210 protein-coding genes, 3 tRNA genes and 14 pseudogenes (2 of these 227 running past the window's edge) are annotated in these 228,009 nt (G+C 57.3%); 129 read left to right on the top strand and 98 right to left on the bottom strand.

Going from position 1 to position 228,009, the window contains the following annotated elements; translation table 11 throughout:
* Positions 1-611 carry the 3' portion of a patatin-like phospholipase family protein gene (locus tag EOK75_RS03200; protein WP_137192544.1) on the top strand. 427 nt of this gene lie to the left of the window's left edge, so the window shows 611 of its 1,038 coding nt (coding positions 428-1,038); the start codon falls outside the window, past its left edge; the stop codon is at positions 609-611.
* Here the strand turns inward: EOK75_RS03200 and EOK75_RS03195 are convergent.
* The 3 genes from EOK75_RS03195 to EOK75_RS03185 all read right to left on the bottom strand — a co-directional run bounded on the left by EOK75_RS03195 (position 608) and on the right by EOK75_RS03185 (position 3,299).
* A complete protein-coding gene (locus tag EOK75_RS03195; protein WP_137192543.1) occupies positions 608-1,414 on the bottom strand; it encodes a DUF502 domain-containing protein in 807 nt (268 codons plus the stop codon). The two genes, EOK75_RS03200 and EOK75_RS03195, sit on opposite strands and share 4 nt — an antisense overlap.
* 68 nt (positions 1,415-1,482) lie before the next feature.
* Positions 1,483-2,409, bottom strand: coding sequence for a pseudouridine-5'-phosphate glycosidase (locus tag EOK75_RS03190; protein WP_137192542.1), 927 nt, complete (start codon positions 2,407-2,409; stop codon positions 1,483-1,485).
* Complete coding sequence (locus EOK75_RS03185) at positions 2,406-3,299, bottom strand: PfkB family carbohydrate kinase (protein WP_137192541.1); 894 nt, start codon at positions 3,297-3,299, stop codon at positions 2,406-2,408. The genes EOK75_RS03190 and EOK75_RS03185 overlap by 4 nt, the downstream gene beginning before the upstream one ends.
* A 248-nt stretch (positions 3,300-3,547) precedes the next feature.
* Here EOK75_RS03185 and rpsB point away from each other — a divergent pair, with 248 nt between their 5' ends.
* Positions 3,548-4,318: a 30S ribosomal protein S2 gene (rpsB, locus tag EOK75_RS03180; RefSeq protein WP_137192540.1), complete on the top strand. Its 771-nt coding sequence runs from the start codon at positions 3,548-3,550 to the stop codon at positions 4,316-4,318.
* A 73-nt stretch (positions 4,319-4,391) separates the two neighbouring features.
* Positions 4,392-5,288, top strand: coding sequence for a translation elongation factor Ts (gene tsf, locus EOK75_RS03175; RefSeq protein WP_137192539.1), 897 nt, complete (start codon positions 4,392-4,394; stop codon positions 5,286-5,288).
* A 57-nt stretch (positions 5,289-5,345) separates the two neighbouring features.
* Here the strand turns inward: tsf and EOK75_RS03170 are convergent, their stop codons facing one another.
* A complete protein-coding gene (locus EOK75_RS03170) occupies positions 5,346-7,103 on the bottom strand; it encodes a SulP family inorganic anion transporter (protein ID WP_137192538.1) in 1,758 nt (585 codons plus the stop codon).
* Positions 7,104-7,292: 189 nt separating this feature from the next.
* Here EOK75_RS03170 and EOK75_RS03165 point away from each other — a divergent pair, with 189 nt between their 5' ends.
* Complete coding sequence (locus EOK75_RS03165) at positions 7,293-8,270, top strand: IS30 family transposase (RefSeq protein ID WP_240794008.1); 978 nt, start codon at positions 7,293-7,295, stop codon at positions 8,268-8,270.
* Positions 8,271-8,312: 42 nt separating this feature from the next.
* On the opposite strand, the gene EOK75_RS03160 is transcribed toward EOK75_RS03165, so the two are convergent.
* The gene (locus EOK75_RS03160; RefSeq protein WP_137192537.1) at positions 8,313-9,488 is read right to left on the bottom strand and encodes a BaiN/RdsA family NAD(P)/FAD-dependent oxidoreductase; all 1,176 of its coding nucleotides are present in this window, start codon (positions 9,486-9,488) and stop codon (positions 8,313-8,315) included.
* 136 nt (positions 9,489-9,624) lie between these two features.
* Between EOK75_RS03160 and EOK75_RS03155 the strand changes: the two genes are divergently transcribed.
* The 3 genes and pseudogenes from EOK75_RS03155 to EOK75_RS03150 all read left to right on the top strand — a co-directional run bounded on the left by EOK75_RS03155 (position 9,625) and on the right by EOK75_RS03150 (position 11,604).
* A tRNA-Gln gene (locus tag EOK75_RS03155) sits at positions 9,625-9,699 on the top strand.
* Between the two features lie 6 nt (positions 9,700-9,705).
* Positions 9,706-9,987 (top strand): annotated as a pseudogene (locus EOK75_RS21775) (DUF6538 domain-containing protein); the annotation flags it as partial.
* 27 nt (positions 9,988-10,014) lie between these two features.
* Positions 10,015-11,604: a tyrosine-type recombinase/integrase gene (locus tag EOK75_RS03150; protein WP_168199133.1), complete on the top strand. Its 1,590-nt coding sequence runs from the start codon at positions 10,015-10,017 to the stop codon at positions 11,602-11,604.
* A gap of 3 nt (positions 11,605-11,607) precedes the next feature.
* On the opposite strand, the gene EOK75_RS03145 is transcribed toward EOK75_RS03150, so the two are convergent.
* Positions 11,608-12,695, bottom strand: a protein-coding gene (locus tag EOK75_RS03145) for an IS3 family transposase (protein WP_137192138.1) whose coding sequence is annotated in 2 segments (ribosomal slippage) — positions 11,608-12,434 and positions 12,434-12,695 — 1,089 coding nt in all. Because the reading frame shifts where the segments join, the coding sequence is not laid out codon by codon here.
* Positions 12,696-12,700: 5 nt separating this feature from the next.
* Here EOK75_RS03145 and EOK75_RS03140 point away from each other — a divergent pair.
* Positions 12,701-13,135 (top strand): Lrp/AsnC family transcriptional regulator, encoded by a 435-nt coding sequence (locus tag EOK75_RS03140; protein ID WP_420821934.1) that lies wholly within the window; start codon positions 12,701-12,703, stop codon positions 13,133-13,135.
* A 165-nt stretch (positions 13,136-13,300) separates the two neighbouring features.
* Here EOK75_RS03140 and EOK75_RS03135 read toward each other — a convergent pair whose 3' ends face one another.
* The gene (locus EOK75_RS03135; protein ID WP_168199132.1) at positions 13,301-13,555 is read right to left on the bottom strand and encodes a hypothetical protein; all 255 of its coding nucleotides are present in this window, start codon (positions 13,553-13,555) and stop codon (positions 13,301-13,303) included.
* Positions 13,556-13,572: 17 nt separating this feature from the next.
* Entirely contained in the window at positions 13,573-14,469 is an 897-nt protein-coding gene (locus EOK75_RS03130; RefSeq protein ID WP_137192534.1) for a LysR family transcriptional regulator, read from the bottom strand.
* 103 nt (positions 14,470-14,572) lie between these two features.
* Here EOK75_RS03130 and EOK75_RS03125 point away from each other — a divergent pair, with 103 nt between their 5' ends.
* The 6 genes from EOK75_RS03125 to EOK75_RS03100 all read left to right on the top strand — a co-directional run bounded on the left by EOK75_RS03125 (position 14,573) and on the right by EOK75_RS03100 (position 18,655).
* On the top strand, positions 14,573-14,863 hold the full coding sequence (locus EOK75_RS03125) for a putative quinol monooxygenase (RefSeq protein WP_137192533.1): 291 nt from the start codon (positions 14,573-14,575) through the stop codon (positions 14,861-14,863).
* A gap of 37 nt (positions 14,864-14,900) precedes the next feature.
* Positions 14,901-15,071 carry a hypothetical protein gene (locus EOK75_RS20725; protein ID WP_168199131.1) on the top strand — a complete coding sequence of 57 codons (171 nt, stop codon included), beginning with the start codon at positions 14,901-14,903 and terminating at the stop codon, positions 15,069-15,071.
* A 78-nt stretch (positions 15,072-15,149) separates the two neighbouring features.
* Positions 15,150-16,163, top strand: a complete 1,014-nt coding sequence (locus EOK75_RS03120; RefSeq protein ID WP_137192532.1) for a zinc-binding alcohol dehydrogenase family protein — start codon at positions 15,150-15,152, stop codon at positions 16,161-16,163.
* A 1-nt stretch (position 16,164) separates the two neighbouring features.
* Complete coding sequence (locus tag EOK75_RS03115) at positions 16,165-16,539, top strand: VOC family protein (protein WP_137192531.1); 375 nt, start codon at positions 16,165-16,167, stop codon at positions 16,537-16,539.
* 908 nt (positions 16,540-17,447) lie between these two features.
* Positions 17,448-18,071: an HD domain-containing protein gene (locus EOK75_RS03105; RefSeq protein WP_137192530.1), complete on the top strand. Its 624-nt coding sequence runs from the start codon at positions 17,448-17,450 to the stop codon at positions 18,069-18,071.
* Positions 18,072-18,187: 116 nt separating this feature from the next.
* A complete protein-coding gene (locus EOK75_RS03100) occupies positions 18,188-18,655 on the top strand; it encodes a glutathione S-transferase family protein (RefSeq protein WP_137192529.1) in 468 nt (155 codons plus the stop codon).
* A gap of 25 nt (positions 18,656-18,680) precedes the next feature.
* Here the strand turns inward: EOK75_RS03100 and tnpC are convergent.
* The 3 genes and pseudogenes from tnpC to EOK75_RS03085 form a co-directional block, all read right to left on the bottom strand.
* Positions 18,681-19,542 (bottom strand): annotated as a pseudogene (tnpC, locus tag EOK75_RS03095) (IS66 family transposase); the annotation flags it as partial.
* 249 nt (positions 19,543-19,791) lie between these two features.
* The gene (locus tag EOK75_RS03090) at positions 19,792-20,751 is read right to left on the bottom strand and encodes a YHYH protein (RefSeq protein ID WP_240794007.1); all 960 of its coding nucleotides are present in this window, start codon (positions 20,749-20,751) and stop codon (positions 19,792-19,794) included.
* A 23-nt stretch (positions 20,752-20,774) separates the two neighbouring features.
* On the bottom strand, positions 20,775-21,416 hold the full coding sequence (locus EOK75_RS03085) for a PEBP family protein (RefSeq protein WP_137192527.1): 642 nt from the start codon (positions 21,414-21,416) through the stop codon (positions 20,775-20,777).
* A gap of 211 nt (positions 21,417-21,627) precedes the next feature.
* On the opposite strand from EOK75_RS03085, the gene EOK75_RS03080 reads away from it, so the two are divergent.
* From EOK75_RS03080 to EOK75_RS03065, 4 genes are all read left to right on the top strand, one after another.
* Positions 21,628-22,062 carry a MarR family winged helix-turn-helix transcriptional regulator gene (locus EOK75_RS03080; RefSeq protein ID WP_168199130.1) on the top strand — a complete coding sequence of 145 codons (435 nt, stop codon included), beginning with the start codon at positions 21,628-21,630 and terminating at the stop codon, positions 22,060-22,062.
* An 81-nt stretch (positions 22,063-22,143) separates the two neighbouring features.
* Positions 22,144-23,148 carry a YHYH protein gene (locus EOK75_RS03075; protein WP_137192525.1) on the top strand — a complete coding sequence of 335 codons (1,005 nt, stop codon included), beginning with the start codon at positions 22,144-22,146 and terminating at the stop codon, positions 23,146-23,148.
* A 12-nt stretch (positions 23,149-23,160) separates the two neighbouring features.
* Positions 23,161-23,679: a hypothetical protein gene (locus EOK75_RS03070; protein WP_137192524.1), complete on the top strand. Its 519-nt coding sequence runs from the start codon at positions 23,161-23,163 to the stop codon at positions 23,677-23,679.
* Positions 23,680-23,725: 46 nt separating this feature from the next.
* Complete coding sequence (locus EOK75_RS03065) at positions 23,726-24,550, top strand: YHYH protein (RefSeq protein ID WP_137192523.1); 825 nt, start codon at positions 23,726-23,728, stop codon at positions 24,548-24,550.
* 112 nt (positions 24,551-24,662) lie between these two features.
* Here the strand turns inward: EOK75_RS03065 and EOK75_RS03060 are convergent.
* Positions 24,663-25,920 (bottom strand): annotated as a pseudogene (locus EOK75_RS03060) (IS256 family transposase).
* Between the two features lie 69 nt (positions 25,921-25,989).
* Between EOK75_RS03060 and EOK75_RS03055 the strand changes: the two are divergent.
* Positions 25,990-26,402, top strand: a pseudogene (locus EOK75_RS03055) (transposase); the annotation flags it as partial.
* Positions 26,403-26,904: 502 nt separating this feature from the next.
* Here the strand turns inward: EOK75_RS03055 and EOK75_RS03050 are convergent.
* From EOK75_RS03050 to EOK75_RS03040, 3 genes are all read right to left on the bottom strand, one after another.
* Entirely contained in the window at positions 26,905-27,966 is a 1,062-nt protein-coding gene (locus EOK75_RS03050) for a dipeptidase (protein ID WP_137192522.1), read from the bottom strand.
* 78 nt (positions 27,967-28,044) lie between these two features.
* Complete coding sequence (gene aroB / locus EOK75_RS03045; protein WP_137192521.1) at positions 28,045-29,160, bottom strand: 3-dehydroquinate synthase; 1,116 nt, start codon at positions 29,158-29,160, stop codon at positions 28,045-28,047.
* 3 nt (positions 29,161-29,163) lie between these two features.
* Positions 29,164-29,706 carry a shikimate kinase gene (locus EOK75_RS03040; RefSeq protein WP_205965473.1) on the bottom strand — a complete coding sequence of 181 codons (543 nt, stop codon included), beginning with the start codon at positions 29,704-29,706 and terminating at the stop codon, positions 29,164-29,166.
* A gap of 269 nt (positions 29,707-29,975) precedes the next feature.
* Here EOK75_RS03040 and EOK75_RS20720 point away from each other — a divergent pair, with 269 nt between their 5' ends.
* From EOK75_RS20720 to EOK75_RS03000, 9 genes are all read left to right on the top strand, one after another.
* Positions 29,976-30,113, top strand: a complete 138-nt coding sequence (locus EOK75_RS20720; RefSeq protein ID WP_168199129.1) for a hypothetical protein — start codon at positions 29,976-29,978, stop codon at positions 30,111-30,113.
* Complete coding sequence (locus EOK75_RS03035) at positions 30,103-31,650, top strand: hypothetical protein (protein ID WP_137192519.1); 1,548 nt, start codon at positions 30,103-30,105, stop codon at positions 31,648-31,650. Before EOK75_RS20720 ends, EOK75_RS03035 begins: the two co-directional genes overlap by 11 nt.
* Positions 31,647-32,600: a site-specific tyrosine recombinase XerD gene (locus tag EOK75_RS03030; RefSeq protein WP_137192518.1), complete on the top strand. Its 954-nt coding sequence runs from the start codon at positions 31,647-31,649 to the stop codon at positions 32,598-32,600. The genes EOK75_RS03035 and EOK75_RS03030 overlap by 4 nt, the downstream gene beginning before the upstream one ends.
* 9 nt (positions 32,601-32,609) lie before the next feature.
* The gene (locus tag EOK75_RS03025) at positions 32,610-33,914 is read left to right on the top strand and encodes an HlyC/CorC family transporter (protein ID WP_137192517.1); all 1,305 of its coding nucleotides are present in this window, start codon (positions 32,610-32,612) and stop codon (positions 33,912-33,914) included.
* A gap of 97 nt (positions 33,915-34,011) precedes the next feature.
* The gene (locus EOK75_RS03020; protein ID WP_137192516.1) at positions 34,012-36,060 is read left to right on the top strand and encodes an ASKHA domain-containing protein; all 2,049 of its coding nucleotides are present in this window, start codon (positions 34,012-34,014) and stop codon (positions 36,058-36,060) included.
* Positions 36,061-36,157: 97 nt separating this feature from the next.
* A tRNA-Gly gene (locus EOK75_RS03015) sits at positions 36,158-36,231 on the top strand.
* Between the two features lie 153 nt (positions 36,232-36,384).
* Entirely contained in the window at positions 36,385-36,738 is a 354-nt protein-coding gene (locus tag EOK75_RS03010; protein WP_137192515.1) for a hypothetical protein, read from the top strand.
* A gap of 88 nt (positions 36,739-36,826) precedes the next feature.
* The gene (locus tag EOK75_RS03005) at positions 36,827-37,780 is read left to right on the top strand and encodes a DUF2971 domain-containing protein (RefSeq protein ID WP_137192514.1); all 954 of its coding nucleotides are present in this window, start codon (positions 36,827-36,829) and stop codon (positions 37,778-37,780) included.
* 51 nt (positions 37,781-37,831) lie between these two features.
* Positions 37,832-38,929: a DUF5677 domain-containing protein gene (locus EOK75_RS03000; protein WP_137192513.1), complete on the top strand. Its 1,098-nt coding sequence runs from the start codon at positions 37,832-37,834 to the stop codon at positions 38,927-38,929.
* 168 nt (positions 38,930-39,097) lie between these two features.
* On the opposite strand, the gene EOK75_RS20715 is transcribed toward EOK75_RS03000, so the two are convergent.
* Both EOK75_RS20715 and EOK75_RS02995 read right to left on the bottom strand, forming a co-directional pair.
* Entirely contained in the window at positions 39,098-39,256 is a 159-nt protein-coding gene (locus tag EOK75_RS20715) for a hypothetical protein (protein WP_168199128.1), read from the bottom strand.
* Between the two features lie 76 nt (positions 39,257-39,332).
* Positions 39,333-39,887 (bottom strand): recombinase family protein, encoded by a 555-nt coding sequence (locus EOK75_RS02995; protein WP_137192512.1) that lies wholly within the window; start codon positions 39,885-39,887, stop codon positions 39,333-39,335.
* A 625-nt stretch (positions 39,888-40,512) separates the two neighbouring features.
* Here EOK75_RS02995 and EOK75_RS02990 point away from each other — a divergent pair.
* From EOK75_RS02990 to EOK75_RS02975, 3 genes and pseudogenes are all read left to right on the top strand, one after another.
* Positions 40,513-41,175, top strand: coding sequence for a hypothetical protein (locus EOK75_RS02990; protein WP_137192511.1), 663 nt, complete (start codon positions 40,513-40,515; stop codon positions 41,173-41,175).
* Positions 41,176-41,337: 162 nt separating this feature from the next.
* Positions 41,338-42,126 (top strand): FRG domain-containing protein, encoded by a 789-nt coding sequence (locus EOK75_RS02985; protein ID WP_137192510.1) that lies wholly within the window; start codon positions 41,338-41,340, stop codon positions 42,124-42,126.
* A 565-nt stretch (positions 42,127-42,691) separates the two neighbouring features.
* Positions 42,692-43,050, top strand: a pseudogene (locus EOK75_RS02975) (transposase); the annotation flags it as partial.
* Positions 43,051-43,447: 397 nt separating this feature from the next.
* Here EOK75_RS02975 and EOK75_RS02970 read toward each other — a convergent pair.
* Positions 43,448-43,523 (bottom strand) — tRNA-Val (locus EOK75_RS02970).
* Positions 43,524-43,688: 165 nt separating this feature from the next.
* Between EOK75_RS02970 and EOK75_RS02965 the strand changes: the two genes are divergently transcribed.
* A complete protein-coding gene (locus EOK75_RS02965; RefSeq protein ID WP_137192508.1) occupies positions 43,689-44,402 on the top strand; it encodes an acylneuraminate cytidylyltransferase family protein in 714 nt (237 codons plus the stop codon).
* On the opposite strand, the gene EOK75_RS02960 is transcribed toward EOK75_RS02965, so the two are convergent.
* From EOK75_RS02960 to EOK75_RS02930, 7 genes are read right to left on the bottom strand one after another with little or no spacing between them, the layout of a single operon-like run.
* Positions 44,392-45,669, bottom strand: a complete 1,278-nt coding sequence (locus EOK75_RS02960) for a 3-deoxy-D-manno-octulosonic acid transferase (protein WP_137192507.1) — start codon at positions 45,667-45,669, stop codon at positions 44,392-44,394. The genes EOK75_RS02965 and EOK75_RS02960 overlap by 11 nt on opposite strands.
* Positions 45,666-46,904, bottom strand: coding sequence for a 3-deoxy-D-manno-octulosonic acid transferase (locus tag EOK75_RS02955; RefSeq protein WP_168199127.1), 1,239 nt, complete (start codon positions 46,902-46,904; stop codon positions 45,666-45,668). The genes EOK75_RS02960 and EOK75_RS02955 overlap by 4 nt, the downstream gene beginning before the upstream one ends.
* Positions 46,897-48,018 carry a UDP-N-acetylglucosamine 2-epimerase gene (gene neuC, locus EOK75_RS02950; protein ID WP_137192505.1) on the bottom strand — a complete coding sequence of 374 codons (1,122 nt, stop codon included), beginning with the start codon at positions 48,016-48,018 and terminating at the stop codon, positions 46,897-46,899. Before neuC ends, EOK75_RS02955 begins: the two co-directional genes overlap by 8 nt.
* Positions 48,019-48,061: 43 nt before the next feature.
* On the bottom strand, positions 48,062-49,090 hold the full coding sequence (locus EOK75_RS02945) for an N-acetylneuraminate synthase family protein (RefSeq protein ID WP_137192504.1): 1,029 nt from the start codon (positions 49,088-49,090) through the stop codon (positions 48,062-48,064).
* 24 nt (positions 49,091-49,114) lie between these two features.
* Positions 49,115-49,633, bottom strand: a complete 519-nt coding sequence (locus tag EOK75_RS02940) for a gamma carbonic anhydrase family protein (protein WP_137192503.1) — start codon at positions 49,631-49,633, stop codon at positions 49,115-49,117.
* The gene (gene gmk / locus EOK75_RS02935; RefSeq protein ID WP_137194260.1) at positions 49,630-50,292 is read right to left on the bottom strand and encodes a guanylate kinase; all 663 of its coding nucleotides are present in this window, start codon (positions 50,290-50,292) and stop codon (positions 49,630-49,632) included. Before gmk ends, EOK75_RS02940 begins: the two co-directional genes overlap by 4 nt.
* A gap of 2 nt (positions 50,293-50,294) precedes the next feature.
* Positions 50,295-51,188, bottom strand: coding sequence for a YicC/YloC family endoribonuclease (locus EOK75_RS02930; RefSeq protein WP_137192502.1), 894 nt, complete (start codon positions 51,186-51,188; stop codon positions 50,295-50,297).
* A gap of 242 nt (positions 51,189-51,430) precedes the next feature.
* On the opposite strand from EOK75_RS02930, the gene EOK75_RS02925 reads away from it, so the two are divergent.
* Positions 51,431-52,114 (top strand): PAS domain-containing protein, encoded by a 684-nt coding sequence (locus EOK75_RS02925; RefSeq protein ID WP_137192501.1) that lies wholly within the window; start codon positions 51,431-51,433, stop codon positions 52,112-52,114.
* Between the two features lie 87 nt (positions 52,115-52,201).
* Here the strand turns inward: EOK75_RS02925 and EOK75_RS02920 are convergent, their stop codons facing one another.
* The gene (locus tag EOK75_RS02920; protein WP_137192500.1) at positions 52,202-53,572 is read right to left on the bottom strand and encodes a class II 3-deoxy-7-phosphoheptulonate synthase; all 1,371 of its coding nucleotides are present in this window, start codon (positions 53,570-53,572) and stop codon (positions 52,202-52,204) included.
* Between the two features lie 143 nt (positions 53,573-53,715).
* Here EOK75_RS02920 and EOK75_RS02915 point away from each other — a divergent pair, with 143 nt between their 5' ends.
* The 6 genes from EOK75_RS02915 (at position 53,716) to EOK75_RS02890 (ending at position 60,113) form a co-directional block, all read left to right on the top strand.
* Positions 53,716-54,729, top strand: coding sequence for a GlxA family transcriptional regulator (locus EOK75_RS02915; RefSeq protein ID WP_137192499.1), 1,014 nt, complete (start codon positions 53,716-53,718; stop codon positions 54,727-54,729).
* A gap of 169 nt (positions 54,730-54,898) precedes the next feature.
* Positions 54,899-56,083 carry an ABC transporter substrate-binding protein gene (locus EOK75_RS02910; protein WP_137192498.1) on the top strand — a complete coding sequence of 395 codons (1,185 nt, stop codon included), beginning with the start codon at positions 54,899-54,901 and terminating at the stop codon, positions 56,081-56,083.
* A 101-nt stretch (positions 56,084-56,184) separates the two neighbouring features.
* Positions 56,185-56,967 carry an ABC transporter ATP-binding protein gene (locus EOK75_RS02905; protein ID WP_137192497.1) on the top strand — a complete coding sequence of 261 codons (783 nt, stop codon included), beginning with the start codon at positions 56,185-56,187 and terminating at the stop codon, positions 56,965-56,967.
* A gap of 81 nt (positions 56,968-57,048) precedes the next feature.
* Entirely contained in the window at positions 57,049-57,759 is a 711-nt protein-coding gene (locus EOK75_RS02900; protein WP_137192496.1) for an ABC transporter ATP-binding protein, read from the top strand.
* A gap of 45 nt (positions 57,760-57,804) precedes the next feature.
* Positions 57,805-58,815, top strand: a complete 1,011-nt coding sequence (locus tag EOK75_RS02895; RefSeq protein ID WP_137192495.1) for a branched-chain amino acid ABC transporter permease — start codon at positions 57,805-57,807, stop codon at positions 58,813-58,815.
* A complete protein-coding gene (locus EOK75_RS02890; RefSeq protein WP_137192494.1) occupies positions 58,812-60,113 on the top strand; it encodes a branched-chain amino acid ABC transporter permease in 1,302 nt (433 codons plus the stop codon). The genes EOK75_RS02895 and EOK75_RS02890 overlap by 4 nt, the downstream gene beginning before the upstream one ends.
* Positions 60,114-60,170: 57 nt before the next feature.
* On the opposite strand, the gene EOK75_RS02885 is transcribed toward EOK75_RS02890, so the two are convergent.
* The 3 genes from EOK75_RS02885 to purQ all read right to left on the bottom strand — a co-directional run bounded on the left by EOK75_RS02885 (position 60,171) and on the right by purQ (position 63,988).
* Entirely contained in the window at positions 60,171-61,499 is a 1,329-nt protein-coding gene (locus tag EOK75_RS02885; protein WP_137192493.1) for a sigma-54-dependent transcriptional regulator, read from the bottom strand.
* Positions 61,500-61,502: 3 nt separating this feature from the next.
* Entirely contained in the window at positions 61,503-63,206 is a 1,704-nt protein-coding gene (locus EOK75_RS02880; protein WP_137194259.1) for an ATP-binding protein, read from the bottom strand.
* 113 nt (positions 63,207-63,319) lie between these two features.
* The gene (gene purQ, locus EOK75_RS02875) at positions 63,320-63,988 is read right to left on the bottom strand and encodes a phosphoribosylformylglycinamidine synthase subunit PurQ (protein ID WP_137192492.1); all 669 of its coding nucleotides are present in this window, start codon (positions 63,986-63,988) and stop codon (positions 63,320-63,322) included.
* Positions 63,989-64,195: 207 nt separating this feature from the next.
* On the opposite strand from purQ, the gene EOK75_RS02870 reads away from it, so the two are divergent.
* The 4 genes from EOK75_RS02870 to EOK75_RS02855 all read left to right on the top strand — a co-directional run bounded on the left by EOK75_RS02870 (position 64,196) and on the right by EOK75_RS02855 (position 67,578).
* Complete coding sequence (locus EOK75_RS02870; protein WP_137192491.1) at positions 64,196-64,555, top strand: ArsR/SmtB family transcription factor; 360 nt, start codon at positions 64,196-64,198, stop codon at positions 64,553-64,555.
* A gap of 114 nt (positions 64,556-64,669) precedes the next feature.
* The gene (locus EOK75_RS02865; RefSeq protein ID WP_137192490.1) at positions 64,670-65,176 is read left to right on the top strand and encodes a TRAP transporter small permease subunit; all 507 of its coding nucleotides are present in this window, start codon (positions 64,670-64,672) and stop codon (positions 65,174-65,176) included.
* Positions 65,176-66,501 carry a TRAP transporter large permease gene (locus tag EOK75_RS02860; protein WP_137192489.1) on the top strand — a complete coding sequence of 442 codons (1,326 nt, stop codon included), beginning with the start codon at positions 65,176-65,178 and terminating at the stop codon, positions 66,499-66,501. The genes EOK75_RS02865 and EOK75_RS02860 overlap by 1 nt, the downstream gene beginning before the upstream one ends.
* A gap of 42 nt (positions 66,502-66,543) precedes the next feature.
* Complete coding sequence (locus EOK75_RS02855; RefSeq protein ID WP_137192488.1) at positions 66,544-67,578, top strand: TRAP transporter substrate-binding protein; 1,035 nt, start codon at positions 66,544-66,546, stop codon at positions 67,576-67,578.
* 55 nt (positions 67,579-67,633) lie between these two features.
* On the opposite strand, the gene hflX is transcribed toward EOK75_RS02855, so the two are convergent.
* The 9 genes from hflX to dusB all read right to left on the bottom strand — a co-directional run bounded on the left by hflX (position 67,634) and on the right by dusB (position 79,473).
* The gene (hflX, locus tag EOK75_RS02850) at positions 67,634-68,920 is read right to left on the bottom strand and encodes a GTPase HflX (protein ID WP_240794064.1); all 1,287 of its coding nucleotides are present in this window, start codon (positions 68,918-68,920) and stop codon (positions 67,634-67,636) included.
* A gap of 47 nt (positions 68,921-68,967) precedes the next feature.
* A complete protein-coding gene (gene hfq / locus EOK75_RS02845) occupies positions 68,968-69,201 on the bottom strand; it encodes an RNA chaperone Hfq (RefSeq protein WP_022704857.1) in 234 nt (77 codons plus the stop codon).
* A gap of 142 nt (positions 69,202-69,343) precedes the next feature.
* A complete protein-coding gene (locus tag EOK75_RS02840) occupies positions 69,344-70,855 on the bottom strand; it encodes a TrkH family potassium uptake protein (protein WP_137194257.1) in 1,512 nt (503 codons plus the stop codon).
* Between the two features lie 9 nt (positions 70,856-70,864).
* Positions 70,865-72,241 carry a Trk system potassium transporter TrkA gene (gene trkA / locus EOK75_RS02835; protein WP_137192487.1) on the bottom strand — a complete coding sequence of 459 codons (1,377 nt, stop codon included), beginning with the start codon at positions 72,239-72,241 and terminating at the stop codon, positions 70,865-70,867.
* Positions 72,242-72,314: 73 nt separating this feature from the next.
* A complete protein-coding gene (ntrX, locus tag EOK75_RS02830; RefSeq protein ID WP_137192486.1) occupies positions 72,315-73,727 on the bottom strand; it encodes a nitrogen assimilation response regulator NtrX in 1,413 nt (470 codons plus the stop codon).
* Positions 73,724-75,967, bottom strand: coding sequence for a sensor histidine kinase NtrY-like (locus EOK75_RS02825; RefSeq protein ID WP_137192485.1), 2,244 nt, complete (start codon positions 75,965-75,967; stop codon positions 73,724-73,726). The genes ntrX and EOK75_RS02825 overlap by 4 nt, the downstream gene beginning before the upstream one ends.
* A 111-nt stretch (positions 75,968-76,078) precedes the next feature.
* Positions 76,079-77,440, bottom strand: a complete 1,362-nt coding sequence (locus EOK75_RS02820; RefSeq protein WP_137192484.1) for a response regulator — start codon at positions 77,438-77,440, stop codon at positions 76,079-76,081.
* A 3-nt stretch (positions 77,441-77,443) separates the two neighbouring features.
* Positions 77,444-78,502 (bottom strand): two-component system sensor histidine kinase NtrB, encoded by a 1,059-nt coding sequence (locus tag EOK75_RS02815; protein WP_137192483.1) that lies wholly within the window; start codon positions 78,500-78,502, stop codon positions 77,444-77,446.
* Complete coding sequence (gene dusB, locus EOK75_RS02810) at positions 78,499-79,473, bottom strand: tRNA dihydrouridine synthase DusB (RefSeq protein WP_240794006.1); 975 nt, start codon at positions 79,471-79,473, stop codon at positions 78,499-78,501. The genes EOK75_RS02815 and dusB overlap by 4 nt, the downstream gene beginning before the upstream one ends.
* 189 nt (positions 79,474-79,662) lie before the next feature.
* Between dusB and ispD the strand changes: the two genes are divergently transcribed.
* From ispD to EOK75_RS02795, 4 genes are read left to right on the top strand one after another with little or no spacing between them, the layout of a single operon-like run.
* Positions 79,663-80,328 carry a 2-C-methyl-D-erythritol 4-phosphate cytidylyltransferase gene (gene ispD / locus EOK75_RS20710; protein ID WP_168199126.1) on the top strand — a complete coding sequence of 222 codons (666 nt, stop codon included), beginning with the start codon at positions 79,663-79,665 and terminating at the stop codon, positions 80,326-80,328.
* Complete coding sequence (gene ispF, locus EOK75_RS20705) at positions 80,329-80,808, top strand: 2-C-methyl-D-erythritol 2,4-cyclodiphosphate synthase (protein WP_168199125.1); 480 nt, start codon at positions 80,329-80,331, stop codon at positions 80,806-80,808. It begins immediately after the preceding gene.
* On the top strand, positions 80,805-81,302 hold the full coding sequence (locus EOK75_RS02800) for a phosphatidylglycerophosphatase A family protein (RefSeq protein WP_137192482.1): 498 nt from the start codon (positions 80,805-80,807) through the stop codon (positions 81,300-81,302). The genes ispF and EOK75_RS02800 overlap by 4 nt, the downstream gene beginning before the upstream one ends.
* Positions 81,299-81,766: a CinA family protein gene (locus EOK75_RS02795; protein WP_137192481.1), complete on the top strand. Its 468-nt coding sequence runs from the start codon at positions 81,299-81,301 to the stop codon at positions 81,764-81,766. The genes EOK75_RS02800 and EOK75_RS02795 overlap by 4 nt, the downstream gene beginning before the upstream one ends.
* Here the strand turns inward: EOK75_RS02795 and EOK75_RS02790 are convergent.
* On the bottom strand, positions 81,738-82,214 hold the full coding sequence (locus tag EOK75_RS02790; RefSeq protein WP_137192480.1) for a type II toxin-antitoxin system RatA family toxin: 477 nt from the start codon (positions 82,212-82,214) through the stop codon (positions 81,738-81,740). The two genes, EOK75_RS02795 and EOK75_RS02790, sit on opposite strands and share 29 nt — an antisense overlap.
* Positions 82,215-82,292: 78 nt before the next feature.
* Between EOK75_RS02790 and hpt the strand changes: the two genes are divergently transcribed.
* The 4 genes from hpt to EOK75_RS02770 all read left to right on the top strand — a co-directional run bounded on the left by hpt (position 82,293) and on the right by EOK75_RS02770 (position 84,485).
* Entirely contained in the window at positions 82,293-82,838 is a 546-nt protein-coding gene (gene hpt, locus EOK75_RS02785; RefSeq protein ID WP_137192479.1) for a hypoxanthine phosphoribosyltransferase, read from the top strand.
* The gene (locus EOK75_RS02780; RefSeq protein ID WP_137192478.1) at positions 82,835-83,329 is read left to right on the top strand and encodes a mismatch-specific DNA-glycosylase; all 495 of its coding nucleotides are present in this window, start codon (positions 82,835-82,837) and stop codon (positions 83,327-83,329) included. Before hpt ends, EOK75_RS02780 begins: the two co-directional genes overlap by 4 nt.
* A complete protein-coding gene (locus EOK75_RS02775; RefSeq protein WP_137192477.1) occupies positions 83,326-83,514 on the top strand; it encodes a hypothetical protein in 189 nt (62 codons plus the stop codon). Before EOK75_RS02780 ends, EOK75_RS02775 begins: the two co-directional genes overlap by 4 nt.
* A gap of 77 nt (positions 83,515-83,591) precedes the next feature.
* Positions 83,592-84,485, top strand: coding sequence for a c-type cytochrome (locus EOK75_RS02770; protein WP_137192476.1), 894 nt, complete (start codon positions 83,592-83,594; stop codon positions 84,483-84,485).
* Between the two features lie 31 nt (positions 84,486-84,516).
* Here the strand turns inward: EOK75_RS02770 and lipA are convergent, their stop codons facing one another.
* Entirely contained in the window at positions 84,517-85,464 is a 948-nt protein-coding gene (gene lipA, locus EOK75_RS02765) for a lipoyl synthase (protein WP_240794005.1), read from the bottom strand.
* Positions 85,465-85,583: 119 nt separating this feature from the next.
* Positions 85,584-86,693 (bottom strand): DUF6456 domain-containing protein, encoded by a 1,110-nt coding sequence (locus tag EOK75_RS02760; RefSeq protein WP_137192474.1) that lies wholly within the window; start codon positions 86,691-86,693, stop codon positions 85,584-85,586.
* Between the two features lie 221 nt (positions 86,694-86,914).
* Here EOK75_RS02760 and EOK75_RS21230 point away from each other — a divergent pair, with 221 nt between their 5' ends.
* Both EOK75_RS21230 and EOK75_RS21225 read left to right on the top strand, forming a co-directional pair.
* Positions 86,915-87,097: a DUF6477 family protein gene (locus EOK75_RS21230; protein ID WP_240794004.1), complete on the top strand. Its 183-nt coding sequence runs from the start codon at positions 86,915-86,917 to the stop codon at positions 87,095-87,097.
* The gene (locus EOK75_RS21225; RefSeq protein WP_338053353.1) at positions 87,063-87,206 is read left to right on the top strand and encodes a DUF6477 family protein; all 144 of its coding nucleotides are present in this window, start codon (positions 87,063-87,065) and stop codon (positions 87,204-87,206) included. Before EOK75_RS21230 ends, EOK75_RS21225 begins: the two co-directional genes overlap by 35 nt.
* 77 nt (positions 87,207-87,283) lie before the next feature.
* Here EOK75_RS21225 and EOK75_RS02750 read toward each other — a convergent pair whose 3' ends face one another.
* Entirely contained in the window at positions 87,284-88,825 is a 1,542-nt protein-coding gene (locus tag EOK75_RS02750) for a trimethylamine methyltransferase family protein (protein WP_137192473.1), read from the bottom strand.
* 227 nt (positions 88,826-89,052) lie between these two features.
* Between EOK75_RS02750 and guaA the strand changes: the two genes are divergently transcribed.
* Complete coding sequence (gene guaA / locus EOK75_RS02745) at positions 89,053-90,609, top strand: glutamine-hydrolyzing GMP synthase (protein WP_137192472.1); 1,557 nt, start codon at positions 89,053-89,055, stop codon at positions 90,607-90,609.
* Between the two features lie 35 nt (positions 90,610-90,644).
* Here the strand turns inward: guaA and EOK75_RS02740 are convergent, their stop codons facing one another.
* On the bottom strand, positions 90,645-92,252 hold the full coding sequence (locus EOK75_RS02740; protein ID WP_420821916.1) for a helicase HerA-like domain-containing protein: 1,608 nt from the start codon (positions 92,250-92,252) through the stop codon (positions 90,645-90,647).
* Positions 92,253-92,638: 386 nt separating this feature from the next.
* On the opposite strand from EOK75_RS02740, the gene EOK75_RS02735 reads away from it, so the two are divergent.
* The 4 genes and pseudogenes from EOK75_RS02735 to EOK75_RS20695 all read left to right on the top strand — a co-directional run bounded on the left by EOK75_RS02735 (position 92,639) and on the right by EOK75_RS20695 (position 96,009).
* The gene (locus tag EOK75_RS02735; protein ID WP_137192471.1) at positions 92,639-93,256 is read left to right on the top strand and encodes an invasion associated locus B family protein; all 618 of its coding nucleotides are present in this window, start codon (positions 92,639-92,641) and stop codon (positions 93,254-93,256) included.
* Positions 93,257-93,439: 183 nt separating this feature from the next.
* Positions 93,440-94,327 carry a MurR/RpiR family transcriptional regulator gene (locus tag EOK75_RS02730; RefSeq protein WP_137192470.1) on the top strand — a complete coding sequence of 296 codons (888 nt, stop codon included), beginning with the start codon at positions 93,440-93,442 and terminating at the stop codon, positions 94,325-94,327.
* A gap of 124 nt (positions 94,328-94,451) precedes the next feature.
* Positions 94,452-94,731 (top strand): annotated as a pseudogene (locus EOK75_RS20700) (transposase); the annotation flags it as partial.
* Positions 94,728-96,009 (top strand): annotated as a pseudogene (locus EOK75_RS20695) (DUF3387 domain-containing protein). The pseudogenes EOK75_RS20700 and EOK75_RS20695, both read left to right, overlap by 4 nt.
* Before the next feature lie 3 nt (positions 96,010-96,012).
* Here the strand turns inward: EOK75_RS20695 and EOK75_RS02720 are convergent.
* Positions 96,013-97,100, bottom strand: a protein-coding gene (locus tag EOK75_RS02720) for an IS3 family transposase (protein WP_137192138.1) whose coding sequence is annotated in 2 segments (ribosomal slippage) — positions 96,013-96,839 and positions 96,839-97,100 — 1,089 coding nt in all. Because the reading frame shifts where the segments join, the coding sequence is not laid out codon by codon here.
* On the opposite strand from EOK75_RS02720, the gene EOK75_RS21770 reads away from it, so the two are divergent.
* Complete coding sequence (locus tag EOK75_RS21770) at positions 97,008-97,316, top strand: type I restriction enzyme endonuclease domain-containing protein (protein WP_137192469.1); 309 nt, start codon at positions 97,008-97,010, stop codon at positions 97,314-97,316. The genes EOK75_RS02720 and EOK75_RS21770 overlap by 93 nt on opposite strands.
* Positions 97,317-97,453: 137 nt before the next feature.
* Here the strand turns inward: EOK75_RS21770 and EOK75_RS21220 are convergent, their stop codons facing one another.
* Entirely contained in the window at positions 97,454-97,672 is a 219-nt protein-coding gene (locus tag EOK75_RS21220) for a DUF6500 family protein (protein ID WP_137192468.1), read from the bottom strand.
* A gap of 311 nt (positions 97,673-97,983) precedes the next feature.
* Here EOK75_RS21220 and EOK75_RS02705 point away from each other — a divergent pair, with 311 nt between their 5' ends.
* Positions 97,984-98,616, top strand: coding sequence for a super-infection exclusion protein B (locus tag EOK75_RS02705; protein WP_137192467.1), 633 nt, complete (start codon positions 97,984-97,986; stop codon positions 98,614-98,616).
* 367 nt (positions 98,617-98,983) lie between these two features.
* Here EOK75_RS02705 and EOK75_RS02700 read toward each other — a convergent pair whose 3' ends face one another.
* The 3 genes from EOK75_RS02700 to EOK75_RS02690 all read right to left on the bottom strand — a co-directional run bounded on the left by EOK75_RS02700 (position 98,984) and on the right by EOK75_RS02690 (position 101,433).
* Positions 98,984-99,550, bottom strand: coding sequence for an HNH endonuclease (locus EOK75_RS02700; protein ID WP_137192466.1), 567 nt, complete (start codon positions 99,548-99,550; stop codon positions 98,984-98,986).
* Between the two features lie 597 nt (positions 99,551-100,147).
* Positions 100,148-100,807, bottom strand: a complete 660-nt coding sequence (locus EOK75_RS02695) for an alpha/beta hydrolase (RefSeq protein WP_137192465.1) — start codon at positions 100,805-100,807, stop codon at positions 100,148-100,150.
* Entirely contained in the window at positions 100,804-101,433 is a 630-nt protein-coding gene (locus EOK75_RS02690; RefSeq protein ID WP_137192464.1) for a DNA-3-methyladenine glycosylase family protein, read from the bottom strand. Before EOK75_RS02690 ends, EOK75_RS02695 begins: the two co-directional genes overlap by 4 nt.
* Before the next feature lie 129 nt (positions 101,434-101,562).
* Between EOK75_RS02690 and EOK75_RS02685 the strand changes: the two genes are divergently transcribed.
* Positions 101,563-102,789 (top strand): MFS transporter, encoded by a 1,227-nt coding sequence (locus EOK75_RS02685; RefSeq protein WP_137192463.1) that lies wholly within the window; start codon positions 101,563-101,565, stop codon positions 102,787-102,789.
* 34 nt (positions 102,790-102,823) lie between these two features.
* On the opposite strand, the gene EOK75_RS02680 is transcribed toward EOK75_RS02685, so the two are convergent.
* From EOK75_RS02680 to cysS, 4 genes are all read right to left on the bottom strand, one after another.
* Entirely contained in the window at positions 102,824-104,056 is a 1,233-nt protein-coding gene (locus EOK75_RS02680) for a lytic murein transglycosylase (protein ID WP_137192462.1), read from the bottom strand.
* An 80-nt stretch (positions 104,057-104,136) separates the two neighbouring features.
* Entirely contained in the window at positions 104,137-104,883 is a 747-nt protein-coding gene (locus EOK75_RS02675; RefSeq protein WP_137192461.1) for a squalene/phytoene synthase family protein, read from the bottom strand.
* Positions 104,880-106,496, bottom strand: coding sequence for a citramalate synthase (cimA, locus tag EOK75_RS02670; protein ID WP_137192460.1), 1,617 nt, complete (start codon positions 106,494-106,496; stop codon positions 104,880-104,882). Before cimA ends, EOK75_RS02675 begins: the two co-directional genes overlap by 4 nt.
* Positions 106,493-107,950, bottom strand: a complete 1,458-nt coding sequence (gene cysS / locus EOK75_RS02665; protein ID WP_137192459.1) for a cysteine--tRNA ligase — start codon at positions 107,948-107,950, stop codon at positions 106,493-106,495. Before cysS ends, cimA begins: the two co-directional genes overlap by 4 nt.
* A 145-nt stretch (positions 107,951-108,095) precedes the next feature.
* On the opposite strand from cysS, the gene EOK75_RS02660 reads away from it, so the two are divergent.
* Entirely contained in the window at positions 108,096-108,965 is an 870-nt protein-coding gene (locus EOK75_RS02660; RefSeq protein WP_137192458.1) for a TPM domain-containing protein, read from the top strand.
* Positions 108,966-109,030: 65 nt separating this feature from the next.
* The gene (locus tag EOK75_RS02655) at positions 109,031-109,783 is read left to right on the top strand and encodes an SDR family NAD(P)-dependent oxidoreductase (protein ID WP_137192457.1); all 753 of its coding nucleotides are present in this window, start codon (positions 109,031-109,033) and stop codon (positions 109,781-109,783) included.
* 55 nt (positions 109,784-109,838) lie between these two features.
* On the opposite strand, the gene EOK75_RS02650 is transcribed toward EOK75_RS02655, so the two are convergent.
* The 3 genes from EOK75_RS02650 to ndk form a co-directional block, all read right to left on the bottom strand.
* Entirely contained in the window at positions 109,839-110,426 is a 588-nt protein-coding gene (locus tag EOK75_RS02650) for an outer membrane protein (RefSeq protein WP_137192456.1), read from the bottom strand.
* Between the two features lie 170 nt (positions 110,427-110,596).
* Positions 110,597-112,408 carry an ABC-F family ATP-binding cassette domain-containing protein gene (locus EOK75_RS02645; RefSeq protein WP_137192455.1) on the bottom strand — a complete coding sequence of 604 codons (1,812 nt, stop codon included), beginning with the start codon at positions 112,406-112,408 and terminating at the stop codon, positions 110,597-110,599.
* Positions 112,409-112,489: 81 nt separating this feature from the next.
* The gene (gene ndk, locus EOK75_RS02640; protein WP_137192454.1) at positions 112,490-112,912 is read right to left on the bottom strand and encodes a nucleoside-diphosphate kinase; all 423 of its coding nucleotides are present in this window, start codon (positions 112,910-112,912) and stop codon (positions 112,490-112,492) included.
* A 136-nt stretch (positions 112,913-113,048) separates the two neighbouring features.
* Here ndk and EOK75_RS02635 point away from each other — a divergent pair, with 136 nt between their 5' ends.
* From EOK75_RS02635 to EOK75_RS02625, 3 genes are all read left to right on the top strand, one after another.
* Positions 113,049-114,893: an ABC-F family ATP-binding cassette domain-containing protein gene (locus EOK75_RS02635; protein ID WP_137192453.1), complete on the top strand. Its 1,845-nt coding sequence runs from the start codon at positions 113,049-113,051 to the stop codon at positions 114,891-114,893.
* A 111-nt stretch (positions 114,894-115,004) separates the two neighbouring features.
* Positions 115,005-115,790, top strand: a complete 786-nt coding sequence (locus tag EOK75_RS02630) for an HAD-IIB family hydrolase (RefSeq protein ID WP_137192452.1) — start codon at positions 115,005-115,007, stop codon at positions 115,788-115,790.
* 11 nt (positions 115,791-115,801) lie between these two features.
* Complete coding sequence (locus EOK75_RS02625) at positions 115,802-117,022, top strand: glycosyltransferase family protein (protein WP_137192451.1); 1,221 nt, start codon at positions 115,802-115,804, stop codon at positions 117,020-117,022.
* 3 nt (positions 117,023-117,025) lie between these two features.
* Here EOK75_RS02625 and EOK75_RS02620 read toward each other — a convergent pair whose 3' ends face one another.
* Positions 117,026-118,777: a sugar phosphorylase gene (locus EOK75_RS02620; protein ID WP_137192450.1), complete on the bottom strand. Its 1,752-nt coding sequence runs from the start codon at positions 118,775-118,777 to the stop codon at positions 117,026-117,028.
* 478 nt (positions 118,778-119,255) lie between these two features.
* Here EOK75_RS02620 and urtA point away from each other — a divergent pair, with 478 nt between their 5' ends.
* The 5 genes from urtA (at position 119,256) to urtE (ending at position 125,128) form a co-directional block, all read left to right on the top strand.
* A complete protein-coding gene (gene urtA / locus EOK75_RS02615; protein ID WP_137194254.1) occupies positions 119,256-120,536 on the top strand; it encodes an urea ABC transporter substrate-binding protein in 1,281 nt (426 codons plus the stop codon).
* A gap of 61 nt (positions 120,537-120,597) precedes the next feature.
* Entirely contained in the window at positions 120,598-122,523 is a 1,926-nt protein-coding gene (urtB, locus tag EOK75_RS02610; RefSeq protein ID WP_137192449.1) for an urea ABC transporter permease subunit UrtB, read from the top strand.
* A 4-nt stretch (positions 122,524-122,527) separates the two neighbouring features.
* Positions 122,528-123,694, top strand: coding sequence for an urea ABC transporter permease subunit UrtC (gene urtC, locus EOK75_RS02605; protein ID WP_137192448.1), 1,167 nt, complete (start codon positions 122,528-122,530; stop codon positions 123,692-123,694).
* A complete protein-coding gene (gene urtD, locus EOK75_RS02600) occupies positions 123,691-124,440 on the top strand; it encodes an urea ABC transporter ATP-binding protein UrtD (RefSeq protein WP_137192447.1) in 750 nt (249 codons plus the stop codon). Before urtC ends, urtD begins: the two co-directional genes overlap by 4 nt.
* On the top strand, positions 124,433-125,128 hold the full coding sequence (urtE, locus tag EOK75_RS02595) for an urea ABC transporter ATP-binding subunit UrtE (RefSeq protein WP_137192446.1): 696 nt from the start codon (positions 124,433-124,435) through the stop codon (positions 125,126-125,128). Before urtD ends, urtE begins: the two co-directional genes overlap by 8 nt.
* Here the strand turns inward: urtE and EOK75_RS02590 are convergent.
* The 7 genes from EOK75_RS02590 to EOK75_RS02560 form a co-directional block, all read right to left on the bottom strand.
* Positions 125,125-126,951: an ABCB family ABC transporter ATP-binding protein/permease gene (locus EOK75_RS02590; RefSeq protein ID WP_137192445.1), complete on the bottom strand. Its 1,827-nt coding sequence runs from the start codon at positions 126,949-126,951 to the stop codon at positions 125,125-125,127. The two genes, urtE and EOK75_RS02590, sit on opposite strands and share 4 nt — an antisense overlap.
* Positions 126,952-127,080: 129 nt before the next feature.
* Complete coding sequence (locus EOK75_RS02585) at positions 127,081-127,683, bottom strand: superoxide dismutase (protein ID WP_137192444.1); 603 nt, start codon at positions 127,681-127,683, stop codon at positions 127,081-127,083.
* Between the two features lie 91 nt (positions 127,684-127,774).
* The gene (locus EOK75_RS02580; protein WP_137192443.1) at positions 127,775-128,320 is read right to left on the bottom strand and encodes a sarcosine oxidase subunit gamma; all 546 of its coding nucleotides are present in this window, start codon (positions 128,318-128,320) and stop codon (positions 127,775-127,777) included.
* Positions 128,313-131,258 (bottom strand): sarcosine oxidase subunit alpha family protein, encoded by a 2,946-nt coding sequence (locus EOK75_RS02575; protein WP_137192442.1) that lies wholly within the window; start codon positions 131,256-131,258, stop codon positions 128,313-128,315. The genes EOK75_RS02580 and EOK75_RS02575 overlap by 8 nt, the downstream gene beginning before the upstream one ends.
* Complete coding sequence (locus EOK75_RS02570; protein ID WP_137192441.1) at positions 131,255-131,578, bottom strand: sarcosine oxidase subunit delta; 324 nt, start codon at positions 131,576-131,578, stop codon at positions 131,255-131,257. Before EOK75_RS02570 ends, EOK75_RS02575 begins: the two co-directional genes overlap by 4 nt.
* Before the next feature lie 3 nt (positions 131,579-131,581).
* Positions 131,582-131,938, bottom strand: coding sequence for a hypothetical protein (locus EOK75_RS02565; protein ID WP_137192440.1), 357 nt, complete (start codon positions 131,936-131,938; stop codon positions 131,582-131,584).
* Positions 131,938-133,185 carry a sarcosine oxidase subunit beta family protein gene (locus EOK75_RS02560; protein WP_137192439.1) on the bottom strand — a complete coding sequence of 416 codons (1,248 nt, stop codon included), beginning with the start codon at positions 133,183-133,185 and terminating at the stop codon, positions 131,938-131,940. The genes EOK75_RS02565 and EOK75_RS02560 overlap by 1 nt, the downstream gene beginning before the upstream one ends.
* A gap of 210 nt (positions 133,186-133,395) precedes the next feature.
* On the opposite strand from EOK75_RS02560, the gene ccmI reads away from it, so the two are divergent.
* From ccmI to EOK75_RS02545, 3 genes are read left to right on the top strand one after another with little or no spacing between them, the layout of a single operon-like run.
* Positions 133,396-134,616, top strand: a complete 1,221-nt coding sequence (ccmI, locus tag EOK75_RS02555; RefSeq protein WP_137192438.1) for a c-type cytochrome biogenesis protein CcmI — start codon at positions 133,396-133,398, stop codon at positions 134,614-134,616.
* On the top strand, positions 134,613-135,095 hold the full coding sequence (ruvX, locus tag EOK75_RS02550) for a Holliday junction resolvase RuvX (RefSeq protein WP_137192437.1): 483 nt from the start codon (positions 134,613-134,615) through the stop codon (positions 135,093-135,095). Before ccmI ends, ruvX begins: the two co-directional genes overlap by 4 nt.
* Entirely contained in the window at positions 135,092-135,325 is a 234-nt protein-coding gene (locus tag EOK75_RS02545) for a DUF1289 domain-containing protein (protein ID WP_137192436.1), read from the top strand. The genes ruvX and EOK75_RS02545 overlap by 4 nt, the downstream gene beginning before the upstream one ends.
* Here EOK75_RS02545 and EOK75_RS02540 read toward each other — a convergent pair.
* Both EOK75_RS02540 and dusA read right to left on the bottom strand, forming a co-directional pair.
* Entirely contained in the window at positions 135,322-136,140 is an 819-nt protein-coding gene (locus tag EOK75_RS02540) for a sulfite exporter TauE/SafE family protein (protein ID WP_137192435.1), read from the bottom strand. The genes EOK75_RS02545 and EOK75_RS02540 overlap by 4 nt on opposite strands.
* 73 nt (positions 136,141-136,213) lie before the next feature.
* Entirely contained in the window at positions 136,214-137,236 is a 1,023-nt protein-coding gene (dusA, locus tag EOK75_RS02535; RefSeq protein ID WP_420821915.1) for a tRNA dihydrouridine(20/20a) synthase DusA, read from the bottom strand.
* Between the two features lie 282 nt (positions 137,237-137,518).
* Here dusA and EOK75_RS02530 point away from each other — a divergent pair, with 282 nt between their 5' ends.
* The 3 genes from EOK75_RS02530 to hsdR all read left to right on the top strand — a co-directional run bounded on the left by EOK75_RS02530 (position 137,519) and on the right by hsdR (position 143,757).
* On the top strand, positions 137,519-138,661 hold the full coding sequence (locus EOK75_RS02530; protein ID WP_137192433.1) for a site-specific integrase: 1,143 nt from the start codon (positions 137,519-137,521) through the stop codon (positions 138,659-138,661).
* A gap of 186 nt (positions 138,662-138,847) precedes the next feature.
* Positions 138,848-140,140 carry a DNA-primase RepB domain-containing protein gene (locus tag EOK75_RS02525; RefSeq protein ID WP_137192432.1) on the top strand — a complete coding sequence of 431 codons (1,293 nt, stop codon included), beginning with the start codon at positions 138,848-138,850 and terminating at the stop codon, positions 140,138-140,140.
* A gap of 269 nt (positions 140,141-140,409) precedes the next feature.
* The gene (hsdR, locus tag EOK75_RS02520) at positions 140,410-143,757 is read left to right on the top strand and encodes a type I restriction-modification system endonuclease (RefSeq protein WP_205965471.1); all 3,348 of its coding nucleotides are present in this window, start codon (positions 140,410-140,412) and stop codon (positions 143,755-143,757) included.
* A gap of 246 nt (positions 143,758-144,003) precedes the next feature.
* Here the strand turns inward: hsdR and EOK75_RS02515 are convergent, their stop codons facing one another.
* The 4 genes from EOK75_RS02515 to EOK75_RS02500 form a co-directional block, all read right to left on the bottom strand.
* A complete protein-coding gene (locus tag EOK75_RS02515) occupies positions 144,004-144,780 on the bottom strand; it encodes a MetQ/NlpA family ABC transporter substrate-binding protein (RefSeq protein WP_137192431.1) in 777 nt (258 codons plus the stop codon).
* Between the two features lie 44 nt (positions 144,781-144,824).
* Positions 144,825-145,499 carry a methionine ABC transporter permease gene (locus tag EOK75_RS02510; protein ID WP_137192430.1) on the bottom strand — a complete coding sequence of 225 codons (675 nt, stop codon included), beginning with the start codon at positions 145,497-145,499 and terminating at the stop codon, positions 144,825-144,827.
* Entirely contained in the window at positions 145,489-146,550 is a 1,062-nt protein-coding gene (locus EOK75_RS02505) for a methionine ABC transporter ATP-binding protein (RefSeq protein ID WP_137192429.1), read from the bottom strand. The genes EOK75_RS02510 and EOK75_RS02505 overlap by 11 nt, the downstream gene beginning before the upstream one ends.
* Positions 146,551-146,881: 331 nt before the next feature.
* Positions 146,882-147,454 carry a TetR/AcrR family transcriptional regulator gene (locus EOK75_RS02500; RefSeq protein ID WP_137192428.1) on the bottom strand — a complete coding sequence of 191 codons (573 nt, stop codon included), beginning with the start codon at positions 147,452-147,454 and terminating at the stop codon, positions 146,882-146,884.
* Between the two features lie 101 nt (positions 147,455-147,555).
* Here EOK75_RS02500 and EOK75_RS02495 point away from each other — a divergent pair, with 101 nt between their 5' ends.
* Both EOK75_RS02495 and EOK75_RS02490 read left to right on the top strand, forming a co-directional pair.
* Positions 147,556-148,122, top strand: a complete 567-nt coding sequence (locus tag EOK75_RS02495) for a carboxymuconolactone decarboxylase family protein (RefSeq protein ID WP_137192427.1) — start codon at positions 147,556-147,558, stop codon at positions 148,120-148,122.
* An 85-nt stretch (positions 148,123-148,207) separates the two neighbouring features.
* Positions 148,208-148,666 carry a hypothetical protein gene (locus EOK75_RS02490; RefSeq protein WP_137192426.1) on the top strand — a complete coding sequence of 153 codons (459 nt, stop codon included), beginning with the start codon at positions 148,208-148,210 and terminating at the stop codon, positions 148,664-148,666.
* 70 nt (positions 148,667-148,736) lie between these two features.
* Here EOK75_RS02490 and EOK75_RS02485 read toward each other — a convergent pair whose 3' ends face one another.
* The 4 genes from EOK75_RS02485 to EOK75_RS02470 form a co-directional block, all read right to left on the bottom strand.
* Positions 148,737-149,414 carry a glutathione S-transferase family protein gene (locus EOK75_RS02485; protein WP_137192425.1) on the bottom strand — a complete coding sequence of 226 codons (678 nt, stop codon included), beginning with the start codon at positions 149,412-149,414 and terminating at the stop codon, positions 148,737-148,739.
* Between the two features lie 32 nt (positions 149,415-149,446).
* Positions 149,447-150,310, bottom strand: coding sequence for a glutathione-dependent disulfide-bond oxidoreductase (gene yghU / locus EOK75_RS02480; RefSeq protein ID WP_137192424.1), 864 nt, complete (start codon positions 150,308-150,310; stop codon positions 149,447-149,449).
* Positions 150,311-150,315: 5 nt separating this feature from the next.
* Complete coding sequence (locus EOK75_RS02475; protein WP_137192423.1) at positions 150,316-150,972, bottom strand: TetR/AcrR family transcriptional regulator; 657 nt, start codon at positions 150,970-150,972, stop codon at positions 150,316-150,318.
* A gap of 137 nt (positions 150,973-151,109) precedes the next feature.
* Entirely contained in the window at positions 151,110-151,400 is a 291-nt protein-coding gene (locus EOK75_RS02470) for a DUF2218 domain-containing protein (RefSeq protein WP_137192422.1), read from the bottom strand.
* 118 nt (positions 151,401-151,518) lie between these two features.
* On the opposite strand from EOK75_RS02470, the gene EOK75_RS02465 reads away from it, so the two are divergent.
* The 9 genes from EOK75_RS02465 (at position 151,519) to EOK75_RS02425 (ending at position 159,666) form a co-directional block, all read left to right on the top strand.
* A complete protein-coding gene (locus EOK75_RS02465) occupies positions 151,519-152,409 on the top strand; it encodes a siderophore ABC transporter substrate-binding protein (RefSeq protein ID WP_137192421.1) in 891 nt (296 codons plus the stop codon).
* 37 nt (positions 152,410-152,446) lie between these two features.
* Positions 152,447-153,400: an ABC transporter permease gene (locus EOK75_RS02460; protein ID WP_137192420.1), complete on the top strand. Its 954-nt coding sequence runs from the start codon at positions 152,447-152,449 to the stop codon at positions 153,398-153,400.
* Positions 153,393-154,334: an iron chelate uptake ABC transporter family permease subunit gene (locus tag EOK75_RS02455; RefSeq protein ID WP_240794003.1), complete on the top strand. Its 942-nt coding sequence runs from the start codon at positions 153,393-153,395 to the stop codon at positions 154,332-154,334. The genes EOK75_RS02460 and EOK75_RS02455 overlap by 8 nt, the downstream gene beginning before the upstream one ends.
* The gene (locus tag EOK75_RS02450; protein ID WP_137192418.1) at positions 154,331-155,086 is read left to right on the top strand and encodes an iron ABC transporter ATP-binding protein; all 756 of its coding nucleotides are present in this window, start codon (positions 154,331-154,333) and stop codon (positions 155,084-155,086) included. Before EOK75_RS02455 ends, EOK75_RS02450 begins: the two co-directional genes overlap by 4 nt.
* Before the next feature lie 46 nt (positions 155,087-155,132).
* On the top strand, positions 155,133-155,792 hold the full coding sequence (locus EOK75_RS02445; protein WP_240794002.1) for a MotA/TolQ/ExbB proton channel family protein: 660 nt from the start codon (positions 155,133-155,135) through the stop codon (positions 155,790-155,792).
* Positions 155,789-156,166 (top strand): ExbD/TolR family protein, encoded by a 378-nt coding sequence (locus EOK75_RS02440; protein WP_137192416.1) that lies wholly within the window; start codon positions 155,789-155,791, stop codon positions 156,164-156,166. Before EOK75_RS02445 ends, EOK75_RS02440 begins: the two co-directional genes overlap by 4 nt.
* Before the next feature lie 2 nt (positions 156,167-156,168).
* On the top strand, positions 156,169-156,591 hold the full coding sequence (locus EOK75_RS02435) for an ExbD/TolR family protein (protein WP_137192415.1): 423 nt from the start codon (positions 156,169-156,171) through the stop codon (positions 156,589-156,591).
* Positions 156,588-157,454, top strand: a complete 867-nt coding sequence (locus EOK75_RS02430) for an energy transducer TonB family protein (RefSeq protein ID WP_137192414.1) — start codon at positions 156,588-156,590, stop codon at positions 157,452-157,454. Before EOK75_RS02435 ends, EOK75_RS02430 begins: the two co-directional genes overlap by 4 nt.
* A gap of 229 nt (positions 157,455-157,683) precedes the next feature.
* Complete coding sequence (locus EOK75_RS02425) at positions 157,684-159,666, top strand: TonB-dependent receptor domain-containing protein (RefSeq protein ID WP_137192413.1); 1,983 nt, start codon at positions 157,684-157,686, stop codon at positions 159,664-159,666.
* Between the two features lie 88 nt (positions 159,667-159,754).
* Here EOK75_RS02425 and EOK75_RS02420 read toward each other — a convergent pair whose 3' ends face one another.
* Complete coding sequence (locus tag EOK75_RS02420; RefSeq protein ID WP_137192412.1) at positions 159,755-161,062, bottom strand: short-chain fatty acid transporter; 1,308 nt, start codon at positions 161,060-161,062, stop codon at positions 159,755-159,757.
* A 161-nt stretch (positions 161,063-161,223) separates the two neighbouring features.
* The gene (locus EOK75_RS02415; protein ID WP_137192411.1) at positions 161,224-162,003 is read right to left on the bottom strand and encodes a DeoR/GlpR family DNA-binding transcription regulator; all 780 of its coding nucleotides are present in this window, start codon (positions 162,001-162,003) and stop codon (positions 161,224-161,226) included.
* A gap of 200 nt (positions 162,004-162,203) precedes the next feature.
* On the opposite strand from EOK75_RS02415, the gene EOK75_RS02410 reads away from it, so the two are divergent.
* The 7 genes and pseudogenes from EOK75_RS02410 to tnpB form a co-directional block, all read left to right on the top strand.
* Positions 162,204-163,085, top strand: a complete 882-nt coding sequence (locus tag EOK75_RS02410; protein WP_137192410.1) for a phosphotransferase — start codon at positions 162,204-162,206, stop codon at positions 163,083-163,085.
* 12 nt (positions 163,086-163,097) lie between these two features.
* On the top strand, positions 163,098-165,545 hold the full coding sequence (locus EOK75_RS02405; protein ID WP_137192409.1) for a GcvT family protein: 2,448 nt from the start codon (positions 163,098-163,100) through the stop codon (positions 165,543-165,545).
* Positions 165,546-165,712: 167 nt separating this feature from the next.
* Positions 165,713-166,933, top strand: coding sequence for an ethanolamine utilization protein EutH (gene eutH, locus EOK75_RS02400; protein ID WP_137192408.1), 1,221 nt, complete (start codon positions 165,713-165,715; stop codon positions 166,931-166,933).
* Positions 166,934-167,320: 387 nt separating this feature from the next.
* Positions 167,321-167,581: a transposase gene (locus EOK75_RS21640; protein ID WP_338053345.1), complete on the top strand. Its 261-nt coding sequence runs from the start codon at positions 167,321-167,323 to the stop codon at positions 167,579-167,581.
* Positions 167,545-167,751 carry a hypothetical protein gene (locus EOK75_RS21215; RefSeq protein ID WP_240793980.1) on the top strand — a complete coding sequence of 69 codons (207 nt, stop codon included), beginning with the start codon at positions 167,545-167,547 and terminating at the stop codon, positions 167,749-167,751. The genes EOK75_RS21640 and EOK75_RS21215 overlap by 37 nt, the downstream gene beginning before the upstream one ends.
* 7 nt (positions 167,752-167,758) lie before the next feature.
* Positions 167,759-167,857: pseudogene (locus tag EOK75_RS21765) on the top strand (hypothetical protein); the annotation flags it as partial.
* A pseudogene (gene tnpB / locus EOK75_RS21760) lies at positions 167,814-167,969 on the top strand (IS66 family insertion sequence element accessory protein TnpB); the annotation flags it as partial. The pseudogenes EOK75_RS21765 and tnpB, both read left to right, overlap by 44 nt.
* Here tnpB and EOK75_RS02385 read toward each other — a convergent pair.
* From EOK75_RS02385 to EOK75_RS02360, 6 genes are all read right to left on the bottom strand, one after another.
* A complete protein-coding gene (locus EOK75_RS02385; RefSeq protein ID WP_137192406.1) occupies positions 167,955-168,809 on the bottom strand; it encodes an FAD-binding oxidoreductase in 855 nt (284 codons plus the stop codon). The pseudogene tnpB and the gene EOK75_RS02385 overlap by 15 nt on opposite strands.
* A 114-nt stretch (positions 168,810-168,923) precedes the next feature.
* A complete protein-coding gene (locus EOK75_RS02380; protein WP_137192405.1) occupies positions 168,924-169,853 on the bottom strand; it encodes a 2-hydroxyacid dehydrogenase in 930 nt (309 codons plus the stop codon).
* A gap of 17 nt (positions 169,854-169,870) precedes the next feature.
* Positions 169,871-170,749, bottom strand: coding sequence for an ABC transporter permease (locus EOK75_RS02375; RefSeq protein WP_137192404.1), 879 nt, complete (start codon positions 170,747-170,749; stop codon positions 169,871-169,873).
* A 30-nt stretch (positions 170,750-170,779) separates the two neighbouring features.
* Positions 170,780-171,730 carry an ABC transporter permease gene (locus EOK75_RS02370; protein WP_137192403.1) on the bottom strand — a complete coding sequence of 317 codons (951 nt, stop codon included), beginning with the start codon at positions 171,728-171,730 and terminating at the stop codon, positions 170,780-170,782.
* A 65-nt stretch (positions 171,731-171,795) separates the two neighbouring features.
* Positions 171,796-173,448: a peptide ABC transporter substrate-binding protein gene (locus EOK75_RS02365; protein ID WP_137192402.1), complete on the bottom strand. Its 1,653-nt coding sequence runs from the start codon at positions 173,446-173,448 to the stop codon at positions 171,796-171,798.
* A 28-nt stretch (positions 173,449-173,476) separates the two neighbouring features.
* Positions 173,477-175,054 carry an ABC transporter ATP-binding protein gene (locus tag EOK75_RS02360; RefSeq protein ID WP_137194252.1) on the bottom strand — a complete coding sequence of 526 codons (1,578 nt, stop codon included), beginning with the start codon at positions 175,052-175,054 and terminating at the stop codon, positions 173,477-173,479.
* Between the two features lie 191 nt (positions 175,055-175,245).
* Between EOK75_RS02360 and EOK75_RS02355 the strand changes: the two genes are divergently transcribed.
* The gene (locus tag EOK75_RS02355; protein ID WP_240794001.1) at positions 175,246-175,917 is read left to right on the top strand and encodes a cupin domain-containing protein; all 672 of its coding nucleotides are present in this window, start codon (positions 175,246-175,248) and stop codon (positions 175,915-175,917) included.
* Entirely contained in the window at positions 175,850-177,247 is a 1,398-nt protein-coding gene (locus EOK75_RS02350; RefSeq protein WP_240794000.1) for an NAD(P)/FAD-dependent oxidoreductase, read from the top strand. The genes EOK75_RS02355 and EOK75_RS02350 overlap by 68 nt, the downstream gene beginning before the upstream one ends.
* 19 nt (positions 177,248-177,266) lie before the next feature.
* Here EOK75_RS02350 and EOK75_RS02345 read toward each other — a convergent pair whose 3' ends face one another.
* Positions 177,267-177,845 carry an IS110 family RNA-guided transposase gene (locus EOK75_RS02345; protein ID WP_168199122.1) on the bottom strand — a complete coding sequence of 193 codons (579 nt, stop codon included), beginning with the start codon at positions 177,843-177,845 and terminating at the stop codon, positions 177,267-177,269.
* A gap of 1,407 nt (positions 177,846-179,252) precedes the next feature.
* Entirely contained in the window at positions 179,253-179,510 is a 258-nt protein-coding gene (locus EOK75_RS20685) for a hypothetical protein (protein ID WP_168199121.1), read from the bottom strand.
* 235 nt (positions 179,511-179,745) lie between these two features.
* On the opposite strand from EOK75_RS20685, the gene EOK75_RS02335 reads away from it, so the two are divergent.
* From EOK75_RS02335 to EOK75_RS02305, 7 genes and pseudogenes are all read left to right on the top strand, one after another.
* Positions 179,746-179,997, top strand: coding sequence for a hypothetical protein (locus EOK75_RS02335; RefSeq protein WP_137192399.1), 252 nt, complete (start codon positions 179,746-179,748; stop codon positions 179,995-179,997).
* The gene (locus EOK75_RS02330; protein WP_137192398.1) at positions 179,969-180,709 is read left to right on the top strand and encodes a YciE/YciF ferroxidase family protein; all 741 of its coding nucleotides are present in this window, start codon (positions 179,969-179,971) and stop codon (positions 180,707-180,709) included. Before EOK75_RS02335 ends, EOK75_RS02330 begins: the two co-directional genes overlap by 29 nt.
* A 106-nt stretch (positions 180,710-180,815) precedes the next feature.
* Entirely contained in the window at positions 180,816-181,541 is a 726-nt protein-coding gene (locus EOK75_RS02325; RefSeq protein WP_137192397.1) for a DUF421 domain-containing protein, read from the top strand.
* A gap of 330 nt (positions 181,542-181,871) precedes the next feature.
* Entirely contained in the window at positions 181,872-182,168 is a 297-nt protein-coding gene (locus EOK75_RS02320) for a PRC-barrel domain-containing protein (RefSeq protein ID WP_137192396.1), read from the top strand.
* A 1,323-nt stretch (positions 182,169-183,491) separates the two neighbouring features.
* Positions 183,492-183,962 (top strand): sorbitol dehydrogenase family protein, encoded by a 471-nt coding sequence (locus EOK75_RS02315; RefSeq protein ID WP_240793999.1) that lies wholly within the window; start codon positions 183,492-183,494, stop codon positions 183,960-183,962.
* A 49-nt stretch (positions 183,963-184,011) separates the two neighbouring features.
* Positions 184,012-185,628: a GMC family oxidoreductase gene (locus EOK75_RS02310; RefSeq protein ID WP_137192395.1), complete on the top strand. Its 1,617-nt coding sequence runs from the start codon at positions 184,012-184,014 to the stop codon at positions 185,626-185,628.
* A 4-nt stretch (positions 185,629-185,632) separates the two neighbouring features.
* A pseudogene (locus tag EOK75_RS02305) lies at positions 185,633-186,073 on the top strand (ZinT family metal-binding protein); the annotation flags it as partial.
* Between the two features lie 261 nt (positions 186,074-186,334).
* Here EOK75_RS02305 and EOK75_RS02300 read toward each other — a convergent pair.
* A complete protein-coding gene (locus tag EOK75_RS02300) occupies positions 186,335-186,670 on the bottom strand; it encodes a hypothetical protein (RefSeq protein WP_137192394.1) in 336 nt (111 codons plus the stop codon).
* Between the two features lie 556 nt (positions 186,671-187,226).
* On the opposite strand from EOK75_RS02300, the gene EOK75_RS02295 reads away from it, so the two are divergent.
* A complete protein-coding gene (locus EOK75_RS02295; RefSeq protein WP_137192393.1) occupies positions 187,227-188,411 on the top strand; it encodes a cytochrome b/b6 domain-containing protein in 1,185 nt (394 codons plus the stop codon).
* A 68-nt stretch (positions 188,412-188,479) separates the two neighbouring features.
* On the opposite strand, the gene EOK75_RS02290 is transcribed toward EOK75_RS02295, so the two are convergent.
* From EOK75_RS02290 to EOK75_RS02280, 3 genes and pseudogenes are all read right to left on the bottom strand, one after another.
* A complete protein-coding gene (locus EOK75_RS02290) occupies positions 188,480-189,058 on the bottom strand; it encodes a YceI family protein (RefSeq protein ID WP_137192392.1) in 579 nt (192 codons plus the stop codon).
* A gap of 524 nt (positions 189,059-189,582) precedes the next feature.
* The gene (locus EOK75_RS02285) at positions 189,583-190,614 is read right to left on the bottom strand and encodes an IS110 family RNA-guided transposase (RefSeq protein ID WP_137192047.1); all 1,032 of its coding nucleotides are present in this window, start codon (positions 190,612-190,614) and stop codon (positions 189,583-189,585) included.
* Between the two features lie 113 nt (positions 190,615-190,727).
* Positions 190,728-191,606, bottom strand: a pseudogene (locus EOK75_RS02280) (transposase); the annotation flags it as partial.
* A 26-nt stretch (positions 191,607-191,632) separates the two neighbouring features.
* Here EOK75_RS02280 and EOK75_RS02275 point away from each other — a divergent pair.
* Complete coding sequence (locus tag EOK75_RS02275) at positions 191,633-192,661, top strand: IS110 family RNA-guided transposase (RefSeq protein ID WP_137192391.1); 1,029 nt, start codon at positions 191,633-191,635, stop codon at positions 192,659-192,661.
* A 270-nt stretch (positions 192,662-192,931) separates the two neighbouring features.
* On the opposite strand, the pseudogene EOK75_RS02270 reads toward EOK75_RS02275, so the two are convergent.
* Both EOK75_RS02270 and EOK75_RS02265 read right to left on the bottom strand, forming a co-directional pair.
* Positions 192,932-193,150 (bottom strand): annotated as a pseudogene (locus EOK75_RS02270) (hypothetical protein); the annotation flags it as partial.
* Between the two features lie 97 nt (positions 193,151-193,247).
* Positions 193,248-193,502, bottom strand: a complete 255-nt coding sequence (locus tag EOK75_RS02265) for a hypothetical protein (RefSeq protein WP_137192390.1) — start codon at positions 193,500-193,502, stop codon at positions 193,248-193,250.
* A 77-nt stretch (positions 193,503-193,579) separates the two neighbouring features.
* Between EOK75_RS02265 and EOK75_RS20680 the strand changes: the two genes are divergently transcribed.
* Positions 193,580-193,849, top strand: coding sequence for a hypothetical protein (locus EOK75_RS20680; protein ID WP_168199120.1), 270 nt, complete (start codon positions 193,580-193,582; stop codon positions 193,847-193,849).
* Positions 193,850-193,977: 128 nt separating this feature from the next.
* On the opposite strand, the gene EOK75_RS02255 is transcribed toward EOK75_RS20680, so the two are convergent.
* Together EOK75_RS02255 and EOK75_RS02250 are read right to left on the bottom strand one after the other, a co-directional pair.
* A complete protein-coding gene (locus EOK75_RS02255) occupies positions 193,978-196,047 on the bottom strand; it encodes a catalase (protein WP_205965470.1) in 2,070 nt (689 codons plus the stop codon).
* Positions 196,048-196,087: 40 nt separating this feature from the next.
* Entirely contained in the window at positions 196,088-197,680 is a 1,593-nt protein-coding gene (locus EOK75_RS02250) for an FAD/NAD(P)-binding protein (protein WP_137192387.1), read from the bottom strand.
* Positions 197,681-198,041: 361 nt separating this feature from the next.
* Between EOK75_RS02250 and EOK75_RS02245 the strand changes: the two genes are divergently transcribed.
* The 5 genes from EOK75_RS02245 (at position 198,042) to EOK75_RS02230 (ending at position 200,940) form a co-directional block, all read left to right on the top strand.
* Complete coding sequence (locus EOK75_RS02245; protein ID WP_240793998.1) at positions 198,042-198,458, top strand: MgtC/SapB family protein; 417 nt, start codon at positions 198,042-198,044, stop codon at positions 198,456-198,458.
* 182 nt (positions 198,459-198,640) lie between these two features.
* On the top strand, positions 198,641-199,321 hold the full coding sequence (locus EOK75_RS02240) for an SOS response-associated peptidase (RefSeq protein ID WP_137192385.1): 681 nt from the start codon (positions 198,641-198,643) through the stop codon (positions 199,319-199,321).
* Complete coding sequence (locus tag EOK75_RS20675; protein ID WP_168199092.1) at positions 199,311-199,916, top strand: ImuA family protein; 606 nt, start codon at positions 199,311-199,313, stop codon at positions 199,914-199,916. The genes EOK75_RS02240 and EOK75_RS20675 overlap by 11 nt, the downstream gene beginning before the upstream one ends.
* Before the next feature lie 35 nt (positions 199,917-199,951).
* Entirely contained in the window at positions 199,952-200,137 is a 186-nt protein-coding gene (locus EOK75_RS21205) for a Y-family DNA polymerase (protein WP_240793997.1), read from the top strand.
* The gene (locus EOK75_RS02230; protein ID WP_137192383.1) at positions 200,137-200,940 is read left to right on the top strand and encodes a Y-family DNA polymerase; all 804 of its coding nucleotides are present in this window, start codon (positions 200,137-200,139) and stop codon (positions 200,938-200,940) included. The genes EOK75_RS21205 and EOK75_RS02230 overlap by 1 nt, the downstream gene beginning before the upstream one ends.
* 130 nt (positions 200,941-201,070) lie before the next feature.
* On the opposite strand, the gene EOK75_RS02225 is transcribed toward EOK75_RS02230, so the two are convergent.
* Positions 201,071-201,487, bottom strand: a complete 417-nt coding sequence (locus EOK75_RS02225; RefSeq protein ID WP_137192382.1) for a CopG family transcriptional regulator — start codon at positions 201,485-201,487, stop codon at positions 201,071-201,073.
* A 137-nt stretch (positions 201,488-201,624) separates the two neighbouring features.
* Here EOK75_RS02225 and EOK75_RS02220 point away from each other — a divergent pair, with 137 nt between their 5' ends.
* From EOK75_RS02220 to EOK75_RS02205, 4 genes are all read left to right on the top strand, one after another.
* Positions 201,625-202,860: a putative DNA modification/repair radical SAM protein gene (locus EOK75_RS02220; protein ID WP_137192381.1), complete on the top strand. Its 1,236-nt coding sequence runs from the start codon at positions 201,625-201,627 to the stop codon at positions 202,858-202,860.
* Positions 202,860-204,281 (top strand): UdgX family uracil-DNA binding protein, encoded by a 1,422-nt coding sequence (locus EOK75_RS02215; protein ID WP_137192380.1) that lies wholly within the window; start codon positions 202,860-202,862, stop codon positions 204,279-204,281. Before EOK75_RS02220 ends, EOK75_RS02215 begins: the two co-directional genes overlap by 1 nt.
* Positions 204,282-204,510: 229 nt before the next feature.
* Positions 204,511-205,377, top strand: coding sequence for a hypothetical protein (locus tag EOK75_RS02210; RefSeq protein ID WP_137192379.1), 867 nt, complete (start codon positions 204,511-204,513; stop codon positions 205,375-205,377).
* Positions 205,378-205,616: 239 nt separating this feature from the next.
* Positions 205,617-206,969: a hypothetical protein gene (locus EOK75_RS02205; RefSeq protein WP_137192378.1), complete on the top strand. Its 1,353-nt coding sequence runs from the start codon at positions 205,617-205,619 to the stop codon at positions 206,967-206,969.
* A 357-nt stretch (positions 206,970-207,326) separates the two neighbouring features.
* Here EOK75_RS02205 and EOK75_RS21200 read toward each other — a convergent pair.
* From EOK75_RS21200 to EOK75_RS02185, 3 genes and pseudogenes are all read right to left on the bottom strand, one after another.
* A pseudogene (locus EOK75_RS21200) lies at positions 207,327-207,923 on the bottom strand (transposase); the annotation flags it as partial.
* Positions 207,924-208,039: 116 nt separating this feature from the next.
* The gene (locus tag EOK75_RS02190; RefSeq protein WP_137192375.1) at positions 208,040-208,780 is read right to left on the bottom strand and encodes an alpha/beta hydrolase; all 741 of its coding nucleotides are present in this window, start codon (positions 208,778-208,780) and stop codon (positions 208,040-208,042) included.
* 112 nt (positions 208,781-208,892) lie between these two features.
* The gene (locus tag EOK75_RS02185) at positions 208,893-209,777 is read right to left on the bottom strand and encodes a LysR family transcriptional regulator (protein ID WP_168199117.1); all 885 of its coding nucleotides are present in this window, start codon (positions 209,775-209,777) and stop codon (positions 208,893-208,895) included.
* A gap of 145 nt (positions 209,778-209,922) precedes the next feature.
* On the opposite strand from EOK75_RS02185, the gene EOK75_RS02180 reads away from it, so the two are divergent.
* The 5 genes from EOK75_RS02180 (at position 209,923) to EOK75_RS02160 (ending at position 214,325) form a co-directional block, all read left to right on the top strand.
* Positions 209,923-210,435 carry a TRAP transporter small permease gene (locus tag EOK75_RS02180; RefSeq protein WP_137192374.1) on the top strand — a complete coding sequence of 171 codons (513 nt, stop codon included), beginning with the start codon at positions 209,923-209,925 and terminating at the stop codon, positions 210,433-210,435.
* Positions 210,432-211,742, top strand: coding sequence for a TRAP transporter large permease (locus tag EOK75_RS02175; protein ID WP_137192373.1), 1,311 nt, complete (start codon positions 210,432-210,434; stop codon positions 211,740-211,742). The genes EOK75_RS02180 and EOK75_RS02175 overlap by 4 nt, the downstream gene beginning before the upstream one ends.
* Before the next feature lie 41 nt (positions 211,743-211,783).
* The gene (locus EOK75_RS02170; RefSeq protein ID WP_240794062.1) at positions 211,784-212,902 is read left to right on the top strand and encodes a C4-dicarboxylate TRAP transporter substrate-binding protein; all 1,119 of its coding nucleotides are present in this window, start codon (positions 211,784-211,786) and stop codon (positions 212,900-212,902) included.
* Between the two features lie 624 nt (positions 212,903-213,526).
* Positions 213,527-213,943 carry a phage integrase N-terminal SAM-like domain-containing protein gene (locus EOK75_RS02165; protein WP_240793996.1) on the top strand — a complete coding sequence of 139 codons (417 nt, stop codon included), beginning with the start codon at positions 213,527-213,529 and terminating at the stop codon, positions 213,941-213,943.
* Positions 213,944-213,992: 49 nt separating this feature from the next.
* On the top strand, positions 213,993-214,325 hold the full coding sequence (locus tag EOK75_RS02160; protein ID WP_137192371.1) for an AzlD domain-containing protein: 333 nt from the start codon (positions 213,993-213,995) through the stop codon (positions 214,323-214,325).
* A 69-nt stretch (positions 214,326-214,394) separates the two neighbouring features.
* On the opposite strand, the pseudogene EOK75_RS02155 reads toward EOK75_RS02160, so the two are convergent.
* A pseudogene (locus EOK75_RS02155) lies at positions 214,395-215,009 on the bottom strand (IS5 family transposase); the annotation flags it as partial.
* A gap of 661 nt (positions 215,010-215,670) precedes the next feature.
* On the opposite strand from EOK75_RS02155, the gene EOK75_RS02150 reads away from it, so the two are divergent.
* The 5 genes from EOK75_RS02150 (at position 215,671) to pdeM (ending at position 224,054) form a co-directional block, all read left to right on the top strand.
* Positions 215,671-216,687, top strand: coding sequence for a purine-nucleoside phosphorylase (locus EOK75_RS02150; RefSeq protein WP_137192370.1), 1,017 nt, complete (start codon positions 215,671-215,673; stop codon positions 216,685-216,687).
* A gap of 1,802 nt (positions 216,688-218,489) precedes the next feature.
* Entirely contained in the window at positions 218,490-219,500 is a 1,011-nt protein-coding gene (locus EOK75_RS02145; protein WP_240793995.1) for a ligase-associated DNA damage response exonuclease, read from the top strand.
* The gene (locus EOK75_RS02140; protein WP_137192369.1) at positions 219,500-221,059 is read left to right on the top strand and encodes a cisplatin damage response ATP-dependent DNA ligase; all 1,560 of its coding nucleotides are present in this window, start codon (positions 219,500-219,502) and stop codon (positions 221,057-221,059) included. The genes EOK75_RS02145 and EOK75_RS02140 overlap by 1 nt, the downstream gene beginning before the upstream one ends.
* Entirely contained in the window at positions 221,056-223,431 is a 2,376-nt protein-coding gene (locus EOK75_RS02135; protein ID WP_168199228.1) for a ligase-associated DNA damage response DEXH box helicase, read from the top strand. The genes EOK75_RS02140 and EOK75_RS02135 overlap by 4 nt, the downstream gene beginning before the upstream one ends.
* Positions 223,428-224,054, top strand: coding sequence for a ligase-associated DNA damage response endonuclease PdeM (gene pdeM / locus EOK75_RS02130; protein ID WP_137192367.1), 627 nt, complete (start codon positions 223,428-223,430; stop codon positions 224,052-224,054). Before EOK75_RS02135 ends, pdeM begins: the two co-directional genes overlap by 4 nt.
* A gap of 37 nt (positions 224,055-224,091) precedes the next feature.
* Here the strand turns inward: pdeM and EOK75_RS21635 are convergent, their stop codons facing one another.
* Positions 224,092-224,880, bottom strand: a complete 789-nt coding sequence (locus EOK75_RS21635; protein WP_338053344.1) for an SLC13 family permease — start codon at positions 224,878-224,880, stop codon at positions 224,092-224,094.
* Entirely contained in the window at positions 224,822-225,880 is a 1,059-nt protein-coding gene (locus EOK75_RS21630; protein WP_338053343.1) for an SLC13 family permease, read from the bottom strand. Before EOK75_RS21630 ends, EOK75_RS21635 begins: the two co-directional genes overlap by 59 nt.
* Before the next feature lie 302 nt (positions 225,881-226,182).
* On the opposite strand from EOK75_RS21630, the gene EOK75_RS21020 reads away from it, so the two are divergent.
* The 3 genes from EOK75_RS21020 to EOK75_RS02110 all read left to right on the top strand — a co-directional run.
* Positions 226,183-226,692, top strand: a complete 510-nt coding sequence (locus EOK75_RS21020; RefSeq protein WP_205965469.1) for a hypothetical protein — start codon at positions 226,183-226,185, stop codon at positions 226,690-226,692.
* A 58-nt stretch (positions 226,693-226,750) separates the two neighbouring features.
* Complete coding sequence (locus EOK75_RS02115) at positions 226,751-227,356, top strand: hypothetical protein (protein WP_137192366.1); 606 nt, start codon at positions 226,751-226,753, stop codon at positions 227,354-227,356.
* Positions 227,357-227,566: 210 nt separating this feature from the next.
* A protein-coding gene (locus tag EOK75_RS02110) for a DNA topoisomerase IB (RefSeq protein ID WP_240793994.1) crosses the window boundary here: on the top strand, positions 227,567-228,009 show its 5' end (the start). 448 nt of this gene lie beyond the right edge of the window; 443 of the gene's 891 nt are visible here — the first part of the coding sequence; it begins with the start codon at positions 227,567-227,569; the stop codon falls past the right edge of the window.

Raw genomic sequence — 228,009 nt, 5'->3', positions numbered from 1 at the left:
GTGAAGAAGGCCCGCGTTTGTTCGTGAATGCGACCAATGTGCGGGACGGGAAACTCGGGCTCTTCTCCGGGCCAAAGATCACCCCCGAGGCGCTTATGGCCTCGGCTTGCTTGCCGACAGCATTTCAGGCGGTAGAGGCCCCCGATCCGTTGACCGGCAAAATGGAGGCGTGGTGGGATGGCGGGTATTCTGGAAATCCGGCACTGTTTCCGTTGTATGACAAGGGCTTGCCGGACGATCTTATCATCGTGGCGATCAACCCGCTTTACCGTGTGGCCATTCCTGAAACACCGCTAGAGATCCAAAACCGGATCAATGAGATCAGCTTTAACGCGCCCTTGATGCGGGACTTGCGTGCGATTGCCTTTGTGAAACGCTTGCTGACAACGGGCGCGATCAAACCCGGTGACATGAAGGATGTGGCCTTGCACCTGATTGCTGATGACGCGCTGATGAACACCCTCAGCGCGAGCAGCAAGCTGTTGCCCACGCCGTCGGTTCTGGCACGGTTGAAAGAAGCCGGGCGCGTGGCGGCGGATGCGTTTTTGGCCAAAGACGGCCCGTATATCGGTAAGTGCGGAACGGTAGATCCGGCGGCCTTGCTGGATTAACGGGGCGGCGCGTCCAAGGCGGCGGGTTGTGTCACTGGCACCCCGTCCTTGTCTTTGCCGCCGGGGTAAACCAGACCGGCAGAGATGATCAGCTTTGCCGCGTCCTCGATCTTCATGTCCAGCATCCGCACATCAGTGCTTGGCACAAACAGCAAAAAGCCGGATGTCGGGTTGGGCGTGGTCGGCAAAAACACCGAGAGCATTTCATCATGTTCGGGAAACCGCGCGGCAATCTCTCCCTTGGCTTTGGTTGAGATGAAGCCGATCGCCCAGATCCCCTCTTTGGGGTATTCGACCAGACAGGCCTTCTCGAAATTCTGGTCGGTCTGGGCAAAAACGGTTTCGGCGATCTGTTTGATCCCGCTATAGATGCTGCGCACAACCGGAGTGCGATCAACCAGACGTTCAGCCCAATGCAGGAAAGAGCGTCCGATCAACCCCCGCGCGATCCAACCCATCAGGATGGTGAAAATCAAAAAGATGATAACGCCGGTACCGCGCAGGTTGATCCCGTTATCCTTGCAAAAGAATGGCGGTTTCGCGGGGTCGGAGGCCCAAAACCAGCTTATGCCACTTGCCGGAGCGTTCGGGGACGGGCAAAACCAATAGCCGAACCATTCGGAGGGTTGGAATTTTTCCGGAATGAAGGGCAGCACAAAGCCGTCAATCCAGCCCGTCACCGTCCAGATCAAATAAAGCGTCAAGCCGATTGGCAACACCACAACCAGCCCCGTCAGAAAGCTGGCGCGCAAGCCCCCGATCAAGCCGCGCTTCTTTATTGGTGTGCTGTTTTGCTCGTTCATTCTTTACCCTCTGGACGGGCGCAACTTAGGGGCGGGGGCGGCTGGTTACAATGGCCAAGCGTGCGAAGCTATGTCTTTGCCTGCGCTTTGGAAATCTCTACCGCGATTTCTGCCCCGAGGCGCGCATTATTACGCACCAATGCAATATTGGCGGTCAGGGAGCGCCCCCCCGTCAGCGCAAATATCCGGTCAAGCAAGAATGGCGTTACGGATTTCGCGGCGATGCCTTGGGCGGTGGCTTCGGCCAGCGCTTGTTCGATGACGGGCATGATCTGGGGCAGGGGGATCTCATCCGCTGCGGGGATCGGGTTGGCGACAAGCTGCCCACCCATCAGGCCAAGCTGCGCGCGCATCAGATGGGCGGCGGCGATGTCAGCGGCGCTGTCAAAACGCAAGGGGGCGGCAAGGCCGGACATCTGGGCCCAAAAGGCCGGAAATTCGGATTGACCATACGCAATGACCGGCACGCCGTAGGTTTCCAGCACCTCAAGCGTTTTGGGAATGTCGAGGATGGCCTTGGCACCGGCCGCAACCACGGTCACGGCGGTTTGCGACAGTTCCGCCAGATCGGCCGAAATATCGAAAGAGGTTTCTGCCCCGCGGTGCACGCCACCGATGCCGCCGGTGGCAAAAACCGCAATCCCCGCCAGCTCTGCCGCGATCATGGTTGCGGCCACTGTGGTTGCCCCTGTCTCACCTGACACAATACAGGCCGCAATATCGGCGCGCGAGAGTTTGCGCGCATTTGGTGTTTGCGCCAGCTCGGTCAGGGTTTCGGTGGAAAGGCCGATATGGATGCGTCCGCCCATCACCGCGATGGTGGCCGGAACAGCGCCGCCGTCGCGGATATCCTGTTCAACCGTTTGGGCCATTTCCATGTTTTGCGGCCAAGGCATGCCATGGGTGATGATGGTGCTTTCAAGCGCTACGACAGGTCTGCCTGCGGCAAGGGCATCGGCCACTTCGGGCAAAAAGGTAAGGGGGGCGTTTTTCATGATCCGATTTCTCCTGAAACATAGTCGGCGGCGGCGTTGATGGCGCGGTCAAGCGCGTCTTGCCGTGGTATGGATTTGCGGCTGGCGACGATATGGGCGGCCATAAAGGTATCGCCAGCACCGGTGATGCGGGTGACCATGACCTGCGGTGGTTGGGCCGTAATCACGCCCGCACCGCTGGTCCCTTCGGCACAAGGGTTGCCGCCATCGGTGACAAGCACCCGTGCGGCACCGCGGGCAAGCAGCCCCGCGGCGGCATCGGCGGCTGTGGCAAAGCTGTCTTTGGCCAAGATCCCGGCTTCCTCCAGATTCACATAAAGCGTGGCGCGGGGATGGGTCAGCAAGGGCAGCAAACGTTCGGCCTTGCCGGGGCTGGCAGGGGCCACACGCAGATCGGCGACGGCGAACAAAGGCGAGTCGGCGATTTGCGACAGTAGGGATTCGGTCAGATTGCCATCCAGCGCGATCATACCGGCATAGGGGATTTCTGCATCCCCCAGCCGCCCGTCACTCAGCGGGCGCAAGACCTTGTCACCGGCGGCCTCAAGGGAATGGGCGTCGGCAATGGCGGCGATCAGGCCATTGGCCCCCTCAACCGCCATATAGACGTCGGTGGGCAAATCGGCCGAGCGGTAGATATGGTCGGTAACAAGCCCCAGTTGGGCACAGCGCGCGATCAGTTCTTCGCCTTCGGTATCGCGCCCGACCGAGGATAAAAGCGCCGGCACCACCCCGAAGCGGCGCAAAGTCATCGCAATATTAAGGGCGACGCCACCGGGCAGCCGCGTAATCCGCCCCGGCACGTCAGAGCCAAGCCGCATCGCGGCGGCGGAGCGGCCGATCACATCCCATAAGACGGAGCCGATGCAAAGGATGTCTGGTTTTGCCATGAAGCACTCTTCGCCCAAGCGCGGCACCGGTGCAAGCCCGAATGGCGGCGGTGCCTTGAGGGTAATTCCCTAAAAAATGCCGGATGCAGGGGGGCGGCCCTTGCAATCATCTTTGGGGCGGGGTATGGGCTGCACACTTCACAAGTGGGGCTTGGGCCGATCGGGGAGAAATCCCGAGACGTCCGCCGGTTGGAACATACGTTCTAAAGACGGCCCTGCTGAGGATTAAACCGGAAAAGGATAACGGCATGGCTCTTCCTGAGTTCACCATGCGTCAGCTTTTGGAAGCTGGCGTTCACTACGGTCACCAGACCGCACGTTGGAACCCGAAGATGGGTGAATACATCTACGGCGACCGTAACGGCATTCACATTCTCGACCTGACGCAAACTGTTCCGATGCTGGATCAGGCGTTGAAAGCTGTGCGTGACACAGTTGCAAAAGGCGGCCGTGTCTTGTTCGTTGGCACCAAGCGTCAGGCCCAAAAAGCCGTGGCCGAAGCAGCTGAGAAATCCGCACAGTTCTACATGAACCACCGGTGGCTTGGTGGCACGCTGACCAACTGGAAAACTGTTTCCCAGTCGATCCAGCGCCTCAAGCAATATGACGAGCTTATGGCCAATGGCGCCGAAGGCTTGACCAAAAAAGAGCGCCTCAACATGGAGCGCGAGCAGACCAAATTGCAGGCATCGCTTGGCGGTATCCGCGAAATGGGCGGCATTCCCGACCTGATCTTCATCATCGATGTTGGCAAAGAAGACCTGGCCATCCTGGAAGCCAACAAATTGGGCATTCCTGTTGTGGCCGTGGTTGATACCAACTGCTCGCCCAAGGGTGTTGACTATGTGATCCCGGGCAATGACGACGCAGCCCGTGCAATCTCGCTGTATTGCGATCTGGTGTCGCGCGCAGCCCTTGAAGGCATGTCCGCACAGATGGGCGCGGCCGGCATCGACCTTGGCGCTTTGGAAGAAGCTCCTGAGGAAGAAGCCCTCGCAGAAACACCTGCCGAGGCCTAAGACCTGTCGTCTTATTGTTACCCGGTGGGGGTAATCCCCGCCGGGATATTCGCATGATATGAGGAGAGCCACGATGGCCATCACCGCACAAATGGTGAAAGAACTGCGCGAAATGTCCGGCGCAGGCATGATGGACGCGAAAAAAGCGTTGACCGAAAACGACGGCAACATGGAAGCGGCTATTGACTGGTTGCGCACCAAAGGTTTGGCCAAAGCCGCCAAAAAAGCCGACCGTATCGCAGCTGAAGGCCTTGTGGGCGTCGCTGTTGTCGGGGGCAAGGGTGTTGCTGTTGAAGTAAACTCCGAAACAGATTTCGTTGCCAAGAATGCCGACTTCCAAAAACTGGTGTCGAGCATCACGGCAGCGGCGCTTAACACCGCAACCGTAGAAGAGCTGGCTGCGGCTGACATGGGCGGCAAGTCGGTTGATGACGCAATCACATCCGCTGTGGCCGTGATCGGCGAAAAGCTGTCGCTGCGCCGGATGGAATTGGTTGAGGGTGACACTGTTGCCTCTTACGTCCACAACGCTGCTGCTGACGGCATGGGCAAAATCGGCGTTCTGGTCGCTGTTAAAGGCGCCGACAACGGTATCGCCAAGCAAATCGCTATGCATATTGCTGCCACCGCACCACTGGCACTGTCCGAGGCTGATCTCGACCCGGTTCTGGTCGAGCGTGAGCGCGCCGTTCAGACGCAAAAAGCGCTGGAAGAGAATGAAACTGCGGCCAAGCCAAAGCCTGCTGCAGTGATCGAGAACAACATCATCCCAGGCCGGATGAAGAAATTCTTGGAAGAAAACACGCTGTTGGGTCAGAAGTTCGTAATGAACCCTGACATCACGGTTGGCCAAGCTGCCAAAGATGCTGGCGTTGAAGTCACTGCATTCAAGCGTGTCGCCGTAGGCGAAGGCATTGAAAAGAAAGAAGAAGATTTCGCAGCTGAAGTTGCCAAAACCTTGGCTGGCTAAGATCTTTTGACTGATTGGAAAGGCGGTCTGGTTTGTTCCAGGCCGCCTTTTTTTATGTCACGCGCCGTTGCGGCTGGTCTCGCGCCGACTGGCGGCAAGGGTCTTGGCGGTTAGGGCAGGGGCCAGATGCAGCATCGCATCATATTGAGTCAGGAACACTTGCCCCGTCAGCGCATCCAGAAAATGGCTCCGGCGGAGGCGGTCCATCACGGGGCCTTTCACCTCTGACAAATGAAGCGTGACGCCCGAGGCCTCCAACATGTGCAAAATGGCCTCAAGGCTTTCCAACGCAGAGCTATCAACGTCATTGACCGCCGGAAACATCAGAACCAAATGGCGCACAGCCTTGTTCTCGGCGATCTGATCTTGGATGTAATCTTCCAGAAAGCGGGCATTGGGGAAATAGAGGCTTTCATCGACCCGCACGGTCAAGACATCTGGTGCGGTAATTACATTGTGACGCTCAACATTGCGGAAATGTTCGGTTCCGGGCACTTGACCGACGACGGCGACATGTGGCCGCGATGTGCGGTACAGGTGCAAGAACAACGAGAGCGCCACCCCCGCGAGAATGCCGGTTTCAACCCCCATTGCCAAGGTTACAAGAATGGTCGCCGCCATTGCGGCCCCATCGGCGCGGCTATAGGCGAAAGTGCGGCGAATGGCACCCAGATCCACCAAGGTCAGCACCGCCAAAATGATCGTCGCTGCCAGCGTCGCCTTTGGCAGGAAGAACAGCAAGGGCGTTAGGAATACCGTAGCCAGTGCCATCCCCACGGCCGTATAGGCGCCCGCCGCAGGCGTTTGCGCGCCCGCGTCAAAGTTCACAACCGACCGTGAAAACCCGCCCGTCACCGGGAAGCCGCCAGCAAAGGCCGACCCGATGTTGCAGGCCCCCAAGGCCACAAGCTCTTGGTCGGGATCAATGCGTTGGCGCCGTTTTGCGGCAAGAGTTTGCGCAACAGAGATCGTCTCTACATAGCCGACAATCGCGATCAGCAGCGCCGGCACGGCAATCTGGGACCAAAGCTGAAGGTCCAGCGGGGGCAGGCTGGGCGTGGGCAAGCCCTGAGGCACGGTTCCGACAATCGCGACACCGCGCGCCTTCAAGCCGAAAATCGCAGTTGCAAGCGTGGTTATGACCACCGCAGCCACGGGGGCCGCTCGGGTCAGCACGGTGGCAAGCCCGGGCCGCACTTTGCGTGACAACAAAAAATCTTTCAGATTCGTGCGTGACCAAAATAAAAAGCAGACAGTTGATGCACCAAGAACAAGCGTGAATATATTGATATCGTTTAGGTTAATCCAAATCTCATGGAGAAGATCGGGTAAGGTTTCGCCCTTGGCGCGAATGCCCAGAAGATGTGGGATTTGTCCGGCGGCAATAATAATGCCGGATGCTGTGACAAAGCCCGAGATAACCGGATGGCTCAGGAAGTTCGCGACAAACCCAAGCCGAAGCAAACCCATCGCCAGCAACATCAGTCCCGACAAAAATGCCAGTGCGATCGCCGCGCCATAATATTCCGGTGTACCTTGAGCCGCCAATTTCCCCACAGCGGCAGCCGTCATCAGCGAGGCAACAGCCACTGGCCCAACCGCCAAAGTCCGGGATGTGCCAAAGACTGCGTAAACCACGAGTGGTAAGATCGAAGCATAGAGCCCGACCTCGGGCGGCAAGCCTGCGAGCAAGGCATAGGCCAGCGACTGTGGAATCAGCATAATCGTGACAATTAATGCGGCGACAAGGTCACTGGTCAGCGTTTCGCGCGAATAGGCTTTGGACCAGTCAAGGATTGGAAAGTAGTGTCGCACTGTTCGGCCCTTTGCTACGAGATGGTGGTTTCTCTTTATAGCAATGCAGACGTATTTCAAGTTTTGAATGTGATAGCCATGGTAACGATTACATAATATAGATTATTGGAGTCAGCTCTTTAGGGCGGGCACATTCTATACTGGGTTGCGACAATTCCCCTATCTTGCTGTAAAGCAATGAGAATGAAGATGGCCCATACCGAGCTAGATTTGCGTGAGAGACGTGCGATTGAAGACATGTTGAACGCGAAAGTACCGGTGAGCAAGATCGCTGTTGAGATTGGCAGGCACCGCTCGACTGTCTTTCGTGAGGTTCAACGGAACAAATTTATTGATGAAGAACTGCCGAATCTAAATGGTTATTACGGGGTGACTGCGCAGAGGTCCGCCGTAAATCGTCGCGCGCGGGGTCGTAAACTCGTGCGGTTTTTTGATCTGCGGCAGCACGTGATCGCGCAGCTGAAGGTGGCTGGTCACCTGAAAAGATCGCAGGTCGCTTACAGCTCGATGGTCAATCTCTGCGCGTCAGTCACGAGACGATCTACGCCTGTGTTTACAGTCCAGATGGCCAGTTTGTCAGACTGGCGCCACTTGCCGCACCGGCGCAAAAAAAAACGGCACCCACGGTGTAGACGCGCACCGTGTGGCCGTGTTTTTCCGCCTGATCGGTCAATCCATAAACGCCCAGACTACGTTAAGCCACGTGAGACATTCGGCGAATGGGAAGGCGATTTTATAATCTTTGAGCGTGCGCAAGGCAAGACGAACGTTGCCTCACTGGTCGAGCGCAAGACGCGGTTTTCCGTCCTGTTCCGCAACAACGATCGCAGCACGACGCATCTGATAAACAAGCTGATGAGCGTAATGGAGCCCCTTCCCCAATCGGCCCGCAAATCCATCACCTTTGATCGTGGAATTGAGTTCCGGAACTGGCGCAAACTCAAACCTGGGATAGGAACTGAGGATTGGTTTCGCGATCCACAAGCACCGTGGCTGAAAGGTTCAGTGGAGAACTTAAACAAACGTGCCCGGCGCTATTTGCTCAGAGATGCGCCTGTGGCCGCGCTCTCAAATCGAGAAATGAACTTGAACGGCACGCCCAGAAAGTGTCTGGGATGGCGCACCCCAACTGAAGCATTCAGGGAAGAACTGATGAAACTGAGATAGCGGAAAACCGTCGCAATCACCCTTGAGAAACCATCGCAGTAGTTAAAGCGCCTGTCCTGCTGCCCAGCCGGAAGACCAAGCCCATTGAAAATTATACCCGCCCAGCCAGCCGGTTACATCAACAACCTCGCCGATGAAATAAAGACCCGAAACCGACTTGGCCTCCATTGTTTTTGAGTTCAGCGCATCGGTATCCACACCGCCAAGGGTCACTTCTGCCGTGCGGTAGCCTTCCGTGCCCACCGGTCGCATCTGCCAGTCCTGCACAAGTTGGGCGACCCTTTCCAACGTGACGTTGGATTGATCCGCCAGATTGCCCGTGACGCCGCTCAACTCTTCGATATGGCGGGCAAGACGTTCCGGGAGAAACTGTTTTAGGGCCGTCCGAAGTGCGATCCGACCGGCCTCTCCGCGCATCTTTTGCAACTGGGCTGCAAGGTCGGATTGGCCGGTCAGGTTGATGGAAATCGGTTGCCCTTCGCGCCAATAGCTCGAGATTTGCAATATCGCAGGCCCGGAAAGCCCGCGATGGGTGAACAAAAGCGCTTCTTTAAACCGGGTTTTGCCAGTGGCTGCTGCTCCGTCAACCGCAACCCCGGCCAACGGTTTAAGGGACGCCAGATCTTGCTCGGCAAAGGTGAGCGGCACCAGCCCCGGCCGCGTCTCCACGATCGGAAGCCCGAATTGCTCTGCGATTTTATAGCCGAAACTGCTCGCGCCCATCTTTGGAATCGATTTTCCGCCACATGCTATGACGAGGCTTTCAGCCACTACTGCTCCGCCTGAGGTAGCCAATGAGAAACCGTCGTTTACTTGGCTTACGTCATGAACTTGTGTTTTTAACCAAAGCTCTACGCCGTGGTCTTTAAGGTCTTTTGTAAGCATTGAAATGATCTGCGTCGCCGAGCCGTCACAAAACAACTGCCCCAGAGTTTTCTCATGCCAGGCAATCCCCGCCGCATCGACCCGCGCGATAAAATCCCACTGGGTAAACCGTTTTAGCGCCGAAAGTGCAAAACGCGGATTCTGCGATAAGTAACAATCCCGAGCGATCCCGAGGTTCGTGAAATTGCACCGTCCGCCACCGGATATCCTGATCTTCTCGCCGGGGGCAGCGCTGCCTTCGATCAACACGACACGCTTGCCACGCCGCGCTGCCTCGGCCGCGCAAAACATGCCAGCGGCCCCTGCCCCAATGATTGCAACATCAAACTTCATAGCGTCTGTTAGGCTCTGCAATGGTCCGCTGCAACCTTTCAATTCCGGCCCAAATAACTGCATTGAAAAAGAAGAGCATTTTTTGTCAAATGCCTCTTGCGGCCCGCGAAATGCTTCGCTAAATACGCTGCACAGTTGGGGCGTGGCCAAGTGGTAAGGCATCGGTTTTTGGTACCGTGTACCGTAGGTTCGAATCCTACCGCCCCAGCCAAATTACATGAAAAAACACATACTTCCCAATGGGATAGCCGTTAATCAAGCGGCCATCCTCCCGTCTCCACCTACAGGTGGTTCACAAACTGGTTCACATAGACCGGTACGTGGGTCACGTGTCTCAGGTAGAAAGTGGGGTTTGCACCTTGTTCGCAGAAATTCTATTTTTTACTTCCGGCGGCGGTGGCCCGAAAAAATTAGATGTTTCGGTGCACCTGAATTTCTTTCTGTTTCCCTTCGTACCCAAATTCTCTCCGAAGCAGTAAAGCGGTCGGCCGCCCTGCTTTCCGACGTGGAAGCAGGAGAGAAAAGCATGCTGATGGAACTTCAGGACACGCCAGTAAACTCGGCACGCATCCAGGAGATGCTGAAGGAGCTCGTGCGTCAGGCCTTTGTTCGAATGATTGCCAGGCAGGAAAGCGATCTCACAATCGGCAATCCAGCCCCCTACCTAAGCCAAATCAGTGCCGAGAGCGATCGTGTCCGTGCTGCTCAGAAAGCAAGGGACTGGTCTGTAGCATTGCCATTTGCCGGAGAGATTGCACGTAAGAACGGTATGGATCCTGATGACGTTGCCGCGCCGGCGGTGGCCCGGCAAGTTTTGGCACTCATCCGCCAGCTCAACGATTTAAGCCTGAGTGTAGAACAAAGCTTTGACGACCCGCTTAATGCCGGTCGGGAGATTCTGCTTGGCCATGGTATCGCAACGACACGCGAAGCCCTCAAGCCACCGATGTTGCTTTCGGAAGCAATCGAGAAGGCCTGTACGGAAGCGCCCGGCGACGTCGAGACCAAAATTCGCGTCATCGGAAAGCTTGCGCTCGCTTTCTTCGGTGACATCCCCGCCTCAGCAATCGTGCTCGAACAATCTTTCGAGTTTTTGCACATGGCCTGGATGTTGCCCAAAGGGTGGGGCAAAGCCCACGGATGCAACCGCCACGGACAGTTAGGCATTGAACTCTGCGCCTTGGATGAGATCCAAGAAGCTGACGTAATTGACGCCAAACTCGTCGCCGAAATCATGGGACTCGACACGATGTCGATACCGGACAAGCGCCGTCGATTGGTTCAGGAGCTGAAACCGCGGCTGACAGATGGCTATCTGTTCGTACAGCGTGACATGTTTAATCGAATTCTCCGCGCAGCTCTCGGCAAGAAACGCGTCGGTCGAGATATTGACGATGAGGATCGCGTCGTTCCCTCACACGCGCAACTCAATAATCGGATGCGGGCTTGGCACAAGGCGCAAAAATCCCCCTGCGGTCTTCCAATGCGCGTGTCGCGCCCGAAACGGCGCATGTCATGGTCACTCGAGCACGTATCGCGACTACTTCGCTCGCCGATTTATTTTGGAACGTCTTCACAAACTCAACGCAGCCGCAAAGCGACTGCCCAAAAAAGGTACATTATTCGGGACGCCATCTATTGGGTGCCGCTTATTATGATCACTATGGGCGTAAGACCCGAAGAAATCCTGCAGGCTGCCGTAAAGGATATCAGTCGCCGAGACAGCATCCTGTGCATCTATGTTGGTAATGAGGAGGATGCACATCTGAAGAGCGAACAATCGCGCCGCATTCTACCTATCCCTCAGATACTACTCGACTTGGGTTTTCGCGAATGGGTTGTCGCGAAACTGAAGGCCGGAGAAACTTGGTTGTTCCCTGAAATCCAACCCGACCAGGTCCGCGGCCGTCGGTTACGAAATCTTCTGAAGACTTTGAAACTCAATTCCGATCGGGAAGACATATATGCGATGCGGCGAACCCTGTCCTCTAAGCTCATGCAGCTTGGCATCGACACGGGTACGCGACAAAAGATACTCGGTCACCTCGAAGGTACAACCGTAGACCGCCACTACTCGGATGGTAATCGCCCCCTTTTTAACGGGGTGCATCTGTAGAACTTACGCGGCCATTTTCAGTTTCATAGCGGGTGTGATGCCGCCGATGCCCATGTTCGGGCGGTCGTTGTTATATGTCCAGAGCCATTGTGTGGCCTGATCCTGAGCCTCCTCGATGCTTTCGATGATGTATTGATCCAGCCATTCATGCCGAACCGTCCGGTTGTAGCGCTCGACATAGGCGTTCTGCTGGGGCTGTCCGGGTTGGATGTGCTGGATCGTAACACTATGTTTCTCAGCCCATTTTCTCAGTGTTTCGCTGATATATTCCGGCCCATTGTCGACCCTGATCGTGCCCGGTTTTCCGCGCCATTCGATAATGCGATCAAGGCTGCGGATGACCCGTTCGGCAGGGAGCGAGAAATCAACCTCGATCCCCAGCCCTTCGCGGTTGAAGTCGTCCAACACATTCAAAAGCCGAAAAGCCCTGCCGTCGCCGAGGCGATCCGCCATGAAGTCCATGGACCAGGTCACATTCGGTCTGTTCGGGACCGCCAGAACGTCAGGCTTCTCCCGTTTCAGCCGCTTGCGCGGCTTGATGCGCAGGTTCAGTTCCAGCTCACAGTAGATCCGGTAGACCCGCTTGTGGTTCCACGGATGCCCCTTCACGTTGCGCAAATGCAGGAAACACAGGCCAAATCCCCAAGTCTTGCGCGCATCCGTCAGCCCTGTCAGCAGATCGGCGATCACCTCGTTCTCGTCTTTCAGCTTCGGGCTGTAACGATAGCAGGTCTCGCTGACCTCGAAGGCCCGGCACGCCAGCGCGATGCTGACGCCCCGTCGCTCTACCGCCGTTTCGGCCATCTCGCGGCGCTGAGATGGCCCCGTTACTTTTTTCCGAGGGCTTCCTTCAATAAGTCCGCCTGCATGCTCAGATCTGCATACATCCGCTTCAGCCTGCGGTTCTCTTCCTCCATGGCTTTCATCTGGCTGACCATGGATGCATCCATGCCACCATACTTCGCACGCCATTTGTAAAACGACGCATTGCTCATGCCATGTTCACGGCAAAGCTCGGCCACCGGCACACCACCTTCGGCTTGGCGCAGGATCGCAAGGATCTGGGGTTCGCTATATCTGGTCATTTTCATTCAAAATCTCCTCGTTCATCTTGCCGAGAAAATTCTACTTCCGCAGCCCCTTACTTTCGGGGGGGATTACCCCATCACCCTGTCTGCGTCGCGTGAAGCTGCTTGAACAAAGCGGCGCACTCAGAGGTTACACCGCTGAAATTGATGCCGAAGCTTACGGCCTGCCCGTAACCGTTTTCGTGCGGGTCAGTCTGACTGGTCACACCGAGAAAATTGTCCAAGAATTTGAGATGCAAGTCAGTCGCTTGGATCAGGTTCTCGAATGCTTCGTAATGACCGGCACATCTGATTACCTTTTGCGTGTGGTCGTAGCCGACCTTGCTGATTACGAAAGCTTCGTTCGTAGACGCCTGCACCCGATTGGAAGTATCAGCTCAATCGACAGCAGCTTTGTTTACGGAGTGGTCAAAAAAACGGGCGTATTCCCACGACTCGAATGATGCAAAGAACGGTCTTTTGCGAAACGAGGGAATTAGAAAGCGGACATCGGCAAACAGAAGGCATCCGCCTGTTTATTACACAGCAAACTTACGCGCAAAGAGTTATTATAAGGAACTTTCACCCATGCTATTTCTCGAAAGCAGCGGTTTGAAACACTGCCCCCCTCATAGCATTGTCTCATTGAGAAATGGCAACTCCTGTACTTCAATGTTGCTGGTAAATCTGGGTGAGTAGATGAATTCGCTCAGTAAACCGAGAACCTGACCATTACGAGTTTTGACGTCCATCGAATGCGCGAAACCTTGGACTGGCGCGCCGGAAATAACAAATCCCATACGCGCTCGTTTTGGTCCCTGATCCCTGATTTTCAACAGGGCCGCCTTACCGACAAAGTCCGCCTCCACGTGAAAATCGACCAACTTAGGCCCTGCCCTCTTCATCCTGCTCCTTTCACTGCCATTGTTGAGTTCAAGGCCTCAGCAAATGCACGCACACGCCGTGGCTGCGCCCGACCCGGCGGGAACATCATCTGGAGAGGATTGGGTGGTGGTGCAAAATCTTCTAACAAAGCGACAAGTCTTCCAGACTGCAGGTCCGATGCAACATCGAGTTCTGATTTCAAAATAATTCCGTGTCCCTCCAATGCCCATTGCCGTACCAGAGAACCGTCGTTGACAATTTTGTTGCCGCGAACGGTCACGGATTGCGGTTTTTTGCCTGCTTCGAACCGCCAGACATTGTCCAAAGTGGTGCCGAACCGCATGATCAGGCAATTATGCTGTGTCAAATCTGCTGGGGCCAGCGGTGCGCCGCTGGACGCGATATAGGACGGTGCCGCGCAAACGATCCGGCGAAAAAGCCCAAGGCTGCGTGTGCGCAGGGTGCTGTCTGTGACGGCACCAAAGCGCAAGGCCAGATCGAACCCCTGGCCGACGAGATCGACATAGCCGTCCGACAACAGCAACTCGATCGAAATCTCTGGGTGGTCTGCTGTGAACGAAGATATCACCCGCGACACAATGCTGCGGCCAATATCAATTGGCGCGCTAATCCTGATCGGGCCGGATAGCGTCTCAGCCCCATGCCGAATACGCGCATCGAGATCTTCAATCTCGCCCAACACAATTTTGGCCCCGCCAAGCAGCGTACGCCCCTCATCGGTTAAACTTAAAGACCGTGTCGTGCGGTTAAACAGGACCACGCCGTAATGCGCCTCGAGAGCGGCCAGACGTTCCGAAACTGTGGTTGCAGAAAGCCCGACCTCTCGCCCCGCAGCGACAAGGCTGCCTTTCTCGGTGATGGTTAGGAACAAGCGAATATTGTCGATCAGCATTAAACGTACTTTCCGGATTATCATTTCGAATAATGTCCGTTTATCCGCTTACTGCTGCGCTGTATATGTTCGTTAGAAAACAGACATCCAAAGGAAAACACCAATGTCCAAGCTTACAATCATCGCGAACATTCATGCCAACGTTGACAAAATCGAACAGGTTAAAGCCGAGTTGTTGAAGCTGGTGCCGATCACACGCGCTGAAGAAGGTTGCATCAATTACGACCTGCATCAGGATAACGAAGACCCTGCACATTTCACATTCTTTGAGAACTGGGAGAGCCGTGACCTGTGGCAGACCCACATGGGCGCTCCTCACCTCGCAGCTTACATGGCTGCTACCGACGGCGCAGTTGACCAATTCATCCTGAACGAGATGTCCCATATAGAGTAAGCCCTGCTCAACCCACGCGAAATTCGGAGACTGACCTATGCAAACGGTCCAAACGATCCAAACGGTGCAAAGCAACAGTGGCGCTGCCCACGCCAAAGACACCGAACGCCCCGTGCAACAGCTTTTACCTTATGATCTGGCCGGTATCCGCAATCATGGATCGGCGGCATCCTCGGTCGACTGGTTACGACGCGTGTTTCGGAGGTAAACATTCAGCGAGCCCTAAACATTATCGCGCGGTACCCTTGAGGGGGCCGCGCAAAATCCATCAATTCGGAGAACGAACATGAAAGCCATCGGATACACCACAAACGGCGCAATCGATCGCGCCGACGCCTTGATCGACCTTGAGGTCGATAAACCCACTGCCACCGGCCACGATATTTTGGTCAAGGTTGCTGCGGTGTCGGTCAACCCTGTCGATACGAAAGTTCGCCAGAACCGCCCTGCAGAAGGCGACACGCCTGTGATCCTGGGGTGGGACGCAGTTGGTGAGGTTGTCGAGATCGGCAACGAGGTCAACCAATTCAAGACCGGCGACAAGGTCTGGTATGCGGGCGCAATCAACCGCCCCGGCACCAATTCAGAATATCACCTCGTTGATGCCCGCATCGTCGGCCACGCGCCCAAGACGATCGAAGCCTCCGCCGCTGCGGCGCTGCCGCTAACGACCTTGACCGCGCAAGAAATGATTTTTGACCGCCTGAAAGTAACAGATCCGGTGCCGGGTGCCGCAAATGCCATCGTGATCATTGGCGGTGCGGGCGGCGTGGGCTCTATCGCGATCCAGCTTTTGCGCGAACAGACGGATCTGACGATCATCGCAACCGCCTCGCGCCCTGAAACCCAAGAATGGGTCAAGGAACTGGGGGCACATCACGTTGTGGACCATTCCAAACCTTTGCCGGAACAGATTGCAGCCTTGAACATTGGCGCGCCTGCCTTCGTATTCGCGACCAACTATTCCGATACCTACGTGCAGCAAATTGCCGAATTTATCGCTCCGCAGGGGCGGTTTGGTCTGATCGACGACCCCAAAGCGTTCGACATCATGCCGTTCAAAGGCAAGGCCGTTTCGATCCACTGGGAATTGATGTTCACTCGGTCGCTGTTCACCACCGACGACATCGCGCGTCAGGGCGAAATCCTTGATACTGTGGCAGGCCTGATTGATGCCGGCAAAATTCGATCAACCGCTACCGAAAGCTTCGGGACGATCAACGCCGAAAACCTCAAGCGCGCCCATGCTTTGATCGAAAGCGGTAAAGCCAAAGGCAAAATCGTTCTGGAAGGTTTCTGAAATGCAGGTGCGCAGGCTTGATCACGTCAACATTCAAACCACCCAAGTCAAATCAATGGTGGCGTGGTACAGCGACACATTAGGCCTGCGCAGCGGCCCGCGTCCGGATTTTCCATTTCCGGGCGCGTGGCTTTATGCGGGCGATGACCCTGTCATCCATTTGGTCGGGCATGACGGTGATCCGGCGGTTGGATCTGAGGCAAAACTGAAGCTGGAACACTTCGCCTTGACTGCGACAGGCAGGGCAGATTTCGAGGCGAAACTAAGCGACGCGTCCGTTCCCCACCAGCGCTTTACACTTGACGAGATCGGGGTCGTTCAATTCCACCTTTGTGATCCTGATGGCAATCGGGTGCACATCGACTTTGAAGCATAAGATTAAAGGAAAATAGGTTGCGCGGAAGAAAATCACGCCACGTACAGCACTACCACACATCTGAAAGAGTTCGCGCAACGGGTTATGTGGTTGTCGCACTGGATGATTGCTGCCCAAAAAGAATGACTGTCCGAACGTCCCCGCTACTCATGTGAGGCGATTTAATAATGGTTTCTGAACTTTATCCCGATATCAAAGTGACAGGGCGACAGACCAGCTGAAAAAATGGCCTACCCACCTCTGTGGTTTTCGCGCGAGCGGATGTTAAGTGGCAAGTTGGATTTTACACGACACCATGATCTTTGGCCCGAATTCCTCAAATTGCACAATTTCGAAGATAGTCGAGGTCATGGACTGCGCCTTAGTCAAACGTCGTTGGCTGTGGACGCTGCGCTGTTTGGTCAGGGAGCGGCTCTTGTAAAGCCGCTTTCTCGTGGCAACTGACATTGCAGCCAAACGGCTGATACAAATCACGCCAGAGACCCTGTCCGGAAAACAGGATTGCTACCTGCTCGCTATGCGAAAATCCAAGCAGAACGCCGCAATTGATACCGTTGTAACATGGTTCTTGGTGCAAGTTGGAACACCGCTTTAACTCAAAAAGTACAAGGAGAATTATCAGATAGCCGCCATCGGTGGGTGTGCGGCGAATACACCCTATGTCCGGCAGTGCCGCCGCTCGCCCTCCTGATTGTCGCTGATTTTGTTTGAAAGTGCCGCGAAGGTGGGCAGTAGAGTCCACTCTACCGATATTCTGCGATACAACCCATGTCAGCTTGGAGCTTCAACTAGGGCTTGCGTGACCCCATTTGAGAACGCGACAATAAATCCCTTGTCGCCGCTCTTTTGGACCGTCAGAAATACTGATAACTCATTCGCATACTTAATATGCACCTTGGAGGCGGAACATGGAACGTGTGAATTTCACCCAAATGAAAGATGGCACGAAGGAAGAATATGAATTCCTGACGGCTCACGAGATTGACTATACCAAAGGAACGGCGGACCGATTGTTGCATGCTCTTGAGCATCTTGATGAGGGTCTGTCAGGTTATCAAATCACCCGCTTAGGGCATTCGGCGCAATCCGCGACCCGTGCATGGCGCGATGGGGCGGACATCGATTGGGTCGTGTCGACTCTTTTGCATGACATTGGCGATATATTTGCGCCGTACAATCATGATGAATATGCCGCGACTATTCTGAAACCGTTTGTGCGCGAGCAATGCCGTTGGTGCGTCGAAACCCATGGTGATTTTCAAATGCTATATTATGGGCAACATCTGGAAGGATTCGATCAAAACAAGCGTGAACGTCATCGTGGTGCAAAGTATTTTGACGACTGTGCGGAATTCTGTGAACGGTGGGATCAGACGAGTTTTGACCCAAATTATGACACGTTACCGCTCTCATTTTTTGCGCCGATGGTGCGGGACGTGTTCGCGCGTAAACCTTACGATCCAGAGGTCATGGGTGCCCCGGATCAACCTCTGACAGTGCCTCAAACCGCAGCTGAACGCGCGGTTACATAGTCCGGCTTCAAGCTTCGGATATAACCCTGCATGCTGGACCTCATGCAGTTCCTGGAGGCAAGCCAGCAACGCGGGACCAGACCTATCAGGGGCGGCTTTCCCCAAATTAGCTTCCGTTGAAACCGCAATCTCGTAGGGATGCTTGGTCCGCACAGCAAACATCCGGTACAAAGCGCCAATGTGATGAGGAGGAAACCCCCAAGAGCTACAAACTGTACTACGCGCCAGCAAGCGCCTCATTGGGTGTCAGGGTCATTCTGGAAGAGATTGGAGCACATTACGAACTCCTTCCGACCAACATAGAAATGGACAAATCCCGGTCACAAAGCCATCTTGCGTTAAATCCCAACGGCTGGGTACCCGTTCTCATTTGGGGTGAGAACGCAATGTACGAATGCGCTGCTATCACGATTTTTCTTTGCGACCGACACCCCGAAGCGAAACTCGCACCGGCAGTCCATGAACCTGAACGCGGGTTATTTCTTCAGACGCTGGTCTATTTTTCAAGTGCTGTGCAAAATGCATTCCAGCTGGACTACTATCCAGATCGCTTTGCTGACACGCCTGCGACAGAACCAAGGTAAGCGGTCGCTGAACGGCACGGTCAGCTTAGCTTGACGGCTTGAAGTTCCACGGCAGCAGATCATCGAGGCGGCTTTGCGGGTGACCGTTGGCGATCGCTGTCAGCGTTGCCTTGAGGTAGGCGAAGAGTTCGATGCCGCCTTCGTCGTGCCCGGCAAAGAGGGCGTTCTTGCGATTGATTGTTATCGGGCGGATCAGGTTTTCGACCCTGTTGTTGTCAATCTCGACACGACCATCGGTCAGGAAGGTTTGCAGCCCGTTCCAGTGGTTATGGATTTATGTGAGCTTTTCGCCCAGCCGGGACTTGCTGGAGATTTTGCGGCGTTGCGCCTGCAGCCAGTCGCCGGCCGAGGTCGATACTACGGATATCGGCTTCAATGGCATAGATCTGGGCGATGCGGCGTAGGCCTTCGGCGGCGATCTCTGAGCCGTCGCGGTCAAAGACTTCCTTCGGTTTGCGGCGCGCGTGTGCCCCGCGATGCGCCACGCGAATGGGGGCGCCGCCCTTGCGCGCGGGTTTGGTCAGCCTGTTGTAGCCCTGATAGCCGTCGATCTGCAGGATGCCGTCAAAACCGACGAGAAAGGTTTCGGCATTCTCGCCCGCCCGACCGGGGGCATAGAAGTAGACCACGCCGAGCGGGTCCTCGCCGCCCCATGGTCGGTCATCGCGGGCCAGTGCCCAGAGATACCCGGCTTTGGTTTTCCCGCGACCCGGATCCAGCACCGGAGCCGTGGTTTCATCCATGAACAGCTTGCCGGATCGTTTCAGGTCTTCAGCCAACCGGTCCACCACCGGCTTCAGATGGAACGCGGCCTTGCCGACCCAATCGGCCAGCACCGCACGGTGTAGATCAAGACCCACCCGCGCCAGTATCTGGCTCTGTCGGTACGATTTTACCGCGCGGATAATGCTCCATGATGACCGCGAGGCTTTGCGTCCCTTCGGGAACGGCAGACCACGCGAGCAGCGGGGACAGGCCATCCCCTCCCTCGCGGTTGCATTTGAGTTCGCTTGGGAGGTCACCGCCGTTCACAATAGCAGGACTTGTCAGCGTGAACGTGTCTTGGGCGGTAGCAGCACTCGCCCAAACGCAGCATAGCTGCACCGGGGCGAGGGCGGATAATCGATGCGCGCGGGTCATCGGCAGAACTCCCCTTCTGTGACGTCCCCACCGTTGGTCACGGTTTTGGTGGTGTAGTCGTAGCAGTTTTCCGTCTCAGCGGGCGTGTAGCGGATGTAATAATCCGCGCCCTGATAGCTGTAGTCCATGCTGCGACTACCATCGGTGCTTTGCGTAAAGACGAGGTCTTGGACGCCACCTTGCGGCGGACGACCTGGTTGCGCGCCTTCGCCGCTTGCGGCTGACAGGGGGCGCACACGAGGCAAATCATTGAAGTTCGGCAGCTCGCCCATCAAGCATTGCACGATATATGGCGCCTCTTGTGAAGTGTGGTAGCGGTAGCCAAATGTGTCGTCGGTCTGCCCGTTGCAAACATCCAACACACCACCTTCAATGGCGCTGCCGTCGGGGTTTGTGTCGCCGTAGATCGGAAAGCCGTCAAACGCCCAGCCGATGATTGCGTCTGGTCCTGCATTGGCCATTTGCGCGATCATGCAGGTTGGCGAGACGTGATAGTGGTAGTCATCGCCACGACCTGCGTGCCCGCCGCACACGTCCAACTGGCCCGTTTGTAGCGTGTCGTGTTGAGCCTGATGGTGCGCCAAATCAGCCTCAGACATTTCACCCCCGCCGGTGTAATCATAAATAGGCACCCCATTGACCGCCACGCCAAGCGCCGCATCGCGGGTTAGAGGCGTTCCCGAATAGACGGGATTCAGGATCACAGGTGCGGGATAGTCGGCGGGAACGGGCACTTGTTCGTTGGTGCCGACAATACCCGTCATCATGTCATGATCGGGATAGGTGTCAGATGTCAGAATAGCTTGGGTGTCAGAGCAGGTTACGGTGACGCTATCAGCGAAGCCCGCATCCGCGACAGAAGCGGCCACAGCATTGCAATGATTTTCGTGGGCCAGTACGGGATTGCCAACAGCAACGAAAATCGAACAGGTCAGAAGACTTAATGTGCGGTTCATAGTTCGCATTCCTATTCTACGGATTAATTGACAGTAATGCGGCATAAGACGGTGTTGCTTTGCTCAAGGTCGGGTCCCCAGATCAGCTCGGCTTTTGGATCCCAGTTGATGTCGTCGTAGCCATCTTTGGGGCTGACCTCGCGGACGGTAAACACGCTGGCTTGCGGCCACTCTGATGCATCAAAGGATGCGGTGTCCCAGCCATCTGGTTCATCCATCGCGTCAAATGTGCAAACACCTTCGCCAGCCACAGGATTTGTGGACGCCTCGCAGGATTTGTCCAAGGGGGCCGTGTGGATGACCTCACAGGCCCAATCTGTGGAACTGACAGCCACGGCTTGCCCCGCTTCATCGTGGATTTGCAAGATCAGCCCGCCATCGCCCATCTGTTGGCGTCCCGTTCCGATATATTCCAAACCAGTGTCATTTTCTTTGAAGTCTTTTGCCACAACTCCGACCACGAAGGGGCGCTCGGCCTCGAACTTGAAACTTTCCGCATTAAAAGACCGCTCTGTCGTGATTGGTACCCTGTCCTGCGCAACCTGCGTGCCATTGATACGCATCTCGAACCAGTTGTCGGCCCAAACGTCGGATGAAAAAGTCTCAGCACCTGCGCCGGTAGCACAGAGCGAACACAAAGCTAAAATGGCGAAGGTCGGTTTCATGATGGGTCCAATGCGATTGTTACCAAAGTTATACGCGCATCACGCATCATTCCGTCGGGCTTTGTTGAAAATGTTTCAGCCATGACGACATATTCCGCCACCGTGAGTCAGAAGAGCAGCTAACCGAACTTTGAAGCAGGTGCAGCGAAACGGCGCTTTGTTGGCATAACGACCTTGCGTGAGTAAAATTGTTAATGTACGAACTGTTCGTATGTTAACTGAGAAATTTCAACTCCACCTTCTGCTCCATTCCGCCGATCTTGTGGAGAATGAACTACGCCGCCAACTGGCCTTGATAGGCGTGCGCCCACGCCAAGCGCGCATCCTCGACGCGCTTTCGCGTATGGAGCCCGCATCACAGATCGGCGTTGCACGCGCGTTCAACCTGACTCCAGCCAGTATGAGCACGATGACAGCACGGCTAATTGAGGCCGGGTTCATCAACCGTGAAATTGATCCATCCGAGGCCCGCAGTAATTTGCTGCGCCTCACGGATCGCGGGCGTAGCAAATTGCACGACATTCACAAGGCATGGCGCGAAGTCGATGCCATAATTACCGACACGATCGGCGCCGAGAACGCTGCAATCCTCGCCAAGCTGACTCGAGAACTGCGCGATGGTTTGGGTGGGAATGTACCTGGTTAAATCCCGACTGGCTCCCCTTCACCGAAACAACTGGATGGCGAACCTCATGAATTCAACAATTCACCTGAAAGGTCAAAAGCAATGAACAACAAAGTATTATATGGAACGGCAGCAACCTGCGCGTTAGTCGCAGTTCTTGCCCTGAATAGCGCGTCGTTTCTGACCCCAACAAGCGCAAACGCGCAAGAGGCTGGGACGGCTCTCACAAGTACAGCATCAGCAGTCGCGGCGGCGAATTGGTCAGATAACGTCACCATAACCATCGACGAGGACGCGAACACATTCCGGTTTGAGTCCGATGGCGTCCCCAGCCACGGTTTTGCAGGGCAGTATCTGATCCCATCAGACCCGACAGACCAACCGTTTGCAGATAAGCCAGCCGAATTCTTTAATGTCGAGAATTCAGCAAACTATTTTACAGCATCGGCTATCGACACGACGATCACCACGCTGCCGATCTATTCGGATGAGGTGACGGACACGTCACTGGGTCGTATTGGCGTTGCCCTAAGCGGAGCGCAAATATTTAACGATTACGAAGATATGGCCCGCACCGTCACCGCGATCGATGATCAGGTTGTTCATGATCACGTTGCTTTTCTGGATAACTGCAATGGGCACACACTCGTCGATGGAACATCGTACCACTACCACGGTATTCCCGTTTGCATCGCCGAAGCAGCGGCGCAGCCAGGTGAACATTCGATTATGATCGGTGTGCTGGCAGATGGATTTCCTGTGTATAGCAATTTTGACGTCGGCGGGATTGTCGTGACGAACGACGATCTGGATGAATGCGGCGGCCAGTTTGGTCCGACACCGGAATTTCCGAATGGCATCTATCACTACCACCTGACCGCAGATGAAGCACCTTATATGATCGATTGCTATCACGGCGAAATCGAACTTACGTCTGGTATGGGTGGCCCTGACTTTGCTGCAGCGGCAGAGACCCTTGGCGTGTCTGTGTCTGACTTGATGGATGCGCTTGGCACATCAAATCCGCCAGACTTTGACGCGGCTGCCGAGGCACTTGGTATCAGTGTCGATGATATCCGCACCGCATTGCCTGCGCCTGGACAGTAAGGGGCGTCGCGCATGGAAAAGCTTGCATATGTCGTGATCGGCGGGGCCATTGGTGTGGTCCTGACCGTAGCTTTGCAAACGACGAACGCAATGGACCATTCCGCTATGACGGGGATTGACATGGGCAGTGCAGCCAAGGCCGACACGTCTGATATGGACATGTCGGCTGCAGGTGCTGCGCATCAGCATCCACCACGAAACGTCACCCTCGATGCACCGATGCCCAGCGTGACCCACCTTGTGTTTCCCGACACAATGGATGGCTACAATGTGCAGATCATGCCACGCAACTTTACGTTCACACCCGCCGCAATTAACCGCGAGGTCCAGGACAACGAAGGTCATGCGCATATCTATGTCAACGACGCGAAAATCTCGCGTGTTTACGGGAGCTGGTTTCATCTGCCATCCACAATATTCCAGCCCGGTGAAAATGAGGTGCGTGTCACCTTGAATGCCAACGATCACAGCGAATGGGCGATCAACGGCGAACCCATTTCATCGGCTGTGAAGGTCGCAAGACCAGAATAATCCTCTCAACAGAACACTGAAGAAGTCATCCCTGAAAGGACATCACATGCACTTGAATCAACACTTGTTGCCCGCGTTAGGGTTGGCCGCGTCGCTGGCCATGCCGACCGTACTCAGCGCACATGCCGATGAGCATTCAGTTCAGGACACGGCACTCGCTTCCCCCTCGACGATCGTAGAATGTACGCTCGAGAATGGTGATGCAGCGAAATGCGCAAACTACGTTGTGAAATACCTACCTGACAATCTTGAGATTGGCCCATTTTGCCCCGCGACATTGGATGACGCTGGCGGCATTTGGCATTGGGATGGTGACGAGGCCGGATTGTATCGGATCGACAGCGATTTTCTTCGGATGTTGGACGAGCAAGGATATACTTTTTTCAATGAAGCAGGTGAGGTCTATTCCTTTGACATTCGTATCGAGGGACCAACTGAGGCAAACGAATGTATCGCAGGATCGGTTGACCCCGAAGTAGAAATGACGGTTCTCATTCCGGCGAACCCTGTAATGGCAGATGAACCAACCAGCCTTGGTACAGTGTCTCAAGTTGGGATCGGGTTGGATGGCGTTCCGATCTTTGGCGATGCTCCGTCAGGTTTGGACACAGGGCATATGCCAGCACTTGATGTTTGTGGCGGCCATGTCGACCCAGGCGGATGGTACCACTGGCACGCGACAGCCACGGATGTGAATGGGGTTTTCGAGACCGAAGGTGTTGACGCTGAATGTGTGAACGTCGAGCAGGATCAAACGGCGCAGTTTGGTTACGCCTTTGATGGGCTCGCGATGTTCGGAACGTTGAACTACGATGGGTCTGTGCCTGACCCGGCAGGGTATTGCGCAGCAATGGCCCGAGAGGGGGGCTGACCAAGGGCGGTATGAATTGTTGCCCGGCAGACGATTGGAATAATCGGCGAGAGGGACGGGAGTGTCATGAACTCTGTGTATCTGGTCCGGCCCATGCGGGTTTCAGATACGGTCACGCATTGAAGCGTTCATCGAACATGATAGCGAATTGATTGCGGGCGGCAAACCATTCTCGGACATTTCTGCCGTCCTTTTCAAAATTGCGGATGGCTAAGTATATCAGCTTTGTGGCTGTATCGTCCGTCGGGAACGAGCCCCGTGTCTTGATGGATTTGCGGATGACGCGGTTCAGGCTTTCGATGGCGTTCGTGGTGTAGATGATCTTTCGGATTGCGGGATCAAAGGCGAAGAATGGGATCACCTCTTGCCAAGCTCGACGCCAGGCCGGGGCGATGGACGCATATTTCCCTGCCCATTTTTGCTCAAACGCATCGAGTTGTGCAGCGGCCTGATCGGCGGTTGCGGCCCCGTAAATCGCGCGCAGATCGACTGCGACGGCCTTGCGGTCTTTCCAGGCGCAGAAGTTCAGGGAATGACGCACCAGATGCACGATGCAGGTCTGGACAGCGGCTTCCGGGAAGGCTGCTGTGATGGCCTCGGGAAAGCCTTTGAGCCCGTCCACGACGGCGATCAGGACGTCCTGGAGGCCCCGGTTCTTCAGTTCGTTCATCACCGACAACCAGAATTTGGCACCTTCGTTATCAGCGATCCACAACCCCAAAACCTCTCGCAGGCCGTCCCTGTTGACGCCGAGGGCCACATAGACGGCCTTGTTCTTGACCATGCGGCTGTCAGCATCGCGGATCTTGACCCTGAGCGCGTCAAAAATGACGATGGGATACATCCGGTCCAGCGCGCGAGACTGCCATTCGCGCACCTCGTCCAGCACTGCGTCAGTGACGCGACTGATCAGGTCCGGTGACACCTGAAGACCGTAGACGTCCTCGAGATGGGCGCGGATGTCGCGCACCGTCAGACCGGCGGCGTAGAGGCCGATGATCTTGTTCGTCGGGAAAACAGCGCCCCACGCTGTTTTCTGATCCTCCTCACTCCATGCCGTCAATCCGAGTCTGGCCCTTCTTCACCAACTCCGGCTCAAAACTGCCGTCTCTGTCGCGCGGCACCGAAATCGGCACCTCGCCGTCCTGGCCCTTCAGGCGCTTGCTGGTAGTGCCATTGCGTCGGTTCGGTTGGTTCGGTGGGGCGTCTTTGCCGTCCTCATAACCCAGATGCGCGGTCAACTCGGCCCCAAGCATCCGCTCCATCAGCCTGATCTTGAGCTCTTTCATCAGCCCGGCATCGCCAAGCAGATCTTCAGGCCGCTCGCAGCCCTTCAGCAGTTCGTCCAGTAATTCCTTGGAAATTGTCATCGTCCTTGCTCCTCTTAGGAAGCATGGACCAAAGCGCAGTTACACAGAAGATCGGACACTCTCAGAGGGACAAAGCTATATGCTGTCACTGACACCAGCAGACGACCAATACGCCTCTTCATCACAGCAGGACAAGTCAGATACTGGTGCAGCCGCCTTAATGAATGGTCTGCCGACCGCCGAATGGCTTCTCGCTGATCGAGGGTATGATGCTGATTGGTTCCGTGAATCCCTTGTGGACAAAGGCACAACGCCCTGCATCCCCGGTCGCAAGTCGCGCAAGAAGACCGTCAAGTACGACAAGCGCCGCTACAAACGACGTAACCGCCTTCTCGCGCATGTAAACATGCGCTGCCAGGTAACACATTGAGAGGATGTTCGGCAGGCTCAAGGATTGGCGACGCATCTCAACACGCTACGACAGATCCCCAACCGTCTTCCTCTCAGCAATCGCTCTCGCCGCAGCCGTTATCTTTTGGTTATGTGGCCTGACCCCTAAGTACATGGGCCCCTTTAAATTAGCTGTCCATCTGGTTGGTAGAAACTTGCCGGGACGGGCAACGCTTGCGATCAAAATGCTTCTCCTCTCTGTGAACGCTATTATAGCCGCAAGAAAGGTCCAGCCTCTCACCCTTATCGTTGGTTGCACAAAATCGGGTGTTTTGGGCAAAATGCGAGCCATCACATTTCAGGCTGCCAAAACCCCGTTCAAATCCAAGTTACTTCTGAACTTTTATACCATTCCGGCATTTGCGGACATTCATGCATCCCCCATAGGCCGGTTAAAAAACGGGCGGCAGCAAAGCGAGGCGCAGGTCATATTAACCGCCTTGAGGGATGCAGGCCGTCAAGCCCTGCATCCCCGGCAGGAAATCTTAATGTCTGGTCGTTTGTTCAAAAGCAGCCCATGATGAAAAGGGCCACTACAGCGGATATATAATCGGTCCCTGCAGTTGCGGTGCCGCTGAAGGTGTCGGGGTGGCGTTACGCCCCCCAAGTTTTCTCCAGAACCCGTAGCCAGTTCTCATGGCACAGCTTTGCAATCAGGGCGTCTCCGTAGCCGTGCTGCTCCATTGCCGCGCGCAACATCGGAAGGGCGGAAATACGCGTCAGCTCTTGCGGCACCATCGCCCCGTCATAATCCGAGCCGAGCCCGACACGATCCTCGCCAAGCTTTTCAAGCAGATAGTCAAGGTGGCGCAGCATTTGGGCAATGGGTACATCGGCCTGCATCTGGCCGTCATCGCGCAAGAAGGCCACCGCAAAGTTCAATCCGACCATACCGTCGCTGCCCCGAATAGCATCGAGTTGCGCGTCGGTCAGGTTGCGGCTGTGCGGGGCAATGGCATGGGCGTTGGAATGGGTTGCGACCAAAGGCGCATCCGAATGGCGCGCAACATCCCAAAAGCCCGCCTCGTTCATATGCGACAGATCGAGCATGATGCCCAGTTCATTGCAACGTTTGACCAGCTGCACCCCTGCCCCGGTCAGCCCGCCCCCGATATCGGGGGTGCTGGGGAAACAAAAAGGCACGCCCTCTGCAAAGATCGTGTTCCGGCTCCAGACCGGCCCAAGGGAGCGCAGACCGGCTTGATAAAGCACATCCAGCGTGTGCAGATCGGGGTCAATCGCCTCTGCCCCTTCCATATGGAAAATCGCGGCCATGATGCCTGCGTCCAGAGCTGCGCGGATATCAACCACCGTGCGGCAAATTTTCAGCCCGCCAAGACGCTCCAGCTCAAACAGGATCGCGGCTTGTGTCATCACCACCGGCATTGCAGCTTCCCACGAGATCGGCTCGGGCAGCGGCAGCCGGTATTGCGGCTTGGACATCTCGGCCAGCTTTTCATCCAGATTGGTGTGGGACGGAACATAGACAGCAAAGAAACCGCCGCCAAAGCCGCCAGCCTTGGCGCTAGGCACATCAATTGCCCCCGGCAGGCCGGTCAAAAAGCCCGGAGCCGCCGAAAGGCCACCCGCCGTATAAAGCTGGAACAGCAGGTCGTTATGCCCGTCGAAAATGATAGGAGCCGTTGGTTGCGTCAAAGTAAGTCCCTCCGCAGTATTCGGCGCATTGATTGACCCAGTTTGCGCTATGCGCCAGACGAAAACCAAGTTTGGGGGTTAACGGCCGCGCAAGGCGTGTTGCAGCAGGCCAAGCACGACATCACGCGGGACATCCCCCGACACAAAGCTGTCCCCGATCCCGCGCGCCAAGACAAAGCGCAGCTTGCCATCGACCACTTTCTTGTCCTGCCCCATCAGGTCCAGCAGGGTTTCGGCATCGGGCAGATCGCCCGCGATATCGGCGATATCCACCTTCATGCCCATGGCCCGCAAATGCGCACGTACTCGGCTGGGGGCCTCTTGGCTGCACAGGCCCAAACGCATGCTCAGCTCAAAGGCCAATGCACAGCCGACGGCCACGCCCTCACCGTGCAGCAGGCGGTCGCCAAAGCCCGTCGCCTTTTCCAGCGCGTGGCAAAAGGTATGGCCAAGGTTCAACAGCGCGCGGTCGCCTTCCTCAGTTTCGTCGCGGGCCACAATCTCGGCCTTCATCTCGACCGAGCGGCGCACAGCATATTGGCGCAAGGCCACATCGCCGCGTGCCAAGGCCGGGCCGTTTTGTTCCAACCAGTTAAAAAACACGTCATCGCCCAGCAGCCCGTATTTGGCCACCTCGCCGTAGCCGGACAGAAAGTCGCGCGCCGTCAGCGTGCCAAGCAGGCCAATATCGGCCAGCACAAGACGGGGTTGATGGAACGCCCCGATCAGGTTTTTGCCCTGCGGTGCGTTAATGCCGGTTTTCCCCCCGACCGAACTGTCGACCTGCGCAAGCAAACTGGTCGGGATCTGCACAAAACCCACCCCGCGCCGCAGCACAGAGGCGGCAAAGCCCACCAAGTCCCCAATCACCCCGCCACCAAAAGCGATTACAAGATCTTTGCGTTCAACCTTTTGATCCAGCAGCCATTCAACACAGCGCGAGAAATGCGGCCAGCTTTTGGTCCCCTCGCCCGCAGGCAGAGTTAATGCCGTGCTTTCAATGCCCGCCTCCGAAAGGGCGGCTTGCAAGCGCGCCAAATGCAAGGCGCCTACGTTTTCATCGGTAACGATGGCCACACGACGGCGTGGCAAAAACGGTGCAATTTCAGCGCCTGCCTTGTCAATCAACCCATCCGCGATCCGCACGTCATAGCTGCGTGATCCAAGGGCCACACGGACGATATCGGTTTGCATGGCTTATCCTTCCAAAACATCGGCGCGGGTCAAAAGCGCCTCTCGGACCCGGTGGGCCATATCATCGATTGACAGATTGGGGGCGGAATCCACCGTCAAATCTGCCTTGGCATAAATCGGCACGCGGGCCCGGAAAATCTCGGCCAAGGTGGCACGGGGGTTCGGGGTGTGCAAAAGTGGCCGGGTGCTTTTGTGCCGCACACGTTGCCACAACAGATCAAGATCGGCGCGCAACCAGACAGAAACCCCCTTGGCCGCAATCGCGTTTCGGTTGGCCTGCGCGATGAAGGCCCCACCGCCGGTTGACAGAACACAAGGCGGGCCTTCAAGCAGCCGCTCCAGCACTTGGGTTTCCTTTTGGCGAAAGAAAGCCTCGCCCTCACGTTCAAATATCTCGGCGATTGAGCGGTTGGCGGCCTCGACGATGGCATCATCGGAATCGATGAAAGGCACCTCCAGAAGCCGGGCAAGCTGGGTGCCGATCGCGGTCTTGCCCGATCCCATCATCCCGACCATGACCACTGACTTCTTCAACCGCATCTCCAAGCCGTTCCCCACCTATTCTGTGCCCGTCCTCCTCCAATAACGGCCTCGCTTGGCCCCTGTCCAGCCCCAAGCACCCTGCCCCCATGGCGAACATCGGCAATCCCTTGCTAAAATCGTTGCATAATCTTGCTTGAGGGCGTGAACTCATCCCGGAATGCGTATATAAGGCAAGCCAGAGAGACCGAATGCAGCGGTGGTTCACGGGGGGATTTGCCCTTTGGCTACGGGATGCACAGTCGGCGAATGAGGTTTGGCAAGAAAGCAGCAGCATGAAACTGATTATTTTTAAGGCCGTGTTGATATTGTTGGTTTTCGGATTTTTGGGCCTCGCGGGCTTTGCCTATCTGGGGGATCTGTCGCCCAGTCAGGAAACGGTGACCAAACCGGTGGTCCTTGATGTCGATTAGGCCAAGGCCTTGGGCGGTACTTTTTTGCGCGACATTGGGCCTTGCCCCGCTTGCCGCCCATGCCGAAGCACCGCTTTCCGCGATTGACTGGCTATCCAGTTCGGTCGCAACCCCCGCCGCCAAACCCGCCCTGAAAGAGCCGGGCGTGACAGGGGTGGGCAGTGCCATGCCGCAAAGGGTTATCGTCTCACGGCTGGATGGGCCGTCACCGGATGCGGCGGGGGTTCTGGCCTCTCGCGTTACGGGGCTGCCGCGCAATCTTTGGGGCTTGGGCGAAACCGAACAGATCGCAGCCCTTATTTCTACGCGGCGCGATGATGCCCTGCCCTCGCTCCAACGGGTGATGATGACCCTGATGCTGGCACAGGCAAATGCGCCTGCCGATGCAGACGGGCGCGGTATTTTGCTGATGGCGCGCATCGACAAACTGCTGGATATGGGCGCATTGGATGAGGCGAACGCCCTGATCGCCGCCACCGGCAAAATGACGCCGCAGGTTTTTCGCCGCTATTTCGATATTTCGATGTTGACCGGCCATGAAGATGACGCCTGCGCACATTTGCACAAATCGCCCGATCTGGCGCCCACCTACCCTGCGCGGATCTTTTGCCTTGCGCGATCCGGCGATTGGACTGGGGCGGCGTTGACGCTGCGCATGGCGCAGGCGTTGGGCTATGTCGAAGCCTCGGATGATGCGCTTTTGTCGCGGTTTCTTGATCCCGACCTTTATGAGGGGGAGCCGCCCCTGACCCCTCCCGCCCCCGTGACCCCGCTTGCCTGGCGCATGCTTGAGGCGATTGGCGAAAGCCTGCCCACGATCCATCTGCCGATTGCCTTTGCCCATGCCGAGCTGCGTGAAGCCGCCGGCTGGAAGGCCAAGCTGGACGCCGCCGAACGTCTGGGCCGCGCCTCGGTCCTATCGCCCAACCGCTTGATCGGGATTTATTCTGAACGTTTGCCTGCCGCCTCGGGCGGGGTCTGGGACCGGGTAGAGGCAGTGCAGCGCTTTGACACCGCCCTCAAGGCTGCTGATCCGGGTGCGGTCGCCCTCGCCCTGCCCAACGCATGGGAAATGATGGTCGAGGCGGGGCTTGAGGCTCCCTTTGCAGAGCTGTTTGCCGAACGGCTCATGCGCCTGCCCCTGATGGATGATGCCAAGACTTTGGCCTTTGAGATCGCGCTTCTGTCATCCCAATATGAGGCGGCAGCACTGGAGTATACGCCAGCCAACACCCAAGAGGCCTTCTTGATCGGCATCGCGCGTGGCAGCTTGCAAGGCGTCACCCCGCCCGACAACCTTTCGCGGGCCATCGCGCCTGCATTTTTGCGCGCAGCGCCCCCCGCCGATCTGCTGGCGCTGCTAGAGGAACAGCGTCTGGGAGAGGCAATCTTGCACGCCGTCGACCGGATAGAGCGTGGCCTGCACGGCGATCTACGCGGCGTCACCGAGGGGCTGGCCCTGTTTCGCCATGTCGGGCTAGAGGATCTGGCCCGCCGCACCGCATTGGAGCTGATCTTGCTGGAGCGCCGGGGATGAGCGCGGAACATGACCGCTGGATTTCCACCTTTCTAGAGGCACAGGCAGCCGAGCTTGACGCCGCGCGCAACACGCAGCTGGCTTACGGGCGCGATCTGGTGGATTTTGGCCGCTGGCTTGACGGGAAAGGTAAGGCATTTGTCACCGCCCAACGCGAAGATATCGAGGCCTACCTGATTTTTTGTGAGGCGCAGGGCCTGTCCAAATCCACCCGCGCGCGCAGGCTTTCTGCCATCCGCCAGCTTTACCGGTTCGCCTTTGACGAGGGTTGGCGCGGTGACAATCCGGGCATCAGGATCAAAGGACCGGGGCGCAGCCTCAAGCTGCCGCAAACGCTGGAATGGCCGCAAGTCGAGGCGCTGCTGGAGGTGGCCAAAGACAGTGGCCGCACCCCCATGGATTGCCTGCGCAACAGCTGCATGCTGGAATTGATCTATGCCACCGGCATGCGGGTGTCGGAAATGGTGGAGCTGCCGGTGGCCGCCGCGCGGGGCAATCCGGCGATGCTTCTGGTGCGCGGCAAAGGCGGCAAAGAACGCATGGTGCCGCTGTCCACCCCCGCCAAAGCTGTGCTGGCCGAGTGGCTGCTTTTGCGCGACGAGGCTGAAGAAGCCGCAATGGCCAAGGGCAAAAAGCCCTCGCGGTATTTGTTTCCCGGGCGCGGTGTTGCGGGGCATGTCACGCGGCAACAGTTTTTTGTGCTGCTCAAATCCCTGGCCGTCAAGGCGGGGCTGGATGCGCAAAACGTCACCCCCCATACCCTGCGTCACGCTTTTGCCACCCATCTTTTGGCCGGCGGTGCCGATTTGCGGGTAATCCAGACACTTTTGGGCCATGCGGACCTTTCCTCGACCGAGATTTACACCCATGTTCTGGATGAGCATTTGAAATCTCTGGTGTTGGAACATCACCCGCTGGCCTGCAAAACCCAAGACCCCGACAAGACATAAGGATTTATTGTGAACGAGACTGTTTTCGACACGGGACTGTGGCTGACGGCCGGCGCAATCTTGGGCCTGCTGGTGCTATCGGCGTTTTTCTCCGGCTCTGAAACCGCGCTGACGGCGGCGTCGCGCGGCAAGCTGCGCGCGCAGGCGGATCGCGGTTCCAAGGGGGCGGAACGCGCGCTGGAAGTGACCGATGACAGCGAAAAGTTGATCGGGGCGTTGCTGCTGGGCAATAACGTGGTCAACATCTTGTCGGCGGCGCTGGCGACCGCCTTGATGACGCGGGTCTTTGGCGAAAGCGGTGTGGCGCTGGCCACGCTTGTGATGACGGCGCTTGTGCTGATCTTTGCCGAGGTGCTCCCCAAAACCTATGCCATCACCAACGCAGAGCTTGCCGCATCGCGTGTCGCCCCGGTGATCCGGCTGATCATTCCGGTGTTCTCGCCCGTGGTGAACCTTGTGCGTCGGCTTGTGCGCGGTATCTTGTATTTGTTTGGCGTGCGCACCGATCCCGACAGTAAATTCCTTGCCCTGCGGGAGGAAATCGCCGGCGCCATCGCCCTTGGCCATTCCGAAGGGGCTGTGCAAAAAGAAGACCGCGACCGTCTGCTTGGCGCGCTGGACCTGCATGACCGCACGGTTGATGAAATCATGCGCCACCGCCGCGAGATCGAGATGATCGATGCCGCCAAAGCCCCCAATGATATCCTGAGCCAGGTCCTCGCCTCGCCCCACACCCGTTTGCCTGTTTATCTGGGCGATGATGAAAACATCCTTGGGGTGGTCCATTCCAAAGACCTGCTGCGTGAGGTTGAAAAGCTGTTGCGGTCGGGGTCTGGCCGGATCGCCAAGCTGGATGAGCTGGATATACTCAAGGTTGCGATGAAGCCCTATTTCGTGCCGGAAACAACACCTCTGGATGATCAGATGCGTCAGTTCCTGAAACGGCGCACACATTTTGCCTTGGTGGTGGATGAATATGGTGCCCTGCGCGGTTTGATCACGTTGGAGGATATTCTGGAAGAAATCGTCGGTGAGATCCGCGATGAATTCGACATTGTTGAAAAAGACCAATCCCTCGCGCGGACCGAGGCCGGTGATTATGTGATTGAGGGCGCGATGACCATCCGCGATTTGAACCGTATCACCGATTGGGGCCTGCCGGATGATGAGGCCAATACCGTTGCGGGACTGGTGATCCACGAGGCCCAGCTGATCCCGAGTGAGGGGCAGGTTTTCAGCTTTCACGGGTTCCGCTTTGAGGTGGTGCAGCGCAAGGAAAACCGCATCACCACCCTGAAAATCCGCCCACTTTGATCCTTGCAAGCGGCGCAACCGGCCGCGAAACGCCGCTTTGGGGCGATGCAAGTTGCGAACTGCGGCCTAGAACAGATCAAAGCACTTGGGGGGCGACATGGCACTAGAATCCGGCAAAGACGCTTTGGTGATCTTTACGCCCTCGGGCAAACGCGGGCGCTTTGCGCTTGGCACCCCGGTTTTGTCGGCGGCGCGTGCGCTTGGGGTCGACCTTGACAGTGTGTGCGGCGGACGCGGGATTTGTTCCAAATGCCAGATCAGCCCCGGCTATGGTTCCTTTGCCAAACACGGCGTGACGGTTGATGCCGATGCGCTGTCGGATTGGAACGCGGTGGAGGAACGCTATAAATCCAAGCGCGGGCTGATCGAGGGGCGGCGCTTGGGCTGTCAGGCAAAGGTGCAGGGCGATGTGGTCATCGATGTTCCGCCCGAAAGCCAGTTGCACAAACAGGTGATCCGCAAGCGTGCCGAAGCGCGGCAAATCACGCTCGACCCGTCGGTGACCTTGCATTACGTCGAGGTGGCCGAGCCTGACATGCACGACCCCTCGGGCGATTTTGAAAGGCTGACCGCCGCCCTGCGCGATCAATGGCAAATAGGCCAGCTGCGGGCCGATCTGTCGGTGCTGACAACCTTGCAGCCAGTCCTGCGCAAGGGGGGCTGGAAGGTCACCGTGGCGCTGCACCGTGCCGAAGAAAGCGACATCCCGCGCATCATGCATATCTGGCCGGGGCTCTATGAGGGCACGGTTTACGGTATGGCGGTTGATCTTGGTTCCACCACCATCGCGGGGCATTTGTGCGACCTGCGCACCGGTGAGGTGCTGGCCTCCTCTGGCCTGATGAACCCGCAAATCCGTTTTGGCGAGGATTTGATGAGCCGCGTTAGCTATTCGATGATGAACCCCACAGGGGCGGCGGATATGACAACGGCGGTGCGCGCAGGCATGAACGCGCTTTTCACCCAAGTGGCCGCCGAGGCCGAGATTGATATCGGGCTGATCATGGATGCCGTCTTTGTCTGCAACCCCGTGATGCACCACCTCCTTCTCGGGATTGATCCGTTCGAGCTGGGCCAAGCGCCTTTCGCGCTGGCAACCTCGGGCAGTTTGCACCTGACAGCGCATGATCTTGAATTGCAGATGCATCCTTCGGCGCGGGTCTATCTGCTGCCCTGCATTGCGGGGCATGTCGGTGCAGATGCCGCCGCTGTGGCGCTTTCTGAGGCGCCGGAAAAATCCGAGGACCTCGTGTTGATCGTCGATGTCGGCACCAACGCCGAAATTTTGCTGGGCAATCGCGAAAAAGTGCTTGCCTGTTCCTCGCCCACCGGCCCGGCCTTTGAGGGCGCGCAGATCAGTTCTGGCCAGCGTGCCGCCCCCGGCGCGATCGAGCGGGTGGAAATTGACCCCGCCACCAAAGAGCCGCGCTTCAAGGTGATCGGATCGGATCTGTGGTCTGATGAGCCGGGCTTTGACGAAGCCGTTGCCAGCACGGGCATCACCGGCATTTGCGGGTCAGGCATTATCGAGATGGTGGCCGAGATGCGGATCGCCGGCATCGTTGACGGGCCGGGGTTGATCGGCTCTCCGGCGCAAACCGGCACGACGCGCTGTTTTCTGGACGGACGCACCCATTCCTATATGGTCTGGGATGGTAGTGCGACGGGCGGGCCGGTGATCACCGTAACCAACCGCGATATCCGCGAGATCCAGATGGCCAAGGCCGCGCTCTATTCCGGTGCGCGGCTGTTGATGGATAAATTCGGCGTTGATCATGTCGACCGGATCGTGCTGGCCGGCGCCTTTGGCGCGCATATCAGCCCCAAACATGCGATGGTCTTGGGCATGATCCCCGATGTGCCCTTGGACAAGGTGACATCGGCAGGCAATGCCGCAGGCACCGGCGCGCGGATCGCCCTGCTGAACCGTGGCGCTCGCGCCGAGGTGGAAAAGACCGTGGCGCAGATCCACAAGATCGAGACCGCAATCGAGCCGCGCTTTCAGGAGCATTTCGTCAATGCCTCCAACATCCCCAATGCGGTTGAGGGTTTTCCACATTTGTTCAAAATCCTGACCCTGCCAGAGCTGAATTTCAACTCAGGCGGCGGGGACGCGTCGGGGGGGCGCAGGCGCAGACGCGGGTGATCCTTTGCGATTGCCGACTAGCTCCGGCCAAAAACCACCAACCGGCACGGTAACGCGCTTGACGCCGCCGCCGCGCTGCCCTATTCCAACGACCAACGCGGGTGTAGCTCAATGGTAGAGCAGCAGCTTCCCAAGCTGAATACGAGGGTTCGATTCCCTTCACCCGCTCCACGACTCCCCTTCAAGCCTTTGATTTGTTAGATGAAATCGTCATTAGGTGTTTTTCAGTGTGCATATCTATGGTCCACTTGTAGCCCGACTAATTTCTCTCAAAATCAAATTTCGGCGTGGCCTATCAACCTACCCCACTCTAACATATTCGTCATGATCTACCGCGAATCCTTCAAAGCAACATCAATATCCCTGCCCTCCAACCTCACGGAGCGGTTGCAGGAGCTGTCTGCCTCTGTTGGGGAGCCTGTCGCCACGGTACAGCGTCAAGTGATTAGGGCTGCTTACAGGGGCCGCTGGACGTGGGAGGTGCTAGGTGCTGAGGCATCGTCAGGAGAGGCCTCAGAACGCTGCGTGGTGCGCTTGTCGCTGTCTCCGCGCCTCACAGACCAAACCTTGGAGCTACGCGGCGCTGTGCCCCTGTCTACTTGGTACAGGGCGGCGCTGATCAAATTCTTGGCCTTACATGATTCCGGCAACCTGACCATCTGGAACTTGGGTGGGTGAGCCTCTAGGCTCGGGCTTTGGTCTTCCCTTCCGCCACTAAGTGCACGAGAATACTTGAAATGGAACACAAGCTAAAGGGGAGCATTCAGTGGAACTCGATGAAAGCCTCATAAAGTACAACCAGATTTTCTGTCCCGGACTGCTTGAAGAAACCCTCGCTGTTGTCTCCGAACAGAAAAGGTTCGTTTACTACACATCCGCCGATACGGCGATGAAGGTGCTGCGCAACCAAGAGCTGTGGTTCCGGAATGCGACAGTGATGAATGACTATTCCGAAATCTCGTATGGGCTGGACTTGATACGAACTGTCTTCTCTGGGGAGGAAGGAGCAAGGTTCCGAGAAGCAATCGAAGACATTTTCCCAGATACGATCAAGAAAGTGGAAGAGCTGCTTGACGGCTGGGAACGTGATTGGCAACTTGAGACATACATTGCTTGCGTTTCTGTGCACAGCTCCGACGAGGACAGACGAGGTCGATTGTCGATGTGGCGCGCTTACGGCAACACTGCGCTTGTCGTCAACAACAAGCCAATGACTGCGATCACTGACCTCCTCGCGGTGTATTCGATGCCCGTGCTATATCTCTCGGCGGACGAGTTGACAAACCACCTTGCCAAGATCACGGACGCGGTCTTGATTGACCGAAAATACCTACAAGGGCTGGGTCAAGAAACCCTCGTTGCATATGTTCACCACATGCTCTTTCGCTTCGCGATTGCGACGAAACACCCCGGCTTCAAGGAAGAGAAAGAGTGGCGGTTGTATTATCGCCCCACGCAGGCGCTAAGCCCCGCCATGACAAAGGAGGTCGTGGTTTTAGGTGGTATCCCTCAGACGGTTTATAAGCTCCGCTTGGCGGACGAGCCAGAAAATGGCCTGCATGGCGCTGACATTCCCTCACTTGTGGACCGGATCATAATTGGTCCTACTGCCTTTCCTTGGGTTAGCTACAATGCATTCAAGGAAGTGCTAAAAGATTTGGGCGTCGAAGATGCAGACAATAAGGTCATCGTGTCAGATATTCCCCTGCGCACAGGTTAGAAATTGTCTCAGCGCCAAACGCGCAGCACCATATTGGACGAGGATTGCCCTGTGGAATATGAAGACAAGCTGAGCATTCTAGATAAAAGCCTTCGCCAAGCCGTCGAGGATGAGCTGGGGACTGACCTCCTCGATTCCGATGAGGCTGGAAATCTGTATTCTGAGTTGTTCGAAAAAGTGCGCGCCGATTGCGAGGCGAGTAGTCTGGAAGGTTACAAGAACAGCGCCCCTGAACTTCTCGCCGAAATGCGCGTCGATGCCCGTGGCTTTGAAGAACGCAACTTTGAGCGATGGAAACCATCATTCGATCATATCGAAATGATGTGGTCCATTGCCCAAGAGTTGGGGGAAATGCACGGAAAGGCAATTAAGGCAGAAGGCGGCGAAGACGACAATCCCGTCATGGCTGCACTTGCTCACATATTCCCCCGTGCCCTCTTGGTCACTCAGGAAATCATCTGTCTGTTAAAGGGCGGCTTTCCTGATGGTGCGTTTGCTCGCTGGCGTTCGCTGCATGAGCTGACCGTCACAGCAATGTTCATTGAGAAGCACGGTGAGGCTGCTGCGATACCTTACTTTTTGAGCTTTCGTTTCGCTGAGCGGAACGCAGCAAAAAGAAGAAATCTGAGTTCAGACTTGACTGGCATCAGGTGCTTTACAGTTGATGAAATGGCAGTGTTCGAGGCGCGGTGTGACGAGGCTGAAAGAATCCTAGGTCGCTCGGTTGGTAAAGGTGAGACGGCTGGTGAGTGGCCTAAGATAATGCAGAAACATCCGCAGTTTGACAAGATTGAAAAAGATGTGGGAATGGACATCGGGAGGCCGGTATACAAAATGGCCTCGACACACACACACGCTAACCACCGTCCCATGGGTGACCTGTTGGGTATGTTCGAGGCGGACGCGGAAGCTCACCTCGTTGGTCCTAGTAATTCGGGTTTCGTCACCCCTCTTAGAATGACAGCCGTGACACTCGCACAGATCACAATGACCTACCTTTTTCACGGGGCAAACGCGGACCGCATAGTGCATGCGGACACCATGGCAGCGCTCGCTGAACAGATGGCAACAATTGCCAAAGAAAACGAGCGCGTCACACGGGAAGCGTTTGATGAAAAGGCAAAAGCGGAATCTGGGCCGAAAAATTGAATCCAAAAACGGGGCTGGATTCTGAAAATTTTCGGAGAGCCTGCATTCCGGATTTGGGGGAAAACCTACGCCCCTGCAGCTACTGGGGGTGTTTCCAATATGGAGACAATCCCCCCTCTTGGGACCCTACTGTTGCGTTTTTAGCAACAGTAGGGTTTACGCGCCTTGTCAGGTCATTGCGCGGCTTGCGCCTTGCTTGGCCTTCACCACCCGCACGGCATCCCGTAGGGCGTCGAATGCTTGGGCGATTGCATCGGAGTCGTTCGTCGGTTCCCATTGGCAGATTGAAAGCAAGGCCAGTTGGCGGCGCGCTGACAAGCCGTGCATTGCACCTTCACTGCCGCGCGCTATCAAGTGTGCAGGTCACAAAACATGGAAGAGACGCCGCTGACGCGGCCCACCACTAACCCTTCAAGACCCGATACACTGAATCCCTACTGATCCCCAGCTTCTTCGCAGCACCTGCCTTGCTACCTGTCTCAGCGATAGCGGCATTGACCGCGTCAGCGGTGATGGTAGCAGGACGTCCCTTGAATGGGCTGTCAGCACCCTTGGCGAGGGCGGCGTCGATGCCTTCCCTCTGTCTTGCCTTGCGGATGTTTGTTTCGAACTCTGCCACAGCACCAAGGATTTGGTAGGTCATACGCCCTTCTGGTGTGGTCGTGTCGATGGCCTGATCAAGGCAACGTAACTGGACGCCCTTCTCTTCAAGGCGTGCAGTGATCTTGAGCAGGTCAGGCAGCGAACGTGCCAATCTGTCCAGCTTCGTGATGACAAGCACATCATATTCGCGGACGTAGTCGAGCATCCGTTCCAGCTCCTTGCGGCCTTCGGTACGGGTTCCACTCATCTTTTCCGAAAACAGCTTCTTACACCCTGCGCGCGTCAGCGCGTCTGTCTGGATGTCCAGTGACTGGGTGCGACTGCTGACACGTCCATAACCTACCAGTTCTCCCATGATAATTTCCTTCTGTGCGATTAGACTCTGCTTGATTTACCGTACTGTAAGATAAAGTGATTCGGTACTCTAATCATACATATTTACAGCATTTCTGGCAGTACGCTGTGCGTACACTCAAATCTGACTCAGACGAGCCACTTCCGTTTCCCAGCAGCCTCAACCCCATCGCGCGATCATCGTATGCTTATGCGTCGTCTGCGTTTGAGAAAACTCGCTGTCGCGGGGTTTGCAAGGCTGCCGTACTGTTCAGGCTTCTCATTGGGAGGCAGTTTTCGGGAGCGCTGGTAGGGCCATGTCAGCAGCTTGCATCTTGGGCTTTCAACGGAGCATCCATACGAAGCAGCCCTCAACGTTTCGTGATATTTGTTACGGTATTGAAGTGTTACGTGATAACGGGAGGGCTGCATGCTTGAAGCGGGCGGGCGCTACAATTGGATATTAGGCAATAATGTTGCGCGGCTAATTTGGGGGTTGCAGCGTTTGAGGCGTGAGGCGAATATTTGGAGCGTTCTGCGGACGTAGTCATGCGCGCGCATGGTATAACCAGCTTTCAGGAACTTGCGCACACACTGTTTGTTCGTTCTCTGAACAAGGCGCGCAGGTAGGACAGTAGGGGGTGATGGTGACTGACGAAAAGGGAATACAACGGCTTAATGTCGTGAAAGCGGAGTTTCGCAAGCTTCTGGACTTTCACGAAAAGAGCTTTGCGGAGATCGATACGAAGGCAAGGTATTGGCTTACCCTCACCTTACCATCGTTTGTTGCACTGATGGGATACATGTTCAAACAAGGCACGACAATGTCATTGCCCCTGTTAGTCGCCAACTCTGCGCTCGCAGCGTGCCTGTTTGTGTCCACAATACTGTTTTCATCGGTGCTAGTATCGCGCCGTGTTGAAAGTGGTGTCCTAATACCTGCTAGTCGGCAGATAGGCGACTTGGCTTGGTATCTGGAAACAGATGAAAACTGGGCTGAATTGCACCACGATCAGGCAGCGGAAATGCTTCGATCAATAGCCAACAACGAAACCCAAAACAATTTCAAGGCCGCACAGATGCGGCGTGGGGAGGTATCACTTCTTCGCGGTGCCCCCACCGCGATTTGTCTGGCTGGTGGCTCCGCCCTTTTGTACACCACTACCTGTCCAAGCTGGCTTGCCACTGTTGCCACTGGAATTGGCACCAGTGGACCGACCACCGGAAGCGTTGCCGCCACTGGGATTGCTATTGGAGTTGGAACCGCTGCCGCCTTTATTCTCGCCGACCATTTTTCTACCAAATGTTGATCCTGATGCTATCGAGAGTAAGCTAACTCATGTAGCTCTGCAATATAAAGTATAGTCTCACGCTTGGCCGTGAAACGAGCCTACAATTCATGTCGTCGCGATTGCTTGCAGGGCCGTGCTACAGCATTGTGCTGATGTATAATACGAACGGAAATAAGCGCCATGAAGTCAGACGACGAAGAAGAAATCAATACACCCGCCGATGCCCTAGTGGTTGCGAGCCGTTTTGCGGGGACGGGGAAATATGTGGCGAGTGTCGCATTTCGCGGTCAAGCGGACTTTGAATGGGGCGCGGTTCCCGGCATCTACCGAACGTCACCCTTTTTTGACAAGAGTATTGACAGGCCACACTCTATCAACAGCTTTGTTGCGAGCGCACATGCCTTGGAAAGTATCTTCGTTGAGAAGTTCTTTCTGCGGGCGCGCATACACCTGAATAATCCCGAACGGGGATTCGCCAGTGATCGGATTCTGGCGCAGCATTTTGGGGTTCCCACACGGTTGCTTGATTGGTCGGCAAATCCCCTTGTTGCGCTCTATTTCGCTGTCTCGGACCCAGATCACGAAGATAAAGACGGATCGTTCTACTTTCTGCACCCGGCAAATCGGTCAGTAAGCCGACTACCCACTGAAGAGCAACTCACGGCGCATAAAAAGGCTAACGACATGTTCATGCTTGATCCGCCTTACATTGATCAGCGCATCCCGGCACAAAGTGCCAAGCTGACGTTCCACACGATTGACAAGGACGCTAAGACCTTTACGCCATTGGAACAACAGGAGTTCGAGCCGGGCAAGCACTGGCTGCGGAAGTTCCGCATTCCCAGCCGCGCGAAAGGAACGATCTACAGGGAGTTGTTGCAGATCGGAGTCGATCACCATAGCATTTTCCCGGACCTGCAAGGGCTGGGTGAACAGATGCGCCGAAACTTCCTGTTGCGGGTCTACTAGTCCTCTATCAGTGGCACCCACCACCCCGGCGGGTGGAATTGCAGTTTTAGCGAGAGTCAGCCCACATATTCTGTGCGATTGCATCGTGAGACGGGTGGGCAATTTGCCTATAATACCAATTGCTGATGTTCCGCTGTAACATTGCGGCCGCATGCAACTGAGGCCTTCACTTAGTAAGCCCGTAGAAGAGGTTCCAGAGTCGCGAGGTCCTTGGTTGAACTTCCTTGAGGCAATCCAGAGATCGAGGGGCCTCCGGAATGGATTGGCAAAGACCCCACAAGAGTGCGTAACGCTGCCGCTCGACGTCAGCCAATCGCCACCCAGTAAAGGCCAACGTTACTAGGAGAACCGCGATGAGTGACAAGCGCATTAGAGGATGTCACAGTTGGCTTGATAAAGCTTTGTCTTCGCGATGCTAACCTGAAGCTCGTTATTCATAACCCATTCTTCATTGGGCAGAGGAAGCCCTCGTGCATCCTTCTTTACGACGGCATGGTAATCCCCCCCGAAAGTAAGGGGCTGCGGAAGTAGAATTTTCTCGGCAAGATGAACGAGGAGATTTTGAATGAAAATGACCAGATATAGCGAACCCCAGATCCTTGCGATCCTGCGCCAAGCCGAAGGTGGTGTGCCGGTGGCCGAGCTTTGCCGTGAACATGGCATGAGCAATGCGTCGTTTTACAAATGGCGTGCGAAGTATGGTGGCATGGATGCATCCATGGTCAGCCAGATGAAAGCCATGGAGGAAGAGAACCGCAGGCTGAAGCGGATGTATGCAGATCTGAGCATGCAGGCGGACTTATTGAAGGAAGCCCTCGGAAAAAAGTAACGGGGCCATCTCAGCGCCGCGAGATGGCCGAAACGGCGGTAGAGCGACGGGGCGTCAGCATCGCGCTGGCGTGCCGGGCCTTCGAGGTCAGCGAGCCCAAGCTTGGTGCGCTTACCGTTCAATTGGTATCGATAATGCCAACTCGCGGAAGTGTCGGAACGGATTACCAGACACAGCCCGCCGCCATCGTGATAATTGCCGGGAACCATGGCGGCTATGGCGGAGGCTTTTAGCTTCTCTTTCATTCGGAATCCCTACCTTGTATGGCGGGTTTTATGGTCCACTTGGGTTTCGATGGCAAGGATGCCGAAAATATAAATACGTTATTTCAAAGGACTAGATGCCATAAAAAGTACGGTGTGATGCCCTTCACCCGCTCCACTCCCCACAAAATTATTCAGCATGTTCTTGTAATGGCCCAACGTCTGTCGACTTATTTATCGACACACAAGGCTACTGCCTGTGATTTTAATCTGTATCTAAAAAGGAAAATGGTGGGTAATGACGGGCTCGAACCGCCGACATCTTCGGTGTAAACGAAGCGCTCTACCAACTGAGCTAATCACCCGACTGACGCTTAACTAGCCCAAGCCTTTCATCGCTGCAAGAGGTCATAAGCAGATTTTTTGCCAAGCCGCCATTTTTTTACACCAAGGTCTGCCGCCACAGACGGCCCATTGCAAACCCCGCTGAAGCTTGGCATTTTCAGGCTTCTAATTCAAAGGGGAAAGCCATGATCATCGGCCATATCGGCGTGCGCAAAGGGTCCAAAGGGGTGCCGGGAAAGAACTTCCGCCCAATTTGCGGCAAGCCTTTGATGGATTGGTCGCTGGATCAATTGTTTGACGAGCCGCGCGTGGATGCGGTTGTCGTCTCTACCGATGATGAGGCGATGTATGAACATGCGGTTAAACGTGGCGCGCTGGATATCGGGTTGCGCCCGGCCCATCTGGCGACCGACACCGCCGGCAAGTTCCACGTCTGGCAGCACGCGCTAGAGGTCACTGAGGCGATTACAGGCCCTACCACCGCCTTTCTGGATCTTGATTGCACCTCGCCACTGCGCCTGCCCTCAGATATCACCAATGCGCTGGACCTCTTTGCCAAAGAGCAGCCCGATATGGTCATGTCTTGCTGTGAGGCCCGTAAAAACCCCTATTTCAATCTTGTCGAGCCGGACGAGAGCGGCGCGCTGCATGTCTCCAAGCCCCTGCCCGGCCGCGTTCTGGCCCGCCAGCAAGCGCCTGTGGTCTATGAGCATGTCGGTGTTGTCTACGTTGTTTCCCCCGATTATTTGCGCCGCGCCGAGGGGCTTTATGATGGTCGGGTGATCCCTTATGTTTTATCTGCGGAACGCTGCCATGATATCGACAGCCCCTTTGATTTGCGGATTGTAGAGTTTTTGTTGCAACAACAAATAGATGCAGGCGAGAAACCTAAACCCTAAGGGCCGCGATACCCGCCAAGGTGCGGGGGGTTGCACCAGCATGGGCTGCGAAAAACGCATCGATTTGCGCGGCGGAGGGATCATCGCGCGCGATCAAAGCCTTCGCCAAAGCCTCGAAGTCAGGAACTGAGCGGGCCACGCCTGCGGCCTCTGCCTCCACGAGCGGGTATTCGATGGTCCAGGTTTCAGGCCCGACCAGAACCGGCTTTTTGAGGGCAAGCGGTTCGATGATATTATGCGCGCCTTTGGGGTTGAAGCCGCCGCCAACGACCACGCGGTCCGCCATAGCAAGGTAGAAATACATCTCTCCGAGGCTATCGCCATAAAGGACATCGATCCCCTCGGGCAAACTGCCGGAAAGATCTTTGGTCAGAACCTCGGAGCGCCGCGCCATGCGTAGGCCCGCATCCTTTATCTGCTGAGCGACCTCATTAAAACGTTCGGGACGGCGGGGGACATAGACGAAAAGTGTATCACGAACTTCTCGTACTGCTTTGATAGCACTTATATATCCGTCATCCTCACCCTCAATGGCACTGGCGATCACCACGACGTCTCGGGCAGGTTTCAGCGCACGACCGGCGGCAACTTGTGCGGGCGGTATTGGTTGGTCAAAGCGCAGCTCTCCGGTCACTTCGATCCGTTTCACCCCGACTTGGGCAAAGCGGCGCGCCTGTAGATCCGATTTCACCAAGGCCCCGGCAAAGCCCTGCATAAGCTGCGCCCTCAGGCCGGTTTGTCCATCGCGATCAAAGGCTTTGCTGGGGTATTGCGCATTGCACATGAAAAGGGGCACGCGGTGGCGGCGCGCGGCCATGATCATCCGTGGCCAAACCTCCACCTCCATCACCAAGCCGTATTTGGGGGTGAAACGGTGGAAAAAATTGGCAAAGCAAAGGCCAAGCTCAAACGGCACCCAGACCACCTGCACCTGCCCTGCCGCGATTTCATCGGTATAAACCTGGGTCGAAGAGCGCCTGCCTGCGGGCGTGAAATGGGTGATCACAACCCGTTCCCCCTGCCCCAAAAGCGCATTTATCAGCGGCACGGCCGAACGAAATTCCCCCAATGACACGGCATGCACCCAGATCGCATTCGGCATAGGCGTGCTGCCAAGGCCAAACCGTTCCGCTAGATGGCTGTGGTAATCGGGGTCCTTGCGGCCCCTGCGCCATAAGTAGAAAAGCGCCAAAGGCAGGCCGAGCGTCCATAACGCTGCATAGGCCCAAAGGGCAATCCGAAGCTTCATCTTCGGGAAATCGGTCATTTCATCAGCCCCAAAAGATCGGCGGCCAGACTTTCTAGCGGGGCCGCACGCCGCACCAAAGATTGCCCGCGCAGGCCCATTTGCCGCAACTCCCCGTTCAGCGCCGCCACCAACTGGGTGGCATCTGTGATCTCTTTGGCGGCCTGTGCCATCTGTAGTGATTTGAAATCATTTGTAAAGTTATCTATGCGCGGACCATGTAGAACGGCGGTCCCCAATGCAGAGGCCTCCCACGGGTTGTGCCCTTCGACCGCGCTAAAGCTGCCCCCGATAAGGGCGGCCTCGGCCAGCCGGTACCATAGGCCCAATTCCCCAAAGGTATCAGCCAGATAGACTGCTTGGCCTGCCAAGGTATCGCCCGAGCTGCGCTTGGCGAAGGGCAGATCGGGGGCTATGGCGCGCTTGGGGTCGCGTGGGACAAGCACCAGCAACCAGCGCGGATCCTCAGCAATCAGCCGGGCTTGGGCAGCCAATGCGACCGCCTCATCCTCAGGGTGGGTGGAGGCGGCGACCCAGACGCGGCGCCCCTCAAACATTGCGCCCATCCGGACCTGCTCTGCCCCATCTGCGGCAAGCATCGGTGCGGCGGACTTCACCGAAGGCGCCACCTCCACCCGAGGCGCGCCAAGTGCCATCAGGTTATCTGCGCTGCGGCTGTCTTGGGCCAGAACGAGTTGAAACCGTTTCAGAGAATCGGTGTATAATGCCTTGATAAAACGACGTTTGTTTAAAGACGCATCCGTGATCCGTGCATTCAAAAACACCAAGGGAATGCCGCGCTTATCTGCCATATAGGCGCAAAGCGGCCAGATATCCTGGTCGCTCCAGATTGACAGGTCCGGTTGCCAATGGTCCAGAAACCGCGCCACAAAAGCGGGCGCATCAAGCGGCAGATATTGGTGGATACTGCGCGGCGGCAGGTTGCCCGCCACCACTTCTGCCGAGGAACGCGCCGAGGAGGTCACCAGAAAATGCGCTTGCGGCTCCGCGCGGCCCATTGCAGCAATCACACCGCGCAGGGCCATCACCTCGCCCACGCCAACGCCGTGCAACCATATCAGCCGACCATCAGGCCGCGGCGCGCCCGCCTGCCCCAGCTTTTCTTGCCAACGCGCCGGATCTTCGCGCCCGCGGGCCAGGCGTTTGCGCAGGTGCGTCGGGGCCAAAGGCACCAGCATCCGCGTCAAGACGGTATAGGCCCGCAAGGCCTTGCCGGGGGGGCGTGCTTTATCCAAGGTCTTGAAACTCTTTTTGCAAACCGCGCGCCCAAAATTCCGGATCATTCAGCACCGCAGCAAAACGTTCAGCGGCAGAGCCGGACCCGAACCCCTCATGGCGCGGATGGCTTTTGCCCCATTCATCGTCCAGAAAAGTGGCAATCGTGTTGGCATCACCGGCATCGGCAAACCGAATGGACGGCGCATCAGAGCGGTTATGTTGACGCGTGCCAATATCCAATGAAGGAATGCCCAGAAACGGTGCCTCGCGCACGCCTGCGCTTGAGTTGCCAACCATACAGGCCGCGTTCTTCATCAGCTCCGAGAAATGCGCGAAACGCATCGAGGGCAACAGACGGAAACGCTCTTTCGGCAAGGCATTGATGACATCGAAGATCTCTTCGGAGCCGGGGTCGTTGTTCGGTGCGATCAGCACGAAATTCCGGCCAGAGGCCTCAAGCGCCGCGTAAAGATCACGCGCTTGTGTGCCCATCGTCGCCTGTTCCGAGGTGACGGGGTGGAACACACAAATCCCGAAATCCGAGAACGCGATGCCATAGCGGGCGCGCACCTCATCAATCGTCACGCCGGAGGCGCGCGAGTGGAAATCAAGCTCGGGCGAGCCGATGACATGCACCGCGGATTGCGGTTCACCCAATGCCATGACGCGGCGTGCGGCGGCGTCGGATGACACGAAATGCGCCGAGGCAAGCTTGGTGTTACAATGGCGAAAAATCTCGTCGATGGTGCCGGAAACCTCGCCGCCCTCGACATGGCCGGAACGGATGTAATTCGTGGCCGCGACCAAGGTGCAGGCCAGCGCCTCGACGCGGTCACCGTGCGTGATGATCAGATCGGGGCGCATTTCGGTGACGAAATCGGAAAACCCCATCACGGTTTTGGCCAGCACCATATCCTGCGGATCATTGGGGCGCTGGTTGAGAAACTCATAGGCCATGATGCCGTCGAGGCGCTGCACCTCAAGCTTGGTCAGCCCGTAGCGTGCCATCATATGCATGCCGGTCACGAAAAATGACACCTCAAACCCCGCCGTTTTCGCGGCAGAGGCGAGCGGTTCCAGCTTGCCAAAATCGGCGCGGGTTCCGGTGACGAAAAGCAATTTTCGCGTCATGCGCGGCCCTCTTTACTGTTGTGTGCATATACCATTTACAGGGTTACGCCAGATCATCCCATTTCAACTGGGTGTTGCGCGTAACCGCCCGTGTCAGCCGACGGCCCACCACCTTGTCGAAATCATAGCCTGCGATCTCACCGCTACCGGGGCGGCGTGCCCAGATATCAGATTCTGTGATCACATGACCTGCGGCCAGATCGCGATCGGCCACCACGCTTGCGCGGGCAAAGCGATAGACCGGCTCTTCGGCCTCGGTGCGCCGTTTGGGGTTGTTCGCGGCAATCCAGATTTCACGCGAACGGTCGATCAGGTGGCGCAGCTCTGCCGGGTCCATGGAGTTGATGATATCCGGCCCGATGCGGTAGCGGCTGTCGGTATAATGCCGCTCCAGGATGCTTGCCCCCAAGGCGACACTTGCCAATGCCATCTCCGGCCCGATGGAGTGGTCGGAAAAGCCGACAATAGCCTTGGGAAAGGCTGCCTTAAGGTCAGTAACCCCTTTCAGAGAAACAATTTCTGGTGGGCTGGGATAAAGATTGGTGCATTCCAAAAGCGCATAATCCACCCCCGCTGCATCTAGAATTGCAACACTGGCGCGGATGGAATCGATGCTTTGCATCCCCGTCGACATGATCACCGGCTTGCCCTTGCGCGCGATATGGCGGATCAATGGCAGGTTGTCCGCCTCGCCTGATCCAATCTTATAGGCGGGCACATCGAGGGTTTCCAGAAAATCGGCCGCCGCACGGCTGAACGGGGTGGAGAGGTAAATCATCCCGAGGCTTTCGGTATACTCCTTCAGGCTGCGCTCATCCTCTAGCGACAGCGCGCAACCCGCCATCACATCCCAGATAGAGACATCGGCATTGGGCGGAAAGATCGATTTCGCCTCCTCCGTCATCTCGTCTTCGAGGATATGGGTCTGATGCTTGACGCATTCACAGCCCGAAAGCGCCGCGAGCCGCACCATTTCGCGCGCCACCTCAAGGCTACCGCCATGGTTGATGCCGATTTCGGCGATCACCAAAGGCGGATGGGCGGGGCCGATCTCACGGTTTCCGATTTTCATGTGTCACATTCCCTTTAAACGCGGTTATACCCGCCGCAATCCATCGCGAAAACGCCGCATGTTGGCGCGGTAATTGGCCGCCGATTCCAACAGCTTTGCCTGCGCCTCTGCGTCCAGCACCCGGATCACCTTGCCGGGTGCGCCCATCACAAGGCTGCCGTCGGGGATCTCTTTGCCTTCGGTAATCAAGGCCCCCGCGCCGATCAAACAGCCCTTGCCGATACGCGCGCCATTCAACACCGTCGCGCCCATCCCGATCAAGGAGCCCTCACCGATGGTGCAGCCGTGCAGCATCGCCTTATGGCCGATGGTGCAATTGGCACCGATGGTCAGCGGATAGCCCATATCGGTGTGGAGCACAGAATTTTCCTGCACATTGCTGCCAGCACCGACCAGAATTTCTTCATTGTCACCGCGCAGGGTGGCGCCGAACCAGATGCTCGCGCCTTCCTCCAGCACGATCTTGCCAATCAGATTGGCATCCGCCGCGACCCAAGTGTCGGCGTGGATTTTCGGGGCGTATCCGTCGAGGGCATAGATCATCTGGCGTCAAACTCCTGATTGAGACTGCGGACAAAGCTGGAAAGTTGCGGCTGGCGGTCGCGGCGCAGGCGCTCGCCCTCTAGAATGGTGCGAAGCTGGGTAAAGGTCTGGTCCAATTCGCGGTTTACCAGAACATAATCATATTCCGCCCAATGGCTGATCTCGCTTTGGCTTTTGGCCATGCGACCTGAAATCACCTCATCGCTGTCTTGGGCGCGGCCGCGCAGGCGGCTTTCCAGCTCTGCGATCGAAGGCGGCAGCACGAAAACCGACACCACGTCCCGCCCAAGCGAGGAGTTACGGATTTGCTGACCGCCCTGCCAGTCGATATCAAACAGCGTATCGCGCCCCTCTTGCATTGCCGCCTCGACCGGCGCTTTGGGTGATCCGTAAAAGTTGTCGAACACTTTGGCATGTTCCAGCATCTCGCCTGCCTCGATCATCGCCTCAAAATCGGCACGGTCGCGGAAGTAATACTCGCGCCCGTCCTCTTCGCCCGGGCGTGGGGCGCGGGTCGTGGCCGAAACGGAAAAGCGGATCGTCGGATCCCATTGCATCAACATCCGCGCAAGGGTGGATTTCCCCGCACCCGAGGGTGAGGAAAGGATAAGCAATAGCCCGCGGCGGGTGGCACTGTCTGGCCCCGAATTATTTGACATCGTCATTCCACGTTTTGAACCTGTTCACGCATCTGGTCTATCACGGTTTTCAGGTCAAGCCCAACCCGCGTTAGCGCCAGGGATTGCGCCTTGGAACACAGGGTATTTGCCTCGCGCATGAATTCCTGCATCAAGAAGTCGAGCTTGCGGCCAACGGACACATCCGCCGCAATCAGGGCATGGGCGGCATCGGTATGGGCGTGTAACCGGTCCAGTTCCTCGCGGATATCGGTTTTGACGGCCAGCAGCGCCAATTCCTGGGCAAGCCGCACCTGATCGATGCTATCGGTGGCTTGGAGCAGTTTCTGGACATTGTCCCGCAAGGTCTCGGCGGCAGTCTGACTGCGGTTTTCGGCCTCGGCCTCGGCGGTGGTGGTATGGGCTTCGATCTGTGCAAGCTGGTTCTGGATGATAATATGCAGGGCCGCGCCCTCTTGCGCGCGCATGAATTTAAGATCCTCCACCGCGGCTTGGAAATCTTGTAAAATGGCGGCGGCAAGCGGTGTGGTATCTTCCTCGGTCTGGTTCTGTTCCATCACCCCGCGCATAAGCAGCACATCCGCTTGGCTGGCCTGCGCAAGCGTCATGCCGCTGGCCATGGCGGCGGCCTCCACCTCACTGAGCATTGAAAGGGCGCTGCGCAACGCAGGCGTGTTCAACCGCAGGGCGCTTTCCCCCGCAGCCTCGCGCGCAACCTTGAGGGTGACGGATATACTGCCGCGCGTCAGGTTTTTGGACAGAATCGCCCTCATCTCCCCCTCTAGCCCGTTAACCCATTCCGGCACCCGTAAGCGCAAATCCAAGCCCTTGGCATTTACGGAACGGACATCAAGCTGCCATGAATAGGCCGCGAACTGGCCCCGCCTTGTGGCGTAGCCGGTCATGGATTTGGTCATGATTACAGGTCCTTCCATCTAGATATTGCGTTGCGCGCGCCTGATAAGCCCGATGTTTACCATTTATATTGTTTATTTGCCAAATGCAGCAGGCTTCGTGTAATTTAAGACTTTAGTAAGGCTTCTTGCCGCATTCTTAACAAAGTCAAACCCCGACAATTGGGGGCCGACACAGTTTGCAATGCAAGAAGGGTACAGCAATTTGAAGGGCCACCCCAAAGCGGTGTGGGCAGGGTTACGATATGACTTCCATCTTTACCGAAACGGACCAAGCCGAATCCCTGCCCAACAAATCCCGGCCTGATCCGTTGCCGCAACTGACCGCGTATTGGGAAGCCTTGCGCGAGGGGGACAATATTCCCCACCGAGCCCAGATCAGTCCGCGCGGGATCGAAGCGGCCCTGTCCTCTACCTTTCTGATTGAACGGGTCGCCCCCAATGTTTCACGCTTTCGAATCGCCGGGATGGAGCTGGCCGATTTCATGGGAATGGAAGTGCGCGGCCTACCGTTTTCCGCGATATTTGGCCCCGAGGCCCGCCATGATGTCGCTGACAAGCTTTCACGGGTGTTTGATGATCCCGCACGGCTGACCATGGAACTTGTGGCAGAGCGAGGTCTCGGCCGCCCTGCCCTGACCGCACGTATGCTGGTGCTGCCGCTGCTTGATACACAGGGCCGCATTGCAATGGCGCTTGGCTGTATGGCGATCGAGGGCAAGGTGGGCCGGAGCCCGCGCCGGTTTGACGTTGCAAAAGCCACCGTCAGCAGGATTTACCAGCCAGCCCCCGCGCCTCTGCCCGAAAAACCGACAGGTTTCCAGCCACTGGTGCTTGAATCCAGTAAACCACGTGCTTTCGCTGAGGATGCCACCCCGTTTGAGGCGCCGCGTGCGAAATCCGCGCCCTACCTGCGGGTTGTGAAGTAAGCTATTGTTTCCGAACATAGATGCCTGACATAAAAACACCGCCCGAATAGGGGCGGTGTTTTTAGTATCGAGGTATTTTTCAATAGCTTACATAGCAACGCGGCGGTCAGCGTTGCGAATGTTTGACAGCTCCTCTGCGACCAGGAAGGCCAGTTCCAGTGACTGGCTGGCGTTCAGGCGCGGGTCGCAAGCAGTGTGATAGCGGTCCGACAGGTTCTCATCCGTTACAGCGCGCAAACCGCCGGTGCATTCGGTAACATCCTTGCCGGTCATCTCAAAATGCACACCGCCGGGGATCGTACCTTCGGCATGGTGAATCGCAAAGAATTCACGAACTTCACGCAGAACAGATTCGAACGGACGCGTTTTATAGCCCGAAGCCGCCTTGATCGTGTTGCCATGCATCGGATCACAAGACCACAAGACCTTTGCGCCCTCTTCCTGCACGGCCTTGATCAGACGTGGCAGGTTGTCCCCTACATTGCCTGCCCCGAAACGAGCGATCAACGTCAGTCGTCCCGCCTCGTTTTCAGGGTTCAGCTTGGCCATCAGGACCTTCAGGTCATCGGCAGTAGTCGTCGGCCCGCATTTCAACCCGATCGGGTTTGAAACGCCGCGCGCAAATTCCACATGTGCGCCGTCGGGCTGACGGGTGCGATCCCCGATCCAGATCATATGCCCCGACCCCGCGATCGGCTGGCCCGAGATACTGTCAACGCGCGAGAGTGCCTCTTCATACTCCAGCAACAAGGCTTCGTGGCTGGTGTAGAAGTCAACTTTGGAAAGCTGGTGCGCGGTGGTGCTGTCGACGCCTGCGGCCACCATGAAATCAAGCGCATCCGAGATGCGGTTCGACAATTCGCGGTAACGCTCGGCCTTGTCATGTTCGGCAAAGCCAAGGGTCCAGGAATGGACGCGGTGAATATCGGCAAAGCCGCCGGTCGAGAACGCGCGCAGCAAATTCAGGCTGGCGGCGGCCTGGGTGTAGGCTTGCAGCATGCGCTTGGGATCGGGGATGCGGCTTTCTTGCGTGGCCTCGAACCCGTTGATGATATCGCCGCGGTAGCTGGCGAATTCCTCACCGTTGATGACCTCGGTCGGGGCCGAGCGGGGCTTGGCAAACTGTCCGGCCATACGGCCCACCTTCACCACCGGCACTTTGGCACCATAGGTCAGCACCACCGCCATCTGCAGCATCACCCGAAAGGTGTCGCGGATATTGTCGGCGGAAAATTCCGCAAAGCTTTCAGCGCAATCGCCGCCTTGCAGCAAAAAGGCCTTGCCTTCAGAGGCCGCGCCAAGCTGTGCTTTCAAGCGGCGCACCTCACCTGCAAATACCAACGGCGGATATTTCGCAAGCTGTGCCTCAACGGCGTTCAAGGCATCTGCATCCAGATAATCGGGCATTTGCACCCGTGGTTTGCTGCGCCAATCTGATTTTGTCCAAGCCTGCGTCATCGGTCTTCTCCGAAAGTTAGCGGTATCTGGTTTTGTATAGGGAATGCGCGGCTGATTGCAAAGCCTGAAAGGCCGCCTTCCCCCTTGCCGAGCTTGCGTTTTCCTGTTTCGGTGGTCCGGGCTCCTCTCGTTATAGGTGAAGAATGTTTGTCGCGCCGAAAAAAGCTACGTCTGTCACCAAGGATAGCGCGCCCAAACGCTTTGTCTTTTTGCTGTTGGACCAGTTTACAATGCTGTCCTTTGCCAGCGCGATAGAGCCGTTGCGCATTGCCAACCGCGTGATGGGGGTTCCTGCTTATAGCTGGGTGCTGGCGGGCGAAGGCGATGGTTTTGTCAAATGCTCCAACGGTGCTGCCTTTACGCTTGATATCGGGCTGGAAGAGATTGACCGCGAAGACACTGTTTTGGTGTGTGGCGGCATCGATGTGCAAAAGGCCACGACCAAGGGTGTGTTGAACTGGCTGCGCCGCGAGGCGCGGCGCGGGGTGGCGATTGGCGGGCTATGCACCGGTGCCTTTGCCTTGGCCAAAGCGGGACTGCTGGACGGGCGCAAGGCCACGATCCACTGGGAAAACCAGGACGGCTTTATGGAGGAGTTTGAGCAGGTCAGCCTTACCCGGTCGATCTTTGTGATCGATGGCAACCGGATGAGCACGGCCGGCGGCACCGCGTCGCTGGATATGATGCTCAAGATCATTTCGGCCGATCATGGCGATGATATTGCCAACACGGTCGCGGATCAGTTGATCTATTCCACAATCCGAACCGATCAAGACACACAACGTCTGTCTATCCCCACGCGGATCGGCGTGCGCCATCCCAAACTGTCGCAGGTCATCCAGATCATGGAACAGGCCATCGAAGAGCCGATCAGCCCCGCCGATCTGGCCGAAGATGTGGGCATGTCCACACGCCAGCTTGAGCGTCTGTTCCGCCGCTATCTGAACCGCAGCCCGAAACGCTATTATATGGAGTTGCGCCTGTCCAAGGCGCGCAATCTGTTGATGCAAACCGATATGTCGGTGATCAATGTGGCGCTGGCTTGCGGGTTTGCCTCGCCTTCGCATTTCTCCAAATGCTACCGCGCGCATTATTCCACCACCCCCTACCGTGAGCGCGGTACCCAGGGTGGGGCCAACATGCAGGCACCATCTTGAAACTGCCGTTACGTAACTGCATCGTAACTGGGCACCCGCATCAACGGCGCGGCATAAAATAACGTTTTAAGCGCCTCAAACCCCTGCTTTGACATGTTTTGCAGCCTTTTCTTTTGATATGACTGCGTCTAGGCTTCCGATAGGAACAAGTTCCACTAGGGAGTTAAAAATGAAAAAACTAATGCTGGCCTCCGCTGCGACTGCTTTGATGGCAGGCGGCGCATTTGCCGAAGATGCGAAAATCGGAATTATTCTTGGCTTTACCGGCCCGCTGGAATCGATCACGCCAAGCATGGCCGCCTCGGCCGAGCTGGCGATCAAAGAGGTTAGCGATTCGGGGAAATTCATGGGCGGCGGCACGGTAACATCCGTCCGCGCTGACAGCACATGTATCGATGCATCAGCCGCCACCGCCGCGGCAGAGCGCTTGATCACCGTTGAAGGCGTCAACGCAATCATGGGCGCGGATTGCTCGGGTGTGACCGGTTCGGTTTTGCAAAACGTGGCGCGCCCGAACGGCATTGGCATGATCTCGCCTTCGGCGACCTCTCCGGGGCTTTCGGATGCCGAAGATGACGGGTTGTTCTTCCGCACCTCGCCTTCCGATGCGCGTCAGGGTGAAGTGGTCGCTGAAATCTTGACTGACCGTGGCGTGAAATCCATCGCGGTTTCCTATACCAATAACGACTATGGCAAGGGCTTGTCCGACAGCATCGCCGCTGCGTTTGAGGCAAAGGGTGGCAAGGTCACCGCCAATACCGCGCATGAGGACGGCAAGGCCGACTATTCCGCCGAGGTGGCCACGCTGGCATCGGCCGGTGGTGATGTTCTGGTGGTTGCGGGCTATGTCGACCAAGGCGGTAAGGGCATCATTCAGGCCTCTTTGGACACCGGCGCGTTTGACACCTTCTATCTGCCCGACGGCATGTATGGCGAAAGCCTGATCGAGGCCATCGGCAGCGGGCTGGACGGCACTTATGGTACCATCCCCGGCACCGATTCCGAAGGTGCCGCCAAGTTCGCAGAGCTGGCAACGGCGGCCGGTTTCGACCCGACATCCTCCTTTACCGGCGAAAGCTATGATGCGGCGGCTTTGATGTTGCTGGCGATGGCTGCGGCCAAATCCACCGATTCCAAAGACTGGATCACAAAGGTCATGGATGTTGCCAACGCACCGGGCGAAAAGATCGAACCCGGCCAGCTTGGTCACGCGCTGGAGTTGATCGCAGCGGGCACCGATATCGATTATGTCGGCGCGACTGCGGTTGAACTGATCGGCAACGGCGAATCTGCCGGCAGCTTCCGGGAGTTCACTGTCACCGACGGGGCGTTCGTGACAGATGGCTTTCGCTGATCCTCGAAACGGCTGAGTTAAAGCGTCCCGAAAGGTTTGCCTTTTCGGGACGCTTTTTGATTTGCGACAGCGTGTAGTGCTGGTTGGGGGATAGGTTCAACATGATTAGTGTTCAGAATCTGCATAAGAAATTTGGGGCATTTAGTGCCGTCGACGGGGCTTCGCTCGAAATCGCGACCGGCTCCATTACCGGTTTGATCGGGCCGAACGGGGCGGGTAAGACCACCTTGTTCAACGTTATTGCAGGGCGTTTACCGGCAAGTTCCGGCAAGGTATTTATGGCGGGTGAAGATATCACCGGCCTGCCCCCGCACGAGCTTTTTCACAAAGGCCTGCTGCGGACATTCCAGATCGCGCATGAATTCGGCTCGATGACCGTGCGTGAAAATCTGATGATGGTGCCGGAAAATCAGGCGGGTGAGACCCTTTGGAATACATGGTTTTCCCGTGGCCGTGTTGCCGAGGAAGAACGCCGCATTCGCGACCAGGCCGATGAGGTGCTCGACTTTTTGACCATCAGCCATCTGGCCGATGAAAAAGCGGCCAATATATCCGGCGGGCAGAAAAAGCTGTTGGAGTTGGGCCGCACGATGATGGTCGATGCCAAGATCGTGTTTTTGGATGAGGTGGGTGCCGGTGTGAACCGTACCCTGCTGAACACCATAGGCGATGCGATTGTGCGCCTGAACAAAGAGCGCGGCTATACTTTTTGTGTGATTGAACACGACATGGATTTCATCGCGCGGCTTTGCGACCCGGTGATCTGCATGGCCGAGGGCAAGGTTCTGGCGCAAGGCACGGTGGATGAGGTCAAGAACGACGAGCGCGTGATTGAGGCCTATCTTGGCACCGGATTGAAAAACAAAGTGAAATCCAATGCGTGATATGATGCTGCCTTGCGCGCCGCGATTAAAATTTTTTGAACAGATAAAACTGCGGTGCATTGCGTCACCCAAGGGGGCGTGATGGCCGAACCGTTTTTGATTGGTGAGCGGATGACCGGCGGCTATGGCGCTGCCGATATTTTGCATGGCTGCACGATTGCCGTCGAAAAGGGCGAGATTGCCGTGATCGTCGGCCCCAATGGCGCTGGCAAATCCACAGCGATGAAGGCAGTGTTTGGCATGCTGAACCTGCGCTCGGGTCATGTGAAGCTGGAGGGGGAGGATATCACCGCGCTCAGCCCGCAAGACCGTGTGGCAAAGGGCATGGGGTTTGTGCCGCAGACCTCCAATATCTTTACCTCCATGACCGTTGAGGAAAATCTGGAAATGGGGGCGTTTTTGCGCCGCGATGATATTTCCGGCACGATGGAGCAAATCTATGATCTTTTTCCCATCCTCAAGGAAAAGCGATTTCAGGCCGCAGGGGAACTTTCGGGCGGGCAACGTCAACAGGTTGCCGTGGGCCGCGCGTTGATGACCAAGCCCAAGGTTTTGATGCTGGATGAGCCGACGGCCGGTGTCTCGCCTATCGTGATGGATGAGCTGTTTGACCGCATCATCGAGATCGCCCGCGCAGGTATTTCCATTCTGATGGTGGAACAAAATGCGCGGCAGGCCTTGGAGATCGCGGATAAAGGCTACGTGCTGGTGCAAGGTGCCAACCGTTTCACCGATACCGGACAGGCGCTAATGCAGGACCCTGAGGTTCGCCGCAGTTTCTTGGGGGGCTGATATGAATTTGAGACCCCAACGCATAACAAGCCAGGAGCAAACCTGATGGATATTCTCAACGCAATCGTCGCTTTTACGAACTTCGTGTTCATTCCGGCGACCGCTTATGGGGCGCAGCTTGCGCTTGGCGCGCTGGGGGCCACGCTGGTTTACGGCATCCTGCGCTTTTCCAACTTTGCCCAAGGCGATACCATGGCCTTTGGCACCATGGCCACGATCTATGGCACTTGGGGGCTGCAAGCGATGGGGGTCAGTTTCGGCCCCTTGCCCACCGCCCTTCTTGCCCTGCCCTTTGGCATTTTGGTCACTGTGGGGCTGTTGCTGGCCACCGATTTTTCCGTCTATCGGTTTTACCGGAAACAAAAGGTGGCGCCGACGATTTTGGTGATCGTCTCGCTTGGGGTGATGTTCGTGATGAACGGCATCACCCGCATCATGATCGGGGTTGAGGAGCAAAACTTCACCGATGGCGAACGTTTTGTCTTTACCGCGCGGGAGTTCAAGGAATGGAGCGGTTTGAATGAGGGCATGGCCCTGAAAACCACCCAAGCCGTCACCATCGTCACCGCTGTTCTGGTGGTCGCCTGGCTGTTCTGGTTCTTGCAAAAGACCCGCACCGGTAAATCCATGCGGGCGTTTTCGGATAATGAGGATCTGGCGCTTTTGTCGGGCATCAACCCCAACCACGTGGTCAGGGTCACTTGGATTTTGGTCGCTATTCTGGCGACGATTGCGGGGGTGCTTTACGGATTGGATAAATCCTTCAAGCCGTTCACTTATTTCCAGCTTTTGCTGCCGATCTTTGCCGCCGCGGTTGTGGGTGGGCTTGGCAACCCGCTGGGGGCGATTGCGGGCGGCTTTGTCGTCGCCTATTCCGAGGTCTTTGTGACCTATGCGTGGAAAAAGGTGATCGGCTATCTGGTGCCTGCCGATATGGCGCCGGACGGATTGGCGCAGCTTATGTCCACCGACTACAAGCTTGCGGTGAGCTTTATCATTCTGATCATCGTTTTGCTGTTCATGCCCACCGGGCTGTTTAAGGGGAAATCAGGATGAACATGCGCAACCTGTTTCTATTTGCGTTGGTCGCAGCGCTTTATGTCGGCACCGGTTTTTTCCAAAGCTGGAACCTTGCTTTGAACATTCTCAACCTTGGTCTGCTTTCGGCGATCATGGCTTTGGGGGTGAATATGCAATGGGGCTATGCCGGCCTGTTCAACACCGGCATCATGGGCTTTGCCGCCTTGGGGGGCTTGGCCGTGGTATTGGTCGCCGCCCCGCCAGAGCCGGAGGGCTGGGCCGCGGGTGGTTGGGGCATCATGACAGGGCTTGCCTTTGGCATCGCCGTGATCGTGGCCGCGACCCAAGTGTACCAACGGATGCGCAAGGGGGCCGCGCGTAATCTGGCCCTGCTTGCGGTGATCACCATCGGCTTTTTTGCCTATCGCGCGCTTTTTGACCCTTCGGTGGCGGCGGTTGAATCGGTTAATCCGGCAACCGCGGGCAATATCGGCGGGCTTGGTTTGCCGTCTATCCTGTCGTGGCCTTTGGGCGGCGTTCTGGCGGCACTGGCGGCTTGGGCGATCGGGAAGGTTTCGCTGGGGCTGCGGTCGGATTATCTGGCGATTGCCACGTTGGGCATCGCGGAAATCGTCATCATCGTATTGAAAAATGAGGATTGGCTGGCGCGCGGCGTGAAGAACATGATCGGCCTGCCCCGTCCTTGGCCGGTGCCCTATGAGGTGGACCTACAGCAAAGTGCTGGCTTTCTGGAATGGGCGGCGAGCTACGGCTTTGATCCGGTCAGCGCTTCGACCATCGTTGTGAAAATCCTTTATGCGATGCTGTTTGCCGTGGTCCTGCTGGCGGTGATCTGGCTGTCGGAGCGCGCATTGAACAGCCCTTGGGGGCGGATGATGCGCTCTATCCGGGATAATGAGGTGGCAGCAGCTGCGATGGGCAAGGATGTGACACGCAGGCATTTGCAGGTCTTTGTCATCGGGTCGGCCGTGGTCGGGTTTGCGGGGGCGATGATGACCTCGATGGACGGGCAGTTGACGCCGGGCACCTATAACCCGCTGCGCTTTACCTTTCTGATCTGGGTAATGGTGATCGTCGGCGGATCGGGCAACAACTGGGGCGCAGTTCTGGGCGGTTTGCTGATTGGCTGGCTCTGGCTGATCGTGGAAAGCGTCGGGCCCGGGGTGATGTCGGTGGTCACATCGGCGATGTCAGAGGGGGCGCTGAAATCCCATCTGATCGATTCCGCGGCACATATGCGCCTGCTGACCCTTGGGGTTATCTTGCTTGTGGTACTGCGGTTCAGCCCGCGCGGCCTGATCCCCGAGAAATGAAAAACGAACGGGGCGGAGGGTTCCCCCCGCCCCGTTCAAATTCTTCATGCCGCGCCGTTAGGTATAGTCGGAACGGGTCAGCGAATATTTCGCCATTTTCTCATTCAAGGTCCGGCGTGGCAGGCAAAGCTCCTCCATCACAGCCACGATTGACCCCTTGTGGCGGCGCATGGTGTTATCGATCAGCATCCGCTCAAACGCCTCAACGTAATCTTTCAGCGGCTTGCCCTCGGTGGTCAGCGCGGGGCCGGTTGCCTCGTTATCCGCCATAAGCAGCGACGCGATAGAGCCGGAGCCGCGACGGTTCTGCAAAACAGCCCGCTCGGCGATATTCACCAATTGGCGCACGTTGCCGGGCCAAGGGGCTTGCAGCAATTGCGCTGCCTCTTGTGCGGCGACTTGTGGGGCATCGCAGCCGTATTCCTCGGCGAATTGTTCCGACAGGCGGGTGAACAATGTCAGGATATCCTCGCCGCGCGCGCGCAGGGGCGGGCAAAGGATCGTCAGCGCGCCCAAACGATAGAAAAGATCGGGGCGCAGGCTGTCCTCAATGGTTTTATCCGGCGCGTGTTCGTTCACGATCGCGATGATGCGGGTTTCGGGCGGGCTGCCCTGTTCGTTGATCATCGTCAAAAGCCGCGACTGCAAGCCATGTGACAGGCTTTCGATATCCTCTAGGCATAGGGTGCCGCCACGGGCCTCCTCAACCAAGGGGATGCCGCCATCTTCCATCGGGCCGAACAGCTTGGACGCCAGTTGATCCTCTGACCATGCCGCACAAGAGATGGTCACGAATTTCTTTGACGCACGCGGCCCTACCGCATGCAGCGCATGGGCCACAAGGGTTTTGCCGGTGCCGGTTTCGCCGTCGATCAGCACATGCCCATCGGCCTGCCCCAGATCAAGGATGTCCTCGCGCAGGCGTTCCATATCGGCCGAGGTCCCGATCAGCTTTTTCATCAGCACGGTACCATCGGACAATTCGCGACGCAGCGCACGGCTGTCCAGCGTCATGCGACGGCTTTGCGTGGCGCGCTTGGTCAGCTCTGTCATGCGGTCGGGGTTGAAGGGCTTTTCAAGGAAATCGAATGCACCGACGCGCATCGCCTCCACCGCCATCGGCACATCGCCGTGGCCTGTGATCATGATTACAGGCAAGCCGCCATCGACGCTCATCAGTCGTTTCAGGAAGGCCATGCCATCCATGCCGGGCATCTTGATATCCGATACCACAACGCCGGGATAATCCGCACCGATCTTTTTCAGCGCCTCTTCAGCCGAGGCGTAGGTCTCGGTCTCAAACCCCGAAAGGGCCAACCACTGGCTGATGGATTGCCGCATGTCGGCCTCATCATCGACAATCGCGACTTTCATTGCACGCGCCATAGTTTACTCCGCTGCTGTCAATTCTGTGCCCAATATGGGAAGCTGCACTTCAAATACAGCCCCCCCCTTGTCACCATTGCGTGCGATCAAGCGCCCGCCCAAATCGGTAACAATCCCGGAGGAGATGGCAAGGCCAAGCCCAACCCCCTCGCCGGGTTTCTTCGTCGTGTAGAACGGCTCGAACAGGCTTTCGAGGTTATCAAGCCCGTGGCCGTTATCTTGCACCGTCAAATGGACCGAGTGATCCACCACAACCGCAAGATCGATCCGCGGCTCAAGGGTGTCTTTGGTCGCATCCAATGCGTTGCGCAAGAGGTTAATGATGACCTGTTCCAGCCGCAAGCGATCTGCCATCACCAACACCGGATTGCGTGGCAGGCTGCGGGTGATCTGAACCACACGGGTTTTCAACTGCGGTTCCATCATGGAAAGCGCGCTGGACAAACAGGCCCGCACGTCCACCGGCTCAAAGGCCTCCCCGCCCTTGCGGGCATAGGATTTGAGCTGACGGGTGATCGCGCCCATGCGCTCGATCAGGTCGTCAATGCGCTGGAACGAGGAGAGCGCCTCTTCGGGGCGGTGGCGTTGCAACAGCAATCGCGCCCCCGCCAAATAGGTTTTCATCGCGGCCAGTGGTTGGTTCAGCTCATGGCTGACGGCGGCCGACATTTCGCCCAAAGCGGCAAGTTTTGACGATTGCGCTAACGTCAACTCTGCCACGGCAAGGTCTTTTTGCACCTTTTCACGTTGCGCAATCTCTCGTTTCAGTCGCGCGTTCAGCAGGCGCAGTTCGGCGCTTTCGCGCTGGAAAGAGGCGCTTTGTGACCACGCCCGCCGTGACAGCAAATAAAACGTCACCGCCAGCAGAATCGCAAACCCCATAATCTCTAGCGCGAGGACGCCGTTTACCTTTTCACGTACGGAATCGTAAGCCGTGAAGGTCTGGATGCGCCAACCGCGGAACGGCACGCGCGCCTCGGTTCGCATCACGGCGGTGCCGCGCAGATAGGCGTCGGGGCGGTTCTGGCTCCAGTCGGTTGTGGCGCGAACGGCGCGTTCAATCGCGCTTGGGGGGTCTTGGACCGCCAGTGCCTCGTCGAGGCTTAGCCCGCGCCAGCGCGGCTCGGTCGCCAAAATAACCTGGTTTTCGCTGTCGGTGACCAAGACCGCATCTGTCAGCCCTGCCCAAGCGCGTTCATATTTCATCAAGTCGACCGCAACCACGATCACACCGATCATCCGGTTATCAGCGATAACCGCACGGGAGTAGGTAAAATCATTGCCGCCGGTTTCGCGGGGCTGGGCCGAAAATACCGTATCTTTGGTGCGCTGCGCATCCACGAAATAGGCAGTGCTGCGATGCGCCGAGCCAAGCAGGTTGCGGTTCGTCGCCCCAACCGCGCGCCCGTCCCTGTCCAACAGCAGGATAGAGGCGGCGCCAATCTCGGCCTGAAAGGAGATCAACCGCGCTGAGGTGCTGGCATATTGCCCGTCATTCAACGCGCGGATCAGCTCGGGGTCGCGGGCCAGCAAAAGCGGCACCACAGAGTTGCGCTGCAATTCCGAAATCAGGTTGCCGGTGTAAAGCGCCAGCCGCAGCTCTGCGCGGTTGCGGGTGTCTTGGGTGAAACGATCGGTCAGCCAAGAGTTTGTGACCAAAACCATTGCGACGGCAGCAGCAATAAGCGCGGCGATCAACCCGCGCATGACCCAAGACAATCGGCGCGACTGGGCCGATTGCGCTGGATTTTTGATGGGTGCTACGTCGTTCATGCCGCTCGGTTTACGGCGAGAGCGTCACAACCTCAAGCGTGACGGCGTTATGCAAGCGCTAAAGCGCCGGTAAGCGAGCGGAAAAGCACCGATCCATCCGTGCCGCCGTGCGAAACCTCGCTTGCCCGTTCGGGGTGGGGCATCATGCCCAAAACGCGACGGTTTTCCGATAATATCCCCGCGATCGATCCGGCAGAGCCGTTGGGATTGTCGCTATAGGTAAAAGCGATCCGATCCTCGTCATGCAATTTGGCGAGGGTTTGCGCGTCGGCGCTGTAGTTTCCGTCATGATGGGCGACAGGAATGGTGATGCGCTGCCCCGCGTCGTAGCCGTTGGTAAAGGCGCTGTTTGTGGTTGCGACCTGCAACTCAACCGGTTTGCAGATGAACTTCAGCCCCGCATTGCGCATCAAGGCGCCAGGCAACAGCCCCATTTCGGTCAGCACCTGAAAACCGTTGCAAATGCCCAGAACATAGCCGCCGCGCGCCGCATGGGCGCGCACCGCCGCCCCGATCGGGCTTTGTGCCGCAATCGCCCCACAGCGCAGATAATCGCCAAAGGAAAAGCCGCCCGGAACCGCCACCACATCGACCCCCTCGGGCAAGGCAGTGTCTTTGTGCCAAACGCGGTGAACCTGCGCCCCGGCCTGCTCAAAGGATACGGCAAGATCGCGATCGCAATTTGATCCGGGAAAGGTAAGGACAGCGGCTTTCATGGGTGATCCTTTACGGCAATAGGGATGAAGCATCCCATAGCCCAAAGCGGCGCGCTGTTCCAGCCCTGCGATGCGCTTTCGACATTGCTTATTTTGGGTGGCCCCGATGGCAACAGGACGCAACGTCCATAAAATCCGTTTCTTGAATACTGACCTGCGCTACACTATTTAAGGCATATCAATCTTTTGACCGAAGGCCCTTTTTTGATGTCTATCGATTCTCTTGTGCATGGTTTCGGACCTGATGCCGCCCCTGCGGCTACGGATAATGTTATTCCGGCCGAAGAATTGATCCGTCAGGCCGAGAAAGCCTCTAATTTCCTCAAGGCGCTTTCGCATGAGGGGCGGCTGATGATCCTGTGCCACCTGACATCGGGTGAAAAATCGGTGACCGAACTGGAAACCCTTCTGGGCAGCCGGCAGGCGGCGGTTAGCCAGCAACTCGCACGGTTGCGGCTGGAGGGGTTGGTAGAATCGCGGCGTGACGGCAAGACCATCTATTACTCGGTCAGCGATCCGCGCGCCCAGCGGATGATGTCGTTGATCCATGAGATGTTTTGCGCTTGAAACCGGTTGCTAAAAATCTGCAATCCTGTGCCCAAGATACTTGCAATGTGATTTGCCCCCCGCCATGCTGACCGAAAGGTAAAAATTTTCCATAAGGCAATTTCCGGAGGGGCTATGCCGAATTTTCTGATCCGTTATGTGCATTTCGTTGAAAAATGGAATGAGCGTATCGGAAGGGTGGCAATGTATCTGCTTTTTGCGCTGATGGCGGTCCTGCTTTGGGGGGCGATCTCGCGGGCTGCGTGGCATCCACAAATCTGGACCGACGAGATGGGGCAGTTCCTGCTGGCCGGCTACTTCATGCTGGGCGGGGCCTATGCTTTGCAGATGGGATCGGCGGTGCGGATGGATGTGTTCTATTCCAGCTGGTCCACGCGCACCAAGGCGATGGTAGATGCCGTGACCATTTTTGCGCTGTTGTTCTATCTTGGCGTACTGCTTTGGGGCGGGGTGGAAAGCACCGCCTATGCGCTGGAATACGGTGAGCGCAAATCAGGCATGTGGCGGCCCTATATGGCGCCGGTCAAGATGGTTATGTGTTTTGGAATATTGATGATGCTGGCCCAATGCAGCGCGTTTTTCTTGCGCGATGTTGCCAAGCTGCGGGGACAGGAAATCTGATGTCTTACGATATGATTGCGGCGCTGATGTTCGGCTCCATGCTGATGATGTTGATGACCGGACAGCGGATGTTCGGCGTGATCGGCTTTGTGGCCGTGGTGGCTGCCTTGCTGCTTTGGGGCGATAGGGGGGGCTATGATCTGGCCTTCGCACAAAGCATGAAGGTAATCGGCTGGTTCCCGCTGCTAACGCTGCCGATGTTCATCTTCATGGGCTATGTGCTGTCGGAAAGCCGCCTTGCCGATGATCTTTACCGGATGTTCCATGTCTGGTTTGGCCGTATGCCGGGGGGGCTGGCGATTGGGACGATCCTGCTGATGGTGCTGATTTCAGCGATGAACGGGCTATCGGTGGCGGGGATGGCTATTGGCGCGACGATCGCCCTGCCCGAGCTGCTCAAACGCAATTATGACAAGCGGATGGTGACCGGGGTCATTCAGGCCGGATCATCGCTGGGCATCCTTGTGCCGCCCTCAGTGGTCTTGGTGCTTTATGCGCTGATCGCGCGGCAATCGGTGTCGGATCTGTGGCTGGCGGGGATTGTGCCGGGGCTGATGATGGCGGCGATGTTCATCGGCTATATCTGGATACGCTGTAAGTTGAACCCCGCGCTTGGGCCGGCACTGGACGCGGAGGAACTTGCCGCCGTGCCAAAGGCCGAGAAGTACCGTCTGCTGATGGCGGGGCTTTTGCCCTTCGGGATCTTTTTGGTGATGATGGTGCCGTTTGTGACCGGCTACACCCGACTTGTCGAAAGCTCGGTTATCGGGGCGGTGGCCTCGGTTTTGGTGGCCGTGGCCAAGGGCCGGATGACGCGGCAAGTGTTTGAAACCGCGACCCGTCAGACGCTGGCGATTTCCTGCATGTTCTTGTGGATCATCCTTGCGGCATTGGCCTTTGGCGCGGTGTTTGACGGCTTGCGCGCGGTGGATGCGATCAAGGGGTTGTTCCTTGACAACCTCGGGCTTGGGCGTTGGCAGGTGCTGATCTTGATGCAGCTTTCCTTTATCCTGATGGGGACATTTCTGGATGATACCGCGATGCTGGTTATCGTCGCGCCTCTCTATGTGCCGCTGGTCAAAATTCTGGAATTCGATCTGGTCTGGTACGGGGTGCTTTATACCATGACCTGTCAGATCGCCTACATGACGCCGCCCTTTGGCTATAACCTGTTCTTGATGCGCGCGATGGCCCCCAAAGAGGTCAGTCTGGTCGATATATACCGCTCTATCGTGCCCTTTGTTGCGGTGATGGTACTGGCGCTGGCGATTGTGATGATGTTCCCGCAGCTGGCACTTTGGCTGCCCAATACGCTTCGACACTAACCAATGGCGGATCCAACCGCCCTTTCAACAAGGAGAGTTTCCATGACCACCAGAAGAAAGTTCCTGACCTCGGGCGTGCTGGCCGCCGGTGCCTCGACGCTGGCCGCCCCTGCCCTTGCACAAGCGCCGATCAAATGGCGGCTGCAAACCTATGCCGGTGCCGCCTTGGGCGCCGAGGTGATCAAGCCCGCCATCGACCAGTTCAACGCCATCGCCGAAGGGCAGATGGAAATCGAGCTTTATTACGCCGACCAGTTGGTCCCCACCAGCGAGCTGTTCCAAGCCATGCAGCGCGGCACAATCGATGCCGTTCAATCTGATGATGACAGCATGGCAAGCCCCACCGATGTCACTGTTTTCGGGGGCTATTTCCCCTTTGCCAGCCGCTATTCGCTGGATGTGCCGGTGCTGTTCAACCAATATGGGCTGAACGAAATCTGGGCCGAGGAATACGCAAAAGTCGGTGTGAAACACATCAGTGCCGGCGCATGGGATCCATGCCATTTTGCGACCAAAGACCCGATTAACAGCCTTGAGGATCTGAAGGGCAAGCGCATCTTTACCTTCCCGACGGCTGGGCGTTTCCTGTCGCAATTCGGTGTGGTTCCAGTGACCCTGCCATGGGAAGATATCGAGGTTGCGGTCCAGACCGGCGAGCTGGACGGTATTGCTTGGTCCGGCATCACCGAGGTCTATACCGTGGGTTGGGCCAATGTGACCAACCACTTTCTGACCAATAATATCTCGGGTGCGTGGATCGGGCATTTCTTTGCCAATATGGACCGCTGGAATGAGCTGCCGCCACATCTGCAAACGCTGGTCAAGGTGTGTTTCGAGCAATCGCATTACCACCGTCAGCATTGGTATTGGGGCGGCGAAGCAGATTTACGCGTCAACGGGCCGAAGCTGAAGCTGACCACTATTCCCGATGCGGAGTGGGCACAGGTGGAAAAAGCCGCCATGATCTTCTGGGATGAGATCGCTGCCGAGTCGGAAGTGAAGGCGAAGGTGGTATCTGTCTTCAAGAAATATAACGCCGTGATGGAAAAGGCCGGAAGGCCGTACCGCTACAGCTGACAAATGCAAAAGGCCCCGCAATGCGCGGGGCCTTATTTTTAGGGGGTAGGCGTTTTTACAATGCGCGGTAGGCCGCTTCCTGACGCTCCGTCCAGCGCACGCGCAATTGCCAGCCGGTATCCGTTAGGGTTTCTTCCTCGATCACGCCCTCGGCATGAAGCCAAGCATGGGCGCGGCCCATACTGAAATCCAGCGACAGCTCGGCATCCGAGCGGCTAAGCTCAAACGCCCCAGAAACCGCGGTCAAAAGGTCGGGCAAGCCCTGCCCCGTAATCGCAGACAGCGCGAAGATCCGGTCTGATGTCGCGGCCTTGCCCACCAATGCCGCACGTGCGGTTTCATCCACCAAGTCGAGCTTGTTCCAAACCTCGAACTGGGGTGTTTCACTGCGCACACCAAGGCTGGTCAGGATATCGGCCACATCCGCCGCCTGTTCTGCGGATTCAGGATGGCTGATATCGCGGACATGCAAGATCAGATCGGCCTCCAAGACCTCCTCCAGCGTGGCGCGGAACGCCGCGACCAATTGCGTCGGCAGATCAGAGATAAAGCCCACCGTATCGGACAAGATCACCTTGCGCCCGTCCGGCATTTCCATGCCACGCATTGTCGGGTCTAGCGTGGCAAAGAGCATGTCTTTGACTAAAACTTCGGCCCCGGTGATCCGGTTGAACAGCGTCGATTTGCCCGCGTTAGTATAGCCGACCAAGGCCACCAATGGAAACGGCACCTTGCGTCGGGCTGCACGATGCAGCTCTCGGGTTTTGGCAACCTTATCGAGCTGGCGCTTGATGCGCACAACTTGGTCGTCAATGGCCCGCCGGTCCGATTCGATCTGGGTTTCGCCAGGACCGCCGACAAAGCCAAGGCCGCCGCGCTGGCGCTCTAGGTGGGTCCAGGCCCGCACCAACCGCGTGCGCTGATAGGACAGGGCTGCAAGCTCTACCTGCAACACGCCTTCACGGGTACGGGCGCGGTCGGCGAAAATCTCCAGAATCAGGCCGGTGCGATCCAGCAGCTTGACGCCCCATTCCTTTTCAAGATTGCGCTGCTGCACGGGCGTCACCGGCCCGTCGATCAGGACCAAGCCGATATCCAGCTCTTTGAGGCGCGCGGCAATCTCGGCAACCTTGCCGGTTCCGAATAATGTGCCCGGCAACAGCTTGGGCAGGCGCACGACTTCTCCACCCACCACCTCCAGCCCCGGAAGGGCGGCGGCAAGCGATGTCGCCTCTGCCAGCCCATGTTCGGGCAAGCGGCGTGCGCGTGCATTTTTCAGATCGGGATGCAGCACATAGGCAAGCGTCGCCTCGGCACGGGTGTCATGTCCTGCAAGCCGCAGCTCTACAGAAAAACCGTCTTCGTCTTCATTTTCAAACGCGGTCAAGCTTATTCTTCGCCTTCATATAAGCTGATCGGTGCGCCAGGCATGATGGTCGAAATCGCATGTTTATAAACCAGCTGCGATTGCCCGTCCCGGCGCAGGAGCACGCAAAAATTATCAAACCAAGTGATGACACCTTGCAGTTTCACACCATTGATCAGGAAAATCGTCACCGGAACTTTGGCCTTCCGGACATGATTCAAAAATGCGTCTTGGAGATTTTGTTTGTCGGAAGCCATTATTGCATTGCCTTTTTTTATTTTGGTTACCGTCTTTGCCCCCGGTCCTCCCCGTAAGGCGTTCACGCCAATATGTCGCGTGAATCGCGGAGTTTCCAGCCCAAAAGCGGGTTAGCAAAAACTGTGGCAAAATAACACCGCCCTATCTGCGCCAGACATTGGGTGAGAGCAGCGCCAGTATCGCCAAAATCTCTACCCGTCCGACAATCATAGCTGCGCCCAGAATGGCCTTGACCGGCATCGACAGCTCGATCATGCGGATCGGAGTTTCGGCGGCAAGCACGGCCAAGGGGCCGGTAGTTGTCACGGCAGCGATGGTCAGGATCAGGCTTTGGTCAAATTCCAGCCCGCGCAGGGCAAGGGCCGCGATTACGATGGAAAATGTCAGCGCATAGAGCATGAAGAAAATCCATGCCACATAGGCACCGCCCTGCCGCAAACGCCGTTCCTCATCCCCGCCGCCACCGATGGAACTGGGGTGGACCAGCCGGTTCATCTCGCGCTCTCCGTGGCGCGCCAAGGCATAGACCCGCAACAGCTTGAGGCCCCCCGCCGTGGTCGCAATTCCGCCGCCCATCATCGCCAGCCCCAAAAGCACCAGCCCCGGACTGTTAAGCCCCGACCACGACCGCGCTTCCTGCCAGTCCGCACTTTCAAACCCGGTCGTCGTCAGGAAGGACATGGTGGTGAAAAGCCCGCCCCAAAGCGCCTTGAGCGCGGCCATAGGGTTGAACAGCTCCTCCACGCCCATGGCACCAACCCAATGGCGCGAAAACATGATAACCGGAACGACAACCAAAAAGCCCAGTGCCAAGCGCAGCTCATGGTCATTCCATAGCGTGCGGTTTTTATCGGCCTGCACCGCACCGGGCATGAAACGACGGCTCAGGGCCAGCGCCATGAAGGCGAACACCACAACCTCGGATAAATGGCTGCCGCTGGCGCTGCCCGGCCCGTTGGTGATGCCGCTGGTCGAAAGCGTGGACATGGCAAGGACCAGCGCCGTCATCCCGCGCTCCCCCGCCATCAAAAGCAGCACCCAAAGCAGCACGGTCAGGCCAAGATAAGCCGGAAACAGCTTGCTGGAATGGCGGACCATCCGCGCTGAGGGGCCGGCACCATGGGTGATCTGCTCAACCCCGCGTGCGCTGCGGCCCGGAACGCGGTTTGAAAGCACCTCTACCCCGCCAAGGTTCAAAGGGGCCAATATCGCCACCGCCGACATCAGCACGAAAAACCCGCCAAGCCAGCCGACAAGCGCACGCCACAAATGCAATGACGGCGAAAGTCGACCCGGCATGTCATATTGCGTAACGCCGGTGGTGGTGAAGGAGGATACCATCTCAAACCAGGCATTGACGAATGTGGTATCGGGTAGCGCCTCGGAAAAGGGGATCGCAAAGAGGAATGGCAACCACAGATAAGCGCCCAAAAGCGCTACCAGCCTGCCGCGCGCCGCAATCTTTGTGCGGTAGTTATCGGTGGCAATTCCCAGCAAAACGGTGAAAATGAAAAACATCACCGCACCGTAAAAGAACGGTCGCGCCACGGTGAAATTGCCAAAGACCGCAGCATGGGCCGCAGGCAAGAGCATCGCAAGCGATCCAACCCCCGTAAGGATCACAAGCAGCGGCAGTTCCCAAATGCGGCGCATCATGTCAGATCAAAAGAAATCAACAGAAACTTGCAGCAGGCGCCCCACCTCTGGCACATCCTTGGCCATAGAGAAGATCGCGACGACATCGCCTTCCTCCATTCGCAGATCGCCAGTGGGTTTCACCACTTTGTCCCCCTTCATCACCGCACCAACCAAAACCCCCTCGGGGAAATCGATCTCGCGGATCAAACGGCCGGCAAGCGGAGATGTGGAGAGGACTTGCGCCTCAATCACCTCGGCCTCGGCATCGCCGATGGAGTAGATGGAGCGCACGCGCCCGTGCCGGATATGGCGCAGGATCGAGGACACAGTGGTCGCGCGCGGGTTGATAAAGGCGTCAATATCCAGCGCATCCATCAAAGGCACCAAGGTCGGATCATTGACCAGCGCAATCGCCATCGGACAGCCTGCCTGCTTGGCCCGCACGGCCACCAGCAGGTTGGTCTTATCATCATCGGTCACGCAGAGCACGGCATCGGCGCGGTCAATCCCCGCCTCCATCAAAATATCAATGTCCATGCCGTCACCGTTCAAAACGATGGTTCGTTCCAGCGCATCGGCGGCTTTTTCGGCACGGGTGCGATTTTTCTCAACGACCTTGGCGCGCATCCGGTCCACACGGGCTTCAAGCGCTGTGGCCACCGCAAGCCCGACATTGCCGCCGCCCACAATCACCACGCGTTCTTGCTTGCGGGTGGTTTTGCCAAAGATATCAAGCGTGCGGGTCAGGTCGTCATTATGGGTGAACACGTAAATCCGGTCGCCGGCAAACAGTTGGTCACTTGCCTCGGGGGCAAAAAGACGCTCATTGCGGCGCACGCCAACGACTGTGGCGCGCAGAGTCGAAAACAGTTCAGACAATTGCCGCAACGAGGTGTTGAGAACCGGACAATCAGCATCCAGCACAATCCCCAAAAGCTGCGACTGCCCGTCCATAAAGCTTTCTGCATCAAAGGTGGCGGGGGCGGCAAGGCGCTGCAAAGCGGCCTCGGCCACCTCTTTTTCCGGGCTGATCACCACATCAATCGGCATGTGATCGCGGCGATAAAGATCGGCATAGATCGCATCAAGATAGCTTTGCGAGCGCAGCCGCGCGATTTTGCGCGGCACCGAGAACACCGAATGCGCAACCTGACAGGTGACCATATTCACCTCGTCGGAATGGGTGGCGGCGATGATCATATCGGCATCACGCGCGCCCGCCCGTGCCAGCACATCGGGATAGCTGGCAAAGCCGACGATCCCTTGCACGTCAAGCGTGTCGGTCGCACGGCGCACCAGATCGGCGTTGAAATCCACCACCGTCACGTCGTTATTTTCACCCGACAGATGACGCGCGATTTGCCAGCCGACCTGCCCCGCGCCACAGATGATAACTTTCATGGGCCTTTAACTCCGTGGTGACGGCAATCCAGTACCTTCATTGGCAGAACTGACCCTAATGGTCAACGAGGGCCTATATCGGCGCCTCGTCGCCTTCTTCGATCCGGGCCATCCGCGCGCCTGATTTATTGGTGGTCACCACCCCAAGCGACTTGAGCTTGCGGTGCAGCGCGCTACGCTCCATCCCGACAAAGCTGGCCGTGCGGCTGATATTGCCACCAAAACGGTTGATCTGGGTCAGCAGATATTCCTTTTCAAACAGCTCGCGCGCCTCGCGCAAAGGCAATGTGGCCAGCGCGCCGCCCAAGACCATGCGCCCGTCTTCCTGACTTGCGGCTTCGCGGCCCGGCAGCTCTTTTACATCCACCGGCCCCGATCCATCGCCCAAGATCAAGACCCGTTCGATGACATTGCGCAGCTGGCGTACGTTGCCCGGCCATTGCATGGTTTGTAGCATTGCCTCGGCATCCTCGGTCAGGCTGCGGGCGGGCAGGCCTTGGGTGCGGTGGAACATATCGATGAAATAGGCCGCAAGCTCTGGGATATCCTCGCGGCGTTCCTCAAGGCTGGGCACGGCGATGGGGACCACGTTCAGCCGGTCATAAAGCTCTTGGCGAAAGCGGCCCGCGGCAATCTCGGCGCGCAAATCGCGTGTGGTCGAGGAAATTACCCGCAAATCGACGCGGACCTTATCCACACCGCCGACACGGGTGAATTGTTGGTCCACCAACACGCGCAGGATTTTGGTCTGGGTGCCCAGTGGCATCTCGGCCACCTCATCAAGGTAGACCACGCCACCATGCGCCTGCTCCAGCAGGCCCTGCTCTATCCCCCGATCCGAGGTTTCGCGCCCGAAAAGCACCTCTTCCATGCGGTCGGGTTCAATCGTGGCCGAGGTGACGGTGACGAATGGCGCAGCGGCACGGCCCGAATTGGCATGGATAAAGCGTGCGGCCAATTCCTTGCCCGATCCCGCCGGACCCGAAAGCATCACCCGCCCGTTGGATTTGGTGACCTTTTCCAACTGCGCCTTAAGGGCCTTGAACGCAGTGCTGGACCCGAGCATATCCGAGGATGTCACATCGCGCCGCCGCAGATCGGTGTTTTCGCGGCGCAAACGGCTGGTCTCCATCGCGCGGCTGACAACCACCATCAACTGATCGATGTTGAAGGGCTTTTCGATGAAATCATAAGCCCCCTGTTTGATCGCAGCGACCGCGATTTCAATATTGCCGTGGCCCGAAATGATCACCACCGGAATGTCGGGGTTATCGCGCTTGACGGTTTTCAGAATATCAATCCCGTCCATCTGGCTATCCTTGAGCCAGATATCGAGGATCATCAACGAGGGCGCCTCGGCCCCGATTTCGGCCATGCAGTCATCGGAGTTCCCGGCAAGCCGCACGGAAAAGCCTTCGTCCTTTAGAATATCCCCGATCAACTCGCGGATATCACGTTCGTCATCTACGATCAGAATGCTGCTCATGTCTCTCCCTCGGCCTTGCGGCTAACGTTTCTGGCCCGTAGCCGTGGCAGGCATATTTCAGCCATCGCTCCGGCATGGGTATTTCCTTCAAAAATCTCTGCATCCAAAAGCGCGAGCGTGCCGCCATGCTCCTCGATGATCTTTTTCACAATCGGCAGGCCAAGGCCGGTGCCCTTGCTGCGCGTGGTCACATAGGGTTCAAACAGCCGTGCGCGATCTGGCGGCAGCCCGATACCGCTATCGGAAATGCGGATATAGGCGTGATCATCCGTTACATCCAAGCTGATACGAATTTCGGGAACGACACCACCCGTGCCATTTTTTTCCACAAGGGTTTCAATAGCTTCCCCGCCGTTCTTGATAAGGTTTGTCAGCGACTGAGATATCATCGTCGCGTCAAGATCCATCATCAGCGGGCCATCGGGAATATCTGTCACAAAACGCACGTCGGGCTGGCCTGCCTCTTGCAAGGTCACGGCATCGGTCAGAATTTTTGCCAGATCCTCTTCGCGGCGGACGGGTTCGGGCATGCGTGCGAATTTGGAAAATTCATCAACAATACGACGCAAGTCATTGGTTTGGCGAATAATAACATCAGTGTATTGTTCCAGATCGGCGGCCTTATCACCCACCAAGGGGCGAAACTTGCGCTTGATCCGTTCAGCCGACAGCTGGATCGGGGTCAGCGGGTTTTTGATCTCATGCGCGATACGGCGGGCGACATCGCCCCAAGCCGCCATCCGCTGCGCTGACACAAGGTCGGTCACATCATCAAAGGCGACAACATAGCCCTCAAGCGTGCCGGTGTCCGACTGTCGCACGCTCATCCGTACCAAAAGGCTTTCCATGCGGCCCTTGCGGGTCAGGCGCAGCTCCTCTTGAACCGAGGCACCAAGCCCGTCGCGCAGTTTGTGGAACATCGCCTCGAATTCGGGCACGACCAAGGCCAGCTCTCCGCCGTGGCCCGCACCTTTCATATCCAGCATGCGTTCGGCGGCGCGGTTCACAAAATCCACGCGCCCGTCGGCGTCCAGCCCGATTACCCCCGCAGTGATTGAGGATAGCACGGAATCAAACAAGCGCCGCCGCCCTTCGGTTTCGACGTTGATCTGAACCAAGGTTTCATGCTGGCCTTTCAACTGGCGGGTCATCTGGTTGAAGAGGCGGCCGACCATGGCAATCTCGTCATCGCCATCCTCTTCGGGGATCTGCACATCAAGGTTGCCGCTGCCCACCATCTGCGCTGCCCCCGCAAGCCGCCCTACGGGGCGCGACAGCCGCTCTGCCAGCCAAAGCCCTAGCCAGATTGCCGCCAAAATCAGGATCAGCGCAAAGCCAAGGTACAAAAGCCCGAATTCAAACAGCAACCGCCCGCGCTCTGCCTCCAGTTGTTGATAAAGCGCCACGGTTTCGCGGGTTTCATCCAGCAAGCTCAGGATGGTGCCGTCCACCTCGCGGGTGACATAAAGGAACCGGTCAGCATAGGCATTAAGGAACACCAGCGCACGCAGCTCGTCATTGGCCCAATCCTCGATCAGCACGGTTTCGCCAGCGCGCGCACTGGCGATTTGATCGGCGGTCAACGCCTCAAATCCAAAGAGGTATGAGCGCTCTCCGCGGGTTTTCAACTCTCCCGTTCCGTCAATCAGATAGGCCTCTTTCAACCCGCGCTGGATGACCGCCTGCCCTTGGGTCAAAAGCGGGCGCAGCTGGTCATCGGCCAGAAAGAAAGTGCTTTGTTTGGCCACATTCAGATAGGCCGCAAGGGCGTTCACATCCTCGATCAGATCCTGCCGGTGTTCGCCGTCATAGGCCTCTGCCGCCGCCAGAGAGTTGCCAACAACCGCGCGCACCCTGTCCGAAAACCAGCCCTCCAGTCCGACATTAAAGGTGATGGTTGCAAAAACCGCCACCAGCACCGTAGGCGTCAGCGCAAGGGCTGCAAAAATCCCCGACATCCGCAAATGCAGTCGCGACCCCGCCGATTTACTGCGCCGGTCGGTGATCATCCGCGAGACGCGCGCCAGCACCAGCGACGCCACAACCAGCACATAGACCAGATCGGCCAGCAAGATCAGCCGCAAAAACAGTGATCGCGCCCCTTGGTCAAACGGCCCCATCGCCATGAATGTGGCAAAGGCCAGCACGGGGCCAAGTGTTACCAAAACAATGGTCATAATCGTTTGAAAACGACGCTGCCTGCGCAGTCGTGTCAGCCGTAGCCATGTGTTGCTTCGCATTAACGCCGGCAAAAAGAATCCCCACAACAGCCAAGGCAACCAATGGCGCCTATGTTTTCCGGCGTGTCCTTCTTGCCATAGGTCAAGAAAGACACGCCCTCTGTGGCGGTTTTACATCACCTTGCGGCGCCGTGTCACGCGAATTTCCAGCTCAACGATCTTTTTACGCAAAGTATTGCGGTTGATCCCCAAAAGATCAGCACATTTAGCTTGGTTTCCACCTGTTGCATCCAAGGCGATCTCGATCAGCGGGGCCTCAAATTCCCGCAAAATGCGGCTATAAACCCCCGGTGGCGGCAATGCGTCGCCGTGCAAGTCAAAGTAGCGTTGCAAATGGCGCGCAACTGCGTCGGACAGTTTTTCATCGCCGACGACACCTGCAACCGGCGTCTGCACCGGATTCTGACCCAAGAGCGCGGCCACCTCGGACCCTGTGATCTCGGGCCCTGCCCCCGTGACGGAAAGCCTGCGCATCATGTTTTCCAGCTGCCGTACATTGCCGGGCCAGAAGTGGTTGCGCAGGGCATTCTGGGCCTCTTTTGACAAGGTCCGCATCGGGCCCCCGTCCCAAGCGCTACGGGTCAGGAAGTGTTCCGCCAACAGGGCGATATCCTCAACCCGTTCCCGCAATGGCGGCACATGGATCGTCACCCCGCCAAGCCGGTAAAACAGATCCGAGCGAAAACGCCCCTCGGCCATACGCGCGGCCAGATCGGATTGCGAGGTGGCCATGACCCGTGGCGCGTCATCACCCATCGCGTCCATCATCCGCACAATCCGCAGCTGCAGGTCGTCATCATAATCAGCGACCTCATCCAAGATCAGGCTGCCGCCTTTGGCACGTTGCAAAAGGCTTGCCAGATCCTCGGCGCTCGCCAGATCTTGTTCTTGCAACACCACGAAACCTTGGGCGCGACGATCGGAAAAATCATGGATGGCGCGCGCAACCAGCGACTTGCCGGTCCCCGATTCCCCTGTCACCAGAACCGGCAAATCAGTGTTCATCACCTTTGCCACCAATTGATACAGCGCCTGCATCGAGGCCGTGCGCCCCACCAGCGGCAAATCATCCCCCACCGCACGCGGGGCAAGGGGTTGCTGGCGAACACGCTTGCGGTCCAGCGCGCGGGCGCAGCGTTTCATCAGATCAGGCAGATCAAAGGGTTTTGGCAAGTAGTCAAACGCCTCGGCCTCGGTCGCCTGAATGGCTGTCATGATGGTGTTTTGCGCCGAGATCACAATCACCGGCAGGCCGGGCCGTCGGGCTGCGATTTGAGGCAGGGCTTGCAGGCCGTTACCGTCGGGCATCATCACATCCGAGATCACAAGATCGCCTTTGCCCTCATCGACCCAGCGCATCAAGGTCGTCAGACTGGCGGTAGCATGCACCTTGCACCCCGCCCGTGTCAGTGCCTGCGTCAAAACCGTGCGGATCGTGCGATCATCATCGGCGACAAGAACCGTGCCATCCATTAATTAGCCTTTCACTTTCTTGGGGGCCAAGGGCAGGGAAAGCCGGAACGTGGTGCGCCCGGGGGCCGCATCAACCGCAATCCGGCCGTCATGATCCAGCACAATCTTCGATGCCAATGCCAGCCCCAGCCCCGTGCCATTTTCACGCCCCGACACAAAGGGCTCAAAGATATTCTGTGCGATATCGGGCGAGATCCCGCGCCCGTCATCCGTTATTTCCACCTGAAGCGCCAAGGGGCTGTCTGTCCCGTCCTGACGGCGCAACCGCAATGACAAATCGTAAAATGTGTGCAGACGGATGGTCTTCGCCCCCGCCTCCACCGCGTTTTTGATCAGGTTCAAAAACACCTGCATCAGCTGATCGGAATCGGCGAATGTATCGGGCAATGACGGGTCGTAATCTTGGACAATGGTCACATTGCGGGCAAAGCCGACCAAGGCAGATTGCCGTGCGCGCGCCAAGGCATCATGGATGTTCACCGCAGAGCGTTCCGGCGGGCGCAGATTGCCGAATTGTTCAACCTGCTCTAGCAGTTTCACGATGCGGCGGGTCTCTAGCACGATCAGATCCGAAAGCTCGCGATCCTCGACCGATAGGTTCATCGCCAGCAATTGTGCCGCACCGGAGATCCCCGCCAAGGGGTTCTTGATCTCATGGGCCAGCATTTCGGCCATGCCAATCGCCGATTTCGCCGCCGATTTCGCGGCCGCAGCCCGTCCCACCTTATCCGCAATCTCTAACGGAAAAATCAGCAACAACAGCGTTTCCTGATCTTGTATCGGGGCAAACTGCAAGCGGCACGGCTCTGGCGCGCGCGCGCCTGTTGTCATCTCGATGTCATTGATAACAATAGAGGACTGTGTGGCAATAACCCGTGCCATCACCTGCTCCATCTCGGCATTGATGTGCAAACGCTCAAGAAGGGGGCGGCCGATCAGGCTGCGGGCAGACAGGTTGAGGAAATCTTCGGCTGCGGGGTTTACCGCTGCAACGTGACCTTTTGCATCGATCATCATCGCAGGGGTTGGCAAGGCGGCCCATAATGTAGCAGGTACCATCATGCCGCCACCGGTTCTGCATCGGCAAAAAGCGCATGTAGGTCTGCGACAAGCCTTGCCGGATCGCTTTGGGTCATCACCCGTCCACGCGCCGCGACCAAGCCTGCTGTCTCCAGATACCAGCCAAGATGCTTTCGCGCGACTTTGACGCCCAGCTCCTTGCCGTAAAACCCCAGCATATCCTCGTAATGGCTGACGACCATGTCGCCCAAGGCCGTGCCTTGCGGTATCGCAGGTGCAGGCGCGCCGAATACCCCTGCGGCGATCTGTGCCAAGACCCAAGGCTTGCCTTGCGCCCCGCGTCCCACCATCACACCATCCGCGCCCGATGCCTCAAGGGCCATCGCGGCACTTTGCGCCCCCAGAACATCCCCATTGGCAATCACGGGAATCGACACCGCCGCTTTGACAGCACGGATCGCGGCCCAATCGGCGGCCCCTTTATAGAACTGGCAGCGCGTGCGCCCGTGAATGGTTATCATCGCGACCCCTGCCCCTTCGGCACGCCGAGCGATCTCGGGGGCGTTGAGCATATCGTCATTCCATCCCAAGCGGGTTTTCAACGTCACAGGCACCGAAACGGCCCCAACCACCGCCTCGATCAATGTCAGCGCGTGATCGGGATCTTTCATCAGCGCCGACCCGGAATAACCCGTGGTCACTTTTTTGGCAGGGCAGCCCATATTGATGTCGATCATCTGCGCGCCCATGCTTTCGACATAGCGCGCGGCCTCGGCCATCCAATAAGCCTCACGGCCGGCAAGCTGCACGGATGTTGCCTGTTGGCCAAAGCCCAGCTCAGCCCGCGCACGGGCCAAAGGGCGGGCCTGCACAACCTCTTGGCTGGCCACCATTTCAGATACGACAAGCCCCGCGCCAAACCGCGCGACAAGACGGCGGAACGGCAAATCGGTGATCCCCGCCAAGGGGGCGAGCAAGACAGGCGGGGTGATGGAAATAGGGCCGATGAGCACGGAGGGCGCCTTTGTTTGGTTTCAAGTCTGGTTAAAACGGGGGCAGAGGAAATACAAACCGTAGCATAGATAAAATGACTGAAAAACATGCATTGCCTATTTTTTAATCTAAATGCAGGGTCGCCCTGCCCATTGCCCCGGCAAGAGGCTTCGCCTAGAACTGACGCCAAGTTTGATCGGGATGCCTAAATGACAAGCGCTGTCATCATTACTGCCGCAGGGCGCGGGTTGCGCGCCGGGGGCGACGTGCCAAAGCAATGGCAAATGTTGGGGCAAAAGCCCGTGCTTGCCCATACGGTTGAAGCCTTTCGGGCCTTCGGCTTTGCCACCATCATTGTCACCCTGCATCCTGATGATATGACCCGCGCGGCCTGTCTTGGGGCGGATGTGGTTTTGGTGACAGGGGGTGAAAATCGCGCGCGATCTGTCAGAAATGCCTTGGAAACGATTGATCCCGAAACTGTTTCCACGGTTTTCATCCATGACGGCGCGCGCCCCTTTATGACTGCCGGCCTGATCGCCCGTCTTCAGGGCGCGCTGCAAAACGCACCTGCGGCGGCGCCCGCCTTACCGGTCACCGATGCGCTTTGGCGTGGAGAGGACGGCTTGGTCACAGGGGTTCAGGATCGTGCCAATCTGTATCGCGCTCAGACCCCGCAGGCCTTTCACCTTGCCGAAATCCTTACTGCGCACCGTGCCCATCCGGGCAATGCCGCCGATGATGTCGAGGTTGCGCGCGCCGCAGGGCTTGCAGTTGCCATCGTTGAAGGCGATGAAGACAACATGAAAATAACCCTACCCGGCGATTTTTTACGCGCCGAAAAGATTTTAGCACAGCACCAGCGGGAGGCTTGAATGGATGTAAGGCTTGGCAACGGCTTTGATGTACACGCCTTTTGCGAGGGCGATCATCTTTGGCTTTGTGGCGTGAAGCTGCCGCATGGGCGCGGCCTTTTGGGGCATTCGGACGCTGATGTGGGCATGCATGCGCTGACCGATGCGCTTTATGGTGCGCTGGCCCTGGGCGATATCGGGCGGCATTTCCCGCCGTCGGACCCGCAGTGGAAGGGGGCCGCCAGCCATATCTTTTTGGCCCACGCGATGGAGCAGGCACGGGCCCGCGGCTTTGCGCTTGGCAATGCCGATGTGACGTTGATCTGTGAACGCCCGAAAATCGGGCCGCACGCAGAGGCGATGCGCGCGGCATTGGCTGGGATCATGGGCGTGGAGCTGGACCGTGTTTCAGTGAAAGCGACGACCAGTGAAAGCCTCGGCTTTACCGGCCGCGAAGAGGGTATCGCCGCCATCGCCACAGCAACATTGGTGAAACCATGACCGCAAGCCGTATCCTGTCGATATTTTTTGGCGTTGGGCTTTTGCGCCCTGCGCCGGGCACTTGGGGCTCTTTGGCGGCGGTGGCGCTGGGGGTGTTGTTGCACCGTATCGGGCATTTTCCGCTGTTGCTGGTGGCGACCATCGCCGTGACCGTAATCGGCTTTTGGGCCTGCCGTCGGGAACTTAACCACCGCCCCGGCGACGACCCCTCCGAGATCGTGATTGATGAGGTCGCGGGACAATGGATCGCGCTTTTGGTGCCCTCCTTCGGGTTTTGGTATATCGGGATGGACAGCAGCAACTTTCCCTATCCGGGCTGGGTGGTGGCCTTCTTGCTGTTCCGGCTGTTTGATATTTGGAAACCTTGGCTGGTGGGGCGGGCCGATGCGCGCGGCGATGCAGACGGTGTGATGATTGATGACCTTTGGGCCGGGCTTTTTGCCGGTATCGGCACGGGGGTTCTGGCCGCCGTTGTGCATCTGGTGGTGATATGACACCTGCCGAAATCCTCGCTGCGGCACGCGCGCGCGGCCTTACAATCGCCACGGTCGAAAGCTGTACCGGCGGCATGGTGGCCGTGGCCCTTACCGATATCGCCGGATCGTCGGATGTGTTTGATCGCGGCTTTGTGACCTATTCCAACGCGGCCAAAACCGCCATGCTGGGTGTTTCCACGGAAACCTTGGCGCAACACGGTGCGGTGTCCGAGGCGGTTGCTGCAGAAATGGCGGCGGGCGCTTTGGCGCATGCAGGCGTGGGGTTGGCGGTGTCCATCACCGGCATCGCGGGCCCCGGCGGGTCAGAGCATAAGCCCGAAGGCCGCGTGTGCTTTGGCCTTGCGCATCTCTCGCAGCATACCCGCACAGAAACGGTGGAATTCGGCCCGCTTGGCCGCGACAAGGTCCGCCGGGCCGCAACCCAACACGCCCTTAGCTTGCTGGCGGCGGCGCTGGCATAGCATTTGGCCCGTAAAGCTCCTCGGCGCGGCGTTCAAACGCGCGCACCACGCGGTGCATCGCCTCATTGAAGACCACCCCGATGATGCCCTGCAAAATCGCGTTTTTGAATTCAAAATCCACCATGAATTCAATCTCGCAACCACCCTCCACATCGCGAAATGCCCAAGTGGATTTTAAATAGCGAAACGGGCCGTCCAGATATTCGGTGTCGATCTTGCGCGCCTCAGGCCAAAGCGTGACGCGGCTGCCGAAGCGTTCACGAAAGACCTTGAAGCTGATCACCAGATCGGCCTCCAGCACCTCCCCACCATCAATCGCGCGGCGAGACCGGATGCGCGCGGCGGAGTTCCACGGCAGGAATTTAGGGTAGCTACCGACATCGGCAACAAGCGCGTACATTTGATCGGCGCTGTAGCGCAGCCGCTTGGTTTCGGAATGGCGTGGCATATGGCAATTCTTATCCGCTTTGGCGTGACTTAGGGCAAGGTATTGGATAAACAGACGGGGAAAATCAAGGGGCCGCCCATGCAATCGAGACCTTATGTCATAGACCAGATGATTTCGGCCAAGTCCATCGCGGCCCGAATAGAAGAGCTGGCCGCAGAGATTAAAGCCCGTTTTGACGGCACTGAGAAACTGGTGGTTGTGGGGCTGCTGCGTGGCTCTTTCGTTTTTATCGCGGATCTGGTCCGGGAATTGGATCTGCCAGTAGAGGTCGATTTCCTCGAGGCATCAAGCTATGGCGACAGCACCCAAAGCAGCCGCGAAGTGCGTATTCTAAAGGATCTACGCGGCGAAATTGCGGGGCGCGACGTGCTGGTGGTCGAGGATATCGTTGATACCGGCTTTACGTTGCATCATGTGTTGCAGCTGCTCGAATCGCGCAAACCCGCCCGTATGGAGGTGTGCGTTCTGCTCGATAAACCAAGCCGGCGAGAGGTGGAGGTAAAAGCCACTTGGACCGGGTTTGAGATCCCCGATGAATTTGTCGTCGGCTATGGTATCGATTTTGCACAGCGCAACCGCAACCTGCCCTATATCGGCAAGGTGCGGTTTACTGACGGGAAATGATTCTGCCCGACCTGTTGCAACCGGGGTTAAAGCTGGTGTTTTGCGGTACGGCGGCCAGCGCTAAATCCGCAGCACGGGGGCATTATTACGCAGGCCCCGGCAACCGGTTCTGGCCGCTGTTGTTTGAGACCGGCCTGACGCCGCGCCTGTTTGCGCCACAGGATGACCATCTGCTGCCCGCGCTAGGCATCGGGCTAACGGATCTTGCCAAAGAGGCATCTGGGACGGACCGTGATATCCCGCCCGCCGCCTATACCCCTGAACGGTTTGCCGTATCTATCGCCAAGTTCCGCCCCAAAGCGCTGGCTTTCACCAGCCTGACCGCTGCCAAAATCGCCCTCGGGGCCCGCCACCCGCCGGGGCCTGCGCAATCGCCTGCGTTTCCAGATCTTGCGCTTTGGGTGCTGCCCTCGCCCTCGGGGGCGGCACGCGCGACCTTTAGTGCCGCCCCCTGGCATGCGCTGGCCAATCATATTCAGGCGCTCGCGTGAATTACCGCTGGTTCCTGCGGATGGCGAAATGGGCACGCAAGCCGCCCTCGGCCAGCCATGTAAAATTGGTGTTGGCGGTGGTTGCGATCTGTCTTTTGCTGTTCGGGGTGGAATATTTCTTTGGCTGGCCAGAGGCTTTGACCCCGAATGGCGGCGGGCGGGCGCACCGGATGCCACGTCTCTAAAACCGAGGGGGCGGCTTGCACCATGCCGCCAAACCCGCCAAACTGCCGCCAAACCCATCTTAAGATAGGAGCGTCCGATGCGCCGCCTCATTGTTTCCGCTTCCGTCCTTGCCCTTATCGGAGGCGGGGTGTTCTGGTTCGTGACCGCCCCCACGCCCCTTGCCCCAGAGGCGACGGCCAACCTTACCGGTGATGCCAAGGCAGGCGAGGCTGTGTTCTGGGCCGCAGGCTGTGCCTCTTGCCATATGGCCGAGGGCGCGGAAGCCGAGGCGGAACTGGTCCTGACGGGCGGGCAGAAATTCCCTTCGGATTTCGGGACATTTATAGCGCCCAATATTTCACCAGATCCGACACATGGCATCGGCGCTTGGTCCATTGAGACTTTTGCCAATGCCGTGACGCGGGGTGTCTCACCGGATGGATCGCATTACTATCCGGCCTTTCCCTATAACGCTTATAACAAGATGGCCCTTCAGGATGTGGTCAACCTAAAAGCCTTTATGGATACGCTGCCCGCCAGCACCGCGCCAAGCCAAGCGCATGATGTGGGATTTCCCTTCAACATCCGGCGCAGTCTTGGCGGTTGGAAGTTTCTTTTCGAATCAGACGACTGGGTAATTGACGGTGATCTGACTGTGGAAGAAACCCGTGGGCGCTATCTGTCCGAGGCATTGGCCCATTGCGGCGAGTGTCACACACCGCGCAATGCGCTTGGCGGCTTGGAACGCGGCGAATGGCTGGCGGGCGGGCTGGACCCGTCGGGCAAGGGCCGCATTCCCAACATCACCCCGGCGGGGCTTGATTGGGATGAGGCCGATATTGTGGGCTATCTAACCAGCGGATTTACCCCCGATTACGATTCCGTGGGCGGGCATATGGTGCATGTGGTGGAAAATATGGCGCGCCTGCCCGAATCCGACCGTGCCGCAGTTGCCGCCTATCTGAAACGCGTTCCGGCAGTTGCCAACTGAACAGGGGGGCAGCCTGCCCCCCAAGACCCTGTTACTGTGCCAGTTTTGCCAATCGCGCCGCGCGCATCTGCGCAAAATCATCGCCCGCGTGATAGCTGGAGCGCGTTAGCGGCGTGGCCGACACCATCAAGAAGCCCTTGCCATAGGCGGCAGTCTCATAGGCTTTGAACTCATCCGGTGTGACAAAACGATCAACGCGGTGGTGTTTCGGGGTTGGTTGCAGATACTGCCCGATGGTCAGGAAATCAACATCGGCGGCGCGCATATCATCCATCACCTGCCGCACGCCCTGCGCATCCTCGCCCAAGCCGACCATGATACCCGATTTGGTGAACATCGTGGGATCAAGCTCTTTCACACGTTGTAACAGGCGCAAGCTGTGGAAATAGCGCGCGCCGGGGCGCACGGTGGGATAAAGGCCGGGGACGGTTTCAAGGTTATGGTTAAAGACATCGGGGCGCGCCTCGACAACCTTTTCAAGAACCTCGGGCGCGCATTTCAGGAAGTCCGGCGTCAGAATCTCGATCGTGGTTTCGGGGCTGCGGTGGCGAATCGCCCGGATCGTCTGGGCAAAGTGATCGGCGCCGCCATCATCCAGATCGTCACGGTCCACCGATGTGATCACCACATGGTTCAAGCCCAGCTGCTGCACCGCATGGGCAACGCGCCCCGGTTCGAATGCATCAAGCGTTTGCGGCTTGCCGGTGGCGACATTGCAAAAAGTACAGCCGCGGGTGCAAATCTCGCCCATGATCATCATGGTCGCATGACCCTGCCCCCAGCACTCGCCGACGTTGGGGCAGCCTGCCTCTTCGCAAACTGTGACCAGCTTTTGCTCTTTCAAAATATCGCGCGTCTTTTTGTAGCCCTCTGATGTGGGGGCTTTCACGCGAATCCACGACGGCTTCTTGGGTTGGGCATTGTCAACGCGGTGCGCCTTTTCAGGGTGGCGTTGGTCCGGTAATTTAAGGTCACGCAAGGTTATGTCCCCCCGAAAGATTGGTTGCTTTCTGGATACGCCCTTTTGCGGGCTGAGACAACAGCCACCGCCCCGCACGGCCATCAAGTAGACGTGCGGGTGCAGATTTTCCCAGTTGCTTAGCCGATCATCGGGCCGTGTTTGCCGTAATGCGTGTCATAATGCAGCCGCAGACGCTGCAAGGCGATGCGCAGCACGATCTTGCCCGACCGCGCAGACCAGCCCATGCGTTTCTCAGCAACCTCCAGACCTTCCAGAAAACAGCAGCAACGCAGAACCATATCACCAAGCCCCGGTCCCAGATCGCGAAGTGCCACCGAAACCCGCTCGCGTGCATCCGAGGCACCGCCACCGGTTTTTCCATCCGGCGCAAAGCTGCCGCGGTCGCCGCCGGTCAAGAAACGCTCCCAGTTTTGGGTGACGCGGGGGCCCATCTGCGCAAGCTCGAAATCCATCCGCAGCTGTTCCGCCGCCGCCACAAGCTCCGGCGCGAGGAAAGGTTTTCCGTCCCGATCCCGCCGCCGCCCCAAAACCTGAATAGGGCTTTCGGCGGCATTGTAGCGCACGCGGCGTTCCTCGCCGCCCTCGGGCATGTCACGGGGTGCCCAATCACGGTGCTGATCGCCAAATTGTGCCGGGGCCTCGGCCATGCCGCCCGCATCGCCCGGCACCATCCGCTTATAGGCCGCGCGCCCCGCTTGGGTGATCTGATAGGTGGAAACCCGCCCCTGCTTTTCGCAAGAGATCCAGTCCTTTAACGCAAAAGCCTGCGCCAATGTGCGGTCAATCACCGCAAGGCGCAGCGTACGCCCGTCGGGAAAACTGCGCAAAACAGCAGCTTTATCCATGTCTTGCGCAATCGCCAGCACGGTATCCACCTCGGCCAGACGCCGCAAAACACGGCGCCCTTCGTGCATGATTGTCGCATCGTCAATTTTCAATCCGTCTTGTCTGATAGGGGCTGTCATGGCAGTGGCATCCTTCCGGCTGATGTTGCAAGCGTCGTTATCCTGCACCCGTCCGAATGCCGACAGCGCCTCATCCACCAAGGGATCATCGCGTCGGTTTTCGTAACGGCGCACCTGTCGCATCACGGTTGACGCATGGCACCCTTCACGGCGCGCCAATTGCCGCAAGGAAACGCCCTGCTCCGTATGGTCAGGGTACAGGCGTGCCGCATCCGGCAGCCATGCAGGCAGCGAAAACTCCGAGCTCAGGTTTGATCCCATTACAGCGTCCTGTGGTGCCTTTGCAGTTAGGCCATTAGTCCCATTCTGGACAGTTGCAACTCTGGGCAGCATTTCTTACCTGTTCGTTAACATCTTCGCTTTCGTCCATAATTGTTTCCAAATCATAAACAAATGCGAAAGCAGCGCGCGGTGGAATCGCCGAAAGCGCAACGCAGGGTTGTGTTGGTGCATGGTGGTGCAACAAATTTCAGGAGCACCAAATGTCAGATATCAGCACAATCCTTGCGAATCTCCGCCGTCCCCGTTTACTGATCCGCGCCGCACGCCACGGCATTCAGGATTATCGTCGTGACCGGGATTTGCGTCGGTTAATCAACGCGGTTTCCCCCCCCCTCCCCCGAGGCGGCACTGGCCCGTCTTCGCGATGCCGAGGAACTGGCTGAGGAAACACGCCGTCGCGGGGATGCTGGATATTCCATAGCGCGCCACGTCGATCTCTTGATCGCAATGATGGCAGAGCTGCGATTGCTGCGCAATCACGCCGGCGCCTAACGCAGCCGAGCTGTTATCTGAATGCAAAATGGCCCCGCCTTATACAGCGGGGCCATTTTGCCAAAGATGCATGGTGCTTAGCCGAAAGCATCCGGCATAGAGGCTTTTTTGCGGGCGACATAATCATCAATCGCCTCGCGAATCCCCTCATCCAGCGCGGGGGCCTGGTAATCGCCAACCATCTTGGCCACACGGTTAGCCGCCAGTGTTTCTGTATCCCGCGCGCCTTCTTCATACCAAGTCTCAAAGGGCTTATAATCCAGCAAGTCCGACCGCCAAAACGCTGATTTAAAATTCTTTTGTGTGTGTTCACAGCCAAGGAAATGCCCCCCCGGCCCGACCTCGCGCAGCGCGTCCATCGCCTGCCCGTTGTCATCCATCGAAATCCCTTGGGCCAGATGATGCAAGGCGCCAAGCTGGTCAGCATCCATCACGAATTTCTCAAAGGAGGCGACAAGCCCGCCTTCAAGCCAGCCACAGGCGTGCAGCATGAAGTTAACCCCCGACAAAAGTGCCATATTGAGGCTGTTCGCGGTTTCATAGGCCGCCTGCGCATCGGGCAGTTTCGATCCACAAAACGCCCCGCCCGAACGGTACGGCAGCCCCAGCCGGCGGGCAAGCTGCCCAGCACCATAGGTGATATGCGCGGCCTCGGGGGTCCCGAAGGTCGGCGCACCGGAATTCATATCAATCGAGGTTACAAAAGCACCGAAAATCACTGGCGCACCGGGGCGTACCAACTGGCTATAGGCAACGCCCGCCAGCACCTCGGCCAGAACCTGCGTCAAGGTCCCCGCCACCGTGACCGGCGCCATCGCACCGCCCACGATAAAGGGCGAAATAATCGCGGCCTGCCCTGCTGTCGCATAGGCTTCCAGCGCGCCCATCATCGTCGAATCGAAGGTTAACGGCGAATTAATATTGATTAAGCTGGTCAGCACCACATTCTGGTCAACAAAATCCGCGCCGAACAGCAGCTTCGACATTTCGACCGAATCCTTGGCGCGTTCGGGTTCGGTGACCGAGCCCATGAACGGCTTGTCCGACAGCACCATATGCGCGCGCAACATGTCCAGATGGCGCTTGTTCACCGGAATATCCGTTGGCTCACAGACTGTTCCGCCGGAATGGTGCAACCATTTCGACATATAGCCCAGTTTTACGAATTTCTCGAAATCCGCCATGGTCGCATAACGCCGCCCGCCTTCACGGTCGCGCACAAAGGGGGGGCCGTAAACCGGTGCAAGCACCAGATTGCGGCCGCCGATCTCAACCGAACGGTCTGCATTGCGGGCGTGTTGGGTAAAGCTGGAAGGTGCTGTGGCACAAAGTTTGCGCGCAAGCCCGCGGGGGATATGCACCCGCTCGCCCTTCACATCGGCACCCGCCGCGCGCCACCGCTCCAAAGCTGCCGGATTATCAACGAAATTCACGCCGATCTCTTCAAGCACGGTTTCCGCGTTATATTCGATGATCTCCAAAGCTTCTTCGTTCAGAATCTCGAAATTCGGGATATTGCGGCTGATATATTTCGCCACATCAAAGCTGACGGCCGTCCGCTCTGCCCGCCGCGCTGATCCACCGCCGCCCCGTGCCCTGCGTGTTGTGCCTTCAGTCATCGTTTTCTCCCCAAGCCCATCGCGGTCGTGCTGTCTTTATGCAGCAGTGTGGCGGTGGAACACTTCCCAATTCCGTCACATACCACCCAAAACCGACATGGGGGCACAGACAACACTCTGTTTCAATTTGGCAAAACGCAGTGAAATCCGCCCGAGGTCAACCCGCAATGTGTTTGCAACAAGTTTGCCCTCTTGCGATTCTGCGCCGCCCCGATTATTGCCCACCTATGACACATCATGAGCGCCTCCTCATCATCGACTTCGGGTCCCAAGTAACGCAGCTTATTGCGCGCCGCTTGCGGGAGCTGAACGTCTATTGCGAAATCCATCCCTTTAATAAGGTGACCGACGGCTTTTTGGCCGAATTCGCGCCTAAAGCGGTGATCTTGTCGGGGGGACCCGCATCGGTCTTTGCCGAGGGTGCGCCGATGCCGCCGAAAACGGTATTTGATCTGGGCGTACCTGTGCTTGGCATCTGCTACGGGCAACAGGTCATGATGCATTGCCTAGGCGGGCAGGTTGAACGTGGTCACGGCACCGCCGAATTTGGCCGCGCCTTTGTGACGCCAACAGCGGCGCAAACCGATTTGCTGGACGGCTGGTTTGCCACCGACCGTGAACAGGTCTGGATGTCGCATGGCGACCATGTTTCCAAAATCGCACCGGGGTTTGAGGTTTACGGAACCTCCCCCAACGCGCCTTTTGCGATTACCGCCGATGTTGAGCGTCGCTTTTACGCCGTGCAATTCCACCCCGAGGTGCATCACACCCCGAATGGTGCGAAATTCTATGAGAATTTTGTCCGCATCGCTGGCTTTGCCGGTGATTGGACCATGGGCGCCTATCGCGAAGATGCCATCGCCAAAATCCGCGAACAGGTTGGTGACAAGCAAGTGATCTGCGGGCTTTCGGGCGGGGTTGATAGCTCTGTCGCGGCGGTCTTGATCCATGAGGCCATCGGCGATCAGCTGACATGCGTTTTTGTTGACCACGGGCTGCTGCGCCAGAACGAGGCCGAAGAAGTCGTTAAAATGTTCAGCGAGAATTACAGCATCCCGCTGATCCATGCCGACGAATCAGAGCTGTTCCTCGGTAAGCTGGACGGCGTGTCCGACCCCGAAACCAAGCGTAAAATTATCGGTGGCTTGTTCATTGACGTCTTCCAGAAATACGCCAACCAGATTGAGGGCGCGGAATTTCTGGCCCAAGGTACGCTGTACCCCGATGTGATCGAATCGGTCAGCTTTTCGGGCGGCCCTTCGGTAACGATCAAATCGCACCATAATGTCGGCGGCCTGCCTGAAAAGATGGGCCTAAAACTGGTCGAGCCTTTGCGCGAATTGTTCAAAGACGAGGTGCGCGCGCTTGGTCGGGAACTTGGCCTGCCCCCCTCTTTCATCGGCCGCCACCCCTTCCCCGGCCCCGGCCTGGCCATTCGTTGCCCCGGCGAGATCACCCGCGAAAAGCTGGCGATTCTGAAAAAGGCCGATGCTGTGTATATTGACCAGATCCGCAAGCACGGGCTTTACGATGATATCTGGCAAGCCTTCGTGGCCATTTTGCCGGTCCGTACCGTGGGCGTTATGGGCGATGGTCGCACCTATGATTTCGCCTGTGCCTTGCGCGCGGTGACCTCGGTCGATGGCATGACAGCCGATTACTACCCCTTCACGCATGACTTCCTTGGTGAAACTGCGACACGGATTATCAATGAAGTTCAAGGGATTAACCGGGTTACTTACGACATTACATCAAAGCCGCCCGGCACCATTGAATGGGAATGATCCAAGCGCGCCCCGATTGAGGGCGCGCTGTCGTTTCACCGGCTTTTAAAGAACGATCCCAAAATCCCGCGTACAAGCGCTTGGCCGCTTTTGGTGCCTAGCTGTCGTGCAAAGCTTTTGGCAAAGGCCTCTCCCACGCTGTCTGATGACCGCGAGGATTTGCGTTTTGTGCTTTGCGCCACACGTCCCCCGTCATAGCGCCGCGCGGAATTGAACTCTCGCTGCTGGCTTTCGGCGCGCGCCTCTGCGGCCTCTGCTTCTGCAACCTCTTTTGCGGCAGCTTCGGCGCGGGCCAACAGGCGTTCATACGCCGAATCGCGATCAAACCGCGCCTCATATTTCCCTGCAACGGGGGATGCTGCCATCAAAGTGGCACGCGTTTCGGCATCAATCGGGCCCAATTGGCTGCTAGGGGGGCGAATCAACGTCCGTTCCACCACACCCGGTATGCCCTTTTGCTCCAGAAACGACGTCACCGCCTCCCCTGTGCCCACTTGCGTGATCGCTTCCTCGGTGGAGAAGCGCGGATTGCCTCGGTAGGTTTGTGCGGCCAGCTTCAGATCGCGTTGATCGCGGGGCGTGAATACCCGCAAGGCATGCTGCACCCGGTTGCCAAGCTGTGCCAGCACATCATCAGGTACATCGGCCGGCTTTTGCGTGACAAAAAACACCCCCACCCCCTTGGAGCGGATCAGCCGGACGACCTGTTCTACCTTATCCACCAATGCCTTAGGCGCGCCGTCAAACAGCAGATGCGCCTCGTCGAAAAAGAACACCAGCTTGGGTTTGTCGGGGTTTCCGACCTCAGGCAGCTCCTCGAACAGTTCTGAAAGAAGCCACAAAAGGAAGGTAGAATAAAGCCGCGGCGCACCCATCAACTGATCGGCTGCCAAGATGTTGATCCGCCCGCGCCCCTCGACATCGACCTGCATCATATCAGCCAGATCCAATGCCGGTTCGCCAAACAGATTGTCCCCGCCCTGATTCTCCAGCACAAGCAGGCGGCGTTGGATCGCCCCGATCGATCTGGTGGAAACAAGCCCGTAGGTCGTGCTGATCTCACTGGCATTTTCGGCGATAAAGGTCAGCATCGCCCGCAGGTCTTTAAGGTCGTACATCGGCAAAGATTCATCATCCGCAAGCCGGAAGGCGACATTGATCACGCCCTCTTGCGCATCTGTCAGCTCCAACAAGCGCGAAATCAGCAATGGGCCCATTTCGGCAACGGTGGTGCGCACCGGATGGCCTTTTTTGCCGAATAAGTCCCAGAAAGTAACAGGAAAATTACTGTATTCCAGATCAAGCCCGATGGTTTGCGCCCGCGCCATAAAGGCATCGTGCAGTTTGTGATCTGCCGATCCCGCCATGCCGATCCCCGAAAGGTCGCCCTTCACATCGGACAAGAACACCGGCACCCCGGCAGCCGAAAACCCTTCGGCGAGGATTTGCAACGTCACGGTTTTGCCCGTGCCCGTGGCCCCTGCAATCAACCCGTGCCGGTTGCCATAACCCAATAGCAATTCCTGCGGAGTGCCATAAGCCTCATCGCCGCCGCCAACGAAAATACCCGGTTCAATCGCCACGCAATCCCCTTTCAACCCGAATTGGCGCGGCAATCTGCCCGCCACGCCTTCAAAATACATTGTTAACCGCTCTGTGCCAGAGTGGTTTTCACCAATGCGCCCCAAAGGCGTTTTTGGTAAGACTTCCTCCCTGTTGAAACTGACCGCGCCCCTTAAAAGGCGCGGTTTTTTTGTGCGTTTTGAGAACTTTTTTCCTGTTGACCTGTCTATGCTATGGTCCTAACTTTTCCTTAATGAAGTCGGCCAGTCCGACGGGGAGCTATAACTAAAAGAAAAGGGTCGGTACGCCGGCCCTTTCGCATTTCCCCCTTTCCCCGCGACGTGGATCGGTCACATCCACAGGGCAATCATCAGACAGCGTAATATTGCCTCACCCTGTTTTCGGACCTGACTTTGCTAAAACCCCATGCTATGCGGTGTCTTATACCATTGAAGGACCGAAACGAATGCCCGTGAAAAAATCCGCACAGTTTCTTGCAATCCCCCTTTGCCTTCTGCTTGGCACTGCTGCCTTTGCTCAGGAAACTGCCCCTGTGGCCGATGCCGAAAGCACCGATGCCCCCAATGGCCTGTCGATGGGCACGCAAGAGCCTGCAGCCAATGATGGTATTGGTGCGACCTATACCGCCGAAACCTTCGGTACATGGGAACAACGCTGTGTGAAAACCGAAGACGGCGCCGATCCGTGCCAGCTTTACCACCTGCTCAAAGACAGCGAAGGCAACAACGTGGCCGAGATTTCGATCTTTGGTCTGCCCAAGGGTCAGCAGGCCGTGGCCGGTGCCACCGTGATTGTGCCGCTGGAAACTCTTCTGACGGCAGAGCTTTCGGTTGCTGTCGATAGTGCCGCTGCCCGGAAATACCCCTTCTCATGGTGTTCCAACATCGGGTGCATCGCGCGCATCGGGTTTACCCAAGCCGAGGTTGATGGCTTCAAAAAAGGCAATGCTGCAAATCTCAGCATCGTTCCTGTTGTTGCCCCCGATCAAAAGGTTGAACTGTCCGTCTCTTTGACCGGCTTTACCGCAGGCTATGACGCTGTGAACAAAGCCAACGGCAACTGAGCCCGGCAAGATATTTTAGTTACGCCGCGCATGTCCTGCGCGGCGTTTTCAATGGGTGCCCTTGGGCTTTGGATTGCCCGGTCTGGCGGCAAGCCCCCCCAGCGCACAATCGGCCTATAGCTGTTGCTATTCAGCAAGCTGCACGGCAAAAAAGCAATGCAGGGTAAAGCTAGGGGTGAAACGATGTTGGAAGGTGACTCCCTCAGGGACAAAATCATAGCTCAATATGACGGGATGTCGCCGCAGCTTCAGCAAGCCGCGCGCTATGTGCTGGAAAACCCGCAAGAAGTAGCGCTCACTTCAATGCGGAGGTTGGCGCGCAATGCGGCGGTGCAGCCCGCAACGATGACACGACTGGCGCAATATCTGGGGCTGACCGGATATGAGGATATCCGCGCCCATTATGCCAAGACGATCCGCATGCGTGCCGACGGCTTTGCCGCGCGTGCAATGGAACGCGAAACCGCATCGCCAGATGAAGGCGGTGGTCTGGCCCGTCAGATGCTGCAAAGTCTGGCCGCCCAGATATCACGGTTGAGCGAGCCACAACCGCTCGCCCAGTTGCAAGCCGTGGCGGATCACCTGCATGGCGCGAGGCGGATTTATGTCCTAGGCCTTCGGTCGTGCCATTCCGTCGCTTGGCATTTCCATTATGTAATGACGCTACTGGGTGAAAAGACAGTGCACCTTGACGGCCCCGCAGGCACATCAGGCGACGGTCTTTTGCATGCCGGTGATAAGGATGTGCTGCTGGCGATCTCCGTCAGCCCTTATGCGCTACATACGCTGGAACTTGCGGCAGCGGCGCGTGAAAAGGGTATGGCCGTCATTGCCATTACCGACAGCGAGGTTTCCCCACTCGCCTCGATTTCACAAGCGACTATATTGTGCCCGACAGAAAGCCAGACATTTTTCCACACGCTAACCCCTGCCCTTGCCATTTCAGAAGTGCTCTGTGGTTTGCTTGCAGCCCATGACCGTCAGGGCGCGCTCGAGGCACTTCAAAAGGCCGATGAGCATCTGCAATCGCTCAATATTTATGCCAATACGATACCGCGCCGCCGGATCTGATTCTCAAGCTTCACAATAAATTGCAGTCGTCACTCAAGAAAACGATGTGGATGCTACGAGGCTTTGTTGCGCGAAATCGGTTTCGGGGATTCATGTTGTGAACCCAGCGTGATAGCTGACAGCCATGAGCAGCTGGATACCAACGACTTACAACACCAAGAACTGGTCTGACTACCACCAAGCCCTAAAACAGCGCGGTTCATTATCGATCTGGTTTGATGATGAGATGGTGTGGGAGGCGCAGCCTTGTGGCAAGAGGGGACGTCAACAGGCTTACAGTGATGTGGCGATACAAGCTTGCCTGACGATCAAAGTGCTGTTCGGTTTGCCCTTGAGGCAGACGACCGGGTTCATGGAAAGCATGCTGAAGTTAGCGGGGCTGAACTGGGCGGTGCACACAATGCCGACGCTACCGTGGCCTAATTTGCAACCGCCCTATACAGATACAGAAGGCGCTGTCAAAGTGATCATGACCGGTTCGGCCCAAGATCCGGCAGCGTTCCAGCCTCACATTCGCTCGAAATCGAGACAAGAGGCACTGCGCAATCGCTATCGCAATTCAGCGGATGAGCTGAAGCTGGTGATCGTGCGTGATATGTGGCTGACTGGTTTTGACGCGCCCTGCATGCACACGCTTTACGTGGATAAGCCCATGAAGGGCCACGGGTTGATGCAGGCCATCGCACGTGTAAACCGCGTTTTCGGAGACAAACCTTCAGGTCTGGTGGTCGATTACATTGGCCTCGCCGCGGATCTGAAAAAAGCGCTGGCACATTATTCAGCTTCCGATCAACAACGCACCGGCGTTGATAAACGTGAAGCTGTTGATGCTTTGATGACCGCGCTAGATGTCATGCGCGACATGTTCTACGGCATCGCCTATCAGGACGCTTTGCGAGGAACGCCCCAAGATCGCATCCACATCCTCCCCATGGCGATCGAACATGCTTTGACTCTGCCTGTATTCGATAAAGATGGAAAACAGGTTGAGGGCGGCGATCGAAAGCTCAGCAAGAAACGATTCATGAAGGCAGCCACGCGGTTGATCACCGCATTCCGGATCGCATCAGCTAGCCCCGAGGCTGAGGATATCAAGGAAGAAGTCAGCTTCTTTGCCGCCGTGCAGGCCGCAATCCGGAAGTGCGGTTGAAAATACGGAATTTGCGATCTCGCAACTGATCAATCAGGCGGTAGGTTCAACCGAAGTCATCGACATCCTTAAAGAGTGCGGCGTCGATCGCCCCGATATCGGCGTCCTGGATGAGGCTTTTTTGCTTGGCATTCAGGGAATGGATCAAAAGAACCTTGCGGTCGAAGCTCTGCGCCGGCTGTTGAACGGAGAGATATCCTCCCGGACGCGGACAAACCTTGCGAAGAAAGACGCATTCTCGCAACAACTGACAGAGGCCATTTCCCGCTACCACAACCGCAGCATCGATGCGCTTCAGGTTATTCAGGAGTTGCTCAAGCTGGCCCGTGATTTGCGGGAGGAGCCGGAAGACGGCCTATCGCAAGAGGAAGCCGCCTTTTATGACGCCCTTGCACGCAGCGAAAGTGCGATGGCCTTGATGGGTAACGAAGACTTGCGTGTGATTGCAGCCGAACTTGTAAACACCGTCCGCGCAAGCGCCTCTGTAGACTGGTGGGGTAATCGCCCCCTTTTTAACGGGGTGCATCTGTAGAACTTACGCGGCCATTTTCAGTTTCATAGCGGGTGTGATGCCGCCGATGCCCATGTTCGGGCGGTCGTTGTTATATGTCCAGAGCCATTGTGTGGCCTGATCCTGAGCCTCCTCGATGCTTTCGATGATGTATTGATCCAGCCATTCATGCCGAACCGTCCGGTTGTAGCGCTCGACATAGGCGTTCTGCTGGGGCTGTCCGGGTTGGATGTGCTGGATCGTAACACTATGTTTCTCAGCCCATTTTCTCAGTGTTTCGCTGATATATTCCGGCCCATTGTCGACCCTGATCGTGCCCGGTTTTCCGCGCCATTCGATAATGCGATCAAGGCTGCGGATGACCCGTTCGGCAGGGAGCGAGAAATCAACCTCGATCCCCAGCCCTTCGCGGTTGAAGTCGTCCAACACATTCAAAAGCCGAAAAGCCCTGCCGTCGCCGAGGCGATCCGCCATGAAGTCCATGGACCAGGTCACATTCGGTCTGTTCGGGACCGCCAGAACGTCAGGCTTCTCCCGTTTCAGCCGCTTGCGCGGCTTGATGCGCAGGTTCAGTTCCAGCTCACAGTAGATCCGGTAGACCCGCTTGTGGTTCCACGGATGCCCCTTCACGTTGCGCAAATGCAGGAAACACAGGCCAAATCCCCAAGTCTTGCGCGCATCCGTCAGCCCTGTCAGCAGATCGGCGATCACCTCGTTCTCGTCTTTCAGCTTCGGGCTGTAACGATAGCAGGTCTCGCTGACCTCGAAGGCCCGGCACGCCAGCGCGATGCTGACGCCCCGTCGCTCTACCGCCGTTTCGGCCATCTCGCGGCGCTGAGATGGCCCCGTTACTTTTTTCCGAGGGCTTCCTTCAATAAGTCCGCCTGCATGCTCAGATCTGCATACATCCGCTTCAGCCTGCGGTTCTCTTCCTCCATGGCTTTCATCTGGCTGACCATGGATGCATCCATGCCACCATACTTCGCACGCCATTTGTAAAACGACGCATTGCTCATGCCATGTTCACGGCAAAGCTCGGCCACCGGCACACCACCTTCGGCTTGGCGCAGGATCGCAAGGATCTGGGGTTCGCTATATCTGGTCATTTTCATTCAAAATCTCCTCGTTCATCTTGCCGAGAAAATTCTACTTCCGCAGCCCCTTACTTTCGGGGGGGATTACCGTGGCGTAAAGACAATGTCCGCACAAAGATGCGGGTCGCCGTAAAACGGATACTGAAAAAGCATGGGTTTCCGCCAGATCTGCAGGCCGAAGCGATCAAGCACGTGGTTCAGCAGGCCGAGGCAATGGCAAGAGAAATGAGCTAAGGGGGGCTTGCGGCCCATAGCCGACCTTTGCTGGAACGTCGGATGCCGCAATGCAGCTTCACCGAAGCGGACATTGGAGCACGTGTGCAGCATTTTGACTCGCTGAAGGTCCGCTGTGCGGACTTTTCTGCCGTTGGTCAAACACCTGAACTGATCATGTCTCGAACTTTCACCGCCTTCTCGAAGTGATCCAGTTCGTGAGTCTTGATCCACCATTCGGCTGCTTCCATAAGCAACTTTGGCTCATCATTCTTATTGGCAAAAAAAGCGTAGAATGAAAGACCTACGGTTTCTCCCTTCTTAGCGATCTTGTCATTGCAGACAGCGATTGCCTTTGTCCTTAAAGTTGATCTCATACTACTTGCAGCCTCTCTATCGCCAAATGATTGATCAGAACATAAAGTGAACTGATGAAGGTCGCAACTTAAGACTTCTGGTAGGTTTGGGCTCCAAGCGGACTTGCAGCAATGCAGCGCGTGGTTTTTGCGCAAAATGCCCTGCCACCGGCCTGAGGATCACACCGGATGACTGCTGTCAGCCCAAAGCAGACACGACAGAAAAAACCGAAGACACGGTGCTTATATTCGAGTCGCCCTGAGATTGGGTTCTTCTTGACGTGCTATCCTGGGATGTGCTTTCGATATGCGCGAAATGGTGTGAGGTTTTTATGGATTTTAGTTTAAAGTCAGCGCTGGATTTTTTTGTCAACGCCGCTCCGAAACCAACTTTCCTAATCTTTGTTGTTTCGACCGGCCTTACTTTTTTGTTTTTCCTTAACCCCGACCTGCTACCTGACTGGCCCAAACACGTTGACGCAGTGGCTTTTTGGGCCGCTATTGTTTCCGGCTTACTGTTATTGGGCATTATTATATGGGAGGGTTTTGACCCTGTTCGACGCAAAGTGCTTCGGTGGGAACAGCGCCGCAAGGAATTAAAAACGCTTCTAGGGTTAACTATAGATGAGGTCGCAGCTGTAAGCCTATACGCACAATTTCGTAAGAAAACGCTCCCCATTGAAAAACATCATGCCTTGACGCAATCTCTGGAGAGCAAAGGGATAATCAAGCGTACGTTTGCCTGCCTTCTAGCTGAGGGCTCAACCGCTAAACCAACATATTACAGCCCCCCTGAGCCAGATGCATTCGAATTTGTTGACACGATATGGCAACTTATCGTCGTCATGGACGAGTTCAAAGTAGATGCCGAGGCACTGAGGGATGCTATTAACGATGGCAAGAGAGGTGATGATTTGCGAGTTTACCTATCGCCTAAACATCCCACCGTCTCTTGCACCATGTGATATTAAGATGATCTTGCAATAAGCCAAAATAGTCGCGCAGGCGTCAATCGATTGGCAACTTTGCAAAATTCACTATCTGCGCATAGCTGCCATTGGTGCATGGTGCGGCAAGATTTTCTGCGCAGGACGGGGTGTGAATGTCAGCTTTTCACAATCCGAACCAATGACCGCGCACCTGCAGAGAATGTCTGCAAACCGCCCTTCTTGGAAAAATGTTGCACGAAGGCAATTGGACCATTGCCAGATTTGCACCCGAATTGTTTATGAATGCAATGCTTGGTGAATCCGATGCTACCCTTATGGAAGCAGAATCCCCAGTTTTGTGAAAACTATGGTTCCATTTACACAAAGATGCAGACAGCGATGCCTATGCCTCGATCTCTGCGCTCCAGTATAGGTAATCCAACCATGTATTGTGGAGTTCTTCTTTGACCAGTGGCATCTTTCTTGCAATGCGGTCAAGCTCTTGGGGGGTGGGTTGAAAAGGCGCTCTCAAGAGTTTCATGCGTGCTTCACTCGGGGTTCTGTTCGCCTTTCTCAGGTTATCGGGCGCACATGAGGAAACGATATTTTCCCAGCTTGAACGTCCAGACCGGCTTTTGGGAATAACATGGTCAAAGGTCAGCTCGCTTGCCGGAAGACGTTCTCCGCAATACTGGCAGCGAAACCCATCCCTTAAAAACACGTTATACCGCGAAAACGGTACGTGTCTGCGTTTGCGGTAGCGCTTGAGGACAACGACGGCGGGCACTTCAAAGGCCTGCCGTGGGGTTTGGATCAGCACATCATCATAGGATTTAACCTGGATCACGCGCTCTTGCATCACTGCGACCAGCGCTTGCTGCCAGCTCCAGGCTGATAGCGGTGCCCAGCTTAACGGCTGGAAGTCGGCGTTTAGAACAAGGGTTCGCAGCCCCGAGACAGACGCGTTCATGCGATGTCCTCCCGGAATGCCTTTGACCGTCTCCGGTTTTGCATTGCAGTCAAATGTTGGCGCCCAAAGTGCGGCGCGGTATCAGGATATGTGGGTACAGGTTTCATGATCTTCCCAAGCCATTGAGAGCATTGACGTAAAACAATTCGCACTGGGGTACTGACGTGAATACGCATCCCTCCAAAAACAAAAAAGCGCGTCAAGCAGACGCGCTTTTGAGGTTTGGAAGAACCTATGGGGGGAAAGACAATGGGAGTATGGGTATGATGCCTTTGACTGCGCGGGAAACGATCGTGGTCAAAGGCAGCCCCGGCGCGCATGGGGCATGTGGCCCTTATGCGATCTAGCCAAGGCCAGCGCGAAACCGCGCAATGTGGTTGCTGTTGGAGCGCTGCGTTCAAAACCGATGCCGGACACGGATGCAGGGCAACCGGCGCTCGGGTAAAGGTCATTTTGACGTCGCAGCCCATCTTCTATCGCGCTCTCCCATTGCCGTCGGGCGAGAGGCCCCACCCCTATAAAACAGGACTATATATCGCGGTGATCATCTGACAACCCCCTTTGCCAAGCTGTCGTGCAGGCAAAGGGGCAAGCAGTCTATTTCGGCAGACGCTCGTTCAGGAAGGCAAGCGCCATGGACAAGCCGTCGGGGGCGATGCCATGCCCCGTCCCTTTCATCACATGGCCAAAGACTTCAAACCCTTCCGCCACCAGCGCATTGCCGGCTAGGCCCATATCCTCAAAGGGAACAACCGGATCCTGATCGCCATGGATCAAAAGCACCGGTGGTTTGACGCTGGCCTCATGCAAAAGTTCGGGCGCAAGCAGCCTGCCGGAAAAGGCGACAACACCGGCCATTTTACTCGTACGGCGGGGGGCAATTTGCAGGCTCATCATGGAACCTTGCGAAAACCCGACGAGGGCAAGCGCCTCTGGGTCCAGCCCCTCTTCTGCCAGCTTTTCATCGAGGAAGGCGTTGAGGTCATCGGCAGCGGCCAGCAAACCCTCACGGGCGACCTCTTCCGAAGAGCTGTCAATCCACGGGATCGGGAACCATTGGCGGCCCATTGGCGCGCGGTTACAAGGTTCTGGCGCGTCGGGGGAATAGAAAACCGTATCAGGCATATGCTGCCCAAGCGGATCAGCCAGCCCAAGCAGATCCGCGCCGTTCGCGCCGTAGCCATGAACGAAAACGACCATACTTTTCGCTTGGCCAATTGCCGGACCTTTACGGTCGGAGCTAAGGTTGCGTGTCATCTAATCCCCTCTTTTGCAGTCGAAACACGGTAATAAGCCCAAAGGATGCGGGCCGCAACCGAACGCCACGGCGCCCAATCTTGAGCAAGCGCGCGCATCGGTTTTTCTTTTGGGCGCTCGGGCAGGTCAAACAGCCTGCGCGCCGCCTCTTGCAGTGCCAGATCGCCATGGGCAAAGACATCGGCGCGGCCAAGGCTGAACATCGCATAGATCTCGGCGGTCCATGTGCCGATACCCGGAACGGCCGTCAGCGTGGTGATGACCTGCGCATCGGGCATGCCTCGCAGGCTTGGATAGTCGATTAGGGCGGCCGCCAGCGCATGGGCATAGCGGATTTTTTGACGCGAGAGCCCGCAGGCGCGCAGCTCTTCCTCGGTTGCGGCGGCGACGGGTGCTTCCTCGGTCAGCCCCGCTGCGGCCAGCCGTCCCCAGATGGCGGCAGCCGACTGGGTACTGACCTGCTGGCCAACAATCGCATCAAGCAATGCCGCAAACCCGTCAGCCTTGCGGCGCAGCGGCAACGGCCCCACCTGCCCCAGGGCATAAGCAAAGCGCGGCTCTTGCGCGGCCAACCAGCCCTCGCCCTCGGTAACGCAGGCGTCGCCCTCAATGATACGTCCGGTCATGACACCCCCGATCCTTAGGGCACGCTAACCTTTGACCATGCGCAGGAAAACCCCAAAAGCCGCGCCCGGGATTGTAGCTATGACAATTTGTCCCTTGCCCGAAAGGGGGGCGCGGCCTAATCAACATGTATGACCCACGCAGATACATCCCCCGCCTCCGCCCAATCGCGCCGCAATGTCTGGGTGTTGATTGCCGCCCAAGCGATCCTTGGCGCGCAGATGCCGATGATTTTCACCATCGCGGGGCTTGCGGGGCAAACCCTTGCCTCCAACGCGTGTTGGGCCACGCTTTCGATCTCGATCATGGTTATCGGCTCAATGCTCTCGGCCACGCCGCTTTCGGCGATCATGCAGAAATACGGGCGTCGGGCCGGGTTTTTGATCGGCACTGCAGCCGGAGCCTTGGGTGCGGGCATCGGGGCTTACGGGCTTTATTCCGCGTCTTTCCCGATCTTTTTGCTAGGGGCGCTGTTTTCCGGCACCTACATGTCGGCGCAAGGGTTTTACCGTTTTGCCGCCGCTGATACCGCATCCGAGGCATTTCGCCCCAAGGCAATCTCTTGGGTGATGGCGGGCGGGTTACTTTCGGCGATCATAGGGCCGCAACTGGTAAAGGTAACGGCGCAGGCCTTTGTCGTGCCCTTCATGGGCACCTATCTGGCGGTTATCGGGATCAACCTTGTCGGGTCTTTCCTGTTTCTGGGTCTGAAAATTCCGAAACCCCCAGCCCCCAAGGTGGGTGAGGCCAAGGGCCGCACCAAATGGGAAATGATCAAAGAGCCGCGCATTGCCGTGGCCGTGATCTGTGCCACTGTATCCTATGCGCTGATGAACCTTGTGATGACATCCTCACCCCTGGCGGTTGTCGGCTGCGGGTTTGAAACCTCGAATGCCGCCGATGTGGTCACGGCGCATGTTCTGGCGATGTATGTGCCATCGTTCTTTACCGGCCATCTGATCGCACGTTTCGGCGTGGAAAAGATTATCGGTCTGGGCTTGGTGATCCTTGCCGGTGCGGGGGCGGTTGCCCTGACAGGGGTGGAGCTGGAGAATTTCTTTGTTGCGCTGATGTTGTTGGGCGTCGGCTGGAACTTTGGCTTTATCGGCGCCACCACAATGCTGGCCGGTGAACACGCCCCGAGCGAGCGTGGGCGGATGCAGGGCCTCAATGACCTTTTGGTCTTTGGGGGCGTAACGATGGCCTCGCTGTCCTCGGGCGGTTTGATGAACTGTTCGGGGGGGACCGTTCAGGAAGGTTGGGCGGCCGTGAACCTCGCGATGCTGCCGTTCCTGGTGCTGGCGGGCGGCGCGTTGATCTGGCTCGCCCTACAGCCCAAGGATACCCGACGGGCGTGATAGCCCTGCCCCTAAGGGGGCAAGGCCTTTGGCGTTAGCGCAGGCTGGCCAGTAGCGACAGGCTTGGCTCTCCGGTCACGGCCATATTGCGGCTGGCCTGATAGGCCGAGATCGCCGCGCGGGTCTTGCTGCCGATCACCCCGTCCGCGCCCTCGGTATCAAACCCTTTGGCGGTCAAAAGCCGCTGCATCTCTTTGCGGGTTTTCAGGGTCATGCCGTTTTCATCCGGCGGGAAATCACCGCGAATAGGGCCAAGGCCAAGGATACGGTCCGACAGATGCCCCACCCCGATCACATAGCTTTCAGAGTTGTTGTAGCGCGTGATCGCGGTGAAATTACCAAAGGTCATAAAGGCCGGCCCCGCCATCCCCTCGGGGATGATGATCGAGGCGGCACCGTGGTTCGGCACACGGCCCCCGTCCATATCGCGCACGCCCATTGCGGCCCAATCGGCAGGGCTGCGCGTGGATTTGCGCCCTGCAAGCCCCGCGTTGAACCCGTCAGGCAAGCGCACCTCTACACCCCAAGGCTGGCCCTTGGTCCAACCCGATTTCGCCAGATAGGCGGCGGTAGAGGCCAGCGCGTCGCTCGGGTCATCCGCCCAGATATCGCGCCGCCCGTCGCCGGTGAAATCCACCGCGAAAAGCGCGTATGACGTGGGGATGAACTGCGTGTGCCCCATCGCACCGGCCCATGACCCTGTCATCCGATCAACCGGAACATCGCCGTTTTCCAGAATCTTCAACGCCGCGACCAGCTGTTTCTCAAAGAACGCCCCGCGCCGCCCGTCATAGGCCAAGGTCGCCACCGCCGAGATCACAGGGATATCGCCGCGCCGCTCACCATAAAAGCTTTCCAGCCCCCAAACGGCGGCCACGACATGCGCCTCGACGCCGTAACGTTGCTCGATCCGCGCAAGGGTGGAACGGTGGCGCGCATAGGCGGCACGCCCCTTGCTAACCCGCTCATCCGAGGCGGCAATCGCAAGGTAATCTTGCAAGGAGCGTTTGAATTCGGTCTGGTTGCGGTCGCGCTCAATCACCTCGGGCAAATAGCCCACGTTGCGAAAGGCGGCATTCATCGTGCTGGTGCTGACGCTATTGGTGCGGGCGCGGAAATTGGCAACCCAGGCATCGAAACCGGCATTTGACACGGCGCGATACTGCGTTGTATTGCGCGCCGAAACGGGGCCGGTGCCGCCGCCCACGCAGCCGCTTAAAAGGGCCGCGCCCAAGGTGGCAAGGGTTGTTCGTCTGGTAACCTGCATCGCGCTGCTCCTCAAAATGCTCTGGGCATTCGCCCTTGAGGCAAACCCTAGCGCAGTTCAAGCAACGGGGGAAGATGGCGTCAGAAACGACCGGTAAAAGCCTGCCACATCAGGCCCCCACGGCGCGCGAATTCCGACAGTTGCAAGCTGCCCTCGCCCACGCGGCCCGGCTCTTTTTCGGCCATGCGCAACAAGCCCTGTGCCTGCCAGCCCGCCAGCACCGCCGGACGCCCCGCCGCGCTGATGCCCAGACGTCGCGCCTGTGCCAGCCGGTCAAGCCCGCGGCGTGCCAGTGCTGCAATCCCCGCATCCCGCCCGTCCAGCAAGGGGACGCGCCCGCGTGCGGCCAGTTCCGGCACCGCCTGCAGATAGGCCGCAAGCCCGGCGGCCCAGCCCACGCCCCGCAAGGCGGTCTCATCATCGCTGCCAAGCGCCTTGCCCGACAGCCACATCAACCCGCCTGCCGTATCCTCCAGATAGGCATCCATCGCGGCCTGATCGGCAAAAGCATCGCTATAGATATCCCAACGCCGCGCCTCGGCCATCCGGTCCAGCACATCAAGCGGCAAATCCAGATCGGCCAGCGGTTGCAGCACCTCATGGCCACGAATGATGCCCTTGCCCAGATCCTCAACCGCATCGCGCCACCATTGCAGGCGCATCTCGGCGATCATCGGCTCTTTGCTGACCCAAGGCGCGCGGGCCAGTTCCAGATTATAGGCGTAAAGCGGGGCAAGCCGGGCACGCGCCGCCACGGGCGCCGCCATCAACGCCGCGAAACGGGTCGGGTCGCCGCGCTCGATCAGGGACAAGAAGTCGTGCGTCATGACGCGCCATCGCGGATCAACTTCCAGGTGATCGCATCCAAAAGCGCCTCAAAGCTGGCGTCGACAATATTGGGTGATACCCCCACGGTTGACCAGCGTTTGCCCGCGGAATCCTCGCTGTCGATGATGACGCGGGTCACGGCCTCGGTGCCGCCTTGGGTGATGCGGACCTTGAAATCAACCAGATGCATGTCGTCGATATAGGCCTGATAGGGACCAAGATCCTTGGCCAGCGCCTTCCACAATGCGTTGACCGGCCCGCGATCGGTGCCGCTTGCATCCATCGACTCGCTGACCGACAGCATCTTTTTGTCGCCAACCTTCACCACCACGACCGCCTCGGACAGGGTTACGGTCTGGTTGCGCTTGTTCTTGCGACGTTCCACCGTGACGCGGTAACGCTTTACCTCAAAGAACTGGGGGCAAAGACCAAGGGCGCGCCGCGCCAGCAGCTCAAAACTCGCCTGCGCGCCGTCATAGGCATAGCCCTGATCCTCACGCAATTTGATGTCATCGAGGATACCCCCAAGACGCGGGTCCTTCGCCTCTACCGCGATTCCGGCTGCGGCCAGTCTTGCACGCAGGTTGGATTGCCCCGCCTGATTGGACATCGGGATGATGCGCGCATTTCCGACCGTTTCCGGCGGAATATGCTCATAGGTCGTCGGGTCCTTGAGGATGGCCGAGGCATGCAGACCCGCCTTATGCGCAAAGGCCGAGGCCCCGACATAGGCCGCGCCCCGTGAAGGCACGCGGTTGAGGATATCATCCAGCATCCGGCTGGTGCGCAAAATCCCCGCCAGCGCTTGCAGTGTGACGCCGGTCTCAAACCGGCTGGCATAGGGGTCTTTGAGCAAAAGCGTCGGGATCAGCGACACAAGGTTGGCATTGCCGCAACGCTCCCCCAAACCGTTCAGCGTGCCTTGGATTTGCCGCGCGCCCGCATCGACCGCCGCCAATGAGCAGGCCACCGCATTGCCGGTATCATCATGGCAATGGATGCCCAGCCGGTCGCCCGGAATGCCCGCGGCAATCACCTCTCCGGTGATGCGACCGACATCGGCGGGCAAGGTGCCGCCATTGGTATCGCAAAGCACGATCCAGCGCGCCCCAGCATCCAGTGCTGCGCGCAGGCATGACAGCGCGTATTTGGGATTGGCGCGGTAGCCGTCAAAGAAATGTTCGGCATCAAACAGCGCCTCGCGGGTTTTGGCGGTGATATGTTGGAAGCTCTCGGCAATCGCGGTGAGGTTTTCCTCTAGCGTCACGCCTAGGGCGGTGGTGACGTGGAATTCATGCGTTTTACCGACCAGACAGACCGCCGCCGTGCCCGCATCCAGAACAGCGGCCAGCACATCGTCATTGCCCGCCGAGCGGCCCACCCGTTTGGTCATGCCAAAAGCGGTCATCGTGGCGCGGGTGCCAAGGTCTTGGGCGAAAAACTCGCTGTCTGTCGGGTTGGCACCGGGCCAGCCACCCTCGATATGATCGACACCCAAAGCATCCAACGCCCGCGCGATTTGGATTTTTTCAGCCGTGGAAAACTGCACGCCTTGGGTTTGCTGCCCGTCGCGCAGGGTGGTGTCATAGAGGTAAAGGCGGGTTTTAGTCATAGGATCGCGTCCACAACGGTGGGCGCGAAGTGATCATTGATTTTAACAAGTCCACCATTTATCCCATTTGATGATCTTGTTGCTCTCAATTCCAACCCAACATGCGTTGCCTTTTCTTTAAGATTATCCGCTTCAAGCCACTTTTGTTCTCGGCGGAAGGCAAGCCACCTGCTCAGCACCCTCTGCGCAGCGTCCCTTAGATCTTCAGAAATTGGACCCCAACCCAAGACGCCTATCGTTGGTTGGAAGTCTTTTCCCTCGGTCAATCCTTTATATTCATAGGGGGTAGCCCAGTCGGCCCTCGAAACCTCGTTGATATCGATCCCAAGCAGATTGAGGGAAGCCGCAAATTCGTTGCGTTTGTCTTCCTTGAACAGTTCGCGAAGCCTATCGATTGCCCCAGCAGTGTTCAAATCGTCGCATAGCATCGCCATAAATTCAGCATCAGCCTCACCGTCAGTTGAAGCTCCCGCAATCTTTGTCCAATCTCTAAGCGTTTCTTTGGCCTGCGTCGCCTTCTCTGTCGTCCAATCCATTGTCTTGCGGTAATGGGTTTGCAGGAACACAAAACGGATCACCTCTCCCGGGATGCCTTGGTCCAAAAGGTCGCGGACGGTAAAGAAATTGCCCAAAGACTTGGACATTTTCTTGCCCTCGACCTGCAACATCTCATTGTGCAGCCAGACATTGGCAAAGCCCGCATCCGGATTGGCGCAGCAGCTTTGCGCCACCTCGTTTTCATGGTGCGGGAATGTCAAATCGGTGCCGCCGCCGTGGATATCAAACGACGGGCCCAGCAGGGCCTCGCTCATGGCCGAGCATTCGATATGCCAGCCGGGGCGGCCCCTGCCCCACGGGCTTTCCCAACCGGGTGTGTCATCGTCCGAGGGCTTCCAGAGCACAAAATCCATCGGGTCGCGCTTGTAGGGGGCAACCTCTACCCGCGCGCCCGCGATCATATCATCGACCGAGCGGCCCGAAAGCTGCCCGTAGTCGGGATATGAGCGCACATCAAACAGCACATGCCCCTCGGCGGCATAGGCATGGCCCTTGGCGATCAGCCCTTCGATCATCGCGATCATCTGGGTGATATATTCGGTCGCGCGCGGCTCATGATCGGGGCGCAGGTTACCAAGCGCATCCATGTCGGCGTGATACCAAGCGATCGTCTCATCCGTGATGTCGCGGATGGGGCGGCCGGTCTGGGCGGCCTTGGCGTTGATCTTATCATCCACATCGGTGAAATTGCGCACATAGGTCACATGATCCCCACCGTACTTATGGCGCAGCAAACGGTAGAGCACGTCAAACATGATCACATTGCGCGCATTGCCGATATGGGCGCGGTCATAGACGGTCGGCCCACAGAGATAAATCCGCACATCGTTGGCATCAATCGGGGTGAAAACCTCTTTTTTATGGGTTTTCGAGTTGTGCAGTTTAATCACAGTCATGACAGTACCTTCCGCAGTCTGAACGCAGCTTACCCGCGCGGGCATAGCAACTTTGCGCCCGATTGGAAAACGAAAAGACATCTCTAGGCGCGCATCAAGCCTGCGGTGTAGGGTACAGCAACTGCGACCGACAAAGGACCCCTGCATGTTCCGCCTGCTTGCCCTCTTGCTATGGCTGCCCCTTGCCGCCCATGCCCAGACCTATCCTGAACCGCTATCCGATACCGTCAACGATTATGCCGGTTTGCTGCCACCCGAGGCAGAGGCCCGCGTGGCAGCCACCCTGCAAGCGGCGCGTGATGAAACCGGCGTGCATATCGTGCTGGCCACGATCAACGCGCAGGCCGATTACGATTATTCCGGCCGCTTTGCCGATTTCGCAACTGGGTGGTTCAACGCTTGGGGGATCGGGGACGAGGCGCGCAATGACGGGATACTGATCCTTGTCTCAAAGGACGACCGTGAGATGCGGATCGCACTGGGGCGCAGCTATGACGTGATTTGGGATGGTCGCGCGCAGCGGGTGGTCGATACTGCCATGCTGCCCGCCTTTCGTGATGACCTTTATGCCGAAGGGTTGGAGGCCGGCGTGCAATCCGCGATTGACCATCTGGCCCGCCCCTTTGCAGCCAACGAAGAGGTGACCGAGACCAGCGGATTTCCAGCAGAACCTTGGTGGGAAAGACTGTTCGGGCCGGTCGTCTTTGTGGTCATCGGGCTGTTCATGGCATTTACGATCTTTCGCAAACGGCTGCGCGATGTCTTTGATCGGATCAGCGCCTGCCCTGATTGCGGCAAGCGCAAAATGGAGGTGTCGCGCGAGGTTCTGCTGGACCCCGGCGAGGAGACCGACGGCCAAGGCATGCGGCATTTGCGGTGTCGTGCATGTGGCTATGATCATGGTGAGCGTTTCACGCTGCCCTCCAAGGCGGCACGGCGCAAGGCGCGCGCCTCGTCGCGCAGCGGCTTCGGGGGCGGCAGTTCGGGCGGGGGGGGCGCATCGGGCAAGTGGTAAACCCCTCGACAGGTGGCAGGGAAATGGGTTAACTGAACATGTGTTCAGATAGTGGGAGGATGAGGATGCAGATTGAAAATGCAGCGGTGGTGGTCACGGGCGGTGCTTCGGGGCTTGGCGCGGCGGTGGCACGTTTGATGCGCTCCAAAGGGGCTGCGGTCACTTTGTTTGACCGTGACACGGCCCGCGGTGAGGCACTGGCCGATGAGATCGGCGCGACCTTCCGCACTGTTGATGTAACGGATGAAAATTCGGTTCAGGCCGGTGTTGCGGCGGCAAAGGTCGCGATGGGCAAAATTAACGCGCTGGTCAACTGCGCAGGCATTGCGACCGGAGCGCGGGTTGTGGGGCGTGAGGGGCCACATGATCTGGCGCTTTTCCAGCGCACCATCGACATCAACCTTGTTGGCAGCTTCAACTGCATGCGGCTGGTGGCTGCTGAAATGGCGGGCAATGATCCGGTAGATGGAGAGCGCGGCGTGATTGTCAACACGGCATCCATTGCGGCCTTTGACGGCCAAAAAGGCCAAACCGCCTATGCTGCCTCCAAAGCCGGTATCGCGGGGATGACGTTACCTGCCGCGCGCGACATGGCGGGGCAAGGCATCCGAATTTGCGCCATCGCACCGGGGGTCTTCATGACGCCGATGCTTGAAGGATTGGGGCCGGAAATCCACGAAGGATTGGCCGCCGATGTGACCTTTCCAAAACGGCTTGGCCGCCCAGAGGAATACGCAGCCCTTGCCGGGTTTATCCTTGAAAGCAGCTATTTGAACGGTGAGGTGATCCGCCTTGACGGTGCCTTGCGGATGCGCTGAATAGCAAAAAGGGCGGAGGTTTCCCCCCGCCCTTTCCAAGTCCAATATCCGAAGATCAGAAACGGTAGCCCACGCGCAACTGCACAAGGTTACCCTTGGCATCTGTGCCGGAATTGTCAAAGTCGTCGAAACGGTTGTGCGTGTATTCCGCACCCACGGTCCATACGTCGTTGATGGCGTAATCGACGCCAACACCAGCCAGCCAGCCAGTGTCAGACCGGTTCCCACCGGCAGTTTCGACCTTTGCATGGGCCGCGCCAACAGTACCATAAACCAATGTACGACCCATGTCATAGCCGCCCATCAGCTTGAGTTGGGTAAGGTTTTTGCCTTTGTTTCCCATGACTTCGACGTTGGAGCCGTTGTAGGCAAGCTCGGCACCCGCGACGAATTGACCGAAGTCATGACGGTAACCGGCATGAAGGCCACCAATAGCGCCGTCGCCATCTACACCTGCAGTGTTGGACGACATATCGCCGTAGCCAAGCTGGCCACCTGCATAAAAGCCAGTCCAATCACCGGTGACGGGGGTAACCACAACGGGGGTGATCATCGGTTCGGGTGTGGGCTCTGTCAAACCACCTGCGAATGCGGCGGGGGCTGCAAGGGCAGTTGCGAGGGCGAAGGACGTAAAGAGTTTCATAAGTCTACCTTTCGACGTTAACATCCGACCGTTGTCGGCTGTGGGGATAACGTCTAGGTAGGCTTTCGGTTCCCACAATGTTAGCCCCCCTCACATGGCTGTGAACCCGCGTCAGAAAAGGTGCTAAAAGCCGCCGATTGCGGGGGGCTGATAGGCCAAAACCAGCCCAGTTACAGGGCTGCCTTCTCCTCCAGCGCCATCCACTCCCCTTCCAGTGCACCCAGTTGGGTCTGGCGCTCGGCCATCATCTCGGAGGCTTTGCGAAATTTGACAGGCTCTTTGGTGAAAAGATCATCGGCTTCCAACAATTCGCCCAGCTTGCTGATCTCTGCCTCCATCTTGGCGATCAGATCAGGCAGATCTTCGAGCCGTTTGCGTTCGGTGAACGACAGCGTGTCAACGCGCTTGGCTTCGGCCTTGGGGGCTGGCTGGCTGGCGGCTTTAGGCTTAAAGGTGGCCTCGGGGGCCCATTCGGTATCGCGCTGCGCCATATAATCGGACCAGCCACCGGGAAAGACGCCAACACGGCCCTGCCCTTCCAGCGCCACGGTCGAAGTGGCAACGCGGTCGATGAAATCACGGTCGTGGCTGACCAACAGCACGGTGCCATCGTATTCGCCAAGGATATCTTGCAGCAGGTCGAGGGTTTCGACATCGAGGTCGTTGGTCGGTTCGTCCAAAATCAACAGGTTCGACGGTTTCGCCATAATCCGCGCCAGCAACAGCCGCGCTTTTTCGCCGCCCGAAAGCGAGCGCACCGGCGCGCGGGCCTGTGCCTCATTGAACAGGAAATCCTTGAGGTAGCCGACGACATGCTTGGGGTTGCCGCGCACCATCACCTGATCCGAGCTGCCAGACACCGCCATCGACGGGTCATTGGTCAGGTTGTCCCAAAGCGAGGCGTTCGGGTCCAGCTGCGCACGGGTCTGGTCAAACACCGCGATATCTAGATTGGTACCAAGGGTGATGCTACCGCTATCGGGTTGAATTTCCCCTGTCAGCATCTTCAAGAGCGTGGTCTTGCCGATCCCGTTCGGTCCGACAAAGGCAATCCGGTCGCCGCGCAACACGCGCAGATCAAGGTCATTGACGATCTGGGTGTCGCCAAAGGCCTTGGAGATGCCCTTGGCCTCCACCACCCGCTTGCCCGACGTGGTGCCGGATTCCAATGCCATCGCAGCGGTGCCCTGACGGCGGATCTGGCCTGCGCGTTCGGCCCGCAAATCAGCCAGCGCGCGCACACGGCCTTGGTTACGTTTGCGCCGCGCCGAAATGCCTTCAACCGCCCAACGCGCTTCGGCCTTGATCTTGCGGTCCAGCTTGTGGCGTTGATCGTCCTCCTCGGCCCAAACGGTTTCGCGCCATTCTTCAAACCCGTCGAAACCGCTTTCGCGGCGACGTACCTGACCGCGGTCAATCCACAATGTCGCACGGGTCAGCGCCTTAAGGAAAGCACGGTCGTGGCTGATTAGCACGAAAGCGGTGCGGGTGGATTTCAGCTCATCCTCCAGCCATTGAATGGCTTGAATATCAAGGTGGTTCGTCGGCTCGTCCAACAACATCAACTCTGGCGCTTCGGCCATCAGACGGGCCAAAGATGCGCGCCGGCGCTCACCGCCCGAGGCAGAAGCGACCGAGGTTTCGGGATTGAACTTCAACCCTTCGGCAACCATTGCGACCTTATATTCCTCACCATCGGGCAAGGTTGCGGCGGCGTAATCACCCAAGGTTTCAAAGCCGGAAAGATCGGGATCTTGTTCCATATACCCAACGGATACGCCGGGCGGCACGACACGCGTGCCTGCATCGGCCTGCACCAGCCCCGCCATCACCTTCATCAAGGTGGATTTGCCCGACCCGTTGCGCCCGACCAGCGCCACACGGTCACCGGGATGTACCACAAGGTCCAGATTGTCGAACACCGGATCGCCCCCGAAGGTCAGCGAGATACCGGAAAGTTGCAAAAGCGGTGCGCGGGCCATGGGGGACTGCCTTATGGTTTAATGCATGAAAAGCCGCCCCTATCGGGACGGCCCTAATTTTCTTCGCAACGTCAGGGACGATTAGCCAACCAGTTCAAGACCGGAGAAGTAAAACGCGATTTCACGTGCAGCCGCTTCTGGGCTGTCGGAACCGTGAACCGAGTTTTCGCCAACGGACAAAGCGAATTCTTTACGAACAGTGCCTTCGTCGGCATTGGCCGGGTTGGTTGCACCCATGACTTCGCGGTTTTTCAAAATGGCGCCTTCGCCTTCGAGAACCTGAACGATGATCGGGGCCGAGGACATGAATTCGCACAGCTCGCCGTAAAACGGACGCTCGGAATGCTCGGCGTAAAACGCACCGGCTTGGGCAGGTGTCAGGTGGATACGCTTTTGGGCAACGATGCGCAGACCGGCATCTTCAAACTTGGCGTTGATCTTGCCAGTCAGGTTGCGGTTGGTTGCATCGGGTTTGATCATCGAAAGGGTGCGTTCTACGGCCATGATACTCTCACTTTAATATTTGGGGAAAATCCCCTGATGTTTATGGCGCCCTGCTAGCATGGGCCGCTGGCCTTGAAAAGCCCATGTTGCGCGCAAGCAGTTGACGCCGCGCGCAGCTTCGGGCAAGGCGTGCGTTATGTTACGTATATCAGATATCAGCTATTCCGTCGAAGGCCGCCCGCTGCTTGTGGGCGCCTCTGCAACCATCCCTACAGGCCATAAGGTTGGCCTTGTCGGCCGCAATGGCGCGGGAAAAACCACGCTCTTCCGGTTGATCCGGAATGAATTGGCGCTGGAGGGTGGCGATATATCCATGCCCGCCCGGTCCCGTATCGGCGGGGTCGCCCAAGAGGTGCCGTCCTCCTCGACCACGCTTTTGCAAACCGTATTGCAGGCCGATACCGAACGCGAATCCCTGATGTCAGAGGCCGAAACCGCCACTGATCCGCACCGCATCGCCGAGGTACAGGCGCGGCTTGCCGATATTGATGCGTGGTCGGCCGAGGGGCGCGCGTCTTCTATCCTCAAGGGTCTGGGCTTTGATGCCGAGGCACAGTTGCGCCCCTGTTCGGATTTCTCGGGCGGGTGGCGGATGCGTGTGGCGCTTGCCGGCGTTTTGTTTGCCCAGCCCGATTTCCTGCTGCTGGATGAGCCGACGAACTATCTCGACCTTGAGGGCGCTTTGTGGCTGGAAAGCTATCTCGCGAAATATCCGCATACGGTGATCATTATCTCGCACGACCGCGGGCTTTTGAACCGCGCCGTTCAGGGGATTTTGCATCTGGATGAGAAAAAGCTGACCTATTGGACCGGCCCTTACGACCAGTTCGCCCGCCAGATGGCCGAACGCCGCGCCGTCCTTCAGGCCGAGGCCAAAAAGCAAGAGGCACGCCGCGCGCATTTGCAAAGCTTCGTCGACCGTTTCAAGGCCAAGGCATCGAAAGCCGTGCAGGCGCAATCCCGCGTGAAGATGCTGGAAAAGATGGAAACCATCACCCCGCCCGAGGAAGCCCGCAAGCAGGTCTTTACCTTCCCCGAGCCAGAGGAGCTGTCGCCCCCGATCATCAATCTGGATGCGGTATCGGTCGGATATGACGGCCCGCCGGTTTTGCGCAACCTGTCCTTGCGGATCGATCAGGATGACCGCATCGCCCTTCTGGGCCGCAACGGTGAAGGAAAATCCACGCTTTCCAAGCTGTTGGCGGGAAAACTTAAACCAGCCTCAGGCAAGATGACCCAAAGCAGCAAGCTGCGCATCGGCTATTTCGCACAGCATCAGGTGGATGAGCTGTTCATCGACGAGACACCGCTGCAACACCTTCAACGTATGCGCCCCGCCGAGGGGCAACCGCGCCTGCGCGCCCGCCTTGCCGGATTTGGTCTTTTGGCCGATCAGGCCGAAACCGCCGTGGGCCGTCTGTCGGGGGGCCAAAAAGCGCGACTGTCCTTGCTGCTCGCCACGCTTGAGGCACCGCACCTGTTGATCTTGGATGAACCGACAAACCACCTTGATATGGAAAGCCGTGAGGCCTTAGTCGAGGCGCTGACGACCTATTCCGGCGCGGTTGTTCTGGTCAGCCACGATATGCACCTTCTGTCGTTGGTGGCAGACCGTTTGTGGCTGGTCAAAGGCGGGGCCGTTTCGCCCTACGGCGAGGATCTGGAGGCTTACCGCAAGCAATTGCTGGCAGGCGACGAAACTCCCAAACCCGCCAAAGCCGTTGAAAAGCCGAAAAAAGCCAGCCGCGATGATATCAGCGCCCTGCGTGCCGATGTCCGCAAATGCGAGGAACGTTTGGCCAAGCTGAACGAGATGAGCAACAAGCTGGCGAAAAAATTGGCCGACCCCGCACTTTATGAGCCGGAACGTCTGGGCGAGATGGAAACTTGGCAAAAGAAATATGCCGAGGTCCGCGAAGCCACCGACCGCGCCGAGGCCATGTGGCTGCGCGCGCAAGAAAAGCTGGAAAGTGCCGCCTGACCGGCATATCCGCCTATTTTTTGATCATTCAGACTGATATTTGCCCCTTATTGCCCGTCGCATTGCGGCGGGCAGCTTGCCGCAGGGTATCTGTCGGGCGATAGATTGTGAATGAAATCCAACATTCACCTAATGGTTTTTACGGATCTTGATGGAACCCTGATCGATCACGACACCTACAGATGGGACGCCGCACAAGAGGCCTTGAGCGCGCTTGGATCTGCCGCCGCGGGCGTCGTTCTGGCAAGCAGTAAAACAGCCGCTGAGGTCGGCGCATTACGGGCCGAGCTTGGCTTGCAGCAATGGCCCGCGATTGTGGAAAATGGCGCAGGTGTCTTGCCACCGCATGTGTGTGATACGCCCGACAACGCGCCCTACATCGCTTTGCGCAGGGCTTTGGATAAGGCGCCCGAGGCGCTGCGCCACCTGTTTCGCGGCTTTGGCGATGCCACGACCGCAGAGGTGGCGGAAATGACCGGCCTGCCCCTGCGGGATGCAAGGCTGGCAAAACAGCGCGCCTTTTCAGAACCGGGCCAATGGTCGGGGACCGATACACAAAAAGCCGAATTCCTGATCTATTTGCAAAACAACGATGTCACGGCGCAACAGGGCGGACGGTTCTTGACCCTTTCCTTTGGCGGCAACAAAGCCGACCAGATGCGCAAGATCATCGCGGCCTACCAGCCGCAGCATACCATCGCCCTCGGGGATGCGCCCAATGACGTGCAAATGCTGAAAACCGCCGAATTCGGAGTGGTGATCGCCAATCCGCACCGCCCGCCGCTTCCCCCCCTGAAAGGAGAGGCGACAGGACATATCATTCGCACCAAAGCTGCTGGCCCTTCGGGGTGGAATGCGGCGATTCTCGATCTACTCAAACGCCTTGAACCACGCTAGGACAAAGAGCCATGGCCGACTTCCATCAAAACGGAAACATCACAACGCTGCACAATCTGCGCACCCGATCCATGGAAGAGATGGAGCATGAGCTTGCCGTCTTTGCGCAGTCTCGCAAGATCTCGTTGATCCTGCCCTGCCTGTTTTCAGAGCTGGAACGCGAGGCGATGCCCAATATCCTGTCCGAGCTGTCCAAGGTCGGCTATTTGCACCGGATCATCATCGGTCTGGATGCCGCCGATGATGCGCAGTACCGCCATGCCAAGACGTTCTTTAAGGGGCTGAACCAGAACCATATCGTGATCTGGAACGACAGCCCCCGAATGCTGGCGCTTGGTGCGCGGCTGGAGGCGATGGGGCTTGCGCCCTCGGAAAAGGGTAAGGGCAAGAATGTCTGGGCCTCATTGGGCTATTTGATCGGTTGCGCCGATAGTTCGGTGATGGCGATCCATGATTGCGATATCCTGACCTATAAAAAGGATATGCTGGCGCGGCTGGTCTATCCGGTTGCCAACCCCACGTTCCCCTATCAGGTTGCCAAGGGCTATTACCCGCGCATCGGCAATGACAAGCTGAACGGCCGGGTGACGCGGCTTTTGGTCAGCCCCTTGTTGATCGCGCTGAAACGGGTGGTCGGGGATCGTGACTATATCGATTACCTGCGCAGTTTCCGCTATCCGCTCTCGGGGGAGTTTGCCATGCGCACCTCTATCCTGCCCGACCTTCGGATCCCCTCCGATTGGGGGCTGGAGATTGGCGTGCTGTCCGAGGCTTGGCGCAATCTGGCCCCCAAGGCGGTCTGTCAGGTGGATATTTCCGACGCTTATGACCACAAACACCAAGAGCTTAGCCCCGATGAGGCCCATGCTGGGTTGAACCGCATGTCGACCGATATCTGCAAGGCGATTTTCCGCAAGCTGGCGGCGGATGGGACGGTCTTTACCGCGAATGTCTTTCGCACGCTCAAGGCGACATATTACCGTTGCGCGCTGGACCTGCTGGAATCCTATTACAATGACGCCAAGATGAACGGGCTGACGATTGATCGCCATACCGAGGAACGCTCTATCGAGCTGTTTGCGGAAAATATCATGCGCGCGGGACAGGTCTTTTTGGAGAACCCGCATGAGACCCCCTTTATCCCGACATGGAACCGTGTCCATTCGGCCGACCCTTCGTTCCTGACGGATATGACGGCGGCGGCCAAGGCGGATGAGGCCGAATACCAATAGCGCCTAGGCGCGATTGGTGATCCAGCGGCACTGGTAAGGGGCAAGCGTGATCATGCTGTCCTGCATCATCTCGATCTGCTCCCCACTCAGCAGGTCGGTCCAGCTTTCATCATCGATGAAATTCAACGCCAGCGGAGAGATTTCGACCGTATCCCCGCTGACGTTATGCAGCGCAAAGATCGACTGGTGCCGGTCAAGGCTTTGCCGCCAGACGCCGAACACGCGGTCATCCAGAAGGATGGTGAACTGGGTCGCATTGGGGTGAAAGGCACGTTGCTTGGCCCTGATGCGCAGCCGCGCCGACAGCCCGGCCAGCACGCGCGACTGGATCGAGGCGGGATCATCCAGCAAGGCGTTCAGCTGGGGGTAATCCCAACGGTACCGGTTGATCGCGCGGTTCATGCCGCGATGTTTCACCTGTGCGTGGTCATTGGGTGTGGCCAGCATCGAGTGGATGTAAAAGGCGGGTATCCCCTCCAGCGACATCACGATGGTTTGCGAACAGATGAAACGGTCGAAATGGTGATCGTCCTTGCCCTCAAACGTCCGGCCGGTGGCCTCGTAAAAGGTGGTGTTGATCTCATAGGGTGCCTCACCGCCATCCGGCAGGGCACGCATAGAGACAAGCCCGCCATTCTCCTTGATGGTGTCGATCATCTTGGCCTGCTCTTCGGGGGGCAGAATGCCCTCGGCGGGGCGCATGCCGATGCCGTCATGGCTGGCGGTAAAGTTGAGATAGGCACAGCCGAACTGGGCCGGTGGCATCCCGCTTTGCCAACGTCGTAAGTAATGCGACGACCCCGACATCACCGCATGCAGGATAAGCGGCGGCAGCGGAAAGTTATAGATCGCATGCGCCTCGTTGCGCCGCCCGAAATAGCTGAGGTTTTCGGCCTTGGGGACATTGGTTTCCGTCAGCAGTATGATGGTCTCAGAGGCATAGTCACAAAGCATCCGCATCAATTGCACGATGGCATGGGTTTGCGGCAGGTGGATCGAGGGGGTCCCAACCTCTTTCCAAAGAAAGGCCACCGCATCCAGCCGGATGATGCGCACCCCGTTATCGACATGCAGCCGGATGATGCGCAGAAATTCCAGCAAGACCTCGGGGTTGCGGAAATCCAGATCAATCTGGTCATGGCTGAAGGTACACCAGACATGGCGCGGCCCGTTTGCGGTTTCGACCTCTTGCAGCAAAGGGGTGGTGCGCGGGCGCACAACGCTTGACAGGTCATCCTCGGGCGAGGCCTCAAAGAAGAATTTGTCATAGGGCGCCTGCCCCTGCCGGTAGCCGTTGAACCAGGTTCCCTGACTGGACACATGGTTCAGGACCAGATCGGACATCAGATGGAAATCGGCGCCGATCCGGTTGATATCGGCCCAATCCCCCAGTTGCGTATCGACCGAACGGAAATCGGATACGGCAAAGCCGTCATCAGAGGTATAGGGAAAAAACGGCAGGATATGCACGCCATTGACCACCCCCTTCATTCGCCGCAACAAGAAATCATGCAACAGATCCAGCGGCTTATGCGCCCCGTCGAGAATCGAGTTACCATAGGTGATCAGCAGCGCGTCCTGTTCCGACCACAGGTTGTTGCTCGGCAAGCGCCCGCGTTTGCGCAGCTTGGTGCCCGCAGGCCAGAAGGCCTCGACGATCTTGCTCAGCAAAATATCGGCATCAATATCAGGATAGATCTGCCTGATAAGCGCGGTCAGCCCGGAGCTGAATGAATTGGCCTTGGATGTTCGCATGGCTCAAGTAAGCTCTGAAATGCGGCCAGGGATCAAGCTGCCCTACCCGTTTGGCCGGAGATGCGCTATCGAAAGTGCCTTACCGCAGGAAATTCAACCGAATTGCCCGGTTCTTGGGCGAATTCGAAACCCAGCCCCCCTAAAATGCCCAACGCCCAAAATGCGCAGCCATACAGGGTTGAGGCGGATGCAGGCGCAGCATTCGATCAAAAAACAGGCATCCATCCCGTATCTGACCACGAATTACACTTTATTAAGTAATCTGCGCCTGCTGCCTTGGAATGGCTGGAGTAACCGAAAATCCTGTTCCTAGATCAAAGGGCGAAGAAACGCCGCGCAGAGGGTTGTCCTGCAAGATCGCCCCTCTACGCGGCCACAACATAACAGTTGCGGGTTTTGAATACACGGCTCTGGCCGCTTTTGGAAAGTGTTTTGTACGGTTTCCAACCGCCCGCGACGCAACATGGATTTGAAACCAATGACGCTGAAATTTCCTTCTCTTATCACGGTTGCTCTTTTGGGCACGACCACGCTGGCGGCGGCTGAATGTGCTGATCCGGTCAAAGTCGGTGTGCTGCATTCACTGTCCGGCACCATGGCGATTTCCGAGACGACGCTCAAAGATACGATGTTGATGCTGATCGAAAAGCAGAATGCGGCAGGCGGGGTTCTGGGCTGTCAGATTGAGGCGGTTGTAGTTGATCCGGCATCTGACTGGCCGCTTTTCGCCGAAAAAGCGCGTGAGTTGCTGACCGTCAATGAGGTGGATGTGATCTTCGGGTCCTGGACCTCGGTGTCGCGCAAATCCGCGCTGCCGGTGCTCGAAGAGCTGAACGGTTTGATGTTCTATCCGGTGCAATACGAGGGTGAGGAAAGCTCTAGAAACGTGTTCTACACCGGGGCCGCGCCGAACCAGCAGGCGATCCCTGCGGTTGATTATTTCCTTGAGGAATTGGGCGTCGAGAAATTCGCGCTATTGGGAACCGATTACGTCTATCCGCGCACCACGAATAATATTCTGGAGCAATATCTGAAAGATAAAGGTATCGCCGCCGAAGATATTTTTGTGAATTACACCCCCTTCGGGCATTCCGACTGGGCAACGATTGTGGCCGATGTGGTTGCCTTGGGCGCGGACGGCAAACAGGTTGGCGTGATCTCTACCATCAACGGCGATGCGAATATCGGGTTCTATAAAGAGCTGGCCGCAGCCGAAATCTCTGCCGATGATATCCCCGTGGTGGCCTTTTCGGTGGGTGAGGAAGAGCTGTCGGGTCTGGATACCTCCAACCTTGTTGGCCATCTGGCGGCGTGGAATTACTTCCAATCCGCCGATACGCCTGCCAATGCCGAATTCATCGCCGAATGGAAGGCTTTTGCCGGTGAGAACCGCGTCACCAATGACCCGATGGAGGCCCATTACATCGGCTTCAACATGTGGCTGAACGCGGTTGAGGCGGCAGGCACCACCGATGTCGACGCGGTGCGTACGGCGATGTACGGGCAGGAATTCCCGAACCTGACAGGCGGCACGGCCGTGATGTTGCCGAACCATCACCTCGCCAAGCCGGTTCTAATCGGGGAGATCACCACCGATGGCCAGTTCGACATTATCTCGCAAACCGAGGAAGTGCCGGGCGATGCGTGGACCGATTACCTGCCTGCATCCGCGGTGTTGATGTCGGATTGGAAGGATCTGGGCTGCGGTATGTATAACACCGAAACCAAGACCTGCGTGCAGTTGACCTCCAACTACTAAAATCCTGCGCGGGGTTGGCATTTCATCCCCGCGCCTCTCCCCCTATTGAAAGCCTGACCCTATGCGCCAGCTATTCTTGGCCATCACCCTTTGTCTGACCTATGCCATGGCGGCGCAGGCACAAGATCTGCAAACCCTTTTGCAAACCCATGCCGAGGAGGTCGCGCACCCCTCGCGCATATCGGTAGAGGTCTTGCTGGATGATCTGGCCGGTTCCGGCTTGCCGCAGGTCGCGGATTTTCTGGAAAACTGGGCGGACAAGAAGATATGGCAGCGCGACGATGGGATTTTCTTCATCGCGACGCCAAAAGATGATGCTCTGGCGCTGACCGATATCGACAGTGGTGCGCCAAGCACCGCCTCGCAAAGCCGGTTTCAACAGACAAAGCCCAACGGCGGCGTGCGGCGTTTGATCGGCACCGCCTTGGTGCAGTTCCAGCTCAGTGATCCGGATATAGCGCGCCGCGAAAGCGCTGTCGCGTCGATTGCGCGCAAACCCGAGGCGGCCCAGCTTGCGTCTTTGCTCCGCGCGATCGAGACAGAGCCTGACGCCACCCTAAAGGCCCGCAAAATCCAGGTCGCGAATTTTCTGTCCGCCCGGTTTGCCGACGACTCCAAAGACAGGATCGTGGCGATCAACAGCCTGTCCAAGGATACCAGCGTCGAAGTGCGCAGCGTTTTGAACCAGATCCTCACACTGTCCGAGGGGGTCTCTGCCACGCAGCCCGAGGGCAATATCGCGCGCATCCTTGACCCTGCCCAAGACCCCGACGGCTTTTACGCCAAGTTGGTTGCCGCCGGCATGGCCCCTGCCCGCATTTCCCCCGCCGAGGTCCGCGCAGCCCTTGAGGCCAATATCGTTGCGGGCAAGGTTGCTGGCATCCCGCTTGGTCGGTTGGACACAGACGAGACCCGCACGCGCGTCTATGCGCTTTTGTCCAAAGAGGGTCTTGTGCCGCCATTGGTCACGGATGAGGACCGCGATAACGCCCTGAACACCCATGTCTTTTTTGAACGCTACGCCGAGCCGGACCCCGCAATCACCACAGCCGCCGAGGTCACACGCACAGCCGTCGAACAACGCGTCGCCTGGGCACAGGGCGGTGATCTGGTGCTGGACGGCTTGTCACTGGCGTCGATCTATTTCCTGGCGGCCATCGGTTTGGCGATCACCTTTGGCGTGATGGGCGTCATCAACATGGCGCATGGCGAGTTCATCATGATGGGCGCCTATACCGGCTATGTCGTGCAGCTCTTCGTGCCCGATTATACCCTCTCGATCATCGTGGCGTTGCCGCTGGCCTTTGTTGTGACATTCGGCGCGGGTGTGGCCATGGAACGGCTGGTGATCCGCCATCTTTATAACCGCCCGCTGGAAACATTGCTGGCCACCTTCGGCATTTCCATTGCCTTGCAACAACTGGCCAAGAACATCTTTGGCACCCAGGCGCGGCCCCTGACCTCTCCTGATTGGCTGGGCGGGGCGTGGATGATCTCGGATGTGATCTCTATCAGCTATATCCGCATCGCGATTTTCGTGCTGGCGCTGCTGTTTCTGGCGCTTATCCTTTACGTGCTTAAACGCACCCGTCTGGGGTTGGAGGTCCGCGCGGTAACGCAAAACCCCGGCATGGCTGCCAGCATGGGCATCAATCCCGACCGCATCAATATGCTGACCTTTGGCTTCGGGTCGGGGATTGCGGGGATCGCGGGGGTGGCGATCGGGCTTTATGCCAAGGTGACATCGGAAATGGGCGCCGATTACATTGTCCAGAGCTTTATGACCGTGGTTGTGGGCGGTGTCGGCAATGTCTGGGGCACGCTGGCGGGGGCATCGATGATCGGCGGGCTGCAAAAGGGGATCGAGTGGTTGAACCCCTCCAATACCCTTGCCGCCCAGACCTATATGATCCTGTTTATCATCCTGTTTATCCAATTCCGGCCCAAGGGCATCGTTGCCCCCAAAGGCCGAGCAGCGGCGGATTGAGCCCATGAAAAACACCTTTATCGCACAAAATCCTTCGGTTCTGTGGTTTCTGCTGACGCTTGGTCTGTTCACCATTGGCGTGACTGCCTTGTCAGAGGTCACCGGTGTCGGTTTGATTTCCACCTCCTTTGTCAAGGTTCTGGGCAAAATGCTGTGCCTGTGTCTGATCGCCATCGCGATGGATGTTGTCTGGGGCTATTGCGGTATCCTCAGCCTTGGGCATTTCGCCTTTTTCGGGATCGGCGGCTATGCCGTTGGCATGTGGCTGATGTATGCGCGCACCGAAGGGATCGTGCTGGAGAGCCTCTCGACGCAGGTCATCCCCCCCACCCCGCAAGAGATCTCTGACGCGATCGGCAACCAGATCTTTGGCGTTGTGGGCTCTTCGGATTTTCCGATGATCTGGTCCTTTGCCGACAGCCTTTTCCTGCAACTGCTGATGGTGGTGCTGATCCCCGGCTTGCTGGCCTTGGTGTTTGGCTGGCTGGCATTTCGCAGCCGCGTCACCGGGGTTTACCTGTCGATCCTGACCCAAGCGATGACATTGGCGCTCTCGCTTTATCTGTTTCAAAATGACAGCGGGTTGCGCGGCAATAACGGGCTTTCGGGGTTGCAGAATATTCCGGGGTTCGAGGCGACCTCGCAGGCGACCCTCTCCATCGCTTTCTTTCTGGCATCGAGTCTTGCGCTGGCGGCGGGCTATGTTTTCTTTGCCTGGGTCGTGTCGGGCAAGATGGGCAGCGTGGTCAAAGGCATCCGCGATAATGAGGCGCGCGTGCGTTTTCTGGGCTATCACGTCGAGAGCTATAAGCTGTTTATCTTTACCATCACGGCCATTGTTTCCGGCATCGCGGGCGCGCTTTATTATCCGCAGGCGGGGATCATAAACCCCGGTGAGGTCGCGCCCATCGCATCGATCTATCTGGCGGTTTGGGTGGCCATTGGCGGGCGTGGGCGTTTGTATGGTGCGGTCATTGGCGCGGCGCTGGTCTCGTTGCTTTCAAGCTGGTTCACTGGCGGTGGCGCGCCGAATATCAACCTTGGCTTTTATACCGTGAACTGGACCGATTGGTGGCTGGTGCTGCTTGGCTTCAGCTTTGTCGCCGTCACCTTGTTCTTTCCCAAGGGCATCGGGGGTCTGTTTGATTATCTGGTAAGGAAACCGCAATGAGCATGCTTTTGGAAGTGGACGGCGTCTCGGTCAGCTTTGACGGGTTTCGCGCCATCAACAATCTGTCGATCAACTTTGGCAAGACCGAATTGCGCGCCATCATCGGGCCGAACGGGGCGGGCAAGACCACCTTTATGGACATCGTGACCGGCAAGACCAAACCGGATGAAGGTTCGGTGATCTGGGGGGATATGAATATCTCTTTGCTGGGCATGTCCGAAAGCCGGATTGCGATGGAAGGGATCGGGCGCAAGTTTCAAAAACCCACCGTGTTCGAGGCGCAAACCGTGCGGCAAAACCTGGCCATGGCGTTGAAAAACCCGCGCGGGCCCTTTGCGGTCTTGATGCACAGCAAAACGGCCGAAAACGCCCGTAAGATTGAGGCCGTCGCCGAGGAAATCGGGCTGGCCGACAGCTTGACGCGGCTTGCGGGGGAACTCAGCCACGGGCAAAAACAATGGCTGGAAATCGGGATGTTATTGGCGCAAGAGCCGCGCCTGCTGTTGGTCGATGAACCCGCCGCCGGCATGACCGTCGAGGAACGTGAGAAAACCACCGATATCCTGAGACGTGCCGCGCAAACCCGTGCGGTTGTGGTGGTCGAACATGATATGGAATTTGTCCGCCGGTTGGATTGCAAGGTCACGGTCCTGCATGAGGGGTCCGTGCTGGCCGAAGGCAGCCTTGACCATGTGACATCAAACCCTCGGGTGATCGAGGTTTATCTGGGGCGCACTGATGCTTGACGTTAAAAATCTCGACCTGTTTTACGGGCAAAGCCAGATCCTTTACGGGATATCCCTGGCGGCAGACCCGGGCCGGATCACCACCGTGATCGGCAATAACGGTGTGGGCAAAACCAGCCTGCTCAAAGCGATTGCGGGGCGTCATCCTGCCGCGGGCGGAACGGTTGCGGTTTCAGGTGATGCGGTGGTGCTTTCTTCGGCCTATGATGCGGCGCAGGCGGGCATCGCCTATGTGCCACAAGGCCGAGAGGTCTTTGCCTTGATGAGCGTGCAGGAAAACCTTGAAACCGGCTTTGCCTGCCTGCCGAAATCCGAACATCACATCCCCGATGAGATTTTCGATCTGTTTCCGGTGCTGAAAGATATGCGATCGCGGCGGGGGGGTGACCTGTCAGGTGGCCAGCAGCAACAGCTTTCCATTGCGCGTGCCTTGATTACCCGCCCCCGGGTTCTGCTTCTGGATGAGCCGACCGAGGGCATTCAGCCCAATGTCATCCAACAGATCGGAGATGCGCTTGGCCTGCTCCGCACAAGGGGCGATATGGCGATTGTTCTGGTGGAACAGAACGCCGATTTCGCCCATGGGCTGGGCGACAGCTTTGTGGTGATGGAAGGCGGGCGCATTAAGCGCCGCGCCGAAAAAGCCGCCTATTCAAAGGCAATGCTGGTGGATGATCTGGCGCTTTAACCTGCTACGTCCTCTTCCTCAGACGATTGGCGCGCCCACATCGCCGAATAGCGTCCGCCATTGGCCAAAAGCTGGTCATGGGTGCCTTGCTCGACAATCTCGCCCGCCTCCAGCACGATTATCTGATCGGCATCGGCAATGGTGGAAAGACGGTGCGCAATGGTGATCACGCTACGCCCCTCGCCCATCGCCAGAAGGCTATCCTGAATGTCACGCTCTGTCTGGGTATCCAGCGCCGAGGTCGCCTCATCCAGCAGCAGGATCGGCGGGTTTTTCAGCAAGGTGCGCGCAATGCCCACGCGCTGCTTTTCCCCGCCTGACAGTTTCAGGCCCCGTTCGCCCACAGGGGTCTCATAGCCCTCGGGGAGCGACAGGATGAAGTCATGGATCTTGGCGGCGCGGGCTGCGGCCTCTACCTCGGCGTCCGTGGCGTTGGGGCGACCGTAGGCGATGTTGTAGCGCACGCTGTCGTTGAACAGCACCGTATCTTGCGGCACCACACCGATTTGCGCATGCAGGCTGTCTTGGGTCACATCGCGCAGGTCTTGCCCGTCGATACGCACCCCGCCATCCACCACATCATAAAAGCGGAACAACAGCCGCCCGATGGTTGATTTCCCCGAACCAGACGGCCCGACAAGCGCAATCCGCTGCCCCGGTGCGACCCTAAAGGACACCCCCTTCAGGATGGCCCGATCCGGATGATAGGCAAATTTCACATTGTCAAAGACGACCTCGCCCCCCTTGACCTGAAGATCAGGCGCGTCGGGCTTATCCTTCACCTCGGCCGGCTGGCCCAGCAGCGCAAACATGCCCCCCATATCCACCAGCGACTGGCGGATCTCGCGGTAGACCGAGCCAAGGAAATTCAGCGGCATGGTGATCTGGATCATATAGGCGTTGACCATAACGAAATCGCCCACGGTCAGAATATCTTGCTGCACGCCCTGCGCAGCCATGACCATCACGATCACAAGTCCGGTGGTGATAATAAGCGACTGGCCCGCATTCAGAAATGAAAGGCTTTGACCGGTTTTAACGGCAGCCGCCTCATATTGGCGCATGGCACCGTCATAGCGCTCTGCCTCGCGTTCCTCGGCACCGAAATATTTCACGGTTTCAAAGTTCAAAAGGCTGTCGATGGCCTTTTGGTTGGCATCAGTATCCTGATCGTTCATCTGGCGCCGGATCTGCACACGCCATTCGGTCACCTTGAACGTGAAAGAGACGTAAAGCGTGATCGTCACCACCACCACGGCCATATATTGCCAGCCAAACAGCACCGCAAACAGGACCGATACCATCGACAGTTCAAGGATCAACGGGCCGATGGAAAACAGCATGAAGCGCAGCAAAAAGTCCACACCCTTGACGCCACGCTCGATAATCCGGCTAAGGCCGCCGGTTTTGCGCGCGATATGATAGCGCATGGACAGACGGTGAATATGGGTGAAAGTTTCCAGTGCCAGCTTGCGCAAGGCCCGCTGCCCCACGCGCACAAACACCGCATCGCGCAATTCGCCAAACGCCACCGCACCAAGCCGCGCAATGCCATAAGCAATCGTCAGGCCCACTGCGCCAAACATCAGCAGCGCACTTTCGCTGGGCGCCTCACCCGCAAGCGCATCCACCGCCGCCTTGTAGAAAAACGGGGTAGAGACCGAAATGATCTTGGCCAGAATCAAAAAGAACAGCGCAATCATCACACGGCGACGCACCCACGGCGCATCATCGGGCCACAGATAGGGGATCACCCTGCGAATGGTTTGCATCGCGGGGGCTTCGACCTGATCGGGATCGGGGGTGGTGGCGGTGTTGCGCATTCTATCTCTCGCTTGGCATTCGTGCCAGTATCTATCCCGCGTGCTGCGCAAAGGCCATAGGCGCGCACAGACCGCAGCAAAAAGCCTGCCGAGGGGTCCCGGCAGGCCAATATAATACCGTCAAACGGGTTACTTCAGACGCGAAGCTACATTTTCCCAGTTGACCAGATTGTCAAGGAAGTTGGTCAGATAGGCAGGGCGCTTGTTGCGGAAGTCGATGTAATAGGAATGCTCCCACACATCGCAACCCAACAAAGCGGTCTGACCAAAGCACAGCGGGTTCACGCCGTTTTCGGTCTTGGTCACCTTAAGGCTGCCATCCTTGGCCTTCACCAGCCATGCCCAGCCAGAGCCGAACTGGCCCGCGCCCGCAGCCGCGAACTCATCCTTGAATTTCTGCACCGAGCCAAAGCTTTCAACCAGTGCTTTTTCCAGCTCGCCCGGCATGGCCACTTTGCCCGGCCCCATCATTTCCCAAAACTGGGCGTGGTTCCAATGCTGGCTTGCGTTATTGAAAATCCCGTTCTGCGCGGTAGAGCCCGCCTGATAAGTCCCGACAATAATATCTTCGACAGACTTGCCTTCCCACTGGGTTCCGGCGATCAGCTTGTTGCCGTTATCGACATAGGCCTTGTGGTGCAGGTCGTGATGATATTCCAATGTTTCCTTGGACATACCGGCCGAAGCCAGCGCATCATGGGCATATGGAAGATCGGGAAGAGTAAAAGACATAGCGTTTCCTTTCAGAGGTTGCATCTGTTAACCCGAATAAGAGCCTTCGGGTTCCAAAGGTCAAGGGTCAGCGCAATAAATAACGGCGGGCCTAAATCTCTGCGCCCTTGGTTGCGGAATGTAACAACAGCCCCATCACATACCCAGCAACCGAGCGAAAGCTGACCAAAGTATACCCACCATCTTCGACCCAAAGCGCCGCCGCGACCTGTGCTGCACGGGTGCGCCGCAACTCTCCGGTCTCTAGCGTGGCCAGATCAACGGGGCAAAGCTTGGCCAAGACTTGATCTGCCTTTTCCCCTTCTATCCGAAAAACCGCACGGGCGTCAGAGACGTCCTCTGCCATAAAATGAATTTTAGACAAAGCGTTACGCAACGTTTCTAATGCAGATCTCACATCCCCGTAAGGCAAGACCACCAGCAATTCATCCGGAGACATCCACCCAACAGAGCGCCCGTTCTTTTGCACAATCCGCCGTGGTGCCGGAACCGTCAGCCCCAGCTTTTTTAGCGCTGCAGCCAAGGGTTTCTCGGCCAGATTGCAGCGCAGGCTGATCGTGCCCAGCGGGCCGATCTCCCGGATATTTGCAAAGCCTTCAAATGTTTGACCGCCCAAGGCGCTGACCGGATCATGCATTGCCTTTCTCCCCTGCTTTGTCAAAGAACACCGCATCAACAATCTTGGCCGCGATGGTGCCGCCGTCGACTTTATTGAAGGTGACAACCTCACCCATTCGGTCTGGTCCGTGTTTGATCAACCCCATGGCGATACCGCGCTTTAAGGTCGGGCTATAATATGTTGATGTTACACGACCTTCTACGTTTCTTTGCCCATTGGCATTCACCCCGTCAACCACCGCATAAGCCCCATCCGGTATCACAGATCCATCAAGCGTTTCCAGCCCTACCAGCTTCCAGCGATCCGGATCGGCCAGATGCGATCGCGCCATCCCACGTTTGCCCAGAAAATCGGTCTTCTTCTTGGAAACCGCCCAGGACAGGCCCAGATCCAGCGGCGTCACTGTGCCGTCGGTTTCATCCCCGATCATGATAAAGCCCTTTTCGGCCCGCATGATATGCAGGCATTCGGTGCCATAAGCCATGGCGCCGAACTCGGCCCCCTGTTTGTGCAGCATCTCCCAGAAGGCCGCGCCGTGGCTGGCCGGAATCGCGATCTCATAGGACAGCTCCCCCGAGAAACTGATCCGGTAGACCCGCACCGCAAAGCCGCCAAGCGTGCCATCCGCCCATTGCATAAAGGGCAGCGCCTCTTTGGAGACATCCATCCCGCCCAGCTTTTCCAACAGCTTGCGCGCATTGGGGCCAACAACGGCGACCTGGGCATATTGCTCGGTCACATTGGCGGTATAGACCTTCCAGTCCCACCACTCACATTGCAGCCAATCTTCCATCCAGCCGTGGATCCGGTCGGCGCCGCCGCTGGTGGTGTGGCACAGCCAGGTTTCCTCATCGATCCGCGCAACCACACCGTCATCCAACAAGAACCCTTGCTCATCGCACATCAGGCCATAGCGGCATTTTCCAATCGGCAACGTCGACATCATATTGGTGTACATCATATCGAGGAACCGCCCCGCATCCGGCCCTTTGACGATGATCTTGCCAAGGGTCGACGCATCCAGCAGCCCCAGATTTTCGCGCGTGTTCATCACCTCGCGATGGACCGCCTGCGCGTGGGTTTCACCATTGCGCGGATAGCAATAAGGCCTGCGCCAATGGCCCACGGGTTCCCAGTAAACGCCGTTTGCCTCATGCCAAGCGTGCATCGGCGTGCGGCGCAAAGGTTGGAATAAATCACCCCGCGCCTCACCTGTCAGTGCGCCGATGGTCACGGGCGTATAGGGCGGCCTGAAAGTCGTGGTGCCAACGCGAGGGACCTCTTCACCCAAAGCATCAGAAAGAACACCCAAGCCATTTATATTACTTAACTTTCCTTGATCTGTTGCCATCCCCAAGGTGGTATATCTTTTGGTGTGTTCAACGCTCTCATAGCCCTCGCGCGCGGCCAATTGCACGTCGGAAACTTTAACGTCATTCTGATAATCCAACCACATTTTAGATCGCAGCGCGATAGGCGCACCCTGCGGCATGACCCAAACCGGCGGTACCGGCGGCGTATTTTCCACCGCCCCCGCCGAAGTTATGATATCTTGCGTGCGGTAAATTCCGGCAGCGGCCCCGACCACCGAGACCATCGCAGATCCATCATAGGTAATCGGAGGGCGCGTGGCATCGGGGATAAAGGCCGAGATATGATCCGACCATGTCAGCTTGCCGCCGCAATGCGACCACAGGTGCACCACCGGCGACCAGCCGCCTGACATCGCAACCGCATCGCAGGCGATATCTTCCAGCACGGCACCCTCTCCGACCTGCAAGCACACCTGCACGCCGGTCACACGCTTGCCGCCCTTGACGCGGGCGATGGCGCGGCCAGCCTCTATGCGGATACCCAAAGCGCGGGCACGCGCGGGCAAGCCGCCTGTCACCTCGGGGCGCGCATCGAGGATGGCAGGCACGGCAAGCCCGGCCTCTGCCAGCGCAATCGCGGTGATATAGGCATCGTCGTTATTGGTAACGATCACCGTCCGATCGCCCGCAGAGACACCGTAGTTCACCAGATAATCGCGCAGCGCCCCTGCCAGCATCACGCCCGGAATATCATTGCCCGCAAAAGACAGCGGGCGTTCAATTGCGCCCGTCGCGGTGATGATATGCCCCGCCCGAATGCGCCAAAGCCGCTGTTTGGGGCGCCCGTCACCGGGCGTGTGATCGGCAACACGCTCATTCGCCAGCACATAGCCGTGGTCATAAACGCCCGCGCCCATGCAGCGCGTCCGCAGCGTCACGTTTTTCATCGTCGCCAACGCGTCAATCGCGGATTTCACCCAGTCCTCGGCGGGTTCTTCCTCAACCACATCGCCATCGACAACAGCGCGGCCACCCCAATGCGGGTTTTGCTCGATCAACATCACGCGTTTACCGGCCTGCCCCGCCGTCAGCGCCGCTTGCAGGCCGGCAATACCGCCGCCGATGATTAGCAGATCGCAAAAGCCGTAAACATATTCATAACGGTCAGGATCGGGGCTTTTGGGCGCAGGCCCCAAGCCTGCAGATTGGCGGATGATGGGTTCAAACAGATGTTTCCACGCCGCGCGCGGCTGCATGAAGGTCTTGTAGTAAAACCCCGCAGGCAAGAACCGCGAGACATAGCTGTTCACAACGCCCACATCATATTCAAGGCTGGGCCAGTGGTTCTGGCTGTGCGCAATAAGGCCCGCGAAAAGCTCGGTCGTGGTGCTGCGCTGGTTGGGTTCCACGCGGTCGCCATGGCCAAGGTTCACAAGCGCGTTCGGCTCTTCGGGGCCTGCGGCCATGATGCCGCGCGGGCGGTGATATTTGAACGAGCGTCCCACCAGCATCTGGTCATTTGCCAGCAGTGCCGAGGCCAGCGTATCGCCCTGATGGCCAGAAAGGCGCTTGCCGTTGAACATAAATTCGGCGCGGGTCGAACGGTCGATCAAACGACCGCCTTTGGCAAGACGGGTGCTCATTTGTAGCCCTCCCAGTCGGGTCGTTTTTGTTTGATTTTGGCGACCAGTTCGGCGGGCGGTTCGGTGCATTGCGCGGGGTAGGTGCCGAACACCTCTAGCGTGTTGGTATCGCGTGCGGCCAGAAACCACTTGCCACAGCCATAGGCATGGCGCCAACGTTCGAAATGCACGCCCTTGGGGTTCTTGCGGGCAAAGAGATAGCCTTCGAATTCCTCATCGGTGGAGCCGACAGAGAAGCGTGTCAGATGCGCCTCATGGCCGGGCGCCAGTTCGGTTTCATCGGCCATCACGCCGCAATAGGGGCATTGAAGGGTTAGCATTATCTACCTCGCAATAATCAGGGAGCCAAAGCCCCATTGGAGAGTGCCGATAGCAATTACGGCCGTCTGCCAGTTCAGCGCTTTTCGTGTCAGACCAAACTTAAACGTACCGGCCGGCTCAAGATCATTTCCCATTGCGAATGCCCCTTGAGCTCGGACTAAAAGTTCGCTGGCGAGCGATCCGAATACAAAGACCCCAAGCATCGTCGTCAACGCACCAAAGCGTTCGAACAAGTTCATGCCGGGAACGGCGAAGGCTGTAACAGCCCCGCCAAAAGTGCCAGTTGTAAGAATGATGCACGCAGCCAGAATAGGGTTTTTCACGACCCAAACAGGAAAGGCAGATTCAGTATACGCCATTAGTGCGCCACCCCCGCAGCCACGCTTTCGTCGATAAACCGCCCCTCTTTGAAACGGTTCATGGTGAAGGCCTCGGCTAGTGGTCCCGGCTCTCCTTTGGCCATCAGTTCGGCCATCGCCCAGCCGGAACCGGGGATCGCCTTGAAGCCGCCCGTCCCCCAGCCGCAGTTGACAAAGCAGTTGCCAAGCGGTGTTTTGGAAATCAGCGGAGAGCGATCGCCCGTCATATCCACAATCCCGCCCCATTGCCGCAGCATTTTTAGCCGCGAGATCATCGGGAAGGTCTCAACCAAGGCGCGTAGTGTTTCCTCGATATGGTGGAAAGATCCGCGCTGGGTGTAGTTATTGAACCCGTCCGTGCCGCCGCCGATTACCATCTCGCCCTTGTCCGATTGCGACATATAGCCGTGGACGGTGTTGGCCATGACCACCACATCCATGCAGGGCTTTATCGGCTCTGATACCAATGCTTGCAGGGCGACCGCCTCGATCGGCAAACGAAAGCCTGCCATTTGTGCCAGTTGGCCGGAATGGCCCGCAACCACCATGCCCAGTTTCTTGGTCCCGATATAGCCCTTGGTGGTCTCTACCCCGACGACGTTCCCGGCATCGGTGCGCACGCCCGTCACCTCACATTGCTGGATGATATCCATCCCCATCGCCGAACAGGCCCGCGCATAGCCCCAAGCCACCGCATCATGGCGCGCCGTACCACCGCGCTTTTGCCAAAGCCCGCCTAGAACCGGATAGCGTGGCCCGTTGATGTTGATGATGGGCATCAGCTCCTTCACCTTTTCGGGGCCGATGTATTGTGTTTCCACCCCTTGCAGGGCGTTGGCATGGGCCGTGCGCAAATAGCCGCGCACCTCGCTTTGGGTTTGGGCCAGCATGACCAGCCCGCGCGGGGAAAACATGACGTTGTAATTCAGGTCCTGGCTCATCGTCTCATAAAGAGAGCGGGCCTTTTCATAGATCGCGGCAGAAGGGTCTTGCAGGTAGTTGGAGCGGATGATCGTGGTGTTGCGCCCCGTATTGCCGCCGCCCAGCCAGCCCTTTTCAATCACTGCAACTTTGGTGATGCCGTGATTTTTCCCCAGATAATAAGCCGTTGCAAGGCCGTGGCCGCCTGCCCCGATGATGATCGCATCATATGATGCCTTAGGCGCGGGTGACGCCCACGCCCTTTCCCAGCCTGTATGATGGCGAAGCGCCTCTCGTGCGATTGCGAATACGGAATAGCGTTTCATGCGCAGCGCTCCCTTAATGACGGGTTTTCACGGGTGTTTTTCCTATGGACCACAGATATATCCGCAACCAATAGCGGCACAATGGATATATTTGCGACATCTGTGCAATTACCTGCGGCCAGAAGTCCCAATCACAAAGGTGTTTAAGGCTTTTGCCTTTGGCCCAGAGGCAGTACATGGGGAACTGACGGAAAAAGAGGCAGGTGGCACGTGGCGGATAGTATCTTTTGGGCAGCGGCAGGTGCGATTGCACTGGTGGTGGCGGTAATCCTGATCCGGGCCTTGCGTCGGCCGGAACGCACTGCGGCGGATTCAAGCAGCTTTGATCAGCAGGTCTACCGCGACCAGCTGGCCGAGATTGAACGCGATGCCGCCCGCGGTGTGGTCGCGCCTGATGAAGCCAAGCGTCTGCGCTCTGAGGTGGCCCGCCGCTTGCTGGCCGCAGATCGGGTTGAGGCTAACCGTGATGTGATGCGTAGCGGGCCTGCCTCGGTTCCAGTGGTGATAGTGATCGCCTTGGTGCTTGCCGCAGGCTTTGGCGGCTATGCCTATTTGGGGCAGCCCGGATATGGTGATCTTCCCCTGAAAACCCGCATCGCCATGGCCGAGGAACGCCGCGCCAACCGCCCCGACCAAGCCGCGATGGAGGCGGCGCTGCCGCCACGCCCTCTGCTGGACGCGATTGACCCTGAATTCAAGGTCTTGGTGGAACGTCTGCGCGAAGCCGTGGCCGCCCGCCCTGATGATCTGCAAGGCCAGACCCTGCTTGCCCGCAATGAGGCAAATCTTGGTAATCTGACCGCCGCCTATAAGGCGCAGGAACGGGTTATCGCGCTGAAGGGCGCCGATGCCACGGTTGGCGACATGCTGACGCAGGCGACGTTGATGGTGCAAGCAACTGATGGGCAAGTCTCCCCCGAAGCGGACAGGATTTTGCAACGCGTCCTTGCGATTGAGCCAAAAAATGACACCGCACTGTTTTTCAGCGGCATCGCGAATATGCAGGTCGGGCGCTATGATGTGGCCTTTCTCTATTGGAAAGAAGTGCTTGAAAACGCCGCCCCCGACAGCCCTTGGCGACCAGAGGTGCGCGCCCGTATCGAAAGCCTCGCCCAGGCCGCCGGTGCCCGCTATAGCCTGCCCCCCGAGGCACCCGGCCCCAGTGCCGCCGATATCGCCGCCGCCGAGGATCTAAGCCCCGAAGACCGGCAAGCGATGATCCGCTCTATGGTGGAGGGGCTGAACGACCGCTTGGCCACCGATGGCGGTACCGCACAGGAATGGGCGCGGCTGATCGGCGCGCTTGCCACCTTAGGGGAGGTCGATCGTGCCCGCGCGATCTGGGCCGAGGCCAAGGTGAATTTTGCCGGCCGCACTGCTGAACTTGGCTTTATCAATGAGGCGGCACTTGATGCGGGCATCACCCCATGAGCCAGTTCGAGTTGATGGAGGATCTGGCACCGCTGCTGCCGCCAATGGGCGCGCTCGCGGGGCTTGATTTTGGTGACAAGACCATCGGCGTGGCGATATCGGACCGGATGCGCGGCGTGGCAACCCCTGTGCTGACCATCCGGCGGGTGAAATTCACCGTCGATGCCGATGCGCTTATCAAACTGCTAGAGGCGCGTGAGGTGGTGGGGCTGGTCCTTGGCCTGCCGCGCAATATGGACGGCTCTGAGGGGCCGCGCGTGCAGGCCACCCGTGCCTTTGCCCGCAACCTTGCGCGGCTGTGCCCGCTGCCCTTGGTCTATTGGGATGAACGCCTGTCCACCGTCGCCGCCGAACGCGCGATGATCGAGGCGGATATGTCGCGCAAACGTCGCAAAGAGCTGATTGATCACGTCGCCGCCGGCTATATCTTGCAAGGCGCGCTGGACCGGCTGGCGCATATCAAGCGGGGGCAGGTATGACAGATGAAATCTGGACGCGCGACGAAATCGAAAGCCCCTGTGTAAAGCTGTGCGTCATCCAACCTGAGGCACGGATTTGCGTTGGCTGTTATCGCAGCATGGATGAAATTGGCGCTTGGTCCAAAATGACCCCCGAGGCGCGCCGCGAGGTTATGGCGGCCTTGCCCGAACGCGCAAAACTACTGGCCATACGCCGCGGCGGGCGCAGCGCGCGCCTTAAATCGCGTTAACCCATCATCACCTTGCGCAACATATTCAGCGCAACCAAGGTGATAAACACCGCAAACACCCGTTTCAGCGGTGCGGGGTCCATCTTATGCGCCAGCCCTGCCCCGATGGGCGCAGTTAGCAAGGTCATCGCGATCACCACGCCAAAGGCCGGCAGGTTCACCGCCCCCACGCTAAAGGGCGGTGCATTGTCGATATGGACAAACAAGAACCCCACCACCGAAGGCACGGCAATGATGATGCCAAAGCCCGCCGCCGTGGCCACTGCCCGGTGGATCGTAATGTTGTAAAGCGTCATCAAAGGCACGCCAAAAGACCCGCCCCCGATCCCCATCAACACCGAGAAAAACCCGACCGCGGCACCGACACCCGCACGTTTTGCCCCCACAGGCATGGTTTGCCCCAAGCGCCAATGCGACTTGCCAAGCGCCATATAAAGCCCCGCCCCCAGCGCCAACACGCCAAAGATGATCTGCAAAGTGGTGGATCGCAGCGAAGACACCACCAGCATCCCCAACACCGCGCCAGTCCCGATAAACGGCCACCAGCGGCGCAGCACATCCCATTCCACCGCGCCCTTCTTGTTATGCGCCATAACCGAGCGGGCCGAGGTCACGATGATCGTCGCCAGCGATGTCGCAAGGCACACTCGCATCAGTTCCGGCCCGTCATAGCCCAGATGGCTGAAGGCGTAAAAGAACGCAGGCACCAGAACAATCCCGCCCCCCACGCCCAACAACCCGGCAATCACACCGGCAAAGGCGCCAATCGCCATCAGCAGGGCCAACATCGGCAAAAGCGTTGCAAGATCGGGCATATCATACGGCCTTTTTGACAAAGTTTTGCAATGAATAGCCCCGCGCTGTCGGCAACACCAGTGGCCCGCGCGATTATTGCAAGATTTGGTTTTCCACCTCGGCAAGGGCCGCATTGAACACATCCAGCCCCGCCCCCTCACGGCTGGCCCCTTCAGACAAGACACGTCGCCATGCCCGCGCGCCGGGCCGCCCGTGAAACAGCCCCAACATATGTCGTGTGATTTGATGTAAACGCCGACCGGCAGCCAGATGATCCGCGATATAGGGGCGCATCACCGCTGCCACCTCAAATGCATCCGGACCGGGACCATCCCCCCAAAGCGCATCCGCCCCGATCAAAACCGAAGCCGGATCATGATAGGCCGCCCGCCCGATCATCACCCCGTCAAGCCCCTGCCCCAGCAAATCCCGCGCCAGATCAAGCGAGGCAACCCCGCCATTGATGCAGACCGTAAGTTCGGGGAATTCTTCTTTCATTCGCACCACCAGCGGGTAATCCAAAGGCGGAACCTCGCGGTTTTCCTTGGGCGACAACCCCTTGAGCCATGCCTTGCGCGCATGGATGATAAAATGGGATACCCCTGCGCCCGCAACTGTTTCCAAAAATGCAGGCAAGACCGTTGCAGGGTCTTGGTCATCCACACCAATCCGGCATTTCACTGTCACGGGCACATCCGTCTCTGCCTGCATCGCCCTGACGCAATCGGCCACCAGTTGCGGACGTTCCATGAGCACCGCACCAAAACACCCCGATTGCACGCGGTCCGACGGGCAGCCCACATTGAGGTTCACCTCGTCATAACCGTAAGGCCTCGCCAAGCGCACCGCCTGTGCCAGTTCCTGCGGGTCCGATCCGCCAAGCTGCAAGGCAACAGGATGCTCATCCCCGCCATACCCCAAAAGCCGTTCCCGAGGCCCATGTATCACCGCTGGCGCTGTCACCATCTCAGTATAGAGCATCGCATTCCGGGTCATCAGGCGGTGAAAGTACCGGCAATGCTGATCCGTCCAATCCATCATGGGTGCAACGGACAGGCGTGCAGCGCGCGCTACATCCGAATCCCCTTGTTTTATTGGCTTTCCCAACTCAGTCACCTTTTCCGTTTTCTTCGATTTGGGGTGCGTTTGCCCCTATTTTTGCCCTCAGTGCAACAAATTGTTGCACTGAGCTTGAAATGTTACACCGCCGCGCCCGCGGTCCACCGGGCCGTTTTCCATCATGGAAACGGCCTTTGCACGCGTCGCGAAATGGATCCGCCAATGCTTCGATGTTGAGATATCGAACCATAAACATAGATTCAACCGCGCACCGAGTTCTGAGCCGATTTCCCGAATACCGAAACATACATTTGAGAGGGAATTCCGATGGGAACCATCATGAAGCGCGAGAAAAAAGACGGTTCGCAGAGCTATACTGCTATCATCAGAAAGAAGAAAAAGGGTAAAGTTATCCTAACAATGACTGAAACCTTCATGAGTGAGCAATCAGCAAAACGTTGGGTCAAAAAACGTGAAAGTGAGCTAAAAACCAAAGGTGCTGTCGATAAAATAATACATTTGAGGAAACGGAAAACTTGGTCCGATGTTATAGCTGACTATTGTGATGCATCTCCCAACACATTTGGAAAGACGAAATCTGCTAATCTTGCATATCTTCAGCGCCTTGATTTCGGGAAAATTTCTGTTGAGGATACTGACGCCCACACCTTTTTCAGCTTGGCAAAAGACCTGCTCATCGGAGTGCAAGCTCCACCAGCTGACCCCAGAAAAGACAGCCCAGAGCATTACGCGCTGAAGCCACGTCTGCCGCAGACAGTCAATTCATATATGGCCACTCTGCGCGCTGTCGTTCTTTACGGCGGTCCAATTAGTAGCATTACGATGTCGATCGGTGACTTCGAAACGGCGAGCCGTTCCCTCAGTCATCAAGGCTTAGTCGCGCGTTCAGCGAAGAGAAACCGTCGACCGACACTCGATGAAATGGATAAGTTGATGGCTTACTTCTACGACAACTATCGAGCCGATAATCGTCGCATCCCGATGCACAAAGTGATTGGAGCGGCCATTGCTTTGGCTCACCGCCAGAAGGCGCTATCTTTGGTCCCCTGGGCTGATTTTAATATCAATAAGGCGCGGCTCACCCTTCGCAACATGAAACATCCTCGCGAAACAGTCGGCAATGATGTGGAGACTTGGATCACAGAAGAGGGGATGAAAATCATCGCGTCTATGCCGCGATCTGACGAGCGCATTTTCCCTTTCCACTCGGACACCATCAGTCGCCTATTCACTGAAGCCTGCAAGATCTTGGGAATCATCGACTTGCACTTTCATGATTTGCGTCACGACGCAATTTCGCGTTTTTTCGAGATCGGCATTGGAGGCGGCAGTCGTGACAAAATTCTGAAATATACTGGCCATTCACCGGATGGAAGCCTCAGCCGTTACATTCATATTGAACAGGAAGGCGACAAATACGAAGGCTGGAAGTGGTGGCCCATACTATTTGCGCCACTCTAATTGTCAAAAATTAAGACCTCCATCCATTTATTGGGTGGGGGTCATTCATTGCGATGCGCGGGGACCATAGTCAGATAATTTCAGGTATTGGGAATTTTATACCTTTTTGACCGGGAATTAACACCCCACCAAAGTTTGCTGACCATTCCGTTTCCGAAGTAGTACGTTCGGAACCAATTCCCGGGGATGAAACACTTATCCACCAATCAACATGACAATGCTCCAGCCGCCGCCGATCTGACAGCCGCGGACTATATTCGCCTACTTCACCCAACCGACGGGGTGGGAAAAGTTTCATTTGTCCTAATTAGAAGTCGCAACGAGACCATAACAAAGACCTATTCTGTGGACACTGCTCCGGTCATTGTCGACGCTCTACTTGATGAAAGCACCTACGTTAGTTTGAACCGTTTTAATGGTCCACGAACCAGTAGCCGGTTAGCCCAATTCAATGCTCTATACCTTGATTTGGATGTCCATACACTGCCAGGAAGTAATCAATTACCGGACCATTGGGCCGGCAGCTTTGCCTCTGATTTGAGAGCAAAGAATTTACCTCAACCCTCGGTATTAATTTCAACAGGACGCGGACTTGCCGCAATCTGGCTGCTGGAACCACTTCCAGCAAAGGCACGTTCCAGATGGAGCGCTACGATGCAAGCCCTTATAAAGCTGTTCCGACACATGGGCGCGGACAGCGCCTGCAGCGATTGCGCGAGAGTGTTTCGGGTTCCCGGAACCATCAATCTCAAGTCTGGAACGGAAGTCCGGACAATGGATGGAACGCTTCGCCGATATAAATTTGATGTTCTTTCAGACTGCATCTTTATCGCATCTGGGCGACCAACACGCCGTAAGTTAAAGGAAATAAGGCAACTAAAGAAGAAAGGTACAGTCGCAACCACACAGGAAAATCGACGCGGTCTCACACCAAAGGCTCGCTTTACCATGATCGCGCGTGATCTGGATAAAATTGTCGTTCATTGGGGTGGACGTGTGCCCTTGGGTCACCGGAACACCTTTCTTCACCTCCTCGCAACTTGCCTCACTCACACTGGACCCGCGTCTGAAATTGAAACTCATGTTCGTCGTATCGCGGCCGTGGCCGTCCTCGATCTATCAGGCCGCGAAATTTCTGGAATCATAAAAAGCGCTGAAACGAAGGCGCAAGAGTCATGCTCATCGGACCCTGGCCTCGACGGTCGCTTGCACTACTCAGGTGCCAAGGTAGCGGAGTTGTTGAATATCTCGGATTCACTGGCTTGCGAACTCAGCCTCGAGCAAACGTTTTCTGAGACGGAGCGGGCTCGGCGCAAGGCAGGCCGTGAAAGAAACCGTCGACGAGATCAAGGCGCATGCTCACGAGAGGAATGGCTTGCAATAAACTCAGCATCGCGGGGCAAACCATGGCAATTGGCTGGGATATCACGCTCGAAATGGTATGAGCAAGGGCACCATAAAATAAGTCCATCACAGTAACCCTGCGCCGGACAGGTGCGTGCCCGCTACAAGGGCATAAGCCCCGCCGCAGGCCAAGTCCTGGAGCCTGTCTCCAGGGCACAATGCCACCTACACTAATAAATCCAGCCCGGACCGGACACGTCTGAAAAACACGCAGACACGATGAATGATCGTATTTTGTTATGACTACTCAGCTTCCGATTAAATCGATGCAAGCTCTGACGGTTGCAAACCTTTGAAATATGGAGAATTCTGCTATCAGTTGTATTTAGCATTTGGACACATCCGTGGATTTTGAGAGCCAAAATTTCAGTCATTTAATGGAAATTGATCGTCCGTTATCGGTTCTGGCCTCACATGCCGAACGGTACTTTGTTGATGACGCCAATACAGCGCTGATCAAGACCAGACAGTTTGCAGAGCGAATGACCTATTTCGTGGCCGAAAACGCAGGCGCTATGCAAGAGGACGGTGACACATTCGCTGACACACTTCGAAAAATTCGCCGAGACGACCTTTTACCAAGCGAAATACTCGACGTGCTGCATCACTTGCGAATTGAAGGCAATGCAGCTGTACACGGGCATTCGGGTGAGCGACGTCTTGCCTTTGAAGCCATCAAGCTGTGTCACCGTCTCGGTGTTTGGCTGCGAGCGTCCGTCACGAACAAACCTGGGTTGACGATACCCTTTATACCGCCAAGTCTTTCGGCAGACGACACAGAGGACCTACGCCAACAAGTTGAGGACCTGAGACAGCAACTACATAAACAGTCTCTGGCAGCCTCTGAGCAAGCCGAATTTGCCCAAAACGCCAAGTCTGCAGCTCTTGACGCAGAGCAGCGCGCCGTCCTGGCCGAAGAAGAAAGAGCTATTTATGCAGAGCTTGCTCTTGAGGCGGAGAATATTGGGCGTGAAAAACGACCTTCAGGGTCCGCGCAAACCTTCATCAAGGCAGCCTTTGCTTCGGCGAAGGATATGGATTTTGATGAAGCTGACACCAGACTTCTCGTCGACGAACAGCTTCGCCAGGCAGGCTGGGAGGCAGACAGCGGTGAGCTGAGGTATGCAGCGGGCACCAGACCTGAGCGGAATAGGAACATTGCTATTGCTGAATGGCCTACAGCGTCTGGCCCAGCCGATTACGCGCTATTTGTTGGTCTCACACTGGTTGGGCTTATCGAGGCTAAGAGAAAGCGGAAGAACGTAATGTCAGCGCTTGACGTTCAAGCCACACGATATTCCCATGACATCCAACCAGCCGAAAGTTTCAAATTCGCCGGCGGCCCTTGGGGCGAGCACAAAGCTCCATTCATTTTCGCATCCAATGGGCGAAGTTACTATCCGGCTTTGGAAACCCAAAGCGGGATATGGTTTCGAGATACCCGCGTCGCAAAAAATGCGGCCCGTGCACTCGAAGGATGGTTTACCCCAGAAGGACTTTCAGAGCGATTGGAGGTTGACCGCGAGGCAGCTGAGGCCAAACTCGCGGACCAGCCTTTCAATTTCGGGTTTGAATTGCGCCCCTATCAGATCGCAGCAATTAAAGCCGTAGAGGAAGGGTTGGCGAAGGAACGACGCGAGATGCTTGTCGCCATGGCGACTGGTACCGGAAAAACCAAGCTTGCCATCGCTATGATCTATCGCTTGCTGGAAGCGAAGAGATTCTTGCGGGTTTGTTTCATCGTCGATCGAAGTGCATTGGGCGAACAAGCGGAAAGCGCATTCGAGACGACACGGATGGTCGGGGCAAAAACATTTGCGGAGATATTCGGTTTGCGGGGCCTCGACGATCACAGCACAGACCGTGATGCTAAAATCGATATCTGTACCGTCCAAAGTCTTGTAAAACGCGTCTTGGAGAAAGAGCCCAGGAACAGACCACCAATCGATCAGTATGATCTTATCCTGATCGATGAATGCCATCGGGGATACCTGCTGGATCGCGAAATGAGTGCGGCTGAAACCACTTTCAGAGATCAAAACGATTACGTCTCAAAGTATCGCCGCGTCGTCGAATACTTTGACGCTGTAAAGATCGGCCTAACCGCAACCCCCGCCCTTCACACTGCAGAAATCTTTGGTGAACCTATCTATCGTTACAGTTACCGCGAAGCCGTCGTCGACGGTTGGCTGGTCGATCATGATCCCCCCCACCTGATAAAGACGGCCCTGAGCAAAGCCGGAATTACCTTGGAGGCAGGCGATACGATCGATATTTTGGATCCCAAGACAGGCGAAATCGACACCGCGACATTGCCCGATCAGATGGATTTCCGAGTCGAGCATTTTAATCGAAAAATCCGGACCCCGACGTTCAACAAAGTCGTTTCCGAAGAAATTGCACGGCGAGTTGATATTACCTCCCCAGATGCGGGCAAAACGCTTGTATTCGCAGCCTCTGACGATCACGCTGATGAAATCGTTGCTTGCCTCCGCCAGGCCTATCGCGACGAAGGCCTCGATATCTGCGATGACATGATCCAGAAAGTGACTGGCTCCATCGACAAGCCGAATAAGATGATCTTGAAATACAAAAACGAGCGCGATCCGCGGATCGCTGTCACCGTAGATCTTCTGACAACTGGCATCGATGTGCCTGCCATCAAAAACCTTGTCTTCCTGCGTCGCGTCAATTCACGGATTTTGTATGACCAAATGATCGGCCGGGCGACGCGCAAGTGCGACGAAATCGGAAAAGACGCTTTCCAGATCTACGATGCAGTCGATTTGTACCCCAACCTTCAAGCCATGACAGAAATGCGCCCGGTGGTGGTCAATCCTACAGTGACTTTCGAAACCCTTTTCGACGGGTTTGAAAACGCAGAAGACTCCACCCACCAAGATGAAATCCTTGACCAGATCACCGTCAAACTCTCTCGCAAAGTGAGGAAGATGAATGACGACATCAGGCAACAATACACCGCGCAGGCGGGAGAGACGCCCGAAGAAACCCTGAAACGGTTCAGGACCACCGAAACACCGGCTGTAAGCATATGGACGAAAGAACGCCCTGGTCTCGGGGCCTTCTTTGATTTCAAAGGGGATCGCGGTGCACCACCAATCATCCCGATCTACACGGGCCAAGATGAAGTAGTCAGCGTCAGCCGAGGCTACGGCGACGGCGTCAAGCCCGCCGACTTCATCGATGCCTTTCAAGAATTCATCCGGGAAAATGCCAACCGCATTGATGCCCTGAACCTCGTGCTGACCAGACCGCGTGATCTGACCCGTGAAAGCCTCAAGGATCTGCGGATGGCGCTGGATGCGCGGCATTTCACCGAAAGCGCCCTGAGAACCGCTTGGCGTGACAAAACCAACGAAGATATTGCTGCCTCGATTATTGGTTTGATCCGTCAGGCCGCCTTGGGCGATGCGCTGGTCCCCTACAGCACGCGGGTCGACGCCGCCATTCGCAAGGTTTTATCGTCCCATGATCTTGATGACGTTCAGCAACGCTGGCTTTCTAAGATCGGAGATGAGATGAAGAGCCAAGTCGTCATCGACCGCAAAGCCTTCGACGATCCGCCCTTCGCGCAACACGGCGGCTACAAGCGCTTTGACAAAATCTTCAAAGGGGAGCTCGACGCGATCCTTGAAGAAATCAGAAACAATACATGGGAGCCCGCAGCATGAGCGCCACACAAGATATCGTCGCAAAGCTATGGAAGCCGACACCGATTATAGGAACTGCGGCCATGGCTGTCCATTTTTCATGTGATGGCCCCAGCACGCACCATAATGGCACATGGAGCTACCACCGTGGGCGGCGGCCACACCACAAATCAAAGCCGACAAGGGCCAGAAGCAAATGGTCCGCCCCTGAAATCTAGGGACGGGCCATATCCATTCAGGCAAATAGCCCGGCAGGTCTAGGTTCTTTTACCAGGACGTGATCACAGAGCCCTCATAGGCTTCGTTAATAAACGTTTTGATCTCATCGGAATGATAGGCCTCGACGAGGGTTTTGACCCACGGCAGATTTTCATCCCCTTTGCGCACCACAATGACATTCACATAGGGGTTGTCGGATTTTTCCATCGCGATGGAATCGTTTTTCGGGTTGAGACCGGAGGCGATCGCATAGTTGGTGTTGATAATCGCGATATCCGCATCCGCCAATGTGCGCGGCAACTGGGCTGCGTCAAGTTCAAGAAACTTGAGGCCCTTGGCGTTATCCGCAATATCAAGCGGGCTGGGCACCAGACCCGTGCCCTCGGTCAAGGTCAGCAGCCCAAGATCTTGCAACAGCAAAAGCGCGCGGCCGCCATTGGTCGGATCGTTGGGAATTGCCACCTTTGCGCCGTCTTCCAGCTTGGCAAGATCATCAATCTTGTCGGAATAGATGCCCATAGGCGCAGTGATCGTGTTGCCAACAACAACCAGTTCAAAGCCGCGGTCCTTCATCTGGTTTTCCAGATAGGGCACATGCTGGAAGGAATTGGCCTGAATGTCGCCATCGGCCAGCGCGGTGTTCGGGATCACATAGTCGGAAAACTCGACCACATCGATATCCAGCCCCATTGGCGCGGCAATTTTCACCACTTCATCCATGATTTCGGCATGCTCGCCGGGGGAGACACCGACCTTGATTTGTTCGGCCATAAGGGCGGTTGCCGCAAGCGCAAGAACGGATGTGAGGGTGGTAAGACGCAGCATAATGTTACTCCTGATAAACGATAGGGAAAGGAACGCGTTGAGGCTTATTGCCCGCGGCCCTTGGGTGCACGTTTGTCTACCTTCGCCGCGATCCATTCACCTATGGATTGCACGAGCTGGACAAGAACGACAAGGATGACAACCACCACGCCCATGACCTCGGGCATAAACCGCTGGTAGCCATAGCGGATGCCAAGGTCGCCAAGCCCCTCCCCGCCGACCGCGCCAACCATCGCGGAATAACCGATCAGGCTGACCACAGCGAGGGTGAGGCCAAGGGTGATAGAGGGAAGCGCTTCGGGGATCAGCACCTTGCGGATGATCTGCAACGGCGTGGCCCCCATGGCGCGCGCCGCCTCGATCAGACCGCTATCAACCTCTCGAATAGCGTTTTCAATCAGGCGGGCGATGAAGGGCACGGCGGCAATCGTCAAGGGTACAATCGCGGCCGTGGTCCCGATAGAGGTGCCCGCAATCATGCGCGTAAACGGGATAATCGCCACGACAAGGATGATAAACGGCACAGAGCGCGTCGCATTGACCACAAGCCCCAGCACCTTATTCACCCAAGGCTGCGACAACAGCTCCCCACGTTGGGAGATCGCCAGAAACACCCCCAGAGGCAGGCCCAAAATCGTGCCTAAAATGGTCGAGACGGCAACCATATAAAGCGTCTGCCAGGTTGCATCGAGCAACAGGTTGATCACATTAGCCGACATAGCCAAGCACCTCCGTCAAAAGTCCGTGCCGTTCCAGATAGGCCCGTGCCTGTTCCCCTTTATCCGCATCGAAGGAGATCAACAGATTGCCAAAGGGCTCTGTGCCGATTTCCTCAATCGCGCCGGCAAGGATGTTGACGGCAATGCCCAGATCACGGGTCAAAAGCGCAAGCATCGGGTCGGTCGCATGTTTGCCCGCAAAGGTCACACGGACCACCTCTTCGCTAGCGCCCTGCGGGCGGGTATCTTGCATCCGGCCTGCGATAAAGGCCGGAAGGGTGACACCGGTCACACCGGACAGAAAGGACCGCGTCGTCGGGTGCTTCGGTGCGGCAAACACATCATAGGTTTTGCCGGCCTCAACAATTTTGCCGCCCTCGATCACGGCCATATGGCTGGCGATGTCGCGCACCACGGCCATCTCATGGGTAATCAAAAGAATGGTAAGCCCAAGATCGCGATTGATATCTTTCAACAGCTCAAGCACAGTTTGCGTCGTTTCGGGGTCAAGGGCAGAAGTTGCCTCATCCGACAGCAGCACCTTGGGTTCCGTTGCCAACGCCCGCGCAATGCCGACGCGCTGTTTCTGACCACCCGACAGCTCTGCCGGATAGCGGTCGCTTTGGGCGTCAAGGCCGACGCGGTGGACCAGATCCGCCACGCGCGCCTTGATTGTTGCGGATGGAACGCCAGCAACCTCTAGCGGCAGGGCGATATTACCCGCAACCGTACGAGAGGCCAAAAGGTTGAAATGCTGGAAGATCATGCCAACGTCACGCCGGATGGCCCGCAACGCCGCCCCATGGGCCGCGCCAACATCCTGCCCGCCGACCAGAATTTTCCCTGTCGTCGGCCGTTCAAGCCCGTTCACCATCCGCAGCATCGTGGATTTGCCCGCACCCGAACGGCCAATGATGCCTGTAATCGCGCCTGCCTCAACCGTCAGAGAGGCATCATCAACAGCAGAGACCACGCCCCCGCCCGGTTCAACAAAGGCCTTCCCCACCGCCTGAAAAACGATAGAGGCCCCTTGGATTTTTTGGTCTGACATCACAATACGATCCGGCCGATAAGAGCTTATTTCAGGGGCGGGTAAATAGATTTAGCCCCAGAAATGCAAGCGGCCATTCGCCTAAGCCCCGGTGGTGCAAGTCCAGTGGCGACAAAACACAGGCGTTTCGGGGAACGGTGTCACGACCCTTCCCGATCTGCGGGGCCACAGTTTATCAGACATTGCAAACGTCGGGCAAAAATTCTTTTGGGCAGGGCGAATAGACTACATATCTGCCCCACCTCGAACCGATCACACACAAGCAAAGCTTGCTACATGTCGATAGGGATTTGGGCGTGGCACGAAACCTGACCCAAAAGCCGGCGCGCCCTTAAAGGCGGAGTAAACTATCTGCGATTTCCTGTGCGATGGCTTGGGCGTCGACCCCGTCCCGCTCGGCCGATACGCGCAGCCCCAAAAGGTCGGACTGATAGCGGCGGGCCAGTGCTTTGGGATCGTAAGCGCTGCCAATCTCTCCGGCCGATTGTGCCTGTCGGAACAGCTCTGCGAATTGCACTTCCATCCTCAAAAGATGCTCATTCGCTTTGCGCGCCAACGGGTGATTATGCGCGTGAAGCTCCAAAAGCGTCTTGGATAGCATGCAGGCCTTGGCGGGGGCCCCGACATTCGCGATTGCCATTTCGGGAAAACGTTGGAGTGCTTGAATTGGCCCGTATTTCTGCACAAGATTCTTGAGCCTCTCGGCACCGTCTGCCGCATATTTGTTCATCGCAAGCTCGAACAGCGCCTCTTTTGATCCAAAGGCCGCGTAAAAACTGCCCGGGTTCAACTGCAAGGTCGCTTCCAGATCCTTCAAAGACGTTCCCGCCCAACCACGACGCCAGAAAAGGTCACGGGCGCGATCAATTAGTTCGTTACGGTCGTAGTTCGGTTTGCGTGCCATCTGATCACCAAATGTTGAATGATTGCTCAATTATATACTTGAGTGATCATTCAATAAAGCCTAAATTGCATCTAGTGTTAATAAAAACAAGGTTGATCCAAATGAATTTTCCATCCCACGATCAAGATACCGCCCCCGAAGCCTCCAAGCCGCTGCTGGCGGAATCGCAAAAAGCCTTTGGCCGTTTGCCCGGTCTGCATCAGGTTCTGGCGGAAAGCCCGCAGGCCTATCAGGGGTACCAGATCCTTCATAAATTGTTCACCGAGACCGATTTCGACGCAGACGAACTAACTGTTGTCTGGCAGTCGATCAATGTTGAGCATGCCTGCCATTACTGTGTGCCGGCCCACACCGGCATTGCCAAGATGATGAAAGTGTCTGACGACATCACGACCGCATTGCGCAATGAAACACCGCTGCCAAGCCCCAAGCTGGAGGCGTTGCGGGTGTTCACCATCCAAATGGTCCGCGAGCGCGGGAATGTATCGGACGAACAGATGCAAGCCTTTTTCGATGCGGGCTATAGCCACCGCGCCGTTCTGGATGTGATCCTCGGCCTCGCCCAGAAAACCATGTCGAACTACATCAACCACGTTGCCCAAACACCGGTGGATGAAGTGTTCAAGCCGCTGGCGTGGCAGCGCAGCGATACGCCCTTGAAGGTGTAAGATTGACAGACCTGCGCCGTGGGGTTCCCCGCGGCGCAGCGGATACTTCTGGCTTGTGCCAAGAGACATTAGGAAAAAAACCGACATGCTGACCTATCCTACCCTCAGAAACCTGGCTATCGCCGGGCTTGCGGGCGAAATTGCCTTTGAGCTTTACGCCTGGCTGATCTCGCCGCTGCTGTTCGGTGTGGCCCTTGCGCCTGCAAACCTAGTTGTCGCCCTGACCAAAATCGGATTTGGTGTCACCCTGCCCTATTGGGCCGGCTTCATACTGCATTTTACAATCGGCATCTTCGGGTTTGCGGGGTTCGTATGGCTGACACATCTGGTGTCGCGGACCAAGCTTGTTCTATCGGGCGCGATCGCAGGTTTCGTGCTTTGGTTCGTTGCGCAGGGCATATTGGCCCCATTGGTTGGACGCACATTCATGATGGGATTTGGCGCCTACACCCAGTCTTCGTTCATTGGGCATGTCGGCATGGCCACGCTGATTGGATATGTGGTGTTGCTGTTGCAAAACCGGCAAGCCGCCACCGCCACCTAAACGTGCCTTTGGATACGCAAAGACCCACGAATATCCCGCCCCGAGAATATCATCTCGGGGCGGGATAGTTTCAGGATTGGGCGTAGTTGCTGGGGAACAATGCACGCAGCGAGGCTTCGTCACCCGGCGTTTTAAAGGTCTCTCCCTTGCCGATCTGCAGTGCCTTTTCAACGGCAGGGCGTGCGTTGATCGCCTTGAACCAGCGCGCAACCTCGGGGAAACGCGCAAGGCCTTCGCCGCCCAACACGCGATCACCGCGAATGGCCCAGCCCCAAGCAGAAATATCGGCAATGGAATAGCTGTCCCCCACCATAAATTCGCGGCCCTTCAGATGGTCATTGAGCACCTGATAGTGACGCTCTGCCTCACGCATAAAGCGGTTTTTCGCATAAGGGAGGTCTTCAGGGGCGCTGTGATGGAAGTGAACGCATTGCCCCGAAAACGGCCCAAGACCCGAGGCAATAAACAACATCCAAGACAGCATGGCACCGCGATATTCAGGGGTGCCGCCCAGCTTGCCGGTCTTTTCCGCCAGATAAAGCAGGATTGCCGTGCTGTCGAACACAAGCGTGCCGTCGTCATCAATCGCAGGCACCTTGCCGTTCGGGTTGATCGCCCTGAACTCTGGCGTGTGCTGTTTACCGGCGGCCGTGTCGACAGCGACCAGCTCAAAGGGCAAATCGGTCTCGGCCAGAAACAACGCGATTTTCAGCGGGTTTGGCGTTGGATGATAGTAGAATTTCAACATTCAAATGTCCTATTAGGCGCGAGGAATAAAGTTTACTCGCCCGCTGCTGCGATTTTATCTTGGGTTTTTGTATCGAAATCAGACGCGTCATGGCGTTCGTGAAGCTGTTCGTTCAGCGGGCCACCGGTGCGGTTTACAATCCGGCCACGTTGAACTGCAGGACGGGCGAGTATCTCTTTGGCCCAGCGCCGCAGGTTGGTGTAGCTTTCTACATCCAGGAATTCGCCTGCATCATAGGCATTCCCCAGAACCAGATTGCCATACCAAGGCCATGTCAGCATATCCGCGATGGTATATGTGTCACCGCCAAGATACTTATGCTCGGCCAGTTCACGGTCCAGCACATCCATCTGACGTTTGACTTCCATCGTGAAGCGGTTGATCGGATATTCAAATTTTTCAGGCGCATAGGCATAGAAATGCCCGAAACCACCGCCCAGATAAGGCGCGGACCCTTGCAGCCAGAACACCCAGTTCATGACCTCGGTACGGTGTGCCAGATCGGCTGGCAGAAAGGCCCCAAACTTTTCGGCGAGATACAGCAGGATCGACCCGCTCTCGAACACACGCACGCCGGTGTCATGGTCCATCAGCGCCGGGATTTTAGAGTTCGGATTAATCGCCACGAAGCCCGATGAGAACTGATCGCCGTCACCGATCTTGATCAGATGGGCATCATATTCCGCGTCGGTCTTGCCCAGCGCCAGAAGCTCTTCCAGCATGATCGTGACCTTTTGGCCGTTCGGCGTGCCCATCGAGTAAAGCTGAAGCGGATGCTTGCCGACGGGCAGCTCTGCATCAAAGGTTGCGCCTGCGATGGGGCGATTGGTTTTGGCCCAATTGCCGCCGTTCTCCGCATCCCATGTCCAAACCTTGGGGGGGGTATAATTGGCCATTGTGTCTATTCCTTTCGGATTGAGGGTGCCAGGTGCTTGGCACATAAGGGTAACTGTGTTCCGGGGGGTGAAAGCCGCATGGCCTCCACCTCCCGTGCTAAATCTTCGGCCAGTGCCGCGATATCGGTTTGATCGGTGTCCAGATGCAGCTCAAACCGCAGGGCGGTCACCGCGCCTTGGAACCGCCGTGCCAAATGCATGCAATCGGCATCAACAGGCAGCTCACCCGCCGCCTTCGCACTGGCAAAGGCATCCGCGAAAGCCTGACGGATCTGCATAAGGTGAATTTTGGCCTGCGCGGCAATGTCGGGCGCGGTGGAGGTAACATCCACCAAAGTCTTCGTCAGCATACAGACCTGACGCGCACCATCATCGATGCCCTCCCGCGCAAACCCGCGCAGATGTTCGGCCAAACCTGTCAGCGGGGATGAGGCCTGCTCCATATGCGCCTGAAACCGTGCGACAGAGCGCCTGACATAAAGGTCAAGCGCCAGAAGGTAGAGGTTCTCTTTGCTGGAAAAGGCGCAATAAATGCTTCCGGGCTTCATATTCAGCCCTTTCTCCAGATCCTTGAGCGAGGTCGCATGATAGCCTTTTTGCCAAAAGATCAACATGGCCTTACCCAAGGCTTCTTCACGATCATATTGCATTGGTCGGCTCATAGCGGGCTTCTCTTGGGGCTGCTCTCCAACCCTATGAGTTTATGAGCGGTCGCTCAAGAACATTCGCCACAGTCACATTCTTTTGATGGCCCGCGCAGACATGCGGCATCAGCCCGCCAAGCGCTGGCTCTATGCGTTCAGGGCAACATCGCCCAGCTTAGCCCGGTGAAGCCTTCGCGATGGGCAAAGGTCACAAGATGGATATCGAATACGAAGCGCGCACCGATAATCCCTTTAGCGTCCTCAGCGGTGACACGTATCGTCAGCCCGTTTTCATCAGCAGTCAGTTCTGCCGGGCCAGCCTCCAGCGCGACCGAGCCGCGGTGCGCATCATTCTCAACCGTGACCTTATGGGCAAAATGCTTGCACAGCTGTTGAAGGTATTTTGACGCATGTTCTGTCGGGTAATGGGCCGTCGATGTGAGCATATTAGATTCCTTACTTTTTTAGTATACTTATATCTTTACCTTTTGAGCACAAGCCGCTAGGTCGTCAAAAAACAGCGAAGCCAGATTTCCAGCCACGCTACGATTGATGGAGACTGCAATGAACCGCATTGCCTGTGCAGCGTTATTTGGCCTGTCCCTCTGTGCTGCCCCTGCCTCGATGGCCGGGGATATTCTGATTCAAACAGCCCAAGGGGGGGTGGCGACAGCCCAAAGCCCGTCAAAGGTTGTGGCGCTGGATGTCGCCTCGATTGACACGTTGACAGCGCTTGGCGTTACATTGGCCGGCGCGCCAGACAAGCTCTATGTCGATTATCTTGGCGATCTGGGCACCCAGCCTGTTGGCACTTTGTTTGAGCCGGATATGGAAGCCTTGGCAAATCTGGATCCGGATCTGATCATTGTTGGTGGCCGGTCCGCAACCAAGGCCCAGCCCTTGGCAAAGATTGCCCCCACGATTGATATGACAATCGGTGCCGATACCATTGCCGATGCGCGCAAAAACATCGAAACTTATGGCAAGCTCTTTGATAAGGAAGACAAGGCCACAGCCCTTTTGACGACGCTGGATACGCATCTTTCCGAAGTAAAGGTCGCCGCAGCCGGTAAAGGCAATGCCCTTATCCTTATGACCAACGGGCCAAAGGTTTCCGCTTATGGGCGCGGCTCGCGGTTTGGCTGGTTGCACACCGCCCTTGATCTGCCCGAGGCTTTTGAGAACCTTAATCCCGAGGTGCATGGCGATGCCGTTTCCTTTGAATTCATCGCCGAAACGAACCCCGACTGGCTGATCGTGGTCGATCGCAGCGTGGCAATTGGCGAGGCGTCCTCGGCGCAAACGACTTTGGACAATCCGCTGGTGGCCGGAACAATGGCCGCACAAAAGGGCCAGATCATCTATCTGTCAGCCGCACCGCTTTATATCGCGGGGGGCGGCTATACCTCGCTCAGCACCACATTGGCCGAGTTGAAAACCGCATTCACTAAATAGGCAAAGGGCCGGGGTCTCTGCCCCGGCCAGTATTCCCATGCGCCCCACCTTCATTTTTATCGGCCTATTGGTGCCCCTTTCGGTGGCCAGCCTGTTGATCGGCGCGGCCGGCATCGGCTTGGCCGGTTTGGGCAGTGATCCTCATATGGCATTGGTCATGACCGTTTCGCGGCTACCACGCACGCTTGCGGTTATTCTGACCGGGGCGGCCTTGGCTGTTGCGGGGGTGGTGATGCAACAGATGGTCCGCAACCGTTTTGTAGAACCGGGCACCACTGGCACGGCAGAAAGCGCGGCCCTTGGCCTGTTGGCGGTAACGCTGATCGCGCCGGCAGCACCGATCTGGGTAAAGATGGTGGTGGCAAGCCTTGCAGCAATGGCTGGCACCGCCCTGTTTTTGCGGCTGATCCGCCGTTTGCCCGCGCGTGAGGTTTTGCTGGTGCCGGTCGTTGGCCTTATCCTCTCGGGGGTGCTGGGGGCCGTTGTCACTTTTGTCGGCTGGCAAACCGATCTTTTGCAGCTCATCAGTATCTGGCTGATGACCGGAGAGTTTTCGGGCGTCATCGCCGGGCGCTATGAATTGCTTTGGCTGGCCGCCGGCGCCGCAGCACTGGCATGGTTTGCCGCCGATCAGTTTTCCATCCTTAGCCTTGGGCGGGAAACAACAACCGGCCTTGGCCTGAACCCCGATGCGGTTATGCGGCTGGGGCTTGTCGTTGTGTCTGTTGTGACTGCACTGGTGATTGTAACGGTGGGGATGATCCCTTTTGTCGGGCTTGTGGTGCCCAACATCGTGGCGCGGCGCATGGGCGACAACCTGCGCACAACATTGCCGGTCACGGCGGCGGGCGGTGCCACGCTGGTGCTGGCCTGCGATATTCTGGGGCGTCTGGTGCGTTTCCCCTATGAGGTGCCTGTCGGCACGATACTTGGCGTTGTCGGCTCTGCCCTGTTCTTGTGGCTTTTGTATCGGGAGCCTTCAGGTGGATAGGCGCTTGGCAATTTTGACGGGCGCATTGGTTGTATCCTGCGCGGTCTACCTGTTTTGGGGACTTGGTCCGCGCTGGCAGTTTATTCTGGGCCTGCGCGCGCCCAAGCTGGCGGGAATGCTGTTGGTCGGGGCGGCAATCGCGGTTGCGACGATGGTGTTTCAGACCCTATGCCGCAACCGGGTCCTTACACCGCAGATCATGGGATTTGATGCGCTCTATATTCTAATGCAAACGGCATTGATCGCGGGGCTTGGTGTCAGCGGATATGCCGGATTGTCGCTCTCGGCCAAATTCGGGATCGAGGTTTCGGTCATGTGCGTGGCAGCGCTGTTGCTATTTGGCACGCTGTTGGGGCGCGGCACGCAGGATATCGCGCGTCTGGTGCTGACGGGCGTGATTTTAGGGGTGATGTTCCGGTCCTTTTCGGGCTTTTTGGCACGGATCATTGACCCGAACGCCTTCGCCGTTGTTCAGGCTGCAAGCTTTGCAAGCTTTACTGCGATTGAGCCCGCGCTGCTGCCGGTCACGGGGGCATTGTGCATCGGCACAATTGGCGTGGCGCTTTGGCTTGCGCCGCGGTTGGATGTGCTGGCACTTGGGCGGCCAATCGCAATATCGCTGGGGCTGGCGCATGACCGGCTTGTGCTTGCGGCTTTGGTGATCGTTGCTGTTTTGGTCTCTGTTGCGACCGCATTGGTCGGGCCTGTTGCCTTCTTCGGGCTGCTGGTTTCGGGGCTGGCGCATGAGCTGACAGGCTCTGCCCGCCACGCTCGGCTGTTACCGATGGCGATCTTGGTGGCCTGCCTGATGCTGGTCATCGGGCAAACCCTGTTCGAGCGCATGTTCGGCCTGCAATCCACCCTCTCGGTCGTGATCGAATTTGCGGGCGGCGTGTTTTTCCTGTGGCTCTTGTTGAAAGGACGGATGCGATGATTTGCGTTGAAGGCGTTAGCCACAGCATCGGCAAAACCAAGATTTTGCATGACATCTCGGTTGAGGTGCCAAAGGGCAAGGTGACGGCATTGGTCGGGCCTAACGGCGCAGGCAAGTCAACGCTTCTGTCGCTGATCGGGCGGCTAATGCCTTTGCAAAACGGGCGCATCACCGTTGATGGCGCCGATACGGTGCAGACGCCTACGCGTGATCTGGCGCGCCTGATGGCGGTCTTATCGCAGACCAACACCCTTGGCAGCCGCTTGCGCGTGCAAGAGTTGGTGGCCTTTGGCCGCTGGCCGCACCATCAAGGCCGCCCCACAGCCGAGGATGCGCGGCTGGTCGCCGAAGCGCTTGAGGCCCTCGATCTGACCGCGCTCGGGGATCGTTTCCTAGAGGCGCTTTCGGGCGGCCAGCGCCAACGCGCCTTTATCGCGATGGCCCTTGCACAGGGTGCGGATTGGCTGCTGCTGGATGAACCGCTGGCAGCACTCGATATGGCCTTTGCCCGCCGCATCATGGCCCAGCTTGTCGCATTGCGCGCCGCCGGGCGCAGCGTTGTGGTCGTTGTGCATGACATCAACCACGCCGCCGTTTGGGCCGATCATATCATCGCGATGAAAGCCGGGCGCATCGCCGCCGAGGGCCCGCCCGAAGCCGTCTGTACCAGTAAGGTTCTGGGCGATATCTATGATATGGATCTGCGGGTAACCGAGATTGACGGCAAGCCGCTTGTCCTGCACCACCTCTAACCCACGACGCCCTGCCCTAATAGCAAAGTGAAGCACCATGGAACCAATGACCAACCTCCCCCTCCAAGACACGTTTGACCGGCTTTTGGCTTTTGTCGGCATGGGCGGTGCTGCGATGTGGGCCATTGCCATTCTCTCGGTCATTACGGTTGCCTTGATCTTGTGGAAAGCGATGCGTCTGCTGTCGCTCGGGGCATGGTCGGGGGGCGCGCGCACCGAGGCCGCCCTTGCCCTTTGGGCCAAAGGCCAAACAGCCGAGGCCATCTCATCTCTGGAAAAGCGTCGCTCCTTGCGGGCGATGCTGGCCAGCGCCGCCATGCAGGCAACCCTAAACCCGGCGCTGGACCAAACCGCAACCGAGGCCGAAACCGGACGGGTGGCGCGCGGGCTTTTGCTGCGTGCCCGCAGCGGCCTGCGCGGGCTGGAACTGGCATCAACCATAGGCCCCTTGCTTGGGCTATTGGGAACCGTGACCGGCATGATCGCCGCCTTTCAGGCTCTGCAAGAGGCCGGATCGCGTGCCGACCCCGCAGCCCTTGCCGGTGGTATCTGGGAGGCGTTGTTGACCACGGCCGCCGGTATGGCCGTGGCCATCCCGGCCTCTGTCGCGCTGACATGGTTCGAGAGTGTGCTCGACAGCCTGCGCCACGATATGGAAGATAGCGCCACACGCATTCTGCACAGCACGCAACGGTCCCAAAAATGATCAGTTTCGGCGCAACCAAAGCCCGTCGTAAGCCAAATTTGACGCCGATGATCGACGTGGTGTTTCTGCTTTTGGTCTTTTTCATGCTGGTCTCTCGCTTTGGGGCGGACCGTGTGATCCCGCTTTCATCTGCCGGATCCGGCGGCAGCTACAACGGCCCGCCACGACTGGTAGAGCTGGTCGCAGATGAGGTGCGCCTCAACGGGATCGCCATGCCCCAAGCCGCGCTGGCCGAGGCACTGAGGAAGCTGACGGAAACGCCCGAAGATGCGATTGTCTTGCGCGCGCGTGACGGGGCGGATTTGCAGGCCCTCGTCGCCGTTATGGACGGGCTGGCCGCTGCGGGCTTTTCGCGGCTTGTCTTGGTGGAGTAGTCATGGATTTCAGCACCCAAACACCGAAACGCAAGGAAGATAACCTGCTGCCCATGATCAACGTTGTGTTTTTGCTGCTTATCTTCTTTCTGATTTCCGCCAAGATGACGCCCCCCGAACCCTTTCCGGTAACGCCGCCAACGGCGCAGGCAGAGGCCGAAGCAGAGGGTGCTTTTACGCTTTACCTTGCGGCTGATGGCCGGATCGGCTTTCACGATACCGAAGGGGATGCAGCCTTGGAAATGCTGGAAACCGCACTCACCGATTATTGCGACCAGACCGATTGTGACACCGCAAAACCCCGGCTGACGCTGCGCGGCGACACGGCCCTGCCCGCCGAAAAGCTTGCCGCGATCCTGCCCCGGATCTCGGCGCTTGGCTTTGCGCAGATAGAGCTTGTCGCCCAATCCGGGGGCACACCATGAGCGGACGTCTCCAAGCCTGCGTTGCCATCGCCCTTGCAATGGGCCTGCATGTGGGGGCCTTTGCGCTGCACCCTGCCCCGATTGGAGCGAATTCTTCCGGTGCGGGTGGCGAGAACCTGCTATCTTTGCAGGCCGCAAATGCCTCTATCGCCGAAATGGTGGATGATTGGGACGAACCACCGCAAGCGCCCCAGATTGCAGAGGTCCCGCCCCAGCAACCCGTGCAAAGCATCGAGGCCCCGAAACTGCCCGCCGCCCCGACACAAGCCGTGGCCCCAATCGCGTTGCCAAGCCTCTCGGGCGGGCTTCCGGAAGCCGCCATAAGCCTGCCGCCACCACCGCCCCCGCAAGTGATAGAACCCGAATACCGGCCCGCGCCAACGGTCGATGTGCGCCCACCCAAAAAAACCGATCCGCAAAATAAGGCCAAGCGGCAGCCGAAAAAAGCAGCAAAGCCACAAAAGAAAGCCGCACCATCGGCGGCACGCGCGGCCCAAAAGGCAAGCGGGGCCGGCAATGGCGCACAGGCAGGAACAGGCGGCACATCCACGGCGGCCACACTGTCCAAGGCGACATTGAACAACCTGCGCGCCAGCTGGGGCGCAAGCATCCGCGCGCGCATCGAGCGGCGCAGAACCTATCCTTCTGCCGCACGGGGGGCATCGGGCACTGTTGCCGTAAGGCTTACCGTCAGCCGTTCCGGCCAGTTGCGCGCGGTTTCAGTGGCCAAATCCTCTGGCAACAAGGCCCTGGATCAAGCAGCAATCAAGGCAGTCAAAGCGGCCCGAAAGTTTCCGGCAGCGCCCAAGGGCCTGACCGAATCGCAATATAGTTTCAGTCTCTCCATGAGGTTCTCTCGCTAGGAATTGTCCCGAAACCATCCAGCGCCAGCCCGTTTTCCAGCCAGCCCAAGCCCAAATTGCTTTGATCAGGCCCGCGCCGTCAGAAGGGGAATACCTTTGTGTGTTTTTGGGCGGATGACGAAATTATTCGGCATAAAAAAGTTATATTTCAGCCCGTTATCATATTTCCGAGTGTTTTACTTGTGTATAAAACCCGGCACCAAAGCCTTCAAAAATACCGGAGATAGTAATGAAGCTAACCAAAACCTTGTCATGGACGAGCGTGTCACTCCTTGCGCTCTCGAGCGCGCTACATGCACAGCAAGTGGGCGAAACGTTCCTTCTGGACCCGATCAACATCATCCGCGAGGGTGAGGATAATATCGAGGCCACGGGCGGCACCGTCTTGACGCAAGACGATCTGGAAACGCTTCAGCCTGCGGATGTCTCGGAGCTGTTTGCGCGTGAATCAACTGTCACCGTTTCAGGCGGTGCCAGCCCGGGCAAGAAAATCCACGTGCTGGGGATGGAGCAATCCAACCTCGCCGTCAGTGTCGACGGTGTGCCGCAAACCGCGACAAGCTGGCACCACACCGGCTCTAACGTTATCGATCCCGTTTTCCTGAAACGCGTTGAGGTAGAGGCCGGTGCCGCCGCCGCGGATTCAGGCTTTGCTGCCGCTGCTGGGGCGATCCGCTATGAAACGGTCGGCGCGGATGATCTTCTGGAAGAAGGCCGGAACACTGGTGGGCGCGTCGGCCTAACTTATGGCACAAACGGGCGCGGCGCGGCGGGAAGCCTTGCCACCTATGGCCGCTACGAAAATGTCGACTGGTTCGTGATGGCCAGCAAGACGGATGGCTCTGACTATAAAACCGGCGATGGCACCACAGTTGAGGGCACAGAGCCCGCGTCGAATGCGCTGCTTGCAAAATTCGGTTATGAATTCGAAGACAGCCGGGTCGAGCTGAGCTTTGAGCGCAGCCGCGATGAGGCCGACCGTCTGATCAAGATGAACCTCGGGCTTGCAGGGGATGAGCTGCACCCGCTCAAGATCAGCCGCGACTCTGTCAAGCTGACCTATACCTCGACCAACCCCACCGACAGCTGGGACCCTGAGGCCACGGTTTACTTCAGCCAGAACGACTATTGGCGCGACAACTATTCCACAGGCCGCACCAATGGGAACATGATCCTGAAAGAAGATCTGTTCGGCGGTAAGTTGCAAAACACCTTTGCGCTTGGTGCGGGCAAGATCACTGCGGGTGTCGACTTTAACCAGCATGATTACCACACCGACAATTACGGCGTGAACGACCGTCGGTATCGCAATTTCTCGACCAGCCAGATCGGAGCCTTTGTGCAAGGGCGGTTCGAGTTTGATAACGGCATCAACCTGTCCACGGGTGCGCGCTATGATGCGCATCGCTTTACCGATTGGGACGGTAACCGCTTTTCCGACAGCGGCGGCAGCATCAACGGAACGCTGGCCTATAAGGTCAACGATAATCTGGAGTTCTTTGCCGGAGCATCGAAGACATGGCTTGGCTATGTCATCGCGGATTACGGCTATGTCCACGCCCGCACAGATGCCTTCTTTACCGATCCGTCCTTTAGCACCGGTGAGGCCAAGAACATCAAGCTTGGCGCGAACTTTGGCGGGGATAACTGGAAAGGCGGCGTGACGCTGTTTGACACCAAGCTGAACGGGCTGCCGACCTACGGCTATGATGCGGCCAGCTATAGCCTGCATAACAACCCTGATGAGTTCCGCAGCCGTGGTGTGACATTGAACGGCAGTTATGAGTTCGGCGATACCCGTTTGGGGGCGACCTTTACCAAGGCGGATGTCACCCAAGGGGGCGTCTCGGCATTGCCGGACAGCGGTACATTCATGCCGGTGGGCGATATGGCGACGCTCTATATCGACCATGAACTGCCCAACCAGAATATGACAGTCGGTGCGACGGTTGAATGGGCCGGAAAGGTCTCGGATGCGGTGGCGACGGCGGCTGGGTTCTATGACCAAGAGGCCTATACGGTGGTCAACGCCTATGCTGAATGGATGCCGCCTTCTTATGAGACGCTGGCGGTACGGCTTGGCGTCGACAACCTGTTTGACAAGACCTACTTTGAGCGTTCGGGCTATGCGACCAGCTCAAGCCGTGGCGGGATCGATCCTGTATACTCACCCGGCCGGACCATTACGCTGGGGGCAAACCTCAAGTTCTAGAGCTTGACTGCCGTTTGTTTGTGAAAATTATTGGGCCCGCCATCACGATGGCGTGCCCTTTCCTTGTAAATAGCCGATGGGCCGCCTGTCAGATAAACGTCAGGCCAATCGAAATGATGATACCCGACAAGATCAAATGCACGACACAAAAGCCCATGATGTCCTTGGCGCGCAGACCGGCAATCCCGAGGATCGGCAGCGCCCAGAAAGGCTGCACCATATTCGTCCAGGCATCCCCCCAGGCCACAGCCATAGAGGTGCGCGCAAGATCAGCGCCAAGTGCCTGTGCCGCAGGCAGGATGACCGGGGCCTGCACCGCCCATTGACCGCCACCCGACGGCACAAAGAAGTTGACGATACCCGCAGAGAGAAACGACCAGAACGGCAAGGATGTAGCCGTTGCCAGACCGACCAACCCCTCCGAGATGCTGGCCGCCAAGCCTGATTGCACCATGATCGCCATGATCCCTGCATAGAACGGGAACTGGATCACAATGCCCGCACCGCCCTTGACCGCATCCGTCAGCGCATTCAGCAAACGGCGCGGCGTCCCGTGCAGCAAGATCGCCAATGTCAGGAACAAGAAGTTGATGACGTTCAGCGACAGCCCATTTCCGGCGGCAAAATACTGGATCAACCAAGCGGCGCCCGCTGCACCAATCAGCATGGACAGCACATAGCTGTTTTCCATACGTTCCGCCGGTGTCGAGACTGCGGGCTGCTCCGCTTCATCCTCAACCAGCAATGCAGGATCGATATACACTGCGTCCTCTTCGCGTGGCAGCATGGCACGGTTCACAAAGGGCACAACAATGAACAGCGCAACCACGATCGCAAGGTTATAAACCGCGAAAATGGTGTCCGACGTAGAGATTACGCCCGTAATATCGGCAAAGGGATGGCCTTCGGTTGCGATGGAAAGCGGGATCGAACCCGCCAGCCCGCCGTGCCAAATGATAAAACCGGAATAGGCCGAGGCGACCAGCAAGCGATAATCGACACGGATCGTCCGCGCCAGTTCCCGCGCAAACAACGCGCCAACAACCAACCCGAACCCCCAGTTGATCCAGGAGGCCGCCAGTGACACAAAGCTGACCAGCAAAATCGCACTACCGGGGCTGCTTGCCATGCCTGCAAGGGCCGAAAGCCCGCGGCGCACCAGCGGGGTCGAAGCCATCATGTAACCGGTGACCAGCACCAGCAGCATTTGCATAGAGAAGGTGAGCAAGGTCCAGAACCCGTCGCCCCACATCGTGACGACCTCAACCGGGCCGGTCCCTTGGGTCAAGACTGCCGCGAGACCGGCAATCAGGGTCAGCACCAGAACGAAAACGAAAGGATCGGGCAAATAGCGGTCGACAAGACGAACCATTGGCCGGGATAAGAAATTTAGCATGGAATCCTCCTATTCCAAATTATAACAATCGCCTCTAACCTGTAGTATTAAGGATTGCCACACAGAAGGCTATGCCATTGGTGCAACTGTCTTTCTGGCATCCATAGGGGGTGGCGGCAAAGCTGTCACGCCCCTGCCCTACCCAAAGCGTCAAGACAGGCCTATTCGGCCGGTAAGAACTCTATCCCATGCCCCTTGAGCATTTTGCCGATATCTTCTGGCGGGGGGGCATCGGAAACCAATATGTCAAACCTGTCGGCATGATCGAGCATAACTGGCGCGCGTTTTGCGAATTTCTCGGCGACGGTTACAACGATGCAAACCTGCGCGTTCTGAGCGGCGATACGGGCTATATTGGCCTCTTGGAAATCATGCAGCATGAACCCGGACTCGGCATTGACAGCCCCGATGGAAAATACCGCGAACTGGGTGTTGAACCGCCCGACCAGCTCCAGCGCCTCGGCCCCGAACGCACCGCCGTCATGGGGGCGCAACTCTCCGCCGGCCAGAAACACACGGTTGCCATTGCGCATCGAAAGGGTCTGCGCCACGAAAATTGAATTGGTCACAACATAGAGTTTTTTATGTTCACGCAGCGCCATCGCGACATAAGCCGTGCTGGAGCCGACATCGAGGAAAACCGAGTCCCCGTCGCTGATCATCGCCGCCACACGTATGGCCAGCCGCTCTTTGATGGCCGCTTCCTCATCCATGCGGTTCTGGAATGGGGCTTCATGCAGCCGATGCACCAGATGCACACCCCCATGCACCTTGCGCACAATGGCATTATCCTCAAGCGAGCGGACATTCCGGCGGATCGTTTCATTGGACACGCCAAGACGTTCGGCCAGAAAATTCACCCGGCAAGAGCCGCCTGCGCGACGCAGCTCCATCAGGATTTCTTCTTCGCGTTGGTTTGTGGTTTTGGCCGGTGATGTCATAAATGCTCGGGGTGTTTTGTGGCTTCAAGACATTCAGATTAGACCGATTGCCACAAAATGCCAAATTTTAAGCACGAAAAAAAGTTGATGTGGCTAAATGTGTTTTTATTGACAGAAGTTGAGGGTTAATGCACGGTTTCACCAGAGGGAGCCTAGTGTTCCGGATTGAATCGAACACTATGCACCGTGGGAGAGACGTAATGGACCATAAAGAACGTATTCGGGGGATTAAAGCTTTGCCCTGTTGGGCGGGCGAAGTTTCGCTTTCGCCGCTTGAGGGGGGAATCACCAACCTCAACTTTCTTGCCGAGGATGCTGAGGGTCGTTTCGCCGTGCGCGTCGGCTCGGATATCCCCGAGCATCACGTTATGCGCTTTAATGAGCTGAGCGCGATGCACGCGGCCTATGCCGCTGGTGTCGCCCCCCGCGTGAAATATGCCGAGCCTTCAGTGACTGTGCTTGATTTCGTCGACAGCCATACGCTGACGCCAGAGGATGTCACCGCGCCCGAAATGCTGCCACGGATCGTTGAACTGGTAAAGCGCTGCCATCAGGAAGTCCCCAAGCATTTACGCGGTCCGGCGCTGATTTTTTGGGTGTTCCATGTGATCCGCGATTATGGCGCTACTTTGGCCGAACGTGGCAGTGCCTATGCCGATCTGATTGACGAGCTGGTCAGCTATGGCAATGCGCTTGAGGCCGCCGCCGGTCCGTTTGATGTGGTCTTTGGCCACAATGATTTGCTGGCAGGAAACATTCTGGATGACGGCAAGCGTCTGTGGCTTATCGATTATGATTATGCCGGTTTCAACAGCCCGCTGTTCGATCTTGGTGGGCTGGCATCCAATAACAACCTGTCCGAAAAACAAGAGCAAGCCTGCCTTGAGCAGTATTTCGAGGCCCCCGTTACGGGCGATCTGCTGCACCGCTATTCGGCCATGAAATGCGCATCGCTTTTACGCGAAACCATGTGGAGCATGGTGTCGGAGCTGACCTCCGAGATCGACTTCAACTATGCCGCCTACACCGCTGAGAACCTTGATGCCTTTCGGCACTCCTATGCTGATTTCAAGAATATATAAGGACCGACCTGAATGACCGATCTGCCAACAACTGCCAAAGCTGTAATCATCGGGGGGGGGATCGTAGGGGTCTCTACGGCGTATCACCTCGCCAAGCTGGGCTGGACCGATACGGTCCTGCTGGAGCGTAAGAAGCTGACCTCAGGCACCACATTCCATGCCGCGGGCCTTGTGGGCCAGCTGCGTTCAAATGCCAATATCACCCAGTTGCTGGGCTATTCGGTCGACCTTTACAACAAGCTAGAGGCCGAAACCGGGCTGGGCACCGGCTGGAAGATGAACGGCGGGCTGCGGCTGGCCTGTAACGAGGAACGCTGGGCCGAGGTCAAGCGTCAGGCCACCACCGCCCATAGCTTCGGGCTGGAGATGGAACTGTTAACCCCTTCCGAGGCGCAAAAGCTTTGGCCTTTGATGAATGTCGATGATGTGATCGGCGCGGCCTTCATGCCAACAGATGGTCAGGCAAACCCGTCCGACATCACCCAAGCCTTGGCAAAGGGCGCGCGGATGGCGGGTGCCTCGATCTTTGAAGATACCAAGGTTATTGACCTCGAGATCGAAAAGGGCCGCATTCGCGCCGTCATCACCGACAAGGGCCGCATCGAATGCGAACGTGTGATTTGTTGCGCCGGTCAATGGACACGCGAATTTGCCGCCAAGTTTGGCGTCAATGTGCCGCTTGTGTCGATGGAACACCAATATATGGTCACCGAGGCCATCGAGGGGGTTACTTCCAACCTGCCAACGCTGCGCGATCCCGACCGGCTGACCTATTACAAGGAAGAGGTCGGCGGGCTGGTCATGGGCGGCTATGAGCCGAACCCGATCCCTTGGGCCAAAAGCGGGATTCCCAAAGGGTTCCATTACTCCCTGCTCGACAGCAACTTTGACCATTTTGAACAGTTGATGGAACTGGCACTTGGCCGCGTCCCGGCCCTTGAAACGGCCGGCATCAAAACCCTGACCAATGGCCCCGAAAGCTTTACGCCGGATGGCAATTTCATCATCGGTGAGGCGCCAGAGCTGAAGAACTTCTTTGTCGGCGCCGGCTTTAACGCCTTTGGCATCGCGGCAGGTGGCGGCGCGGGGATGGCGCTGGCGGAATGGGTCCATAAAGGGGAGCCGCCGTTTGACCTTTGGTCCGCCGATATCCGCCGCTTTGGTGTGCCGCATTTCGACACGGATTGGGTGCGCACCCGCACCGTTGAAGCCTATGCCAAACATTACACAATGGCATGGCCGCATGAGGAAAACCGTTCGGGGCGGCCATGCCGCAAATCGCCGCTTTATGACCGGTTGGAAAAACAGGGCGCCTGTTTCGGTGAAAAGCTGGGCTGGGAACGTCCGAACTGGTTTGCCGATAAATCCCTCGGAGAGACACCCAAAGACACCTACAGCTTTGAGCGCCAGAACTGGTTTGACGCCGTTGGCCGCGAACATCGCGCCGCGCGTGAGGCGGCGGCGCTTTTCGACCAAAGCTCTTTCGCCAAATTTGTGCTCAAAGGGCCTGATGCGCTGAAGGCGCTAAGCTGGATCGCCTCCAATGATGTCGACAAGCCTGTGGGAACCCTGACCTATACGCAGATGCTCAATGATCACGCGGGCATCGAAAGCGATCTGACCATTGGGCGGATCGGTGAGGAAGAGTTCTACATCGTCACCGGCACCGGCTTTGCCACCCATGATTTCGACTGGATCAAGCGCAATATCTCCGAAGGCTACAACTGTCAGCTTTTCGATGTGACCTCCTCGCGGGCGGTGCTGACGTTGATGGGGCCAAAGGCACGCGATATCCTGAGTGCGGTTACCCGCGATGATATCAGCAATGAATCCTTCCCTTTTGGCACGCTTAAACCCATTGGCATTGCAGGCTGCCGGGCCGATGCGCTGCGCGTCACCTATGTTGGCGAATTGGGCTGGGAGCTTCACTTGCCGGTGGAATTCGCAACCACTGTCTATGATGCGATCATGGCCGCAGGGGCCGAGCATGGGCTGGTCAATGCGGGCTACCGTGCGATTGAATCGCTGCGGTTGGAAAAGGGGTATCGTGCTTGGGGCTCCGATATCGGTCCCGATCACACGCCGTTCGAATCCGGCCTTGGCTGGGCGGTAAAGCTGCGCAAAGACATCCCCTTCAAAGGGCGTGAGGCGGCGCAGGCCCAAAAAGCGGCAGGCGTGAAAAAGCTGATGGCCTGCTTTACCACCGATCCATCTGTGGTGCTTTTGGGCCGCGAGACGATCTACCGCGACGGTGAACGTGTCGGCTGGCTGACCAGCGGCGGCTTTGGTTACACGGTCGGGAAATCCATCGGCTACGGCTATGTGCGCAACCCCGAGGGCGTTACCCGCGCCTATGTCGAGGCGGGCAGCTACGAGCTTGAGGTCGGCACCGAGCGCGTTCCATGTGAGGTTCATATGGGACCGCTTTATGACCCGAGCATGTCGCGCGTGAAGGCGTGACGCGGCATAAACAACCAACTATCCACACCGGCTCTGCATTGCAGGGCCGGTCTTGTAAGGGCCATACTGTCATTAAAGCCTGAAATCCGACCGGGCTGTCTGGCCCGATCCAATTGATGACAAGGCCGATCAACGGCCGCATATTTTTACAACATGGAGATAAAGCTATGGAAATAATTGGGACAGTTATCATCTACATCATAATGGCCTGCGCCGTTATCGGTGCTTTTGCCTATATACGTGATCCGGAATCTGGGCTTGGCAAGGAATTTCAGGAAGGGCTTTATTCGATCGGCCCTATCTTTGTACCGGTGGCCGGCATCATGGCGGCGATCCCCTATCTGTCGCAATTCGTCAGCACCGTCGTGGGCCCCCTCTTCGCGATGATCGGGGCAGATCCGGCCATTGCCGCCACCACGATCATTGCCATCGACATGGGCGGATATCAGCTGGCCGATGTTCTGGCCCAAAGCCGCGAGGCTTGGATTATCGCATCCATAGTCGGCTATATGGCCGGTGCCACGATCATCTTCTCTATTCCGGTCGGGCTGTCGATGCTCAAGAAATCGGATCACCCCTATATGGCGTTGGGGATTATGTCGGGTATTCTGAGCATTCCTATCGGGGTGTTTATCTCGGCAATGTTGATCATGCTGGGGGATGTTCAGGTCCGTCCGGACATTGCAGCCACGGGTGACGCGACATTGTCGCTCGCATTGGATATCGGATCGATCCTGCGCAATCTGGCCCCGCTGGCGATTTTCTGTGTTGCGATTGCAGCCGGCTTGCGGTTCGCACCAAATGCAATGATCAACGGGTTCTTGTGGTTCGGCAGGATCATGTATGCGGGCATCACGCTGGTTCTGGTGTTTTCCATCGTGGAATATTTCACCGGCATTTTCTCTACCGTTCTGGGCGGATGGGGCTTTGACCCGATCATCGCAGATGAGGCCGACCAGTTCCGCGCGCTAGAGATTGCGGGCTATATCGGTATCATGCTTTCTGGGGCGTTCCCGATGGTCTACATGGTGACCAAGTACCTCGCAGGACCGATGGAGACGATGGGCAACGCTATTGGCGTATCGCCGCGCGGTGCCGCCGGTCTTTTGGCAGCGGCGGCCAATGTGCTGGCCATGTACCGCCTGATTGGCGACATGCCTGCCCGTGACAAGGTGCTTGTCATTGCGTTTTGTGTCTGTGCGGCCTTCTCTTTTGGCGACCACTTGGCATTTGCCGCGAACTTCCAGCCGTCGATCATCCTGCCGTTGCTGGTGGGCAAACTGGGCGGCGGCATCTGTGGCTTTATTATCGCCCTGTGGCTTTCCGTTCCCAAAGCCCGCGAGATCGAGGCCGGGCAGATCGCAACGATGGCAGCCCAGAAGGCATAGAATTTAGCCAATCGAACCAATCGGGCGTCCTCGCAAGCGGGCGCCCATTTTCAGGATAGCTTGAGCAGAGGTCATGTTGCTCGGGGTTTTGGGAACAGCCGAAACAATATATCGAAGATGTTGGTCTATTCGAGGCCACCAAGGGATCAGCACACAGCAGATTTTAAGTGCCGGACTCTGGATGGCGACGTCGATCAGATCGATCAACTGATGTAAGCAGGTCAGAAATGGACACGCAAGCATCAGGCACACGGCCAAGCACCTCTGGGATACGAAAGAGTTTTTTGCCAAGCATAAGATGCGTTATCGAAGCGCCCACCCCACCTTCCTTGTGATCGTCTGATCTGAGATTCAGCCTTATTGGATGGATTATCAGGGAGTTTCTCCATGGAGCGCTCAACGGAGCTTCTCAGTAACATTGATATGGTTGTTGGGCCGCGTGGTCACCGCCGGTGGCCGGAAGCGGTGAAGGCGCAAATTGTGGCCGAGACGTTGGTTGAGGGGACGACGGTGGGCGCTGTGGCACGGCGGTATGATATGCGGGCCAATCATTTGTCCGTTGCCCGGCAGGGTCTTGCGTTGCAAGATCCCGAGAGGGGGAATGGCGGCGGATGGCACGCGAGGGCAAACTGGTTCTGCCCGCTGTGACGGAGGAGCCAAACTTTGCAGCTTTGGTTGTGCGGAAAGATGTTGAGGCGGCACCCGAACCTGCGCCGCCTTTGGATCTGATCTGCGGTGCTGTCACCGTGCGATTGGATGCAAGAACATCAGCGGCGCGCATTGCCGAGATTGCCCGCGTCTTGAACGCCGCCTTATGATGTTCCCATCAAACCGGGTGCGGATCGTGTCGCGACCAAGCCGGTGGACTTCCGCAAGGGTCATGACGGTCTGGCAGCGCTTGTCAAAAACGAGCTGCGCAAGGACCCGTTCACGCGTTGCCCGGCAGGCGATTTGCAAAGCAAATCTGCCGAGAGGGGGGACCGTTTTTGTGTTCCGCTCAAAGCGGGCAGATCGGATGAAGTTACTGTATTGGGACGGCACCGGGCTGGTCATGGCTTACAAACGGTTGGTCGATCACCATCTGCAGGGCCATCCGGTTGATATACTCAAAGGTCGAGAGCGTATCCGCAGCGCGGCGGCGCATACGGGCATAAAGTTTTAGCGCGCGCGGCGCATCGGCGCAGGCGACCAGCGTCGTGGCCCGCGCCAGAGGTTTGGGAAAGAGTTTCAGCACAGCGGCGGTGATGATGCCCAACGTGCCTTCGGCCCCGATGAACATATTGCGCAGATCATAGTCAGTGTTTTTCTTGCGCAAACCATTCAGATCATTGAGGATTCTTCCGTTTGGCAGCACCACCTCGATCCCCAGCACCAGATCGCGGGTATTGCCATAGCGCAGCACCGCGGTGCCGCCGACGTTGGTCGAGAGATTGCCGCCGATCTGGGGCGAGCCTTCGGAGGCCAGCGACAGCGGAAACTGCGCATCGGCCGCCTGCTGGATATGCGCGAGGATACATCCTGCATCGACGGTCATCGTGGCATTGGTCGCAGCCACCTCGGGGATGGCGTTGAGCCGGTCGGTGGTCAGGATGATTCCGCCCTCGGGCACGCCGCCCCCCGCCAGCCCGGTGTTGCCGCCCTGCGGGACCACCGGCATCCCGGCCGCGTGGCACAGGCGCTGACAGGCGGCGACCTCATGGGTGGAGCCGGGCCGCAGCAGCGCCAGCGCAGAGCCCCGCGCCAGGCCGCGATCCTCGACCAGCCGCGCCTCCAGATCATTGGCCTCGGTCAGCACATGGGCGGCGCCAATGGCGCGGCGCAAAGCGTCGGGTAGGGCCGAATGCGCCGCTGCATTGGCAGCGGGGGCAATGGTCATGCCGCGTTCTCCTTCCGCGCTGCGCCGGGCCTGTGACATCCGGGCACCGCGACCCTGGTCCGGCGCCGTAAAACTGGGCTCCCTGGCATTCTGATGGCGTCCTGCCTGCCCGGCCTAATAGCCAAGTTCCGGGTCCACGACGCCGCGCAGGGATTTACCGGCCTGATGCCGACGCAGGTTGTCGCAGATGCCGCGCAGGCTGGTTTCCAGACGGGTGATACAGGCGATATGCGGGGTCAGCAGGATGCGCGGGTCGCTCCAGAAGGCGTGGCCGGCGGGTAAGGGTTCTGGGGCGGTGACATCGATCACCGCCGCTCGCAGCCTGCCCGCGTCCAAGGCCGCGAGAAGCGCGTCATGATCGAGCTGCTGGCCGCGGCCCACATGCACCAATGCGGCCCCCTCCGGCAGGCTGTCGAAAAGATCGCGGTTGAGAATGTTGCGGGTCTCGCCGGTCAGGGGCAGCAGGCAGATCAGGATATCGGTCTGCGCCAGAAAGGGTGCCAGACCCGCGGCCCCATGATAGGTTGTCACGCCGTCAATCTTGCGCGGGCTGCGCGCCCAGCCGGAAAGCGGAAAGCCGAATGGCGCAAGCGCCCGTAAGGCCCCCTGCCCCAGCTCGCCGAGCCCCATCACGCCGACGCGGCGATCACGGGTTGGCGGCGGCACCGTCACACGCTCCCAGACCTGCCGGCGTTGATTGTCGATATAGCCCGGCAGGTCGCGGTGCAGGGCGAGCACGGCCATTGTCACATATTCCTGCATCATCGCGGTCAAACCGTCGTCGATCAGCCGCACGATCGGAACGCCCTCCGGCACATCAGACATGACGAATTGATCCGCCCCGGCTCCGAGCGAGAAGATCACCTCGAGATTGGGATAGGCGGTCTTGATGTCCTCGGGCACCTGCCAGGTCAGCATGTAGCGCACATTGGATTTGGCAAAAGGTTCATCCGCAAGAACGACGGTGGTCTCGGGCATAAGCTTAGCGAATTTGTCGCGCAGCATTTCAGCACGCGGGCGGTCCATATTGGCAAGAAAGGTCAAAGCAGCCTCCGGTGGGGTCAGGCGGGATCGTTGCGCACGTCCAGGGCGTCACGCAGCCCGTCGCCGATGAAGTTGAAACTGGTCACCGCGATGGTAATCGTGATGCCGGGAATGATCGCCAGCCAGGGCGCAGAGGCGAGATATTGCTGCGCGCCGTTCAGCATGTTGCCCCAGCTTGGCAAGGGCGGCTGGATGCCATAGCCCAGAAAGCTGATATAGGCTTCCAAGAGGATCGCGCGGGCGACGGTCAGACTGGCAGCGACGATGATCGGCCCGACCATGTTGGGCAGAATCTCGCGGAACATGATATGAGTGTTGCGCAGGCCCAGCATCCGCCCCGCCATGACGAAATCGCGCTCGCGCAGGGATTTCACCTCGGCCTCGACGATGCGGGCGATCTCCATCCAGCTGGTGACGGCGATGATGATCGTGATCATCACTGGGCTGGGATTGATGAATGCCGCAAGGGCCAGCAGCAGGAAGATCGAGGGAAAAGCCAGGAAGGCATCGACAAAGCGCATGAGGAAGGCATTGACCCTGCCGCCGTAATAGCCGGCCACCACACCGATCACGGTGCCGATCGCCGTCGACAGCACCATAGCGAAAAAGCCGACCATCAACGAGATCCGCCCGGCCATCAGCAGCCTTGCGGCCAGGTCACGGCCAAGCGGATCGGTACCGAGATAATGATCCCCGCTCAGCGGCGGCGCAAATCGCGCGCGCAAATCGATGTGCAATTCATCATAGGGCAGCAAATAGGGCCCTACCACACAGGCCAGCGCCAGGAGGAACAGCATCGCCATCCCGACCATGGCCAGGCGGTGGCTGGCGAAGCGTTGCACCCCCAGGCTGCGCCACCAGCGATGCGGAGTGGTTTGAATTTCGACTGCGGTCATATGGGTATTCCTTCGCAGATGGTCGCGGCCTCAGGCGAGGCGGATGCGGGGGTCGATGGTGGCGGCGACGAGATCGGCAATCAGGTTGCCCAGCAGCACCAAGATGGCCGAGAACATCAGCAGGCCCATGACCACCGGGTAGTCATTGTAGCCAAGGCTGTCGAGAAACAGCCGCCCCATGCCGGGCCAGGTGAAGACGGTTTCGGTGACCAATGCACCGCTCAGCAGGTTGGGCAATTGCATCCCCGCCAGCGTGATCATCGGCAACAGCGCATTGCCCACCACATGTTTCATGAGTACGCGCCGTTCGCTGACGCCCTTGGCCCTGGCGGTCTTGACGAAATCCTGATTGATCACATCCAGCGTCGCGGTGCGCATGTAGCGGCTCCAGATCGCGATATTGACCAGCGCCAGCACGATGCTGGGCAGGATGAGGTGATGGAGATAGTTCAGGAAGGAGCCATCGCCGATGGTGTACATATTGCCGGCCGGCAGCCACCCGAGTTTGAGCGAGAACACATAGATGCCGACTAGGCCAAACCAGAAAGTCGGGATCGACAGCATGATCATGGCGCCGACGGTGGCGGTATAGTCAAAGGCGGAATAACGTTTCGTGGCTCCGCGAATGCCGATCCATGTGCCGATTGCGATCGAGATCACGGTGGAGCTGAGCATCAGCAGCAGCGTGGCGAAGAGATGCCGCCCGATAACGGTCAAAACCGGCTGCTGGTCGCGGTAGGACGTGCCCCAATCGCCCTGAAGCAGCCGCCAGGCCCACTCGAGATATTGAATGGGAATGGGCCGGTTCAGGCCCATCTGCTCGGCGATCCTGTCCATGGTTTCCTGAGTCATGCCCGGTGTCAGCGCATATTGCGAGAGCGGGCCTCCGGGGGTCAGATGCAACACGCCAAAGCCGATCATCGACACGATGATCAGCAAGATGATGCTCTGCCACAGACGTCTTATCAGATATCCAGCCATGTTCGGGTCAACCTTTTCGCGGGGTTCGGAGGATGGGGCGCTCCGAGGCGCGCCCCATCAGATGGTCAATTGTCCCAGTAATATTGGGCGGTGTTCCAGGTATCGATCCGGGTGTTGATGTTCGGCTCAATCCCCTTGAGACCTTCTTTATGGCCGCGCACAGTCGCATATTGGAACAACGGCAGCAGCGGTAGGTCGTCGCGGATGACCTCCTGCACGCGGGCATAGATTTCCTTGCGTTTCTTCTGATCAAAGATACGCCCCGCTTCTTCCAGCAAAGTGTCAACCTCGGCGTTCTGGTACTGGCCGGTGTTCGACCCTCGGCCTCCCTTGGCGGGAATAGCGTCAGACGCAAAGCGCACGGTGACATCCGCATCGGCACCGGTGGTAAAGACAATGCCGACGATGACGGAATCAAATTGGGACTGGGTCCAATATTCGCCCCACATGACCGCAGGCGGCTTATTCTCGATCGTCATTTCGATTCCGGCCTCGCCCAGCGTTTGCTGAATGAATTGCTGCGCTTGTTCACGCAAGTGGTTGCCGGATGTGGTGGAGTTGCTGAAGGAAAGACGCACGCCGTCCTTTTCACGGATACCGTCTGAGCCGCGTGCCCAGCCAGCATCATCTAGCAACTTGTTGGCTGTCTCGACGCTGTATTCATGCTTGGGCAGGTCAGGGTTGTAGAAAAAGGACTGTTGGGGCAAATAGCTTTCGGCCGGCGTAGGCAAGCCGTAGTAAATAGCGTCAATGATGGTCTGCTTGTCCAGCGCGGCATAGATCGCCTGACGTACCGCCTTGTCCTGGAACTGCGGCTTTTCGGTGTTGAAAAACACCGTCTCCACCGTCGAGGACGGGACCACGCTCACCTCCTTGCCGGGCAGTTCCTTGGCTTCGGCGTAGTTGTCGGGTGTGATGTACTGGTTGCTGATAATATCGATGTCGCCGCTCTTGAACTGCGTGTAGAGCACCGTCATATCGGGGATATACTTGAAGATCAGCCGCTCGCTATAGGGCCCTTCGCCGAAATAATCGGGGTTGGCGACCAGTTCCAGGTGATCCCCGGCCTTGCGGCTGCCCCATTTGAAGGCACCGGTACCGATCGGGGCCTGATTGAAGGGCGCTTCGTTGCGGTCTTCCAGCGGGCCGAGGATATGTTTGGGCACCATCATGGTCTCAACCAGGATCGACATATAGGGGGCGAAGGCCTCCTCCATCCGCCATTTGATCTCGGTCGGGGAAATGACTTCGATCTCGCGCACCAGCTCATGGCCGGTGGTCCGCCAGCTGCGGAAATTGGGGTCCATCACCAGCTCGAGGGTGAATTTGACATCCTCCGCGGTGAAGGGCGTGCCATCGTGCCAAGTCACATCATCGCGCAGCTTGAAATGCCAGTTGAGCCCGTCCTCGGAGAGGCCACCATTTTCGATCGTCGGCACCTCTGCCGCCAGGGCGGGAATGAATTCGCCCTCGGGGCTGATCCGGACCAAGCCGTCAAAGAGGGAAAGCTGAACCCCATCGTCGACTTCGATCCGCGGCATCAGCGGATTGAAAACGGTGGGTTCCTGGCTGGTCCCGACAACGATCTGACCGGTCGGGGCTTCGGGGCGTCCGGCATAGGCGGCGCTGACCAGCAGGTTCGGCGCAAGCGCGCCTGCAGCACCTGTCAGCCCGATCATCGTCAGGGCCTCGCGGCGGTTCATCTTGGCAAGTGTCATAGTCTTAATCCTCCCTAGGATATGGGTTTCAGGCCGTTTGCAGAACGTGGTCTCTGCCCGGAATGGCCGCGACCAGTTCGCGCGTGTAGGCGTTTTGCGGGGCGTGAAAAATCTGTGAGGGCGGCCCGGATTCCACGATCCGGCCCTTCTGCATCACGAGAATTTCGTCACAGATCTGACTGGCGACGCGCAGGTCATGGGTAATAAAGAACATCGCAACCTGAGTCTCACGCTGGATATCGTCAAGGAGCTTGAGGGTCTGCGCCTGAATTGAAACATCAAGTGCAGAAACCGCTTCGTCCGCCACAAGCACGTCAGGGTCGAACATCAAGGCTCGCGCAATCCCAACACGCTGCCGCTGTCCGCCCGAAAATTCGTGCGGATAACGACCAAGAACCCCAGCGTCTAGCCCGACTTTTTCTAAGATCCCTAGCGCTTTGGATTTTGCGGCGGCAGACTTCATACCCTGCGCGATCGGGCCGACCGTCAAAATATGACCAATTGTGGAGCGAGGGTTGAGCGACGCGAAGGGGTCTTGAAAAATCATCTGGATCTTAGGGCGCAGTGGACGAAAATCTTTCTCCTTCATTCGGGCAACATCCTGACCGCGGTAAAGAATCCGGCCACTGTCACTGTCGAGCAGCTTGATCAGGAGGCGCCCAAGGGAAGTTTTGCCAGACCCGCTTTCCCCGACGACTCCCAGCGTCCTGCCCCGCCACAAATTAAAACTTGCATCCTGAACGGCGTTGACTTCCCGCGCCCGTCTAAACCAGCCGCCGCCGCTGCGGTAGATCTTATTGAGATTTTCGACAGCCAGCACTGGGGCTTCGTCGTAACCACACAGATCCAATCCGGCAGCGCGATTGTTCTTGTTCAACCTAGGAACAGCAGCAATCAGGCGCTTGGTGTAGGGGTGTTGCGGCGCACTCAAAACGGAGTCGGCATCGCCTTGCTCGACCATCAACCCCTTTTCCATCACGATCACCTGGTCAGCGATCTCAGCCACAACGCCAAAATCATGCGTAATGAACAGGACGCTCATGCCTTTCTTGCGCTGGATTTGCTGGATCAGTTCGAGGATCTGGGCTTGCGTGGTGACATCCAGGGCGGTTGTTGGTTCATCAGCTATTAGGAGGTCGGGCTCGAGCGCCAACGCCATGGCGATCATCACACGCTGGCGTTGACCACCGGAAAGCCGAAACGGGTATTGATGTAACATCAGCGCGGGGTCCGGCAGGCCAACCTCGGTCAACAGCTCCACCGCACGTGCCTTTCGCGATTGAGGCGCCCCCTCATTATGCGCGGCCATTACCTCGATCACTTGATCACCCACGGTCATGAGTGGATTCAGCGCCGACAGGGGGTCCTGAAATATCATGGAGACAACCCGGCCTCGCAACTCACGCAACGACGACTCATCGAGCGCCAGAAGGTCCCTCCCCTGAAATAGTATCTCCCCGGAGGACACCCGCATCAAGGGCGGCAACAGCCCCATCACCGCATTCGCCGTGACCGATTTCCCCGAGCCCGATTCGCCGATCACGCAAAGGATTTTTCCCTGGGGCAAGTCAAAGGATATGTCCCGCACAGCATGTCCGCGCTCCATCCCCTTAGGCAGATCAACAGTGAGATTGCGGACCGAAAGCACCAGGTCAGCCGTTTTTTCTAAGCGTTCGACTTGTGCGGTCACGCGGCCTGCCCTCCCGAAAGATTTTTCATTATTGAAATTAGATTTATCAATATAGTGAAAATTTTTACTTAGTCACGCCCAAAATTTGTGATAATCTAAATATCTCCTTGAAACTTTTGCTGCGAGCTTTCAGTATTGAAAACAGAAGGCGGCATTTGGCCTTTTTTGCGAACTTCTGCACAGGGTTGCACATGACCACACCAACGCCCGCCCCCGACACCCCAATCGGTTCGACTTTTCGGCGACAGCGCCACGAAAAAGGCTTGTCTCTGCAAGAGCTGGCGCGGGAATCCGGCGTCTCGGTTGGGATGATCAGCCAGATTGAGCGCGATATTGCAAATCCATCAATGCGGGTCCTGACTGCGCTCCGCAGAGCACTGAACATGCCTATGCAGGAAATGTTCAGCGATACCGCCGAAAGCTCGACCGAAGACCCCCCATTCCTGCGCCGCGCTGAGAAACGCCCTCATATCGATCTAGGCCCGCTGCAAAAGGAATTACTGACCTCGGGCGGAAATCATCATCTACAGATGATGATCCTCACGCTCGCGCCCGAAGGCAGCTCTGGCAACACCGCGCTGAGTTACCCTGCGGAAAAAGGTGGCCTTGTCCTCGAGGGAGAGTTGACCCTCCACGTCAACGGGCAGAGCGCCACCTTAAAAGAGGGCGATAGTTTCGTCTTTGATAGCTCGCTCGACCATGGCTTCAGAAATGAAAGCGACGCACCTGCGCGCATTCTCTGGGTTATCGGCGCTGTGCAATTTGATCGTCACCTATAACACCCCGCAGGAGCCAGTGATGCCCGCTGAAAATATCGCTTTGAAAAGCACGCCCTATTGGTGGGAAGCTGCGCCTGTGGCCCCTCTGCCTGAAATGCCGCTTGAGCGGCAGGTGGATGTTGCCATCGTCGGTGCCGGTTATGCAGGGCTGACCGCAGGGATGACGCTGGCTAGGGCCGGGCGTTCCGTAGCAATCTATGACCGGCAGCACCCGGGCGAAGGCGCATCTTCGCGCAACGGTGGCATCACGAGCGGAAACATTAGGCTGGATCATGCCACTTTGGTTAAGAAGTTTGGCCAAGCCCGCGCTGATGCGATCATCCTCGAAGGGAAAGTCGCGCGGCAGCATCTTTATGACATGTTGTCGAATGAAGGGATCGATTGTGACTTCAAACTGGTCGGGCGGTTCGGCGGGGCACTCGGCACCAACGATTACGAACGGATGGCCAGGCAAGCAGAACATCTGGAACGTACGCTTGGCGTAGAATCCTACGCAGTGCCGCAAAGCGAGCAGCACAAGTATATCGGCACGGATTTCTTCCGCGGGGGCAGCGTTCGCATGGATATCGGCGGGCTGCACCCTGCCAAGCTCATCGCCGAACTGCTGCGCGTCGCACAGACCGCGGGGGCTGTCGTGCATTCTGATACGGCCGTGGAAACAATTGACCGGGAGGGCGAAGGCTTTACTCTGCGGACCGGTCGCGGAACTGTGAAGGCCCGGCAGGTACTAGTCTGCACCAACGGATATACGGATAGCGCGACCCCCTGGCTGCGCCGTCGCATCGTGCCTGTTCGCAGCCGTATCATCGCCACCGAGCCATTAGCACCCGAACTGATTTCCAGACTGATGCCTCGACGCATGATGTTGAACGATACACGCACCCTCGGCTTTTACTTCCGCCTGTCCCCCGATGGCACGCGCATCCTCTTTGGCGGCCGGGATGGCAGCACGCTTGAGGATCCGTCAAAACCCGTCGCCTATCTGCGCCGCAACCTGCTGGAGATTTTTCCCGAGCTGGAAAGCACCGATATCACCCACAGCTGGTACGGCAATGTCGCCATGCACCGCGACATGATCCCGCGGATCTTCGAGAAGAAAGGCGTGCATTACGCCACCGGCTTCTGCGGCTCCGGGGTGGTCTGGGCCCCCTGGATCGGCCGCAAGGCGGCGCATAAACTCTTGGGAAGCAAAGACGAAGCCCCCTCCGCCTTCGACTTCAAGCCACCGGCACCGATCCCCCTCTACAATGGCAAACCCTGGTTCATGCCCTTCTTCATGATGAAATACCGCATGGATGACCGCTTGAAGATGCGCCGCGCTGGTCGCTAGGCTCCAGGCTCGTTAAACTTCATAGCCAGAACAGAACCGTTGCTGCCAGGGCGACGGCTGAGAGGAAGACTTTCGGGCATCTGTCATAGCGCGTTGCCACACGACGCCAATCCTTCAGCTTCGCGGCATTCGCCGCTCCTTGCGGGACGATCTGCCCTAACTCTGTCAGATGGCCGCGTAGGGCGTTGATGGCCTGCGTGCGCTGCCGGATCAGAAGCTCTCGGACCCGAAAGACCATCGCTGCCCCCTGGGTCTCTTCGCTCTTCACGGGCACGAAGCGCATCGTCGGGCGCTGTGCTGCTTCGCAGATCGCCTCTGCGTCAGCGGCATCATTTTTCTGGCGCTTGACGAAGGGCTTGACGTAGGCGGGCGGGATGAGCCGCACCTCGTGGCCCAACTTGCCGATCTCGCGGCCCCAGAAATGCGCGCCGCCACAGGCCTCCATTGCCACAACACAGGGCTGCAACTGGCTGAAGAAGGCCAGCACCTGATCCTGCCGCAGCTTTTTACGCAACTCCGCCCGACCCGAGGCGTCAGCCCCATGGACCTGAAACACATTCTTCGCAAGGTCGAGCCCGACCGTGGTAATCTCTGACATGACCGTCCTCCTTTGTGGATCCTCGTAGACCCACCTTGGCATATTGATGCCGGCGGGGGGCGGTCACATCATCAAAGCCTATATAGTTCAACATAAGTCGCGCCGCGCGAAGCAACGGGGAAAAGACCAAGTCTTGATGTTCGTCAGGGAGCTCACGAAAACTGATCTTAGCTTTTTATTACGCAATCGCAGCGGGCACACCAGAGATTCTGTATGCCGTCTGCAGCGATGTAACTAATCACAAGCAGTTGCTCTCACAACGCGCAGAGGCAAGAGCAGACCTAGGCTGAGGTACAGGCCGCTATTGCGCAATTTACCGAAAGCCGAAGGTTGGTCGATCGGGCAGCATTTTGACCCGTACATGGCTACTGTGCGGGACTTTTCTGACATTCGCCGCAAGTGCGCCAATGTCGGTTTCAGCGAACCGTTCAACAAACGGTGGTTTTTGGCAGATCTTTCAGGCGAACTTAGAGTCGATGTTGCTTGTCAAATATTAGCAAAGTAATCGCCGACTTTCTTAAGCGTGTATTTCGCCATAGTTTTTCCATAATACGCTGCCAAGTGATCTTGGAATAATGTTGGAGTTACGATGCCGTATAAAACTGTTCTGACATCCTTAGCCACGCTGATTGCAGTAATGTCTGGTCCGTCTCAAGCCGATGAACCCTTCATACCCTATATGTATCCTGATGGAACTGCGCCTCGGGAAATCCAATGCCGTATCGCGGAACATGGCACTATTTATCATAGTGGATCCTGCTATTTTCAGGCTGATGTTGGAGGTTCCTTCACGGTAGTAACCGGAAACGCAAAATATGCAGCTACTGTGGGTCCAATCGAAGGTAATTACGCTCAGGGTATGTGGACCGGAGAAGCTTACGCGAACCATATGCACGGCCAGTTGCACGACCTTAATCGTTCCACTGAGGACCCGGCTTGTTGGGAAAACGATGAGCTTTCAATCTGCGCTTGGTAAGTCTCAGATCAAGGTTTTACAAAAAAGGTGACTGAACTGACGTTTAGCTGCCATCAGCGTCCGTTCCAAAAATGCTCCTTTTTGGCACAGGCAAAAACCACGCCGATCTACGCTGCCAAAAACCCCGTTCAAACCCCATGTGGTTGTTGGAGGTTTTTGGAAACTTTCATGATGACGGACATTCGTGCAATGCGCAGCATCGGACACAATGGGCTCACTGCCGCCATTCTCTGCCGCGCAGCATCGCCAGGCTAAGCGTCGATAAGAGCGGCATAGACGGCCCAGGCCTGCCGTTCAGCCATCCTCGGTCATGCTGCGGTGCGGCCCGTCAGAGCTGCCAGTCGCTGATGACGATCCGCCACATCTCTGCTAAAGAAATCGAAGATAAAATTCATTTCCGGGGCATAATCTGCCATGTTTGGACTTGGCTATTAGACGAAACGAATATTGGTATGCATTTCTTTTATCTGGATGAAGCAGACTGCACGGGAACTGACATTGCGCCAGGACAACAACCGATCTTCGTCCTGGGCGGTATTTCCGTGAGGGCCGACGGTTGGGTTCGAACGACCGGCGAGTTCGAACGAGTGATCACTCAGTATTTCGCTCCTGATCGAGTCCCAGCCGGTTTCGAATTGCACTCGAGTGAACTTCTCAGCCCGAACGGTGAAGGCTTTTTTGGCGGTCATAATCGGACGGGCCGTCTGCTAGTGTCTGTGATCGCATGCAGCTTGGTATTCATGCCGCCCTTGGTCAGTTCGATCTGGGCGGGTAAGGCTAGGCCGAGGTCCGGCCCAACTCAAGCCCGTTTCCTCTGACAAGGCCGTCGCGTGAGATGGTGAAGTTCGTTCGGCGGCACAAAACCACCACGTCGCAATCGGCCGCTGGCGCGGCAAGTGCGATTTAGCAAAACCATGCGCCCCCATGAAGGACGATTTCGGCCAAAAGCCGCCGTCGGTGACCAAACCCTGCCAATACGGTCAGATTAATTTGATCCGCGAGGAACTAAAGTCGGGGAATTTGGGTTCTAATGGTGGGACGGCACACATCGCCGCCCAAAACGCAAAAACTGTTTTTGTCAATCTGTATCAACTTTTTTTCAATCCACGCTCCGGGGCTTGCCCCGGCTTGACCAAAGGAAAGATTCATGGCCACGTCAACAGCATCCAATTCTAACGCCACTGCAAACAAAAAGAAAACCAAAACCTCGACAAGCGGCAAAACCCGCACCGTCAGCAAGGCAAAACCGGACGCAAAGGCCCGCACCAAACGCGCTAGCGCTGTTGCGCAAAAGTCCGCAGCAAAAACCAAAGCGACCGCCAAAGCACGTACATCGTCCGACAAAGGCTTGTCCGATCTTTTGGAACATGGCCTGAAAGACATCTATTATGCGGAAAAGAAAATTTACCGCGCCCTGCCAAAAATGATTAAGGCCGCCGAAGATGACGCGCTGGTTGAGGCCCTGACCAGCCACCGCGAAGAAACCGCCGAGCAAATCGAAACCTTAGAAAATGCATTTGAAGCGATGGGGCTGCGGGCCAAGGGCGAAAAATGCGACGCGATTGATGGCATTCTAACAGAAGCTGAATCCATCCTCGACGATTTTGGCGGCAGTTTTGCTTCGGATGCGGCCATCATATTTTCCTGTCAGGCGGTCGAACACTACGAAATTGCCCGCTATACCAGCTTGGTAGGGTTCGCCGACGCATTGGGTCTGGATGACGTGCAAGAGCTTTTGCAGTCAATTCTCGATCAGGAAAACGCCGCTCATACCAAGCTGGAAGATCTGGCCGAAGGGTCGATCAACGAAGCCGCCAGTGAGTATGACGAGGACGATACAGACAGCCACAGTGATGACAGCAAGTCCTCGGCCAAGGCGAAAAAATAGCCCGTCGCTAGTGAGACGCGCGCAGTCTTAGCGGCTGTGCGTAGTAAAAATCAAGCGGGGCAAGAGCCACTTGTCCCGCTTGACGCCTTTGAACCGGAGCATTTTCATGGACGATCCGATTATTCCCTTTGATTTTGACCGCATGTTTTTGGGCAGCGAACCTGCGCTGTTTTACCTGGAGATCGCTTTCCGAACCTGTCTGATTTACGCTTATTCCTTGGCGCTGATCCGCTGGGTGGGCGGGCGAGGCATTGCACAAATGTCGACCGTCGAATTTTTGTTGGTGATCGCCTTGGGCTCTGCCGTCGGAGACGCGATGTTCTACCCCGAGGTGCCGCTGCTGCACGCGATGTTGGTCATTACCGCGGTTGTCGTCATCAACAAAGCTCTGGATACGCTGATCTATCGCTACAAAAGTGTCGAAAAGGCGCTGGACGGTCGCACCTGCGAAGTGATCCGCGACGGTGTGGTTATCGTCGATACGCTACGCTACCACAATATTGGTAAAAGCGAATTATTTGAAAGCCTGCGCAGCCAAGGCATCTGCAATCTCGGTGAAGTTCGCCAAGGGTATCTGGAAACCTCGGGCCGTTTCAGTACGTTTCGCGCCGATCCCGCGCGCCGCGGCTTGCCCATTGAACCCGCATGGGATGTGCGGCCACCGCCGGTATCCGGCCCCAACGTTGCAATTGGTGCTGGGCACGCCATGGCCTGCTGCTGCTGCGGCAGCTTGACCCACGGCCCCACCCAAACACCATCCGCCTGCCCGGAGTGCAACGCCAAACAATGGACGCCAGCGATCAATGTTGATGGCCGAAGCGACGAAACCTAGCCAGCTCACTGCATTATTTCTTATAGTTAACAGTATAAAAGCGCCAATTGCGGGGTCAACGCTTGACCTCTTGAGACTGAAGTTCCCTATCGGCCGCCTTTGACGTCTTTAGGCTCTAAGTCACGCATACAGCAATCGCACGCTTAGGCTCCGAGATTATTTTGATCGTCGGTTCCCACTCTTCCCGAGTGTTAAAATGCCTGCCTCCCAAGTATCGCCGAGTTGCGGGACGAGCCAGCCCAAAACCGCATGAAATGACTCAAGGATTTGGGAACTGGTGCGGGCTTTAGTGGGTTGACCTCACGTACATCAACACAGAGGAGTTTCGTTATGGACCACACATTTCACCACCGCCTTGAAGCTGCCGAGCTGAATGAAAAAAATCTGACAGGTGCCACGATTTATGACGGACGAGACGAGACAATCGGCACAATTTCGCATCTACATGGTGATGGTGCCAGCATTCGTGTGATCGTTGACGTCGGCGGCTTTCTTGGCATCGGCACAAAGCCGGTAGCGCTCCAGCTTAACCAGCTTGACGTAATGCGCGATGACAATGGCACCGTCCACGCCGTAACTGACATGACCCGCGATCAGGTCGAAGCTTTGCCAGAACATCATCATTGATCCACCCTCCCCGATTATTCCGCATCGGCCCCCAGAACCAATCAACGGTTCTGGGGGCTTGTTTGTGCGGGCAGCCACGGCAAATGCGATCAGTCCAAATTGAACACACGCGCGGCTTTGCACGACGCCATAAACCCCAAGACTTCGCGCTCACCCACCCGCAGCCGCGTATCCCCCTAGGAACAAACCGGTCAAAAGCTTGACCTGCGCTTCTTGCGCCGCTGCGGCCACCGCGATTATGCGGAAGTGAATGTAGGAGCTTCGGCTAATGGCGGGGGGATAAAGGTGGTGTTTACGGATACGTCATCAATGCACATCGCTTGCAAACGGCTCTATGCGCTTGTGTGAATTCATTCATCCGTCCACGCGGATGAAATGGCAAGTGGGCCAATCCGCGCCTTGTCTACCTTTGAGGCAAGGCGGGTCCCTTAGGATTGCCGATTTTAGAACTTTAACAGTTAAGTGATTATAGGAAAACCCGCGCCCACGCTTGCGCCGGGCCAGGCTCGGCGTCTCGGTAGAGATATGAACTAGCCCGCCGGAAAGGGTTTCGCCCTCTAAAAAGCCTCTCGTAAGATCATCTGCATAGGCGGTCAGTTTTGACCCCTTAGACGAAATAATGGAACGCGATGATGGGATGCGCCCGCCTCCCCCAGCAACGCAAGGTTTGCCTGTGCGCCCTTCAAATCTGACTTCTACGTCTCGCCGCGCTTGGTAAACAATGCCGCACTGGCCGCACCTCGTCGAGCTTTGGATTTTGCGTGCGTTGAACTGCTCTTTCTGTTTCAAGAGATGCCTTGCGCCCTACGCAAAGCGGGTCGGAACCCGCGCCAAGTGCATTCAAAACCAACCGCATGTCGCAAAAATGGCTCCTTAATGACCACGCTCCCGTCTGGACGCCTTCAGGATTCGCACGTGAATAAGCTATTATACGCGCATGAAAGGTGGCGCGACGCGGCTGTCGGAACCTAAAACTGCCACCCAGCGTTGAGTTTGTGGAACCCACCGAAAAAGGAGCGCCCAATGCCTAACTCCCCTAAACCTCCACCAGTTGAAGTGCCGAACACACCGCTTCCGCCAACGCCGCAGCCCGACATTCCGAGGCCTGAAATCGAGCCGGATCATCCGTCCGAGGTACCGGACGTCCAGCCCATCCCACAACCGGCAGAGTTCCCTTCCGAGCTGTCGCCAAACCGCACCGCCCCCTAAGCGGGGTCGCCACAGAGCCTGTCCAACAAATTGGGAGTAGCTCAGTGCCTTTGGAACCAAACAGAGAGTTCGCGCGTTAGATGTATTATAACTTCAGTTTCTCTCCGTCAAAAAATGAACCGCGAAGAAGGGAAGAACCAGATGCGTAATTCGAAAATGAAGTCGTCGACGCCCCTCTCCCGTCGGGGGTTTATGTCAGCGGTTTCGGCGATGTCCATGCTTTCGCTGTCTCAGTGGCCCGGACAAGCTTTTGGACAGGGAGTGGGCGTCGACGCCTTTCTTGCGTTGTCAGAGAAGTTGATTGGTCAAGACAGCCTGCCCCAAGATATCGCGGGCGGGATGCTGTCTGCGTTCAATGCGACCGGGAAGATGGATAACATCTCAACCTTGTCTGCGGACACGGTCGACAGTGATCTGGCCAACGCCATCGTAGCAGCATGGTATACAGGTGAATCCCCCGATCCGGACGATTTGACAGTGCTTGCTTACGATGAGGCATTGATCTGGCAGGCGATGGATTTCACCAAACCTATGGGTTTCTGTGGTGGCGGTGTCGGCTACTGGGCCGATCCACCAGAGGCTTGATCAAGCTCTTTCCTTTCGATCCCCCATCAAAGACTCGAGGATTCCAGCAATGGCAAATGACATCACAGCAGACATTCTCATCATAGGGACCGGTATCGCGGGCGCGATAGCGGGCGCGAAGCTGGCGCAAAAAGGGCTGAAAGTGGCGTTTTTGGAAAGCGGCAAGCGGATAGATCGGTTTGATGCAGTCGAGACCTTTTGGAATGCCAAGATCAAGGTGCCGGAATCGGCCTACCCCAATGACCCGACCGCACCTCACCCTCTCACCCACAGGATCGGTGACTACTATCAGCAGATGGGGCCCGAGAATTTTAAATCCACTTACATCAAAGTGGTTGGCGGCACGACTTGGCACTGGTTGGGAACAACGCTGCGCAATGTGCCGGCTGATTTTAGGCTAAAATCGCTCTATGGCCACGCGGTGGATTGGCCGTTGGACTATGATACGCTAGAGCCGTTCTATCTGGCCGCTGAACAGGAAATCGGCGTGGCAGGCGACAGCAACGAGGATTTAGGGTCGCCGAGGTCCGGCGGCTTTCCGATGCCGATGATTCCGCAAACCTATCTCGACAAACAGGTCGGCAAAGCACTCGAGGGCACGAAATATCAACTGCGTGCAACACCACAGGGGCGAAATTCGATATTTCGTGCCGACCGCCCCGAATGCTGCGGTAACGCATCGTGCATTCCGGTCTGCCCGATCCAAGCGAAATATGACGCAACGGTTCATGTGCAACAAGCTGAAGGCGCAGGTGCGGTCGTCCATGACGAAACCACTGCGACACGGCTTAATCTTGGCGCAGACGGCCAAATTACTTCGGTGGATTTCCGTCGTGCAGACGGCAGCACCGGAACTGCCACCGGAAAAGTAGTGGTCGTCGCGGCGCACGGTATTGAGACCCCACGCCTGTTGCTGAACTCTGCACAGGAAGGTGCGCAGTACGGCGTTGCCAACAGCTCCGATCAAGTTGGCCGAAATCTGATGGACCACCCCAGCATGCTCAGTTGGGCCGAGACGCCCGAGCCGGTTTGGCCATTTCGTGGCCCTCTTTCGACATCGGGAATTGAAAACATGCGTGATGGGGAATTCCGCAAAGATCGCGCAGCTTTCCGCATTGAGATTGCCAATGATGGTCACGCCTGGCCCACAGGTGCGCCAATGTCGACGGCTGCTGATCTCGCCAAAACAGGTCTACGTGGTGCCGAGCTTGACGCGGCGATCAAAGATGCGACATCACGCCAGATTCGTATCAGTTCTCTGGTGGAGCAATCACCAGATGCGGAGAACCGTGTGACACTGTCCCCCGACAAGCGCGATGCCAATGGGATGCCGCTGCCACGCATTCACTATGATTTTGACGACTATACGCGCGCCGGCCTGGATGCAGCGCGAGACGCGCATGATGAGGTTTTTGCCGCACTCGGTGCAACCAACATCAATCATTCCCCGGATATTCAGGGATCAGGGCATATCATCGGAACGGTGCGGATGGGCAAAGATGCCAAAAATGCCGTTGTGGATGCCGATCTGCGCAGTTTCGATCATCGCAATCTGTTTCTTTTGGGGTCAGGCACGTTTCCCACCTCTGCCACGGCCAATCCAAGCCTGACCATCGCTGCGCTGTCGTTGCGGGCAGTGGACGCAATCGCAGCCAGCGTGGCATAAAATTACGCAAGACGGTACTTTGGACGCCGTGCTTGCGCATAAGGCCGAAGACGGCGACAAGTCCGTCGAAGAATATCGCGCATATTACAACACGGGCTATACCACAGATGTGGAGCGGATTCTGATCGACGGGTCCAGCGTGACGTTTTTTCGGGATGGCAAGCCCGTTCAAGGGCAATACGAAAACGACGGCTTCGAAATTCTGACTTACGAATCCGGCAATCAAGGCGTGCGTTACATCTTTGAAAGGTCGGGTGGCGACGAAGCCGCGCCGCAGTTCATCCAGTTTAGCGATCACATCATCGTGCCGACCAAGTCGGACCACTACCACCTTTACTGGGGCAATGACCGTGCGGAACTGCTGGCGGAGGTCACCAATTGGCCGACATATTTTCCAGCCGATCTGAGCGGGGCTGAGATCGCAGAAAGCATGATTACACATTAACTCACACATCAACGCAGCATGCTTGCCACATCAGGCAGGCGTGCCAACTCGTCCCAAACACCTCAGCCCAAACCCGGATCCGTGGGGCGCTGCGCAAGGAGTCGTGCTGTATTGTGAAGATTTCGGGCGAGATGGCTTGATCCTCGCGCAAAGGCATTCCTACACACGTCGAAACTCGTCAGTGTATCTCGTCGCAATTTCTTGTCTCCTTCATAGCAAACATTGCTCGAAAGAGACCGGAATTAAACCGGGACAGGACCACTATTTTATTGCCCAGTCGGCTGGACCGTTGCGGCCCGTGAGACTTATGATGCCGCCACCAAGTTTAGTTGGCTGGCACTCTGTACCAGCCCATTTTTTCGGTTCAGTAATTGTGCGGCAAAACTTTCCGTCCCGCACCGTCCATGCACCTTTGTAAGTTGTTGAACCAGCTTTGCCAGTCATACGACCATTCTTGCTAAGTTTAATCTCAGCCGTTCCGCTAACAATTGTCTTACCCGAAATCGCTTGCTTAATTGTTTCCGTTTCGTCGGCCTGCGCTGTGCCAAAGCTAGCTATGCTGGCGGATATACAAGCTACCAAAAATAATTTTTTCATCTGAAATCTCCATATTGAGTCAGGTGGCATCAAAAATAGCAGTCTGACCCTAGGAAATCTACGGTTTTATCATAATCTCGGTGTTCGCCGGCGAGTGAAGCGTGCTCAGCCCAAACCGGACCCTCAATGACCCTCGGCGATTCTGCGGCGCGGCCCGTCGAACCGGACTTTCGCTGCAACGCAAAATCAGTTGATGGCCGAACTCACACTGCGGACCAAGCCGACCTTGATTAAGTTAAGGCCAATGGCTGGTCTTGCAAAACAGGCATTCATCCAGCGATATTTTCTATGTTTCAAAAACAGTTCCTTTGGAACGGCTCAACGCAATCTTGCTCAGGTGAACTCAATATTCTGCAGGTCCACATAGTCTGAGCGGCACATGTTTGTGGTCTATTTCCAGAACGGGGTCGCGCACGCTCGTTGCGAACTGCCCTGCTAAATTGATCGCGTTTAACAACCACGTCGCATTGGGCGCACATGAGGTGTTTGCAGGAGCAGAGTGTGCTCGCGCAGGGAACTATGTATCAGTGCCGAAAAATAACAGAGTGAGAATCCGATGATAACGAATACCGCCACCCGCTACGGGCTAGTCGCCCGAGTTTTTCACTGGACGATTGCAGTCCTTATTTTGGCGGACATAGCGCTCGGGTTGCTTGGAAAATTCACACCGCGCTCCGGCGATACGGTGGGGTTCCTTCAAGTTCTGTATTCGACCCACAAAACAATCGGCGTCACGGTCCTTTTTCTCGCGGTATTGCGCGTGATTTGGGCAATCTCACAACCGCGACCTGTCCCACTTCATCCCGAACGCCGCGTTGAAACGTTCGCCGCAGAGACAGCGCATTGGGTGTTGTATGCGGCCATTTTTGTGTTGCCAATTTCTGGCTGGGTAATGCATTCGGCCGAAGTGGGTTTTGCGCCTATTTGGTGGCCGCTTCCCCAAAATCTACCGTTTACTCCCAAATCCGAAAGCCTGGCGATCATAGCCGCCAATGTGCATTGGATTTCGGGGATCGTTTTGGCAGCAACAGTTGCTGCACACGTTAGCGGCGCCCTCAAACACGCTGTTCTGGATCGCGACGGGACGTTGGCGCGCATGTGGAACGGGCGCGGGGTTGGCAATGCATCAGCGACGGACGCCAACAAAAGCGCATCTTTACTTGCCGCATTGGCGGTCTGGATGTTTGCAATTGGCGGGGCCTTGACCGTTTTTGCACCGACCCACAATGATACTGCAACTTCACAATTGCCCGCGCGACAGGCTGCAGGTTGGGTCGTAAAAGACGGGACCCTATCCATCACCATCACGCAAATCGGTGCGCAGGTGACGGGCGGTTTCGCAAGTTGGCAAGCCGCCGTTGACTATGATCCTGAAACTGGCACGGGCACTATTAACACAGTCATCGATACAACATCTCTCACGCTGGGGGCTGTGTCAGACCAAGCCAAAGGCCCTGAATTTTTTGACGTCACCAGCCACGCGCAAGCCGTCTTCGAGGGGGAGATTGCGCAGATCGACGGGCCTCAACATACGGCTACAGGCACGCTGACGTTGGCCGGGCAAACCGTTCCTGTGACACTTGATTTTGATCTGGACATCACGGAAGGCGATGCGACCGTTTCGGGTGGTACAGTATTGGATCGCCGTGATTTCGGCATGGGAGCAGCTTACCCAGACGAAAGCTCTGTCGGGTTTTCGGTGGATGTCTTGATTGAACTTACTGCGACACGGCCAGAGTAGAACAGGCGTCATTAGAAAGGGCCGCCAGATTGCTCTGTCGGCCCTTAAATTATTGAATTATAAATTGATTACTCTGCAGGAACCATCGCTTCAATGGAGATGTTGATCGCAATTTCATCACCAACGAACGGTGCAAATTGGCCCATGTCAAAATCAGAACGAAGCAGCGTTGTCGTCGCGTCAAAACCGGCCCATGGCAGATTTGCCATTGGGTGATCTGCCAACTGGTTCATCGTCGCGTCAAGCACGACAGATTTTGTGATGCCGTTTATGGTCAGATCGCCTGTGATCATGCCGGTGTTGTCGCCAGTCACTTCGATTGCGGTTGATGTGAATGTCACCAGTGGGTTGGTGTCAGCGCCGAAAAATTCTTCTGTAAGAAAGTGAGCTTCACGTGCGGGCCACCCTGTGATGAGGCTTTGCGCAGGAAAGGAGACTTCAACACTGGATGCCGCTGGGTTTTCTGTGTCCAGTTCGATGGTGCCCTCAAAGCCTGAGAACATGCCCGTCGTGGTTGAAAAACCCAAGTGGTCATAGCTAAAGACGATCTGGCTGTGCGATGCGTCAAGCATGTAGGTCACTGGCTCGGCTTGTGCTGCAGTCGCAAATGTTACGCCCATCGCCGTCGTGATAAGGAAGTTTTTCATTTTGATCTCTTTTCTGTGACTAAATTTGTTCGATTAGCTGCCAGACCGAAATAGCGAGTCCATACCATTGCACAATTCACTACCTTCGAACATTTGGTGTGCAAAAGTGAACAGCTTTCCGTGCAATTTTGTTTAGGTTCCGGAACGCCAGCTTCTGTTTTAATTGAATGGGCTTTGGCGAAATTGCTAGGCTCCAGACTTCGGTAACGGGGACGTCTCAGTCAAGTGCTTTTTGACATACGCATCCGGCCGCATAGTTGCGGATTTGATGACAGTTGTTTTCTGAGCCGTTCTGCTTTCGCCACAGCCTTCTTTTGAGATCACCCCGGGTGCATGCTTCGGTCCGTGGTCAGCGCGATGGCTACCAACATGATGCTGGTTCAAATGCAATTCCGATGTGCCCATCTCATAGGCGTGCTCGATGTTGGTCGGCAACAGTCCGGAGCACGGCATCATCGGAACCACGTCCCTAGGGGACCTCGAAGGCCTGCAGTCAGGCGCGTGACGGCAGGAAAAGCAATTTTTTAGACCGCATGGGGCACGGCAGTGTCTGATCGAAAGTCTGTGTCATCAACCCACATCCGGTGCAGGATCACCCCGATGCGCCGGGCTAACGCGACCATGGCGCGCTTACCACCTCTGCGGCGGGCGACTTGCGCTGCCCATGTTCTCAGCCAGGTCGAACGCCCGCGGTGCAACATCACGGTCGCAGCCTGACATAGCGCGCGACGCAGGTTGACATCACCTGCCTTGGTGATGCCGCCTGAGACATCGCGTTCGCCCGACTGGTTGCGTGATGGTGTCATGCCGACCCACGGGCCAACATTCTTGGAAGATGTGAACCGGGTGGGATCATCGACGGCTGATCTGTAGGTTAGCGCGACAACAGCTCCCACTCCAGGCATCGACATAAGTCGACGACAGACTGGGTCATCCTGAGCCATCTGACGGACAAGGCGTTCCAATCCCGCCAGCTCCTTTCGCAAGGATGCCCGTGCCAGAAGCATAGGGCCTGTCGCGGCCTCCAGCATCGAATTACCGTCCGCCAATTCGCGGATTCGGTGTTCATACCTGCCCCGAGAGATAGCACCAACTTTCAACCCAAAGTTCCGCAACAGCCCACGCATAGACATTTCTAGGGCGATCATACCTTGCTGGATGGCCTTTCGGGCACCGAGCACGGCACGAACTTCTTGCGCCGAGACGGATTTGCAGTGAACGGGCCGGAACCAGCCAAGGTGAAGCAGGCGCGCAATGCCCTCGGCATCCCGCCGGTCCGTCTTGATTGGCATCGCCTTCAGGGCGCCTTTTACCTGGCGGGTTTCCATCAGGACGACTTCAAGCCCTGCAACGCTCATTGCGCGATGTAACCATTGAGACAATGGGCCAGCCTCGAGCCCAATGGCGGCAATAGTGCCGTCCTGTTCGCGGGCCCAACGCACCAATTCTTCAGGTTCACTGGCGACCTGCGCTTCTTTCACGATCTTGCCATGCTCGCTGATCACGCAAATTGCGGTCTTTGCCAGCGATACATCCAACCCAACAAACAGTCTCATCCTGTAGCCCTCCATGTGGATCCAATACGGGATGGTCGACAAATTGCCCCTGATCTTGCAAGCGGTAACAGGCAGTGTGCAACGCAGGCCCCGTTACGGCATCTCATTGATTTTCAAAGCCAGAACAAGACGGTTGCGGCGAGGGCGATGGCAGAGAGAAAGACTTTCGGACATCTGTCGTCGCGTGTTGCGACCTATGAGGAGGATCAGAAAACAGTCCGGGGACTGTTTTCCCGACGATTGGCCAGTCCTTCAAACGCCCGAACATGATCTCGATGTGTTACCTGGCAGCGCATGTTTACATGCGCGAGAAGGCGATTGCGACGTTTGTAACGGCGCTTGTCGTATTTGACAGGCTTTGTGCGGGACTTCCGGCCAGGGATGCATGGCTTTATTCCCTTGTTTTCCAAGCCTTCACGGAACCAGTCCGCATCATAACCCCGGTCTGCTAGAAGCCATTGAGCAGACGGAAGACTGCTCAGCAATGCCGCCGCGCTGGTGTAATCGCTGATCCGCTGCCCGGCAGCGGTTTGCGTGCAAACCGCGAGAGGGGTGCCAGCGCTCATGAAGAAGCGAATAGGGCGTCCGTTTTCATCGGTGACGGCATGCAATTTAGTCCCTCTCGCCGATTGTTCCAATCGTCTGCCGGGCACCGGTTCATGCCGCCCTTGGTTCGGCCCCCCTCTCGGGCCATTGCGGCGCAATGCCCTGCCGGGCAATGATCAAACGACCGCGCCCCCCTTTTTCAACCCAAGGCTTGAAGCCGTTCGGTGCGCTTTGAGATAGGTTGCGTCCGCTGCCCGGCAGCGGTTTGTCTGCAAACCGCGAGAGGGGATCATTACCGTCTTTGGTGTGGCGGCTTCGGAAGCCAATCCGTCCATCATTCGGGCGAAGACGCCCATGGCACCCCATCGTTTCCAACGGTTGTAGAGATGGAGTGGTTCCCGCCCTCCCAAGGGGGCATCGTAATGTGCCAAAGTGGTGTTGTTCAACGCCCCGCGAAGAGGAGGACGGCGAGATGAAGGATATGATGATTGGGGTCGATCTGGCAAAGAATGTTTTTCAGGTTCATGGTGCCCTTCGAACGGGGAAGGTTCAGTTCCGCAAAAGGCTGACGCGAACGCAGTTTTCTGTGTTCATGGCTCAGCAGGAGCCCTGCTTGGTCATTTTTGAAGCTTGCGGCAGCGCGCATTACTGGGCGCGCGAGATGGAAGCAGTTGGCCATGAGGTAAAACTGATCGCGCCACAGTACGTTAGCCCGTTCGTTAAACGTCAGAAAAATGATGCTGCTGATGCTGAAGCGATCGTCATCGCTGCCCGCCAGTCGGAGATGCGTTTTGTTGAACCCAAAACGGTCGAACAGCAGTCTCGCGCAGCCTTATTCCGTGGCCGTGAACGACTGGTTCATCAGCGGACCGCGGATCTAAATGCATTGCGGGCGCTTCTATATGAGCACGGACATGTGTTTCCCGTAGGAATGCACCACCTCAATCGCATAACGGCCCTTGTAGAAGATGAGACCGTCGACTTGCATGCACTTATCCGCGAGGAGTGCTTGGATCTGCTGACGCAGATTGCAGAAAAAACGGCGCGTGTCATCGAGCGCACCACAAAACTCAAGACGCTGGCCGCCGAGTCAGACAGGGCGCGCCGGCTTCAGACCATGCCGGGTGTTGGACCGCTGACGGCCGTTGCCGTGGAAGCTTTCGGCCCAGACATGGAACAGTTCAAAACTGGACGCGACTTTGCGGCTTGGTTGGGTCTTGTTCCCAAGCAACATTCTTCTGGAGGCAAGGAACGTTTGGGGCGGATGACCAAGGCTGGCCAAGCCGATATCCGACGTCTCCTGATCATTGGCGCAATGTCGCGATTAGGCTGGCTTGGGCAGCGAACCATTTTGGAGGGCAGCTGGTTGTCACGAATGTTGGAGCGCAAACCCAAGATGCTGGTTGCGATCGCGCTGGCCAACAAAATGGCCCGCCAGATATGGGCGATGCTAACGAAGAACGAAGATTACAGGGATCCGGCGCTGGTGGGCTCGGCATGATGTTCATGTCAACCTGCTAGCGACGGTGCCAAGGGAGTGTAAGAAGACGACGACCTGAATGGGCAAAACGATCGAACAGATCCGGATAGGGAAAACCAGTAAGACCCTGAGAGTAAGAAAGCTCGGTGTAGAGATTTGGACCCGATCCGCTGATCACCATCCCGGCCCGCGGCTTTTGGAAATGCCGCATCTTGAGGCCTGACAAAAGTTCGCACTCGATCACACCCCAACAGGGTCAAAAACTTCTTGCAATATGGGCGGCAACCACAAAAGGGTCTTGGCCGGGCCATATTCCTTTGGGGCATCACACCACCGCAAACCATTGCGATTGATGAATATAATTCCACTCAGAACGCGCCCCCTCTCACGGTTTCAAGACAAACCGTTGCCGGGCAACGGATCATCCACGCGCGGCTTGCCATGGCGCTTCGGAAAAAACGGCCGCAGCCGCGCCATTTGGTCCTCGTTCAGCCAGTAAAGATTGCTCATAGCGCCCCCAAAATTTGGGCGTTTGAATCATGCAACCATCGCGGCCTCAAGCCGATTAATGGGTCTGGAGCCTAGGCTGTGGAACTATGCTTACAACCTAATTTTTGACTTTTGCCAAACTTGGCACATAAAGCTTGTAGGACCGCGTGCCAAACACACTTTCATGGGTGCCGGTTTTGAGACTCCCACGTTGCCCCAGGATCTTTGCATGCGGCGTCGCAGAGATTTTTACTTTAACGCGGGTTGCTGAATCGAGCTGCTTAACTGCGGGCAAGGTCGCTTTTTTGCTTCTGCCAATCGCTTTGGTCGTTTGTTTGGCTTTGCGTTTTGCAGATTTGGAAGGGGCAAGCATTGTCCCCCATAGCCCAGCGTGGCCCGCCGCAACGCTGGGCTTGAGATCGTGCGGACGCGCTTAAATGGATCTAACATTTGACCTCGGATGTGATGATTAGAGAGGGAAGGCTCTGTAGCCAGTTTGATCAGGTCCACGGTCCCGGCGCGCAAAAAGATGTTGGTTGTTTTGCTTCGATCAATCTAATCACCCTCATGGCCCCCCAGCTCACCCGGTTGTTTTGTGTTACCTGTCGGCCGATCATTGGGATCAAAAGTATGCTTGTTCGCCGGATCAATGCGCTGTTGGCGCTGGTCAATCACCCCTGGCTTCGGGTGGCGCAGATCTTCGGGGGATGGGTCATCTAGGGCGGGTTTCGTTTTCATTGCGCTAACCTCATGCTGTTCTGTGACAAGGGTTAAACTAAATATGGCCCAGCCGGTTCCACGGCTAGGCCACTTCATTTGCCCTTACAGGTTTGCCGTTTGCGACCGGCTTACATACCCTTTTTCTCACGAACCCAATTGCGCTCAGGCAGCTTTTGGATCAGCCTATCCGCACCCTGCGGCAGACCGAAAAACCAGTCATCCGGTTTAATGCCAGCCTTGGCGAACAGAGCCGCTGCCTCTGGTGTATTGCCGATTGCCTTGCAATGCGCGAAAGCATCCGAGACGAAATCAAGCGCGGCCTTGTCCCCAGTCAGCGCATCCGCGCCCGTTTTTGACATCACCAGCGCCACAGCATCAAACAAGACAGAGGGCGCGCCGCCGATCATTTCATCTGCAGCCAATATCTTGCCGGCTTTGGTTTTGACCCCGCCCACTTTCGGCGCAATGATCTTGACAGTTGCGCCCGCTTTTCGCGCCGCCTCGGTCACAGCCTTGATGATCGCCTCATCCGCCCCGTCGGTTACCAGCAGGCCAAGCGTACGGCCTTTGACAACCGGCGGTTTTTTCAGAATCGACAGCGCATCCGACGCGTCCAGATCAAGCGGCTCTCGTGCGGGAGCAACGGCAGGCGGCAGATCCAATGCGAGGCCATTCGCGACCTTTGCCGCAAGCCCTTCGTCCACATTGCGCAACTGGCCCAACACGCGGCCGCGGACATGCTCCAGCTTTACCTTGGACAACTCAAAAATCAGCGCATCTGCCATGTGGCCCTGCTCCACCTCGGTTTGCGAGACATAGAACATACGGGCTTGACTGAAGTGATCTGCAAAACTATCGGCCCGGATGCGCTGCTTTTCGGCAGCAGGTTCCGCAATCGACGCAAGCGTAATAAAACCTTGATCCGACGCGCGCGGACCCCCGTCCTCACCCGCCTCTGCAAGGCTGTTGGGCTCATAATTGGCGCGGCCTTTGGGGACCATGGTCTGCATCATGCCGTCGCGCTGAAAATTATGCATCGGGCAGCGTGGTGCGTTGATCGGGATCTGGTGAAAGTTGGTGGTGCCAAGGCGGGATTTTTGCGTATCCATGTAGGAAAACAACCGCCCTTGCAGCAGAGGATCATCGGAAAAGTCGATGCCAGGAACGATGTTGGTCGGCAAAAACGCTGCCTGTTCGGTTTCGGCAAAGAAATTATTTGGGTTCCGGTCCAACACCAGCCTGCCGATTATTTTAACAGGAACCACCTCCTCGGGAATCAGTTTGGTCGCGTCGAGGATGTCATAAGGGAAACTGTCAGCCGTCGCCTGATCAAACACCTGAATACCCAGCTCCCATTCCGGATAGTCCCCGTTTTCGATTGCGTCATGCAAATCACGCCGCAAATAATCCGGGTCTGCCCCGGAAATCTTGACCGCCTCATCCCAGGTGGTGGATTGCACACCCAGCTTCGGTTTCCAGTGGAATTTCACAAAGCACCAGTCGCCTGCCGCATTGACCAGCCGGAAGGTGTGAACGCCAAACCCTTCCATCATCCGAAAGCTGCGCGGGATGGCACGGTCCGACATCGCCCACATCACCGTATGCATACTTTCAGGCATCAGCGACACGAAATCCCAAAAGGTATCATGCGCCGAAGCTGCTTGTGGAAAGCCGCGATCTGCCTCGGGTTTGACGGCGTGAACCAAGTCGGGAAACTTCATCGCATCCTGAATGAAGAAAACCGGAATGTTGTTGCCGACAAGATCCCAGTTGCCTTCATCGGTATAAAGCTTGACGGCAAAACCGCGCACATCGCGTGGCGTGTCCTTTGAGCCTTTCGATCCGGCAACGGTCGAAAACCGCACGAACGCGGGCACTTTAGCGCCTTTTTTGGCAAAGAGTGAGGCGCGGGACAGGTCGGGGATCGGGGTCGTACATTCAAAAAACCCATGTGCGCCGCTGCCACGGGCGTGGACAATCCGCTCCGGTATCCGCTCGTGATCAAAGTGAAAAATCTTTTCGCGCAGCACGAAATCTTCCAGCAGGGTTGGTCCACGCGCCCCCGCCTTTAGCGCGTTCTGATTATCCGATATCGGGACCCCGTGATTGGTCGTCAAAACCGGCCCGCCCCGTTGCTGGGTTTCGCCGCCAGTCCCAAAAGGAATTTCGCTGCGATCATCACTTGGTTTCTTGGTCATGGCTGGCATCCTTGTGTTGAGAGGTGACATAAAAGCAAAGCTACGCCCAAAGGCGTCGTATCCGCCGCGATCCGGGATCAATGTCGCAGAGCAGTCCACGGGCAATGGCAGAGCCGATTTCGTGACTCTCCGTAATGCCTTGGACAAAAGGTTTGTCATGCATCAAGTAGGGAATAGCACCAAAAGCGATACGATCTTCAAACCCCAGCACTGCGATCAGGCGGTAGGCAGCGTCCACTTGCGGATAATCCTGCCCCGCCTTCAGGAGCGCCGCACGAAGGGTGGAAAACGGCAGATCAATGGAAGTCAGGGGCTTTTGGCCGCGCGCGTCGATGAATACATCAAAGCAGTGGCTTTGGTTGCCCTCCCGTACAACGCTGCGCCCGTTGCCAATGGTCAACTCATACTCGTCGCCCAAAGCTGCCACGTTCAAAATGCCCGCATCATGCAATGCCAAGAGCCGCCGGATCGATTCAGACGGCACCGCGGCGTAATTGTCGATAAAGACGCGGCGCAGTCCTGCGTCAAACCTCGCGCGGTCGTCTTCGGACAAGGCAGGAAGCATGTCTTGCAGCTTTTCATGCATCCGCAAAATAGCATAACGCCATGCGACCGTGAGATTTTTTGCCTTATTCTCCTCTACCTCCGCAAGATTGCGTCGGGCCCAATCAAAAGGATCATGGGCCAGACGCTCGGCAAAGTAACGGTCAGCAAAATCATCTGCCGATGAAGCAGCCAGATCCAGTTTTTCGGCATAATCAGGGTCGGCGCGAGAAAGCTCTTGCGTAAAAAGGTCGTAAAGCGACTCCAATCCGCGAGCAGTCTTTGTAAAGGCAGCAACCACTTCATCCGTCAGAACTTCCAACGGCGCATAGGGAATAGGGCAATAGAAATCAGCCTCGGGCAGCAGGCCGTTACGCGACATCATCGTGATCGACAAACTGCGCGCTGTGGTCAAATACGTCAAATCCCCATTCGCACAGCGCTGGAACCGGCCGTGCTGTTGGGCGACAGCCATCACCGTATCAATAGCACTCAGCGACGTTCCGAGTATCCCCACGTCCAACTCACCAATAGGCTCCTCAATCAGCCCTGACCAAGGGTTCGGAAAATATCCGCGTTTTGACGTGCCGCGCGATTGAAAATCATGACCCGTCGCCAAAACTACCTTATCGAAAACTTCGGTCGCGCCCGATGCCGTTTGTAGCACAACCGCCTGAGCGTCCGTTTGAATATCGGTCACCTCCGTCGCCTCGCGGAAATCCACCTGGTGACCATTGGCCCAAGCCATCGCTGTCACTTGTATCAACTGGTCACGAAAATATTCACCCAACAGCAGGCGAGGCGTGAAAAGCCGATCATGCAGTTCATCGCGCTTCATCCAGTAATGCGCAAGCTGTGCGTCCGAACGTGATTTCAACCAGTCAAGATAGGTTTGGCAGATCGGTGGTATCTCGATGCTGGCGATATTGGCCAGCATGGCGACGGATGCGCACTCAGGGGAATATGGCATGCCAATACCCGCCTTCTCTCCTTTCTCAAACATCACAATGCGAAGTGGTGCTGGTGACTGGATGAGGTGCGAAAGCACATAAGCACCGGTAGGTCCGCTTCCTATGATCGCAATTTGCATGTGGGGGCTCGTTAGTAAGGGGGCAGTCCACCTGAAACGCGCCTATGCAACATATGGTTCCGCACGTTTCAGCAGGTCAATTACGGGCTTGTCCGAACGCCGAATTGAAGAATTGCGAGATCGCATTGCCGTGATTATTATGATCGTTGTGATAAAATTGCGAAACACGCGCCGCACCTGATTCAACCCTCCTGACAATTCATGCTAAGGCGGAACGTAAATGCGCGGCTAAGCGTTGCCCACGATCAAAGGATAAAAGGACAGCGTTCAAATCATGGGCCAAGAAATTTGGGCGACAATTGTAAGTGAGTTTTCTGATATCCCGGATCTGTCCACAATAACGCGCATCACACTGCGCTTGGTGCTGGCTGCGGCGCTCGGCGGGATTTTAGGGTATGAGCGCGAATTCAAAGCAAGAAGTGCAGGTGTCAGAACGCATATGCTCGTCGCTGTCGGCGCTGCTCTTTTTGTCATTGGACCATTACAAGCCGGGATGCCCCTTTCCGACATGTCCCGCGTCTTGCAAGGGATCGTTCAGGGGATCGGCTTTTTGGGTGCTGGTGCGATTATTGTTCGCACAGCGCAACAAAAGGTGCAGGGCCTGACAACCGCAGCGGGCATCTGGGCGACCGCAGGCATTGGCATTGTAGCAGGTCTTGGATTGGAATCCACTGCCGTCCTATCGACATTTATCGTGCTGATGATCCTGTCCGTGGTTCCGCTGCTCGTTGCCTCGCCCAAACATCACCCCGACGATCAAAACGATCTGGAAGCCTGATTAAAGCTACATGTCCAACGTTAACATCACTTGGCGCGCGTTCACACAGGGTTTACAGGCTGTAAGGGCATCGCGCACATCCGACTTTGTCAAACTTCGCTTATTAAAACTTCTTCCATGACCACATGTGTTCCTGTAAAGTTCCGGCTCTACCCTTCCTAAAACAATCCTCGGATCAGACGATGTGTAACCTCTACTCCCAGACCAAAAGCCAGGACGCGATGCGGCATGTGTTTTATGAAATGCTCGAGGAGAATGAGGCGTTTGAGGATGTGACCGGCAACTTACCAGCGCAGGCGGGGATCTGGCCCGATTATACCGCACCGATCATCCGGCATGGCCCGCAGGGCGGCAGGCAACTCACCAAGGCCCGTTGGGGCATGCCAACGCCGGAGACGTTCCTCGAGGGCAAGCGCACTGACCCCGGCGTCACCAATATCCGCAATGTGGCCTCTCCGCATTGGCGGCGTTGGTTGGGCGTCGGGCACCGTTGCCTAATGCCCTTCACCAGCTTTTCCGAGATCGACCAACGGACGGGTAGCCCGCGGAACCATCCGGTTTGGTTCGCCCTTGGAACTGACCGACCCTTGGCGTTTTTCGCTGGCATCCGCACCGAATGGACTTCAGTGCGCAAATTGAAGGAAGGCGAGATAACGGCAAAGCTGTTCGGCTTTCTTACCTGCGCGCCCAATGCCGAGGTCGCCCCTGTCCATCCCAAAGCGATGCCGGCTATCCTGACGAAGCCTGCGGAGTGGCGGCAATGGTTGACGGCTCCTATGGCGGATGCGCTGCAACTTCAGCGCCCTTTGCCAGACGGGATGTTGCAGATCGTGGCTGAAGGGGAACGGACAGATGCGGTTTGAACCTGCCTCGGATGATGCTTTCACCCTACGCCAACGGCGGGTGCATGAGGCAGAGGGGCGTGGACGGAGGGCTTTCGCGCTGCTGCAGGCGGCGCGTCATTCCGGTCCTTTGGTCTGGATCCTGCCCGCTCATGCGGTCGAGGTGCCAATGCTGCGCGGGCTGCCGCTTGGTATCGGCGAACGATTGCACCTGTTGCGTCCGGGCAGTGAGACCGATCTCTTATGGTGCATTGAGGAGGCTTTGCGGGCGGTCCCGGTGGGTTTGGTCATCGCGGAACCCTCTCAACCGCTGTCCCTGACCGCCGGTCGCCGCTTTCAACTGGCAGCGGAAGCTGGGCGCACGACGGGCCTCATGCTGATCCAAACCGATGCTGGCAGCAACGCCACCGAGACCCGCTGGAGTTGCGATCCGCAGGCCAACCCACAAGCCGACTCGACTCTGCATCGATGGACTCTCAAAAAGAACAAACGGGGAAATTTAGGAAGTTGGATATTGAACTGGAATGGCGCGTCGGCTGCTGTCCATATGGTTTCCGCAGGCTGGCGAGCGACGCCAGCCTGCGGAACCGGCCCGTTGAAGGGCCTTTTGCACTGACCCTTCGGTCAGCCAATTCCGATCATCTCCATTGCGTGAACCTAGCGGCCAATGCACGCGGGCTGCACCGTGGCATGGCCCTGGCCGATGCTCGCGCGATTTGCCCCGATCTTGCGACACGGCCCGCCGACCTTGCGCGTGAAGCAGCGGCCCTCGCCGGTTTGCGCCGCTGGGCCAGCCGCTATGCGCCGATGGTGGCCAGTGATGGCCCGACGGGTTGATGGCCGATATTTCCGGCGTGCCGCATCTGTTCGGCGGTGAGGTTTATTTGCGCGATGATCTGCAAGCGCGGCTGGAACGCGCTGGTTTGGCCGCCACCAGCGCCATTGCCGGCACGCGTGGTGCCGCCCATGCGCTCGCCCGTCATGGCGACGGCATCATCCACGACGGACGGTTGGAGCAAGGGCTTGGCGGCCTGCCGATCACCGCGCTGCGCATTGACCATGACACGGCTGCAGGGTTGGCACGTGTTGGGCTGACCCGCATTCGGGACCTTCTGCCCCTGCCCCGCGCGCCCCTTTCCCGCCGGTTTGGTCAAGGGCTGGTGATGCGGCTGGATCAGACTTTGGGCCAACATGCCGAACCTGTCGCCGCCGAACCTGACTCGCCGCATTTTGGTGTGCGCATGACCTTGCCCGACCCGATCGGCCTGCAATCGGACGTGATGGCAGGGTTGGAACGTTTGCTGGACCGCCTGTGTGCCAAGCTCGCCGCCACCCGCATGGGCGCGCGCCGTGTGTGGCTGGAACTCCGCCGCGTAGATCGCGGCGTGGTGCTGGTCGAAATTGGTCTTGCGCGCCCGATGCGCGACCCCGCCCGCATTGCTGCCCTATTTGCCAAAGGCGTGGATGACATCGACGCAGGTTTTGGCATTGACGCCATGCGGCTGACCGCCCCTGTGGTGGAACCCCTCGCACCGGAACAAATCGGTGGCACCGGTGTCCGGACTGAAGATGCACTGGCCGATCTGCTCTCATCGCTCGGCAACCGCAGCGGCTTTGACCGCGTGTTGCGGCTGCTATGACCTTGGGCCAAGAGGTGATCGAGGATTACCTGTCGCTGCGCCTCAGCTTACGCGCCCAAAGATGCGCCAGCTTTCGCCGGACGCGCGGAGCCTGCGTTCAATCGTTTCATTCTTTTATCCTTAAATCTGGCTATTTGATGCGGTCTGCCAATGCGGCTTTGACTTCGGCACTTGCCTGTAACGCGCCAAGTACGGTGATCGATCCAATTGTTTTCATCGCCAGTTCGGGCGACACATCCGCAGCTATGCGGGCAAGTCCGACAACTTTGACATGAAGCAATTCGCCCGCATCCCGCAGTGCCTCCAGATCGGCTTTGGAATAGTCGCGCAGGCCCAGCTCCATCGTGTGGCGTTCTAGGGTGGTGCGCACCGTTTCGACATGGCTTTCGATCTGGTTCCGAATGGCGGTGCGGATAAGATCGCTCCGGTTTGAGTAAAACCCTTCCTGTACCAGAAGATCAATGCGGCCCAGATCGACGAAGCCGAGGTTGATCGTGATTTTTTCATTCTCGGGCTGTTTGTCGCGTATCTGCTTTACGTTGCTCATGCCGATTCTCCATCCATATGGATGGTATATGGGTGTATATAGCTGACAGTCAACCCCTCCTTCCGCCGCTGTGCGAAACTTGGCTTGCCTGATTTTGCCTTGATGACAAATGCTGAATGAGAACATATAATGAACATATGACAAAACAAACCCTTGAACAAAAACTGGCGATCCTCAGCGATGCCGCAAAATATGATGCCTCTTGCGCCTCATCCGGTTCCACAAAACGCGATTCACGCGATGGGAAGGGTTTGGGCTCCAACCAAGGCAGCGGCATTTGCCATTCCTACGCGCCTGACGGGCGATGCATCAGCCTGCTGAAAATCCTGATGACGAATTTTTGTATCTATGATTGCGCCTATTGCATCAACCGCGCCTCTTCTAACGTCGATCGCGCCCGTTTTTCGGTGGATGAGGTCGTGAAACTGACCATCGAATTCTATCGTCGTAACTATATCGAGGGGCTGTTTTTATCCTCGGGCGTCATCCGTTCTCCCGATGTCACCATGTCGGATATGGTGCAGATCGCCCGCAAACTGCGGCAGGAGGAGAATTTTCGCGGCTACATCCATCTGAAAACCATTCCCGATGCCGCGCCCGAGTTGATTGCCGAGGCAGGGCTGTTGGCAGATCGCCTGTCGATCAATGTTGAACTGCCAACCGATGCCGCCGTGAAACTTTATGCGCCGGAAAAAAAGCCAGACCAGATCCGCAAGGTGATGGCCGATGTGCGGTTACGCAAAGACGCGGGTAAGGAAATGTCGTTTACGGGCAAGCGCCCGCCGCGCTTTGCACCGGGCGGGCAATCGACACAAATGATCATCGGGGCCGATGGGTCGAATGATGCGACTGTTTTGGGCCAGTCCACGCGGCTCTATTCCAGCTACAAGCTGAAACGGGTGTATTACTCGGCCTTTTCGCCGATCCCCGATAGCACTGCCAAACTGCCGCTGATCAAACCGCCTTTGCAGCGCGAACATCGGTTGTATCAGGCCGATTGGCTACTTCGGTTTTATGATTTCCAGTTGGATGAGATCACGTCGGTTACCAAAGACGGCAATCTTGATCTGGATGTTGACCCCAAGCTGGCATGGGCCTTGGTGCATCGCGGGGTGTTTCCGCTGGATGTCAACCGCGCCAGCCGCGAGATGTTGCTGCGTGTGCCGGGTTTTGGCGTGAAAACCGTGAACCGGATTTTGACAAGCCGCCGCCACCGTCTGCTGCGCTATGATGATCTTTTGCGAATGGGGGCCAGTATGGGCAAGGCGCGGGCCTTTATTACTGCCATCGGATGGACGCCCGGCGCGCTGACCGATAGTGCCGATCTGCGCGCGCGGTTTGCGCCGCCGCCTGAACAGCTTTCGCTCTTCTGATGCAGCGCGTCACGATCCCTGCCATCGGGGCCGATGTGGCCTGGCGCGATGTGGCACGGCAGTTTCTGGCAGCAGGTATCCCGCCCAGTGGCATTCTATGGGGTGGCCCCGCCGCTGCCCCTGATCTGTTTGCCACCGAGACCGCGCCGCGAAAAGGCGGGGCTGTGATCGTGCGGCGCAGTTTCGTCCAACTGGCGCAAAGCGTGGTCTGGCACAGCGATCCCGAACGGTTTGCCCGTCTATATTCTTTTCTGTGGAGGCTACGCGATGTGCCCCACCTGATGACAGATCGCGGTGATGCCGATCTGGCCCGGCTGCGGCAGATGGAAAAGAACGTCCACCGCTGCCAGCATAAGATGAAAGCCTTTGTGCGGTTTCGCGATATCGGCTTGGCCGGGGCCAACCGCCGCTCTTTTGCGGCGTGGTTTGAACCCACACATCACACGGTTGAACCGACTGCCGATTTCTTTGTTCGCCGCTTTGGCGATATGGATTGGCGCATCCTGACGCCGGATATTTCGGCCGTGTTTGAAGGCGGCGTTCTGTCGTTCCAAGACGGCCAGCCCAAACCGGACCTGCCCGAAGACGCCAGCGAGCAGCTTTGGGTCACCTATTTCCGCAACATCTTCAACCCTGCCCGCCTGAAAATCGGCGCGATGCAATCCGAGATGCCTAAGAAATACTGGAAGAACCTGCCGGAGGCCGCTTCCATTCGTGATCTGATCGCAAACGCCCCGGCCCGCGCCCGCGAAATGGCCGAAGCCGCGCCCACCTTGCCCCCTGCCCGCCTTGCGCAGGTCCAAGCGCAACTTGCGGCCAATCGCTCGGCTTGGGAAGGTCCGGCCGATGCCCTGCCCGCAGCCATTTCGGCCTGCACCCGCTGCCCGCTTCACTGCAATGCGACGCAGGCTGTGCTGGGCGAGGGGCCGCTGGGGGCGCGGCTGATGATTGTGGGCGAACAACCCGGCGATCTGGAAGATCTGGCTGGCAAACCCTTTGTCGGCCCAGCAGGCCAGGTTTTGGACCGCACAGCAGCTGATGTCGGGCTGGACCGAACACAGGCCTATGTGACCAATGCAGTGAAACATTTTAAATTTGCGGCGCGCGGCAAGCGGCGGATTCATCAGCGTGCGACGCGTGGGGAAATCGAGCATTGCCGCTGGTGGCTGGATGCAGAACGGGCGCGGGTAAAACCCAAAATGACCCTTGCGCTTGGCGCTGTCGCTGCCGAGGCGCTGACCGGGCGCGCCACCCCTCTGCTGCCCCGGCGCGGCACGATTGAAACCGCCCGCGATGGCGGGCCTGTCTTGATCAGCTTTCACCCCGCTTATCTGCTTCGGCTTCCACCAGGGGCGGCGCAGATTGATGCCATGGCGGCCTTCAAGGCCGATCTGCATCTGGCGGCCGAACTCTCGGCCTAACCCGTCACAAGGTGCCACGGCTTTGTGATCAGACCTCACGATTTAGGGAACCAGATCGCGCGCACCACGTTGAGTGACTGTGCTGAGGGCAATAGCAGCCCATCAGGTCAACAGGAAAGGGTATCGCAATGCACAGTGTTATTTATCTCGTCGGTCTCGTCGTCGTCGTCATGGCTGTCTTGTCATTTGTCGGGCTTGCGTAAGCCAACCATTGGAAAGGATGATACCTATGGAATATGCCAACAGGCCCCCAGGGGAAGCGGTTTCAACTGTTGATAGCGATCTGCGCTATGTCGACTGGTCCGCGATTTTTGCGGGTGCGTTTCTTGCCACCGCCTTGACGATCGTCCTGCTGTCCTTCGGCGCGGCATTCGGGCTATCGATGGCAAGCCCGATGCCCGGTGAGGGCGTCTCTTTGCGCTGGATTACTATCGCCTCCGGGATCTGGTTGATCTGGACGGCCGTTAGCAGTTTTGCGGCAGGTGGGTATTTGACAGGGCGGCTGCGCCGTCGTTTGCCATATACCAATGAAGATGAAGTGGAGGCACGGGACGGCGCGCATGGCGTTGTGGTCTGGGCCGTTGGGGCCGTTATGGGCGGTTTCCTCGCGATTAGCGGCGTGACGGGCACGTTGTCGGCCATTGGCAACACAGCCGGCGCAACGCTGGAGGCCGCAGATGGCCAACTTGCTGCCGCCACCGATTATACAAGTTCCACCCTGCTGCGCGGTGAGGCGTCGCAAGGCTCTGATGCCGCCAAGGCAGAGGTTGCGGCCATTCTGCTGAACGGCATCACCGCAGGGAAATTTGCGGAGGGCGATCGGCAGTATATGACCAATGTCGTGGCCGCCGAAACGCAACTCGACGCCGCAGCGGCAGAGGCGCGCGTCAATACGGCGATAGATGAGGGGCTTGTCGCCCGCGCCCAGACAATCGAGGCCATCGACCAGACACGCCTTGCCGGTATGATCGCAGCTTTCGTGTTGGCAGCGACGATGCTTGTCAGTGGTGCGGCAGCCTACTTTGCGGCTGTCACAGGCGGATCGCATCGGAACGCCAACCTAGGCTTTCGTCACTACGGCCACCGGAACCCTTAAAGGAGGAAACGCAATGCCTGTCATCATCGCTTGGCTACTCGGCGCACCCTTGTCAGTTCTGCTGATCATCTTGCTGCTGATGTAAATTCTGTCTTTGACACCCTTCGTGACATTTTCAGGGGGGGGCAATAGCCCAGCCCTTTGCACTTCGTGGTGCAGAAAAAAACTTAGGTTGGCCAGATTTTGGCCAATCTTTTCCCCGATAGCCACCAGATGTGGTTTTTTCAGGGGATTTCAGATTGAATAAACTCACGAATTTTTCTTCGCCAGAGCCCAAGAGAAGATTGCCGCTTCCAAGTTTTGGAATCGATGTCAACTTCTGTAGAAACCCACAGTGCGAGCTTTTTACATCTCCGCCTGACCCCTACGATAAGAGAGGGAGACCGTCGGGAAAAGTCAAATCGAATGAACCTCGCGGAACCGTTGGGGGCACAGGTGACGAAAAGACCTACAAGTGCGGCGCATGCGGCCAACAATCTATAGTCAAGAACAATGGCGCGATCGTTGAAGAATATCGCCGACTTCGCATTCGGTTTCAGCCAGAGGCCCCTCGTGATTTTTGCCCAAGCATCGCCTGTGATAGTCATCAAAAGCAACTATCTCTGCACCCAGAACTTTATCGAAAACCGGGACGCACAGCCAAAGGCACACAGAGATGGAAGTGCAAGGCGTGCCTGACCTCATTTACAGTAGGCTCGCGCATCACGCGCCAGCATCGCAGCAATGCAAACCGCGAGGTGCTATGGATGATTACCAATGGTGTGCCTATCTCAAAGATTTGCGATTTCACCGGCCTTTGCCCAAGAGATGTATATCGCAAAATAGACTTCATCTATGACCGTGTTGTGGACATCACTGCTCGCCGTGAAGGCACTTTCGATAAGGTTGATTGGAATACGGTGGGCCGTCGTTTTGCAACCGACTCCCAAACTCTTCATCTCAACTGGCCGAACAAAAGAACCCGCGCGCAAATTGCAGTTCAACATCTTTGCACTGCCCACGCCAACACCGGCTACATAATGGCCGCTCACCTCGGCTTAGACCCGTCCATTGAACTCCCAGACATTGGAGAAAATATGACTGCTGCTGGAGATTTCTCCAAGCCGCGCGCCTTCCGAAGTCAAGCGCGTGTCTGGTCCCAGACGGAGTTCAAAGAGTATGTCGACAAGATCACTCGACGCGTGGCGATCCACCCGATGGAAGCCCCGGATGTGGATTTAGATCTGCAACTGCCCCATCGCGGCGCAATGATACGCCAAGACGTGATGCAGCTCGCCCACGCATTCCTGCTGCGGCGCTTCCTTGGCAAGGGAGACGAACGGTTTGTCTTTGTTCTGGACGCTGATTCCGGGCTCGCGCTATCTTTTGACTCTGCATTTGCAACGTGGATAAAACAGGAGCGCGCAGATGTAATCGTCGTCAACTTTGATAAAAATCAGTCCAACGATCAAAGGTATATGCTTGTCAATGAAGGGCACGAAGCTCGCACTCTTGCAACCGCCATATCGCGCTACAAATGGAACGCTTTCTCTAAAAAGGAGAAGGACGATTATACCGATGTTGTGATCGAGGGCCTAACCCAGGAACGATAAAGTAGAGAACAATCCGAAACGTTTCTGCGCTTTTAAGGTCTATCAACGAGATCTCCTTCAAGTGGACTTGAAAAGAATATGGTATCATCCACTACAAGAAAAAAGCAAAGGCCCAGCGTTAAGCTGGGCCTACACCACGAAATGCAAAGGGCTGGGGCAATAGCGCCCCCCTGAAAAAAAAGTCCTCCAGCACGATACTCCGCGTACAGACCATTGAGAGATCGTGAAACGGCATCAAATCATCAATGCCTTGAAACCGCTACGTTGCGTCGAAAGCGGATTGGTAGCCACCAAGTATCTCCCATGACCGACATCAAGAACTGGATAGATCTCGTGACAGACTCTGACTTTTTGGGACTGGAAGGCTATCCCCGCCAGACGCGCTAAACGCCACGCCTGGTTGGGGCTGATGTCTTCGCCAAGATCACATAGATCGTCATGCAGTTTGCGGTATCCGTAGACCTCGCCACTGTCATCCCAAGCCTGCTTCAGCAGCACAGTTTGGCGCTGATCCTCCAGCGCACGCTGACAGAATGGCTCGCGCAGCCATGCGCAGAAACCACTTGGATGAACCAAGAGCATCCGGCACATGGCCCGCACAGCAAAGATCAGCCGGTTCTCGGCAATGAACGCATACCTCACCCGCTGCCCGGCAGCGGATGTTTACATCCGTGAGAGGGGGGATTCCCTGGCGAAGTATGCGGTCGCCTTTTTTAAGATATCCCGCTCCTCCGTCACGCGCAGCAGGTCCCGCTTCAAGCGGCGGATCTCATCCGCTTGCGCATCGACCTCTTTGACCACCTTCGCGGGCCGCGAAAACAGCTTTTGCCACGTGTAGATCGACTTGGTGCTGACACCCAATCGCTCGGCCACCTCGCGCACCGGATAGCCCCGATCCTCGACTTGGGCCACCGCATCGCGCTTGAACTCATCTGTGAATTTAGCTCCGGAAATATCGTCCTCCTTGCTTCCAAAATTACCAAGCAAGGCGTCTACAAATCTAGGGGCTATTCAAATCAAAGAACTTGACCAATGCGATTAGAGAACTTCAGTGGGGGCATTCCACACCGTCAACGTGTGATGAAGCGGATAATCATTTCCACAATGATATCCCGGTCATAATCTAGAGTTGCCACATGAAATGATTCCTCAAGCCACCGCAAAGTCAGTTCGGTCGAGCCCACGGCACTTGCAATTCGCATCCCGTTTTCAGGGGCGACAACGTGATCACGCCGTGATTGAAGAATTAGGATAGGTTGCTTTAGCTTTGGCAACATTAATCCGGTTGCACAGGTCAGCACAAAACGTTCACGCATAGTAACGGCGGGAATTTTATCATAGCAAATTTCGCGACGGTCCGGATGCTTAATGTCCGATCCGATACCGCACTGAAGTCCATCGGGGATATCAGCGAACAGAGCATTGACCTGCTCCGGGTTGTAGATGCCGGTCGAGCCGTTGATGGATACAACCATGTCGACCAGTTCCGGAAATCGAACCGACAGATTCAACGCGATGGTGCCACCCAAAGACAAACCGGCGACAACAGTTGTGTCACAGCTTTGGTTCAAGGACCTAAGGGCTTTTTCGGCCGACGCAAGCCAATCCTTGTAACCGGTCTGCGCCAAGGCAGATGGCGTTTCGCCGTGACCTGCCAGCAGAGGCGCGCTTACCGTGGCACCGGTGGCTTCGTGGATTTTATGGCCGACATAGGCGATGCTTTGCGGGGTACTCGTGAACCCGTGCAAAAGCAGCACCCCGACAGAGGTCCCCGGCAGGAAAAAAGGTGTTGGGTCTGAATCGTAGTCCATTCGCTCTCACACTAGCCTCTGATTTTTGCATCCACATAAGATGCTGAATAAGGCCAACTGCTCAAATAGACTTGTGTGATCGGGTGATCGCAGGATTAGATCACCCCGCCGATCATCTGTTTTTCAGAAAGCTTTCCCGAAAGGTCTGAAGCAGTTTCGTATCGACAACCTTGCTCCACGCCATTGCGATCGTAAGCTGCGGTGTCCAATCGGGAACGGACAAAACTCTGAGCGAGGCAGGCAGGCTATCCGCTGCGCTTATCGGGTAAAACGTTAGGCCACGCCCATCAGCGACCCGCTGGAAGATCACCTGAACATCCCACGCTTCACCTGTAATCCGCGGATTGAGATTGCCCGTCACAAAGGCCGCGTCGAGCAAAGCCCTGAAAGAGCGCCAGTTTTCCCGAACTCCCATGACAAAATCGCTGTTACGAAGCGTGTCCAGCGTTATGTGCTCAACGTTGCGCGGAACAACGACGCCGATTTGCGTTGTCCAGATGGGATCCTGGTCAATTTCAAGGTCTTTGACGGTTTCATGCGACAGTAAAAAACCAATATCAATCGCGCCTGCTTTCAAGCTGCGCATCATTGCATCGGTTGACATAACATGCATTTCAACCTGACATCCGGGGTGCATTTTATGAAAGCTATCCAGCCCCGCGGAAATTTGTGATGATGTCGCAAGGGCGGAATACCCAACGATAATATGACCACGCGTGCCTAAACCGTTCTGCCTTGAAGCCCGGATTGTCCGCTCAAAAGACGATAGCGTCAGGCGTGCGTCTTCAAGAAACACATGACCGGCCTCGGTAATCTCAAAGACATTCGCCGTGCGGTTGAAGATAGCGAAGCCGAGGTCCTTTTCCGTATCTTGAACAGTTTTGCTAACGGCGGGCTGCGCGATGTTCAAAACGTCTGCTGCGGCCCTAAAGCCTCCGGCATCGGCAACCGCGATGGTATAGCGCAGGTGGCGTAAGCCTATGCTTGTCGGCTTCAAATTGATCTCCTTTTGGGTCGCCCCGCACGATAACCAAATGCGATCACCCGATCAAGCATTGCTATTTGAATAGGTTGTGCTGCTGGGGAATGTTGGATCTTAGGGCTGAGGGACTGAAAGACGTCCACTTGGGCATGGAGGAAACATGGATCACATTTTTCGCAAGCTGACTCACGGGCTGATGCTTGTGGGGGGGCTGGGCATTTTCCTGATGATGGCAAACATCACATTGGATGTTGTGTTCAAAGTATTCTGGAACGCGCCAATTCAGGGCACGGTCGAGATTTCATCATACTATTACATGGTTGCCATTGTCATGCTGCCCATGGCGATGGTCGAATATGACGATGAACAGATCAGCGTCGACCTGCTTTTCAACCATTTCCCCGACTGGCTCAAACGCGCGAGCCTGTTGGTGACGTTTTTAGCCACGGCAATCATGCTGTCCATAATGACATGGCGCACCGGACTGGACGCTGTACGCGCCTTTAACGTTGGCGAAGTCGTGATGGGCAGCCGCGAAATTATCGTTTGGCCGGCACGCTGTATGCTGCCAATTGGCTTTGGGCTGGCCGCAGTCGCCGCCATGTTGCGTGCAATCATGCTGTTGCGCGGCCGCGCAGTGACAAAACTACAAGATACAGGGTCCGCAGTATGAGCATGTTGATGATAGGCTGGATCGGTGTTGGCGCGCTTTTTGCATTGCTGGCATTTCGAATGTCGATTGGCATCGCGCTGATGCTGGTTTCCTTTGTCGGCATCTCGGTCATGCTGAACACGACAGCCGCTTTTGGAATCGTCAGCGCCCTGCCCTTCAGCTTTATCGGGGACTGGTCCCTGACTGCCATCCCGATGTTTTTGCTGATGGGTTTTGTCGCAGCAAATACCGGGCTGACCACCGGCGCGTTTGATCTGCTGCGGTTGCTGCTCTCCAGAGTGCCGGGCGGGTTGGCCTCGGCCAGTGTCGGCGCTTGCGGATTGTTCGCGGCGGCCTCGGGGTCCAGTATCGCCACCACTGCGGCCATGGCGCGCATCGCTGTACCGGAAATGCTACGGGCCAAGTATCACCCGTCACTGGCCACTGGCGTTGTCGCGGCTTCGGGCACGTTAGGGTCCCTTATTCCTCCGTCGATCCTTATGGTGCTATACGGGATTTTTACCGAGCAATCGATTGGCCAGTTGTTTATCGCAGGGGTTATTCCCGGCGTAATCTCCGCCCTGATCTACATGGCGATGATCACGGTGCGCTGTATCCGGAACCCAAGCCTAGCACCGCGCAGCGTTGAAGTGTTCGAGATGGACAAGTTCCTGCGGCTATTGTGGTCTGTGTGGCCTTTCCCTGTCTTGATCATGGGGGTTCTCGGCGGCATCTTCGGCGGATTTTTCACGCCGACCGAGGCAGGCGGTGTCGGAGCATTTCTAGCAATCCTCATCTCTATCCTGCGCCGCGCCCTGACATGGGACGCGATGCGAGCGGCCATTCGCCAAACCGTGGTTGCCACTTCCTCAATCTTTTTTCTGTCGATCGGGGCAATCATGTTCACCCGCTTCATGGGGCTGTCCGGGGTGCCACGGTCACTGACCGATGCAATGTTGGCAGTTTCTGACAACAAGATCATCATCATCCTGATGGTCGCCGCGCTATTCGTGATCCTGGGCATGGTCATCGACTCAATTGGTCTGATGCTGCTGACATTGCCGATTCTTTTACCCGTGCTGGAGGCTGCGGATATTAACCTGATCTGGTTTGGCATCATCACGATCAAACTGCTGGAAATCGGTCTGGTGACGCCACCCGTCGGCCTGAATCTATACGTCTTGCACAGCGCATTGTCTGGAAAAGTAAAGCTCGGCGATATTATTTCGGGAACCACTTGGTTCATTGCCATGGATCTTTTGACCCTAATTTTGCTGATTGCATTTCCCGCGCTCAGCCTGTTCTTGCCATCCTTCATGGCAAACTAATCCAAAAACCGACACGTTCCAAAGGGAGGACACCTGTGAACATGACAGCCATACTGAAATCCACCGCCATCGCGCTTGTCGCAATGACAACCACGGCTACCGCAGAAAGCTACAACGCAAACCATTTTTTTGCCGAGCGTCACTCAATGGTCCGCGGGCCTTACGTCGAATTTGCCGAAAAGGTCGCGAAAGAAACCGGCGGGGAGGTCAAATTTACAGTTTTCTCCGCAGGCTCATTGCTGCCACCGGCATCCTCGCTTCAGGGTGTGCGGGACGGCGTGGCCCAAGTCACCTATCATGCGGGAACCTATACCCCGTCAGAACTGCCGATTGCCAATCTCGTCGGCAACATGGCGTTTTATAACACCGATCCGTTGGTCATGGCGTTCGCCTCGACCGAGTTCGGCCTGACCAACCCCGAGCAGCAAGCCGAATGGAAAGCAAATGGCGTAGTGTTTGGCGGCGGCTACTCAACGTCCGAATACTTTATGCAGTGCAATACGCCGATCCGAACTCTTGAGGACATGAAGGGCAAACGTCTGCGCATGGCGGGGGGTGCTTGGTCACGTTTCGCAGAGTTTGTCGGTGCTGTTCCAGTCTCAATCCCGTCTAGCGAAATGTATACCGGCCTTGATGCCGGATCGCTCGATTGCGCCGTTGCCGCAGCCGATGCGCTCGACAGCTTTAGCCTGAAAGACGTCGTTACAGACCTGAACACCTTGGCGATCGGGAATTATTACGCGGGGTTTGAATGGGGCTACAACGTACCATTCTGGCAATCAATCTCGGCCGAAAACCGTCGCGTACTGTTTAACCAGATGGCCTATTATCTAGGGCAACATCGCATTGAATTCGACAAAGATGTCGAAAAGGCTGTGACATCCGCACAAAACGCCGGAATGACCGTTACTGAAGCAGATGCAACACTGAAGAACGCCTTAGCCGAATTTGTCGTGGCAGATGAAGCCGTCCTGATCAAAACAGCAAAAGAGCGCGGCGTGAAAGACCCTGAAACCATCCTCACATCGTTCAAAGCAACCATCGACAAGTGGGATGCGCTGCTCGCAAATGTTGATCGTCATGACCCCGATGCACTTGCCCAACTGGCACGTGCCGAAATTTACGACCTCCTTGATGAAAAGACATATGGCGTCGACTAATTAGCACGCTGCCGTCCGACAGAATGCAGATAGAATGAGGCGGCTGGAAAGCTGCCTCATTCGTTTTTGTGTCCTTCGAAAATTCAAAAACCTCAGTAAAATGCCAAGGTTGGCCACCCATGTCGGCAAACAGTGTGAGAAACGATCCTCGCATCAACGCCCGCTGAGGCATATGCATTAGCGGCTTAACCTGAGCAGATTCCGCTGGGTCGATACATGCACATCAAACCACTGAGCTAAGCCATGGCTCAAAATGGGCTCCGGACCCCGGGCCGATCAGGACATGGGTCTGCTGATATGACGGGCCGTGATGTGGCCCTAGGGGTAGTCAGTTGCAGGTCCGATTTCAAACATACAGGTTGCTAGACTGCACTGGGCAAAGCAGTTACCGGCTTGCGAGCCGGTAACGAACGACGGCTACCCCCCGCAGAAGGCCTTGGGCCTTGCGCAGCGAGAGGCCGCTTCCCAGCTGATCGTCGCGATCGGCCCAAGCACTAAATCGCTCCGCGATATGGGCGCTTGTTTCTGGTGTTGCGCTGAGTTGGGATTTGTTTCGCGATTTGAGATGTTGGGTGTGTGCTGTTGGTTGAGGTGATTTTGCCTCGATTGACAGAGGGTTTTCCCATGAGCATTCAGCACTCCACTCCAACACCGCCCCTTCGCGCCCGTATGATCGCGGATATGTCAGGGCGCAATCTCGGGCCCGCATCCCAGACAAGTCACCTGCGTGCCTGCAAGCGATTTGCGGCTTGGCTTGGGCGCTCGCCAGAGACGGCGACGCCGGATGATGTGAAGTATTTCCAGCAGCATCTGGTCGAGAGCGGCACCAGCATCTGCACGCGCAACCAGACCATGACGGGCGTTAAATTCTTGCTTCGCGTGACGCTTCGGCGTCATGATCTCGTGGCTGAGATTTTTCACCTAAAAGAGCCGGTAAAGATACCGCTGGTTCTCAGCAAGAAAGAGATCAAGCGCATCTTGGCCATGGCCCCCAGCCTGAAGGCACGGGTGATGTTGTCGCTGGCCTATGGCTGGGTATGATTGTCGGCGCACAGGTCGAATTGTTGATGTCACGCAAGGCGTCGCTGGCATGAGGGATGTCGCCACACTGGATATATGGATCGTGCTGGTCTGCCTTGCCGTGGGCAGCTTTGCCCTGCGCTTTGTTTTTTTAGGGATTGTGGGGGATCGCGCAATGGCGCCGTGGGTGCTGCGGCACTTGCGCTATACGGCTGTTGCGGTGCTGCCTGCGCTCGTGGCTCCGATGGTGGCCTGGCCTCCGGCAATGGGCGGTGCGTTTGATGCGCCGCGTATGTTGGCGGCGGCAGCGACGCTTATCGCAGGCATTGTGACCCGTAATGTGCTGGCTGCGATCCTGTCAGGCGGGATAACACTTTATCTGATGCTGTATCTGCTGGGATAAAGACTATCGCAAACGCGAAGAGGTGCGCCTTGCGACGCGGCTCCAGTCTGAAGCAACAGATCAACCGGTGGTGTGGCAGCGGCGCGTGTCATAGGCGCATTCGGCAGTGACCGTGCCAATCTGCTCGCCTGCCGGGATCTGTCCGAGCCGGTCGGGCAGCACGGGGCTGTCGCCATCACGGCTGGGGGTGAATTCCACGGCGCGGATGTCAGATGTGTCAGGACCCATGGCGAGATGCACCTTGCGCCACTGGCGGCGGCCCTGCACCCCGTGTTTGCGCGCCTGCCATTCGCCGTCGCCGAGGAACTTGATCCCGGTACTGTCCACGAGCAGGTTCAGCGGGCCATCCGCGCGGCGATAAGGGATCTGAACGGCCAGGGTCTTCTGCCTGCGGCATAGGGTGGAAAAGTCCGGCACGGGCCAGTCCAGGCCCGCCAGCCGCAGCAGGCTCGCCACCATCCCGGCGGTCTGCCTGAGCGGCTGCTTGAACAACACTTTGATCGACAGGCAGAATTGTATGGCAGCATCGGAAAATACCACAGGCCGTCCGGGGCGACCGTCACGCGGTGCGCGCCAGACCATGTCCTTGTCGACCCAGATCAGCAGCGCCCCCCGCTTGCGCAGCGACACGTTGTAGCTGGACCAGTTCGTCGTGCGGTAGCGGGCGGGAGATGGCTTGCTCATGCACCGCGTCTAACAGCATGGATTCGCAAAGTGAATCCTCCGTCGACGGACTTGGGCAACAACGCCCCTTTAGGCGCGGCATATTGTTTGGGGTGCTTATAGGATCAGTTTAACCTGTTCATAACGACCGAACAACTTGGCAATACCGCGATGGGTTGCACGGCTTGCCTCGGCGCTTCCGCAAGTGGTCGCTGGACCGTTGGGCGTAGAACATAGCAACCAGAACAAAGCCATGGACCTGTCTTAGGCGCCTTTGTTGTCGGCGTGGATGTCCTACATCCTCCTGTTCGCGAACCCAAACGATGTAATAAACATCTGCTGGGGCGCAGAGGCTTTCGTTCTGCCGGTGCGGATTCGGCCGTCTACACTCGGTTCTGTCGCAAACATTTGAGCTTCCAGACGGGCAGCCGATGTTGCAGAGCACGTCGAAAGAAACGGGTGTGCGAATTGAGCAGAATGGTAATTGATTTCAATGGCGAGCTATTGTCACCAGCCAAGGCGACTGCTCGACATTTGGAACATGTAGATTTTATCGCCTTTGTGATCAGTTGACTAGGGCGTCGCATGACGTATGTATTGACTAAGGTGCGTCTCAAAGAACCGACCCGTTCTGCATGGTTGGGGCACAGTAATTATCATAAACATCCAGAGGGCCTAAAACATGCGTCTTTCCATCGCAACTTGTACACTTTGCGCCACACTCGCCACGCCTATCCTTGCGCAGGACTCTGCAAAGGTTGCACCCAAGGTGCTGATCATCACCATGTTCGGCCAAGAGGCTAAGCCGTGGCTTGAAAATGAGGCCTTTTCGATCAAGACCGAAGTTCCGGGCCTGAACCCGGAATACCCAACGGTGGAGTGCAGCGACGCCGGGCTGTGTCTGATGACGACGGCAATGGGGTTTTCCAATGCGGCCAGTTCGGTTGCCGCAGTCGCTCTCAGTCCGAAATTTGACCTGAGCCAGTCCTATGTCGTGATCGCCGGTATCGGGGGTGTCGATCCAAAAGACGGCACCCTTGGTTCAGCGCATTGGGCTAAATACGTAGTAGACGCAGATTTGAACCACCGTATTGACTCAAGTGAGGTGCCTGAGGATTGGTCGGCGGATACCATTGGCCTAGGTGCTGAGATTCCCGGGGAAAAACCGAAATGGGGTGCGGGAACCGAAGTTTTTGCACTAAATCCCGATCTTGTGGATTTTGCCTACGACGTCACCAAGGATGTGCCGCTAGTGGATGGCGAAACAGCGGTGGCGTATCGCGCACACTATGATCAGGCGGCGGCACAGGGCAAGCCATTTGTCAGTATTTGTGATACCCTATCCAGCGATACCTACTGGCACGGCAGCAAGATTGCCGAGTCCAAAGAAGAATGGGTGGCGTTGCTGACCGATGGCAAGGCCAACTATTGCACCACTCAGATGGAAGACAATGCGTCTCTGACCGCACTGAAACGTGCGTCAGAGGCCGGTCTTTTGGATTTTGATCGTGTGGCCCTCCTGCGCACCGCCTCAAACTTCGACCGTCAGGGACACGACCAGAGCGCGGTCGAGTCGCTAAAAGCCAAATCGGGCGGTTTCCCCTTGGCTACGGAAAACGCCTATCGTGTTGCCAAGGCCTATGCCGAAGTCATTCTTTCAAACTGGGGCGAATGGAAAGCCGCACCGCAAGTAAAATAGGGTCATTGAACGGCGTTTTGTCGTAAACCTCGGCCTCGGCCGAGGGAGATCCTTGTCTTCTTTAGGTCTCGTCAGTGCAAAATGGTTCGTGCCGGGCAGCACGTAGGCCCAACTGACATGACCCGCGATCAGGTCGAAGCTTTGCCAGAACATCATCATTGATCCACCCTCCCCGATTATTCCGCATCGGCCCCCAGAACCAATCAACGGTTCTGGGGGCTTGTTTGTGCGGGCAGCCACGGCAAATGCGATCAGTCCAAATTGAACACACGCGCGGCTTTGCACGACGCCATAAACCCCAAGACTTCGCGCTCACCCACCCGCAGCCGCGTATCCCCCTAGGAACAAACCGGTCAAAAGCTTGACCTGCGCTTCTTGCGCCGCTGCGGCCACCGCGATTATGCGGAAGTGAATGTAGGAGCTTCGGCTAATGGCGGGGGGATAAAGGTGGTGTTTACGGATACGTCATCAATGCACATCGCTTGCAAACGGCTCTATGCGCTTGTGTGAATTCATTCATCCGTCCACGCGGATGAAATGGCAAGTGGGCCAATCCGCGCCTTGTCTACCTTTGAGGCAAGGCGGGTCCCTTAGGATTGCCGATTTTAGAACTTTAACAGTTAAGTGATTATAGGAAAACCCGCGCCCACGCTTGCGCCGGGCCAGGCTCGGCGTCTCGGTAGAGATATGAACTAGCCCGCCGGAAAGGGTTTCGCCCTCTAAAAAGCCTCTCGTAAGATCATCTGCATAGGCGGTCAGTTTTGACCCCTTAGACGAAATAATGGAACGCGATGATGGGATGCGCCCGCCTCCCCCAGCAACGCAAGGTTTGCCTGTGCGCCCTTCAAATCTGACTTCTACGTCTCGCCGCGCTTGGTAAACAATGCCGCACTGGCCGCACCTCGTCGAGCTTTGGATTTTGCGTGCGTTGAACTGCTCTTTCTGTTTCAAGAGATGCCTTGCGCCCTACGCAAAGCGGGTCGGAACCCGCGCCAAGTGCATTCAAAACCAACCGCATGTCGCAAAAATGGCTCCTTAATGACCACGCTCCCGTCTGGACGCCTTCAGGATTCGCACGTGAATAAGCTATTATACGCGCATGAAAGGTGGCGCGACGCGGCTGTCGGAACCTAAAACTGCCACCCAGCGTTGAGTTTGTGGAACCCACCGAAAAAGGAGCGCCCAATGCCTAACTCCCCTAAACCTCCACCAGTTGAAGTGCCGAACACACCGCTTCCGCCAACGCCGCAGCCCGACATTCCGAGGCCTGAAATCGAGCCGGATCATCCGTCCGAGGTACCGGACGTCCAGCCCATCCCACAACCGGCAGAGTTCCCTTCCGAGCTGTCGCCAAACCGCACCGCCCCCTACCATCGCCATCGAAGTATTGATGCCCTCAGATAGCATAAGAGAAGACAATCGGTGGCGGATGTGCAGAGCCCTGCGCGGGATGTGAGCGCTTATTGTTTCCCCTCGCGGATCACTTTGCCATAGCGGTTGTGATGGGCCTTGGGGTCGACTTGCCGCTTGCCGAAGTGATCTCGGCCAGAATTTAGCGACAAGACCCGGCTCGGGACGAAAAACGCAACCGCCCTGACATTACATCGGACGCAGAAGTCGAAATGGTCGACGAAGAACCATGGCAGCGGTTTTAACGTTAATCGTGCAAGGTCTAGTGTTGATAAGTGACTGCGCAACGCTAGGTAATTGGATAATCTGGCGTCGAGTTTTATTCGCAAAATGCGCTTTACCTCAAACCAAATGCAAGACGCCCGCGCCATAAAAAAAGGACCAGCCTAGCCTTGAATACTGCAACCTCCATTTTGCAAACCCGACAGGAGGGCCTGTTTTGCCCTTTGGGTGGGTTTTACATCGACCCGTTCCGGCCGGTCGAAAAGGCGTTGATCACCCACGGTCACGCCGATCATGCGCGGGCTGGGCACGGGGCGGTGATGGCGACAGCACAGACCCTGGATATTATGGCGATCCGCTATGGTCCCGATTTTACCACCAGTCGGCAGGTGGCAAAGGGGCCGTGTCGTCTGGGCGAAGTGACGGTCTCATTTCATCCCGCGGGGCATGTGCTTGGCTCTGCCCAGATCGCGATCAGCCACAAAGACACCGGCACCACCGTCATAACCGGCGATTACTCCCGCAGCCCGAACCCCGCCTGCGCGCCGTTCGAGCCGGTGCCATGCGACATTCTTGTGACCGAGGCGACCTTTGCGCTGCCGGTGTTTCGTCACCCTGATCCGGCGCAGGAAATAATGCGGCTGCTGGCTTCGGTCGCGGCCTTTCCCGACCGTGCCCATTTGATCGGTGCCTATGCGCTTGGCAAGGCGCAGCGGGTGATCATGTTGCTGCGACAGGCGGGTTGGGATGGGCCGATCTATATCCATGGCGCGCTGCAAAAGCTGTGCGATTATCATATCAGTCAGGGAATCGCTCTGGGTGATTTGCGCCCCGCCACCATGCAAACCGGCAAAAAGTCGGATTTCGCGGGGCAGATCGTGCTTGCACCGCCCTCCGCCTTTGCCGCAACCTGGGCGCAGCGTTTTCCCGATCCGGTAATCTGCTTTGCCAGCGGCTGGATGCAGGTGCGGGCCCGCGCTAGGCAACGCGGCGTGGAGTTGCCCTTGGTCATATCCGACCATGTTGACTGGCCCGACCTGACCCGCACGATCACAGAGCTGAACCCGGACGAGACTTGGGTGACCCATGGCCGCGAAGACGCGTTGATCCGCTGGTGCGAATTGCAGGGCCGTATCGCCCGCCCCCTGCGCCTGCTGGGGTATGAGGAGGAACCGGACTGATGCGCGCCTTTGCCGCCCTTCTCGAACGGCTTGCCTTTACGCAGCAGCGCAACGGCAAGATAGCCCACCTCAAGCACTTCTTTGCCACAACTTCCGATCCGGCGCGCGGATTGGCGCTGGCGGCCCTGACCGACGATTTGGGGCTGAAAGCCGTGACACCGTCACTGCTGCGGGGCTTGGCGGCGGACCGGGTCGATCCACAGCTTTTCGCCATAAGCTATGATTTTGTCGGGGATCTGGCCGAAACCATCTCGCTGATCTGGCCGCCTGCGACGACCCTGACAGACACACTCTTGCCGGAACTGGTGGCAGAATTGCGCCAGACACCGAAATCCGCTCTGCCTGCGTTGATCGCGGGCCGGATGGATGAAATGACTGCCTCCGACCGTTATGCCTACCTTAAACTTGCCACAGGCGGGCTGCGGGTTGGCGTCTCGGGGCGGCTGGCGCGTATGGCGCTGGCGGAATTTGGGGACCTGCCCCTGACCGAGGTAGAAGATATCTGGCACGGGCTAACCCCGCCCTACGCTAATCTTTTTGCATGGGCAGAAGGTGGCCCAAAACCTGCCGCCGCCGCCCATGCGCCGTTTCGCCCGGTCATGCTGTCCACCCCTACGGATCTTGCCGCGCTGAGCGATCTTGACCCCATCGGCTATGCCGCGGAATGGAAATGGGACGGCATTCGCGTGCAGGCGGTCAGCGACCAAGGCACGCGGCGACTGTATTCGCGAACCGGCGAGGATATCTCTGCCGCGTTTCCCGATATTCTGGACGTGCTGGATTTCGAAGGCACCTTTGACGGAGAGCTAGTGATCCGGCGCGGCGATGCCATCGCGCCCTTTGGCGATCTGCAAAAACGGTTGGGGCGCAAGACGGTCAGCAAAAAGATGCTGGAGAGCCACCCCGCACATATCCGCGCCTATGATCTTTTGCACTGGCAGGGTCAGGATTTGCGCGCCCTGCCGTTCGATCAGCGCCGTCAGGAATTGGAACGCGCGATTGCCGACCTTGCCCGGCCGCGTATTGACCTTTCCCCCCTTCTGCATTTTGCGACTTGGGATGATCTGGCCGCCCTGCGCGCCGATCCGCCCGCAACCGTGATCGAAGGCGTGATGATCAAACGGCGCGACAGTCCTTATCTTGCAGGCCGCATGAAAGGGCCGTGGTTCAAGTGGAAACGCGACCCGATGGTCGTCGATGCCGTGCTGCTTTACGCACAGCGCGGCCATGGCAAACGCTCGGGCTTTTATTCCGATTTCACTTTTGGCGTCTGGGATGGCGACAGCCTTGTGCCCGTCGGCAAGGCCTATTTCGGCTTCACGGATGAGGAGCTGAAGGCGCTGGACCGTTTTGTGCGCAACAACACCGTTGAAAGCTTCGGCCCCGTTCGCGCGTTGAAACCGACCAAAGTGGTGGAGGTGGCATTTGAAGGGTTGAACAGTTCTCCCCGTCACAAATCCGGCGTCGCCATGCGCTTTCCCCGCATCTCTCGCATCCGCGATGACAAGCCGGCGGCTGAGGCAGACCATTTGCAAACCCTGCGCGACATGCTGCCCTGATGCCCTTACCCCCGAAAATCGCCGCGTGGTTTACCGCGCAAGGCTGGGTGCCACATCCCCACCAGATTGCGTTGATGGAAACAGACCGCGACAGCTTGCTGATTGCGCCCACAGGTGGCGGCAAAACGCTGGCAGGGTTTTTGCCAACACTGGCGGCATTGCAAGCCCCGCATAAAGGGCTGCACACGCTCTACATCTCGCCGCTCAAGGCGCTGACCCATGACATCGCCCGCAATCTGGCGCGGCCCGTAGCAGCACTTGATCTGAATATCCGGATTGAGGATCGCACCGGCGATACCCGCCCCGGCCAGCGCGCCCGCCAGCGCGTTGATCCGCCCCATATCCTTCTGACGACGCCCGAAAGCCTCGCGCTGATGCTGTCATACCCGCAAGCGCCGCTGATCTTTGGCAGCCTGCGCCGTGTCGTGATCGACGAGATTCACGCGCTGGCCGAAAGCAAGCGCGGCGACCAGTTGATGTTGGGCCTCGCGCGGCTGCGCAGCTTTGCGCCCGACCTGACCGTGACAGGACTTTCGGCGACGGTGGAAAATCCGGCCAAACTGGCCGATTTCATGGGCGGTGCGCAGGTGGTCCTCGCCGATCCCGGCCCTGCGCCCGATATTTCGATGCTGCCCACCCACACCCCGCCACCTTGGGCGGGCAATGGCGGCCAATACGCCGCCGGTGATGTGATGGACGCCATCCGCGCCGCCCGCCTGACGCTTGTGTTCATCAACACTCGCGCGCAGGCAGAGCTGTTCTTTCAAGCCCTTTGGGCCGTGAACCCCGATAACCTGCCCATCGGTCTGCACCACGGCAGCCTGTCGCGCGAGGTTCGCCAGAAGGCCGAGGCCGCGATGGCCGCCGGCCAGTTGCGCGCCATGGTTTGCACCGGCAGTCTTGATCTGGGCATCGACTGGGGCGATGTTGATCTGGTCATTCAGGTCGGCGCACCCAAGAATATCAAACGGTTGTTCCAGCGAATTGGCCGCGCCAATCACCGCTATGACACCCCCAGCCGGGCGCGCATTGTTCCCGCCAACCGCTTTGAGGTGATCGAATGCGTTGCAGCGCTGGAGGCGGTGGCCGAGCGTGACTTGGACGGCACGCCGCACCCTTCCGCCCCCCTCGACGTGCTGTGCCAACATATCTTGCTGTGCGCTTGCGCCGCGCCCTTTGACGCTGCATCGCTGTATCACGAGGTAAAGCGCGCCGGTCCTTACCGCACGCTCAGCCGCGCCGATTTCGACGCTTGTCTCGATTTTTGCGCCACCGGCGGATATGCGCTGCGGGCGTATGACCGCTGGCAGCGCCTTATCTTACAGGAAAATCTGTGGCAGTTGCGCGACCCCCGCGCTGCGCGACTTTTGCGTATGAATATCGGCACGATCGTAAACCCCGAACTGATGCAGGTGCGCCGTCGCGGCAACCTTGCGCGGTTGGGCGAGGTAGAGGAAAGCTTTGCCGCCAGCCTGTCGCCCGGCGATACGTTCCTGATCGGCGGCCAAACCGTGCGCTATGACCGGCTGCGTGACATGATGCTGGAGGTAACGCCGCAGCCCGCGCGCCAACCCAAAATTGCCGTGTTCAGTGGCTTGAAAATGGCAACCTCGACCGAGCTTTCGGCCCGTGTGTTAGCGTTGATCGGTGATCCCTCACGCTGGGAGGCGCTACCAAAACACACACGCGACTGGCTGGCGCTGCAAAAAAGCATCTCGGCCTTGCCCACCCCCGGCACCCTGACCTGCGAGACCTTTGAACGCTCCGGGCGCGCCTATTTTTGCCTTTACGGGTTTTGTGGGCGCAATGCGCATCAAACCCTTGGCCTGCTGCTGACCCGCCGGATGGAGGAGGACGGGCTTGGCCCCTTGGGCTTTGTGGCCACCGATTATGCGCTGCTGATCTGGTCGGTCGATCCGGTTCTGGACCCCGCGCCGCTGCTGCGCCTTGAAAACCTGACCGAGGGGATGGAGCAGTGGCTTGCCTCTAATGCCTTGATGAAGCGCGGCTTTCGGACCATCGCCACCATCGCGGGCCTGTTGCATCGAAACTTGCCCGGCACGCGGAAGTCGGGCAAACAGGCGACATTCTCCTCGGACATCCTCTATGACACCTTGCTGAAATATGATCCCGACCACTTGCTGTTGCGCATCACCCGTGACGCCGCCCGCCACGGGCTTGTGGATTTTGAGCGTATTGAGGCGATGCTCGCCAGCCGCCCCGAAATCGTCCACACCACCCCGCCGCATGTCACCCCGCTTGCAGCACCCTTGCTGCTGGAGGCTGGTAAAGTCCCGATCCGTGGCCTTGGCGCCGAACGCCTGTTGGAGGCAGAGGCCGCGCGCATGATGGCAGAGGCAGGGCTGGCATGAACGGCTATCCCATCACCTTTGCCGGACGCAACTTCATCGCATTGGCAAGCGGCGCGTTATCTTGCCCCGATGACCACACGCTTATCGTTGCCGACCTGCATCTAGGCAAATCCGAACGCATGGCTCGGCGCGGCGGCGCGCTGCTGCCCCCGTTTGAAACGCGCGATACACTGACGCGTCTGACAGAGCTGGCACAGGCGACCAAAGCCTGCCAGATTTTCTTGCTCGGCGATGTGTTCGACGATGACAGGGCGCGCGAAAGCCTTGACCGTTCGGATATGGTGCTTTGGCAAAACATCCTTACCGCAACCCCCTGCACCATCCTTGCCGGAAACCACGACCCCGACGGTCAGGCCGAGGCTATGCTAGGCAACATTACCCTGCGTCATATCGCGGGGGCAGGGCCAGATATTTCGGGCCATTACCACCCGAAGGCACGGCTGAATAACATCACGCGCCCTGCGTTTCTGATCGGCAAGAGCCACCTGATCCTGCCCGCCTTTGGCACATTCACGGGGGGATTGCTCGCCACTGCCCCCGTGCTGACCGATCTTGTCGGGCCGGGGATCGCCATTCTGACAGGGCCGCGACCGATTGCCATTCCTTACGGTCAAACCGCGTGACAAGCAGCCAGACCAGCGACGGACATGACAAATTTCGTCAGAACGGAAAGATCACCGGAATAATCAGGACGCTGGCAATGCCAACGATGATATTCATGGGGACCCCAATTTTCAGAAAATCACTAAAGCGATAGTTTCCGGCGCCGTAGACAAGCGTGTTGGTTTGATACCCGATCGGCGTTGCAAAACTGGCGCTGGCACCAAACATCACCGCAACCGCCATGGGTGTGGGATCAACGCCGATGCTGGCGGCGAGGCTGATTGCCAGCGGGGTCACCACGATGGCCACCGCATTATTGCTGACAATTTCGGTCAACACCGAGGTCATCACATAGATCGCGGCAAGCATGAAAATGGGGGGAAGTCCATTCAGGCTTGGCGCGATTGTATCGGCCACAAGGGCCACGGCACCGGTCTCTTGCAGACCGATCCCGATGATCAGCATTGAAAAGATCAGCACAAGGATACCGCCGTCCAGAAAGCCCCACGCCTCATCGCTGTCGAGGCAGCACGTGACCAACAAGACCGCAACCGCGATCATAGACAAGATTGCAATGTCGGCAATCCCGAATGCGGCCAGTGCAACGACGGCAAGCAAAACAAGGCTGGCAAGCGATGCATGGCTGCGCCGATACGGCCGATCCATCGGCACGCCCATCGGCACCAGATCAACAGATCGGTCCAGCCGCTCAAATGCCGCTTTCGTGCCTTCCAGCAGCAGAACATCGGCAGGCCGAAGATTTGCGCCCTGCAAATCGGGGCCAAACTTATGCCCTGGCCGATACGCCGCCAAAACCCGCATGCCGTAGCCTTGCATCAATGTCATCGCGCCAATTTTTGCGGTCGTCCGGCGCTTTGAGGGTTTCACCATCGCCTGCCCGATGATCAAATCCTCCGGGTCCTTGTGCCCGGTCGCCGAGCGGTAAATGCCGAGGGCAATGCCCGCCGTGTTTTTCAACGTCAAAAGTTCGGGCCATATCCGCACGGCCGATCAGGGTCATCCCTTCGGCTACCTCGCGATCCGACAGGTCATCCCGGATAATTTGCCCCTGCTCCTTGACGGCCACAAGTTGCACGCCAACACGGTTCAAATCTGCAACCTCCGCTAGCTTTTTGCCAATACCCTCGAAACCTTCCGTGATGCGGATTTCGGTCAGATACACGGTATCTTGGCTGGACAGTGCAGCACCATCCTGCCCCCGGGAGGGCGGCAGGAATGGCCCGAGGATCGCCAGTGCTGCAACTCCGACAGCACTGACAACAAGACCGACGGGCGTGACATCGAAGATGGAAAACGGAGCCATCCCCTTTTGGATGGCAACCCCGGACACCAGCAGGTTTGTGGAGGTTCCAACAAGGGTCAAGGTGCCGCCCAGAATTGCAATGTAGGACAGTGGGATCAGTACCCGGGTTTCTGCGATGCCCAGACGTTGTGACAGGCGGATGACCACCGGAATCAGAACGAGGACAACCGGGGTATTGTTGGCAATCGCCGACACCGCCATGGTCGTTACTACGAAACCGGCCAAGGCCAGTTTTGGTGAGGTGTCGGCGGCTTTGAGCAACAAGCCCGCAAAAGCGTCAAGCATCCCTGTCCGCACCAACGCGCCGGATATGACAAACATTGCCGCAATCGTCAGCGGGGCGGGGCTGGAAAAGGCCGATAAGGCTGCGTCCGGCTCTACCAAGCCAAATACGAGAAACAGGGCTGCCGCCACCGCTGCGTTCACTTCAGGTGGGTAACGTTCCAGCATAAACAGGATAAACAAGCCTGCGACAATAGTAAGGGCGATGAAAGGTACAAACGCATCAGGCAGGGGGAACAATCTTTTTATCCTTATACGCGCAGGGTACTTGGCGATTTCGCACCGTCATGGGCTCGTGATTGCGTCAAATCATAACGTTGGATTAGCGGATTGGTTGCTGCTCGCCCAAAATAAACCTCACGGTAAGGGCCTTAGAAAATAGGGAGCTACGCTGCTTTTGGCGCAATCAACCCAGTCTGGCAGAGTATCGCTCAAAGCGAAAGCGTGCCGAATGATGCGGAACTTTTTCACTTCGGCGTGGTTTGTGTTTCGAATGTCAGGCGAGTGTCTGGCAGGTCTGAAACCCGAAAAGGAGGAACACCATGCGCAGCTTCAAGACGACTTTGTTCAGCACAGCATTTGCGATTGCTTTCGCGCCCGCAACTTTTGCCCAAGGGACCGCTCTGGTCACGCCCGCGCCCGAAACAATGCCGCCAGTCGCTATCGACTGCGATGCCGATTTCGCCACCTTGGACACGGATGGCAACGGCTATCTGTCCGAGGCCGAAGCGCAGCGGGCCTATGCGCGGTCGCGTGTGGACGGGATGACTGTGCCGGAGCAGGGCATCTCCAAAGAGGAGTATGCGGCACTTTGCGGCGCAACTGCATGGGCTGAAAACACGCCCGAGAAAGGTGCGCCGTTTGAAGGGGCCAACAGCTTTACCGAGGAACAGGCCATAGACCGCGCGGTTGCCTGGAATGTCACCGAAGTGTCCGCACTGACCAAGGATGATCAGGGCATCTGGCGCGGCACGGGGATGGCCAATGGCGCGGCCGTATCCGTTGCAGTTGATTACAAAGGCAACGTCGTGACAAGCGCGGCCAAGCCCTGATCCTCACATTTTTATTGATCGCGATCATCATCTGGTTGACATCGAAAAGGAGACTGAAATGTCTGTATTGACCAAACTTTATGACGACTATGCCACCGCGTCGCGCGCTGCATCCGAGGTGGACGCGCTACGCCTGTCGGGCGTTCAAACCTCCATCGTCGGCGGCGAGACGCTACGCGATGGCTATGCTGCGGACCCTTATTACGACACTCACCGCACAGTTGATGACGACACTTCTGCCACCGCAACGGGTGCGGGCGTTGGTGCTGCGGTTGGTGGCGGCGCGGGGCTGCTTGCCGGTCTTGGTATCATGGCGATCCCCGGTATAGGCCCGCTGGTCGCCGCCGGTTGGCTTGCCGCAACGGCGGTAGGCGCGGCGGGTGGTGCGGCGGCCGGTGGTGCAGTGGGCGCCCTGGTGGATGTTGGCATTGATGACGACGATGCGCCGGTTTATTCCGAGGCGTTTCGTCGGGGTCAAGTTGCGCTGAGCATCCGCTTTCCGGAGGATGCCCGCATGGCGGTGCAATCTGCGCTGTCGCGCGTTCCCGATCATGATGTCGCAGACCTTCGGCTCCGCTATGAAGATGACGGCTGGCGGCATGATGAGACCGACGCAGAACGCGAAGCCCGCATGCTGAGGATGAACCAGCGGCCCATGCTTTGATGCAGGACTTTTGGAAGGGCCGTTTTAAGCGACCCTTCTTTTTATCCCCAAACATTTCCGCTACAGCCATATTCGGAGCATGCCCAAGTGCCATCGCACCCTGCCCTGCGTTATTACCCAGACTCGCGGCCCGGCATTAAACGCACAAAACAGGGGCGCGGATTTTCCTATATTGCACCTGATAAAAGCCGCATAAAGGACGCGAACCAGTTGCAGCGGCTCAAGTCCCTGGCGGTGCCGCCTGCCTATGAAAATGTCTGGATATCGCCGCATGAAAACGGGCATTTGCAGGCAACCGGCGTTGATGCGCGCGGCCGCAAACAATATCGCTATCATCCCGTCTGGACCAGTCTGCATGCCGAGACAAAATTCTCCTCCTTGGTTGATTTTGCCGAAGCATTGCCGCGTATCCGTCGCAAAATACGGCGCGACCTTTCGCTGCAACCGGGCGCAGAACGCTTTGCGCTTGCGGCTGCCGTGGCCATGATCGACCGGCTGTCGTTGCGGGTGGGAAATCCCACCTATGCGCGCGAAAACGGCAGCTATGGGGCGATCACGTTGAAGCAAAAGCATCTGCGGTTGCGGAACGGCGTGCTGCATGTGGCGTTCACGGGCAAAGGCGGCAAGAGTGTGCGCCGTCAGCTGGCGGAGGG

This window comes from Pseudorhodobacter turbinis (genome assembly GCF_005234135.1).
Lineage (GTDB): Bacteria > Pseudomonadota > Alphaproteobacteria > Rhodobacterales > Rhodobacteraceae > Pseudorhodobacter > Pseudorhodobacter turbinis.
Note: the sequence above shows the minus strand (reverse complement) of the source record. Positions and strands in the feature narration are given on the sequence as shown.

What these genes read in the sequence shown, in the direction of transcription:
- EOK75_RS02995 (WP_137192512.1), bottom strand. Translation starts at nt 39,887, where the DNA reads ATGGGAGAACTGGTAGGTTATGGACGTGTCAGCAGTCGCACCCAGTCA.
- EOK75_RS03195 (WP_137192543.1), bottom strand. Translation starts at nt 1,414, where the DNA reads ATGAACGAGCAAAACAGCACACCAATAAAGAAGCGCGGCTTGATCGGG.
- EOK75_RS02890 (WP_137192494.1), top strand. Translation starts at nt 58,812, where the DNA reads ATGAACATGCGCAACCTGTTTCTATTTGCGTTGGTCGCAGCGCTTTAT.
- EOK75_RS02495 (WP_137192427.1), top strand. Translation starts at nt 147,556, where the DNA reads ATGAATTTTCCATCCCACGATCAAGATACCGCCCCCGAAGCCTCCAAG.
- EOK75_RS02515 (WP_137192431.1), bottom strand. Translation starts at nt 144,780, where the DNA reads ATGCTGCGTCTTACCACCCTCACATCCGTTCTTGCGCTTGCGGCAACC.
- EOK75_RS02545 (WP_137192436.1), top strand. Translation starts at nt 135,092, where the DNA reads ATGACAGATGAAATCTGGACGCGCGACGAAATCGAAAGCCCCTGTGTA.
- EOK75_RS02650 (WP_137192456.1), bottom strand. Translation starts at nt 110,426, where the DNA reads ATGAAACTCTTTACGTCCTTCGCCCTCGCAACTGCCCTTGCAGCCCCC.
- EOK75_RS02330 (WP_137192398.1), top strand. Translation starts at nt 179,969, where the DNA reads ATGGCCACGTCAACAGCATCCAATTCTAACGCCACTGCAAACAAAAAG.
- EOK75_RS02960 (WP_137192507.1), bottom strand. Translation starts at nt 45,669, where the DNA reads ATGACCGATTTCCCGAAGATGAAGCTTCGGATTGCCCTTTGGGCCTAT.
- EOK75_RS02985 (WP_137192510.1), top strand. Translation starts at nt 41,338, where the DNA reads ATGAAGTCAGACGACGAAGAAGAAATCAATACACCCGCCGATGCCCTA.
- hpt (WP_137192479.1), top strand. Translation starts at nt 82,293, where the DNA reads ATGCAATCGAGACCTTATGTCATAGACCAGATGATTTCGGCCAAGTCC.
- EOK75_RS03115 (WP_137192531.1), top strand. Translation starts at nt 16,165, where the DNA reads ATGCAGGTGCGCAGGCTTGATCACGTCAACATTCAAACCACCCAAGTC.
- EOK75_RS02160 (WP_137192371.1), top strand. Translation starts at nt 213,993, where the DNA reads ATGAGGGATGTCGCCACACTGGATATATGGATCGTGCTGGTCTGCCTT.
- EOK75_RS02435 (WP_137192415.1), top strand. Translation starts at nt 156,169, where the DNA reads ATGGATTTCAGCACCCAAACACCGAAACGCAAGGAAGATAACCTGCTG.
- EOK75_RS02700 (WP_137192466.1), bottom strand. Translation starts at nt 99,550, where the DNA reads ATGAACGCGTCTGTCTCGGGGCTGCGAACCCTTGTTCTAAACGCCGAC.
- EOK75_RS03030 (WP_137192518.1), top strand. Translation starts at nt 31,647, where the DNA reads ATGAGCGCGGAACATGACCGCTGGATTTCCACCTTTCTAGAGGCACAG.
- urtB (WP_137192449.1), top strand. Translation starts at nt 120,598, where the DNA reads ATGCGCCAGCTATTCTTGGCCATCACCCTTTGTCTGACCTATGCCATG.
- EOK75_RS02690 (WP_137192464.1), bottom strand. Translation starts at nt 101,433, where the DNA reads ATGACCGGACGTATCATTGAGGGCGACGCCTGCGTTACCGAGGGCGAG.
- EOK75_RS21640 (WP_338053345.1), top strand. Translation starts at nt 167,321, where the DNA reads ATGGAGCGCTCAACGGAGCTTCTCAGTAACATTGATATGGTTGTTGGG.
- EOK75_RS02285 (WP_137192047.1), bottom strand. Translation starts at nt 190,614, where the DNA reads ATGAGACTGTTTGTTGGGTTGGATGTATCGCTGGCAAAGACCGCAATT.
- EOK75_RS21020 (WP_205965469.1), top strand. Translation starts at nt 226,183, where the DNA reads ATGCGCAGCTTCAAGACGACTTTGTTCAGCACAGCATTTGCGATTGCT.
- EOK75_RS02945 (WP_137192504.1), bottom strand. Translation starts at nt 49,090, where the DNA reads ATGAAAATCGGAAACCGTGAGATCGGCCCCGCCCATCCGCCTTTGGTG.
- urtC (WP_137192448.1), top strand. Translation starts at nt 122,528, where the DNA reads ATGAAAAACACCTTTATCGCACAAAATCCTTCGGTTCTGTGGTTTCTG.
- EOK75_RS02910 (WP_137192498.1), top strand. Translation starts at nt 54,899, where the DNA reads ATGAAAAAACTAATGCTGGCCTCCGCTGCGACTGCTTTGATGGCAGGC.
- EOK75_RS02860 (WP_137192489.1), top strand. Translation starts at nt 65,176, where the DNA reads ATGTCTTACGATATGATTGCGGCGCTGATGTTCGGCTCCATGCTGATG.
- EOK75_RS02175 (WP_137192373.1), top strand. Translation starts at nt 210,432, where the DNA reads ATGAGCATGTTGATGATAGGCTGGATCGGTGTTGGCGCGCTTTTTGCA.
- EOK75_RS02925 (WP_137192501.1), top strand. Translation starts at nt 51,431, where the DNA reads ATGACTTCCATCTTTACCGAAACGGACCAAGCCGAATCCCTGCCCAAC.
- hfq (WP_022704857.1), bottom strand. Translation starts at nt 69,201, where the DNA reads ATGGCTTCCGACAAACAAAATCTCCAAGACGCATTTTTGAATCATGTC.
- yghU (WP_137192424.1), bottom strand. Translation starts at nt 150,310, where the DNA reads ATGGCCAATTATACCCCCCCCAAGGTTTGGACATGGGATGCGGAGAAC.
- EOK75_RS02300 (WP_137192394.1), bottom strand. Translation starts at nt 186,670, where the DNA reads ATGAAAAAATTATTTTTGGTAGCTTGTATATCCGCCAGCATAGCTAGC.
- EOK75_RS03150 (WP_168199133.1), top strand. Translation starts at nt 10,015, where the DNA reads ATGCTGATGGAACTTCAGGACACGCCAGTAAACTCGGCACGCATCCAG.
- EOK75_RS02885 (WP_137192493.1), bottom strand. Translation starts at nt 61,499, where the DNA reads ATGGCGCGTGCAATGAAAGTCGCGATTGTCGATGATGAGGCCGACATG.
- EOK75_RS02560 (WP_137192439.1), bottom strand. Translation starts at nt 133,185, where the DNA reads ATGAAACGCTATTCCGTATTCGCAATCGCACGAGAGGCGCTTCGCCAT.
- EOK75_RS02405 (WP_137192409.1), top strand. Translation starts at nt 163,098, where the DNA reads ATGACCGATCTGCCAACAACTGCCAAAGCTGTAATCATCGGGGGGGGG.
- EOK75_RS02165 (WP_240793996.1), top strand. Translation starts at nt 213,527, where the DNA reads ATGAGCATTCAGCACTCCACTCCAACACCGCCCCTTCGCGCCCGTATG.
- urtD (WP_137192447.1), top strand. Translation starts at nt 123,691, where the DNA reads ATGAGCATGCTTTTGGAAGTGGACGGCGTCTCGGTCAGCTTTGACGGG.
- EOK75_RS02465 (WP_137192421.1), top strand. Translation starts at nt 151,519, where the DNA reads ATGAACCGCATTGCCTGTGCAGCGTTATTTGGCCTGTCCCTCTGTGCT.
- EOK75_RS02220 (WP_137192381.1), top strand. Translation starts at nt 201,625, where the DNA reads ATGACAAAACAAACCCTTGAACAAAAACTGGCGATCCTCAGCGATGCC.
- EOK75_RS02865 (WP_137192490.1), top strand. Translation starts at nt 64,670, where the DNA reads ATGCCGAATTTTCTGATCCGTTATGTGCATTTCGTTGAAAAATGGAAT.
- EOK75_RS03070 (WP_137192524.1), top strand. Translation starts at nt 23,161, where the DNA reads ATGGAAAAGCTTGCATATGTCGTGATCGGCGGGGCCATTGGTGTGGTC.
- EOK75_RS02540 (WP_137192435.1), bottom strand. Translation starts at nt 136,140, where the DNA reads ATGCCCGATCTTGCAACGCTTTTGCCGATGTTGGCCCTGCTGATGGCG.
- EOK75_RS02735 (WP_137192471.1), top strand. Translation starts at nt 92,639, where the DNA reads ATGCCCGTGAAAAAATCCGCACAGTTTCTTGCAATCCCCCTTTGCCTT.
- EOK75_RS02370 (WP_137192403.1), bottom strand. Translation starts at nt 171,730, where the DNA reads ATGGCTGGATATCTGATAAGACGTCTGTGGCAGAGCATCATCTTGCTG.
- EOK75_RS02265 (WP_137192390.1), bottom strand. Translation starts at nt 193,502, where the DNA reads ATGCTTGCCCCTTCCAAATCTGCAAAACGCAAAGCCAAACAAACGACC.
- EOK75_RS02530 (WP_137192433.1), top strand. Translation starts at nt 137,519, where the DNA reads ATGAAGCGCGAGAAAAAAGACGGTTCGCAGAGCTATACTGCTATCATC.
- EOK75_RS02660 (WP_137192458.1), top strand. Translation starts at nt 108,096, where the DNA reads ATGTTCCGCCTGCTTGCCCTCTTGCTATGGCTGCCCCTTGCCGCCCAT.
- EOK75_RS02920 (WP_137192500.1), bottom strand. Translation starts at nt 53,572, where the DNA reads ATGACGCAGGCTTGGACAAAATCAGATTGGCGCAGCAAACCACGGGTG.
- EOK75_RS02180 (WP_137192374.1), top strand. Translation starts at nt 209,923, where the DNA reads ATGGATCACATTTTTCGCAAGCTGACTCACGGGCTGATGCTTGTGGGG.
- EOK75_RS03020 (WP_137192516.1), top strand. Translation starts at nt 34,012, where the DNA reads ATGGCACTAGAATCCGGCAAAGACGCTTTGGTGATCTTTACGCCCTCG.
- EOK75_RS02170 (WP_240794062.1), top strand. Translation starts at nt 211,784, where the DNA reads ATGACAGCCATACTGAAATCCACCGCCATCGCGCTTGTCGCAATGACA.
- EOK75_RS02485 (WP_137192425.1), bottom strand. Translation starts at nt 149,414, where the DNA reads ATGTTGAAATTCTACTATCATCCAACGCCAAACCCGCTGAAAATCGCG.
- EOK75_RS02425 (WP_137192413.1), top strand. Translation starts at nt 157,684, where the DNA reads ATGAAGCTAACCAAAACCTTGTCATGGACGAGCGTGTCACTCCTTGCG.
- aroB (WP_137192521.1), bottom strand. Translation starts at nt 29,160, where the DNA reads ATGCAAACCGATATCGTCCGTGTGGCCCTTGGATCACGCAGCTATGAC.
- guaA (WP_137192472.1), top strand. Translation starts at nt 89,053, where the DNA reads ATGACACATCATGAGCGCCTCCTCATCATCGACTTCGGGTCCCAAGTA.
- EOK75_RS03035 (WP_137192519.1), top strand. Translation starts at nt 30,103, where the DNA reads ATGTCGATTAGGCCAAGGCCTTGGGCGGTACTTTTTTGCGCGACATTG.
- EOK75_RS02585 (WP_137192444.1), bottom strand. Translation starts at nt 127,683, where the DNA reads ATGTCTTTTACTCTTCCCGATCTTCCATATGCCCATGATGCGCTGGCT.
- EOK75_RS02930 (WP_137192502.1), bottom strand. Translation starts at nt 51,188, where the DNA reads ATGACCAAATCCATGACCGGCTACGCCACAAGGCGGGGCCAGTTCGCG.
- EOK75_RS02685 (WP_137192463.1), top strand. Translation starts at nt 101,563, where the DNA reads ATGACCCACGCAGATACATCCCCCGCCTCCGCCCAATCGCGCCGCAAT.
- EOK75_RS02345 (WP_168199122.1), bottom strand. Translation starts at nt 177,845, where the DNA reads ATGTCAGAGATTACCACGGTCGGGCTCGACCTTGCGAAGAATGTGTTT.
- EOK75_RS20720 (WP_168199129.1), top strand. Translation starts at nt 29,976, where the DNA reads ATGAAACTGATTATTTTTAAGGCCGTGTTGATATTGTTGGTTTTCGGA.
- EOK75_RS03120 (WP_137192532.1), top strand. Translation starts at nt 15,150, where the DNA reads ATGAAAGCCATCGGATACACCACAAACGGCGCAATCGATCGCGCCGAC.
- EOK75_RS02115 (WP_137192366.1), top strand. Translation starts at nt 226,751, where the DNA reads ATGTCTGTATTGACCAAACTTTATGACGACTATGCCACCGCGTCGCGC.
- tsf (WP_137192539.1), top strand. Translation starts at nt 4,392, where the DNA reads ATGGCCATCACCGCACAAATGGTGAAAGAACTGCGCGAAATGTCCGGC.
- EOK75_RS02470 (WP_137192422.1), bottom strand. Translation starts at nt 151,400, where the DNA reads ATGCTCACATCGACGGCCCATTACCCGACAGAACATGCGTCAAAATAC.
- EOK75_RS03125 (WP_137192533.1), top strand. Translation starts at nt 14,573, where the DNA reads ATGTCCAAGCTTACAATCATCGCGAACATTCATGCCAACGTTGACAAA.
- EOK75_RS03185 (WP_137192541.1), bottom strand. Translation starts at nt 3,299, where the DNA reads ATGGCAAAACCAGACATCCTTTGCATCGGCTCCGTCTTATGGGATGTG.
- urtE (WP_137192446.1), top strand. Translation starts at nt 124,433, where the DNA reads ATGCTTGACGTTAAAAATCTCGACCTGTTTTACGGGCAAAGCCAGATC.
- EOK75_RS02350 (WP_240794000.1), top strand. Translation starts at nt 175,850, where the DNA reads ATGAAAGCGACGCACCTGCGCGCATTCTCTGGGTTATCGGCGCTGTGC.
- EOK75_RS02780 (WP_137192478.1), top strand. Translation starts at nt 82,835, where the DNA reads ATGATTCTGCCCGACCTGTTGCAACCGGGGTTAAAGCTGGTGTTTTGC.
- EOK75_RS03010 (WP_137192515.1), top strand. Translation starts at nt 36,385, where the DNA reads ATGATCTACCGCGAATCCTTCAAAGCAACATCAATATCCCTGCCCTCC.
- EOK75_RS02365 (WP_137192402.1), bottom strand. Translation starts at nt 173,448, where the DNA reads ATGACACTTGCCAAGATGAACCGCCGCGAGGCCCTGACGATGATCGGG.
- EOK75_RS03080 (WP_168199130.1), top strand. Translation starts at nt 21,628, where the DNA reads ATGTTAACTGAGAAATTTCAACTCCACCTTCTGCTCCATTCCGCCGAT.
- EOK75_RS02680 (WP_137192462.1), bottom strand. Translation starts at nt 104,056, where the DNA reads ATGCAGGTTACCAGACGAACAACCCTTGCCACCTTGGGCGCGGCCCTT.
- EOK75_RS02490 (WP_137192426.1), top strand. Translation starts at nt 148,208, where the DNA reads ATGCTGACCTATCCTACCCTCAGAAACCTGGCTATCGCCGGGCTTGCG.
- ntrX (WP_137192486.1), bottom strand. Translation starts at nt 73,727, where the DNA reads ATGAGCAGCATTCTGATCGTAGATGACGAACGTGATATCCGCGAGTTG.
- EOK75_RS02565 (WP_137192440.1), bottom strand. Translation starts at nt 131,938, where the DNA reads ATGGCGTATACTGAATCTGCCTTTCCTGTTTGGGTCGTGAAAAACCCT.
- EOK75_RS02900 (WP_137192496.1), top strand. Translation starts at nt 57,049, where the DNA reads ATGGCCGAACCGTTTTTGATTGGTGAGCGGATGACCGGCGGCTATGGC.
- EOK75_RS02325 (WP_137192397.1), top strand. Translation starts at nt 180,816, where the DNA reads ATGGACGATCCGATTATTCCCTTTGATTTTGACCGCATGTTTTTGGGC.
- EOK75_RS20715 (WP_168199128.1), bottom strand. Translation starts at nt 39,256, where the DNA reads ATGCACGGCTTGTCAGCGCGCCGCCAACTGGCCTTGCTTTCAATCTGC.
- EOK75_RS20675 (WP_168199092.1), top strand. Translation starts at nt 199,311, where the DNA reads ATGCGGTTTGAACCTGCCTCGGATGATGCTTTCACCCTACGCCAACGG.
- EOK75_RS02500 (WP_137192428.1), bottom strand. Translation starts at nt 147,454, where the DNA reads ATGGCACGCAAACCGAACTACGACCGTAACGAACTAATTGATCGCGCC.
- EOK75_RS02645 (WP_137192455.1), bottom strand. Translation starts at nt 112,408, where the DNA reads ATGGCCCGCGCACCGCTTTTGCAACTTTCCGGTATCTCGCTGACCTTC.
- EOK75_RS02275 (WP_137192391.1), top strand. Translation starts at nt 191,633, where the DNA reads ATGAAGGATATGATGATTGGGGTCGATCTGGCAAAGAATGTTTTTCAG.
- EOK75_RS02795 (WP_137192481.1), top strand. Translation starts at nt 81,299, where the DNA reads ATGACACCTGCCGAAATCCTCGCTGCGGCACGCGCGCGCGGCCTTACA.
- EOK75_RS02290 (WP_137192392.1), bottom strand. Translation starts at nt 189,058, where the DNA reads ATGAAAAACTTCCTTATCACGACGGCGATGGGCGTAACATTTGCGACT.
- EOK75_RS02630 (WP_137192452.1), top strand. Translation starts at nt 115,005, where the DNA reads ATGAAATCCAACATTCACCTAATGGTTTTTACGGATCTTGATGGAACC.
- ndk (WP_137192454.1), bottom strand. Translation starts at nt 112,912, where the DNA reads ATGGCCGTAGAACGCACCCTTTCGATGATCAAACCCGATGCAACCAAC.
- EOK75_RS02375 (WP_137192404.1), bottom strand. Translation starts at nt 170,749, where the DNA reads ATGACCGCAGTCGAAATTCAAACCACTCCGCATCGCTGGTGGCGCAGC.
- EOK75_RS02675 (WP_137192461.1), bottom strand. Translation starts at nt 104,883, where the DNA reads ATGACGCACGACTTCTTGTCCCTGATCGAGCGCGGCGACCCGACCCGT.
- EOK75_RS02450 (WP_137192418.1), top strand. Translation starts at nt 154,331, where the DNA reads ATGATTTGCGTTGAAGGCGTTAGCCACAGCATCGGCAAAACCAAGATT.
- EOK75_RS02730 (WP_137192470.1), top strand. Translation starts at nt 93,440, where the DNA reads ATGTTGGAAGGTGACTCCCTCAGGGACAAAATCATAGCTCAATATGAC.
- EOK75_RS02895 (WP_137192495.1), top strand. Translation starts at nt 57,805, where the DNA reads ATGGATATTCTCAACGCAATCGTCGCTTTTACGAACTTCGTGTTCATT.
- EOK75_RS02620 (WP_137192450.1), bottom strand. Translation starts at nt 118,777, where the DNA reads ATGCGAACATCCAAGGCCAATTCATTCAGCTCCGGGCTGACCGCGCTT.
- EOK75_RS02815 (WP_137192483.1), bottom strand. Translation starts at nt 78,502, where the DNA reads ATGATGGTACCTGCTACATTATGGGCCGCCTTGCCAACCCCTGCGATG.
- EOK75_RS02915 (WP_137192499.1), top strand. Translation starts at nt 53,716, where the DNA reads ATGTTTGTCGCGCCGAAAAAAGCTACGTCTGTCACCAAGGATAGCGCG.
- EOK75_RS02230 (WP_137192383.1), top strand. Translation starts at nt 200,137, where the DNA reads ATGGCCGATATTTCCGGCGTGCCGCATCTGTTCGGCGGTGAGGTTTAT.
- EOK75_RS20685 (WP_168199121.1), bottom strand. Translation starts at nt 179,510, where the DNA reads ATGACCGCCAAAAAAGCCTTCACCGTTCGGGCTGAGAAGTTCACTCGA.
- EOK75_RS02580 (WP_137192443.1), bottom strand. Translation starts at nt 128,320, where the DNA reads ATGCATGATCCGGTCAGCGCCTTGGGCGGTCAAACATTTGAAGGCTTT.
- EOK75_RS02965 (WP_137192508.1), top strand. Translation starts at nt 43,689, where the DNA reads ATGATCATCGGCCATATCGGCGTGCGCAAAGGGTCCAAAGGGGTGCCG.
- EOK75_RS02590 (WP_137192445.1), bottom strand. Translation starts at nt 126,951, where the DNA reads ATGCGCAACACCGCCACCACCCCCGATCCCGATCAGGTCGAAGCCCCC.
- EOK75_RS02360 (WP_137194252.1), bottom strand. Translation starts at nt 175,054, where the DNA reads ATGGAGCGCGGACATGCTGTGCGGGACATATCCTTTGACTTGCCCCAG.
- EOK75_RS02255 (WP_205965470.1), bottom strand. Translation starts at nt 196,047, where the DNA reads ATGACCAAGAAACCAAGTGATGATCGCAGCGAAATTCCTTTTGGGACT.
- EOK75_RS02310 (WP_137192395.1), top strand. Translation starts at nt 184,012, where the DNA reads ATGGCAAATGACATCACAGCAGACATTCTCATCATAGGGACCGGTATC.
- EOK75_RS02385 (WP_137192406.1), bottom strand. Translation starts at nt 168,809, where the DNA reads ATGACCATTGCCCCCGCTGCCAATGCAGCGGCGCATTCGGCCCTACCC.
- EOK75_RS02825 (WP_137192485.1), bottom strand. Translation starts at nt 75,967, where the DNA reads ATGCGAAGCAACACATGGCTACGGCTGACACGACTGCGCAGGCAGCGT.
- EOK75_RS02440 (WP_137192416.1), top strand. Translation starts at nt 155,789, where the DNA reads ATGATCAGTTTCGGCGCAACCAAAGCCCGTCGTAAGCCAAATTTGACG.
- EOK75_RS02625 (WP_137192451.1), top strand. Translation starts at nt 115,802, where the DNA reads ATGGCCGACTTCCATCAAAACGGAAACATCACAACGCTGCACAATCTG.
- EOK75_RS02940 (WP_137192503.1), bottom strand. Translation starts at nt 49,633, where the DNA reads ATGATCTATGCCCTCGACGGATACGCCCCGAAAATCCACGCCGACACT.
- EOK75_RS02880 (WP_137194259.1), bottom strand. Translation starts at nt 63,206, where the DNA reads ATGCGCGGGTTGATCGCCGCGCTTATTGCTGCTGCCGTCGCAATGGTT.
- ispD (WP_168199126.1), top strand. Translation starts at nt 79,663, where the DNA reads ATGACAAGCGCTGTCATCATTACTGCCGCAGGGCGCGGGTTGCGCGCC.
- EOK75_RS02140 (WP_137192369.1), top strand. Translation starts at nt 219,500, where the DNA reads ATGCGCGCCTTTGCCGCCCTTCTCGAACGGCTTGCCTTTACGCAGCAG.
- eutH (WP_137192408.1), top strand. Translation starts at nt 165,713, where the DNA reads ATGGAAATAATTGGGACAGTTATCATCTACATCATAATGGCCTGCGCC.
- EOK75_RS03065 (WP_137192523.1), top strand. Translation starts at nt 23,726, where the DNA reads ATGCACTTGAATCAACACTTGTTGCCCGCGTTAGGGTTGGCCGCGTCG.
- EOK75_RS02705 (WP_137192467.1), top strand. Translation starts at nt 97,984, where the DNA reads ATGGATTTTAGTTTAAAGTCAGCGCTGGATTTTTTTGTCAACGCCGCT.
- EOK75_RS02655 (WP_137192457.1), top strand. Translation starts at nt 109,031, where the DNA reads ATGCAGATTGAAAATGCAGCGGTGGTGGTCACGGGCGGTGCTTCGGGG.
- EOK75_RS02510 (WP_137192430.1), bottom strand. Translation starts at nt 145,499, where the DNA reads ATGTCGGCTAATGTGATCAACCTGTTGCTCGATGCAACCTGGCAGACG.
- EOK75_RS02870 (WP_137192491.1), top strand. Translation starts at nt 64,196, where the DNA reads ATGTCTATCGATTCTCTTGTGCATGGTTTCGGACCTGATGCCGCCCCT.
- EOK75_RS03165 (WP_240794008.1), top strand. Translation starts at nt 7,293, where the DNA reads ATGGCCCATACCGAGCTAGATTTGCGTGAGAGACGTGCGATTGAAGAC.
- EOK75_RS02840 (WP_137194257.1), bottom strand. Translation starts at nt 70,855, where the DNA reads ATGCGCCGCATTTGGGAACTGCCGCTGCTTGTGATCCTTACGGGGGTT.
- EOK75_RS02445 (WP_240794002.1), top strand. Translation starts at nt 155,133, where the DNA reads ATGACCAACCTCCCCCTCCAAGACACGTTTGACCGGCTTTTGGCTTTT.
- ispF (WP_168199125.1), top strand. Translation starts at nt 80,329, where the DNA reads ATGGATGTAAGGCTTGGCAACGGCTTTGATGTACACGCCTTTTGCGAG.
- EOK75_RS02760 (WP_137192474.1), bottom strand. Translation starts at nt 86,693, where the DNA reads ATGGGATCAAACCTGAGCTCGGAGTTTTCGCTGCCTGCATGGCTGCCG.
- rpsB (WP_137192540.1), top strand. Translation starts at nt 3,548, where the DNA reads ATGGCTCTTCCTGAGTTCACCATGCGTCAGCTTTTGGAAGCTGGCGTT.
- EOK75_RS21220 (WP_137192468.1), bottom strand. Translation starts at nt 97,672, where the DNA reads ATGAGATCAACTTTAAGGACAAAGGCAATCGCTGTCTGCAATGACAAG.
- ruvX (WP_137192437.1), top strand. Translation starts at nt 134,613, where the DNA reads ATGAGCCAGTTCGAGTTGATGGAGGATCTGGCACCGCTGCTGCCGCCA.
- EOK75_RS02790 (WP_137192480.1), bottom strand. Translation starts at nt 82,214, where the DNA reads ATGCCACGCCATTCCGAAACCAAGCGGCTGCGCTACAGCGCCGATCAA.
- EOK75_RS21770 (WP_137192469.1), top strand. Translation starts at nt 97,008, where the DNA reads ATGTTCACGGCAAAGCTCGGCCACCGGCACACCACCTTCGGCTTGGCG.
- EOK75_RS02420 (WP_137192412.1), bottom strand. Translation starts at nt 161,062, where the DNA reads ATGCTAAATTTCTTATCCCGGCCAATGGTTCGTCTTGTCGACCGCTAT.
- EOK75_RS02410 (WP_137192410.1), top strand. Translation starts at nt 162,204, where the DNA reads ATGGACCATAAAGAACGTATTCGGGGGATTAAAGCTTTGCCCTGTTGG.
- EOK75_RS02250 (WP_137192387.1), bottom strand. Translation starts at nt 197,680, where the DNA reads ATGCAAATTGCGATCATAGGAAGCGGACCTACCGGTGCTTATGTGCTT.
- EOK75_RS03130 (WP_137192534.1), bottom strand. Translation starts at nt 14,469, where the DNA reads ATGCTGATCGACAATATTCGCTTGTTCCTAACCATCACCGAGAAAGGC.
- EOK75_RS02295 (WP_137192393.1), top strand. Translation starts at nt 187,227, where the DNA reads ATGATAACGAATACCGCCACCCGCTACGGGCTAGTCGCCCGAGTTTTT.
- cysS (WP_137192459.1), bottom strand. Translation starts at nt 107,950, where the DNA reads ATGACTGTGATTAAACTGCACAACTCGAAAACCCATAAAAAAGAGGTT.
- EOK75_RS02315 (WP_240793999.1), top strand. Translation starts at nt 183,492, where the DNA reads ATGAACCGCGAAGAAGGGAAGAACCAGATGCGTAATTCGAAAATGAAG.
- EOK75_RS02695 (WP_137192465.1), bottom strand. Translation starts at nt 100,807, where the DNA reads ATGACACGCAACCTTAGCTCCGACCGTAAAGGTCCGGCAATTGGCCAA.
- EOK75_RS02225 (WP_137192382.1), bottom strand. Translation starts at nt 201,487, where the DNA reads ATGAGCAACGTAAAGCAGATACGCGACAAACAGCCCGAGAATGAAAAA.
- EOK75_RS02635 (WP_137192453.1), top strand. Translation starts at nt 113,049, where the DNA reads ATGTTACGTATATCAGATATCAGCTATTCCGTCGAAGGCCGCCCGCTG.
- EOK75_RS02905 (WP_137192497.1), top strand. Translation starts at nt 56,185, where the DNA reads ATGATTAGTGTTCAGAATCTGCATAAGAAATTTGGGGCATTTAGTGCC.
- EOK75_RS02575 (WP_137192442.1), bottom strand. Translation starts at nt 131,258, where the DNA reads ATGAGCACCCGTCTTGCCAAAGGCGGTCGTTTGATCGACCGTTCGACC.
- EOK75_RS03190 (WP_137192542.1), bottom strand. Translation starts at nt 2,409, where the DNA reads ATGAAAAACGCCCCCCTTACCTTTTTGCCCGAAGTGGCCGATGCCCTT.
- EOK75_RS02505 (WP_137192429.1), bottom strand. Translation starts at nt 146,550, where the DNA reads ATGTCAGACCAAAAAATCCAAGGGGCCTCTATCGTTTTTCAGGCGGTG.
- cimA (WP_137192460.1), bottom strand. Translation starts at nt 106,496, where the DNA reads ATGACTAAAACCCGCCTTTACCTCTATGACACCACCCTGCGCGACGGG.
- EOK75_RS02335 (WP_137192399.1), top strand. Translation starts at nt 179,746, where the DNA reads ATGAAGGACGATTTCGGCCAAAAGCCGCCGTCGGTGACCAAACCCTGC.
- EOK75_RS02820 (WP_137192484.1), bottom strand. Translation starts at nt 77,440, where the DNA reads ATGGATGGCACGGTTCTTGTCGCCGATGATGATCGCACGATCCGCACG.
- EOK75_RS02240 (WP_137192385.1), top strand. Translation starts at nt 198,641, where the DNA reads ATGTGTAACCTCTACTCCCAGACCAAAAGCCAGGACGCGATGCGGCAT.
- EOK75_RS02750 (WP_137192473.1), bottom strand. Translation starts at nt 88,825, where the DNA reads ATGACTGAAGGCACAACACGCAGGGCACGGGGCGGCGGTGGATCAGCG.
- EOK75_RS02800 (WP_137192482.1), top strand. Translation starts at nt 80,805, where the DNA reads ATGACCGCAAGCCGTATCCTGTCGATATTTTTTGGCGTTGGGCTTTTG.
- EOK75_RS02190 (WP_137192375.1), bottom strand. Translation starts at nt 208,780, where the DNA reads ATGGACTACGATTCAGACCCAACACCTTTTTTCCTGCCGGGGACCTCT.
- EOK75_RS02770 (WP_137192476.1), top strand. Translation starts at nt 83,592, where the DNA reads ATGCGCCGCCTCATTGTTTCCGCTTCCGTCCTTGCCCTTATCGGAGGC.
- EOK75_RS02570 (WP_137192441.1), bottom strand. Translation starts at nt 131,578, where the DNA reads ATGCTAACCCTTCAATGCCCCTATTGCGGCGTGATGGCCGATGAAACC.
- neuC (WP_137192505.1), bottom strand. Translation starts at nt 48,018, where the DNA reads ATGACGCGAAAATTGCTTTTCGTCACCGGAACCCGCGCCGATTTTGGC.
- EOK75_RS03090 (WP_240794007.1), bottom strand. Translation starts at nt 20,751, where the DNA reads ATGAACCGCACATTAAGTCTTCTGACCTGTTCGATTTTCGTTGCTGTT.
- trkA (WP_137192487.1), bottom strand. Translation starts at nt 72,241, where the DNA reads ATGAAAGTTATCATCTGTGGCGCGGGGCAGGTCGGCTGGCAAATCGCG.
- EOK75_RS03105 (WP_137192530.1), top strand. Translation starts at nt 17,448, where the DNA reads ATGGAACGTGTGAATTTCACCCAAATGAAAGATGGCACGAAGGAAGAA.
- EOK75_RS02740 (WP_420821916.1), bottom strand. Translation starts at nt 92,252, where the DNA reads ATGTATTTTGAAGGCGTGGCGGGCAGATTGCCGCGCCAATTCGGGTTG.
- EOK75_RS03085 (WP_137192527.1), bottom strand. Translation starts at nt 21,416, where the DNA reads ATGAAACCGACCTTCGCCATTTTAGCTTTGTGTTCGCTCTGTGCTACC.
- urtA (WP_137194254.1), top strand. Translation starts at nt 119,256, where the DNA reads ATGACGCTGAAATTTCCTTCTCTTATCACGGTTGCTCTTTTGGGCACG.
- EOK75_RS21215 (WP_240793980.1), top strand. Translation starts at nt 167,545, where the DNA reads ATGGCACGCGAGGGCAAACTGGTTCTGCCCGCTGTGACGGAGGAGCCA.
- EOK75_RS02415 (WP_137192411.1), bottom strand. Translation starts at nt 162,003, where the DNA reads ATGACATCACCGGCCAAAACCACAAACCAACGCGAAGAAGAAATCCTG.
- gmk (WP_137194260.1), bottom strand. Translation starts at nt 50,292, where the DNA reads ATGTCAAATAATTCGGGGCCAGACAGTGCCACCCGCCGCGGGCTATTG.
- EOK75_RS02215 (WP_137192380.1), top strand. Translation starts at nt 202,860, where the DNA reads ATGCAGCGCGTCACGATCCCTGCCATCGGGGCCGATGTGGCCTGGCGC.
- EOK75_RS02475 (WP_137192423.1), bottom strand. Translation starts at nt 150,972, where the DNA reads ATGAGCCGACCAATGCAATATGATCGTGAAGAAGCCTTGGGTAAGGCC.
- purQ (WP_137192492.1), bottom strand. Translation starts at nt 63,988, where the DNA reads ATGAAAGCCGCTGTCCTTACCTTTCCCGGATCAAATTGCGATCGCGAT.
- EOK75_RS02210 (WP_137192379.1), top strand. Translation starts at nt 204,511, where the DNA reads ATGGAATATGCCAACAGGCCCCCAGGGGAAGCGGTTTCAACTGTTGAT.
- EOK75_RS02525 (WP_137192432.1), top strand. Translation starts at nt 138,848, where the DNA reads ATGAAACACTTATCCACCAATCAACATGACAATGCTCCAGCCGCCGCC.
- EOK75_RS02855 (WP_137192488.1), top strand. Translation starts at nt 66,544, where the DNA reads ATGACCACCAGAAGAAAGTTCCTGACCTCGGGCGTGCTGGCCGCCGGT.
- EOK75_RS21230 (WP_240794004.1), top strand. Translation starts at nt 86,915, where the DNA reads ATGTCAGATATCAGCACAATCCTTGCGAATCTCCGCCGTCCCCGTTTA.
- pdeM (WP_137192367.1), top strand. Translation starts at nt 223,428, where the DNA reads ATGAACGGCTATCCCATCACCTTTGCCGGACGCAACTTCATCGCATTG.
- EOK75_RS21635 (WP_338053344.1), bottom strand. Translation starts at nt 224,880, where the DNA reads ATGACATTGATGCAAGGCTACGGCATGCGGGTTTTGGCGGCGTATCGG.
- EOK75_RS20725 (WP_168199131.1), top strand. Translation starts at nt 14,901, where the DNA reads ATGCAAACGGTCCAAACGATCCAAACGGTGCAAAGCAACAGTGGCGCT.
- EOK75_RS02150 (WP_137192370.1), top strand. Translation starts at nt 215,671, where the DNA reads ATGCGTCTTTCCATCGCAACTTGTACACTTTGCGCCACACTCGCCACG.
- EOK75_RS03075 (WP_137192525.1), top strand. Translation starts at nt 22,144, where the DNA reads ATGAACAACAAAGTATTATATGGAACGGCAGCAACCTGCGCGTTAGTC.
- EOK75_RS02430 (WP_137192414.1), top strand. Translation starts at nt 156,588, where the DNA reads ATGAGCGGACGTCTCCAAGCCTGCGTTGCCATCGCCCTTGCAATGGGC.
- EOK75_RS02320 (WP_137192396.1), top strand. Translation starts at nt 181,872, where the DNA reads ATGGACCACACATTTCACCACCGCCTTGAAGCTGCCGAGCTGAATGAA.
- EOK75_RS03160 (WP_137192537.1), bottom strand. Translation starts at nt 9,488, where the DNA reads ATGAAGTTTGATGTTGCAATCATTGGGGCAGGGGCCGCTGGCATGTTT.
- EOK75_RS02460 (WP_137192420.1), top strand. Translation starts at nt 152,447, where the DNA reads ATGCGCCCCACCTTCATTTTTATCGGCCTATTGGTGCCCCTTTCGGTG.